The sequence below is a fragment of the Aeromonas sp. 130281 genome (assembly GCF_056642115.1).
The window spans coordinates 1-227620 of sequence record NZ_JBWVQS010000002.1 but is presented as its reverse complement, the minus strand read 5'-3'; the positions used below and the strand labels follow the sequence as shown (position 1 = coordinate 227620).

Genomic DNA, 227620 nt, shown 5'->3' with positions numbered 1-227620 from the left:
CCGTACGGCATCCAGCCCGCCCACCTGGGCCGCCAGGGTGCCCAGACTGCGTGGCTGCTGATCCAGGCGCAGATGCAGCAAGTGCTCGAAGACCTGCTGCGAGACGCGCTTGTCGACCGCGCAGGAGAGGCTGTCCAGGATCCTGGCCCGGGTGATCTTCAGCAACCAATCCAGCAGGATGATCAACATCATGCCGGTCACCAATGTGGTCAGGGTCGCATAGGCCAGGGTGGGCACGACACGGTCGTAGACCTGCATGGCGAAAATGGAGGTACCGACCGCCAGCAGGTTCACCAGCACTGTGGCCACCATGACTTTCCACAGCCAGCCACGCTCACGAAACAGTTCACGCCAGACCAGGCGAGTCGCCAGGTTGCCAGACAATAGGCTGTCGGCCTCTGCGCTTCTGCGGGTCGGCGCCCGCAGCCAGACCACCAGGGCATCCTGTAGCTCGGTGTCATCGGCGCCACGGCGCTCTCCGGCTGCGTTGATCAAGATCAGGCGGCCGGCGGCATCACGCTCGACCAGCAACCACTCGCTCCCCGTCCAGACCAAGGCCGGCAATCGGCGTTGGTCGAGGCGACGCCAGGGCAGTTGCACCGGGGTGAGGTTCTTCAATCCGGCCTGGATCAGTACCTGCCTCAGCCACTGTGCGGGCCCGAGGACGGCGACTGAATGTGCTGTTTGAGTGCATGCCTGTTGCAACGCATGGCTGTCACAAGGGATCTGTAGAGACACCAATAACTGTTTCACCAATGTCGGCGCCATACTCTGCGGCGCCTGCTCGGCGGTTTGCCTATCCATGGGGTTGGAACTCCTCACCGTTCAAGGTCACCAGGGGATCAAGCCCCCCCGTCAGCGCAGCCAATTGCAGGGAGTAGATCTCCCAGTCGCTCTTTGCCTGAACCAGCTGCAATTGTTGTTCACTGAATTCGCGCTGGATATTCAGCACATCTAGCCAGCTCTTGGTACCTGCCACATATTGGCGCTGATAAGACCCCAGCACCGCCCCCAGCTCGGCCAGTGACTCGCTCTGCACCCGGATAAGCCCGGTCTGCAACTCACGGCTGCGTTGCAGGCGACGCACGCTGCGCTCAAGCTCGCTGACGGCGTAGGCCAGGTCCTCCTCGGCCGCACTCTGCTGCGCCACCGCCGCGTCTGTCCGGCCACGGGTAGCAAAGCCCATCCCCTCCAGCGTGCCTTCCAGCACCAGGCTGACCCGGGTCTCATCCCGGTAGGACGGCTGGTCATAGTCCTGCTCCGCTTGCAGGTAGAGCGTGGGCATGGAGGCCGTCCTGACCTGATCCACGCTCGCCCTGGCCCGCTCTATCTCCTGCTTCTTGTAACGCACTTCGGCGCTGCCATTCAGGGCGGCCTGGTGCAATGCCTCGCCCTCGCTGATCTGCAATATATCGGATGCCACCGGCTGCCGGGCTGGCACAGGCGTCTGGGTCAGGGCCAGCAGATCGCTCCTGGCAATGGCCAGCTCCCCTTCGTAGCGCTCGACCCGCGCCCTGGCTTGCGCGAGGCGAGTGGCCGCCAGGCGAACATCTGCCGCCGAGGCAAGCTGTCCCTGCTCGCGCCGGCTGATCTGCTCGAACAGCGACTGGTGAGCCGCCAGACTGGCCTCGACCACCTGCAGGCGCTGGCGGCTGCCAAGGACATTGGAGTAGGCAACAGCGGTCTGCTCCAGCAACTGGCGCCTTACCCGCAGCAAGTCGACACGCTCGACATCGGTGTCGGCATCGGCAAACGCAATGCTGTTATCGATGCGCCCGAATGCCCACAGCGGTTGGCGTGCGCGCAGTGTCACCGGCGTGGAGAGATCCTCCCCTGTGGTGGCATCCCGAGTGGATTCTGAATACTGCTGTACCTGGGCAGTCAGGCTGGGATAGCGCTGGCTGCGCGCGGCATCGGCGGAGTATTCCCGCGCCTCGATCTGCGCCTGTTTGCCACTCACGGCAGGGTGCAGACCGAGGGCTGCCTGCAACGCCGCCTGCAAGCCATCGGCCTGCTGCGCACTCACGGGCTGGATCAGTGCGACCAGACTCAGGACCAGCAGGCCATGCCGCCTCAAGCGCGGCAAGGTTGTTACCATGAAAACTCTCCGTCAATTTCCTGTTCGTTGTGGGGCAAGGCAGAGGGAGCAAGATGCGCTGCCTTGCCCGTCAGCAGTGCCGCCTTTTCCGGCTCGCCGGACAGCACATACGCCCGCGCCAGATCATCGCGCCATTGGCTGTTCCAGGGACATAGCTCATGGGCCTTGCGCATCAGGGCAATGCCCTCGTCCAGGTGGCCCTTGCGCACATAGACAAGCCCCAGCATAAAGGTGGCGGCGGCATGATCCGGCAGATGGTGCAGCAACTGCTTGCAGTGATATTCGGCGTCATCCAGCTTCTCTTCGCGGTAGCGCGCCACGCTCGTTTCCAGCAAGCCGGGCACAGGCAGTGCCACCATGTCGGTGATCGGTTGCCACTGGATGCGAGCATTGGTGCCGCGCAAAAGTGGGGCAAGATGGGTCTCGTAACGCGCCCACCTGGCCATGGAGCTCTTGTACAGCGGCTGGCGAACCTGCCAGACGCTGGCGGTTTTCACCGGCCGCTGCAGCTCGCTGAAATTGAGGACCTGAGGCTCCCAGGCCACCCCGACGTAATCCAGCATGCGCCGCGCCTCGCGCTCAGGATCATCCAGCACATCCTCGTAGCGCACCTCCAGGATCTCGCCGGGGAAGAGCTGGTTCCAGTGGTGCATCAGCAGGTTATGGTCGGCGAGCTGCTCGCCAATCCAGGTCAGATCGTACGCAAAGCCCATGCCACCGTGCTTGGCCGCATAGTCAGTGAAGTAGTTGGAGATGGCGATATCACGGGGATCGCGCCGCACCGAGATGATCCGCGCACGGGGGAACAGCAGCTTGATGAGGCCGATGTTCTCGAAGTTGTGGGGCAGCTTGTCCACCACATGCAGCGCCCCGGGGGCGTACTCCTGCAGCTCCTTGAGAAGATTGCCAGTGATGCCCGCGATCACCTTGGCATCGAGATCGTCCACACAGTCGGGATAATGCCGACCCGAACCGACGTGACGCTCCCACCGCTCCAGCCCCGCAATCACGCCGGGGACCAGCCCCAGCTCGCCGGCGCCGTGGATCTGGCTGTGGCCGGCCAGCATCTGCTCGACCAGCGTGGTGCCGGAGCGCGGCATGCCCAGCACGAACACCGGCAGCGTCGAATCATTGCCAATACCACGGCGATGCTCATAGAGCGACCGACCGAAAGCATGACGAATGCGCGCGCAAGCTTGCCGGTGCGCCGCCGGGTCATAGCCGAGCAAGGCGCGGCTGGCCCCATTCGCCTCGTCGGCCAGTGCGAAGGCCCTGGCATGGTCCTTGCGCTTCTCCCAGGCGGCGGCCAATTGCAGCAGCAGACCGGGTTTCACCGCCCCCTCAGGGCCGGGGCGGCGGGCCAGCATCTCCAGGTGGTGCAAGGTGGCGTCATCCTCCGGGAAGCGCCGCGCATTGATAAGCGCACTATGACCGCGCACCGGGTCGAGCACCTTGACCCGTTCAAACAGCGCCACCGCCTCCTCAAGACGCCCCAATTGCAGGTACAACTGACCCAGCCCCTGCAAGGCTGGCACCAGTTGCGGATGATCTTGCAACACCTGGCAGTAGCGCACTTCGGCCTCGGCATACCGCTGCTCCTGTACATCGACTCCCGCCAGCGCCACCTGCGCTTCAAACACCCAATGAGCGTGATCCATCCCATCGATACAGCCTGACGGAGGTAGCGCCTGTGCCTCTTCGAGAGCCTGGGTGACCATCTCTCTGGCCAGTGCCGTATGCCCCTGGGTGGCGACAGCCACCAGCTTCAGGCGCAACGCCAGCACGGGCTGTTGCTGCTGGCGCGCCAGATGGATGGCCCGCCGCAGCAAGGCGATGGCCTGGGATGTGCGCCCTTGCAGCTCAGCCAGCTCGGCCCGATGCTGATGCAAGCCAGGATGCTCGGGATAATGTCTTCCCCCCCGGCACAGGGCATCCTCGGCCTGAGCGTGGCGACCTCGCTCGGTCAGCCGCTGGGCGTACCCCCTGAGCAGGCCGCAATAATCCTCTTCGTCCAGCAAGATCTGCTGCTCGTCCAGCCAGGCATCGGCGGCGGCATATTCCTCAGCCGCCAGCCACAGTTCCAGACGCAGACCGCGCAGTTGCTGGCCATGCCAGGCCGCCTGCGGCTCGGGCCAGTGCTCCCGATCTCCCTCCCAGAAGGCCTCGGCATGAGTCAGCAGTTGCTCGCCCTGCGCGATGGCCCCCTCCTGCAAATACAGGCGCAGCAGTTGTTGATAGATCAGGATATTGGGCGCAAGGAGGAGGCTTCGTTCATACAGTTGCCGCGCCACCGCCGTCTGCTGGCGCCGCAGCTGACAGGTCGCCAGCCGCGCCAGCAGCAGTGCGTGCTCCGGTGCTTCAAGCAGGGCAGCCTCGAGCAGCGCTTGCGCCATGTCGAGTTCTCCCAGCAGCAGTTGGACGGCAGCCAGGTCGACACGCCCATCGACATCAAGGGTCGCAAGATCCAGCCCAGCCAGCGCGTGACGGGCGGCATCCAGCTCGCCAAGCTGGGCGCACGCCAGCGCCAGCAGTATCTGTTCGGCTGGGGTTTGTGGGGCGCCGCAGGCTTCCTGCAACAGCACAAATTGTTGTTGCTGCACCAGGCGGCGCAGTAAGGACAGAGAGTTCATTGGAACAGCGGGATCCTGGGACTGGATCGCCCCTCCATGAGGGGCGATAAGGGGGGAGAAATAGAGCCGGGTCAGACCAGCCCTTGGGAGGTCAGGATGCTGTTGGGCATCTGGAGCATATGCACATCATTGAAGGCTTTTCCCGCATTGATGTTGGCCCAGGTGCCGTTCCACAAATCGCCGTTCCCATAGAGAGCTCCCGGAACCTGTCCGGTGCTCCATGCTATGCCACGATAGACGGTGCCTTTGGCATAAGCTGTCATGCCGAGGAATGACACCATCGTATACACCCCATAGAACTCCTGAGTGTTCTGACCATTACGGCCTGCGTCCACTCTTCCTACGACGCGCCATTGCGAGCCGCTCTTGCCCATGATCCCCTGCCCCGTTCCCACAAAGACCACCTTGTCGTCCGCCCCCAAATTGTTAGCCCCCGACCACATTCCCCAGGTTCCAGGTCCATTACCGGCCGTGCTCATCTCAGCCTTCTGACTCTCCACCCGGACATAAATGGTGTAGCTGGTATTGGCATCGAAAGTACGGCTGCTGTGGTCGGAACTGACCCCCTGTACCAGGTCAAACACCACTATGCTGGTGTCGGCCACAGGTCCAGAGGTGTCGATCACGATGGCTTCATTTGCCCCGAGTGAACCGGCCCCGCCAGGGGTCGGCAAGGTCAGGGTGGCGTTGTTGCCGGCAGCGTCGCGGATGGTGCCGCCATTGAGGCCGAGTGCCCCAGAGCTCAGGTAATCCAGATCGGCACTGGTGTCCCCCGCCTGAACCGTGTAGTTGAAGGTCAGGGTATTGGAGCCTGAGCCACTGACGTAATTGATGGTCCGATCCGTGGCACCGGTTTCCAGGGTCAGTTGCGGCGTGCCAGAGACGGTGACCGCCTCGCTGAAACTGACCTGGATGCTGATCACACTCCCCACACCGTAGGTACCCGCCGCCGTAGGGCTGCTAACCCCGTTCACGACAGGGGCCGTGGTATCGACCAGGAAGCTGGCGTTGTCGGCCACCAGGGCGTGGCTCAGGTTCACGTCGTTACCCGCGGCGTCGCGCAGGGTGCCCCCGTTGGCAGCAAGTGCGCCGGCGGCGATGCTGATGCCGTTGGCATCGGTCTGACCGGGCAAAATCGTGTATTGGAATACCAGCGATGCTGTGCCTGAGCCCGAGGCGTAATTTGCGTAAACCGTGCTGCCACCGATATTCAGCGCCAGACGCGGCGTACCGCCGGTGGTATTGACCAGGGTCGCTTCGTTCATGGTCACGGTGACGCTGACAACGTCACCGGCATTCAGGATGTTGTTCTGTAAACCGCTGGCACTGGTGATCGCCACAGCGCTGATACCTGGGGCCGTGGTATCCACCAGGTAACCGGCGTTATCGGTTACAGCACCATGAGTCAGGGTAGCCGCATTGCCCGCCGCGTCGCGCAGCGTTCCGCCGTTCGCCTGCAGCGCATTGGCACCCAGACTGATACCGTTGGCATCGCTCTGACCAGCCAGAATGGTGTATTGGAAGATCAATGAGGCAGTGCCACTGCCCGAGACGTAATCGGCGTAGACTGTGCTGCCCCCGACATTCAGCGCCACACGCGGGGTTCCCCCCGTGGTGTCGACCAGGGTCGCCTCATCCATGGTCACAGTGATGCTGACCACGTCACCCGCATTCAGGCGACTGTTCTGTGCACCGCTTGCCCCACTGATGGCGATGCTGTCGACAGCAGGTGCGACTTCATCGACCAGATCGTTGATCCCCAGGGTGACCGCCTGCTCGCTGGCGTTGCCGGCGGCATCCGTGGCTACCACGGTAAAGCTGTAGCTTGCCTTGGTTTCATGATCCGGGTTGCCCGTGAGAGTCACAGCCCCCGTACTGGCGTTGATGCTGAACAGCCCCGCATCCGCTCCCGCCTTCAGGCTGTAGCTGGTGTTGCCGGTCGACACATCGCCGCTGTCTGTGCTGGTGACGGTGTAGACCAGCTGACCGGCGCCGCTGTTTTCATTGATGGCGCTGGCGGTCGCCCCCGAGGTGATGGTCGGCGCCACTTCGTCCAGGTCATTGATATTGAGCGTGACCACCTGCTCGCTGGCATTGCCGGCCGCATCCGTGGCCACCACGGTAAAGTTGTAGCTGGGCTTGGTCTCGTGATCCGGGTTGCCCGTCAGGGTCACCGCCCCGGTGGCTGCGTCGATGCTGAACAACGCCGCATCCGCTCCTGCCTTCAGGCTGTAGCTGGTGTTGCCGGTCGACACATCGCCGCTGTCGGTGCTGGTGACGGTATAGACCAACTGCCCGGCGCCGCTGTTTTCATTGATGGCGCTGGCAGTCGTCCCAGAGGTGATGGTCGGGGCCAGGTCATCCAAGTCATTGATATTGAGCGTGACAGTCTGCTCGCTGGCGTTACCGGCCGCATCCGTGGCCACCACGGTAAAGCTGTAGCTGGGTTTGGTTTCATGATCCGGGTTGCCCGTGAGAGTCACAGCCCCGGTGGCCGCATCGATGCTGAACAGCGCTGCATCCGCTCCCGCCTTCAGGCTGTAGCTGGTGCTGCCGCTCGACACATCGCCGCTGTCTGTGCTGATTACTGTGTAGACCAGTTGCCCGGCGCCGCTGTTTTCATTGATGGCGCTGGCGCTGGTCCCCGAGGTGATGGCCGGGGCCACTTCGTCCAGGTCATTGATATTGAGCGTGATCGCCTGCTCGCTGGCGTTGCCAGCGGCATCCGTGGCCACCACGGTAAAGCTGTAGCTGGGCTTGGTTTCATGATTCGGGTTGCCCGTCAGGGTCACAGCCCCCGTACTGGCATCGATGCTGAACAGCCCCGCATCCGCTCCCGCCTTCAGGCTGTAGCTGGTGTTGCCGGTCGACACATCGCCACTGTCTGTGCTGGTGACGGTGTAGACCAGCTGACCGGCGCCGCTGTTTTCATTGATGGCGCTGGCGGTCGCCCCCGAGGTGATGGTCGGCGCTATCTCGTCCAGGTCATTGATATTGAGCGTGACCACCTGCTCGCTGGCATTGCCGGCCGCATCCGTGGCCACCACGGTAAAGTTGTAGCTGGACTTGGTCTCGTGATCCGGGTTGCCAATCAGGGTCACCGCCCCGGTGGCCGCATCGATACTGAACAGCGCCGCGTCCGCCCCTGCCTTCAGGCTGTAGCTGGTGCTGCCGCTCGACACATCGCCGCCGTCGGTGCTGGTGACTGTGTAGACTTGCTGCCCGGCGCCGCTGTTTTCATTAATGGCGCTGGCAGTCGTCCCAGAGGTGATGGTCGGGGCCAGGTCATCCAAGTCATTGATATTGAGCGTGACAGTCTGCTCGCTGGCGTTACCGGCCGCATCCGTGGTCACCACGGTAAAGCTGTAGCTGGGTTTGGTTTCATGATCCGGGTTGCCCATCAGGGTCACCGCCCCGGTGGCTGCGTCGATGCTGAACAACGCCGCATCCGCTCCCGCCTTCAGGCTGTAGCTGGTGCTGCCGCTCGACACATCACCGCTGTCTGTGCTGGTGACGGTATAGACCAGTTGCCCGGCGCCGCTGTTTTCATTGATGGTGCTGGCGCTGGCCCCGGAGGTGATGGTCGGAGCCACTTCGTCCAGGTCATTGACGTTCAGCGTGACCAACTGCTCGCTGGCGTTGCCGGCGGCATCCGTGGCCACCACGGTAAAGCTGTAGCTGGGTTTGGTTTCATGATCCGGGTTGCCCGTCAGGGTCACCGCCCCGGTAGCCGCGTCGATGCTGAACAGCGCCGCGTCCGCCCCCGCCTTCAGGCTGTAGCTGGTGTTGCCGGTCGACACATCGCCGCTGTCGGTGCTGGTGACGGTGTAGACCAGCTGCCCGGCGCCGCTGTTTTCATTGATGGCGCTGGCGGTGCCGCCTGAGGTAATGGTCGGGGCCAGGTCATCCAGGTCATTGACGTTCAGGGTGACAACTTGCTCGCTGACGTTGCCGGCGGCATCCGTGGCCACCACGGTGAAGCTGTAGCTAGGCTTGATTTCATGATCCGGGTTGCCAGTCAGGATCACCGTCCCGGTGCTGGCATCGATGCTGAACAGCGCCACATCCGCCCCCGCCTTCAGGCTGTAGCTGGTGCTGCCGCTCGACACATCGCCGCTGTCGGTGCTGGTGACGGTGTAGACCAGCTGCCCGGCGCCGCTGTTTTCATTGATGGCGCTGGCGGTGGCACCGGAGGTGATGGTCGGGGCCAGGTCATCCAGGTCGTTGATATTGAGCGTGACCGTCTGCTCGCTGGCATTGCCGGCCGCATCCGTGGTCACCACGGTAAAGCTGTAGCTGGGCTTGGTTTCATGATCCGGGTTGCCCGTGAGAGTCACCGCCCCGGTGCTGGCGTCGATGCTGAACAGCGCAGCATCTGCTCCCGCCTTCAGGCTGTAGCTGGTGCTGCCGCTCGACACATCACCACCGTCGGTGCTGGTGACGGTATAGACCAGCTGCCCGGCGCCGCTGTTTTCATTGATGGTGCTGGCGGTCGTCCCGGAGGTGATGGTTGGCGCTATCTCGTCCAGGTCATTGATATTGAGCGTGACCGTCTGCTCGCTGACGTTGCCGGCGGCATCCGTGGCCACCACGGTGAAGCTGTAGCTCGCCTTGGTTTCATGATCCGGGCTGCCCGTCAGGGTCACTGCTCCGGTAGCCGCGTCGATGCTAAACAGCGCCGCATCCGCTCCCGCCTTCAGGCTGTAGCTGGTGTTGCCGGTCGACACATCGCCGCCGTCTGTGCTGGTGACGGTGTAGACCAGCTGCCCGGCGCCGCTGTTTTCATTGATAGCGCTGGCGGTCGCCCATGAGGTGATAGTCGGCGCCACCTCGTCCAGGTCGGTGATGTTCAGGGTGACTGTCTGCTCGCTGGCGTTGCCGGCGGCATCCGTGGCCACCACGGTGAAGCTGTAGCTAGGCTTGATTTCATGATCCGGGTTGCCAGTCAGGATGACCGCCCCCGTGGCCGCATCAATGATGAAGGCGCCATGGTCACCCGCCGCTTTGAGGCTGTAGGTGACAATCCCTGCGTCACTCACCGCTGCGGTATAAACGCTCTGCAAAGCACCACTATTTTCCAAAATGGCATCGGCTGTCGCGCCTGAGCTGAATTTGGGTGCGTAGGTATCAACCACAACGGCAACGGCATCAGTCAAGTTCTGCCCCGTTTGCGCTGACGTATACTCACCGCCTTGCACGACAATGCCCTGTGCACTTTCGGTCAAGGTCGCCTTGCCGTTGCTGACCTGCAACCCAGCCAGAAGATCAGCGATGGTTTGCTGACTATTGCCACCGTTCTGGGTATCCGCTCCTGAGAGCGCCGCCAGTAGGGCTCCGTATATTTCGCCTGCACTCAAGCCGTTGTTGCTGTCAAAACTGCCGCCGTTGGTTGGCACTACAGTAGTGCCATGCAAACTCGGCAGGCCGAATAGATCGGCAACGGCATCGTTGATGCTGTCCACCGTAGATGCCGCGGGCACACCACCGGCTGTCGCATCTTGCACCTTGTGATAAGCCAGGGTACTGAGGACATTAAGATTGACGGTGACTGTGGAATTAGGCTCCGACACCACCTCCATCGCGAACAGGTCAGCATTAAGGTCTTTGCCAGCCTGAGTCGCTTCATCCAGATAATCGGCACTTGGGCCATTGTTAACGACCCGGGCGATGACCACCCCAAGGTAGTCGCCAACCGCAATGGAGAAAGTGCCATCTGGATTGACCTGAGCCGTCCCCAGCAGGGTGATGCCGTCAGCCTGGTAAACCTCGACACGCAGATCATTACCCGCGATAACCGGGCCGCCCACTATGGTCCCGGCAACCTTGTTGACGACGCTGGCCTCTGAGCCACCATCACCATCACCTCCCCCACCACTGCCTGCAGCCAGGGCAATTCCACCAAGACCAAGCGCCCCCAGCCCGACAGTAATGGGAGTGAAGAAATCGCTGTCAGAGCTCCCTTGCCAGACGATGTGATCACCATTGGCAGTGGTCTCGATCACCGGGCTGTCACTCGTCACCGAGGCGCCAACCAGCGTCGAACCATCCAGTTCAGCCTGGGGGATAAACGCAGTCTCTGGCTCATCATAAAATTCGGTGAGCTCAACCAGAACGCCATCGTCCTCCGACTCGACAATCAGCGAGCCGCCCTTGCGCTTGACGACCACCCCCTCAGGGGACTTGCCTGTCGAAATATCGATTAACGCGTACTTGGCGCCAGGTTGAGCCGGAACGACGACAACATCGCTGAGAGGTATTTGCCGCAGTGAGCCATCAGCAAGGCGCTCGACAAGTTGCAATGACTGTTTAACGCCTGTTTTTGAGGCCATGTAGATCTCCCTATCCACCTGTATTTTAATGATATTTCTCTTATGAATGACGGCCTGCGACAAAAGGCGACGGGGTCGATACTAGCAGACAAGTTGCGGTCGATGATAGATGGCGCTTACGGCCAGGAGCAGTCAAATTGTCGCCGTTGCCATCAAGCATGGGCACGCAACAAACGCCTTCCTGCAGCAGTAAAGAAACACAACAAACAGTGTGATTTGCACTGGATTAGAGAAAGGTTCTCTTATTTGGAGAGACGGAAAAGGGAACCTGAAGGGGGGTCGAGATAGAGGGCACGCCAGTTGATACCCACTGGCATACCTAATACTGCAGATACAAAAAAACCCATCTCATTCAATGAGATGGGCCGTATAGATGGCGGAGGAGGTGGGATTTGAACCCACGGATGGTCGCCCATCGCCGGTTTTCAAGACCGGTGCATTCAGCCGCTCTGCCACCCCTCCGCAGCAGTGCGACGCATATTACCCATGACGATCCCCCTTGTAAATCCCTGCTCTGCTCGTTTGCCGATTTATTGGGCTAAATGGCCAACAAAACCCGCAGAGTCGCCCCAACCCCTGCTTTTTCAACCGGATGGCTTGACTTGAAAACAGACTCACCCACTATAGTGGCCTCCACCATATTCCCAGCAAGATGGACTTATGAGAATCAAACATGCCCTGTTCACCGCCCTGACCGGCGCGACCCTGCTTGCGGCGCCGGTGCAGGCGAGCGAGCTGACCAAGAGCGACGTCGAGCAGATCGTGCGCGACTATCTGGTCAAGAATCCGGAGATCCTGGTCGAGATGTCCAATGCCCTGCGTGCCAAGCAGGAGAGCCAGCAGGCCGAGAGCGACAAGACGCTGATCGAGGCCCATGCCAAGCAGCTCTTCGCCAATCAGGATCCCGAGAGCGGCAACCCCAAGGGGAGCCTGACCGTGGTCGAGTTCTTCGACTACAACTGCGGCTACTGCAAGCGGGCCCATCCCCTCATCCAGCAACTGCTCGGTGAAGACAAAGACATCCGCTACATCTACAAGCAGTTCCCCATACTGAGCGAGACCTCCTACTACGCCGCCCGCGCGGCGCTGGCGGTCAAGCTGGGTCAGCCCGACAAGTACCAGGCCTTCCACGACAAGCTGTACGCCCACCAGGGCCCGCTCTCCGACGAGGCTCAGGTGAAAGACGTCGCCAAGGCCGCCGGGGTGGACTGGAGCAAGGTCGAGGCGAAGATCAAGGACGGCAGCATAGATCAGAACCTGGGTACCAACCGGGCCCTGGCCGAGGCCATGAGCATCTCCGGCACCCCGGCCTTCATCATCGGCGATCAGATCCTGCGCGGAGCCCCCCGCGATCTGGCCAGCCTCAGGGCCATCGTCAAGGACGTACGCGCCGGCAAGAGCATTCAGTAACCCGCTCTTCGCTCATAAAGAAACGCCCCGGCATGCCGGGGCGTTTTGCTATCCGGGGTGTTATCAGGCCTGATAGCCGTTCGGGTTGTTGCTTTGCCAGCGCCAGGTGTCGACCATCATCTGCGCCAGACCCCGCTCGGCCTGCCAGCCCAGCTCGTCCCGGGCCAGGGTCGGCTCGGCCCAGCACTCTGCGATGTCGCCGGGGCGACGGGGCTTGATCTGGTAGGGAATGGGGCGGCCGCTGGCGGTTTCGAACGCCTTGACCATCTCCAGCACCGAGTAACCCTGACCCGTGCCCAGGTTGTAGGTGAAGACCCCGGTGTCGCGCTCGATGCGGGCCAGCGCCTTGAGGTGGCCGATGGCGAGATCCACCACGTGGATGTAGTCGCGCACGCCGGTGCCGTCCGGCGTCGGGTAGTCGTTGCCGAATACCCCCAGCTCCTTGAGCTTGCCGACGCCGACCTGGCTGATGTAAGGCAGCAGGTTGTTGGGAATGCCGTTGGGATCTTCACCGATGAGGCCGCTCTCGTGGGCACCGACCGGGTTGAAGTAGCGCAGCAGCACTATGGCCCAGCGGGGATCGGATTTGGAGAGATCCCGCAGTATCTCTTCAACCATCAGCTTGGAGCGGCCATAGGGGTTGGTGGCGCTGGTGGGGAAATCTTCCCTCAGGGGCACAGAGGCGGGATCCCCATAGACGGTGGCCGAGGAGCTGAAAACCAGGCGGAACACGCCGGCCCTGGCCATCTCCTCGCACAGCACCAGGGTGCCGGTCACGTTGTTCTGGTAGTAGGTGAGCGGGATCTGGCTGGACTCCCCCACCGCCTTGAGGCCGGCGAAGTGGATCACCGACTCGATATTGTGGGCGGCGAACAGCCGTTGCAGGCAGGCCCTGTCCAGGATGTCCCCCTCGACGAAGGTGACCGGCTTGCCGGTGATCCGCTCGACCCGCTTGAGGGACTCGGGGGAGGAGTTGGAGAGGTTGTCCAGTACTACCACCTGCTGGCTGGCGCCCAGCAGCTCAACCAGTGTATGGGAGCCGATATAGCCGGCGCCGCCCGTGACCAGAATTGTCATTTTTTATCCCGTGCTTTGCTGAAACTGGAGCTGAGTCTACCCGCCCTGCCCGCGCGGGAAAAGCTCGGGATACTTATGACGCCCTCAGTAGTCGAGGCCGACATCCCCTCTGGCGGTGCAGGAGCAGGCGAGCGCCACCCCGCTCTCCAGATCCTGCGCGCTCAATGTCATCACGCTCTGGCGCTCTATCTCCCCTTCCGTGGTGCAGCGACAGGCCCCGCATACCCCGGCGCGGCAGGCGGCCATCATGGTCTCTCCCGCCCCCTCCAGCGCCGCCAGCAGGGTCTGGCCCGGCAGTATTTTCACCCTCTTGCCGCTCTTTTTCAGGGTCAGCCAGAAGTGGTCGCTGTCGGCGGCAACTGGCACCGCACTCGATGCCGCAGAAGGCAGGCCGAAGGACTCCTGATGCAGCTGCGCCGCCGGCAACCCCAGCTCTGCCAGCATGGCGCTCACCACCGCCATATAGGGGGCGGGTCCACACAGGTAGACATGGCGGCTCAAGAGATCCGGCGCCAGTTCCCTCAGCATCTCCGGCGTGAGCCGGCCAACCCAGGGATAAGCCGTCGGCGCCTCTTCCCGTACTTGCTCCAGCACTAAAGCATGGCGCACGCCGGAATGGGCCTCGGCCAGCGCGGCCAACTCATCTGCGAAGATCACATCCTCAGGGGTTCTGGCGCTGTGAATAAAGCGGATATCCGCGTCCGGTCTCTTGGCCAGCTCGCCGCGCAGCATGGCCCACATGGGGGTGATGCCGGAGCCTGCGCTCAGCAGCAACGGTCGCTCGCAGGGCAGCGCCGTCAGGTTGAAGTCGCCGAAGGGGCCGTCGGCCCGGATCTGGTCCCCTAGCTGCAAGGTTTGGTGCAGGTGATGAGAGACCAGCCCCACATCCTTGATGGTGACCTGCCAGCAAGGATCCTGCGGGCTGGAGGAGAGGGTGTAGGCGCGGCACAGGGGCTCGCCGCCTATCTCGGTGTGCAGGGTCACGCACTGACCGGCGAGCACGGGGGGCAGCGTGCCCTCGGCGGCGACAAACTGCCAGCTGGTCACGTCGTGGGTCTCCGCACGACGGCCGATGCAGCGCAGGGGGAGAGAGGTGGAGATCATCGCAAGGCTCCTCTTGTCTTGAAGCGATCGTCTTGAAAAAAAGGCGAGCCATCAGGCTCGCCAAAGGCTTACAACATGCTGAATGCATCAGGCCGCCAGGATCTCGGCCAAGTCAGCCTCGGCCGTGGTGGTCCCTTTCAGGCCAAACTGCTCCTCCAGCACCTTGAGCAGGGCCGGGGTGAGGAAGGCCGGAGCGGTCGGGCCGGTGCGGATGTCCTTCACCCCGAGTGCCAGCAGAGTGAGCAGGATGACGATGGCTTTTTGCTCGAACCAGGAGAGCACCAGGGTCAGGGGCAGATCGTTGACGCCGCACTCGAATGCCTCGGAGAGCGCCAGGGCGAGCTGGATGGCGGAGTAGGCGTCGTTGCACTGGCCCACGTCCAGCAGGCGCGGAATACCGCCGATGTCGCCAAAGTCGAGCTTGTTGAACTTGTACTTGCCGCAGCCCAGGGTGAGCAGCAGGCTGTCCTGCGGTATCCCCTTGGCGAACTCGGTGTAGTAGGCGCGCTCGGCACGGTCGCCGTCACAGCCCCCCACCAGGAAGAAGTGGCTGATCTCGCCGGCCTTGACCTTCTCGATCACCGCAGGGGCGGCCTGCATCAGTGCGTTGCGGGCGAAGCCTATGGTGATGAAGTGCTCCAGCTCAACGTGCTTGAAGCCTTCCAGCGCCTGCGCCTTGGCGATAACGGCAGAGAAATCTTCCCCTTCCAGATGGGTCACCCCGGGCCAGCCGACGATGGAGCGGGTGAAGATGCGATCGCTGTAGTTGCCGACGTTAGGGTCGATGATGCAGTTGGAGGTCATCACCACGGCGCCGGGGAAGTTCGCAAACTCCTTCTGCTGGTTCTGCCAGGCGGAGCCGTAGTTGCCCACCAGGTGCGGGTACTGCTTGAAGAAGGGGTAGGCCAGGGCCGGCAGCATCTCGCCGTGGGTGTAGACCTTGATGCCGGTGCCTTTGGTCTGCTCCAGGATGAGCTTGAGATCCACCATGTCGTGACCTGAGACCAGGATGCACTTGCCCGGCACCGGAGTGACGCGCACCTGGGTCGGCTCGGGGTGGCCAAACGCCGTGGTTTCGCCGAGATCCAGCATCTCCATGATGCGGAAGTTGAGCAGGCCTATCTCCATGGCGCACTTGAACAGGGGATCCAGATCGCTGGGATCCGTGCCGAGCCAACTCATGATGCGGTGGAATTCGGCGGCTACCCCGGCATCCTGCTGATCCAGCACCCGGGCGTGCTCCATATAGGCGGCGGCCCCCTTGAGGCCGTAGAGACAGAGCAGACGCAGCCCCATGATGTCTTCGTTGACCTCGCTCTTGCCGCGATTGACCGCAGTCTGGGGCGCATGGGCCAGCTGTTCCAGCAGCTCGCTGCCCGGCTCGAAGCGGGCGGCGGCGGGCAGATCGCTTACCTGCACCGCCAGCGGTGCCAGCTTGGCGGCCAGCTGCTGACGATAGGCCATCGCCTGATTCACATAGCCGACGATGCGCGCCGAGTCGAAGTTGACGTTGGTGAGGGTGGCGAAGAAGGCCTTGGGCACGAAGGCGTCGATCTCGTCATCGATCATGCCGTGCTCGCGGGCTGCCAGGGCCCAGGCGCTGAGACCCTGCAACGCATAGATCAGCACATCCTGCAGATCCGAGGTTTCCGCCGTCTTGCCGCACATGCCTTGTGCGTAAGCGCAGCCATTGCCTGCGGGGGTACGAATTGTCTGTTCACATTGCACACAAAACATCATGCCTCTCCTAATTGGACATTTCAGTTGTTTGTTTTGTGGCAATTCTATTCCCCTCTAGAAAAACTTAATAGGCATTCAATTTACCAATTAAGTTTTCATTGATGCAGATCAAAAACAAAAAAGCCGCCCAGAGAGGGCGGCAAGCGGGTGGATAACATCAAAGACAATTCGGGATTGCAGCAACAGGGGATGCGGAACGATCGGGCCGGTGCCACTCATGGCATCCGGCCCTGACTTCATCAGGCCAGATAGGCCCGCAGCATCCAGACCAGTTTCTCCTGCTGCTGCACATAGTCGGAGAGGATGGAGGCGGTGCCCTCGTCACCGGCCTCGGCGGCCTGCCCCAGGATGCGGCGCTGGGCCACCAGCAACTCGCGGAAGCTCTCCAGCAGGGATTCGACGCAGGCACGGCCGTCGTGCAGCCCCTTCTGCTCGGGGATGGCGGAGACCTTGATGTAGTCGCTGAAGCTGTGCAGGGGCACCCCATCCAGGGTGAGGATGCGCTCGGCCAGAGCATCTACTTTCAACAGCAGATCGTTGTAGATCTCTTCGAATTTCAGGTGCAGCTCGAAGAACTGGTTGCCGCGGATGTTCCAGTGGAAACCACGGACGTTCATGTAGAGGATCTGGTAGCTGGCCAGCAACTTGTTCAGCTCGGCGGCCAGGGCTTGTGATTGAACGGTATCAAGACCAATGGGGCTCTTCATCATTCACCTCCAGGTGGTAAACATTATCGGGAACGGAGTCAGCATATCCCCGCACAGACTCAAAAGACAATTGCTTGTACCTTGCCCATTGATAGCGACTGGCTATCGTCAGCAGGAAAAACACCCGCTCTCATCGCTCAAGCCGCTCGATATAGAGGATCACCTCCCCCAGATGAATGCCGAACTTGCTGATCTTCGCGCGATTGATCAGGCGATCTTCATCCAGCAGATACATCCAGTCATCGAAGCTCACCCGCACCACCTCCCCGTCCGGCAGGGCCAGATCGAGTTGATAGCGCCAGTTCAGGGCAAAACCAGTCGTCTTGCCCACCGCCTCCCCCACCACGTCCGAGGCGGTGCCGCGCCAGTGACCATCCACCCCCTTGCTCAGAAACCAGGTGCGGGTCTGCTGGCGGCCATCATCGAAATAGAACTGCTCGAACAGCTCCCCCTTGCCCGCTCGCCAGCGCCCCTGCATCTCGACCCGAAAGCGACTGGTCACTTCGCCGCTACGGTCCGTCACCAGGCCATGGGCCACCAGCTTGCCATTGAAGAAACGGGCGAGATCCCAATTCGGGCCCTTCCCTCTGTAGCCATCGAGGCTGGCGCCACAAGCTGCCAGCAGCAGAAGTGGCCACAGCAGCAGAAGGCGCCATGTGCGGTAGAGAGGCATGCGGAACTCCAGTATCAGGGTTGGCCGCGCAGGCGGCGGGTAAGGGCGGGATCGCGACTGTTGTCGGCGAGCCAGATGGCCAGAAAGGCGGCAGAAAACTGGGGATCGGCAAGGGAACCCAGGGGCTTGTCCTGCCACCAGAAGTGACCGGCTCCCGCACTGTCCACATAGAAGGTGAGTCTGTCCCCTGCCCCGACATCGGGCCAGAGGGCGGCGAGCCGGCCGAGCCAGCGCTCGCGATCCGTCTCGCTGCCAAGGCCAAGCCGCTGCCACTCGGCGGCGGTGGCGCTCAGCAGATCTTCCCGCTCTATGGCTCTGGCATAGGTGAGGGTCAGGGCCTGCGGATAGCGACCCGGCTCGTAGCGTCCACTCGCGCTGTAGAGGGTGGCGTCATAGAGCTTGAACCAGAGCCAGCTCATCTCCCCCTGCCCGACCGGGCGCAGTTGTTGCCAGGGGGCGGCAGAGGCCTGCACCGCACTGGCAAACAGCAGCGTCAGCGCCGCCAGCAAGGTGCTAGCTCCACCCCATGTGCCAATGGGCGGGATCTTCCAGTTCATGCCAGTCCATCTCCTGTTCCTGCAGGGTATTGATATCCTGCATCACCACGCTCGCCAGTTGACCTCGCGCATCCCGCTGGCAGGCCACCACCAGGTAGAAGTGGTCGGCCAGCTCGTACTGGCTCTCCTTGGTCCATTTGGAAAATAACAAGGCGTCGGTCGAAAAGGTGTTCATCTCGGCTCACCCTCCAGCGTCACCGTTACCCACAGCAGTACGGGTAACAACCCCATCCAGATCACCGCCAGCAGCGCCGTGCTGATCCAGATGCCCCAGGGTAAGTGTACGGCCCCCATGGCAGCCCCCGCCACATAGGAGCTCGCCCCCCCCACCATGCCAAACAGCGCCTGCTGCCAGCGCGGCAAGGGCCTAAGCCAGCGCAGACCGTGGGAGAGAGTCAGGGCAAAACCGCACCAGAGCAGCAACAGCCAGAGCGGGAAACCGGCCGGAAACTGGAACAGGCCGAGCCCCCAGAGCAGGATGTCGAGCAGACAGCCTGCCAGGGCGACGGGAATGAGCCGCCACTCTTGCCGGCGACGAGGAGAGAAGAGGAAATGAAGCGACAACATCAGCAGCAGCGGGCCAGGTTGCTGCCATTTCACCGCCAGCAACCAGTAGAGGTTGAATCCCAGCAGGTGGGCCCACTGCCACATGGTCAGTGACCGCTCACTGGCAAGTCACCGGACCAGCCGAGGGGGCCCGGCTTGGCCGCCTCCAGCTGCACCAGGCTGATGGCCCGCTCCCAGAAGCCCCCCTCGCAATAGGCAAAATAGAAGTGCCACAGCCGGATAAAGTCCTGGCTGTAGCCGAGCCTCGGCAGCTCGGGGGCCAGCGCCAGGAAGCGCTCGCACCAGTGGGCCAGGGTGCGGGCATAGTGGTGGCCGTGATCGTGCAGCCGCACCAGCTGCATGTCGGTCTCCCGGGCGAGCAGCCCCGCCATCTGGGAGACGCTCGGCAGGCAGCCGCCGGGGAAGATGTAGCGCTGGATGAAGTCAACCCCGCGCAGATACTGGGCGTGACGCTGATCGGCTATGGTGATGGCCTGGATCAGCAGGCGACCACCGGGCTTGAGCAGGCGCGACAGCTGACGGAAGTAGTCCGGCAGGAAGGCGTGCCCCACCGCCTCTATCATCTCGATGGAGACCAGCTTGTCGAAGCGCCCCTCCAGCTTGCGGTAATCCTCCAGCAGCAATGTGATGCGATCCCCCAGCCCCTCCCGGGCAATCCACTCTTTTGCGTAATCATGCTGGGCCTGGGAGATAGTCGTGGTGGTCACCTGGCAGCCGTAATGGCGAGCGGCATAGACAGCCAGGCCGCCCCAGCCGGTACCTATCTCCAGCAGGTGATCCTCCGGTCCCAGCTCGAGCCGCTCGCAGATGGTGCGCAGCTTGGCCTGCTGCCCCTGCTCCAGGGTAGCCTCGGCGCTCGGGTAGATGGCGCTCGAATACTGCATGTGGCTGTCGAGGAAGCCCTGATAGAGGGCGTTGCCGAGATCATAGTGGGCGGCGATGTTGGAGCGCGAACCGGTCAGGGTGTTGCGGCTGCGCCAATGGCGCACCTTGTTGAAGGGGAAGCTGAGCCAGCCGAGCCGCCGCTCCAGGGTGTCGAGCAGCGGCAGGTTGCGCGCCAGCAGCCGCACCAGGGCCACCGGATCCGGGCTGGTCCAGAGCCCCTCCACCCAGGTTTCACCGGCGGCTATGCTGCCCCCCAGCAGCAGGCGGCGATAGAAGGCGGGATCCTGCACCACCACCTCGGCGTGCAGGTCAGTGCCCGCCACCCCGAAGCTGTGGCGCTCGTTGCCGTCCCGCAGCAGCAGTTGCCCCTGTTCGAGGCGTCCCAGCAGAGTGAGCAGCAGTTGCCTGGCCCCCTTGTCGATGAAAGAGGCAGAGAGGGTTGATTGAGCAAGTTCCATTAGCGGCTCTCCGGATGGCTAAAGATGGGAGTTCGTTTGATAAAAAGACGCAGGGCCTGCCAGTAGATCCCGAGCAGCACCTTGAGGGTCATCCAGGGCCAGCGGACGAGCAGGGCCGCGAGCCCCTGGCGCGACAGCGGCTCGCGGCGCAGCGCCAGGGTGGCGTCGAACAGCTTGGCCTCGCCGGATCTGGGATGACTCTCGATATGGATCAGCGTCTCCTCTTCGGGCGGGCGGATGCGCCAGTGATAGCGCATGGCCAGCCCCATGAAGGGGGAGACGTGAAAGTCCTTGTCGTGGGGCGCCAGGGCCGCCAGATCCAGCAGATAGTAGTGGCGCTCGTTCCAGGGGGTGTTCGATACCTCCGCCAGCAGATAGCGCGCCTCCCCCTCCCGGTAGCAGAAGTAGAAGTTGACCGGGCTGAAGTAGAAACCCAGGCAGCGCACGTTGCCAAGCAGCAGCACCCGGCCGTCCGGATCGGCACTGCCGCCAAGGGCGGTCACCTTGTCCCACACCGCCTGCTTGAGGGGCCCTTCGCTGCCACCCAGATAGTCGCTGCGGCGAAAGGAGAGCAGCCCCGCCCGCTCCACGCCGAACCAGCGTCCCTGGCTGAGCTCCGGCAGCTCGTCCAGATCCAGCCCCAGCATGAAGAGGCCGTAAGAGAAGGCGTGGCTGCGCGGCGCAAAGCGACGGTGGCGCACCGAGCCCTGCCAGATGGCGCTGATGGTCTCCATGGTGTCGCCGGCGCCCTTCACAGGCTGGCTCCGAAGCGACTGGCCACGTCCAGGGCGCTGCGCACCCCGTCCTCGTGAAAGCCGTTGTACCAGTAGGCGCCGCAGAAATGGGTGTGCTGCCGGCTGCAGATCTCGGCCCGCCGCTGCTGGGCGGCGATGGAGGCCTGATTGAAGACCGGATGATGATAGACGAAGCGGCGCAGCACCTTGCTCTCGTCCACCCGGCCCTGGGGATTGAGGCTGACGCAGAAGGGTTGCGGCGAGCTTATCCCCTGCAAAATGTTCATGTTGTAGCTCACCAGGGGGCGCGCCTCGTCGTCGTCCCCGAGCTGATAGTTCCAGCTGGCCCAGGCCTTTGGCCGGAGCGGCAGGCAGCTCGCATCGGTGTGAAGCCAGACGTCGTTGGCCTGATAGGCCATGGCACCGAGAATGGCCTGCTCCCCTTCGCTCGCATCCGTCAGCAGGGCCAGCGCCTGATCGCTGTGACAGGCGAGGATCACCTCGTCAAAGTGCTCCTCCCCGTAGCCGCTTCGGACCAGCACCCCCTCGGCCGTGCGCCTTATCCCCTGCACCGGGCAGGCCAGCCGGATCCGCGGTAGCCAGCCTGCGGTGAGTGGGCCTATGTATTCCCGCGAGCCGCCCGGAATGACATACCACTGGGGACGGTTGGCCACATCCAGCAGGCCGTGGTTGGCAAAGAAACGCAGGAAGAAGCCCAGCGGAAAGGCGCGCATGTCCGCCAGGGTGGAGGACCAGATGGCCGCCCCCATGGGCAGTATGTAGTGGCGGGCGAAGTAGTCGCTGAACTCCCCCAGTTGCAGGAAGTCCCCCAGGGTAGGTTCACTGCCACCGCCGTGGCGCCCAAGCTCCGCCAGCCAGGCGCGAGCCTCCCGGTTGAAGCGCAGTATCTCGGCGACGAAGCGGTAGAAGCGCGGGCTCAGCAGGTTGCTGCGCTGGGCAAACAGGGTATCCAGATTGTGGCCGTTGTACTCCAGCCCCTGGGGGTTCTTGACCGAGAAGCTCATCTCGGTGGGCTGGCGCGCCACCCCGATCCGCTCCAGCAGTTTCAGGAAATTCGGGTAGGTGCGATCGTTGAAGACGATAAAGCCGGTGTCGATGGCATAGCTGCGACCGGCCAGGCTGACATCCACGGTGGCGGTATGTCCGCCGAGCAGGGGGGCCGCCTCGAACAAGGTGATGTCGTGCCGCTTGTGGAGCAGAAAACCGGCGCTGAGACCCGAGATCCCGGAACCTATGATGGCGATCTTTTTCTTCATGAAGGGGATCCTTTCGAGATGAGAGTGCGCCCCAGCCGCAGCCAGAGCCCCGTCGGCAGAGCCCCCAGCAGGCGCAGCAGCCAGATGAAGCGACGGGGGAAGTGGATCTGGTGGCGACCGGCAGCCAGCCCGCCCATGATGGCGCGGGATGCCTCCTCCACCGTCACCAGACAGGGCATGGGAAAATCATTCTTCGCGGTGAGCGGCGTTTGCACGAAGCCCGGGCGGATCAGGGTGACCCCTATCCCCTTGCTGGCGAGATCGAGGCGCAGGGTATGGGCCAGATAATCGAGGGCCGCCTTGGAGGCGCCATAGGCCTCGGCCCTTGGCAGGGGCAGCCAGCTCACCGAGGAGCTGACGATGGCGAGCCGCGACCCGGCCGCCAGCCGTGGCAGGAAGGCGGCCAGGGCGTGGCCGGTGGCGATGAGGTTGGTCTCGATCACCCGGGCAAACAGCGCGCTGTCAAATCCCTCGGCTATATCCATGTACTCGCAGTTGCCGGCGCCCAGGATCACCAGATCCAGCGTGGGCAGACCGGCGGCGGCCTCTGCCATGGCGACGCTGTCCCGTGCATCGAACTGCAGGGGAGTGATGCCGTGAAGCCCCAGCTCCTGCAGCCGCTCGCCGTCGCGGCCACAGCCCCACACCTGCCAGCCAGCGCGCCGATAATCGAGCGCCAGCTGGCGACCTATGCCGGAGGTGGCCCCGGTGATCAGCACGCGTCCGCTCATGTTCCCAGCCTCCCCTTGATGGCGCGCACCACGGGCCCGAGCAGGGGTAACTGCTCGTAGAGCATGGCGCCGAGATCGAAGTAGTCCCGGTGCAGGCAGATCTTGCCCCAGGCATCGAACTGCAGCCGGGTGGCGCCCTCGACCCGCACGGGCCGACCACCGGCGATCCTGGGGTGGGCGAAGATCATGACCCAGCTGAGCCAGGCTTCATTGCCCTGCTGCTGCTGGCTGGTGATCTCGAAGCGGCACTCCTTGAGCCGCCCGTAGAGGGAGGAAAAATAGCGGGTGAGCGCGGCCAGCCCCTCGATGCGGTGGGCCGGATCGATGAACACCACCTGCTCGGCATAGATCTCCGGCAGGCGGTGCAACTGGTGCTTGTCCAGCTGCAGGTAGAGGACGATGAAATGGGCCAGCGCGTCGTTCATGCTATTGCTTCTCCAGGTCACGGAACATCTCGATGGCCCTCACCCGTGCAACGGCATGATCCACCATGGGCGCCGGGTAGTCCTGCCGCCCCTTGAGCCGCAACCAGTCGTGGGGCTGGTGCACATGGGTGGCAGGCAGATCGGCAAGCTCAGATACCCAGGTACGGATAAACTCCCCTTGTGGATCAAATCGTTGCCCCTGAGTGGTCGGGTTGAACACCCGAAAGTAGGGGGCCGCATCGGCGCCTGTGCCCGCCGCCCACTGCCAGCCGCCATTGTTGGCCGCCAGATCCCCGTCGATGAGCCGGCTCATGAAGTAATCCTCCCCGAGCCGCCAGTGGATATGCAGATCCTTGGTCAGGAAACTCGCCACTATCATCCGCAGCCGGTTGTGCATCCAGCCGGTGGCGTTGAGACAGCGCATGGCGGCGTCGACTATGGGGTAGCCGGTGCGCCCCTCGCACCAGGCGGCAAACGCATCCGGGTCCCAGCTCCAGGGCAGGGCCGCCGTCTCCGGCTTGAAGGGCCGATTCATCGAGAGGGTCGGGATCAGTACCAGCAGGTGGCGATAGAACTCGCGCCAGATGAGTTCATTGAGCCAGACGAAACCGGGCTGCGCCTTGGACTGGGGCCGGCCGCCGAGCCGCTGCTGCAAGGCCGCCACGCACTGACGGGGGCTGACGATGCCCGCCGCCAGATAGGGGGAGAGGATGGAGGTACCCGCCAGCGCCGGAAAATCCCGGGTCTCGCCGTAGTCCAGCACCCCCTGCTCCAGGAAGGCGTGCAGCCGCCGCAGGGCCTCGGCCTCCCCCACCGGCCAGCGGGGATCCGGGGTCAGCTCCCCGAGTCCCTCATCGACAAAGGCCCGCTCGGCGAGCGGCTGCCAGGGCAGGGGCTCGCCCCGGGGCGCCGGGGCTCTGTGGATGACGAAGCCATCCTCATCCAGCGCCTTGAGCCAGGCGCGGCTGAAGGGGGTGAAGACCTTGAACATCTCCCTCCCGCCGGTCAGCACCCGCCCGGGGGGCAGCACGCAGCAGCCGTTGAGCCAGTGGCAACCCACCTCCTGCTCTGCCAGCGCGGCGGTGACGCCATGGTCCCGGCACTGCTCGTCAAGCTCGATGGCCTGATTGGCGTAGAGCTGGCTCACCCCGAGCTCGCGGCAGAGGTCAGCCAGCGCCGCAGGCACCTCGGCAAAGGTCTCGACCCGCAGCAGATGGAGCTGGATGCCGAGGGCCGCCAGCTCCCGGCCCAGCGCATCGACCTGGGCCAGGATGAAGCGCTGGCGGATGGGGGCCATCTTGTGCTGCCGCCACTGGGTGGGGGAGATGATGAAGAGTGCGGCGACCGGCTCATCGCTGGCGCAGCCATGACGCAGCGCCGGGTTGTCGGAAAGGCGCAAGTCATTGCGAAACCAGACCAGCCTCATGATCTCTTGCTCCCGCGCCCGCTCAAGCCGCGCGCGGCAGGCCTGTCCGCCATCACCTCGGCCAGGGTCGCCCGCCAGCCGTGAGCGGCCAGCCAGTCAGCGTCATAGAGTCGCCCCAGCTCGCCAAAGAGCCGGGTACCGGCAGGCCAGTCGGCGGCCAGCGCCGGCTTGCCAAGGCCAGCCCCCAGCAGCACCCGCCAGGGGGTGAGGGCTCGCCCCTCCAGCAGGGCGACGTGGCGCGGCTCAACCGCCCCCAGCAACTGCACCTCATAGCCCTGACCGATCAGCTCGTAGGCCGCCCAGACCAGATCGAGAGGGCCCACCTGACCCCAGCTCGCCAGGGTGACCGGCAGCCCCTTCTCCTGCTCGATGAGGTGGCGGGCGAAGCGGGTGTGGAGCCAGCCCAGCCACACCTGTTGCAGCAGCTCGCCATCCGGCCGCTCGCGCCACAGGCCCAGCAGCCGCTCCACCAGCGGTTGCAGCACCCGGCTGCGCACCAGCTCGAAGGGGTAGCTCGCCAGCAGGTCGTTAAGCTCGGCCTCCGCCTTGCGCTGGTTGAAGGCGAGCAGCGCCTGGCTGAACTGCTCCAGGGTCTGCTGCCAGTGATCGCTCACCGGCTGGGACTGGGGCTCGCTCAAGAGCCCCTTCACCTGGCCTATGCTCACCCCCCGCTCCAGCCAGCTCAGGATCTCGCCTATCTGGCGGATATCCTGCTCGCTGTAGAGGCGGTGCCCCTTGTCGGTGCGGGCGGGCTGCACCAGGCCGTAGCGGCGCTGCCAGGCGCGCAGGGTGACGGCATTGACGCCGGTGAGGCGGGAGACCTCGCGAATGGGGTAGATCCCCTCGTCCGGCTTGGCGGCATCATCTTGTGGTACATCAGACATGGTGACTTCCATTCAACAGGGTATGGGCGCCCCGAACCCAGAGGCTGCGTCGGGGCACAAGCGAATTCAGAGCCCGTCACGCAACTTGCGCGTATCGGGGGGCGGCTCTGGATAAGGCTGATCTCGCCATTCTCAAAGCCCGTAACGCAATTTCAGCGTATCGGGATGCGGGTTGAGATAGACCTGCTCGGCAAGATAGGCATTGGGGTATTCCCTCAGGTAGTGGCGGATCAGGGTGAGGGGCACCAGCAGCGGGAAGATGCCGGTGCGGTACTTGTCTATGGTGTCGCAGAGCTCCTGCTTCTGGGCCGGGGTCAGCACCCGCTTGAAATAGCCCTGCAGGTGCATCAGCACATTGGTGTGGCTGCGACGGTTGGCACGCAGGGTCAGGGCCGCCATCAGGCCCTTGATGTAGTTGTCGGCCACCTCCTGCAGGTTGGCCTTGCCGAGGTTGCCGAGCAACTTGCCAAGGGTGCGGTAGTGGGTGGTGGCGTGGGAGAGCACCAGGTACTTGTAGCGCGAATGAAAGCGGATGAGGGCGGCGGCGGTGATCCCGCTGGCGCAGAGCTGCTGCCAGTCGTGATAGGCGAAGACCCGCAGCACGAAGTTCTCCCGCAGTATGGGATCGCACAGGCGGCCGTCTTCCTCCACCGGCAGCAGGGGGTTGGCCTCCATCAAGGCCTTGGCAAAGAGGCCAATTCCCTCCTTGGCGCTCCCCTCGTTGTTGGCGCCATAGATCCGCACCCGCTCCATGCCGCAGCTGGGTGACTTGGCACAGAGGATGTAGCCGGAGATGAAGTCGAGCTGGCGCGCCTTCTGCTCGCTGAAGGCGATGAGCCGCTCGGTGACGTCGAAGCTGCCGTTGCTCGCCTCGGCCCGCACCTCCCCATGGCGCTTGACCAGGCGGATGGCGGCGCGGGGAGCGCCGAGGCCGATGGCCATCTCGGGGCAGACCGGGTGATAGTCGAAGTGGGCGCCAAGATCCCGTTCGCAGAAACTGGAGCGCTTGTGGCCCCCGTCGAACCGCACTTCCTGCCCCAGCAGACAGGCACTGATACCGACCTTGATCTTGTACATGATTGCGCCCCTTGTATAAGCATTGAACCAGTTATAGCAGTTATACAAAGAAATGAAAGTTGTATAACTATTACGGACCGATACGACACAAGGGGGAAAACAGGATCACCGGAAAATGAAAAAGCCCATGACCGGGGTCATGGGCAAAATGGAGGTCACGACAGACAGGGAAATCAGAAGCTGTATTTCACACCCAGGCTGGTGATGGATCCTTTCTGCAGATCCCAGTTGCGGTAGGTGTAATCGGCGGTGAGGGCCAGGTTCTGGCTCACCTTGTAGGCGGCACCCGCCTTGAAGTCATGCATGTCGTCGGTCATGTTGGCGTAGCGATAGCCGGTGGAGAGCTCGACGGCGCCGATGTCGTAGCGCAGGCCCACTTCACCGTAGAGGCTGCCGCTCTGCTTGCGGGTGATGTCGTCCCAGCCGCTGTCGTTGACGTTGGAGGCGAGCTCGCGCTCCATGCTGTAGCCCATCAGACCCGCTTCACCGTACAGGTTCAGGCTGGTGCTGAGGGGAGTGAACACCCCCATACCCAGATTGGAGATGGCCATGCTGTCATTGCCGCTGTTGCGGGAGGTGTATTCGGAGCCGAAACGGCCGTAGAAGTTGGAGCCGAAGCTCTTGGAGAGATCCAGACTCAGGCCACCGAAATCGCGGTTGTTGCTGTCCTTGCCACCGACGTAGTCGGACTTGGTGTGTGCCCAGGTGGCAGATCCCTTGGCGTAGCTGAACGCATCTTGCGCCAGGACGGAGGTGGAAGAGAGGCCGGCCAGAACCAGAACAGACAGTGCGAGTTTTTGCATTTTGTTGACTCCGATTGTTGAGTTAGGCGGAACCTAACTGGAATGGAGCCATTGTGACGGGCGAGGGGGGAGGTGCCGAGCGGCAAGCTGTTGCCAAACCATGTCAGATGTAAGCAGATATTGCTGGCGGTTACCGGTGCAACACTCCATGGGGGGACGGGCCTGCCCGTCCCCGCCGCTATCCTAGCGGAATTCCACCTCGTCGATCTGCACCCGCACCAGCGGCTTGCCGGTCAGATTGGCCGGACGGGCCAGCTCGATGGCCCGCGACGGACGCTGCTCGCCCTTGCGCAGATAGGATTCAGGCAGACGATTCTCCCCGACCCAGAAGCGCACCGGCTGGGTCGCCAGCTGCACCCCCTCGGCACTGAACAGGGTCAGGCTGCCGTTGACCCGCACCACGTTGCGGCTGCCGGTGTTGCTCACCATGAATTGCAGGCGCAGCGGATCCTCGCCCTCCACCTGGTTCAGGGTCACCGTGATGCCGTCCCGGGTCGCCTGGGCGAGCAGGTCGGGATTGGCCAGGGCCTGCTCGGTCAGCACGGGCGCCGCCACGCTCGTCGTCACCGTCTTGCCGGCCACCGTCTCGGCGGGCTTCACCAGCAGGTATTCCCAGGTGAAGTCGTCGTTGAGCTGCACCTGACGGCCATCGGCCAGGGTGACCTGGGTCAGGGGCGCGGCCTGGGCCAGCATGGGGGAGAGGCAGAGGGCAAGCAGCAGTCTGGACAAGGGTTTCATGGGCAGATGACTCGATAGGGATGCAGAAGGAGCAGTATAAAGAGTCGGGCTGCCCTTGCCTATGACCCGACTCACGTTACGGGCCTGGGCCGGGGTCAGATGACCAGCTGCTGGGGGTCTTCCCCCGATACCATGTCCAGGGTCACCAGATCGAACTGGGCGCTCTTGAGCGCCTTCTGGATGCTCGGCTGCATGTCGAACACCAGAGCCCGCATGCGCTGGGGCACCCTGATCCTGGCCAGGGTGGTGACCCTGTCCGCCAGGGTATGGAAGAAGACCTGGGCCCCGTCCAGCCCCATGTCGAACAGCATCTGCTCGGCCATGTCGACCATACGCAGGTGGCGCCGGTCCAGGGACTCGACGTCGGAGAAGCGCTGGCTCAGGCAAGCCTCTCCCCCCGCCCCCCACAGGGCCAGCTGGCGCTTGTGGAAGCCATAGCGAAAGTCCCGGTGGGTCATGCCCTGCTCGGCAAAGATCCAGAGGGTATTGGCCGGCACACTGTCGAAACGCCGCAGATACTCCCGCATCTCCTCCACCGAGGCCGACATCAGGATAGGGGGGCCGTCATCGTGTTCGAGCTGCTGGCAGAGGTAGCGCACCGGATCCGTCACCTCCGCGAGGTGGCCGAGGTGCACGCTGAAGATCATCTCGTCGGTCCTGATCACCTGGTGGGCGATGCCGTAGTGCTTGCAGTAGCGCTTGGCCCGGGCCACCGCCTTGCGGCTCAGGGTCGGGTTGTCCAGGGTGATGGCCCGAAAGCGGACCCCGCTGGCCCGACACAGATCCATGCTGTAGCAGGACTCCAGCCGGCCGGAGAAGGAGACAAGCAGTTCGCCGTAACCGGCCAGGGTATTGATGAGCCTCTGTTCCCTGGCCTGAAATAGCTGATCGTATCCCCGATTCAGCGCGACGACATTGGCATCCATAACAACGGCTCCGGATGATGAATAGGATGTTATTTTGCGATGACAAAGCTGAATAGACACTTAAAGAATGGGGACAAAGTTGTTCTTTATTCGCTCAAGAGGCAAATCAGCCCCCCTTTTCTCCGGGCCCGGCGAAGGGCCCCTCAGGCGGGCAACCATCCCTGCTCGACCAGCTGCCGGCGGCATGCGGGGGCGTCGGTGAACACCATGCCCTGCAGGCCGAGCGCCCGGGCCGCCGCCACGTTGGCCGGGCTGTCGTCGATAAAGAGACACTCCCCAGCCTTGAGGTCGAACGACACCAGCAGATAGCGGTAGATGTCGGGCTCGGGCTTGAGCATCCGCACCCGGGCCGACACCACCTTACCGCTGAAGAAGCGCCAGAACTCCTGATGCTGCTCCAGCCAGTCGATGCTGGCATGGCCCATGTTGGAGAGGGCGTAGAGCCGGTGACCGGCACTGTGCAGCGCCTCGATAAGCGCCACCATGGCGGGGTCCGGCAGCAGGGAGGCGGGCACCGCCTGCAGGATGGCGAGGTTCTGTGCCATAGGCAGGCCGGTGCGCGCCTCGGCCTGGTGCGCCATGGCGTGCAGGGAGAGGGTGCCCCTGTCCACCTCCAGCCAGTCCGGGTGGTTGAACAGCAGCTCCGCCAGGGCCTCGGCGCCCTCCGGTCCACGCACCGAGCGCACTATGCCGACCGGATCCCAGCTCACCACCACCCGTCCCAGATCGAAGATAATCGCCATCCTCTCGCCTCCCTCTCATTGACCAGCGACAACGGGACCGGTGTGACACTCATTCGGCCAGGGATCCCGACCACCTACCCTGCCCCGTTCAACGCACCGGGGCAAGTTTTACTTGCATCGGCGAGCCAAATCCCTTAATGGTTATGACGTTACATTCAGGACAACATCATGCACACACCATTCTTCTTTGCTTTCTCGTTTATCCGGCCCTCATGAGGGAAGGCCCTGTCGTCGCATCAACAGAAAGCAAAGACGAATCGAGCCTCCCCCAGCGGAGGCTTTTTTTTGCAGCAACCACCACAGAAGATTTGGATAGGGAACCACCATGGCAACGCTCGACGAGATCAGACAAGACATCACCCAGTTGGATCAGGAGCTGCTCGCCCTGCTGGCCAAACGCAAGACCCTCAGCATCGAGGTTGCCCGCGCCAAGCAGGCCAATCCCCGTCCCATCCGCGACACCCAGCGGGAGCAGGACCTGCTGGTTGCCCTGATCCAGAAGGGGCGTGCCCTCGGACTGGATGCCCAGTACATCACCCGCATCTACCACACCATCATCGAAGATTCCGTGCTCTCCCAGCAGGCCTACCTGCAGAGCCTGCTCAACCCCCAGCAGCAGGAGCCCATGACCAGCGTCGCCTACCTGGGCCCGCGCGGCTCTTACTCCAGCCTGGCCGCCCGCAAGTACCTGGCGCGCTATAAGGATCAGGTCATCGAGGTGAACTGCCAGAACTTCCGCGAGGTGCTGGACACGGTGGAGTCGGGCCGCGCCGCCTTCGGGGTGCTGCCCATCGAGAACACCAGCTCGGGCTCCATCAACGAGGTGTACGACGTGATGCAGCACACCACCCTCTCCATCGTGGGTGAGCTGACCTATCCCATAGAGCACTGCATCCTCACCGCCGTGCCCACCGAGCTGTCACGCATCAAGACCTTCTACGCCCACCCCCAGGTGTTCCAGCAGTGCTCCCACTACCTCAGCAAGCTGGAAGGGGCGCGTCACGAGATCTGCGACTCCTCCTCCAGCGCCATGATGAAGGTGAAGGAGCTGGGGAGCCCGGAGGCGGCGGCCATCGGCAGCGCCGCCGGCGGCGAGCTGTATGGACTCGACGTGCTGGCCGAGCAGCTCGCGAACCAGAAGGAGAACTACAGCCGCTTCATCGTGGTGGCGCGCAAGCCCATCGACGTGGCGCCCCAGATCCCGGCCAAGACCACCCTCATCATGTCCACCTCCCAGAAGCCGGGCTCCCTGGTGGAGGCCCTGCTGGTGCTGCGCAGCCACGAGATCAACATGACCAAGCTGGAATCCCGTCCGGTGCAGGGCAACCCCTGGGAGGAGATGTTCTATCTGGATGTCTCCGCCAACCTGCAGACCCCTGAGATGCAGGCCGCCCTGCTGGAGCTGACCAAGATCACCCGCTACGTCAAGGTGCTGGGCTGCTACCCGAGCGAAGACGTCAAGCCGACCGCAGTGCCGCCGGTGCTGATGGGCAGCTAAGCCCCCGAACGGCAAGAGGCGAGCATCAGGCTCGCCTCTCTCTTTATCTGTCTCCCCACCCCCGCTGGCGGCGCCGCAGCCTCCAGTCCCCCGATTTGGCGTTCGGAAAAACTGAACGACACATTCCCACCATTCACTCCAGGTATACGACCTGGGCCGCCAACCGGGCCCCAGACTCACGCCGGCGGGGCGCCAACCCCGCTCCTGCCCCCTGCCGACCCTACCCCCGGACAACAAAAAGGCGAGCCTGCGCTCGCCTTTGTCTGTGTTGTGATGAGCGCCGGGCTCATGCCGGCGTCCGCTCGGACCCGCCCTGGAGCCCTAGAACTGACCCGCCATCAGCTGGTTGAGGTGATAGAGGTTGCGGGTGTCGAGCTCCAGCTCGGTGGCATAGGTGTTGCCGCGGGGATAGGTCGCCACCACACGGGCACCGCGCACCATGCCGGCCACAGACACATCCAGCGAGTTGGAGGTCTGGGTCAGGTCCTTGTAGCTGCTCTGGCCACGCACCTGCTGGCCGTTGAGCTGCTCCGCCAGCTCCCGGTAGGCGTCCATCTTGGACGCGCGGATCGCCTGCAGCATCTTCTCCGACTGGGAGGGGCCGGGCTGGATGTCGATCACCGCGTAGCCCACCGCCTTGAGCACCGGGAAGTCATCCGGCTTCTCGGCCACGTCGTAGTTCACCACCCGGTTGCCACTGCACGCCGTCAGCAAGAGGGCCATCATCAGGCCAAGCACGATTCTCATGGCTGTCTACTCCTCAGAAATCAGGGGGTCAGGTTGACCAGATGGCCGGACGCGCTCTGGCCGCCCCGCATCAGGTAACCCCGGTTGACCGATGCCCGGCCAAACGAGTTGCTGGCGCCGGACAGATATTGTTGCGGGATCAGGCTCTGGGCCGTGGTCTCCACCATCTTGGTACGCAGATCGATGATCCTGGCATTGACCAGGATCCCCTGCGAATTGCGGCTGAAGGTGCCGGTCAGGATCCGGGAGATGGGCAGGCGGGCGGAGAGATCCTTGTAGTTGCGGCTCATCACGAAGTCGCCACCGGGGGTCACTTGAATGCTGCCCGTGGTCTTGAAGTCCACCACTACCTCACCGCGCCGGTTCAGCTCGTAGATGAAGCTCTCCTCGATCTGCAACCCCATCCAGTTGGTGTCCTTCAGGGTGTCGAGATCGACGAAGGAGGCGACGGCGATGGGCTCGCTCAGGGTGGTGAGGGACTTGCGCTCCATCAGCTGATCCGTCATGCGGGCCACCAGCCAGTTGAGCTCCATCCCCTTGGCCGCCTGCCGGGGATCCCCTTGATCCCGGTTGATGGGGTCGGCCGACCCGCAGCCGGCCAGCGCCAGCGCAATCGCCAGCGCCGTGATAATTCTGTTCATGGATACCTGTTCCTGTATCTACACCTGACTTGTTATCGGTCGCAGCGGCCAACACTTGAGACGGGAATGCGCCAAGGATCGCCCGATGATCCGCCAGAGGGCCTTGGGCGGCGCCAATAAAGAGGCTGGAGCCGGGAAATGCGGCGAGCTGTACACCCTTTCGCCGGAACAAGGCATGGATCTTGCTTTTATTTGCGCACCCGGTGCAAACCAGGCCAGTGTCCATGAAGCCGCTCATCCGCCCCCCGGGGCGCAAGAGGGGTTCGTCTATTCAAGGTGTACGTTATGAAAGTTGTGCTGCTGTCAACCCTGTTGCTGGCCAGTCTGTCGGCCCGCGCCGAGCTCATAGAGGCGCAAGGCAGTGCCGCCATCCTGGGGGGCGACGAGGTCTATGCCCGCGAGCAGGCGACCCGGGATGCGCTGCGTCAGGCCCTGCTGGCCAGCGGCGCCTCCGTCTCCAGCATCCAGCGCCTGGAGAACGGCAGCCTGCGCTCCGAGCAGATCCAGATCCGCTCCGGCGGCGACATCCGCCAGTACCGCCTCAAGCGCGAGGAGGTGCGCAACGGCCGCATGTACATCACGCTGGTGGCCGACATCCAGGCCGAGCGCCAGATCTGCCAGACCCAGCATTACGCCAAGGATTTGACGCTGGTACGCCTGCGCATGCGCTACCCGGACCAGGCGAGCACCGGCGCCCTCGACGACATGCCGGCGGATCTCTCCCGCCGCCTGTTCGAGACCCTGGCGGCGGCGCCCCAGGGGGTGGTCGCCCGCCAGTGGCTGGACGAGAACCTGCGCATCGACCCGCTCCACCTGCAGCAGGGGGATCGCAGCGCCCTCGAGGAGATCAAGGCCCTGAGCCTGCGCACCGACAGCCAGTATCTGGTGCTCGGCAGCATCGACGATCTCTCCCTCGAGCCCCAGGGCAACCAGCTGACCAGCTGGTATGAAGACCCGATCCGCAACTTCCGCATGCAGCTCTACCTGTTCGACGGCATCAACGGCAGCCTGCTCGGGCGCAAGGAGTATCAGGGCCGGGCCAACTGGACCTTCTCCAAGCGGGAGCAGGTGGGCAGCCACAGCGGCCAGTTCTGGCAGTCCAGCTACGGCCAGGAGGTGAGCTACCAGCTGAAGGAGGCGGCCCAGGACATCATCGCCGAGCTCGCCTGCGCCCCCGTCACCGCCCGCATCGTGGCCCAGCACGAGCGGGGCCCCCACATCAGCCTGGGCCGTCGCAACGGGGTCAAGCTCGGGGATCAGTTCCGCGTCCAGCACAGCGCCGACTTCATCGATCCCTATGGCAAGTCCAGGGTGATGCGCAACCCCGCCGACGGTCTGTTCGAGGTGGTGCAGGTGTTCGAGGATGGCGCCATCATCAGCAGTCAGAACAAATATTCACCGTTTAATGTCCAAATCGGTGATTTGGCCGTATTGGAATAGGAATCAAGGGTTTAAAAGCACAATGCTTCTTGTATAATGCCCGCCACAAGGTTCCCGTAGCTCAGCAGGATAGAGCGGTCCCCTCCTAAGGGACAGGCCACTGGTTCGACTCCAGTCGGGAACGCCATACAAAACAAGGGGTTGGCATCGCAAGATGCCAACCCCTTGTGCCTTTCTGGCCCAGGCGGCCAGCCCCGACCCTCCCAGGCAAAGTCCCCCGGCGCCAAGCGGCGCGCCAGATACGGATCCCCGCTCGCCTGCTCCCTTCCTGACCGAAACAACTGTCATCTACGCTTGAAGTGCGCCGTCCGGGATGACGGCCACTCCTCATCCGTTCGAGAAAAAAGAAGGACATCATGGCTAGCAAGAAAAAATCCAAAGCAGAACAGCCGGTACCGGTCACCGAGCCCAAGCCCCTTGGCAACAAGGCATACGAGAAGGAGCTGCGTCGCCTGCACGTGGAGCTGGTGAAGCTGCAGCAGTGGGTAGTGCACAAGGGGCTCAAGGTCTGCATCGTCTTCGAGGGGCGCGATGGCGCCGGCAAGGGGGGCACCATCAAGGCGATCACCGAGCGGGTCAGCCCCCGGATATTCAGGGTCATAGCGCTGCCGGCCCCCACGGAGCGGGAGAAGAGCCAGCTCTATTTCCAGCGCTATATTCCGCATCTGCCGGCGGCGGGCGAGATCGTCATCTTCGATCGCAGCTGGTACAACAGGGCCGGGGTGGAGCGCATCATGGGCTTTTGCAGTCAGGAGGCGAGCGACAAATTCCTGGCTGGCACCCCCATGGTGGAAAAAGCGCTGGTGGACTCTGGCATCATTTTGCTGAAGTACTGGCTGGAGGTGACCCCGGAAGAGCAGGAGCGACGGCTGCGGGATCGCATCGACGATGGGCGCAAGATCTGGAAGCTCTCCCCCATGGACATCAAGTCCTTCGATCGCTGGGATGACTACACCCGGGCGCGGGACGCCATGTTCATCGCCACCGACACCGCCTGGGCCCCCTGGTTCGTGGCTCGCTCAGAGGACAAGAAACGGGTGCGACTCAACATCATCTCCCACCTGCTGAACCACATTCCCTACGAGGAGCTGCCGGCCGAGCCGGTCAAGCTGCCAAAACGCAAGATTGGCAAGGTCAAGGCCTCGGAGCACCCGCTCCGGGTGATCCCGGAACTCTTCTGATCACCCTCAAGGGGCAGCCTCCGGCTCGCCCCTTGTCCCCTCACTCTCTGCTCTGCTGATACTGGCGGATGACTGTCCTGGCATTGGGGGCCTTTGGCTCGCCCCTTGCCCCTCAATCCCTGTTCTGCTGATACCGGCGGATGGCTGCCCTGGCATTGAACAGGGCATTGGGGAACCTCCGGATCATTCCTTGCTCTCTCACTCCCTGCTCTGCTGATACTGGCGGATGGCCGCCCTGGCATTGAACAGCATGCGGTCCTCCCCCAGCTGGTCGGCCAGCCCGCTGCGGCGCACATTCTCGAGCACCCCGGGATTGAGCCCGGCCAGCCAGAGGGTGACCCCCCTGGCGCGGGCCTGCTGCTCCCCCTCCATCAGCATCATCAGCGCCGAGTACTCCACGTCCTGCACCCGGCTCATGTCCAGCACCACCACCTCGGGCTGGTGAGTCTCGGTCAGCTCGCGGATCCGGGCCGCCACATGCTGCACATTGATGAAGAAGAGGCGCCCCTCCGGCCGCAGGATCAGCAGGCCAGGGATCGTCTCGTCATCGGGATGGCGCGCGGCCAGCGGCCTCAGCACATCCTCCCCGGGCTTGCGGCCAATCACATAGACGGGCGGCTGCGCCGTCTGGCTGGCCAGCCCCAGCAGGGAGGCCAGGATGGCGACCACTATCCCCTCCAGGGTGCCAAACAGCAGCACCCCCAGGCAGGCGATGGCGGCCCAGCGAAACTCCATCATGCGAATCTGCCCTATCTTGCGAAACTCCCCCGGCTGGATGAGCCCTACCGAATAGACGATGACCACCACCGCCAGGGTGGCGCTCGGCAACCAGGAGAGCAGCGGGGCTAGGAAGATCATGGTGGCCAGCGCCATGGCGGCGGTGACGGCGGAGGCCCACTGGCTCAGGCCCCCGACGGAGCGCACCACCGCAGTCTGGGAGGTGCCGCCCCCCGCCGGCATGCTGCCGCAGAAGGCGCCCCCCAGGTTGGCCAGCCCGGTGGCCACCAGCTCGCGGTTCGGGTTGATCTCGGGCTCTTCCTTGCCCACGAAGGCCCGCCCTGCGGCTATGGTCTCGGTGAAGCTCATCAGCGCTATGCCCGCCGCCCCCGGCAGCAGCTGCAACACCAGGGTCAGGTCCGGCATCGTCAGGGCGGGCAAGCCGGTGGGGATGGTCCCGACGATGGCCACCCCCGCCTCGTTCAGGCCAAAGCCCCACACCAGGGCGATGCCGATACCCACCCCCAGCAAGGGGGCGGGGGAATGGGGGAAGCGCCACTCCATGAACACCAGCACCACCAGGGTGGCCAGGGCGACTCCCAGGGTCAGCCAGGAGCTCTGGGGCAGGGCCAGCCCCAGGTGGTAGAGATCCAGGAAGAAGTTCTCCTTCTGCAGGTGCACCCCGAACAGCTTGGGCAGCTGATCGAGGATGATCACCAGCCCTATGCCGCTCTTGAACCCCACCAGCACCGGCAGGGAGATGAAGTTGGCCACGAAGCCGAGCCGCAGCACCGCCGCCAGCATCAGCATGGCCCCCACCAGCAGGGTCAGGGTGGCGGTCACTGTGAGCAGCCGACCGGGATCCCCGTCCGGCACCACCAGCCCGAGCTGGGTCGCGGTCAGAATAGCAAGGGTACTGGTGGAGCTGACGCTGAGCACCCGGGAGGAGCCCAGCAGGGCGTAGAGCAGCATGGGTACGAAGGCGGTGTAGAGACCGACGGCCACCGGCAGACCGGCCACGCTGGCATAGGCCATGGCCTTGGGCAGCACGACCGCCGCCGCTGTGACGCCGGCCAGCAGGTCGGACAGGGAGCGCCTTGGCGCCGACGCGGGTGATGACATCTTATCCTCCATGAACTCATGGCCCTATGGCCCCGATGCTGCACCGGCGCTCGAGTGACCGCGGCCAGCCTATGACCATGGCCGCTCGCCCAGGCGTGCGAGCCATGTCTCATCGCACCATCAAGTGTACGCCTCCCGCCTTGCGTCGGGCTGAATGCCTTGAGCGTCGTGGTGGGGAAAGCCCGCAGAGCGGGCCATCGCCCTCCCTCTGTTGGCAACCCCCTATACTTCAGCGACGTTGCGCCGCCGGCCAGCCCCCCTTCCAAGAGGAGATCCCCTTGCTGCGACTGCTTGCACTGCTGCTGATCTGCCTGGTGAGCCCGCTCCGGGCGCTGACACTGACCCCCCTGGTGGAGGGGCTCAACCATCCCTGGGGGCTGGTCCTGCTGCCGGGGGGCGGCTATCTGATTGGCGAGCGCCCGGGCCGCCTGCTGCGCATCGACGCCGGCGGCGAGCGCCATGTCATCTCGGGCCTGCCCCCCATCGCCAATCAGGGTCAGGGGGGCCTGCTCGATCTCGCCCTGGACGACGAGGGCTGGCTCTATCTCAGCTACAGCGAGCCGGGGGACGGCGGAGCCGGCACCGCCGTGGCCCGCGCCCGGCTGCAAAAGGACGCCCTCGTCGACTGGCAACTGCTGTTTCGCCAGCAGCCCAAGGTGGCCGGCGGCGCCCACTTCGGCTCCCGCCTGGTACTGACCGAGGATGGCTATCTCTTCATCACCCTAGGCGATCGTTACAGCGAGCGGGAGCGGGCCCAGACGCTGGACAACCACCTCGGCAAGACGGTGCGCCTGCACAGGGATGGCCGGGTGCCCGCCGACAATCCCTTCGTCAAGACGGCGGGGGCCCTGCCGGAGATCTGGAGCCTGGGCCATCGCAACATGCAGGGGGCGGCGCTGCGCCCAGGCAGCCAGCAGTTCTGGGCCCACGAGCACGGCCCCCAGGGCGGGGACGAGGTCAATCTCATCCTGCCGGGCCACAACTACGGCTGGCCCAGAGTGACCTTCGGCGAGGAGTACGGGGGCGGCAAGATTGGCCTGGGCCAGAGCGCGCCGGGCATGACGGCGCCGCGCTGGATCTGGGTGCCCTCCATCGCCCCCTCGGGCATGGGCTTCTACCAAGGCGATCTGTTCAAGGCGTGGCGGGGGGATCTGCTGGTCGGCGCCCTGCGCGGTCAGGCCCTGCTGCGTCTTCGCCTCGCGGGGGACAAGATTGTCTCGGAGGAGCGGCTGCTGACCGATCTCGGGGAGCGGATCCGTACCCTGCAGGAGGGAGCGGACGGCGCCCTCTATCTGCTGACGGACTCAGGCAAGGGGCGCCTGCTCAAACTGACCCCATGACATGGAGGCCGGCCCGGACCGGGCGCCGGCGAGGAGGAAGCATGAACAAGAATCGAACCCTGCTGGTGCTCTGTGCCAGCCTCTGGTTGCTGGGCTGCAACACCATCCACGGGGTGGGACGGGACATAGAGAAGGCGGGCGAGGTGATCCAGGGATCCGCCAACCTGACGAGCGAGCCTCAGGCCGGCAAAGAGTGACCGGCTGACACAGTCACTCGACGCCGGAGGCCAGGCTGGCGAGCGGCGCCATGGTCACCCTGACCCCATGCTGCGCCAGCGCCTCCCGGGCGCTCTGGGGCAGCTGCTCGTCGGTGATCACCTGATCGATCGCATCCCAGCCCACCACGTTGAAGGTGCCCACCTTGCCATATTTGGACGAGTCGCAGATGAGGATGCGGGTCGCCGCCGACTCCACTACGGCCCGCTTCACCGGCACCTTCTGCTCGCTCGGGGTGGAGATCCCCTGCCCGTCCCAGGAGGAGGAGGAGAGGAAGGCAACGTCCAGATGGAGGTTGCGCAGGAAGTGGGCTGTGGCCTCACCGGCGCAGGACTGGTTCTCGCGAATGACCTGGCCCCCGGTGTGATAGAGACGGCAGCGGCCGTGCTCGATGAGGTAGGCGCACACCATGAAGTCGTTGGTCACTATCATCAGATCTTCCCGCAGCGCCAGCTCCCGGGCCAGCTCCAGGGAGGTGGTGCCGGCATCCAGATAGACTGTGCTCCCCTCGCTCACCTGGGCGGCGGCGAGCCGGGCGATGGCCAGCTTGGCCCCCTGCATCAGGCTGCGCTTGGTGGCGTGGGAGGGCTCGCTCTTGATCCGCTGGGAGAGGCTGACCCCGCCCGAGACGGAGAGCACCCGCCCCTGCTCCTCCAGCTTCTGGATGTCGCGCCTGATGGTCATGTGGGAGACCTGCAACCAGTCGGTCAGCTCCACTATGCTGACCACGCCGCGCTCTGCCAGCAGTTGCAGGATACGTTGCTGTCGCTCTACGGGAATCATCTTGCCTCGCACCTCGGGGAAGGGAAGGTGCCATTCTACCCCAGCGACCTGGGAAAAAATGATAAATAACCTGACACGGGCTCACAAATCACATTTTCTCACACAAATGGCAGCATTTATTGACTCGAAAGAATCTCAACCCTCAGAAATAACAAAAATTAACACGCAATAAGTTATTTTTTGTGACGACCGCCTGATATTTCATCGCCGCAAGCCTCTACTATCGGCTCATCAGTCGTATTCGAGGAATCATGAGATGAGCACTCCCTATCATGTTGCGGTCATCGGCCTGGGCGCCATGGGCATGGGCGCCGCCCGCTCCTGCCTGCGGACCGGGCTCACCACCTATGGCATCGACCTCAGCGAGCAGGCCCGCAGCCAGTTGCAGCAGGCCGGTGCCGCCGCCGTCATGGCCGATGCCAGACCCCTGGCCGAGACGCTCGATGCCGTGCTGTTGCTGGTGGTCAACGCCACCCAGGTGCGCCGCATCCTGCTCGGCGAAGAGGGGCTGGCCCGCCACCTCAAACCGGGCACCGCCATCATGGTCTCTTCCACCATAGCGGCCGAAGAGGCGAGCGCCCTGGCCGCCGAGCTGGCGCAGATGGGGCTGCCGATGCTGGATGCCCCTGTCTCCGGTGGCGCCATCAAGGCCGATGCCGGCGAGATGACGGTGATGGCCGCAGGCTCAGAGGCCGCCTTCAACAAGCTGGCCCCTGTGCTGGATGCGGTGGCCGGCAAGCTCTACCGGGTCGGCAGCGAGCCGGGCCAGGGCAGCACCGTCAAGATCATCCACCAGCTGCTGGCCGGGGTGCACATCGCGGTGGCCGCCGAGGCCATGGCCCTGGCCAGCCGGGCCGGCGTATCGCTGGATCTCATGTATGACGTGGTGACCCATGCCGCCGGCAACTCCTGGATGTTTGAAAACCGCATGCCCAGGGTGCTGGCCGGTGACTACCAAGCCCGCTCCGCGGTGGACATCTTCGTCAAGGATCTCACCCTGGTGGCGGACACTGCCAAGGCGCTGCGCTTCCCGTTGCCGCTCGCGAGCACGGCGCTGAACATGTTCCTCGACGCCAGCAACGCAGGGCACGGCCAGGAAGACGACAGCGCCGTTATCAAGACGTTCTCCGGCATCACACTGCCGGGCCAGGAGGATCAGCCATGAAACTCGGTGTCATCGCAGACGACTTCACCGGCGCCACCGACATCGCCGGTTTCCTGGTGGAGAACGGCCTCTCCACCATCCAGTTTGCCGGCATCCCGACAGCGGCGGATCTGACCGGGGTCGATGCCGTGGTGATCAGCCTCAAGAGCCGCTCCTGCCCCGCCGATGAGGCGGTGCGCGACTCCCTGGCGGCCCTCGACTGGCTCAAGGCCCGCAGCTGCCCGCGCATCTACCAGAAATACTGCTCCACCTTCGACAGCACGGCGGCGGGCAATATAGGCCCGGTCACCGACGCCCTGCTGGCGGCGCTTGGCCAGGACTTCACCCTGATCTGCCCGGCCCTGCCGGTGAACGGTCGCACCGTCTATCAGGGCAACCTCTTCGTCGGCGCCCAGCCGCTGGCCGAGTCCGGCATGCGCCATCACCCCATCACCCCCATGATCGACAGCAACCTGCTGCGGCTGATGGAGGGGCAGGCCCAGGGCCGCGCCGGTCTGGTGCCGTTCGCCACCATAGCGCAGGGTGCCGCCGCCATTGCCGACGCCTTTGAGCAGCTAACACAAGCTGGCGTGCGCTACGCCGTGGTCGACACCCTGACCGAGCAGCACCTGCTGGACATCGCCACCGCCGCCCTCCACATGCCCCTGGTGACCGGCGGATCCGGTCTCGCCATCGGCCTGGCCCGCCAGCTTGGCAGCGGCGATCTGCAGGGTGCCCGCGAGGCGGGCTGGCCCAGAGGCACCCGCGCCGCTGTGCTGTCGGGCTCCTGCTCCGAGATGACCAACCGCCAGGTGGCCCGCTATCGCCAGCACGCCCCCGCCCTGGCGCTGGACGTGGTGCGCTGCCTCGAGGATGCCGACTACCCGGCCGAGCTGGCGCGCTGGGTGCTGGACCAGCCCCTGTCCCCGGCGCCGCTGGTCTACGCCACCACCAGCCCGGTTGAGCTGGCCCGCATTCAGGAGACCCACGGCCAGCAGGCGGCCAGCGATGCGGTGGAGCACTGCTTTGCCCGCCTCGCCCAACTGCTGCAAGGCGCCGGGGTAGACCGCTTCATCATCGCCGGTGGCGAGACCTCGAGCCGGGTCACCCAGGCCCTCGGCGTCAAGGCGTTCCACATTGGCCCGCAGATCGCCCCCGGTGTGCCCTGGGTGCGGGCCATCGACGCCCCCCTGTCGCTGGCCCTCAAGTCCGGCAACTTCGGGCGCGACGACTTCTTCGACAAGGCTCAGGAGTACTTCCATGACTGAACAGGCACTGCGCGACACCATGGTGATGCTGGGGGCCTCCCTCTTCCAGCGCGGTTATGCCACCGGGGGCGCCGGCAACCTCTCCGCCCTGCTGCCGGACGGCACCCTGATCGCCACCCCCACCGGCTCCTGCCTGGGACGTCTGAGCGCCGACAGGCTCTCTCACGTCAACCTGCAGGGGGAGCACCTGGGGGGTGATCGCCCCTCCAAGGAGGTGGCCTTCCACCTCGCCATCTACCACAACAATCCGGACTGCCGGGCCGTGGTGCACCTGCACTGCACCCACCTGACCGCCCTCTCCTGTCTGGAGGGGCTGGACCCGGCCAACGTCATCCGCCCCTTCACCCCCTACTACGTGATGCGGGTCGGCCAGTTGCCGCTCATCCCCTACTACAAACCGGGGGATGCCCGCATCGCCGAGGAGCTGGGGCGCCGCGCCCCCGAAGGCAACGCCTTCCTGCTTGCCAACCACGGCCCCGTGGTGACGGGCAAGGATCTGGTGGATGCGGTCAACAACATGGAAGAGCTGGAGGAGACGGCGCGCCTGGCACTGATGCTTCATGGCCAGTCCATCCGCTACCTGAGCGAACCCGAAATTGATGAATTGAGGAGGATGAAACCATGAGCAAGTTTGCAGCCAATCTCACCATGCTGTTTACCGAGGTGCCGTTCCTGGAGCGCTTCGCCGCCGCCCGGGACGCAGGCTTCGCCGCCGTGGAGTTCCTCTTCCCCTACCAGTGGCCGGCCGCCGAGCTGGGCCGCCGCTTGCGCGAGCAGGGGCTCTCCCAGGCCCTGTTCAACATGCCGCCGGGCAACTGGGGCGCGGGGGAGCGCGGCATGGCCGCCATCCCGGGGCGGGAAGCGGAGTTTCGCGCCCACCTGCCAAGCGTGCGTGACTACGCCCTGGCGCTCGGCTGCACCAAGGTGCACGCCATGAGCGGCATAGTCGACCCGGCTCATAGCCTCTCGGCCCACCGCCAGACCCTGATCGACAACATCCGCTTCGCCGCCGACTTCCTGGCCGAAGACGGCATCAAGGTACTGCTCGAGCCCCTCAACGATCGGGACGTGCCCGGCTACTTCCTGGCCCACCAGCTCGACGCCCTGGCCCTGGTGCAGGAGATAGACAGACCCAACGTGGGGGTGCAGCTCGACCTCTATCACGCCCAGATCATGGACGGGGATCTCACCCGTCTCATCGGCAAGCTGGGCCCGGCAATAGGCCATGTCCAGATCGCCTCGGTGCCGGATCGCCACGAGCCGGACGAGGGGGAGATCGCCTACCCCCACCTGTTCAAGGTGCTGGCGCAGGCGGGCTACCACGACTGGATAGGCTGCGAATACAACCCCAGAGCCGGCACCCGGGAGGGGCTGGGCTGGCTGACACAACAATAACGACCCTGAACATGAACGAGTCTGAGGATAACAAGATGCAGATCATCATCACCGGCGGCGGTGGCTTCCTGGGCCAGAAACTGGCCCGGGCCCTGCTGCAAGGCCCCCACCCCTTCACCGAGCTGCTGCTGGTAGACATCCAGCAGCCGCAATCCCCCCTGCCGGACCCCAGGGTTCGCTGCCTGCGGGCCGACCTCACCGAACCCGGTGTCGCCGACTCCCTCATCAGCGAGCGGACCGCCGTGGTCTATCACCTGGCGGCCATCGTCAGCAGCCATGCGGAGCAGGATTTCGATCTGGGCTGGAAGGTCAACCTGGACACCACCCGCACCCTGCTGGAGGCCTGCCGCCATGCCCGCCCCGGCATCCGCTTCGTCTTCACCAGTTCGCTGGCCGTCTATGGCGGCCCGCTGCCGGCGCTGGTGAATGACGGCACGGCGCTCACCCCCACCTCCTCCTATGGCGCCCAGAAGGCCATGGGGGAACTGCTGGTCAACGACTACAGCCGCAAGGGCTATGTGGATGGTCTGGTGCTGCGCCTGCCCACCATCTGCGTGCGGCCGGGCAAGCCGAACCGCGCCGCCTCGTCGTTCGTCAGCAGCATCATCCGCGAGCCGCTGCAAGGGGAGAGCGCCCTCTGCCCGGTGAGCCCGGAGCTGCGCCTCTGGCTCTCGAGCCCCGCCACCGTGGTCGCGAACTTCCTGCTGGCGGCCAGACTTCCCGCCACAGGTGACGCCCGCAGCATCAACCTGCCCGGCATCAGCGTGACCGTCGGCGAGATGCTGGAGGCCCTCGCACAGGCCGGTGGCCAGGCGGCCCGGGATCGGGTGCAGTTTGCCGCAGATCCGGCCATCGAGCGCATAGTCGCGAGCTGGCCGGGACGCATCGACAACCAGCGGGCCAGCGCCCTCGGCTTCGCGGCAGACAGGACGTTTGCCGACATCATCGACAGTTTCATCACCCATGACATGCAGGAGGCATCATGAGCGACATTCCAACCCCCATCATAGGTCTCATCATCGCGGTCTTCGTGCTGGTGTTCCTGGTCATCCGTACCCGGGTGCACGCCCTGATCGCCATGCTGGCGGCGGCCTGCATCGCCGGGATCACCGGCGGCATGAGCATCGACAAGACCCTCACCGTGATCACCCAGGGCTTTGGCTCCACCCTCGGCAGCATCGGCATCGTCATTGGCCTCGGGGTCATGATGGGTCGCCTGCTTGAGGTCTCCGGCGCCGCCGAGCAGATCGCCTACAGCTTCATCAAGTGGCTTGGCAAGCGCCGCGAGGAGTGGGCCCTGGCCATCACGGGCTACATCGTCAGCATCCCCATCTTCGTGGACTCCGCCTTCGTCATCCTCTATCCGGTGGCCAAGGCGCTGGCGAAAAGCGGCAAGCGCTCCATCCTGACCCTGGGGGTCGCCCTGGCGGGCGGCCTGGTGGTGACCCACCATACGGTGCCACCGACCCCGGGCCCGCTCGGTGTCGCCGGCCTGTTTGGCGTAGACATCGGCGCCATGCTGCTGACCGGCATGGCCCTGGCCATCCCCTGCGTGCTCGGCATCGTCTTCTATGCCCAGTGGCTTGACAAGAAGTACCCCGAGTTCGGCGCGAACGCAGCCCAGACCCCGGACGAGCTGCAAGCCACCTATGAGCAGTACCTCAAGGAGAAGGAGGGCAAGACCCTGCCGAGCCTGACCCTGTCGCTGCTGCCGATCCTGGTGCCCATAGTGCTCATCTTCGTCAAGGCCATCTTCACCACCCTGGCCACCCTGGAGGGGATGGACGGCCTGATGGCGAATCCCCTGGTGCAGGGCATCAACTTCATCGGCACCCCCATCATAGCGCTCGCCATCAGCGTGCTGCTGGCGGTCTATACGCTAGTGCCGCACATGGACAGACACGCCACCGCCGCCCGTCTCGAAGAGGGGCTGCAATCGGCCGGTATCATACTGCTGGTGACCGGTGCCGGTGGGGCGCTGGGGGCCGTGCTGCGCGACAGCGGCGCGGGTCAGCAGCTCGCCGAGCAGATAGCCCAGCTGCCCATCTCCCCCATACTGATCCCCTTCATAGTGGCGACCCTGGTGCGCCTCATCCAGGGGTCAGGTACCGTGGCCATGGTGACGGCGGCCTCCATCTCCGCCCCCATACTGGCGCAGATCCCCGGGGTCAACATGTTGCTGGCCGCCCAGGCCGCCACCATGGGGTCGCTCTTCTTCGGCTACTTCAACGACAGCCTGTTCTGGGTGGTCAACCGCATGATGGGGATCTCGGACGTGAAGCAGCAGATGATCGTCTGGTCCATCCCCACCACCATCGCCTGGGCCATCGGCGGCACCGGCGTCGCCCTGCTGAACCTGCTGTTCGGCTCCGGCGGCACCTGGTTCGACCCCGTGCTGCCGCTGCTGGTGCTGGCGCTCATCGTCTGGTACGTCAAGGGGCAGTCCCTGACCCCGGCGGCAGGCGCCGTCCCGAGCCGGGAGTCCTGACCCGCGCCGTCCAGGCAACGCTGTGTGACGAGGGCCAGTCTGCTAGACTGGCCCTCTTTTTTCTTCATCTTGCAAAGGAGTGTTGGATGTCTGCTTCTTCCTGGTGGGACAAGTCCACCGGTTTTGCGCTGCTCACCATCTTGCTGTGGGCCTCCCTCGCGGCGCTCACCTCCCGGATCACCAGCGTGTCTCCCCTGGTGCTGGTGGGGCTGGTGCTCTTCTTCTGCGGCGCGGGCACCCTGCCATTCTGGCGCCAGTGGCGCGCCAGCCCTCTCACCTGGCTGGTGACCATCACGGCTCTGCTGCTCTATCACCTGCTGCTGTTCATGAGCTTTCGCCACGCCCCGGTGCTGGAGGCGAATCTCATCAACTACCTCTGGCCGCTTTGCATCATCTTGTTCACGCCCCTGCTGCTGCCGGGCCACCCCCTGAGCCTGCACCATCTGCTGGCCGGGGCCCTGGGTCTGGCGGGCTCGGTGCTGGTGATGGTCGATGGCAAGCTGCAGCTGCAAGAGACCCATCTGCCGGGCTACCTGCTGGCCCTCGGCGCCGCCATCGTCTGGGGCGCCTATTCGGTGCTCTCCCGCCGCCTGCCCCCCGCCCCCGCCGTGGTCACGGCGGCCGCCTGCCTGCCCGCGGGGCTTTTGGCCCTGCTGCTGGCATGGATGCTGGAAGGCCCCTTGCCATTCGCCCAGATCCCCCAGGGGGACTGGCTGCTCATCGCCGGGCTGGCCCTCGGTCCCATGGGGGCGGCCTTCGTCACCTGGTATCTGGCGCTGCGAGACGGGGATCCCCGCCGCATCGGGGCGCTCGCCTACCTCACCCCCTTGCTGAGTACCCTGCTGCTGGTCTGGCTCAACGGTGAGCAGCTCACCCCGCGCCACCTGCTGGCGGGGACCCTCATCATGGGCGGTGCCCTGCTCGGCCTGCTGGTAAAGGCCCCCGGGAGCCGCAAAGCGGCACAACCGCTGTCATAAAAACGCCATCTCCCCTGCTTAAGCTCACGCCCATCGCGTGCTTCTAGCAGGACTCAGATGTGAAAATTGCCCATTATGCCTCCCTCTCCTCCCTCGTACTGCTGCTGGTGGCCGGCGTTCAGGCCACCGCCCTCTATCACGGCTGGCAGCAGTTCAATCGGGCCGAACAGGCCCAGCGCCAGCAGGAGCGCCTGCAACAACAACTGAGCGGTCCCCTGCAGGGGGCCCTTCGCGACTACCTCGGCAGCGGCGATCCCCTGCGCCTGGCCGAGGCCCAGGGGGTGCGCCAGCAGGCGCTCGCACTGCTGGCGCAGCTGGACGGGCAGCAAGCCGACCCGCTGCGCGCCCGGCTCGAGCAGATGGGGGCACGCATCGAGGGGGACTATCTGGCGGCGGGCAAGCTCTCCGGCAACAGCCAGTGGCTGCTGCAAAACGCCGAGAACGAGCTGAGCACCCAGGCCCGGGCGCTGCTGCGTTACGGCCAGCAGGGGGCAGACCGGGATCCGGCCAGCGCCGAGGCCTATCGCCAGGGGGCCGCCGACATACTGGCGACCCTGCCCGCCCTCGCCCACCAGCGCCAGAACTACATGGAGCAGGCGAGCGCCAAGCGCCTCGAAGGATTGCAGTTCGAACTCGCCGCCCTGCAAAAGCAGGCGGGTTCCCTGGCGGCCCTGCCGAGCCTGAACCTCTTCGAGGAGACCGCCGCCGACGAGTTCACCCTGGGAGAGCCGGTGCGCAAGGAGCTCGGGGAGCTGCCCAAAGCCGAGCTGGTCTCCCTGCTCAAGCGCTACCCCATGGAGCTCGAGAACAGCAGCAAGGCGCTGCAACAGCAGCAGCTGGCGCGCCAAATGGTGCAGCAGGACATCACCCAGCTGCAGCAGGCCGGTGAGCAGCTGGGTGAGCGGCTCGCCGCCGCTCGCCAGACCATGAACCGGGAGCTCGCCACTGTGCTCGGCGTGCTGGCGCTCTGCCTGGTGGTGGTCGCCCTGCTGTTCGCTCTGGTGCAGCGCCGCTGGCTGGTCAGGCCCCTGCTGCGACTGCGGGCAGCCTTCCTGCAGCTCGATGCCACGGGTCAGGCGCAGTTGCTGGTAACGGGGCGCGAGCGCAACGAGCTGGCCGACATAGTCGCGAGCTACAACCGCCTGATCCAGCGCCTGCAACAGGATCAGCAACAGAAGGCGGGCCAGCTCTCCAGCGTCTCCTCCAGCCTGCAGGAGATGGTGGAGCAGGTGCAGGAGATCCATCACAGCACCCGCACCACCGAGCAGGCGGTGGATGAGAGCGATACAATGATGCAGGAGCTCAATCAGCTCGCCAGCGAGGTGCACCAGGTCGCCGCCGAGATAGCGGAGCACGCCCAGCACAACGAGCACTCCATGAGCCAGAGCGAGCAACTGGTGGGGGGCATGCTGGCGGCCACCGCCCAGACCGGGCTCGCCATCGACGAGAGCAGCGGCGCCCTGGCCCAGCTGACTCGCTCGGTGGAGGATGTGACCGCCATCGTCGACGTCATCGGCCACATCTCCCAGCAGACCAACCTGCTGGCCCTCAACGCCGCCATCGAGGCGGCCCGCGCCGGCGAGCAGGGGCGCGGCTTCGCGGTGGTGGCCGACGAGGTGCGCCACCTCTCCGCCGACACCCAGCGCTCCCTCGGCCAGATCACCGAGATCCTGGCGAGCCTCACCCAGGCGGGTGATCAGCTCGCCACCGTGCTGACCCGCATCACGACGGAAGCCGCCGGGCAGCGCCAACAGGCCGAACAGTTGCGCCAGACCACCCAGACGGTGCGGGAGATGGCGCGCAGCACCGCCGTCATCGCCCTGCAGGGGGCCGACAACGCCAGAAGCCAGGAACACAGGCTGGCGAGCTTCGCCGCCCTCATCGGCCGCATCAGCCAGCACGCCCGCCATGGCAGCCGTCTCTCGGTGCAGGTGTCCGAGCACATCCACCACCAGGCCCAGCAGATCCCCCGGATCCTGAGCCAGGCCTGAGTCAGCCGCCCCTCGGCTGGCCCGGCGTCCCTGTGTGCGCCGGGCCTGCGCCCTCATCTGCCCTCATTCAAGTCCGCCCCTGCGGCCCTGCCGGATGCAGTGACCCCTGCCGGGGAGTCGGCTCGACGCCACCCGGTCAGGGGCGCCGACCCGGCAGGGCGGACATCTTTTTTTGTGACACAAAATTATATGTTGCCGTCAGGTTAACAAAGAAAGTTCTGCTTCCACGTCAAGATCCCCCCAGGTAAACGGAAAAAACCACCTGAAAGCGTTCTCATTGCCGACATGAGTGGGCTGGGAGTGCCCACACCAAGAATCATGATTATTTGCACTCGGTCATATTTTTGAAACTTCAAGGGAACTTCCGGTTGATATTTCGCACCGCGAACGTACTCTTGGTGGTGTCCGATCGCCAAGGGTCGGTACATAAAAAACAATGACTGTAAATATACAGATGACCCCTAGCCGATGCGCCAAGGCATTCGGTAACCAGGGGACGACACAGACAAGAATTTTTTGCCCTACGGGGTGTTGATTGCAATGCCAATGCCGAGCGGCGGGCCTCTGCCCGACTGCCGGAAAAAAAAGCTAAGTCCATAAAATCAGGAGCAATAACAAATGGAAAAAGTGATCTTCAAGCGCGCCTCTTTGAGTGCCGCCGTGGTTGCGGCGCTGCTCGCCCCCGGCATGGCATCCGCGGCTCAAGACATGATGAGCCCGGAATACGGCAAGTCCTATGAAGCCTTCATCGACGAAGGCAAGCTGACAGGCGGCCTGTTCTATTTCCAGCGCGAGCGTGATCGCGTCCAGGCCGGTCCGGGTCAGGATGGCAAATACCACTCCAACCTGAGCCATGCCACCACCCAGGCAGCCCTGAACTACAACTCCGGTTATGCCTGGGGCATGGTCGGGCTGGATGTCGGCGGCTTTGGCGCCTATGACCTGGCCGTTGACGAGAGCAACGGGGTCAACGAAGAGAACGAATTCTCCTTCTGGGGCGACCAGTGGGGTTCAGGTGGTGACGGTGTTCCCGAGAATGGCTTCAGCCTCTCCACCGCCGCCCTGAAACTCAAGTTCGGTGACGCTGTCACCGCCAAGGGTGGTTACACCCAGCTCTATGTACCCGGCATCCTCGGCGTCAACTGGTCCTATCAACCCGGTACCTACCGCGGTGGCCAGATCGAAGGCAACTTCGGCGGCCTCTACCTGACCTACGCCATCGCCGATGAGTACAAGGCGCCCTGGTTCAAGAACACCGCCGGCTTCTCCAAGAGCAGCCCCTATGCCAGCGATCCCTTCACCGATGCGAACAAGATCGACTACATCCACGGTCTGGCAGCCCGTTACACCTTTGAAGACGGCACTGCCATCACGGGTGGCTTTGGTCAGTCCGAAGGCTATATGGACAGCTACCACTTCAAGCTGGCTCACAAGTTTGACGTGCTGGGTGGCCTGAACACCAGCTACCAGTTCTACGGTTCCGACACCGAGAACGAAGACTATGACGGTCTGGCATGGCAACAAGCCCTGACCGCAAGCTGGGCAGCCGGTCCCTACTCCTTCCGCCTGGAAGGTCTGTACACCAAGGCCGAAGGGGATCTGGGCAACTACCTGCCCCGTCTGACCCGTGGCTACGGCAACTCCCAGGGTGCGAACGAGATCTGGTGGGATTCCCGCTCTGACTGGAACCATAACGAAGAGAAGGCCGTCTTCTTCGGTACCACTCGTACCCTGGATGATCTGGTCGGTGCTCCGGGTTGGGCCGCGGGTGTCTCCGGTGCCTACGGTTGGGATGCCAACAATGGCGACGGCACCCTGGAGCCGGGCAAAGAGTGGGCCGTCAACTTCGACGTCATGTACACGGTGCAGGATGGCAAGCTGAAGGGCACTCTGTTCAAGCTGCACTACACCGATTACAACAACGAGCAGGACGACAAGGGCAGCTGGTACTACCCGAACATGTTCAGCTCCGAGCATGACGTCAAGTTCCACATCATCATGCCGTTCACCATCATGTAATCAGGCATCTGCTCTGATCGAAAACCGGGCCACGTGGCCCGGTTTTGTTTTTGGTGGCGCTCGGGCTACCATGCCATCTTCGGCCCTGTGCAGGCCGCCAATCAGGATGATCTTCATGCCCCACCCCTTCGTGCTTATCACCGGCTGCTCCAGCGGCATCGGCCTCGCCGCCGCCAACGCGCTCGGCGCCCACGGCTTCACCGTGATCGCCTCCGCCCGCAAGGCCGAGGATGTCGCCCAGCTGCAACAGCAGGGTCTGCTGGCGGTGCAACTGGATCTGGCGGACACCGCAAGCATAGAGCGGGGGGCGGCAGAGGCGCTGACCCTGGCCGGGGGACGTCTGTACGGGCTGTTCAACAACGGCGCCTACGGCCAGCCCGGCGCGCTGGAAGACTTGCCGACGGAGGCGCTCAAGGCGCAGTTCAACACCAATCTGTTTGGCTGGCACCATCTCATTCGTCAGGTGCTGCCGGCCATGCTGGCCGTGGGCGAGGGTCGCATCGTGCAGAACAGCTCGGTGCTTGGCCTGGTGGCCATGAAGTATCGCGGCGCCTACAACGCCAGCAAGTTCGCGCTGGAAGGCTACACCGACACCCTGCGCCTGGAGCTCGAGGGCAGCGGCGTGCACATCAGCCTGATCGAGCCCGGCCCCATCGACACCCGGTTTCGCGCCAATGCCCGCGACGCCTTCGTGCGCCACATAGATCCGGCCCAGAGCCGCCATCAGGGCGCCTATCGCCAGACCCTGACCCGGCTGGAGAAAGAGGGCTCTACCAGCGGCTTCACCCTGCCGAGCGAGGCCTGCATACCGCCGCTGCTGCACGCGCTGCAGAGCAAGCGCCCCAGGCACCGCTACCCGGTCACCCTGCCCACCAGGCTGTTCAGCATACTGCGCCGCCTGTTGCCGAGCCGCTGGCTTGACCGGATCCTCGGCAAGTCGGCCTGATCCCCGGCGGGGGCTGATCCCCGCCCAAGCACCCGCATCTGTTCAGTAGTGCTGGCCATTGCTGTCGTACCTGGACTTGACCGTCTGAACAGCAGCTCTATCCGCCGTGACATGTGCTCAGTAGTGCTGGATCTGATCAGTAGTGCTGGCCATTGCTGTAGTAGGCGGTCTTGACGATGGGCAGCACCTGCACCACCACATAGGTCTGCTCCCCCAGCACCGCCTTGAGATGGCGGGTGATGAGGGCGGCGGCGGCATCCTGCATCTCCTGCGGGCGCTCGAACCAGACCAGCTCCACGAAGGGGAAACCGGCCTCGCGCTGGCCGTCTCGTACCCACTGACTCGGCACGCACTCCAGGGTGACAAACTCCGGCTTGCCACCGGTCAGGGCGCAGAGATCCGCCAGCAGGGGCGTGCTTATCTGCTGCAGGGTGTCGACAGAAACTGCCCGAAAACGAAGGTGGGGCATGGGAAACCTCTTGGCTGTGACAAATGAGGACTTATCATAGAGCACTGATCCCGCTCACATAAGGTGCCTCATGAGATTCCATCGCACGCTGCTCTCCTTACTGCTTTGGCTGCTGCTGCCGCTGAACGCCTTTGCCGATCCGGCCTTCTATCGCATCAGCAAGGGCAGCGAACAGCACTGGCTGCTGGGGTCCATCCACGCGGGCAAACCCTCCCTCTATCCCCTGCCGGATCCCGTCGAGCGTGCCTGGCAGCAGAGCCGCGCCCTGGTGATGGAGGTGGACATGACCCACATCAGCCAGGCGCAGTGGCAGGAGATGGGGGCCATCACCCGGCTGGTGGATGGCAAGACCCTCAAGGATCACCTGCCCATGGATCTCTACCGGCGCATCCTGATCGCCGCCGGCCAGAACGGCCTGACCGAGAGCATGCTGGCGCCGCTGCGCCCCTGGTTTGCGGCCATCACCCTGACCCAGGCGGCCCTGGAGCGCACCGGTTATCGCGGTGAATTCGGAGTGGATCAGCACTTCGCCAGGCGGGCAAACGACGGCGGCAAACCCATAGTCGGGCTGGAGACCCTGCTGGAGCAGCTCGGCTATCTCGCGAGCGTCGGTGACAACCAGACCCTGATGCTGGAGAGCACCCTGGATGAGTTGCCCGAGCTCAAGACCGGTTTCGATGGGGTGATGAAGGCATGGCAGGAGGGCGATCAGGCCACCCTGATCAACCTGCTCAAGGAGGAGATGGCGCCGCCCAAGCTGCAAGCCTGGCTGGAGCAGACCCTGCTGGCGGAGCGCAACCGCAACTGGGTCAAGAAGTGGCCCGACCTGCCCAACGAGAGCTTTATCGTGGTAGGGGCCCTGCACCTTTACGGCGAGCAGGGCCTGCTCGCGCTGCTGGAGCAGCAGGGCTGGCGCATCACGCCGCTCACCGAACCCGCAGCGGCAAACTGAGTCCGCCAGACCGGCCCCCTGCCGCCAGGCGGGGCGCCAGGTGCGAGGCCGCTCACAGAATGGGTTGCCGATTAAATAACCACAGAGGGACTTGATCGAGATCATCTCACCCCACCCAAAGAGGTATCTATCATGCCTGTCATCGCGCAATGACAGGAGTGGACGAGATGGAATTCTGGATGAACCTGATGTTCGGCAACAGCGTGGGGCTGATGTCCATGCTGGTGATTATCGGCACCTTCCTGCTGATCAGCGCCTATGCGGTCTATTTCATCTACAAGGTGATGCACGCCGAGCCGCCGAAAGAGGGTCAATAACCCGGCGCGGCACCGGGTGCGGGCCCCTGAGCCCGCCCCGCCCGCCATTCTAAGCACGGGTCAGGCCCGCTATAATGCCCCCTCATTCTCATGCGGGGAGCCTGCCGTGTCTCATAACGACGAACTCTCACTGTTCCTGCAGGAAGTGGCCGACGTGCGGCCGCTGCGCAGCGACCACATAGCCCCCAGTGCAGGCAACAGCCTGCCGACCGAGGCGCAACTCGCGCGCCGGGAAGCCGCCACCGCCGAACAGCTCAATCTGGATCAGCTCGGCATGGAGGCGGTCGAGATGCTGGATCCCCACGACATCGTCGGCTTCAAGCGCGACGGCGTGCAGGAGGGGGTCTACAAGAAGCTGCGGCTCGGCAAGTACGAGCTGCAAGGCTCCCTCGATCTGCACCACAAGACCATCAAGGAGGCGCGAACCGCCCTGGTGCAGTTCATCCAGGAGTGCGAGGTGCGGGACATCCGCTGCCTGCTGATCCTGCACGGCAAGGGGGAGCGCAGCACCCCGCGCGCCCTGCTCAAGAGCCATGTCAGCGCCTGGCTGCCGCAACTGCCTGCGGTGATGGCCATGCACAGCGCCGAGCGTCGCCACGGCGGCAGCGGCGCGCTCTATGTGCTGCTGCGAAAGAGCGAGCGCAAGAAGGCCGAGAACCGCGAACATCACCAGAAGCGCCTCGGCTGACCGCCTGAGGGTGGCCCCCGCCCGCGGCTCAGTGCTAGCATCGGGCAGCCCCGATCATGCCAGGTACGGGGTGCATACCATCAGGGACGATAACAAGGACAATCCCATGTCATACCAGAAACTCGAACAACATCAGCAACAACTGCACCGCCTCTCCCACCTGTCCGCCATCTGCGGCTGGGATCAGGCCGCCATGATGCCGGAGGGGGGCAACGAGGCCCGCGCCGAGGCGATGGCGGAGCTCGGCGTGCTGATCCACCACAAGCGCACCGCCCCCGAGCTCGGCGACTGGATTGCCAGGGCCGAGAGCGAGCCGCTGGACGCGACCCAGCGCGCGAACCTCGCGGAGATCAAGCGCCACTGGCAGGATGCGAGCCTGCTGCCAAGCGAGCTGGTGGAGGCGCTCTCCCTGGCCGGCAGCAAGTGCGAGCACGCCTGGCGCCGCCAGCGCAAGGAGAACGACTGGGCGGGCTTTGCACCTAACCTCGAGGAGGTGGTGCGCCTGTCGCGGGAGGTGGCGACCTTGCGCGCCGAGGCGCTCGGGGTGCGCCCCTATGACGCCATGCTGGCGCTGTACGAGCCCGGCATGACGAGCGCGCGGCTGGATCAGATCTTCGGCGATCTGACGAGCTGGCTGCCCGGCCTCATCCAGACCGTGAGCGAGCGGCAGAAGCGCGACGCCATCCTCACCCCGAACGGCCCGTTCCCCGTCGCGACGCAGCAGGCGCTCGGCCAGGAGGTGATGGGGCTGCTCGGCTTTGATTTTGCGCACGGTCGGCTCGACGTGAGCAGCCACCCGTTCTGCGGCGGCGTGCCGACGGACGTGCGCATCACCACGCGCTACAACGAGGACGAGTTCGTCTCCAGCCTGATGGGCATAGTCCACGAGACGGGCCACGCGCGCTACGAGCAGGGCTTGCCGCGCCATCTGCTCGGCCAGCCGGTGGCCGAGGCGCGCTCCATGGGCATTCACGAGAGCCAGAGCCTGTTCTGCGAGATGCAGCTCGGCCATCACCCCGCGTTCCTCGCACTGCTGGCGCCGCGCATCCGCGCGCACTTCGGCGAGCAGGCCGCGCTCGCACCGGCGAACCTCGAGAAGCTGTACAACAGGGTCCAGCCCGGCTTCATCCGCGTCGATGCGGACGAGGTGACGTACCCGGCGCACGTGATACTGCGCTACGAGCTGGAGCGCGATCTCATCGAGGGGCGCATCGAGGTCGCGGACATCCCCGAGCTGTGGGATGCGAAGATGCAGCAGTGGCTCGACTTGTCCACCAAGGGCAACTACCAGAATGGCTGCATGCAGGACATCCACTGGACGGACGGGTCGTTTGGCTACTTCCCGAGCTACACGCTTGGCGCCATGTACGCGGCGCAGCTGCGCTTCGCGCTGGAGCGTGAACTCGGCGACATGGGCACGCTCGTGGCGTCTGGCCGCCTGCCGGAGATCTTTGGCTGGCTCGGTCGCCACATCTGGTCCCAGGGCAGCCTGCACGGCACGGACGAGCTCATTCGTCGCGCGACCGGCGAGGCACTGAATCCGCAGTGGCTGCGCAAGCACCTCGAACAGCGCTATCTGAAATAACCGCCCCCGGGCGCGCCCCTCGTCGCGCCCGCTTTCCCCCTGCCCGACTATTTTTGCTATCCCTGTCCGTTTTTGGCTAGTCACCCCTCTCGCCCCCGCTTAGTCTCTGGGACATGCCCACAGAAATCCGAGTCATGCCATGAACACAGCGCCCCCCGTCCCATCGCCCCAGGACGAGATCATCCCCGGCCTCACGCGCGAGCAGTGCCATGCCGCGCGGCTCGCGCGAGACGCGCGTTTCGACGGCCGCTTCTTCACCGGCGTGCTGTCCACCGGTATCTATTGCCGCCCCATCTGCCCTGCGCGGGCGCCGCACGAGCACAACGTGCAGTATTTTCGCTTCGCAGCGGCGGCGGAGCAGCACGGGCTGCGCCCCTGTCTGCGCTGTCGCCCGGAGCTCGCACCGGCGCAGAGCGGGGATCTGCCGCCCCTGGTCGCCCAGGTGCTGGCGCGCATCGAGCGCGGCGAGCTCGCGGAGCACAGCCTGGGCGCGCTCGCGGCGCAGGCCGGGATCACTGAGCGCACGCTGCGGCGCCAGTTCGAACAACACCTCGGCGCGTCGCCGAAACAGGTGGAGCAGACGCGCCGCCTGTTGCTCGCAAAGCGGCTGCTGACGGAGACGCAACTGCCCATCACGGACGTCGCGTTCGCGTCTGGCTTTGCGAGCATTCGCCGCTTCAACGACGCCTGGCAACAGGCGTACGGGCTGACGCCGGGTGCCCTGCGCAAGCGGGAGGGCGGTGCGCCGGCGCAGACGCCGCAGGCGAGCCTGCAGTTGCAACTGATGTATCGCCCGCCGTTCGATGCCCAGGCCATGCTCGCGTTCTACCGGCTGCGCGCCATTCCCGGGCTGGAGCGGGTGGATGAGCACGGCTACGAGCGCCGCCACCGGGTCGGCGAGCAGGAGGGGCTGGTTCGCATCGAGCCCCTCGAGGGGGAGAGGCTCAGGCTGACGGTGCAGGATCTGCCGCCGAGTGCGCTGCCGGACATACTGTATCGCGTGCGCCGCATGTGGGATCTCGATGCGGACATGGTGCGCATCGGCGAGCAGCTCGGGCAGGATCCGCTGCTGGCGCGGATACAGGGGCGCTGGCCCGGGGTGCGACTGCCGGGGGGCTGGGACGAATACGAGGTGATGCTGCGCGCCATCGTCGGCCAGCAGGTGTCGGTCAAGGGCGCCATCACCATCATGGGGCGCCTGGTGGCACGCACCCTGGCGCAGTTCGGGGTGGCGCAGCTGCCCACCCCGGCCCAGCTGTGCGAGCTGGATCTGGACGGCATCGGCATGCCGGGCAGCCGCATCCGCACGCTGCAGGGATTGGCCTCGGCGCTCGCGGGCGGCGCGCTCACCCTGGGCAGCGCGAGTGATGCGCAACTGCTCGCGCTGCCGGGCATAGGGCCCTGGACAGTCGCCTACTGGCGGCTGCGCTGCGGGCTGGACACAAATGCCTTCCCCGCCTCGGATCTCGTGCTGCAAAAGGCGCTGGGGGGCGGCGCCAAGCTGCCGGTGAAGGAAGTGGAAGCGCGCAGCGCCCCCTGGCAGCCGTGGCGCGCCTATGCCGCGAGCTGGCTGTGGCACGCCATGAGCGAGCAGCCCGCGCTGCTGACAGATCCGACCTGGGCGCACCCGGACAACGAACCCAAGGAGACAACCCCATGATCCGCTACGACATTATGCCCACCCGCTGCGGCGATCTGCTGGTCGCCATCGATGAGCGCGGGCTGGTACACGTGGACTTCGTGGCAGGGCTGCGGCCGCTGCCCGACATGCGCGACTGGCGGCAGGACGGCGAGGCGCTCGCCCCCTTCCTCGCCGAGTTTAGGGACTACTTCGCGGGCCGGTTGCAGCGCTTCACGCTGCCGCTCGCGGCGCGGGGCACGGCGTTTCAGCAAGCGGTGTGGCAGACGCTGTGCGACATCCCCTACGGGGAGACCCGCAGCTACGGCGACATCGCCCGCGCCATCGGCAAGCCGAGTGCAAGCCGCGCCGTCGGGGCCGCAAACGGTCGCAACCCGCTGTCGATCATAGTGCCCTGCCATCGCGTCATCGGCCAAAGCGGCAGCCTGACCGGCTATGCGGGCGGCCTGCCCATCAAGCAGGCGCTGCTGCGCCTCGAGGGCATCACCACCTGAGCCCCTCGCCGCCGCAGCATCGGCAAGGCACCACTGACTGCCCAGACCCTATGCTTGGAGAGGCGAGACCCTGACGGCCTCGCCCCATTGAACGGGTCGTTCAACTCGCAAAGGAGAGTGCAGATGAAACTCATGCATGCCGTCGTCCTCTCGCTATCGGCTCTGCTGCTGGTCGGCGTCCCCGCCCGGGCCGAGTCGACCGTGGTGATGACCAAGGCCGATCTCAAGTGGAAGGACATGGGCAACGGCATCGCCGCCGCACCGGTATCCGGTGACATGGCCACGGGGCAGAGCCGGTTCTTCCTGAAATACCCGGCTGGGCTGGTGACGCCGAACCATCATCACGACACGGATCACTATGTGACCCTGGTGTCGGGCGCCATTACCCTGACGGTCGCAGGCAAGGAGTACTCCCTCGGTCCCGGCGATTACTTCGCCCTGACCGACAAGCAGCCCCATGTGGCCAAGGTGGAAGGCAGCGAGGATGCGGTCTTCTTTATCCAGGCCGATGGCCCCTGGAACGTGGTGATGGAGAAATAACCGGTGTGATCCCAGGCGGGGCCCCCGGCCCCGCCCAAGAGGAAGGAGGACCCTAGCGCCCCTTGCTCAGGGTCGCCTTGAGACTTGGATTGAAGACGCGCCTGAGGGAGGCGGGGTTGTTCGCCAGCTTGGCCGCCGGGCGGCGCGGACGCCTCACCAGCTCGCCGCCGCAGTTGGGGCAGACAAGGTGCAGATACTGATCGTTGCACTCGGCACAGAAGGTGCACTCGAAGGAGCAGATATAGGCCGTCGCCGTGTCGGCGGGCAGATCCCGGTCACAGCATTCACAGTTGGGTCTGAGTTCAAGCATGGGCAAGATCCTGAAGCACAAGGGGAAACGGGAGAGCGCGCGGCTCAGTCGATGATAAAGAGCCGGGCGCCCAGTTCGGTGTAAGAGCGATGAGGCTCGGCGTTGTCCGCCACCTGATAGCTCATGCCCGGCGTCAGGGTGAAGACCCGGCCATCCTGCAGCTCGGTATGCAGTTCCCCCTCGAGGCAGAGCAGCACGTGCCCCTTGCTGCACCAGTGATCCGCCAGATAGCCGGGGGAGTACTCCACCATCCGCACCCGCAGCGCCCCGAACTGCTGGGTGTGCCAGCGGGCGACGCCGCGCTCCCCCTGGTGTTCGGTCGGCGGGATGTCGGCCCAGCGGGTCGTGCAAAATGGCAGTGCATTGATGTTCATGACAGCTCCTTTGTCAGCAGGGGAAGGCTTCGGGAAAACGGCTCACCACGGGACGTCCGTGACAAGGCAGCCCCCATACTGCCATCAAATCCGCCCCCACCCTATGCCCACACGGGCAGCCATCACCCCTTGAGGCTGCCCATCACCTGCATCTCGCAGCGGTGGCAGTCAAAGCGCAGGCGGAAGCTGTCCTTGCCCATCTTGAGCTCCAGCGGCTCGGCCTTGAGACCGGGCACCTCCTTCGGGCAGAGCTGCTGGCTGTAGCGGATGCAGTGTTTGGTGATCATCAGTACCACCTCCCCCTGCTCCTTGTTCGCCTCATAGGCGGGGGCGATACGCCCCACCCCGTGTTCGCGAAAGAACTGCTCGGCCGCGCTGTTCAGCACGTTGCCGAGGTAGGAGAGGCGGTGCTGGGGATAGGTGACGTCGCTCAGGGGGATGCGCCGCTCGGGTCGCCGGTAGGCGGCCAGACGTGCTGCCTCCAGGGCGGCGATGCCGTCCCGGCGCAGGCCGTTGAGCAGGGATGCGGCAATAAACAGCGGCCTCGTGACCACCAACTCAATCCGGCGTGCCACAAACAGGGTGTTGCCGAGCTTGGCGAGCTGGTCCCGGGCCTGTTGCAGCGCCCGAGCCGGGTTGTCGGCCGGCTGCTTGTCGCAGGGGTGCGTGACGGCGGCGCCTATGCCCTGCTCGTCGACCAGTTCGAGTCGCAATCCCTCGTCGCACTCGACAAGCTCCATGTCCACCCGGATGCGGCGATCCGCGCTCGCCTTTTCGAGCTGCTTGCTGAATGCCTGATCGTGGTTGCGGAAGATCTCGGTGCCCACCTTCAGCCCCGGCATGCGCTCCGACAGGAGTAACTGCTTGCCCTCCACCTTGTTCAGGCGCATCCCCACCAGCTCGCCCCCCGGCTTGAAGAAGCCGAGGCCGTCGCCGTTGTTGAGGCTCACGGGCTTGCCGTCGATCTCGATGCCGTCGCGGGTCACCCTGCTGACGCGGCCCAGGGGTTCACCGACATATTTCGGGCTCCTGGTGGCGTCTATCCCCGGCTGGCGGCCATGGAGGAAGTAGTCGGTGCTGCCCCGGTTGAAGCTCTTCTTCGGATCCGGTGTGAAGCCGTAGCTGCAACGACCGGCCGAAGCAGCCACCAGATCGGGGCGGCGCTCCAGGATGGCGTCCAGCTTCTGGCGATACCAGGCGGTGACATTCTTGACGTAGTCCAGTCCCTTGAGGCGCCCCTCGATCTTGAAGGAGCGGATGCCAGCGGCAATGAGCGCCTCCAGGTTCGCGCTCTGATCCATGTCCTTGAGGGACAACAGGTGACTGTTCTCCACCAGCACCTCACCCCCTGGGGTTTGCAGGGAGCAGGGCAGCCGGCATAGCTGGGCGCACTCGCCACGGTTCGCGCTGCGCCCAGTGCGGGCGTGGCTGATGTTGCACTGGCCGCTGTAGGAGACGCACAGGGCCCCGTGAATAAAGAACTCCAGCTGCACCTGGGTCTGCTCGCTGATGGCACGGATCTGCTCGAGGGACAATTCTCGGGCCAGCACCACCTGGGAGAAGCCCACGTCCTGCAGAAACTTCACCTTCTCCGGCGTGCGGTTGTCGGTCTGGGTGCTGGCGTGCAGCGCTATGGGAGGGAGGTCGAGCGCCAGCAGCCCCATGTCCTGCACGATCAGCGCATCGGCCCCGGCTTCGTAGATCTGATGGGTCAGGCGCCGGGCCTGCTCCAGCTCGTGGTCGTGCAGCAAGGTGTTGAAGGCGACGAACACCTGGGCGCCGAAGCGGTGGGCGTGGCGCGCCAGCGCTTCGATGTCCTCGATGCTGTTGCCCGCCGCGCTGCGGGCACCGAAGGCGGGGCCGCCCATGTAGACGGCATCGGCGCCATGGTTGATGGCTTCGATGCCATAGGCGAGGTTCCTGGCCGGGGCCAGCAGCTCGAGGCGGTTAGTCTGGGTGTGATCCTGCATGGGTCTAGTCTGAAGGCGGACGAGAAATGCCCGTCACTCTAGCGAGACCGGGCGCCCTTCGCCTTGATCCCGCTTAAGATCACCGCAGAATGCAGGATTGACCCGGTACAAGGACAAGCACATCTGGCTGCCCCCTCTGCCCCCTTCTCCCGCCAGGGGAGAAGGGGGCAGAGAGGGTGCCGACTACGCTGGCACCCGACGCGGGTCTAGATCACCACCTTGAGCGCCAATCCCAGCAGCACCAGACCGCTCACCTTGTCGATCACGAAGGATTTGGCCTTGAGCCAGGCCAGCACAGGCCCGCGGGAGAGCACCAGGGCCACCAGCACGTACCAGAGCGCGTCTATGCCGCCGGCGGTCAGCATCATGATGCTCCCCTCGCGCCAACCAGTATCGGCGTGCACGAACTGGCTGAACAGGGCGATGAAGAAGATAGCGAGCTGGGGGTTCAAGAAGGCCACCATAAAGCCTTCGAACGCCCCCTGACGGCCACGGGCCCCGTGCACCGTCTCGTCGGCAGCGTCGCCACTGGCGGGCTTGGCCAGCAACGCCTTGATCCCGAGCCAGGCGAGGAAGGCGGCGCCGCCGTAGCGGATCAGATCAAACAGCAGCGGGGTCTGGGTGATCAGCAGCGAGAGACCCAGCGCCGTGATGAGGGCATAGATCCCCACCCCCAGGCCGTGGCCGAGCGCCGTGGCCACCCCGTGGCCCTGCCCTCCCTGCACCGTATTGCGGATGATCAGCGCCAGGCTGGGCCCCGGACTGATGGCCCCCATCACGCAAATGGCGGCGAGCGCCAGCCAACTCGTCATTTCCATACCCTCTCCTTCTCTCTAGTCGAATGTCTCTACCTGGGATCAGGGTAGGAGGCGGCCAGCTATGCCAGAAGTGAAAGTTATGAATAGAGTCCATAGCCAACGGCTATAGGCTGGCATAACAAACTGTCCTAGCGGAGGTGATCCGTCTTCAGATCCAGCTGCTTGCGGCTCTCCCCCAGGGTGCGCTGCAGGTGATCCCGCAGGAAGGGGTAGGCCAGCTCGCGAAACCAGCGGTGGGCCGGATCCAGGTGGTGGCGCTGGTGCCACAGCAGATGATACTGCTGGACCCGGGTGGCGAAGGGCAGATCGCAAAAACTCAGGGCATGCTCCCGGGAGAGCTGCCAGGCGATGTGGGCCGGGGTGGTCATCAGGCAGTCGGTGCGCAGCAGCACCTCCACCGCCGCCTGGAAGAAGGGGACCCGGGCGAACCAGCGGCGGGAGAGCCCCAGGGGCACCAGCACCTGCTCCACCGGGCTGTCCTTGTCGCCGCCGCCGCTCACCTGCAGATGAGGCCAGGCGAGGTAGTCATCCAGGCTGGGCGCCGTGCCCGAGAGCGGGTGGTGGCGCCCCATCAGCATCACCAGCCTGTCCTCCCCCTGGTGCAGGCCACGGATCTGATCCGGCACCAGCTCGGTGATGGTGGAGACCAGATCCAGCTCGGACTGCCACAGCTGCGGCAGCTGGCGCTTGTCCCACAGGCTGTACTCCAGCGCCGCCAGGGGGGCGGCCCTGGCCAGGGCCGCGCAGATGTCGGGCAGGATATGCTGGGCCACGTAGTCGGAGGAGGCGAGCCGGAACACCCGCTCGCAGCGCTCGGGGGCAAACTCGGGTGCCGCATAGAGCCGCTCCAGGGCACCGAGGGAATCGGCAAGCGCCGCCGCCAGGCTCTCGGCCCGCGGCGTCAGCAGCCAGCGCTGTCCCTCCCGCACCAGCAGCTCGTCACCAAACTCGCTGCGAAGCTGGCCAAGCTGCTTGCTGATGGAGGGCTGGCTCAGATGCAGCAGCTCCGCCGCCCGGCTGATGTTGCGGGTCTCCAGCAGCACCTTGAGGGTGGGCAAGAGGTTGAGATTCGCTTTGTGCACTGACAACACCTCGGGAAGGGAGAGCCTGGGTCGGCTCTCATCTTAAGACAAGGAGAAGCGGGAATTTAAGCAAAATCACCACCTTGTTCCCCCTGCGCCCCCTTGCGCTCCCCTCCCCGCGGGATGACACTGGAAAGCCTGTACGACATAATTGCGCACTTTTCCGCCCGCGGGCGATCCACAACAAGAAGCGATAACAAGATGAAATACGCCAATATCACCGGCTGGGGCAAATGCCTCCCCCCCGCAGTGCTGACCAACGATGATCTCAGCACCATCATGGATACCTCGGATGAGTGGATCTATCCGCGTACCGGCATCAAGGCCCGCCGGGTCTCCCACGTCAGCACCCAGGCACTCGCCACCCTGGCCGCCCGCCGCGCCCTGGCCTGCGCCGGTCTGGACGCCGGTGAACTCGATGGCATCATACTGGCCACCGCCACCCCGGGCACGCTGGTCCCGAACTGTGCCTCTGCCGTGCAGCAGGCCCTGGGCGCCCACAAGGCGGCGGTGTTCGACCTCAATGCCGCCTGTACCGGCTTCGTCTACGCGCTCTCGGTCGCCACCTCCCTGGTGCAGACCGGCATGATGCAGAAGGTGCTGGTGATAGGCGCCGAGCGTCTCATCCAGTTGCTGGACTGGGCCAAGCGCGACACAGCAGTGCTGTTTGGCGACGGCGCCGGCGCCGTGGTGATAGAGGCGAGCGAGCAGAAGAGCGGCCTGATTGCCAGCAAACTCGGCTGTGACAGCGAGGCGCGGGAGATACTGCACGTGCCGAACTTCGGGACGGATCGGGTGCGTTTCGCCGACATCGACGGTCTGTTCACCTTCAACTTCGAGGGACAGGAGATCTTCAAGCGCGCCGTGCGCGGCATGGGCGAGGCCACAGGTGCCGTGCTGGCCCAGGCCGGCATAGCCCCCGAGCAGGTCGACCTCATAGTCCCACACCAGGCCAACGTGCGCATCATAGAGACCCTGGCCAAGCGGATGAACGCCCCCATGGAGAAGGTGATGGTCAACATCGAGCAGTACGGCAACACCTCGGCCGCCACCGTGCCCATCGCCCTGTGCGAGGCGCTGGAGCAGGGCCGGGTCAAGCCAGGCAGCCACCTGCTGACCGCCGCCTTCGGGGCCGGCCTGACCTGGGGCGCCGCCCTCATCAAATGGGGTCCTCGCGTCACCCCGCTCGGCCAATGCGACGAGGAGCTACCCCCCTGCGAGCAGAGCGCCCTCGAGCTCATCGCCCACGCGGTTCAGGGCTGCCAGCAGGCGCGCACCTCAGACGCCTGAGCCTCGCCACAACCCCCCTCTCCCGCATAAAAAAGAGGAGCCCATCGTGGCTCCTCTGTCCATGCCCTCCCCGCCGGCCCCCTCGGACATCGGCATAAAAGTCATTGAAAAGCGTGAATTTTGAGCGAAACATATCAAAAAATAACCACTTGACACTTTTTTGTCGTCAGAATGCGGCCAAGGGGTTCACAACCTTGCCGGATCTGGTAGTATGCGGCCTCGCACTTGGGGAGGGGTTCCCGAGCGGCCAAAGGGATCAGACTGTAAATCTGACGGCTCTGCCTTCGAAGGTTCGAATCCTTCTCCCTCCACCATTCAAGTGCGTCAAGTAAGTAAAAAATCAGGAAAATACCCCGTGGAGGGGTTCCCGAGCGGCCAAAGGGATCAGACTGTAAATCTGACGGCTCTGCCTTCGAAGGTTCGAATCCTTCTCCCTCCACCATCTTCCTGCATTGCGTGAAAGGCCTGTAAAAAGTAGTACCCCTGTGGAGGGGTTCCCGAGCGGCCAAAGGGATCAGACTGTAAATCTGACGGCTCTGCCTTCGAAGGTTCGAATCCTTCTCCCTCCACCATCCTTCAGAAAACCCGGCCTGGCGCCGGGTTTTCGCATTTATGACCAGTGGTCATTTGGCACTGTCAGATCTGACAATTGCCCCGCCCCCGCTTTTTCGAAACAGTAGAAGCCTCGAGTCGCAAGGATCGCCCTCATATGTTTGAAATCTGGGATGAAAGGGGCCGTGAGCAAGGGCTGACGCTGCCCGAGCTGCAACAACGACTGCACAACTATCAGGGTGACGTCATGGTGCGCTATCTCAACCGCCTCGGCCTGCCGAGCACCCTGTTCCTGACCGTTGCGCAAGGCCAGGCCTACCAGCGCTTCAAGGCCGGCTCCCCCAAGCTCGACTGGGAGTGGCTGGCCCAGGCCATTCATGGCCCCTTGCTCCTCGATGCCGGAGGGCACCAGCCGCAACACGCAGTGAGCTGACACTTCACCCACACCTGACCCCCTTGGTGCCCATGGCGTCACTGCGTCCTACCTCCTGACGACTGGTCTTTCCCTGCCTGCTCTCCGTCGCGGCCCGCCAGTCCGGCCCCTGCCCACTCACGTGGCCGGTTGATTATCAGACAATTCCTACATCGGCCAGATGACTGCGCCCTGTATTATGCGCAGCCATATTCGTCTATCAGGTGAGTGCCATGTTTGCGTTCAAAGAAGAGGATCCGATGAGTGCCATGGCAACGATGACCATGGCGGATGTCGCCGTCCCCTTTTACCAGCCGATCATAGGTCGGGACCGTCAGGTCAAGGGGTATGAGGCGCTGGCCAGGCGCTGGGATCCAGTGGCCCAGTGTTACAAAGGCATCGATTTTGCCTCCCTCAGCCAGGACGAGTCCCTGCACCTGGATATCGTCATGCTCAGGGCCATCATGCGCGACCTGCCCGTGCTCGCGCAAAAAGGCCCCTATGCGCTCTCCATCAACCTCAATCCGGCGCTCTCCAGCCCCACCTATCGCAACCTGCTGTTGCTGGTGCTGCTCCAGGCCCGCAAGCTGGGGATCGACATCTGGTTCGAGGTGCTGGAATACGCCCGGCTGGAGAGCCGCTACAGGGAGCTGATTGAGGTGCTGCGCGCCCATGGCGCCCACATCGCCTGCGATGACTTCGGCTCTCTGGAGTGCAACTTTCAGCGCCTGATGGCCCTGCCCTACGAGGTAGTCAAGCTGGACCGCTCCCTGCTGCTGCAGGCGGCGCGCACCGCTCACGCCTTCAAGATGCTGGTGGGTCTGGTGGCCTACCTGCAGCGACTCGGCATGGCCGTGGTGTGCGAGGGGGTGGAGACCCAGACCCATGTCGAGATAGCGAACCGCCTCGGCTGCGACTATCAGCAGGGCTACGCCTACGCCATGCCCTCCCCCCTCTCCCGCTGGTCCTAGGCACCCGGGACCAGAGGGTCAACCGGGGTTCCTCTAGCCCTCGCGCTTATCCAGAACGGCGCAGGCCCGGGCCAGCATCCAGCTGTCAGGGCCAGGCTGCCGGCTCATCCCGCCGCCCTCCTCTTCTTCAGGCTGTGAATGGACTCACACTTTGGCTCATTCAGAGCCCGTTTCAGACCTGCATCTCTATAATGGGCCCGCCTGGGCCTCTTCGGTGCCCTGGCATAACCTGTTGATGCTACGGAATATTACAATGAAAAATAGCCACAAGACCCTGCTCGCCGCTGCCATTTCCTTCGGATTGATGGCAGGCTGTCACAGCAACAATGACTCCAAGGCCCCCGATCCCATGGTTCGCTTCGCTACCTTCAACCTCTCCTTCGATCGCACCGCCCCCGGCATGCTCTCCGGCGAACTGGCGCTGAGCCGCGCCGCCCAGGATGCCCTGCTGGCCCACCTCGCCGACGGCACCTTGAGCGGGGCAGAGAAGACCAGGGCCCTCGACGTGCAGCAGATCCGCAATATCGCCGAGATAGTGCAGCGCACCCGACCGGACGTCTTCCTGCTCAACGAGTTCGACAACGACGGCAAGGGGGAGAGCACAGCCGATCTCAAGGCTTTCAACGACAACTACCTTGCCCATGCCCAGCACGGCGAGGTGCAGGCCATCAGCTACCCTGTGATGCAGAATTTTGCCACCAACACAGGGCTGATGAGCGGCCAGGATCTCAACCTGGATGGCAAGCGCAACAGCGGGCCGGACGACGCCTGGGGCTTTGGCAACTACCACGGCCAGTACGCCTTCGCCCTGATGTCGAAGTACCCCATCGACACCAAGCAGATCCGCACCTTCCAGCACTTCAAGTGGAAGGACATGCCGGGCGAAGCGAACCCCGTCATCGACGGCTGCAACAACCCCAGGGCGCCGATCCCGGCCGGCCGCCAGTGCGGCGAGCCCTGGTATGACGATGCCGCCTGGCAGGCCTTCCCGCTCTCGTCCAAGAACCACGCGGACGTGCCGGTGCGGGTCAAGACCGCCAAGGGGGAAGAAGTGATCCACTTCCTCATCTCCCACCCGACGCCCCCCATCTTCGGCAATGCGGCGCGCCACAACGTCAAGCACAACAGGGCCGAGGTCGCCTTCTGGCAGGACTATGTGGAGAGCGCCAGCTACATGGTGGACGACGCGGGCAAGTCGGGCGGCCTGCCACAGGGTGCCCACTTCGTCATCGCTGGGGATCTCAACGCCGATCCGCAAGCAGGCGATGGGGATCTCAGTGCCATCCAGGACTTGCACAACCATGTGCTGGTCAACCAGGCGGTCACCAATGGCGCCCTGATCCCGGTGAGCCAGGGGGGCCCGGAGTGCCTCGCCAGCCAGCCGGATCTGTGCAAGCGCAACAACAACCGCACCACCCCGGAGCGCATCACCAGCAGCAGCGGCCTGCAGCTCGATCACCTGATCCCCTCCGCCAACCTCAATGCCATCGCCTCTGGGGTGTTCTGGCCAGCCAGCTTCGAGCCGGGCTACCACCTGGTGTATGACGCCAAGCTGGGCATCGCCAAGGGGGTCAGCTCGGATCACCGCCTGGTGTGGGTGGACTTCGAACTGGACCAGTGATGTTCAGGAGCACGCAATGGAAAGCGGGGCCATGATGGCCCCGCTTTTTTTTGCCTCTGGCCCTACACCAGCTTCTCCACCCGGGCCGGCAGGCCCTGGCGCGCCGAGGAGCCGATGACCCAGTCCACCAGGGGGTAGCGGCCGTGACGACTGGGATCCAGCACCGCCAGATCGTTGAGGTTCACCCCGGCGCCGCGCAGGGGGCTGGCTACCACCTCCTTACCGTCGACCCAATGTGCCCGCGCCCCCAGCTCCTTGTGACCGAAGCCGTGCTCGATGGCGATGGCATCTTCCTGTACCCCGGCCACGCACTCCGCCAGCCCGATCACGCTGCCATTGGGGGTGCTGACCCGCACCCTGTCCCCGCTCACTATGCCAAGGCGCGCCGCCGTCTGCGCATTGAGCCGCACCCCGTTGCTGGGGTGCACCTGACGCAGGCGATCCGAGCCGATGCTCATGGAGCTCATGGTGTGGGACTTGTAGCTGGTCAGCAGCAGGGGCCACTGGGCCGGCTTGAACGCCTCGTTGAGCGGCGTGCCATCCGCGAGCTGGGGGCGGAAGAAGCGCGGGGTGCCGCTCAAGTATTGGCCGCTCTGGCTGTGGCGCCGGCTACCCACCGCCGGGTTCCACAGCATCAACGGCTTGGGCCAGCGCTTGCTCGGCTGACCCGACTCATCGCGCCCCTTGGCCACCGGCTCGAAGCGCCCGCCTCGGGCGAAGAGGTAGGCGGCGCGGCCCGCCTCCTCCGCACTCAGGGTGGCGTTCAGCACCGGCATGATGCGTTCCACCCCGGACCAGGCGAGATCCTCAGACCCGATGGGAGGCACAGGCTCGCCGAGATAGGCGACGTTGGCCGCCCCGTAGAGGGAGAAGTCCGCCGCCTTGTTCAGGGCGTGCAGCTTGCCATCCACCCCTTTGAGGGCCCCCTCGCCAAAGCCCGGCAACCCCAGGCGCGTCGCCACGGCGATGAAGAAGGACTCCATGCAGACCGGATCCCCCGAGACTGTCTTGGCGACTCTTGGCTCCACCACGGGCCAGCGGCCGGTGGAGACCTTGGTCATGACCCCGTGCCAGGCGGTGGCCCAGCCCCAGGACTCGTAGGTCAGGGTGTCAGGCACTATGTAGTCCGACAGCGCCGAGGATTCGTTGATGAAGCTGTCGATGCTGACAAAGAGCGGCAGCACGGCAGGGTCCTTGAGCTGCTCGCCTATGGCATGGCTGAGCCCCGCCTGACCATAGAGGGGGTTGCCCATGTGGTTGATCCAGGCCTTGGCGCGATAGGGATAACCGCTCACCGCCGCGGTCAGGTGCTCGCCGAGCAATGGGCCGGAGAGTGGGAACCAGGGCTCGTGGGCCGGATAGGGATTCTGGCCCGCCTCGCGCTTGCGGCGATATTCCGAGGTCTTCTCGTAGGGGAACTTGGAGCGCGACAGGAAGACCCCGGCGGGTTTGACCATGCCGGGGAAGCTCGCGAGATCGTAGCGCGGCCCGCCCCCGAAGGGGTCGAATTTGCCGCCGCTCGCCACGGCGCCGCCCCGGGCGTTGAGGTTCCCTATCATGGCGTTGAGCATCATGATGGCCCAGGCCGAATAGAAGCCGTTGGCGCTCATGGTGCCGCCATGGGTGATCACCGCCGCCCGGGTGCCGTGGCTGGTGAACTCCCGCGCCAGCTCGACGATGTCGTTCACCGGCACGGCGCACTCGGCGCTGTATTGCTCGAGAGAGTGCTCCCGGCTCGCCTCGGCCAGCAGCTGGAAGCTGCTCTTGACCCTGAGCTCCCCGCCCGGAGTCGAAATGGTGCGCGCCACCCAGAGGTTGGCCCGCTCACACTGGCCTGCGGGTCTCGGCTCGTCGCTCCCCTCCTCGACCACCAGCACCGCATCCCCCTCGCCATAGGGTTCACCGCCATAAGGCAGCCCCAGATCGCTGGCGTGCAGCATCTGGCCGAAGCGGGGGTGGGACTCGTCGCAGACAACCAGATGACTGGCGTTGCAAAAACCGCGATAACCGGCCCGCTCGGCGGCGGCAGCATGGGGTGCTGCCAGGAAGGACTCGGCATAGCGCTCGTTGTCGATGATCCAGCGCAGCATGGCCATGGCCAGGGCCGAGTCCGTGGCGGGCCGGATGGGCAGCCAGCGGTTGGCGGGGGCGGACGGCAGGTTCACCGTGTTCGGCAGGCTGGGGGCCACCACCACGTAGGAGAACGGCTTGTCCTGCCGCGCCCGCCCCGCCGCCAGCTGGCGGGACTGGCGCTTGAAGGGGTTGCCGGACTGCTGGGGGGAGGTGCCCATGAACAGCAGGAAGTCGCTCTCGTCCCAGTCCGGCTTGAGGTGGGCGTTCTTCTCCAGATCGTCCAGCAGGGCGCCGGCCCCGACCCGGAACGACAGGCCGCAGTAGGCGCCGTGGTTCGCGAAATTGCGGGTGCCGAAGCTGTTGAAGGTGAAGCGCTTGATGAAGGCGTCGCGCCCCTCGTCCGAGGCGTTGCTCACCAGCAGTTGGTTGGCCCTGGGGCCATATTCCGGGTTCGCCGGGTCCAGCGGCTCGGCGAGGTTGCGGATGGCCCTCAGCCCCTCCACTTTCCCCTCCCCGAACAGGTCACCCCCCTCCACCACCTCCTCGATCAGCTGCTCGAAGGGGATGCTCTGCCAGCGGCCGCTGCCGCGGGGGCCGACCCGCTTGAGACAGCGGGTGACCCTGTGGGGGCTGTCGAGCTGCTCCAGCATGGCGTTGCCCCGGGCGCAGGCGGTGGAGCGCCCCTCCAGCCCCCCTTCCTGATGGCCGCTGGTAGCGAGCAGCGCCTGCTTGATCGGTGTCTTGAAGTCGATGTGGTGCAGGGCCGAGAGCGGGTGATAGGGGTTGCCCAGGATGCGCACTATCCTGTCGCTCTCGTTGTCGATGCGGGCCCGCACCCCGCACAGGGTCCAGCAGCCGAGGCACATGGTGTTGGCGAGGCGCTGATCCGGGTTGGGGTGAAGCTCCCCCTGCCCGTCGACCCTGTACTCCACGGCAAGCGAGTTGCCGTGAATGGGATCCCGGGTCGGCTTGCCGGAGCTGCCGGTGGCCACCCCGCTCGCCACCTGCTTGAGGGTGTCGCTGTAACCGGCGACAAACAATCCGGTGCCCCCGGCGATGGCGGCCCCTTTGAGAAACTTGCGTTTGCTGTGATCCATCAGAGTGCCTCGCGAGCGGAGTGGGGGTTGGCTGCCTGGGTGGCAGAGGAAGTGGTGACGGATGGCAGAGCCGGAGCGCGCACCAGCTCTGAGAGCGCCACCAGCAGGGCCAGCAGCAGGCCGAAGGTGCCGAGGATGCCGAGCACCCCGGCCGGTCCCCAGGCGATGTCGTAGAGATAGACCCCGGCCCCGTATTTCGGGACCAGCTGCCCCTGGATGAGCACCAGCCAGCGCAGGCCCCACACCAGGTGCAGTGCCAGCAGCCCCAGGCCCCAGGTTTGCAGGCGGGGGGAGAGTCTTGCTCCAGCCAGCAGCAGCAGGCCGAGCAGCCCCAGGGTCAGCAGCAGCCAGTGGGCCGCCAGCCGCCAGCTGGGATCCAGCCGATAGAGGGCACTCGCCTCAGCCGCCGAGGCGCCGCCAGACAGGGCCCAGCCCAGCAGGGAGAGGGCGAGCAGTGCCAGGGTCGGGCGGATCTGGCGCAGCAGCCCCGCCTCGGTATGCTGCTGCCAGCCAGCCAGCAGGCGATTGAGCAGCGGCAGGGCGCTCTGGGCCGCCAGCAGGGCGCTCAGCGCCAGCAGCCAGGGCAACCAGGGGGTATGCCAGAGCGGGCGTGCCTGCACCGCCATGGTCTCGAGCCCGGTGTAGAGGGCGATGCTGAGACCGCTCAAGGCAGCCACCACCGCAAGGGGCCTCAGCCACGCATCGCCGGACCAGCTTCCCAGGCAGAGCAACCGCGCCAGGGCGGCCACCCTGTCATGCTCCTCGCCGCGCCTGGCCAGGGCGGGCCTGAGCAGCAGCCAGCCGAGCAGCATGGAGAGCAGGCTGAACAGGGGCAGCAGGTAGGCGCCATACCACATGACGGAGCCAAAGCGCGTCTGGGCGTAGAAGTGCCAGGCCCGGGCCGGCTGGTGCAGATCCGCGGTCAGGGCGATGGGGGCCACCAGGCCGGCTGCCACCATCAGCACGGCGGTCAGGGTCTGCAGTCGCGGGTCCTGCGCCTTGCGCCACAGATCAAAGGCGCCGAGCCAGAGGGCACCGTAGGCGAGGCCGATGAGGAAGAAATATTGCACCGCCCAGGGCAGCCAGGTGATGGGTTGATCCGGGGCCAGCAGTTCATGAATGGTCATGGGCTATCTCCTTGCCGTCGTCGCCGAGCAGGGTGCGCTGCGGCGGATGGCCGTCGATCTTGCTGACGAAGGCCTCGTCCATCCCCAGATAGAAGACCCGTGGCTGGGTATGGGCCTCGGGCTTGAGCACCTTGATGGCGGGTTCGTATTCCCGCAGCAGCCGGCTTATCCGGCTTTTGGGATCGCTTAAGTCCCCTATGATGCGCGCCTCGCCGACGCAGCTCTCCACGCAGGCGGGCAAGAGTCCCGCCTCCAGCCGGTGGGCGCAGAAGGTGCACTTGTCGGCGGTGTTGGTCTCGTGGTTGATGAAGCGGGCGTCGTAGGGGCAGGCCTGCACGCAGTAGCCGCAGCCGACGCACCAGTCGTTGTTGACCACGACGATGCCGTCGTCGCGCTGGAAGGTGGCCCCCGTGGGGCAGACATCGAGGCAGGCGGGCTCGGCGCAGTGGTTGCACAGCCTCGGCAGCATGAAGAGGGAGGCGGGGGCCTCGAGGGCCGCCACGTCGCTCACCTCGTACTGGCTCACCGTGGTGCGAAACTGGCCGAGGGGGGGCTGGTTTTCCATGGTGCAGGCCACGGTGCAGGCCTGGCAGCCGACGCAGCGGCGCAAGTCGATCAGCATGCCGTAACGCTTGCGCCCGTCCCCGCGACTGATGGCCGCCCGCCCATTGCGGGGAACGGGGACGGACTGGGCCTGAGTCACGGGGATCAGGGCCGCCCCTGCGGTGAGGGCGGCGATCCCGGATAACAATCGGCGCTTGCTGGGCTCCATGGCGTCTTTCCTTCTGCTGAGCTGGCTTCCCCGAAAGGGGGTTGGGCCGATTGTCCGCAACGCAGGAGGTCGCCTCTATTGTGGTTTTCCACATACCGGGAGCCGGGTTGATCCAGCGCAATAAAACCGGCCCCATAACCGCCAAACTGTGACCAAAGCCCCATTCGCCGCCCCATCACGGCGCCAGGGCGGCCCAGCACATCGCCCCGGTGATAGACTGGCCTCCCCATCAGCCGCCCAAGGAGAGCGCCCTGTTCCGTCACGCCCCCTCATCGCCCGTCCGCAACTCCCTGCCGGCCCTGTTGCTCTGGCTCTGGCTCGCCCCCGCCCTGGCAGAGCCTGTGCCGCCCCAGGCAGAGTCGGCGCTGGCCCGGAGCGAGCCGGTCCGCATAGGGGTGCTGGCGACCCGCGGCCCGGCGCTGGCCAGGGCACAGTGGCAGCCGCTGATGGCGTGGCTGGACGAGCGCGTGCCAGCGCGGCGCTTCGCGCTGGTGCCCCTGGAGCTCGATGCGCTGGCCGAGGCCGTCGCGCAAAGCAGGCTCGACTTTGTCATCACCAACCCGGGCCAGTCGGTGAGCCTGGCGCGCCAATATCCACTGGCCTGGCTCGCCACCCTCAAGAGCCCGGCGGGGGGTGACAACCTCGCCATCGGCGCCGCCCTGGTGGTGCGCGCCCAGGCCCCCTACCTGCACTAGCAGGATCTCGAGGGACAGCCGGTCGCCGCCGTGTCGGAAAACGCCTTCGGCGGCTACCTCGCCTACCGCTTCGAGGCAGACATGCAGGGGATCAGGCTGGAGCGCTTCTTCTCTGCCGTGCGCTTCACCGGCTTCCCCCTGGACAGGCTCATCGAACAGCTGGCGGCAGGGGACGTCGCCGCCGCCATAGTGCCGGTCTGCCAGCTGGAGCGCATGGTGCGGGAGGGCAAGGTCGCCGCCTCGGATTTTCGGGTGCTGGACAACCAGGCACCGGCGGGCTTTGGCTGCCAGAGCTCGACCCGGCTCTACCCGAACTGGGCCTTCGCCCAGACGGAGCAGGCCTCCCCTGCGCTCGCCCTGGCGGTGACGCGAGCGCTGTTCGACCTGCCCGCACACAGCGAGGCGGCCATGGCCGCCGATTCGGCGGGCTGGACAGTGCCCACCAGCCAGCTCGCCATCGACCGCCTGCTCAAGGCGCTGGATCGCCACCCCCTGCAGGGCCCCTGGTGGCAATCGGCCTGGCACTGGCTGCGCCAGCATCAGCAGTGGGGCTGGGGCGCCCTGGCGCTGGTGCTGCTGCTCGGCGGCCACCACCTGCTGCTGCAACGGCTGTTCAACCGCAGCCAGCGCCGACTGCTCGCCACCCGCCAGCAACTCGAGCAGAAGGGGCGCCAGCTCGAGCAGGCCAGACGCCTCGCCGAACTCGGTGAACTCGGCGCCAACGTGGCCCACGAGATCAACCAGCCCCTCACCGCCATCGCCAACTACAGTCAGGGTGCCCTGCTGCGCCTGGCGAGACAGGGGCAGGATCCCTCCCAGGAACCCCTGCGCCAGGCCCTGGAGCAGATCGGCCTGCAAGTCCAGCGCATCACCCAGACCGTCAACCGGCTGAGATCCCGGCTGCAGAAGCGCCCCCGCCAAGCCGGGCCCACGGACCTGGTCGCCCTGGTGGAGGGGCTGCAACCCCTGCTCAATCAGATGTTGACCCCCCTCGGGGTCGTCTTCACCCTGCGCTGGCAGGGGCAGCCGCGCCTGCTCCCCCTGGATGGCACCGGGGTGGAGCAGTTGCTGATGAACCTCATCAAGAATGGCGCCGAGAGCGCGGCCCGAACGGACGGCCCAGCGGCGCAAAGGGCTGAGCCGGGCCGGGTCGAGCTGCTTGTCTCCTTCGAGGCGGAGCTATTGGTCCTGGAGATCCGCGACAACGGCCCCGGTCTGAGGATGCCAGAGGCCTGGCTGCAGCAGGCGTTTCACAGCGACAAGGACGACGGCATGGGGCTGGGGCTCGCCATCTGCCGGGACGTGGTCGAGTCTCATCGCGGCCAGCTCGCCTTGAGCAACCTGAGCCCCCATGGCTGCCTGGCCCGGGTGACCCTGCCCGCCCCTCGGCAGCGGCTTGGGGCCGCGTCCCCTCTCAATCCAAGGAGCTGATATGCAGTCCACTGACCGCCCTCCCCTCTACCTGGTCGATGACGACCAGGCCGTGCTCGACTCCCTGCGCTTCATGCTGGAGAGCTGCGACGAGCGGCCGCTGCACTGCTTTGACGATGGCGAGCGCTTCCTGGCCGAGGTCGATCTGCGCCTGCCCGCCTGCCTCATCCTGGATTGCCGCATGCCGGGGCTGTCGGGCCCCGAGGTGCAGCAGCGGCTGAAGGCGGCCCAGAGCCCCATCGCCATCCTGTTTCTCACCGGCCACGGGGAGGTGCCCCTGGCGGTGGAGTCCCTCAAGCAGGGGGCGGTGGATTTCTTGCAAAAGCCGGTGCAGCTGGCGCCTTTGCTCGCCGCCATGGCGCGGGCCGAACAGGCGACGCAGAGTGCCGCCACCCGTTTCGCCCAACTGGCCGCCTATCAGCGGCTCACCCCCCGCGAGCACCAGCTGTTGCAGCTCATCGCCCGGGGTCACAAGAACCAGCAGATAGCGCAGGATCTCTGCATCTCGGTGCGCACCGTCGAGGTGTGCCGCGCCAGCCTGATGAAGCGCCTCGAGGTGGGCTCCCTGGCCGAGCTGATGCTGCTCTATGCGGCGGTCAACGGGCAGGCATGACTGGCCCACGCCATGGGCAAACCCAACCCCGGGACACAAAACGCGGCGAGATCACACACTTGGTACCGTCTTGGGGGTAGAGTAGCCCCTTCCCTTTATCAGGACGGACCGAGGTCCTGCGCATTATTTCGAGGAGACAACATGGAACTGCTTCTGCTCAGCAACGGCAAAACCACAGAACACCCGGGCCTGCTCGGCTGGGCCCGCGACCGGGTGCAGACCCTGCTCGCCCGCAAACAGGTCAAGCGCATCCTGCTCATCCCCTATGCGGTGATCCGCAGCGACTGGGATGCCCGCGCCCAGGATCTCACCGAGAGCCTGGGGGTGGAGACCATCAGCATCCACCAGTTCGACGATCCCGTGGCGGCCATCAATCAGGCAGACGCCATCTTCATCAGCGGCGGCAACACCTGGCGCCTGAACCAGCTGCTGCACGAATACGGCCTGGTGGTGCCCATACAGCGCGCCGTGCGCGAACGGGGCGTGCCCTATGTGGGCTGGAGCGCAGGCTGCAACGTGGCGACTCCAAGCATACGCACCACCAACGACATGCCGGTGTGCAGCGCCGCCGTGCTGCCGGCGCTGGGCCTGTTCCCGCTGCAGATCAATCCCCACTATCTGGACGCCAGCATCAGCGGCCACATGGGGGAGACCCGGGACGAGCGGCTCGCCGAGTTCTGCGCCATCAACCCGAGCGAGTTCGTGGTGGCCCTGCGCGAAGCCAGCCTGCTGCAGATCAGCGGCGAGATCGGCGGCGAAACCGTCGAGTACTGGAGCGTGCGCGGCGAGGGCTTCAAGATCTTCAAGCACGGTGAAACGATCCAGGAGCATGAGGACGCCGCCCCCCTGGCCGCCCTCACCCCCTTCACCCCCAAGATCTGAGTCAGGGGCGCAGCAATGAAAAGAGGGATGGCCAAGGCCATCCCTCTTTCGTTTGCCCGCTCGCGCCGGGGTGATGCCCTGCAAGGGCCCTCACTCCAGGATCGCCAGCGCCTCCTTGCCGCCACCACGTTTGGGGGCCTTTAGCAGCAACACCAGCGGAATGGCGCACAGGCTGACCCACATCATCAGACGGAAGTCCTGCAGGTAGGCGAGCAGGCTGGCCTGGCGGGTCACCTCGCCGTTGAGCATGGCGAGCCCCTTGGGGGTGATCAGCGCCGCCGTCCCCATCCCCTGCTGCAGACCGGCATTGAAGGGATTGATGTAGGAGGCGAACACCTCGTGGTTCATCTGGGTGCGCTGGGCCAGGTAGGTGATGACCACAGAGATGCCGATGCTGCTGCCGATGTTGCGCACCAGGCTGAACAGCGCCGTGCCCTCGTTGCGGTAGCGCGGCGCCAGGGTCGCGAAGGTGATGGTGGAGAGCGGCACGAAGATGAAGCCGAGCCCCAGCCCCTGGACTATGCCGGTGCGCACTATGTCCCAACTGCCGATGTCGGTGTTGAACAGGGTCATCTCCCACATGGAGAAGCTGGTGAGCAGCAGCCCAAGCAGGATCAGGATGCGCACATCCACCCGGCCCGACAGCCTGCCCACCAGCATCATGGCGAACATGGTGCCGACCCCGCGCGGTGCCAGCAGGTAGCCGACGTCGATCACCGGGTAACCCATCAGCCCCTGCATGAAGGGGGGCAGCAGCGTCATGGTCGCCAGCAGTATGATGCCGACGATGAAGATGAACACCAGGCCCACGCTGAAGTTGCGATCCTTGAACAGGGCCGGCTCTATGTAGGGATGGGGGTGGGTGAAGATGTGCACCACGAACAGATAGAACGCCATCACCATCATGACGGTCTCGATCACTATCTCCCGGCTGGCGAACCAGTTCTGGGACTCCCCTCTGTCCAGCGCCATCTGCAATGCCCCTATGCCCAGGCTCAGCAGGGCGAAGCCCAGCAGATCGAAGCGGCGGCTGGCGTCTATCCTGGTCTCCTCGATGAAGGCGGCAAGCCCGAACCAGGCCAGCAGGCCGAACGGCAGATTGATGTAGAAGACCCAGCGCCAGTTGTAGTACTCGGTGAGCCAGCCCCCCAGCGAGGGCCCCAGGATGGGGCCCACCATGACCCCTATGCCCCACATCGCCATGGCGGAGCCGTGCTTCTCGGGCGGATAGGTATCGAGCAGCACCGCCTGGGAGAGGGGCACCAGGCTGGCGCCGAAGATCCCCTGCAGCAGGCGGAACAGCACTATCTGATCCAGGCTCTGGGCCGCGCCGCACAGCATGGAGGCGACGGTAAAGCCCGCCACCGACCACATGAACAATCTTTTGCGGCCAATTCTTGCCGAGATAAAACCGGTCAGCGGCATGAAGATGGCGGCCGCGACTATGTAGGAGGTGAGCACCCAGGAGATCTGATCCTGGGTCGCCCCCATGGCCCCCTGCATGTGGGGCAGGGCCACGTTGGCTATGGTGGTGTCCAGCGCCTGCATGATGGTGGCCAGCATCACCGACAGTGTGATGAAGGTGCGGCGGGAGACTTGGCCGGCCTCCTCTGTGGCTGCTGTCGTCATATCAACCTCGACCTGACAAGCCGGGCAGGGTGCGCTGGTGACCGGTATCGATTTCGGCGGTGGCGCTCAGGCCGGCACGCAGGGTCGGCAGTTCAGACCCCTCGTCCAGCTTGATCCGCACCGCGACGCGCTGGGCTATCTTGACCCAGTTGCCGGTGGCGTTCTGGGCCGGGATCACCGAGAACTCGGAGCCGGTGGCCGGGCTCAGGCTCTCCACCACCCCGTGCCAGCGGGCATCCGGGTAGGTGTCCACGCGGATGTCGACCCGCTGGCCCGGCTGCACATGGGTCAGCTCGGTCTCGGTGAAGTTCGCCTCCACCCAGGGGCTGTCCGTCTCCACCAGCATCATGGCGGTCATGCCCACCAGGCTGTACTGGCCGGGCTTGGGCAGCTGGCTGGCGATGCCGTTGGCGGGGGCATAGATGGTGGTGCGGGCCAGATCCAGCCTGGCCTTGGCCAGACCGGCGGCAGCTTCCCGATAGGCGGGCTGCTGCTCCACCGGCAGGTTCACGTCCCCGTTCAGGGAGGCTTCGATCTTCTTGAGCCCCTCCTCCAGCGCCACCTGCTGCTGGGCCGTCTGTATGGTGAGCTGGCGGGCGTCATCGTAGTTTGCGGTGGAGGTGAAGTGCCTGGCCACCAGATCCGCCTGGCGACGCTCCTCCTTCAGGGCATAGGCATGGCGAGTGCGGGCCACGTCGATCTCCGCCTGCTGACCGCGATAGCTGGTCTGCAGCGCCACCAGATCGGTGCGCACCTTGGCGAGTTCCGCCTCGGCCTTGGTCACGGCGACCCGGAAGGACTCGGGGTCCAGCTCGAACAGCGGCTGACCGGCCTTGACCTGCTGGTTTTCGGCGACGAACACCTTGGCCACCCGGCCCAGCACCTCGGTACTGATGGGCACCTTGTCCGCCTTCACATAGGCATTGTCGGTCTCCACATAGCGTCCGCCATGCAGATAGATTGCGCCCGCCCCGACCAGGGCCAGTGCCGGTACCACCACCAGCAACAGCAGGCGGGTACGGCGCCGGTTCATCCTGGGACGGGGGGAGGAGGGTGAGTCAGTGGTCATAGCATCGCTCCGCTGTGTGTTGCGTCAAAATGAGAAATCAGGGATGAGAGAGGTTGGCGCGCAGGATCTTGAGGGAGTGGCAGAGCGCGTCCGTCGCCTCCTCTCCCAGCTCGCCGATGGCGCGCTGATGCACCAGATCGGACGCCTGCTTGATCATCGCCAGATAGGGGGTCGCGGCCTCGGTCAGGTAGAGCTGATAGGCCCGGCGGTCGCTGGGATCGCTGCGCCGCTCCACCAGGCCGTTCTCGGCCAGCTGATCCAGCTGGCGGGCCAGGGTGATGGGCTGGATATCCAGGCCGTCGGCCAGCTCCACCTGACGGATCCCCTCGCTGCGCGCGATGTGCACCAGGGCGCGGGCCTGGGCCAGGGTCAGACAGCTCCCTTCCAGCTGCTGCTGGAACTGGCGGCGCATCAGACGCTGTACGTCACCGATCAGGAAGCCGAGGGAGTCGGGTTGTTTGTTCATAGCATGCAACCTATATAGTAAGCTTTGCTTATTATAAGTCATAGACAGACATATGCAAGCTGGCCCCGGCCGCCGTTTGGGTTCATGCTGGGGAGCACCACCTCAACGGCAGGAGAAATGTCATGGATATCAGGATGGAGCGGGACAGTCTGGGGGAGATAGCCGTCCCGGCGGCGCGGCTCTGGGGGGCCCAGACCCAGCGCTCCCTGCACCACTTCAACATCTCGGGAGAGCGCCAGCCCATGGAGATCATCCATGCCCTCGCCCGCATCAAGTCCGCCTGCGCCAGGGTGAACCACGCCCTGGGACTGCTGCCCGCGCGCAAGGCCCAGGCCATCATGGCCGCCGCCGACGAGGTGCTGTGCGGCCTGCACGACGCCGAGTTTCCCCTGATGGTGTGGCAGACCGGCTCAGGCACCCAGACCAACATGAACCTCAACGAGGTGCTGGCGAACCGGGCCAGCGAGCTGCTGGGCGGCGAACGGGGAGAGGCGCGGTTGGTGCACCCCAACGACGAGGTGAACAAGAGCCAGTCGAGCAACGACGTCTTCCCGAGCGCCATGAACCTGGCGGCGGTCACCTCCATCACCGGCCAGCTGCTGCCTGCCCTCATCACCCTCAAACAGACCCTGGCCGACAAGGCCGCCGCCTTCGACGACCTTGTCAAGATTGGCCGCACCCACCTGCAGGACGCCACTCCCCTCACCCTGGGTCAGGAGATCTCCGGCTGGGTCGCCCAGCTCGCGCAGGGGGAGCGCCACCTGAGTGCCGCCCTGCCCCATCTGTGTGAGCTGGCGCTCGGCGGCACCGCGGTCGGCACCGGTCTGAACTGCCCCCCCGGCTTTGCCGAGGCGGTGGCAAGCACCCTGGCCGAGCAGACCGGCTTGCCCCTGGTGAGCGCCCCCAACAAGTTCGAAGCCCTGGCGGCGAGCGATGCCCAGGTCCATGCCCATGGCGCCCTCAAGACGCTGGCGGCTTCTCTCATGAAGATCGCCAACGACGTGCGCTGGCTGGCGAGCGGCCCCCGCAGCGGGCTCGGGGAGCTCAGCATCCCGGAGAACGAACCTGGCTCCTCCATCATGCCGGGCAAGGTCAACCCGACCCAGAGCGAGGCGCTCACCATGCTCTGCGCCCAGGTGATGGGCAACGACGTGGCCATCAACATCGGCGGGGCCAGCGGCAACTTCGAGCTCAACGTGTTCAGACCCATGATCGCCTACAACTTCCTGCAGAGCGTGCGGCTCTTGGCGGACGGCATGAGCAGCTTCCACGACCACTGCGCCGTCGGCATCGCTGCGAACCGGGCGCGCATCGACGAGTTGCTGGCCCGCTCCCTGATGCTGGTGACGGCCCTCAACCCCCACATCGGCTATGACAAGGCCGCCGAGATCGCCAAACTCGCTCACCACCAGGGGCTGACACTGCGGGAGGCGGCCATCGCCTCCGGCCACCTCAGCGCAGAGCAGTTCGATGCCTGGGTGGTACCCGCCGATATGGTGGGCCGCAAGCAATAAGGCATCAATCCACAGAAATAAAAAGGGCGCCATGGCGCCCTTTTTCATTGCAAGGCAGCTATCAGGTCTTGCTCTGGCAGTTGAACATCCAGCGGGTGCCGAACCTGTCCACCAGAGAACCGAAATAGTCGCCCCAGAACATCTCCTGCAACGGCATCTCCACCTGGCCGCCCTCCCCCAGGGCCGCAAACAGACGGTCGGTCTCGGCCCGGCTGTCCGGCTCCAGGTTGAGGTAGCTGTTGTTGCCCTGCACCAGGGTGAACCCCATGCTGGCGGGGGCGTCCGTGCCCATCAGCACGTGTCCCCCGAGGATGGCGAGCTCCACATGCATCACCAGATCGCCATCCTCCTCCGATAGAGGCGGCTGGCCCGGGCAGCCGGGGGACTCCTTGAATCTGTGGATGGGGCCGTTGAACTCGCCGCCGAACACCTCGCGGTAGAAGAGGAAGGCCGCCTCCGTCTCCCGGGCAAAATTGAGATAGGTACTGACACGCGCCATGTTGATCTCCCTGGTCATTGATAGCGGATTTCGAGGCCAGCTATCAGCATAGAAGAGTCAGCGCCAGGGTCACCCCGGCAATCAGTACACCTCTGAGTCCACAGCGGCGGCCTTACCCGTTTCCTCATGAGTACCTGGCTGATATTTCATGAAAAAAGAGCAACCCGGATAGATCAAGGGTTGCACCCAACTTCCCATCCCAGAAACATGCATACAACCCATTAATATTTCGGTGAAAAGCTGTGTTTAGCCCTATTTTCATGCTCAATCTGCCGAGTCATTTGGCATAGAAGAATTCAACAATGTAGCCGGGACATTAAAAATTCTTGCTTGAAGGTTGCACCTGGTTGCGCCATTCTCGGCAAAATTTAACCGTCCGGTAATATTGTTACCTTCTAGACACAGGAAGTCCCATGGCCACTACCACCCTCGGCGTTAAACTCGATGAAGCGACCCGCGACCGTCTCAAGCAGGCCGCCCAGACCCTGGATCGCACCCCCCACTGGCTGATCAAGCAGGCGATCTTCACCTATCTGGAGCAGCTGGAGCGCGGCCTGACCCCGCCCGAGCAGTCCGGTCTGGCCGCAGCCGCCGGGGAAGAGGCCATCGAGACCCTGACCGAGCAGGGGATCCAGGTCTTCCTCGAGTTTGCCGAGAGCATCTTGCCGCAGTCCGTGCTGCGTGCCGCCATCACCTCCGCCTATCGCCGCCCCGAGACCGAGGCCGTGCCCATGCTGCTGGAACAGGCCCGCCTGCCCAAAGAGAAGGCCGAGGCCACCCAGAAGCTCGCCTTAAGCATCGCCGAGAAGCTGCGCAACCAGAAGAGCGCCAGCGGCCGTCAGGGCCTGGTGCAGGGGCTGCTGCAGGAGTTCTCCCTCTCCTCCCAGGAAGGGGTGGCCTTGATGTGTCTGGCGGAGGCGCTGCTGCGCATCCCCGACAAGGCGACCCGGGATGCCCTGATCCGCGACAAGATAAGCGGTGGCAACTGGAGCCAGCATCTGGGCCAGAGCGCCTCCCTGTTCGTCAACGCCGCCTCCTGGGGCCTGCTCATCACCGGCAAGCTGGTGGCCACCCACAACGAAGCCGGCCTCAACAGCTCCCTCAAGGGGCTGATCGGCAAGGGGGGTGAGCCGCTCATCCGCAAGGGTGTGGACATGGCGATGCGCCTGATGGGGGAGCAGTTCGTCACCGGCGAGACCATAGCCGAGGCGCTGGCGAACGCGGGCAACATGGAAAACAGGGGCTTTCGCTACTCCTACGACATGCTGGGGGAAGCGGCCCTCACCGAGGAGGACGCCAAGCGCTATCTCGCCTCCTACGAGCAGGCCATCCACGCCATCGGCAAGGCCTCCCATGGCCGCGGCATCTATGAGGGCCCGGGCATCTCCATCAAGCTCTCCGCCCTGCACCCGCGCTACAGCCGCGCCCAGTACGATCGCGTCATGGAAGAGCTCTACCCCACCCTGCTGGGGCTGACCCAGCTCGCTAGGCAGTACGACATCGGCATCAACATAGACGCCGAGGAGGCCGACCGGCTGGAGATCTCCCTCGACCTGCTGGAGAAGCTCTGCTTCGACCCGTCTCTCGCGGACTGGAACGGCATCGGCTTCGTCATCCAGGCCTATCAGAAGCGCTGCCCCTATGTGATCGACTACGTCATCGATCTCGCCAAGCGCAGTCGTCACCGCCTGATGATCCGGCTGGTGAAGGGCGCCTACTGGGACAGCGAGATCAAGCGCGCCCAGCAGGATGGCCTCGAAGGCTATCCGGTCTATACCCGCAAGCCCTACACGGATGTCTCCTATCTCGCCTGCGCCCGCAAGCTGCTGGCGGTGCCCGAATCCATCTATCCCCAGTTCGCCACCCACAACGCCCATTCCCTGTCGGCCATCTACCAGCTGGCGGGGCAGAACTACTACCCGGGCCAGTACGAGTTCCAGTGCCTGCACGGCATGGGTGAGCCGCTCTACGAACAGGTGGTCGGCAAGGTCGCCGACGGCAAGCTGGGTCGCCCCTGCCGTATCTATGCACCGGTCGGCAGCCACGAGACCCTGCTCGCCTACCTGGTGCGCCGCCTGCTGGAGAACGGGGCCAACACCTCCTTCGTCAACCGCATCGCGGACAACAGCATCTCCCTGCAGGATCTGGTGCAGGATCCGGTGCAGCAGATCGAGCAGATGGCCGCCCGTGAAGGCAGCCTGGGTCTGCCCCACCCGCGCATTCCCCTGCCCCGTGAGTTGTACGGCGAGGCTCGGCCGAACTCCGCCGGCCTGGACCTCGCGAACGAGCACCGTCTGGGATCGCTGTCCGCCGCCCTGCTCGCCAGCACCAACACCGCCTATCAGGCCCTGCCCATGTTGGGTACCGAGGTGCCGGCGCCGACCGAGTTCCAGCAGGTGGTCAACCCGGCGGATCACCGTGACGTCGTCGGTCAGGTGAGCGAAGCCACGGTAGAGCTGGTGGACCAGGCCCTCACCTGCGCCCTGGCCAGCGGCCAGATCTGGCAATCCACCCCGCCCGCCGAGCGTGCCGCCGTGCTGGAGCGCGCCGCCGATCTGATGGAATCCGAGCTGCAACCCCTGATGGGCCTGCTGGTGCGCGAGTCCGGCAAGACCTTCGCCAACGCCATCGCCGAAGTGCGCGAGGCGGTGGACTTCCTGCGCTACTACGCCGCCCAGGCGCGCAACCACTTCGCCAACGAGAGTCACAGACCGCTCGGCCCCGTGGTCTGCATCAGCCCCTGGAACTTCCCGCTGGCCATCTTCAGCGGCCAGGTGTGCGCCGCACTCGCGGCCGGCAATACGGTGCTCGCCAAGCCGGCCGAGCAGACTCCCCTCATCGCGGCGCAGGCGGTGCGCATCCTGCGTGAGGCCGGAGTCCCCGCCGGTGCGGTGCAACTGCTGCCGGGCCGCGGTGAAACCGTGGGTGCGGCGCTCATCGCAGACGAACGAGTGCGCGGCGTCATGTTCACCGGCTCCACCGAGGTGGCGGGCATCATCTCCCGCAACCTGGCCGGTCGCCTCGACGCCCAGGGCCGCACCATTCCGCTCATCGCCGAGACCGGCGGCCAGAACGCCATGATCGTCGACTCCTCCGCTCTCACCGAGCAGGTGGTGATGGACGTCATCTCCTCGGCGTTCGACAGCGCCGGTCAGCGCTGCTCCGCCCTGCGGGTGCTGTGCGTGCAGGACGACGTCGCCGAGCGGGTGATCCGCATGCTCAAGGGGGCCATGGCCGAGTACAAGGTCGGCAGCCCCGAGCACCTCTCCACCGACATAGGTCCTGTCATCGACGCCGAGGCCAAGGCCAACATAGAGCGCCACATCAAGGCCATGGGGGACAAGGGTCGCCGGGTGCACCAGATTGCCCGCACCCAAGAGGGCGCCTGCAACCGCAGCACCTTCGTGCTGCCGACGCTCATCGAGCTAGACAGCCTGGACGAGCTGGGCCCGGAGGTATTCGGCCCGGTGCTGCACCTGGTGCGCTACCCCCGTGCCAAGCTCGGCGAGCTGCTCGCGCAGATCAACGACAGCGGCTACGGCCTGACCCTGGGGGTCCATACCCGCATCGACGAGACCATAGCCCAGGTGGTCAACACCGCCAAGGTCGGCAACCTCTACGTCAACCGCAACATAGTGGGCGCCGTGGTCGGGGTGCAGCCGTTCGGCGGCGAAGGGCTCTCCGGCACGGGTCCCAAGGCGGGTGGTCCGCTCTACATGTACCGTCTGCTCGGGGCACGTCCGCAGGAGGCGGTGGCCAGCCAGCTTCGCCAGGAGCCGGGCGCAACCCCGCAAGCCGAGGCCGCCAAACCGGCGCTGCTGGCCTTGCGTGGCTGGGCGGGCAAGCAGGCCCCGGCACTGGTGGCCCTGTGCGATCGCTACGGCGAGCTGGCGCTGAGCGGCCTGACCCAGCTGCTGGTCGGTCCCACCGGCGAGCGCAACAGCTACAGCCTGCTGCCCCGTGAGCGGGTGCTCTGTCTGGCCGCAGACGATAAAGAAGCCAAAACGGATCTGCTGGCCCAGCTGGCGGCCTGTCTGGCCGTCGGGACAGAGGTGCTGTGGCAGGACAATGCCCAGAACCGCACCCTGCTGACCAGCCTGCCCAACGAGGTACAGGCGCGTATCCAGCTGGTGGCGGACTGGGCCAGCAGCGACATCAGTTTCGATGCCCTGCTGCACCACGGCGACTCGGATCAGCTGCGGGAAGTGGCCAAGCTGGCCGCCGCCCGTGCTGGCGCCATCGTCGGCGTGCACGGCCTGCACCGTGGCGAGACCGACATCCCCCTGGAGCGGCTGCTGATCGAGCACGCCCTCTCGGTCAACACAGCCGCCGCCGGTGGCAACGCCAGCCTGATGACCATAGGCTAAGTGCCACGCAGTAGCTGAAAACCCAGGCCCCGCTTATGCGGGGCTTGTTCTTTCTTCCACGGAACACGCGCATGAAAAAGGCCGCCCTTGTCGGGGCGGCCTTCTTGTTCTCCCTTCTCCCCTCGCGGGAGAAGGGTTGGGGATGAGGGGGTTAAACGTACTCCATAAACACTCTGGACGTCAGCTTGGTGATCAGTTCGTAAGGAATGGTGCCTATCTCCTCGGCGACTCGCTCCACCGGCAAGCCCTCGCCCCAGAGCACGGCCTCGTCACCGGCCTTGTCGGTGGCGTCAGGGCCGAGATCCACAGTGGTCATGTCCATGGAGACCCGGCCCACCAGGGGCACTATGCGGCCATTGACCAGCACAGAGGTGCCGTTGGGTGCCATGCGCGGATAGCCATCGCCATAGCCGATGGCGATGACGCCGAGCCGGGTATCCCGGGTCGACACCCAGTTCGCGCCATAGCCCACCGGCTCCCCCGCCTTGTGATCCCGCACCGCGATAAGTTGTGTTTTGAGAGTCATCACCGGCTTGAGGTCATAATCCGCCGCCACCGTGTTCGGGAAGGGGGAAACACCGTAGAGGATGACGCCGGGACGCACCCAGTCGCAGTGGGAGTCCGGCCAGGCCAGGATGCCCGCCGAGTTCGCCATGGCATGCTCGCCCTTGAGGGGGGCGGTCAACTTGCTGAACAAGTCGATCTGCTCGCGGGTGGTGGATTGCTCCAGCTCATCTGAGCGGCTGAAGTGGGTCATGACGTTGAACGGCTGCACCACGTTCTTGCACCTGCCGAGCCGCTCGATAAAGGCGGGCATCTCCTCGGCCCGCACCCCGAGCCGGTGCATGCCGGTGTCAAGCTTGAGCCAGGCCACCACGGGGGCCGGCAACTCGGCCTGCTCCAGGGCCTCGAGCTGCTCCCAGGTGTGCACCGCGGTCTGCAGGTTGTTGGCCGCCAGCACCGGCAGATCGGCGCTCGAGAAGAAGCCCTCCAGCAGCACTATGGGTTTGACCACGGCGCAGGAGCGCAGCATCAGCGCCTCCTCGATGCGGGCCACCGCATAGGCGTCCGCATCCACCAGGGTGCGGGCCACCGGCAGCAGGCCATGACCATAGGCGTTGGCCTTGACCACGGCGATGATCTTGCAGGAAGGCGCGTGGCGCTTGACCACGGCGAGGTTGTGGCGCAGGGCCGAGGTATCGATTTGGGCAATAGCCGCTTTCATCTGTTTTCCCTTACGAGGGCATGATGGCGCACCTGCGCCAGGCACCGAGTGGTGTCATCCCTTGATAGTCATCGTCTAAGGCCGGACCGGCAGAATTGTCGAACCGGGAAAACTGTTGCTGGTATCCGGGGCATATGCGCCGATATGAGCGCGCAGACCGCCTCCCTACTTAGTAATCGTCGTCAAACGCCGGACCGGCGTAGTTGTCGAACCGGGAGAACTGACCCTGGAAGGTGAGGCGCACCCGACCTATGGGGCCATTACGCTGCTTGCCGATGATGATCTCGGCGATCCCCTTGTCGGGACTGTCGTCGTGATACACCTCGTCGCGGTAGATGAACATGATCAAATCCGCGTCCTGCTCGATGGAGCCGGATTCCCGCAGATCCGAGTTGACCGGCCGCTTGTCGGCACGCTGCTCCAGGCTTCGGTTCAGCTGGGAGAGCGCCACCACAGGGCATTGCAGCTCTTTCGCCAGGGCCTTGAGGGAGCGGGAGATTTCACCGATCTCCAGGGTTCTGTTGTCAGAGAGCGCCGGTACCCGCATCAGCTGCAGGTAGTCGATCATGATCATCGAGAGGCCGCCGTGCTCGCGGGCGATGCGCCGGGCACGGGAGCGCACGTCGGTCGGGGTCAGGCCGGAGGCGTCATCTATGTACATCTTGCCCTTCTCGAGCAAGAGCCCCATGGTGGAGGAGAGACGCGCCCAGTCTTCGTCGTCGAGCTGGCCGGTCCGCACCTTGGTCTGGTCGATGCGTCCCACCGAGGCGAGCATACGCATGATGATCTGCTCGGAGGGCATCTCGAGGGAGAAGATCAGCACCGGCTTGTCGGCGGTGAGGGCCGCGTGCTCGCACAGGTTCATGGCAAAGGTGGTCTTGCCCATGGAGGGACGGGCCGCGACTATGATGAGGTCCGAGCGCTGCAGGCCGGCGGTCATCTTGTCGAGATCCCCATAACCGCTGGAGACCCCGGTCACCCCGTTGTGAGGGGTCTTGAACAGCTCCTCAATCTTGTCGACCGTCTGCTCCAGAATGAGCTTCAGGGGCTGAGGGCCCTCGTTGGCGCTGGAGCGCTGCTCGGCAATCTGGAACACCTTGCTCTCGGCAAGGTCCAGCAGATCGCCGGAGGTGCGCCCCTGGGGCTCGTAACCCGCTTCGACTATCTCGTTGGCGACCGAGATCATCTCCCGAACCACGGCTCGCTCACGCACGATTTCGGCGTAGGCATTGATGTTGGCGGCGCTCGGGGTGTTCTTGGCGATCTCCACCAGATAGGCGAAGCCACCGGACTCTTCCAGCTGCTCGGAGCGCTCCAGCTCCTCCTGCAGGGTGATGAGATCGATGGGGTTGCCCGCATTGGAGAGGCGGGTCATGGCCTGGAAGATCAGGCGGTGGGGACGGCTGTAGAAATCCTTGTCGATCACCCGCTCGGCCACCCGATCCCAGGCCTCGTTGTCCAGCATCAGGCCGCCCAGTACGGACTGCTCGGCCTCAAAAGAGTGGGGGGGAACTTTCAGCTGTTGTGTCTTGGCGTCTTTTTTCGCCGTCACTTGCTCTGCCATACACATAAAAACCGCAGCGGGAAGGGGACGGGAATTTTACAAAAGAAACCCCGCCATCGCGAGCGCTAATGCGCGCTATTCACCTCATCCGGTGGCCAGCCTGCCTTCGGGTGGCCGGCTCATCGACTCCTGGGGCCCTCCTTGCCCCTCACAGCACGAGGAAGGGCCAGACCAGGGTCTGATCCTTCGCCTTGGATTTGAGCTTGTTGCGCAGCCTGCGCACCGAACGACTCGGTCGTCTGTTTCTCATGGTGATCCTCCTTGGCGCCCCCGAGAGGGGCAATCTGTTCATGAATAATTCATGCCAGACATGTTAATCATACCCGCAAGCTGCAACACAAAAAGGGACCGGCAGCCTGCCATGCGCCTCGCTGAGCTTGCACAAGCAGAGCATGCCCCCACCTACATGAGAGTGAAAGAGTCAAAATGAAAAAGATGCTGACCCTGTTTGCCGTGATCCTGGCCATCGGCCTTGGGGCACCCATAGCCGAGGCCAAGAAATTTGGTGGCGGCAAATCCTTTGGCAAGAGCTACAAGACGGCACCGGCCCAACCGGCTCCGACTGCAGCTCCCGTGAATGGCAAGAACCCCACCCTGGCTGCGGCGCCCAAGAAGAGCGGCATGATGGGTGGTCTGCTGGGCGGCCTGCTGGCCGGTGGCCTGTTCGCCTACCTGCTGGGCAGCGGCGCCTTCGAAGGCCTGCAGGGCATGGACTTCCTGCTGATCGCCCTGCTGGCGCTCGGTGCCGTGTTCCTGATCCGCGCCCTGCGCAAGAACAAGGCGGCGGCGACCCCACCCCAGGCGGCCTATGCGGGCTATCAGCCACCGTCGGCGCCGCAGCAGTTCGAACAGAGCCACGGCGCCCCGCAGGCGACCGGCTTTGCCGACAGCGACGTCCCCTTCCGCCTGCCGCCAGGCTTTGACATGAACGGTTTCCTGTCCGGTGCCCGCGATCACTATCGCACCCTGCAAGAGGCCTGGAACAAGAACGATCTGGAGAAGGTACGGGAGTACGTGAGCCCGGAACTGTTCCAGCACCTCCAGGCCGAGCGCGCCGAACTGACCGGTGAGCAACACACCGAGGTGATGTATGTGGACACCCAGCTGGTGCGTGCCGACTACGGCAGCGACTGGGCCCAGGTCAGCGTGCGCTTCAGCGGTCGCTACATGGACCGTCAGGAGCAGGTCGAGGAGGACATCAAGGAGGTGTGGCACCTCGAGCGCAACCTGGCCAAGGACAATGCCCCCTGGCACATCGTCGGCATCGAGCAGCTCTAAGCACGCCCGTCCGGCAAGCATGATAAAGGCGACCTCAGGGTCGCCTTTTTATTGCCGTCGCCCTCATCACTGCGGCTCATGAAATATTTCCCCCTCCTTGCGAGGGGCCGGGAATAATCGCCATCAGCCCCTGTTGATGACCTCGAAAATAAAAAAGAGAGGCAGCCATGGCTGCCTCTCTTTTGTTATTGGCCCAGGGCCGCTGGATTATTTGCAGCCATCCGTCGAGGCGGAATTAACATAGCTGACCTCGCCGGCCGGCTGATAATCGGCCACCTGTATGGTCTTCTTCGCCGCGATATATTCCTTCAATACCCCGGCATCCACCAGACCGGCGTTGATGGTGTTGATCTTCGGATAGCCGTCGCCACCGGCCGCGCTGAAGCTCGGGATGGAGAAGCTGTAGCTGGCCGCCGGATCGAAGGCCTTGCCGCCCACGCTGGTGATGGTCACGCTCTTGGCCTGGCAGTCCACCGCCATGTTGATGCCACCAAACTGGGCATAGCCGCCGGTGTTGACCGTCTTGGTCGCCACCTGGCCCAGATAGGTCGCCAGCTCGCTGCCGCTCATGGTCGCCTTGTTGACCGTGTTGCCGAACGGATGCACCGTCAGCACGTCGCGATAGCTGATGTCGCCAGCCGCGATGGAGGCACGTACCCCGCCCGAGTTGACGATGCCAAAGTCGGTGCTCAGCTTCTCGGCGGTGGCCGTGGTGATGAGGCGACCCAGGTTGGTCTGCTTGTTGCGCACGTTGGCACGCTCGCCGTCCAGCACGCCGTCGGTGGAGCCTATCACTACGCCCAGCTCCTGCTGACCCTTCTCCTGGTAGGTGAGCAGGGTGTTGTAGAGCTCGGGATCCTTGGTGATCTCTTCCTGAATGAAGGCGCCGCCAGCGTCTTTGAGGTTGACCGGGATGAGGTCGTACTGGGTCAGGGTCAGCTTGCCATTCTGGTAGTCGAACTGGGCGCGGCCCACATACTTGCCCCACTCGTGGGCCTGCATGATCCAGGTGCCGTTCTGCTGATCCGGCAGGCAGTCGTCACCCGGCTTGAAGTCGGCGTACTTGTCCGGCGTGCCCGGCTCCATGCAGACCGGGTTCTGGGAGTGACCGCCAATGATGGCATCCAGGGTGCCGGCCGGCAGCGCGCGCGCCATCTCCACATCCCCGGGGGCATTGCTGCCGTGCTGGCCATTCTCGTAGTGACCCATGTGGGTAATGGCCAGGACCAGGTTCGCCTCTTTGCCGTCGCGGATCTGCTTGCCGAGACTGGCCGCTTCCGTGGTCGGATCGCGGAACTCCAGGGTCTGGACGTTGTTGGGGTCCACCAGCTGGGCGGTGTCTTCCGTGGTCAGGCCCAGCACGGCGACCTTGAGGCCGTTCTCCAGCTTGAACACCTTGTAGGGGTCGAAGTAGCGCTTGCCGCTGGCCTTGTCGTAGATGTTGGCGGAGATCATGGGGAACTTGGCCCACTCACGCTGTTTCTCGAGGATGCTCAGGGGGTTGTCGAACTCGTGGTTGCCCACCGCCATGGCATCGTAGCGGATGCTGTTCATGGCCATGAAGTCCGGCTCGGCATCCTGCAGATCCGACTCCGGCACCCCTGTGTTCACGTCGCCACCGGAGAGCACCAGCACCTCGCTGCCGGCCGCCTTGGCCTCCCCGCGCAGGCGCTCGACCAGGGTCTTCTGGGCGGCCATGCCATATTCGCCCTTGTCGTTGTGCCAGAAACGACCGTGGGTATCATTGGTGTGCAGAATGGTCAGCTTGCAGACGTTTTCGGTGCAGGGGGCGACGCTTTCATTGCTTGAGGTTTTACAGCCACTCAGCGCGGCCAGCACAGCCAGCGCGACAGTTCCTTTGACAAATTTATAATTCATTTCCATATCACCTTGTTATTTTGTTATTGGACGACCCTATCCAGGATCGGGCGGTAATATAACAAACAACATGTGACGCTTTTTCATCGGTGACTCACAAATTCCGCCAAATGTGATCACCCACGCAACCTGTCTCCTCATATTTTCATCACGAGCCAATCACCTACCGCCTCATTTCGCCCGCAGGGATGGCAGCCTGCCGGAAACAGTTATGGCATACTTCCCGCCAATCGATGCCAAGGAGAGCCGTGAATGGCAAAGTACGACAAGATTTCCCCCGAGACCCAGCAGGAGGCGATGAAAATCGCCCGCGCCAACCAGAAGCCGGGGCAGACCAAGGAGCAGACCCAGCTGATCGCCCAGGGGGTTCAGAAGGGCATAGACGAATACAAGAAACAGATGAAGGCGCGGGCCCGGGAGGCGAGCCGCCAGAAGAAGCAGCAAGCCAGGGCGAAACAGCCACAGCAGGGCGAGCAGGAGGAAGAGGTCCACGAGATAGAGCTTGTCGAGATCAGCCGCCAGCACCCGCTGCCATGGGTATTGCTGGTGCTGAGCTGGCTGGCCTTTGGCTGTGCCTGGCTCTGGCTGCGCTGACCCCTTGCCTGGCAAACCTTTGCCCTGGGATCGGCCTCACAGCCCGGGGCCGGGGCGCTGGTCATCCCTTGCCCCGCTGCTTACACTCTTACCCCCATTGTCTGGAGACCCCCATCATGAACCCGGCCCCCCTCTATCTGCTGGCCCCCCTTGTCCTCTTTATCGTGACCCTGGTGCTCTATCGCATCTCTCCCCTGCGAGCGGTCGCCGCCGGCAACGCCCGCTGGTTTATCCTGCCCGCCTTCACCCTCTTCATCCTGCTCATCGTCATCAATGGGGCGGCAGACCCTAGCCTGCGCAGCCCCGGCTTTCACTGGCTGATGCCGGGGCTCGGCTTCGCGCTCTGCCTGTTCCCGGCGCTGCCCAAGGCGCTGGTGCCGCGCCTGGCCATCAAGGAGGGGGCCTTCGCCGCCCTCGGCCTGATGTTGATGAGCCTGGCCATGGTCTACTGACCGGCTGGCCGTTGGCATTGACTCAAGAGGCTCTCCCTTTCTTGTACAAACTATGACCTTCAGGCATCTTGGTGGGCGGATAACCGGCAAGGAGGCCAGATGAACAATCCGCCCGATTTCATGGCGCAGTGGGATTACCAGGATCCCGCCGCCACTGCCCTGCGTTTTCGACGCCTGCTCGAAGAGGCGCAGGACGACCTGCAATACGAACTGGAGCTGCTGACCCAGCTGGCCCGCACCCACTCCCTGCAGCGCCAGTTTGCACAGGCGCACCAGTTGCTCGACGAGATAGAACCCCGCCTCACCGACACCACCCCGCGAGCACGGCTGCGCGCCTTGCTGGAGCGCGGCCGCACCTTCAACTCCGCCGGCGACAAGGCCAGCGCCAGGACACTGTTCGAACAGGGATGGCAACTCGGGCTCAAGCTGGGGGAGACAGGACTCGCCATAGATGCGGCCCACATGGTGGCCATCGCCGCCCCGCTGGAGGAGCAGAGCCGCTGGCATCAACTGGCCATGGACCTGGCCGAACGCAGTGCCGACGATAAGGTGCGCGGCTGGCTGCCCAGCCTCTACAACAATCAGGGTTGGACCCTGTTCGAGCTGGGACGCCTCGATGAAGCCAGAGCCTGCCAGCAGAAGTGCCTGGCCTGGCACCAGCAGCACAACAACCAGGGCAAGGCCTTTATCGCCCGCTGGAGCCTGGCACGGCTGAGCCGGGCCCAGGGATGGCACGAACAGGCGATGGCCGAGCTGAGCCAGCTGAAAGCCGACATGGCCGAGGCCAGCGCGCCGGAAGATGGCTATGTGTTCGAGGAGCTGGGGGAGAACGGCCTGATGCTGGACGATCCGGCCGCCCCCGAATACTTCGCCCGCGCCTGGTTCCTGCTCTCGCGGGATGGCTGGCTGCAGGCCAACGAGGCGGAGCGGCTGGCCAGGCTCAAGCGCCTCGCCAAGCTCTGACGGCGGATCACAAAAGGAGCGGGCGGCCCGCGCCGCCCGTCACTCAGGCCAGACCCCCTCTTCCCGACTCTGCCTCTTGCGACAGATAAGGGAAGCCCTGAGCCCAGCCGTGCTTGAGCCTTGAACCAGGTTCGCCTCTTCCCAGCCCTGCCTCTTGCGACAGATAAGGAAAGACCTGAGCCCAGCCGTGCTTGAGCCTTAAGCCTTAAGCCTTAAGCCTTAAGCCAGGCTCGCCTCTTCCCACCCCTGCTTCTTGCGATAAATGGTCGAGGGACTGATCTCCAGCAGCGCCGCCGCCTTGGGGATGTTGCCGTCACAGCTGGCGATGGCCTGCTCTATGGCCTCCTTCTCCACCAGCCAGAGCGGGCGTACCGGCAGCGGGGTCGGCACGGGCTCGGCCAGGATCTCGGGGGTTGCGGCAGGGGCAGGCATGGGGAGCGCACGGCCGCCGTTGAGCGGCGGTGGCAGTATATCCTTGCTCACCAGTTCGCGATCGTTGAGCACCACTATGTTGCGCACCACGTTCTGCAGCTCGCGCACGTTGCCGGGCCAGGGGTAATCGAGCAGCACCCGCACGGCGTCGGCATCGAAATCCCGGAAGCGCTTGTGCTCCTCCTTGGCATATCGCAGCAGGAGGTCGCGGGCCAGCAGCAGTATGTCTTCGCCGCGCTCGCGCAGGGGGGGCAGGGAGAGCGGGATCACGTGCAGCCGGTAGTAGAGATCCTCGCGAAAACGCCCCGCCTTCACCTCCACCAGGGGATCCCGGTTGGTGGCGCAGACGAAGCGCACATCCACCGTCTCCACCTTGCCGCTGCCGACCCGCTGCAGGGTGCCGGTCTGGATGAAGCGCAGCAGCTTGCTCTGCAGGTCGAGATCCATCTCGCAGATCTCGTCGAGGAAGAGGGTGCCGCCGTCCGCCAGGCTGGCCGCCCCCTTGCGATCCCCCTGGGCGCCGGTAAAGGCTCCCTTCACATGGCCGAAGATCTCGCTCTCCATCAGATCGTGGGGAATGGCGGCGCAGTTGAGTGCGATGAAGGGCTGATCCCGGCGCGGGCTGCACTGATGGATGGCTTCGGCACAGACCTCCTTGCCGGTGCCGCTCTCCCCCGTGATGAAGACGGTCGCCTTGCTCGGCGCCGCGCTCTCTATGATGCGATAGACAGCCTGCATCGCCATGGAGGCGCCGATGAAGCCCGCAAAGGAGCTGCGCTCGAAGTTCTCCCTATACTGGGCCACCAGCGAGCTGAGCTGTTGATGCTTGTAGGCGTTGCGGGCGGTGGCGCACAGCCGCTTGCCGTCGAACGGCTTGGTCAGGAAATCGAAGGCACCGCAGCGCATCGCCTCCACCGCCACGTCCACCGAGCCGTGGGCGGTGATCACCACCACCGAGCAGGGCAGTTGCTGCTCGGTGATCTGCTGCAGTATGGCCATGCCGGACATGTCGGGCAGTTCGAGGTCGAGCAGCACAACGGGAGGCGGGCTGGCCAGCAACTGCGCCAGTGCCTGCTGGCCGCAATCGGCCAGCAGCACCTCATAGCCATCCTGAACCAGGTACTGCTCATAGACGACGGCCAGACTGCGGGTATCTTCCACCAGCAGGACACGGGGTTTGCTTTCAGCCACGAGATCCATCCTTGCGATTGATTTTGTTGTCTATTCTGGGGGCTAGCCGCCACACACTCAAGACGGCCCCCCCAGCTTTCTCTCGCCCATACTGGCGCGACACAAGTAAAAACGGCTCCCAGGGGAGCCGTTTTCATCGCATTGACTGCCTATTTCTTCGCATCGGCGCCATCGGCAGCCGGCTTTTCGATGGCCAGCAGCTCGACGTCAAATACCAGCACGGCGTTGGCCGGGATGGAGCCTGCACCGTGCTCGCCATAGGCCAGCTTGGACGGCAGGAAGAACTTGAACTTGGAACCGACCGGCATCAGCTGCACGCCTTCGGTCCAGCCCGGGATCACCTGGTTGAGCGGGAAGGTGGCCGGCTCGCCGCGATCGACTGAGCTGTCGAACTTGGTGCCATCGGTCAGGGTGCCGGTGTAGTGTACCTTGACGATGTCGGTGGCCTTGGGCTTGGCGCCGTCACCCAGCTTCTCGACCTGATACTGCAGACCGGATTCGGTGCTCTTCACGCCCTCTTTCTTGGCGTTGGCGGCCAGGTACTCTTCACCCTTCTTCAGGTTTTCCACCGCATCCTTGTCAGCCTTGGCCTTGGTCAGCTCGTTGATCTTGGCGTCGTATTCCTGCAGGACCTTCTGGATCTCCTCGTCAGTCATGCTGGCTTCCTTGCCCAGACCGTCGGTCACCCCCTTGAGGATGACGCTGTTGTCCAGCTTGATGCCGAGTTCCTGCTGACGTTCCAGGGTATTGGCGATATAACGACCCATGGAGAGGCCGATCGCATAGCCGGATTGCTCTTCAAAGCTCTTGGCTGCTGCCTTGGGGGCCTCTGCCGGCTTGCTGGCTTCTGCCTTGACCTCTGCGGTATTGGCAGCAGGCTTCTCATCTTTTTGGCAAGCAGTCAGACCCACGGCAACGGCCGCAGCCAACAGGGACACCTTCAGAAAATTGTTCATCAGTTTCTCCAAAACTCTAAATACCGCTCTCGGTTCCTTCGTGAAATGAGAGGTTTATCGTGATAAGCGCCTTATACTAACGCCGTGATCGCAGGTAACGAAAGCATGAGACAGGAAAAATGATCAAAAGTGCCATTTATCTCATCGGTATCTGCCTGATGCTGACAGGGTGCGAACAGAGCTCACTTCCCGGCCAGCAGATCCGCCTCGCCAACCAGGGCTTGCTGAGTGCGGATCTCGCCAGTTCCGGCAAGCAGGCCATCGTCTCCAGCCTGGGCCAGGGCACAGTGGTCTGGGATCTGGAACAGGGCAAGGAGCGCTGGCGCTGGCGTCAGAGCGAGGACCAGGAAGAGTTCGTCACCCTCACCCGCTTCTCCCCGGGCGACAGCCACGCCATCACGGCCACCCAGCGCACCTTTGCCATCTGGCGCCTGCAAGATGGTCGCTCCCAAGGCTACTATTCACTTCCTGAATCCAGCCTGAGGGATGCGGCACTCTCGGCCGATGGCCGTCTGGTGCTGATCGGCCGCGAAGATGGCAAGGCGGAGCTGGTGGACACCCAGACCGGACGCAGGCTGCAGTTCCTCGGCCATACCGAGCAGGTCAACACCGTGGATCTCTCCGCCAATGGCCGCTACGCCCTCACCGGCGGCAACGACTACAGCGCCTATCTGTGGGATACCCGCAGCGGCCAGGTGGTGTGGCGTTTCAACCACGCTGGCCGGGTGGTGATGGCGAGACTGGATCCGGCGGGGCGCTTCGCCTTCACCGCCGACAGCCGTCAGGCCAGCATCTGGGATCTCAAGACTGGCAAGGAGGTGAGCCGGCTGCAGTTCGATCACCGCTTCGAGGTCTACACCAGCGCGCGGTTCGTCAAGGATGGCGACTGGCTCGTCACCGGCGCCCCCTCACGCCAGCTCTCCCTGTGGCGGGTGAGCGATGGCAGTCTGCTGCAAAGCTGGCGCGTCTCGCCTCATCCCAAGGTGAAACCACCGAGCGCTGTGGTCTATGGCGTGGCTTTGCGCGACAATGGCCACCTCGTCAGCGCCAGTTCCAGTGGCCTGGCCGAAATCTGGACTATCAAGTAAGGACCAAGAGGCCCATGAGTCAGCAAGTAAACGATCGTCTCGAGACCCTGGAAAGCCGTCTCGCCTATGCCGAATACACGGTGGAGCAGCTCAACGAGGAGGTGACCACCCAGGGCCGTGAACTCGACCGGCTCAAGCATCAGATCCAGCTGCTGGTGGACAAGCTGCAGAGCGTGCAGCCGAGCCAGATCGCCAGCATGGCCGAAGAGACGCCGCCCCCGCACTACTGAGTGCGCCGCCATAAAAAAACCCGCACGCAGCGGGTTTTTTCATCTTGCCAGTCGGCAGATCAGTGGTGATGGCCCTTGCCACCGCAACCACCGCCGCCACAGCAACCGCCGTGACCCTGCTCGTCGCCGTGGTCGTGACCGTGATCGTGGCCGTGACCGCCGCAGCAACCGCCGTGGTCATGGTCGTGATCGTGACCGTGGTCATGACCATGATCGTGACCGCAGCCACCGGCACCGTGCACGTGGCCGTGAGCCAGCTCTTCGGCGGTCGCGGCACGCACGTCCTTGATCTCGACCTTGAAGCCCAGGGTCACACCGGCCAGCGGATGGTTGCCATCCACCTTGATGAACTCTTCGGAGACTTCGATGACGGTCACCGGGCGGTGGCCATCGTCGGTCTCGGCCACAAAAGTATCCCCTTCAGACACTTCCATGCCATCGAACAGCTCGCCGGGCACTTCTTGCACCAGGTTCTCGTCATACTCGCCATAGGCCTGGCTCGGCGTCAGGGTGACGTCGAACGCCTCGCCCACGCTGCGGCCTTCCAGCTCGGCTTCGAGGCCGGAGACCAGATAACGGGTACCGTGCAGATACACCAGAGGCTCTTTACCGACAGTGGTGTCGATGACTTCACCGTGTTCGTCGGTGACCGTGTATTCCAGCGTAACCACGCTCAGGGGAGCTACTTTCATGTCAGGGATCCTGCGGATAGAAAAAAACGGGCCCAGAATACCTTAAAAAGGTGGCCAAGCATATGATCTGCCCCGCTCCGCCATGCTGAAAAAGTCAGCAGTCCAGAACGAGCCTTGCCCCACCCCGGGTATTATCAAGAGGCCCCTCACTGTAGGCGAAACACCTTTATCAGCGGTTCGGCCTCCCGGATGACCCGGTCCACCCCGGCCAGCCGGCGGTAGGTCATTCGGGACGAAAGACCCTATGACCTGTTCGGCCTCGCGGATGACTCGGTCCACCCCGGCCATCCGGCGGTAGGTCACTCGGGACGAAAGACCCCTATGACTGTTCGGCCTCCCGGATGACCCGGTCCACTCCGGCCAGCCAATGGTAGGTCACTCGGGACGAAAGACCCCTATGACCTGTTCGGCCTCCCGGGTCGCCTTGTCCACCTCGGCCTGGGTCTGCACCTGGGTATCCCCGCAGTCGACACAGGTCACCTTCTCGACTCCATGCTCCATATACAGCATCATGGTGTCCATCTTGCCGCACGCCGGGCAAACCGCACCGGCAATGAAGCGCTTTTTACGTCTGGTTTCCATTTTTGTTACCTCCAGGCAGCATCATATCAGGGTTTTTACATGCATCACGCCATCGAATATCAGCATTTTTCCACTCCTTGCCTGCAGGTCGGCCCCCGCAAACGCTCCCCCCTGGGTCAGTTGCTGCGCGTCACCCAGGGTGCGGCGCTGCTGAGACTCGGCTCCCATGAGCTGTTGCTGACGGCGGGCAGCCACTTCTGGCTGTGCGCCGATGCCCTCGCCGCCTTTACTCCCCTGGCGGGTTGTCAGCATGATCTGCTGACCTGCTCGGTGCGGGTGACGCAACCGGCCCAGGCTGGCTGGTTGCAACCTACCCCGCTGATGGACGCCCTGCTGGACAGCCTGGCCAGCTGGTCCAGGCCCCGTGACTGGCAAGAGGCCTATGGCCACCGTCTGCGGGTCATCGGGGACGAGTTGCAGGCCTGTGCCATCCTGGCGCAGGCGGATCAGCCGCTGCAAGCCGCCTGGCGCGCCCTGGCCAGCCAGTCGGAAGGCAGCGCCGCAGCCTGGCAGGCTTGCCTCGCCCAGCGGGGCATCGAGGATCCCGCCCTGACGGCCGATGCACTCGGTGCCCAGTGGCAGTTGCTGCAAGGAGTACGCCTGCTCAGAAGTGGCAGCAAGCCGGCCCAGGTCGTGGCAAAGCTCGGCTACCGGGATGAACAGGCTTTGGCGCAGGCGTGCCAGCACTGGCTCGGGCTGACGCTGGAGGCGGTGGCCTCCCCCCAGTGAACCGGACGAGAAAATAAATGAGGGTGACAGGGTCCAGTTTTGCGGCTCGCGGTCGCTAATAACCGTTAATAACAACGGCATCATCCTGGTCACCATCCTCTATGCTGAACACCAGATTGACCGTCACCGATTAGATCAACAGGACATCCGCCATGACGAGCAAGGCCAACCAATCCCAGGGCATGTTGCTGTTTCACCTCTCAGCCAGGCAATCCTTCGCCATCGGCACCCTCAAGGTGAAGGAGATAGTCCCCTACACCCAGCTCACCGCCCTGCCCCATTCGCACCCGACCGTGCTCGGGGCGGCCAGCATGCGGGGCACCACCATCCCCGTGATCGACATGGCGATGGCGGTGGGCTATCGCCCCATCAGCCGGGAGGAGATGCCCAGCTGCTTCATCATCATCACGGATTGCCGCCGCACCCTGGTGGGCTTCCTGGTGCGGGGCATCGACAAGATCACCGAGTGCAACTGGCGCGACATAGAGCCGCCACCACCCTCCCTCGGGCAGAACGTCTTCGTCACCGGGGTGACCAAGGTGGGGGATCAGCTGATCCAGCTGCTGGACGTGGAGCTGATCCTGTCCCGGGTCTATCCGGACGATCCCAGCCACCTCTACCCCGTGCTGACCGATGTGCAGCGCGAGCGGCTCAAGCCGATGCGGATCCTGCTGGTGGACGACTCCTCCGTCGCCCGCCGCCAGCTGATGGCGGCCCTCGATTACATCAACATTCCCTACGAGGTGTGCACCAACGGACGCGATGCCCTCAGCCTGATGCAGGCCAGGGTCGCCCAGGGCAGCCGAATCGACATCCTGGTGAGCGACATAGAGATGCCGGGGCTGGACGGTTACGAGCTGGCCTTCGAGGTGCAGAGCGATCCCAGGCTGGCAGAGGCCTACATCATTCTGCACACCTCCCTCTCCAGCGAGATCAGCGTGGAGCGGGCCCATCAGGTCGGCGCCCACGAGGCACTGACCAAGTTTGAAGCCAACGAGCTGATCCAGGCCATGCTGCGCGGCGCCGAACACCACGACCGCCTGCCCGCCTGATACCGCGGCGGGCCCTGGGCTCGCCGCCCGTTTCCTCTTCTGCTACCCCGAGTCGTTGCATGCTGACAGAAAGCCACTTCCACGCCCCCTGGTGGGCCCGCAATGCCCATCTGCAAACCATATTGCCGAAGTGGCTGCGCCGCGCGCCGGCCCGCTTCATCCCTGAACGGTTCGAACTCGCGGATGGGGACTTCGTCGATCTCGCCTGGAGCGGGGCCATCAGCCCGGATGAGCGGCCGCTGCTGGTGCTGTTTCACGGTCTGGAGGGCAGCATTCACTCCCACTATGCCAAGGGACTGTTTGCCCATCTGCAGCGGCAGGGAAACGACGCCGTGCTGATGCATTTTCGGGGGTGCAGCGGCGAGCCGAACCGGCTGCTGCGGGCCTATCACTCCGGCGCCATCGAGGATGCAGAGGCGCTGATCGCCGAGCTCGGTCGCCGTTTCCCCGGCAAGCCGCTGATCGCCATCGGCTACTCCCTGGGGGGCAACATGCTGGTCAATCTGCTGGCGCGGGCCTGTCCGAATGAACTCACCGCCGCCGTGGTGATCTCGGCGCCGCTGCAACTGGCGAGCTGCGCCGACAGGGTCAATCAGGGATTCTCACGGGTGTATCAGAGCTACCTGCTGCGCACCATGAGGGCCAATCTGCAGAGCAAGATCCGCCATCAGGCCGCGGCCCAGTCCCGCTGGCAACCGGAGCAGGTGAACCGCATCGCCACCCTGCGCGACTTCGACGAGCAGGTCACGGCCCCGCTCCATGGCTTCGACAGCGCCGATCACTACTATCAGACCTGCTCCGGCCTTGATCTCCTGGCGCGCATCACCATCCCGACCCTGATCATCCACGCCGCCGACGATCCCTTCATGACCGGGGCCGTGATCCCCAGACCGGAGCAGCTCTCCCCCATGGTGCGCTACGAGCTGAGCCGGCGCGGTGGCCACGTGGGCTTCCTGCACGGTACTCCCTGGCGACCCCGCTTCTGGCTGGAGGAGCGGATCAGCCAGTGGCTGCGGGAGCAGACTCAGGACGCCAGGCGGTAGCCGTTGCGTCCTGCCCCCTTGGCTTCATAGAGGGCGCCGTCCACCCGCTCGAGCAGCATGACCAGGCTCTCCCCCGGACGCCACTGGGCGATCCCCTGGCTCAGGGTGAGATGGGGAGCCACGTCGGAGCCCTCGTGGGGCAGCGCCCGGGCCGCCAGGGTGGCGCGAATGCGCTCCGCCACCTCCTGGCCACCGGCCAGCGTCGTCTCCTGCAGCAACACCACAAACTCCTCCCCGCCGTAACGGGCCACCAGATCGCCGGGTTCCCGCACGCTCTCCTCCAGACACTCGGCCACCAGGATCAGGCACTCATCCCCCGCCTGATGGCCGTAGTGGTCGTTGTATCGCTTGAAAAAATCCACATCCAGCAGGATCACGGTGAGCGGTGTCTCCAGCGTCGTTCCCTGGGCGATGGCTTGTTTGCAGACCTGATCGAAGTGGCGGCGGTTGGCGAGCCCGGTCAGGGGATCGCGATGGGCCATGGCGTCCATCTTGCGTGCCAGCATCAGGTTGTCATATTCGCGCGACACCGCCAGCTCGAACCAGCCGTTGAGCATCCGCCGCCCCGTCTCCAGGACGATCAGCAGACACATGGCCGCCAGCCAGTGAACGGTGCCGGACGGTAGTATCACCCAGCGTTCCTCGAACAGCAGGAAGAGCAGAGGCGGGGCGCTCAGGCAATAGAAGACGCGCCACTCGCTGTAGAAGGCGATCAGGGCCGTCAGCAGCAACAGGCTGACGATGTTGAATGCCAGGCTGAAGCCCCCTCTGAGTTCTATGGTGGCGATGGCATAGGCCGTCATCGCCCAGGCCAGTCCCCACAACATGGCGCAACCCCAGAGCCAGGGCTGCCATCTCGGCGTTCCCTGACGAGAGAACCAGCGCCAGCCCAGGGGCGGCAGCACGCTCGCCACCAGCACCAGGGCTAGCTGGCACTCATACCGCCAGGGCAGCCCCTCGATCGCCACCAGGCGGGCATCCTGATAGATATAGAAACGCGCAAGCAGAAAGAGGATCGCCAGCTGGTTGATGGCCCAGAACCAGCGCAGCCCGGCGCTCAGGGCACGGCGACGCGCATCGTAAAGGTGATGGTCAAACTCACTGCTTGGGCGACGCTGTTCAGCTGATGCCATAAGAACCCTCGCTCAGGTCCAGATAAACTCCTTGCGCTTGCCGGTCAGACACCGACAATATCCGCATCGCTTTGACTGAAGATGAAATCATGATTATCCCCTGGCAAGAACTGGATCCAGACACCCTCAACAACCTGCTCGAACATTTCGTCCTGCAAGAAGGCACCGAATACGGCGAACAGGATGTCAGCCTGGCCGACAAGGTTGAAGAGGTCAGACAACAATTACTACAAGGTAGTGCCATGCTCGTCTACAGCGAGTTGCACGAGAGCGTCAATGTCGTACCCAAGACACATTTGAGCAATGCGCCGAGGGATGACTCTCCGGCAGAGTGACACAAGAGAAGGAACACGAGCTGAACAATGCCCGGCCCGGGCCCTGCCGAGCACTGCGGTGCGGCGTTCAGTTCAGGGGGGAAGATGGGCGGCTCGCCCGATGAGACAGGCGCTTCGAACAGGCTTGTTTTGCCTCCCTCGCCGACTGTCGCGGCGCCGATGGAGGCCAGCAGCCGGGGGCATGGGGGGCTCATGATGCAGCCCGCGCAGCAAGGCTGCACTTGACCGCACTTTGAACCTGCCTTTATAACGGAACTCCCAAGGAAGAGAGAATTCTATGTCGGCCAAGCATCCCATCATTGCGGTTACCGGTTCCTCCGGTGCCGGCACCTCCACCTCCACCAACGCCTTCCGCTCCATGTTCCACCAGCTCGGATACAAGGCGGCCGTGGTCGAGGGGGACAGTTTTCACCGCTATACGCGGCCCGAGATGGACGTGGCGATCCGCAAGGCGCGCGAGCAGGGACGCCACATCAGCTACTTCGGCCCCGAGGCCAACGACTTCGGCCTGCTGGAATCCTTTTTCCAGGAGTACGGCCAGAGTGGCAGCGGCCAGTACAGGCGCTACCTGCACAGCTTCGACGAGGCGGTCCCCTTCAACCAGATGCCGGGCACCTTCACCCCCTGGCAGGCGTTGCCGGGGGAGACGGACCTGCTGTTCTACGAAGGGCTGCACGGCGGCGTGGTGACCGGCGAACACAACGTGGCCCGTCACGTGGACTTTCTCATCGGCGTGGTGCCCATCGTCAACCTGGAGTGGATCCAGAAGCTCATTCGCGACACCTCGGAGCGTGGCCACTCCCGCGAGGCGGTGACCGACTCCATCGTCCGCTCCATGGATGACTACATCAACTTCATCACACCGCAGTTCTCCCGCACCCACATCAACTTCCAGCGGGTGCCGACGGTGGACACCTCCAACCCCTTCAGCGCCAAGGTGATACCCAGCCTGGACGAGAGTATGCTGGTGATCCGGTTTCGGGGCATCAAGCAGGTGGACTTCCCCTACCTGCTGTCGATGATAGACGGGGCCTTCATGTCCAGAATGAACACCATAGTGGTGCCGGGGGGCAAGATGGGTTTCGCGATGGAGCTGATCCTGCGTCCCCTGATCCAGCAACTGTTAGAAACCGGCAAGATCACCTGAGCCAAGGAGCTTATGATGCGCGGTGCACTTCTCTCATTCACGCTGGCAGCCCTGCTGGGCGGTTGCAGCACTGGCCCCGCCGCCCCCACGGTCGAGACGGGCACCATGGTGGTTCGTCCGGCAGACAACTGGGCCTACGGGGCGACGCCACGCTATGCGCTGGCGGAGCAGTTCCAGTACGCGGGCAACAGCGCCGCCCCCTGGCTGGAGCCGGTGCAGCAGGCCGTCACCCAGGTGCTCGACGGCAAGGGCTGGCGCAGCGTGCCCCTCGATGAGGCCGACGTCTGGGTCGCCATCGGGGTGGCGGGCAGCCAGGACATGAGCGATGGGGAGATATTCTCCCGCATCGGCATGACCCCAGGGCTGAATGCCGCCGCCGATGCCCGCAAGGGCACCCTGGCCATACTGCTGATCGACAGGCGCACCCAGCAAAGCGTCTGGAGCAGCGCCATCCAGCTCGCCAGCGACGTGCCCATCGCCGAGGACGAGCGCAGCCAGCTGAGCCAGCAGCTCGCCGCTCAACTCCTCGGCTCCCTGCCCGCCCAATGAGCCCCATAACACAACGGCCTGCTTCAAGCAGGCCGTTGTGGATACACGCCGTTGCACGGCATGAGGATTACTTCAGTTCGCAGGTCAGCAGGGTCACGCCGTTCTTGACCAGGGTGGCCTGTTTTTCCTGATGGGAGAAGGTGGTCACCCCATCGGAATAGCTGGCGGTCTCTTTGGGTGACTCGATGCGACCCAGCTTGTGATAGACCCCGGCATAAGGGAACTGCACCATGTCGGCCTGGGCATCATAGGTGATGGCCAACAACTCTTCCCCGCACTGATACTGGCTGTACTGATACTGGGTCGGCTGCGGCATGCTGCAGGCAGCCAGCCCGAACAGGGGAAGCAACATCATTATCTTTTTCATCGCACTTTCCTTATGTCATGGCGTTATCGACGGGACAAACTACAACTATCAAGCTTCAACGATTTGATAACTATGGGTAATTTCTACCGCTTTTTCCAACATCAGGGAGACGGAACAATACTTCTCCATCGACAAGTCGACCGCGCGGGCAACCTGTTTCTCGGCCAGCCCCTTGCCGGTCACGACGAACTTGAGATGGATCTTCTCGAACACCCGGGGCACTGAGTCGGCACGCTCCCCTTCCAGCTCCACATGACAGGCGGTCACGGACTGGCGCGCCTTCTCCAGAATGGAGACCACGTCGATGGAGCTGCACCCACCGACGGCCAGCAGGATCATCTCCATCGGGCTGGCACCTTCGCCCGGGTTGGCGCCGTCCAGCGTCACCTGATGACCGGACTCGCTCTCGCCCACAAACTTCATGCCTTCCACCCAGCTGACCTTGGCTTTCATCTCACATTTCCTCTCAATGACGACGGTTCTGACGCCCATAGCATACCTCAAGCAGGGGTCGAGTGGCACATGCCCCGTCACGTTGCACCACCCCCGGTTTCATGACCGCCTCGCCCCGGCGCCGGGACTTGTTCCGAAACCGTGGCAGACCCTGAAGGAAATAGATCGAAATCAACATATCTTCCCCCCTTCTTGCCTAGAATGGCCCGGATGGCGCAGCAGATCGATGCACACAGATGGACACCAAAGTCCCAAAGCCTTGTCAGCACAGACAAAGGCTCTTATTCTACTGCGACCAAAGACTAAGGAATGGCAAGCTTGGCAACTTGCCTGGACGCACAGTCCATAAAAATGACACTACAGAGGAAGTCTCATGATCATTGGCAAACCGCAAAGCGATCCCACCCTGGAGTGGTTCTTGTCGCATTGCCACATTCATAAGTATCCCGCCAAGAGCACCCTTATTCACGCCGGTGAAAAAGCGGAAACCCTCTACTACATCGTCAAGGGTACAGTCGCCGTCCTGATCAAGGATGACGAGGGCAAGGAGATGATCCTCTCCTACCTGAATCAGGGGGATTTCCTGGGCGAGATGGGGATGTTCGAAGAGAACGAGAATCCGGAGCGTTCCGCCTGGGTACGTGCCAAAGGCGCCTGTGAAGTCGCCGAGATCTCCTACAAGAAGTTCCGCCAGCTGATCCAGGTCAACCCGGACATCTTGCTGCGCCTCTCCGGCCAGATGGCCAAGCGCCTGCAGCACACCAGCCAGAAGGTCGGCAACCTCGCCTTCCTGGACGTGACCGGCCGGATTGCCCAGACCCTGCTGAACTTGGCCAAGCAGCCGGACGCCATGACCCATCCGGATGGCATGCAGATCAAGATCACCCGCCAGGAGATAGGCCAGATCGTCGGCTGCTCCCGCGAAACCGTCGGCCGCATCCTCAAGATGCTGGAAGAGCAGGAGCTCATCTCGGCCCACGGCAAGACCATAGTGGTGTTTGGCACCCGCTGACCGGGTTCCCCGACGGCTCAGCACAGGGCCGTTGGATAAAAAAGGCTGCCACGGCAGCCTTTTCTGATCTCCTCCCCTATAATCCCGCACGCCCTTCCCCGGCCTCAACCAAGCGAGTGTGTATGCATCTTCAATGTCCCCTGTGCCGCAGCCCCCTGCATCTTCATGAAGCCTCCCGCGGGGTCTATTGCGACAACAAGCACCATTTCGATCCGGCCCCGGAAGGTTATCTGGATCTCATCCCGGGCAAGAAGGATCCCAAGGACAGCGACAGTCGGGCCCTGCTGCGTGCCAAGCGCCGTTTCCTGGAGCAGGGACACCAGCTGCCCCTGGTGGAGGCCATGGCGGCCCTGCTGGCGCCACTCGGCGAGCGCGAGCTGATCCACCTCGGCTGTGGTGAGGGGTACTACTGCCGCGCCCTGGCAGAGCGCCTGCCGGGCTGGCAATTTGGCGGCTTCGATCTGGCCAAGAACGCCATCTTCGCCGCCAACAAGGCACAACCCGACGGCCATTTCGTCATCGCCGATCCGGCCAAGGCACCGCTGCTGGCAGGCTCCGCCCAAGTGCTGCTGGTCAACGACCTCAAGATCAAGACAGAGCTGCTGGTCAGCCTGCTGACCCCGGGTGGCTACCTGCTCCACCTGCAACCCGGCCCGCGCCACCAGTGGCAGCTGAGGGTCAGCCTCAACCCGGTGAGCATGGAGCACCCCCTCAGCTGGCCAGCCCTGGCCGGACTAGTCCCCGTTGAGCGGCAACGCTGCCAGTTCTCCATGACCATGGATCAGGCTCTGCGCGCCCATGTGCTGGAAACCAGTCGCCTCGGCTGGCGTGCCGGCGGTGAACAGCGTCACGCCTTCACCCACCAGGGGCCGGACGAGCTGGAACAGGATCTGCTGTTGAGCCTGTGGCAAAAGCCCCTCTGATCCCCATGAAAAAAGGCCCATACGGGCCTTTTTTTTGCTTCTTCGCCAATGGCGATGTGCTCTCCCCCGGCAATGAAGGCGCGACCCCCTTACTCTAGCGGGCGCCCGTTGACGGTGAAGGAGAGATCCACTGCCGGCGCCGAGATGGCCCTCTGAGCCTGGGTCCCGGCGGCGCAGATCACGGCGGCGCCCCGTGGCTCGCTGGCCGTGGGCACATTGACATGGAACTTGTTCATCACGCCGGCATTGAGCCGGTGATTGGCCAGCCGGAAGTGCAGCAAGCCCTCCCGGGTCTCCACCTGCAGCTGGCAATCCCCCGCCCCGATCCGCTCGCCGTCATCCCCATAGCCGAAGCCGTAAGCACCGTGCAGGGCCGGATAGAGGTAGCTCGGCAACAGCCCGCGAGGATCGTAATAGCCCACCAGGGTCGTCACCGGCACCCCGAATACCTGCGGCTTGCGTGCCACCCGAGTATCCACCACAGGCCCTTCGTGCCAGCGGCTGCCGTCCGAGGTGTAGCTCTTCTTGAAACCACGGGAGACGGTGATCTGCTGGCCGTTGATGAAGAGGATGCTGTTGTAGCCGGCACCGTGCTCCACGGTCAGGATGCGCCCCGCATTCCCGGCTCCGGCAGGGGGCGCCTGGATGTTGCGCGTCCAGTTGCCGTCCCACATGGCTACCTTGACCAGATCATACTCCGCCAGCAGGGCCGCCAGCGTCGCCTCGCCCAGATCCTTGATGGGCGCATTTATCTGCTCCAGCTGCTCCACCCTGTGCTGGTAGGGCACCATGGTGGCGGTGGCGGCATCCCACTTGCTGAATCCAGTCGGGGAAGCGCCATCGAACACCGCCTTGCTCTCGAGGAAGCGCTGGATGATGGCGGCCGAGTTCGGGGTGTAGAGGGTGAAGCGGTTGAAGCCGGAGAAGGGCGAGCCGCCCGCCATGGCATCGAAACCGAACGGGTGGCCCTCGAAAGGCGCCTGGCACTGGCCGTCGAGACAGGCGCTCTGGCCGCTGCGGCTGGCGCCGAAGTTGGGAATGAAGCGATTGCGATCCCCGTCCCAGCCCCAGCTCGAATTGACCGCCTCGGCGCTGCGGTGCACCGAGCCCTGGAAGCCGCCAACATAGTGGCCGAGACCATAGTTGTGGCCCACCTCGTGGCTGAACTCGTTGCCAAGGGAGCTGTCGAGGGTGACTATGCCGCCCCCGCCCGACCCGCCGTGCACCTGGATGCCGTTGGCGTACTTGCCACGGCTGTTGTGGGCCGCCAGCTGGGCCACCACATAGGGATGGCTGCTCTCCCCCTCGCCGGCAGTGCTGTTGATGCCGTAGTTCGCATTGTCTATCCCGTGGGAGATCAGCTCCTTGCCGATGCGCTGGCGCATGGTGCCCTCGTGCCAGCCCCCCTGGCCGGGATCGAAGTCGGTGAGCAGGGTGCCGTTTGGCAGCATCACCTCCGGCAGCGACAGGGGAGCATACTGGCTGACGATCAGCCGGCTGGTCGGCACCGTCTGGAAGTACTCGCGATGGGCTTCGGGATCCCTGGCGAAGACAAACTGATCCCGGGGGGTGGTCAGCATGCCAAGGTCTATGGTGTGGATGAGCAGCTCGCTCGGGGCACCGATGGCGAGATCCGTGAGCTCGCCGCCGAGGCTTCCCTGATTGAACTGTAGGCTCAGACCTGGCCGGATCCACTCCGCCGGCAGCACGGCGCTCCAGGCGTCGGTCGCATAGCGGATGCCGTTGTTCTCGAGCTCCCCGTCACGGATCCACTGACCCCCGACGAACTTGAACTGCAGGGTCTGACCGCGGGAGAGCGTCACCTGGCGGCCGCTGTAGCGCACCGTCGAGTTGTAACCGGCATTGGAACTTGCACGCACCATCTTGCCTTCCAGGGCGATCCCCTCCGGCAGATAGATATCCCTGACCCATCGGCCATCGGCGGTCTTCACCTCCACCAGGGCGTGCTGTCCCAGGCGATCCCGCAGCAAGCTCGCCGTGGCATCATCCAGCCGGGCCAGCTCGGCACTGCTGCTGATGACATTGGTGGTTCCCGCCGCCGGGGTGAAGTCGACCCCCTCTTCCGGCGAACCATCGAGGTAATAGGCCGTCTTTGGCAGCTGCTCGGGCGGGTTGAGGCCGAGCGTCCCGAGGGTCTGCCCGGCGCCATCTCGCGCCGTCACCGTCATGGGCACGACGGCCTCGGCTTGCAGCGGCCTGACCAGCAGCAGGCTCTTGCGCAGGGCGGTCAGCCTGGGTTGGCTGTCCCCTTCGGCGACATGGGCCGGCAGGATCTGGCTCTGGGCGAATTGAACCTGCGCCGCCAGCGATCCTTGCAGATCGTTGGTCGGTGGTTGGGTATTGAAGGGCAAGGAGGTGGGAGCCTGAACGGCAGCCAACAGGGGGCCGCTCGCCAGAGCGGCCATGATGAGGCTGGCTAACTGTGTTTTTGTCATTGTTATGGTTCTCGTTGTGGTGGGCATGTCCACATGCCCTGTTGCAGGAATCATTACAAAATGGGCGTCGGGGGCCAGGTCCTACCACCCGACCTGAGCATCGGTTCTGGTTGCCGCACAGCGGCATCACCGCAGGCTGAAACAGGAATGGAAAAAGGAATGGGGCCCCAGGGCCCCCTTCCTGATGGTCATAGGTTGCAGTTGGCGGCCCCCTGATCCAGCCAGACATCGTGCTTGCCGGGCTCGTTGCCCTTGGTCCAGTAGCGGGCCTGCCACTTGCGTCCCTTGTGGTTGGCGAGCTCACCGGCGCTGTAGGCCACGGCGGCATGCCAGCCGAGCTGCACCTGGCTCACCAGCTTCCACTGATCCGCCGTCTGGCTCGGTTCGTTGCCCTGGGTCCAGTACCTGGCCTGCCAGACCAGCTGGTGGTGGCTCACTTTGGTATCGGTGTTGTAGACGGTGCTGGCGCTCCAGGCCGGCCAGTAGGCCGCGTCCGGATCGGTGGCACCGCATTCACCACCGCTTGCCGGGGTGACGGTGAGCCGGGTCTGGCCCTGGGCATCCTGGGCGCCATCGGTCACGGTGACAGTCAGATCGTAATCCGTGCTGGCCACCACGTTCGGGCCTGTCACCACCAGGATCTTGCTGCTCTGGCCGCTGGCGGTCAGGCCGGCCGGCACCGTCCACTGGTAGCTGAGCGCATCCCCATCGGGGTCGGTGGCGCTGGCGGTGAAGCTCACCTGCATGCCCGACTGCACCGAGGCGGGAGCCAGCGCGGTCAGCACGGGTGGCTGGTTGGGCGGTGGTGCCTGGTGGGTCACCGCCACCCGATCCGAACCATCGAGTCCCTGTTCGTCGGTGACGGTCAGCTCGAACGTCAGCTGGGTATCTTGGGCGACCGTGCCCAGACTCAGCCTGGCTCGTGCCTGCTCCGCATCCCTCAGGGAGACCTGCGGACCGCCGACCTGGCGCCATTGGTAGCGCAGGGCACCGTTCTCCGGATCCCGGGAGGCGGCACCATCGAGCACCAGCTCGGCCGGGCCCGTGGTACGCATATCGCCACCGGCGTTGGCCAGGGGGGGCTGGTTGGTAGCTGGCGGAGGCGACTCAGGCTCGCCACTCGCCTCGCTGACCCCCGCATCACCGGCCGCTATTCTGGCCTCAAGGGTCTGGTGCATGGTGCGCCACTGGGGGGCGAAGAAGACCCCCTCGGCTCGACCCGCCGTCATGATATTGCTCATCCGGTAAGGCTCGTCTCCCGTGTGCGTCAGCCCCAGGTTGTGGCCCAGCTCATGGGCCAGGGTCAGCGACTGGCCATGGACGGTGACATTGCCGGGGCAGGCGTATCGATAGCCAGCGCGCGGCGCACCATCTGTGGCTCCCATACCGACAGAGAGACCATTCCCCTGGTAGCTGCATGCCCTGCTCTCATCCTTGTAGCCGCGCAGCACATAGATGTTGGAGAAGACCTGTTCCGCGTTCGGGATCCAGCCCTCCCGCAGCGGCGCCGTCAGCTCCACAGTACTGGGTTCGTAGGCCTGGCCATCGCCATTCTTGTCCCATTCGTGCACCAAGATGCCGTTGTCCACCCAGCTGAGGCGGATGTTGTAGGGGGCAAAACGTCGGCTCATGTCCGCCATTATGATGGCACCGTCGTCCCACAGGTGGCTCTGACGCTCACCGGGGAAGGCGATGTAGCTGTAGGAGAGGCTGACCGTCTTGGGGGCGGTAACAAACAGTCGTACCTGATCCACCTGCCGATCATCGGCCAGGATTTCGAGGGTGGTCTCGCCCTCTGCCAGCCCCTGCAGCACCAGCCGATCCTGGGTCACTCCCGGTACCAGTTGCAGACTGGCCAGTTCGGGATTGGCGATGCGATAGCTGAGCGCCACCGGTTGCGGACCCGGCACCTTGGCGATCAGCAGCGCCTCCGACTCGCCCTGACTGCTAAGCAGCTTCTGTTTCAGGGCAGAGTTGAAACCGGGATCGAAGGCCAGCTGGTTGGCAGGGTCGGGCAGCACCTGGGCATAGGGGTTCACCTCGAGCGTCTGTTGCCCATCTGCCAGCAACCAGAGTTCCCCCTCCTCGTTGGTGCGAAAACCCTGTTCGTACTGGCCGGTCAGATAGGTCAGGATGAATTCGTAGTCCCGATCGGCCCGCACCTTGATGGGCGCTGGCAGGGTCAACTGCTTGCCTGATACGAGCAGGACGCTGCCTTCATAGGCTGGCTCGCCGCTCTCGATGTCGGTGAGGCGCAGGCTGAACTGACGGCTGTTGCCGCCCCAGGCCCCCTCCTGCACCTTGAAGGTCGTGATCTCCAGCTCGTCCCCACTCAGGGGATGCTCGGTTGAGGCGATACGGATCGTTCGGCTCAGGCTCTGGCCGGGGAGAAAACGCAAGAGACCTGTAGTGGTTGGGCTCTCCTGCCAGAGGCTACCCAGCTTACCGAGCTCACTCGGCACCGCCACGGCGGGATCATAGACGGTGACGGGCAATGAAAAGGTTGTGGTGCTTGCGCCAACCCCCTGATAGCCCCCCATCTCGGGCAGGCCGTTATCCCGCACCTCGTATTTTGCCAGATAGCTGCCGACCTGCTGGGTGTTCACACCGCTGAGCTGCTTGATGCGGCCGCTGAGATCCCCATCATTCTCGTCCCAGGCCGTTATCCGGGGGGCGAAGGTCGCCCCGAGCGGCAGTTGCAAGGCAAAGCCGTCGACCCAGGCCTCCTGGCTGTAGAGGCGTGGCTTGATCTGATCCTTGCGCCACTCCCCGGTGAGGGAGTTCTGCTGGGCCAGCGCCTGCGGCACCGCCCCTGCGGCCAGCAGGGCGAGCATGCCCCCCTGCATCGCCAGATTTATCTTGTTTTTTTTCATCTGCATTCAGTGATGTCCCTATTTTTGGCGCCTGCGTCGGTGGCAGGCACGTCGTTGTTATTGCGTTGACATGAGCACAGGGTTCAACCCTCTTCTCCCGCCGCCACTGACGGCGATCACCCTGAGCGGCAGGGCGTGAGCGGGCGGGTTGAGCCCGGTGATGGCGAAGTTGGTTTCACCCCAGCCGAGGCAGGGTATGCCAGGCGCGGCGACATGAAGGGGGAAGGCAAGCAGGGAGCCAACCAGACAGGTCGGCAGTAAGGAGGGGTGGACTTTGCATGGCGAATAATCCTTTTTCGTTATTAGTCAATACGATAAGGACGACGTAACCAGCAGATGGTGCAAGATCTCCCCTTGGCAGAGGATCGATACGACCTGTGGCGGCCCCGCTGTCCTAGATCATGGATCCTTAGACCGGAAGCTTTGCGTCCCGGCCTTTCAACCGGTTTGCCCTTATACACAAATTAATCAGTAGTGCGCCGCGATTATTCTCCATAGCCGCAGTCACTGCAAATGGCAGAGCGGGATCCTGACTGGGTGTTCTATCAGGAAATATCCCTGAAGGCAGGGTTAAGCTCGGCGTGAGAGCGGATGTCAACCATCCAACTCACTCCATTGAAAGCGTTTTCAAGATGAAAATATTTTTTTCAACTTCGGGTGAAATGATTAATTCCCGAGAAAGACTGGCGCCGATGGCCATGGCTGGCCGCTTATCCGCCCCTGGCCGAGGTCAGCCCACAAAGCGCCACAGGAAAAAGGAGTGGGGCCAAGGCCCCACTCCTTATGACCATCAGTTGCAGCTGGCTGCCCCCTGATCCACCCAGACGGCGGCCTTGCCGGGCTCATCGCCCTTGGTCCAGTACTGGGCCTTCCACTTGCGACCGTTGTGGTTGGTGAGATCACCGGCGTTGTAGGCCACAGCGGCATTCCAGCCGAGCTGTACCTGGCTCACCAGCTTCCACTGATCGGCACTCTGGCTTGGCTCGTTGCCCTGGGTCCAGTACTTGGCCTGCCACACCAGCTGGTTGTGGCTCACCTTGGTATCGGCGTTGTAGACGGTGCTGGCACTCCAGGCCGGCCAGTTGGCCGCATCCGGATCGGTTGCCTCACAGCCGCCACCTGTACTGGCTGGCTTGACGGTCAGGCGGGTGCCGGCACTGGCATCCAGCGCCCCGTCGGTCACCACCAGACTCAGGTCATAGACAGTGTCGCTGGTGACGCTCGGGCCCGTGACCACCAGGGTCGCGCTGTCCTGACCGGTGGCGGTGAGCCCCGCTGGCAGGCTCCACTGGTAGCTCAGGGCATCACCGTTCGGATCGGACGCCGTGGCCTTGATGGTCACCTGCTTGCCGGACTCGACGGTGGCGCTGGCCGGTACGCTGACCACGGGGGGCAGGTTCGGCTGCGGTGCCTTGTTGGTCACCACCACCTGATCCTTGGCCGAGAGCCCCTGATCGTCGGTCACGGTCAGCTCGAACACCAGATTGATGTCGGTAGTGGCGGCGTCCAGCACCACCCGGGCCTTGGCCTGGGTGGCATCCAGCAGGCTGGCCTGGGGCCCGGAGACCTGCTTCCAGCTGTAGGTCAGCGCGCCGCTTTCCGGATCGTGGGAGGCGCTGCCGTTGAGGGTCACCTCGGCCGGGCCTGTGACGCTCAGATCGCTGCCGGCATTGGCCACCGGCGGCTTGTTGACCGGCGGCAGACTACCCTCGCCGTGGCCCAGCCCCTCGTGCATGGCGTTGAGGATGTCGCCGTTGTCCGCGTCTATCTCCCAGGCGAACAGGCCGCCGAGCTGGTTCGCCAGCACGTACTGCCCCTTGGCCTTGACCGAGCGGTCGTTGTCGAAGCTGATGAGATCGCCGCTGCTGGCCTTGAACACATAGGGGGCCTCGGCCGACTCGTCATAGCCCTGCTCCCAGCCTGCGCCCATGCGGTTGTTGACGATGTCGCGATAATCCACCACGCCGTTTTCCCAGGTGCCGCTGACCGGCCCGGTCGCGGTGCCGGTGAAGGGATTGCCTGCCTGGTAGTTCTTCACGCCGGTCCAGCCACGGCCATACATGGCCGCCCCCACCACTATCTTGCCCGGTGTCACCCCCTGACCCAGCAGCGCCTTGACGCCCTTGTCGGTGGTGTACTTGGTGGCCGGATCCCAGCTGGAGGCAAAGAGGTTGGTCTGGTGGGCCAGATTCGTCAGGTCGAAGGCGCCGCTGAAGTCGTAGCTCATCAGGAAGATGTGGTCCATGTACTGCTGGGCAGCCTGATAATCGACCTTGGCAATCTTGTCACCGCCGGCGCTGATGGCCGAGGTGAGCTCATACTGGCGGCCGGTCTCGGCTTCCAGCTCGTCGAGCATGGCGCGCAGCTCCTGCATCAGCACCACATAGGTGGCACCATCGTTCGGACCGCCCAGGCTGGGGTTGGCCCCCTGGCCACCCGGGAACTCCCAGTCGATGTCCACCCCGTCGAAGAATTTCCAGGTCTGCAGGAACTCCTTGACCGAGGCGACGAAGGTATCTCGCTTGGTCTTGTCCCCCAGGAAGTAGAAGGGGTCGGAGAGGGTCCAGCCCCCGACCGACGGCAGGATCTTGAGGTCAGGGTGGGCCTGCTTGAGGGCCATCAGGTTGCCGAAGTTGCCCTTGTAGGGTTCATCCCAGGCACTGAGGTTACCCTGGGACATCTGGATCGCCGCCCAGGGATCGTGGATGGAGACCTTGAAGTCCTCACGACCGGCACAGGAGCGCTGCAGCGCCTCGAAGCTGCCGGAGATCTCTTTGAGGCTGTCGTTGATGCCGTTGCCGCCGCAGATGGGGGTGAAGCCGTAGAGGATATGAGTCAGGTTCTGGGCCGGGATCTTGTCCACGGTGAACTTGCGGCCGTAGACACCCCACTCCACGTAGTAGGCCCCCACCACCTTGCCGGACTTGTTGGCGTAGGGCTTGTTGTTCTCCTTGAGCGGCGCATTGAGCGGTGCCAGGTGGCTGCCGTCGGTATCGGCGACCATCAGCTCCTTCTTGTCGGAGAGGGTGCAGCCGTCGGCGTTGCACAGGGCCACCTGCATCTGGTAGCGGCCCCCCTTGGTCACCTTGAAGTTGGCGGTGCCCGCGGCGGAAGCGGGGCCTGACCACACCTCCTGGCCATCGAGCAGCACCTTGGCGGTCTGACCGACGTCACCGGACCAGAGGTTCCAGGTCACGCTGACCGGGGCGCCATCCTTGTGGACTGTCACCAGCTGGTTGTAGGCCGAGGCGGATTGATTGACTTCGACGATGGCGAACTTGGTGGGGCCCGAGCCTATGGTGGGTTTGCCCGGGGCAGCGGCGAAGGCGGAGGTAGCACAGAATCCCCCGACCAGGAGCGCCAGCAGGGAAAGTTTTGGACTTAACATATTTGAACTTCCTTATTTCGTTATTGGAATTAACAACGAAAAAGGCAACGCAACCTGCCAGGTAACGCAGACATCATCGCCACCATGGCTTGGCCCATGGACGATACAACCTGTGGTGACCCCGCTATCCTAGGTGCTTTGACCCTTAGACCGGAGGCTTTGCGTCCCGGACTTTCGTTCGGTTTGCCTTTTTGCACAACTTGATTTGCGACAAAAATAATCGCCGAATGACTATAGGAGGGAGTCGGAGGAGGCGCTACCTAGTAAAAATGACAGCGAATAGGACTCATTTTCCAGATTGTTCGCGAACATGCCGGCAAGCTGGCGCCAACATCGGTGATGCTGGCGCCTGATGACAGTTCCCGAACTTGCCAAACAATGCTTGATTGTGTGAAGGCTGTCACTGTATTGGCAGCAGCAGGCTGTTCATCAGCGCCCGCAGCTTGAGGGGTTTGACCGGCTTGCTGACGTAGCCAAAGCCGTGCTCACGGATCTGGGTCTGCAGCTCGCTCTTGCGATCCGCGCTGATGATGATGCCGCCGATGTCGTTACCATGGGCCAGCCGGATCATGTGCAGCGCCTGCAGCCCCGTCTTGCCGTCATCCAGGTGGTAGTCGGAGAGCACCAGCCGGGGCAGGAAACCGGCCCCTATGATCTCCTCTGCCTGCTCCAGGCTCTGGGCGCAGCGCACCTCGCAGCCCCAGCGTCCCAGCAGGGAGGCCATGGCGATGAGGATGTCCTCCTCGTTGTCGATGCAGAGCACCCGGATCCCTTCGAGCTGGCTGTCTCGCACCACGGGGGGCGCCAGCTGGCTCGGCGTCACGGGCCGGGTCGCTAGGTTGAGGGTGATGGCAAACACGGACCCCGCCCCGGGCCAGCTGCGCAGGGAGAGCTGATGTCCCAGCACCTGGGAGATGCCGCGGGCGATGGCGAGCCCGAGGCCAAGTCCCTGCTCCCTGGCGGTGCGGGAGTGATCGAGGCGGGAGAACTCGTCGAAGATCGCCTCCTGCTTGTCCAGCGGAATGCCGGGGCCATTGTCCCACACCTCGATGCGCACCTTGTCCCCCAGGCGGCGGCAGCCGAGCAGCACCCGGCCGCCCGGGTTGTAACGGAACGCATTGGTGAGGAAGTTCTGCAACACCCGGCGCAGCAGGCGCACGTCGCTGTAGACCGCGAGGCGGCTCTCCACCACGGAGAACTGGATCTCCCCCGCCTGGGCCAGCACTCCGAACTCCGCCTTGAGATTGCCCAGCACGTCGCTCAGGGCGAAATCGAGCTTCTTCGCCTTGAACTTACCCGCCTCGAGGCGCGAGATGTCCAGCAGATCCGTGATGAGATCCTCGGTTGCCCCCAGGGCGTCGTCGATGTGGCGGGCGATGCGGACCTGCTCCGCCGCCTGCTCCCCTCCCTGCGGCAGCATCTCCAGCAGGGAGGAGGTAAACAGCTTGGCCGCGTTCAGCGGCTGGGTCAGATCGTGGCTCACCGCAGCCAGGAAACGGCTCTTGGAGTGGTTCGCCCGCTCCACCTGCTGGTTCACCAGCAGCAGCTGGCGGTTGAGCTCGGAGAGTTCGTGGGTACGCTCGGCCACCCTCGCCTCCAGGTGCTCGTTCGCTTCCCGCAGCACCCGCTCCGCCGCCCGGAAGGGGGTGATGTCGGTGAAGGTCATCACGAAGCCCCCCGCCGGCATGGGATTGCCCTGCATCTCGATCACCCGGCCGTCCGGTCGCTCCCGCGCCGAGACATGGGGGCTGCCCCGCTTCATGAAGGCGACCCGGCGCGCCACCTGGGCCTCTATGTCCCCCGGGCCGCAGAGCCCCTGCCCGGCGTTGTAGCGGATGATCTCCTCGATGGAGCGCCCCACCTGGATGAGCCCGTGCGGATAGTGGAACAGCTCTATGTAGCGCCGGTTCCAGGCCACCAGCTTGAGCTCCCTGTCCACCACAGAGATCCCCTGCCCCATGTGCTCTATGGCCCCCTGCAGCAGGCCGCGGTTGAAGCGGAACACGTCCGAGGCCTCGTCCACTATGGTGGCTATCTCCTCGAGCTGCATGTTGCGCCCCTGCAGGGCAGAGGCCAGCACCAGCCGGGCGGAGGAGGTGCCAAATACCCCCGCCAGCAACCGCTCGGTGTGGGCAATCAGATCGGCCGACGCCTGCATCTGGGGCGCCAGGGTGCCGCCGCGCTCACCGGCGAAGCGGCCGAAGGCGCGCTTGACCCGGCTCGAGCCGACGAAGCGGGCCGCCAGCATCTCCAGCTCCTTGACCGAGACCCGCGCCTGGTAGAGCGCCGTGGTATCCCGGCTCGGCTTGCCGACGAAGTTGGCGGCCTGCAGCCGCTCGCTCACCGCCGCCCGCGACAGCAGGGATCCCGCCACGTAGCCGAGCAGGTTGAGCAACAGGCTCAGGAAGATGCACCAGGCCCCCAGGCTCAGCTCGCGGAAGGCGGGCCAGTCGGGGGGGGCCAGCAGCGCCTCCAGGGGCGAGCCCGCCAGCAGGCCGCTCTCGGCCAGCAGGGTCACGAACCAGAGGCTGACCCCGAGGGCGAGCCCGAGATAGACCCCCTTGCGGTTGCCGTGCCGCCAGTAGAGCCCGAGCAGCAGGGCAGGGGCGAACTGGGCCACGGCGCCGAACGACAGATAGCCGATGCGCGACAGGCTGGTGAGATCCCCGAGCCAGAGATAGAGCACCCAGGCCGCCAGCAGGATCAGCAGTATGGCGCCCCGGCGCACCTGCAGCAGCAGCCGCATCAGCCGCTCATCCCGCCCCTGCTGCCAGAAGCGGCGCAGCAGCACCGGCAGCACCAGATCGTTGCTGACCATGATGGCCAGGGCTATGGTGCAGACGATCACCATGCCGGTGGCCGCCGAGGTGCCGCCGAGAAACGCCAGCATCGCCATGCCGTCAAAGCCCAGCGACATGGGCAGGCTGATGACATAGGTGTCCGAGGCCATGTCTGCCCCCACCCACTGCTTACCCGCCAGCGCCAGCGGCCAGATGAAGAGCCCCATCAGGAACAGGTAGAGCGGGAACAGCCAGCGCGCCCAGTGCAGATCCTGGCCCTGGTTGTTCTCCACCACAGTCACGTGGAACTGGCGCGGCAGGCAGATGACGGCGCACATGGCCACCAGGGTATAGATGGCGAGCTCCAGCAGGCTGCCCGGTGACACCGCCACCACCGCATCGAGAAAGTCCCCGGCCACCAGGGTGCGGGCCTCGCTCGGTCTGGCGATGATGAGCCAGAGCGCGAAGCCCCCCACCGCCATGAAGGCGAGCAGCTTGACCACGGACTCGAAGGCGATGGCGACCACCATGCCGCGATGGTGCTCGGTGGCGTCCAGGTTGCGGGTGCCGAACAGTATGCTGAACAGGGCCAGCAACAGGGCGACGCCGAGGGCCAGCTCGGCCGTGTTGCCCGTGGGCCCCGCCGGCACCGAGTTGGCCATCAGCAGATCCAGCCCGGTGACGATGGCCTTGAGCTGCAGCACCAGGTAGGGAAGTATCCCCATGACGGCGATCAGGCTGATCACCATGGCCAGGCGCTGGGACTTGCCATAGCGGGCGGCGATGAAGTCGGCGATGGAGGTGATGTGCTCGCGCTTGGCCACCAGGATGAGGCGGGCCAGCAGGCGCCAGCCAAACAGGAACACCAGCATGGGGCCAAGATAGATGGGCACAGGCGACCAGGGGGATTCGCTCGCCTGACCGACGGTGCCGAAGAAGGTCCAGGAGGTGCAATAGACGGCGAGCGACAGGCTGTAGAGCAGGGGCTGGCCCTTGAGCCGACGGCGCTTGCTCTTGTCCGCCACATAGGCGATGAGGAACAGCAAGCCCAGATAGGCGAGCGACAACCCGATCAGCAGCCATCCTTGGTGCATCTACATTCTTCCCTTGTTCAGATGTGTTGAGCGCCGCGCCGGCTCAGCGTGCCGACGGGCAACCGTCATTGAGTGTGCCCGCTCAGGCGGCGGCGCCCTCATGCTCCCCGCGCAGCCGCAGGACGAAGACCGGCAGCACCACCAGCACCATGATGAAGAAGATGCTCCCACCGAGCGGCTCGAACAGCACACCGCAGATCGCCATCAGGGCCGCCACCGTCATGCCGAGGCCGAGCGCCGCATAGAGCGCCTGGGTGGGGATCTGCTGCTCGGCGGGCAGCTGGCGGGTCATGAAGCGCACGGCGCCGAGGTGGCTGATGCAGAAGGTGACCCCGTGCAGCAGCTGACCCAGCACCAGCACCGCCAGCTCGGTAGAGGCGCCGAGCAGCACCCAGCGCACCACGCAGCCGACGGCCCCCACCAGAAACAGGGTCTGGGCCCCGAAGCGGTGGAAGAAGCGCTTGTCCGCGGCAAACATGGCGATCTCCGCCACCACCCCCAGGGCCCACAGGTAGCCGATCAGGGTGCCGCTGTAGCCCGCTCCCTTCCAGTACATGGCGCTGAAGCCGTAGTAGGCGGCATGGCTGCCCTGCAGCAGGGCGGTGATGAGCAGGAAGCGGCGCACCGGCGCTGACTTGAGGGTGACGAGCAGCGAAGCCCGGGCCCGCTCCCCCTTGAGCTCCTGGGGTTCCGGCCGCAGCGGCAGCGCGCTCAGCGCCAGCATGGCCAGCAGTCCCGCCACCATGGTGTGCAGCACCCAGTCGCTGCCGAAGTTGCTCACCAGGGCCCCCACCAGGGTGGAGGCGGCGATAAAGGCGAAGGAGCCGCACAGCCTCACCTTGCCATAGTCGAGGTGCGTCTGCACCACCATGCGGGTGGCGAGCGCCTCCCCCATGGGCATCAGGGTCGGGTAGATGAAGTTCGCCACCAGGGTCAGCAACACCAACCACCAGAGGCTGTGGCTGAGGTAGAAGCCCAGAAACGCCAGCAGGCTCAGCAGGCAGAGCAGCCGGGTGACGGGCAGCAGCTGACCGGCCCCCTTGACCCGTCCCATCACCATCAGGTTGCCGGCAAAACGGATGGCCATGCCGACCCCCAGCAGCAAGCCTATCTGCTCGGCGCTCACCCCCATGCCCTCGAGCCACAGGGACCAGAACGGCAGATAGGCGCCGTAGACGAAGTAGAAGGCGCCAAAGAACAGGGCTAACCAGGAGAAGGCGGGCATAGGGGCTCGGCAGCGGGACAAGGGGCACAAATGATAACCGATTTTGGCGCGGGGATCCCCAGGGGCAAGGGGAGATAAAAACGATAAATATCAATAAAGTTGAACCTTTGTCACATCCCCCTGTCTATCTGGATAACACCGCTTCCTGATGAGTGTTGCAATCCTTACACCCGCCCCTGGCGGGTTTCTTTTTGGGGCCGGTTTGGGCCGCCAGACGCAGAGAAGGGGCCCAGGGGCCCCTTCATCATCGTCACTGGCAAGTATCAGAACACGTACTTGACCCTTGCGCTCAGGTTGCGACCCGGCTCGGTCTGGTTGCTGGTGTCCGAGCTGGCCGCAAGGCCCGTGATGCTCTCGTAGCTCACGTACTCCTTGTCAAACAGGTTGAAGACGCCGACGTTGAGCTGCAGATCCTGCATCGGCTTGAACTGGGCGTAGATATCCACCACGCCCCAGCCGGCGCTCTTGATGTTGTCGTTGCCTCTGGCGTCCTTGCCCACCTTGTCCATGTCGTCGGCGAAGCGCAGTGCGGTGTTGATGTTCCAGTTCGGCTGCTCCAGACGCACCCCAAGGCTGCCGTTGAACGGGCTCAGACTGTTGATGTAGTTGCCGTCGCCGTCCTTGCCCTCGATGTAGGCCAGGTTGCCCCAGACGTTCACCAGCTCGTTCAGCCAGTAGTCCGCCTTGACCTCGGCCCCCTTGGTGGTCGCCTTGTCCAGGTTCTGGTACTGGTAGATGGCTGTGCGCCCTTCGGTCCCCACGGCGGTCAGCTCGATAAAGTCGTCAAACTGGTTGTAGAAGGTCGCCACCTCGTAGCTGAAGCCGCCGCTGCTGCCGCGCACCCCGAGATCGATGCCGTCGCTGCTCTCGGGCTTGAGGTTAGGGTTCGGCTCGATGCGATAGCCGTAGGCCTGGTGGTTCAGGGTGGAGAAGGCGTTGTCATACATGGGCGCCTTGAAGCCGTGGCTGTACTGGGCGAACAGGTTGGCCGCCTCGTGTGCCTTGAACACCAGCCCCAGCTTGGGAGAGAACTCCCCTTCGGAGATCTTCTGCATGTTCTCGCCGGTGTAGGCGGGATCCTCGTCCGGGGTCATCTTGTAGTAGTCGTAACGGGCACCCGGGGTCAGCACCCAGCGCTCGCCAAACTTGATCTCGTCGAAGGCCCAGAGCGCGCTGCGCTCGCTGGTGGTGGACGGGAAGCTCAGCTCGCTGTAACCGACGAAGTCGCCCGGTACGGTCGGCGCCTTGAAACGGGTACGCTCGTTGTCGGTGTGCTCATACTCCACACCCCAGGCAAGGCGCTGGCTCTCCAGCGCCTTGCTGAACTTCACCTGGGCCCCCAGACTCTCCTGCTCGAAGCCGTTGTGATCCAGGGAGTTCTTGGTCACATAGGGGTTGCGCGGGTTGACCGGATACTTGGAGGAGGCGTACTGATCCAGGGTCTGCTTGGTGCGGGTGTAGTAAATCTTGCTGTCCACCCGATCCGCCCAGGGGGCGTTCAGGGCCAGGCCGTGATCCAGCACCAGGGAGAGGTTGTCGGTGTCTTTATCGGTGATCGGCTGATTGAAGACGGAGCCCGCCTTGGTCAGATCGATGGCATCCGGATCCTGCCCCTCGGTGAAGTAGTCGACCGTCAGCTTCAGGAACTGATCCTCGGAGAGGTTCCACTTGCTCTTGAGCAGCACCGCCTGGCTGACGATGTCGAACTCGTCCTTGTCGCTGTCGTAGTTCTGGGTCACCCCGCCGTCGCGCCAGGTGTAGCGCAACAGGTTCTCGAACTCGCCGCTGCGCAGCGCCCCCGTGATGCCGGCCATCTTCTGGTGGCTGCTGGAGGCATAGCCGGTGGTCGCGTCCAGGTAGCTGTCCTTCCCCTTGAGGAAGTCGCCGGCATCCTTGGTGGTGATGGCGATGACGCCCCCCAGGGCATCGGAGCCGTAGGCCGCGGACGCCGGCCCCTTGGCCACTTCCACCTGCTTGATCATGTCGGTGTCGAAGTAGGTCTGGCCCACACCGCCATTCTTGTAGGCGTCGTTCTGGCGCACCCCGTCCTGCACCACCTTGACCCGGTTCTCGCTCATGCCGCGAATGGTGAAGGTCTGGGCATCCCCCGCCCCGCCCTGCACGCTCACGCCCGGCTCATAACGGAACAGATCGGCGACATTGCTGACGACCTGCTCTTCGATCTGCTCCGAGGTGATGACGGCGATGGGGCCGGAGACGTCTTCCAGCTTCTGCTCCATGCGGGAGCCGCTGACGACCATGACTTCATCCGTTTTCTTGTCTGCGGCGAAAGCAGGGGATACCAGCCCGGCCGCCACGGCGAGGGCAATCAGAGAGGGGGTGTTGTTGTGCGCCACTGCAAAGTCCTTATTGAGAATCATTATCAACCGAACGGCATCTTACCCAGCTCGCGACAAAGATCAATAATAAAGTGAATCATTCTCATTTTCTTTTGCTTCTGAACGGTTTTACACTAGCGCCTCTTTTTTCCTGCTCGCCATGCTGCCATCGTATGGTGCTGTACCTTTGCCAATCTCTGCCTTTGTGAGTGAGATGCCATGACTCGACGACTCCCCCTGCTCGCCCTGCCCCTGCTGCTGGCCGCCTGTGCCACCCCGCCGCAGAGCCAGCCTCCCCAGACCCTCTATCACTACCAGCTTGGCGAGGGGACGGACGACAGGCCCCTCAGCCTCACCCAGGCGGTGGACAAGGTCAGGGATGCCGACATAGTGCTGGTGGGCGAGCTCCACAGCCACCCGGCCGTGCACCTGTTGCAGGCAAACCTGCTGGCACAGCTTGCCGGCATGTCGCGCGTCGATGGCCGGGCCCTGGTGCTCTCCATGGAGCAGTTCACCCGCGCCGATCAACCGGTGCTGGATGCCTACCTGGCCGGGCGCATCGGCGAATCCACGCTGATCCGCGAGGGCCATGCCTGGCCCAACTACCCGAGCGACTACCGCCCCCTGGTGGAATTTGCCAAGGCGCAGCAGCTGACGGTGATCGCCGCCAATGCCCCCAAGCCGCTGGTGAGCTGTGTCGGTCAGGAAGGCCCCGAGTGGCTCGACAAGCTGCCTGCCAGCCGCCGCAGCCAGCTCGCCCGCGACCTCACCCTGGGGGAAGATCCCTATCGTCAGAAGTTCATGGCCTCCATGCATCATGGGGATGCGGACGGCAATGCCCGCCGCTTCGCCGCCCAGACCAGCTGGGACGACACCATGGCCGAGAGCATGGTCGATTATCTCGAGCAGCATCCCGGCCGGCGCATCATGCACATCGCCGGCAACTTCCACGTGGAGGGGGGGCTGGGTATCGCGAGCCGCATCGCCAGCCGCAATCCGGCACTGAGAGTCGCCCTGGTGGTGCCTGAGACTGGCTCCCTGGATGGCAAGGCCGCCCCCGGACGGAGTGCCGACGTGCGGGTGCACATAGCCCCCCTGCCGGAACGCTGGCTAAATGCAGCGGAAATGAAGCAAGATATGGGCGCGCTGCATCAATCCCGCAGCCGTGACTGCAGCCAGTGGCTGCAACCCTAATCTTCCAGGATACGGCGGGTAAAATATGGACGTGTTACTGATCATCGATGTGCAGCAAGGGGTCATGAAAGCGACCCATCACCAACAGCCACAGGTACTGGCCAACATCAACCGGGCCGCGGCCCACGTCAGACAGCATCATGGCCGGGTCATCTACATCCAGCATGACGAGCTGCCAGGGGGCGAGCTGGAGCCCGGTACCCCGGGCTGGCAACTGCACCCGGCCCTGCAACCCGCCAAGGGGGATAGCCGGGTACGCAAGACGGCGTGCGACAGCTTCCTCGAGACCGAGCTGGCCTTCCTGTTGGCCGAGCAGTCCGTCGACCGGCTGATCCTCTGTGGCAGCAACACCGATTTTTGTGTCGATACCACGGTACGCAGCGCCGCGGCCCATGGCTTTGAGGTGCTGGTGTTGCAGGATGGCCACACCACAGCGGATCGTCCCCACCTGAGCGCCGAGCAGATCATCGAGCACCACAACTGGATGTGGCAGCGTCTGGACCTGCCCGAGGGCAGACGCATAACCCTGCTCACCACGGATCAGCTGCTCGAGGCGGCTCAACCCGCGCTGGCGTGCTAATCTGCCCGCCTTGAAGTGATCACCTGATTGGAGTCTTGCGTGCGTCTATTCTCTGCCGTTGCCCTTGTGCTGTTGTTACCGGCGATCACGGCCTGCTCCGGAATGCCGGGCACCACGCCCGACGGCCCGGCCCCCCTGTTTCATACCAACATCAACGAAGAGGGGAGCAAGCGCTTCACCTTCGAAGCCGCTCCCCTCGACGTCCTGCCGAGTCGGTTGCAGGAGGATGACAGCCGACTGAGCCGCAACAGTAAGAGCCTGCTGGAGCGACGCGAGGCCCTGCAGGACGAGCAACTGACCGAGACGCTGGCGGCGCGCAACTATTGCCGTACCGGCTACATAGTCCTCAGCCAGACCTCCTGGAAGATCCGGGGGGAGTGCAACGAGACCGCCACCCAGGCCGATCGCGACGCCTTCCCCAACAAGGCCTCCTGGCAGGAGTGATCCCGATTGGGGGACAGGTAACAAAACGGGCAGCCCAGGCTGCCCGTTTTTCATCTCATGACCTCGCGCCTCAGACAGGTGCGTCCGTCTCGCTGGTCAACTCGGCGCCGTTGTCGACGCGCTTGTGCCCTTCCACCAGATGGACGAAGTCCACCAGCTCGTCACCCGAGACCCGGAACGCCTGGCCGAAGCCCTTGACGAACAGACCCTGCTCGGGCTTGAGACGAAACAGCACGAAGTCCTTGAGGTTGGAGAGCCCTTTGACGATGTCGCCGAAACGCCCTTCCAGCGCCGCTATCGCCTTGCCCCAGCGCTCGTCATCCCGTGCCACCACCTCGGCCACCGCGTCAAAGGTGAGTCGCTTGCGGGCGAACAGTTCGCGGGCGCCGGTCTCGTCCTCGATCAGCATCAGGGAGACCTTGGGCACCTGTTGCAGGTTGCGGGCATGGCGGGCTATCTCGGAGATCAGCACATAGTAGCCATCTTCCTGCAGCACGAAGGGGGCGTAGCTGGCATTGGGGTTGCCTTCGCCATCCACGGTCGCGAGCTGCAGGGTACGGCAACCGTCACGAAATTCGCGGATCTCCGGTTGCAGACGGTTCTGCAGACGCTCCTGACGTTCACTCATGCTTTCACTTCCTCTTGATACTGGTGGCGCAGGGCCTTGAAACGCTCCACCTGGTCAGGCAGCAGCTGACGCTGCTCGTCACGGCCCAGGTAGATCTTGAAAATGCAGCGACCGCTGTGGCCGAAGAACTGGAAGGAGTGCCCCTCCTTGCCCATGAACAGCTTGCTGACCAGGGCAATGCCGACCACGTTGTCGAGCTTGAGGTGGCCATGCATCTCGCCGTCCCGACCCATCAGGTTGTAGTAGCCACGGGCCGTCTTGCCCTTGGGGAAGGGGGCCTTCACCTCGAAGATGGAGCCGTCGGACTCCACAATGGTGGTCACCTGACCCCAACTGGCCAGATCCGCCAGCAGGGCTTCGGCCTGATCGCTCGGCACCAGCGTCATCAGCTCGGCGGGCAGGTGGCGCACCACCTCCCACTCGCTGACGGCCAGCTCGGTGGCGATGCTGGAAGGATGGGCGCTGGGATCTTGTTCCAGCAGCGCATGAATGCGTTGTGCAATGCTCATCGGTTCTCCCTGGATGATCTGGCGATGGTACTCGGTCTCGCGGCGGATACTGTAATAAAGCGGCCCCCTTAACGCAATTGATAATCGCTTTCATTATCAGTGCATTTTTTTCATGAGCTTGATATTCTCGGCGGCAATCCCACTCTCATACACCCTTCGGAGGTTCGCATGGGCCGTCGTTTTGCCCTCGCACTCAGCCTGCTCGGCTGTTCAGCCCTTTCCCTGCCTGCTGTCGCGCAGGAACGTATCGTCAGCATAGGCCCGGCCACCACAGAGCTCATCATGGCCCTGGGGGGCGAGCAGAGCCTGATTGCCACCGACGTCAGCAGCCCTGAACCCAAGGGGCTGCCGAGAGTCGGCTACCACCGCGCCCTGGCTGCCGAAGGGATACTGAGTCTGGCCCCGACCCGACTGGTCGGCAGCGACGAGATGGGGCCGCCACCGGCTCTGGAACAGCTGCGCCGGGCTGGCGTCGAGGTGACAGTGCTGCCGACGGCACCCACCCTGGCCAACCTCAACGAGCGGATCGACGCCCTGGCCGGCTTGCTGGGCAATCAGGCCGCCGGCACCAGGCTGAAGGCCGAGATCGCCGTCCAAAGCGACAAGCTGGCGGCCCAGGCGAAACAGAACAAGCCCCTCAGGGTCGCCTTCCTGCTGCTGCACAAGGGCCAGCCCACCAGCATAGCCGGCGGCAATACCACCGCCAGCGCCCTGGTGACCCTGGCCGGCGGCGTCAACCCGGTCGCCCGCTTGCACGACTACAAGCCCGTCTCCACCGAATCCCTGATCGAACTGCAACCGGATCTGGTGCTGGTGAGCGGTCGTGACTGGCAGCAATACCAGAGCGTCGACAGCGTGCTGGCCCAGGTGCCGGCCCTGGCCGCCACGCCGGCAGGCAAGAACAGGGCCATCCACGCCATCGACGGTCACGCCCTGCAAGGGGGGCTCAGCCTGAGATCCTTGCAGCAGGCCAACCAGATAGCCCAGTGGATCAAGCAGGGTTCATGATGCGTCTGCCGCTGCCCTGGCTGCTCGCGCTCACCGGCTGCACGCTCGCCCTGCTGCTGGTCGGGTCGCTGGCCACCGGCCCCATGTCGCTCTCCTTCGGCGAGAGTCTGCAGGCCCTGTTCGCCGGCAAAGAGAGCGGGATAGAAGCACACAAGCTGCTGATAGTGCAGGAGATCCGCCTGCCACGCACCCTGCTGTGCATCGCCGTGGGGGGCATTCTCGGCCTCTGCGGCGCCGTGATGCAGGGGCTGTTTCGCAACCCCCTGGCCGACCCCGGCATCATAGGGGTCTCCGGCGGTGCGGCGCTCGGGGCCGCCCTGGCCATAGTGCTGCTGGCCCCCCTAGGCCAGCAGTTGCAGAGCCTGCTGGGCCTCGGTCTGCTGCCCCTGCTCGCCTTCCTCGGCGGGGCGCTCACCACCACCCTTGTCTATTTGCTGGGCACCCGTGAGGGGGGCACCTCGGTCACCGTCATGCTGCTGGCGGGCGTCGCCATCACGGCGCTGTCTGGGGCCGTGATCGGGCTCCTCACCTACCTCGCTGACGATCAGATGCTGCGCAACCTGAGCCTGTGGCAGATGGGCTCCCTGGCCGCCGGCAAGCCGGTGGATGTGGGGCTAGCGCTGCTGACCCTGGTCGCCCTGCTGTGGCTCTTCATGCGCGATGCCAACCCCCTCAACGCCCTGCTGCTGGGTGAAGGTGAGGCCCGTCATCTGGGGGTCAATGTGCAATGCCTCAAGCGGCGTCTCATCCTGCTCACTGCCGCCGGGGTCGGCGTGGCGGTGGCGGTGGCCGGCATGATCGGCTTCGTCGGCCTGGTGGTGCCCCACCTGGTACGGCTGCTGGCCGGGCCCAACCACGTCAGGCTGCTGCCGCTCAGCGCCCTGCTCGGCGCCGCCCTGCTGCTGGGGGCCGACATGCTGGCCCGCACCCTGCTGGCACCGGCCGAGATGCCGGTGGGCATCATCACCGCCCTGCTGGGTGCCCCCTTCTTCATCTGGCTCTTGGTCAAGAGTCGCCGGACGCTGTAACAGGAGAACGCCACCTTGCCCGGATCCCCCTCCCCCCTGCTCGCCTGCCGCGCTCTCAACCTCACCCGGGGCAATCGCCTCATCCTGGACAACCTGGATCTCGACCTGCATGGGGGCAGCCTGACCGCCCTGCTCGGCCCGAACGGAGCTGGCAAGAGCTCGCTGCTCAAGTGCCTGACCGGCGAGCTGGCCTATGACGGCAGCATCTCCCTGTTCGGTCGCAAGCGGCAAGAGTGGGCCGGCGATGCCCTGGCCCACAGAGTCGGGGTGCTGCCCCAGAGCTCGTCCCTGAGCTTCCCCTTCCTGTGCGAGGAGGTGGTGGCCATGGGGCGGCTGCCCCACAGCGAACCCGTCAGCCGCCGCGACCAGATAGTGCGGGCCGCCATGACCCATGCCGGGGTCGAGCACCTGGCTGGCCGCCTCTATCCCGGCCTCTCCGGCGGAGAGCGCCAGCGGGTGCAGTTCGCCCGGGTACTGGCCCAGATCTGGCAAGAGCCGTCACCGGAACGGCTGCCCGATCCCGAGCAGCCGCGACTGCTGCTGCTCGACGAGCCCACCTCGGCCCTCGATCTCAAGTACCAGCATCAGCTGCTCACCATGGCCCGTGCCCTGGCCGCCCGCAATACCGCCGTGCTGGTGGTGCTGCACGACCTCAACCTGGCGGCGCGCTACGCCGACCGGCTGGTGATGCTGGAGCAGGGCAGGCTGATGGCGGACGGCTCCCCGGCAGAGGTGCTCACCCCCGAACTGATCGCCCGCCTCTACGACTACCCCGCACAGGTGATCCACCACCCCGAGACGGGACAGCCCATGGTGGTGTGATATCAGTGGTGGTGCGATCACGGGCGCATCGTTTTTCGTATCCACGACTGCCCCGTCCAAGCCATCCATCACCCCAAGACGGGGCAACCCATGGTGGTGTGATAACGAGCGCATCGCCCTTCCTTTCTACGACTACCCCGCTCAGGTGATCCATCACCCCGACACGGGACAGCCCATGGTGGTGTGATATCGGTGGTGGTGCGATCACGGGCGCATCGTCCTTCGTATCCACGCCTACCCCGTCCAAGCCATCCATCACCCCAAGACGGGGCAGCCCATGGTGGTGTGAATCAAGTCAGGATCCCGAATAGCAAAAGAGCGCCATCAGGCGCTCTTTTGCTTGCAAAGTGGAGGGAGGCTCAGGCGATCTGGTAGCGGCCCGGCTTGTGGTTGAGTGTCAACACCAGGTTACAGATGATGGCCGCGACCACGGAGAGCGCCAGCAGCCAGGGGGAGACCACGAAGAAGGAGGCGATGACGATGGCGCAATCCAGCCCCATTTGCAGCTTTCCGGCGCGGATGCCGAACTTGTCCTGAATAAACAGCGCCAGGATATTGAAGCCCCCCAGGCTCGCCTTGTGGCGGAACATGATGAGCAGCCCCATGCCGATCAGGGTGCCACCGATCAGGGCCGCATAGACGGGCTCTATCTTGCCTATCTGCAGCACGGCGTTGAGGTGATCCGTCATGAAGGAGACGGTGGCCACGGCGGCGAAGGTGTTGAGGGTGAAGCGCGGCCCCATCCTGAGCCAGGCCAGGGCGTAGAACGGCAGGTTCATGGTGAAGAACAGCAGGCCGAAGCTCAGGCCGGTCACCTGCTGCAGCAGCAGTGCCAGCCCGGCGGTACCGCCGGTGAGCAGACCGACCTGATGAAACAGGAAGATGCCGAGGGATACGAAGCCTGCCGCGGTCAGCAGGGCGAGCACATCCTCATAGAGCGGATGGGCCGAGCGGGGGGTGTTGTCCATAACCTTATGTCCAGTAGCGAAGTGAAAAGAGTGTCTGAGACCCGATGACGGGCGCGAGCCCCGTGAGTCGGGGCTTCGTTATGGTCACAGTGTCCGTTTTGAGTGACCCGGATCACAAGTACGGGATCGCATGCGCCGAAATGGTGCGCGTCAGCGCCGCGTTACAACCCTTGCACCAAAATATGTCACGCCCTTCCCCTCTCAAGCTGAAGCCAGCCTGAAGCGCGTCTGAAAAACCCGAGCTATCTCGCTGCCAACAGGCGGGAATCGTTCTAAAATGACCCCCTTGCCACAGGCTGCGGAGCGACAGCAGATGAGAGTCAGCGTATTCGGGATAGGTTATGTGGGGCTGGTTCAGGCCGCCGTGCTTGCCGAGATGGGCCACAGGGTAACCTGTGTGGACGTGGACGCCGCCAAGGTCGAGCGCCTCAAAGAGGGCGTGATCCCCATCTTCGAGCCCGGTCTCGCCCCCCTGGTGCAGGCCAACCATCAGGCCGGTCGCCTGCACTTCACCACGGACGTGGCCGAGGGGGTGGCGTTCGCCGAGCTCATCTTCATCGCGGTCGGCACCCCGCCCGATGAGGACGGCTCGGCCGATCTGCAGCACGTGCTGGCGGTGGCCGACACCATAGGGCGGCTGATGCAGGGCGGCAAGGTGGTGGTCAACAAGAGCACGGTGCCGGTCGGCACCGCCAACCGGGTGCACCAACATATCGCCGCCATCCTGCGCGATCGCGGGATCGACTTGCCCCTCGAGGTGGTCTCCAACCCGGAGTTTCTCAAGGAGGGGGCTGCGGTGGCCGACTGCCTGCGGCCGGATCGCATCATCATAGGCACTGACTCGGCCCACGCCCTCTCCCTGCTCGAAGAGCTCTATGCCCCCTTCAACCGCAACCGGGATCGCATCATCCAGATGGATGCCCGCAGCGCCGAGCTGACCAAGTACGCCGCCAACGCCATGCTGGCCACCAAGATCTCCTTCATGAACGAGATGGCCACCCTGGCGGAGAAGCTCGGGGCCGACATCGAAGCCGTGCGCAAGGGCATAGGCGCCGACCCGCGCATCGGCCATCACTTCATCTATCCCGGCTGCGGCTACGGCGGCTCCTGTTTCCCGAAAGACGTCAAGGCGCTGATCCACACCGCCGGCCAGATTGGCTGCGATGCCCCTTTGCTCCATGCGGTGGAGCGGGTCAACGACGGCCAGAAGCACAAGCTCATGGCGCGCCTGCAGCAGCACTTCGGTGCAGATCTCGCGGGGCGGACCTTCGCCCTCTGGGGCCTGGCCTTCAAGCCCAACACCGACGACATGCGCGAAGCCCCGAGCCGGGTGCTGATGGAGGCCATCTGGGCCGCCGGCGGCAAGGTGCAGGCGTTCGATCCCGAGGCCATGAGCGAGGCCCAGCGCCTCTACGGCCTGCGGGACGATCTGACCCTGTGCGGCACCCAGGAGGCCGCCCTCAAGGGAGCCGACGCCCTGCTCATCTGCACCGAGTGGCAGCAGTTCCGCGCCCCGGACTTCGAGCTGCTGCGCCAAACCCTGAAGCAGGCCCTCATCATCGACGGCCGCAACCTCTATGATCCGGTCCGCCTGCGCCAGCGCGGCTTTACCTACTACGCCATAGGTCGGGGCGACAGCCTGACCGCCGGATTGCGCGAGGAGCAACGGCAATGAAGTATCTGGTCACCGGCGCCGCCGGCTTCATCGGCTTTCATGTGGCGCAGAGGCTCTGCCGCGACGGCCATCAGGTGGTTGGCCTGGACAACCTCAACGACTACTACGAGGTGAGCCTGAAGGAGGCGCGGCTGGCACTGCTGCTGCCACTGCCCGCTTTTCGCTTCGAGCGCGGTGATCTCGCCGATCGCGCCGCCATGGCGGCGCTCTTTGCCCGCGAGCGGTTCGATCGGGTGATCCACCTGGGAGCCCAGGCCGGGGTGCGCTATTCGCTGGACAACCCCTTTGCCTACGCCGACAGCAATCTCAGCGGCACCCTCACCGTCCTAGAGGGGTGCCGCCATCACGGGGTACAGCACCTGGTCTACGCCTCCTCCAGCTCGGTGTATGGCCTCAACGAGCAGATGCCGTTCAAGACCTCGGACGGGGTCGATCACCCCGTCTCCCTCTATGCCGCGAGCAAGAAGGCCAACGAGCTGATGGCCCACTCCTACTCCCACCTCTATGGGCTGCCCACCACGGGCCTGCGCTTCTTCACCGTCTACGGCCCCTGGGGGCGCCCCGACATGGCGCTGTTCAAGTTCGTGCGTGCCATCCTGAACGGCGAACCCATCGACATCTACAACCAGGGCCAGCTCAGCCGGGACTTCACCCACATAGACGACATAGTGGAGGGGATAGTGCGGGTAGCGGACAGGCCCCCGCAGGGCGACCCGGACTGGCAGGGGGCGGCCGACGCCAGCCCTGCCCCCTACCGCCTCTTCAACATCGGCCATGGCAGCCCGGTGCGACTGCTGGATTTCGTGGAGGCCATAGAGGCGGCGCTCGGCAAGCGGGCCATCCGCAACCTGCTGCCCATGCAGGCCGGGGACGTGCAGGCGACCTGGGCCGATACCGAATCCTTGTTCGATGCCACCGGCTATCGGCCCCGCGTGGGCCTCAGAGAAGGGGTGGCGAGTTTCGTCGACTGGTACAGGGCCTACTACGGGGTCTGACCCGAACGCCTGAAATGAAAAGGGGCTGCCAGTGGCAGCCCCTCTTGCTGGGGCCTCAGGGGCCAGGGGTATAGCGGAAGGGTTCGAGCCTTGGGGCCAGCCCCTGACATGCGGGCTTGAGGGCCTCAGCGCCTGCCAGCAGCCAGTCGGTGCGATGGCGGTTGCCGAGGTTTACCATCTTCTCGGGCTCGAAACAGAGCACCATCAGATCCGCACTGCCCAGCACATGGCGCCCGGGCCCGGCCGCCACCCAGGCCGCCGCCTCGCGAGCCTGCTCCCCATCCCCCAGCAGGTAGGGGTAATGTTGCACGGGCTGCCGGGCGAACAGCAGGTGCTGCTCCTTGAAACCGGCCAGCAGCAGCTCGTCCCCCGCGGGCACCTCCTGCTGTGCCCGCGCCATCACCCCCTGCGGCGTGCGCATGTCGTTGAGGCGCACACAGATCCAGCAGGAGTAGAGCAGCCAACCCACCGCCAGCGAACAGAGGATGGCGCTGAGCGGCGCCCGGCGCAGCAGCACATTGACCAGCAGCAGCGCCGCCCCCAGCACCAGCAGGGGCAGCCAGGGGGCCGGTCCCAGCTCCCCCAGCCGGTTCGCCAGCTTGTCGCTGACGGCCAGCGCCCCCGCGCCGCCCACGCAGATGATCCCCAGCAACCAGCCGAGCCCGCCCAGCAGGCGGCCGGGCCAGACCCGCGCCAGCAGTGAACCTATGTAGGGCGCGGTCAGCAGTGCCAGGGCCGGGGTGCCTGGCGTGACATAGACGCCGCGCTTGCCCGGCGACAGGGAGAAGAAGAGCACCACCAGCACCAGGTAGCCGAACAGCAGTATGATGCGCTTGTCCTGCCTCTGGATGGCCTTGCGCCACGCCACCACCAGCCAGGGCAGCAGCAGGGAGAGGGGCAGCCAGAACGGCGGGATTACCGAGCTGAGGTAGTACCAGAAGGGTTTGACGTGATGCCAGGCATTCGCATAGCGGGTCACCGTCTGGCGTAGCAGTATGTTGTCTCTGTAGGCCTGCAGTACAGGATCCCCGCTCTGGGCCACCGCCGTCAGCATGGGCACCAGCCACAGCCCGATGGCCAGCAGCATGAACAGCGGCCCCGCCAGCGCCTTCAACCAGTCGACAGGGGGGACGGCACGGATCCTGTCTCTGTGGGTCCAGATTGCCGGGATCAGGATCAACAGGGCCAGCAGCCCCACCCCCTTGGTGATGATGCCGAGCCCGGCGGCAAACCAGCCGAGCCAGTACCAGCGCCAGCCTCCCCCGCAGAGCAGGAAGCGCACGAAACCGTAGACCCCCAGCGTGATGAAGCAGGTCACCAGAGCGTCTATCTGGGCCGTCTTGGCCTGCAGGGTGAACTGGACGGTAAACAGCAGCAGCAGCCCGGCCATGAAGCCCGTTGCCGGGTTCCACAGGCGGCGACCCAGATCCCACACCAGCGCGATGGTCAGCAGGCCCGCCAGCAGGGAGGGCAGCAGAAACGCCACCTTGATGGAGCCGGTCAGCAGATAGCCAAGGGCGATGCCCCACATAAACAAGGGGGGCTTGTCCGGGTAGATCTCGCCGCCGCGCATGGGGAAGAGCCACTGCCCACTCTCCACCATCTCCTTGGCGACCAGGGCGAAGCGCGGCTCGTCGGCGGGCCAGGGATCCCGCAGCCCGAGGCCGGCACCCAGCACTATCAGGGCGATCAGCAGCAGCCAGCCGAGGGAGGCCTGATTGAGCAGGAAGCGGTCATTTACCATGGTGGACCTCATTGACATCGACGAGCTTGCCACGTCTCCAGCCTTGATGCGGGATGACCAGAGGGACACGACTGAACTGGACATGCTTATTTGCCATGGCGGATCTCGTTGTCATCGACGGCCTTGCTATGGCGGCTCTCGTTGTCCTCGACGAGTTTGTCCCGCTTCCAGCCCCTGTGCTGGATATCCAGGTAGAGGCTGTAGAGGGCGGTGAAGGTGGGGAAGAGATTCTGCAGCACGCCGACGGAGTCCTGCTTGGGGGAGAAAACGAAGTAGCTGAGGGTCATTAGGCTGCCGAGCACGCTCATGTACCAGAACAGGCGCGGGATGACGGGTTTGCCGGCCCGCTTGGAGGCCAGGAACTGCACCAGCCAGCGGCCGCCGAACATCAGCGCCCCCGTGTAGCCGATGAGCTTCCAGCCGGTGACATGCAGGCCGGTCCAGTCGAACCAGGTCAGCTCCATGGAGAGCAGGGCATCGATCATCGCCGCCCTCCCGAGTGCAACCCGCCGACATGCAGGGCAACCTCATCCCTATCCAGCCAGATCGATGGCAACGAAAGCAGGGGCTCCATCACTCCAGCATCTCCCTGACTTCGACCACCTTGGATCGGCGCTGCAGCCACCAGACGCCGACCACGTCCACCAGCCCGACCCAGAGCCGGTTCCAGACCCCGTACTTGGAGACACCCGCCTGCCGTGGCCTGTGGTTGACCGGCCAGGGGGACATGCGCCCGCCCTGGGCCTGGATCAGGGCCGGAATGTAGCGGTGCATATGGTTGAAACCGGGCAGGCGCAGATACCAGTCGCGCCGCACCACCTTGAGACCGCAGCCGGTATCCGGGATGCCGTCCCGCAGCAGCAGATCGCGAAAACCGTTGGCCAGCCTGGACGAGAGGCGCTTCACCCAGTCATCCCGGCGATTGACACGGTGACCGATGAGCCCCACTTGATTCTTGTCCGAGGCGAAGCGGCGCCTGGCCTCCTCCAGCATGGCGGGAATGTCGGCCGGATCGTTCTGGCCATCGCCGTCGAGCACCACCAGCCAGTCGCCGCGCCCATGGCGCACGCCGCTCAGCACCGCCATGCTCTGGCCGACGGCCCTGGCATGACGCACCACCCGCAGCGCGGGGAACTGCGCCTTCAGACCGCAGAGCAAGGCATAGCTGTCATCCTCGCTGCCATCGTCCACATAGATCAGTTCGTAGCTGTATTTCCCCGCCAGCGCGGCATCGATCTCGCCGATGAGGGGGGCCAGATTGTCCCGCTCATCCTTGGCGGGCACCACGACAGAGACATCGATCGAATCAACCATATGCGCTTCCCAATCATGACGAAGGATGCAATCGGTTCGACTGCGTCCCCCATTTCTATTTTATCGACAAGCTCGCTAACATCATGCAAATACAAGACGTTAGAGTGCAAGGCCGGCAGTTTATTGCCCCAGAAATAATAAATCTATCAATTTTAGTTGTGCCGCAAGCAGAGGGATTGATCGCGTACACTCCAGACTCCCCATCACACTCACCAGGAGCGCTTTTTTACTCTGCCAAAAGTTCCAGACCGTTTTCATCTCTGATGGCCTGACACATAACCAGATGTTCCATCCCCTGGCTGGCGCCCCCCCCATATCGGGCCTATATCTTCCGGATACTAATTCGAGGTATCCATCATGCAGAGACTCTGCACCTGGGGCTGGGGAGTCCTGCTGCTGCTTGCCACCTACTCCCATGCCGACACCTTTCGCCAGGCCCCCAAGGCCATGAGCGCCTTGCGCCAGGGCGCAGCCATGGAGCAGAGCAACCCGCGGCGAGCCATAGCCCACTACTGCACTGCGGCCAGCCTGGGCAACCCGGAAGCCTACTATCGCATCGGCCGCCTGCTGGCTCGCGGGCCCCAGGGGATCCGCAGCCCCCGCCACGCCAACGCCTACCTCGCCATGGCCATGCGCCTTGGCAATCAGCAAGCGGCTCGCTACTACAACGAGCGGGTGGGCAACGCTCCCCTTGGCACCTGCGGCATCGGCGGGGGTGGAGGAGGCGCTCCCTGGGTGCGCCCCAGCACCCCCTTCGATCAGGATAGCTATCTGGCCCGCCAATCCCTCACCAAACAGAAGCTGGCCGTCATGATCCGCCAGGCCGCCCACCGTCACAAGGTCGACCCCCAGCTGGCGCTCGCCATCGCCATCGCCGAGTCCAATCTCAACAGCACAGCCGTCTCCCCCAAGCAGGCGCAAGGGGTCATGCAGCTCATTCCCGAAACCCAGGTGCGCTTCGGCGTGACCCGCCCCTTCGACGCCCAGCAGAACATCCGCGGCGCCATGATCTACCTGAAGTGGCTGGAGAAGCAGTTTGGCCCCGACTGGGTCAGGATCAGCGCCGCCTACAACGCCGGTGAACAGGCCGTGATCCGTCATGGCGGCGTACCGCCCTACCAGGAGACCCAGGAGTATGTGCAGCGGGTGCTCTACTACTCGGGGCAGGACGCGGCCAAGAGCACCAGGCGGCCCCGCTGACCCCTGGCACAAGCTGACCCCATGACTTCTCAAGGTCGGCTGATGAATCCTATCGAGCCAGAATTAAGGAAGTCTTAAGCCAGTTCGGCCCGAAACCCTGACCGGGCATCTGCCAGATGCCCGCCTCTTTTCCCCCCTCTGCCGATGGGGCTCCCTGCACTCAATGCCCCGGTTGTCTACTTTGCCGCCCTCTTCCCATTGGTTTACAATCGACGGGTTTTTTGGAACCGGGTCGGCCTCTGCCGACCAGGCCCCACCACGACGTCAGTTTGTTAATGCAAAGACATTAAACTGCTGAAAAGGAAGAGAATTAGCCAATGGCTCAATTTATTTACACCATGAACAGGGTCGGCAAGGTCGTGCCGCCCAAGCGTCATATCCTCAAGAACATTTCCCTCTCCTTCTTCCCGGGCGCCAAGATAGGCGTGCTGGGTCTGAACGGCGCCGGTAAATCCACCCTGCTGCGCATCATGGCGGGGATAGACACCGAGATCGAAGGGGAGGCCCGTCCGCAGCCCGGCATCAAGATCGGCTACCTGCCCCAGGAGCCGAAGCTGGATCCGGAGCAGACGGTCCGCGAGGCGGTGGAAGAGGCGGTCGGCGAGGTGAAACGCGCCATGGCTCGCCTGGATGAGGTCTATGCGGCCTATGCCGACCCGGATGCGGATTTTGACAAGCTGGCCCGCGAACAGGGCGAGCTGGAAGCCATCATCGCCGCCCAGGGTGGTCACAACATGGAGAACCAGCTGGAGCGCGCGGCCGACGCCCTGCGCCTGCCGGCCTGGGACGCCCAGATCAAGCACCTCTCCGGGGGTGAGCGCCGCCGGGTAGCCCTGTGCCGTCTGCTGCTGGAAAAGCCGGACATGCTGCTGCTGGACGAACCGACCAACCACCTGGATGCGGAATCCGTGGCCTGGCTGGAGCGCTTCCTGCACGACTACGAGGGCACCGTCGTGGCCATCACCCACGACCGCTACTTCCTCGACAACGTGGCGGGCTGGATCCTGGAGCTGGACCGCGGCGAGGGTATCCCCTGGGAAGGCAACTACTCCTCCTGGCTGGAGCAAAAAGACGCCCGTCTGGCTCAGGAAGCCAGCTCGGAAGCGGCCCGTCGCAAGTCCATCGAGAAGGAACTGGAGTGGGTGCGTCAGAACCCGAAAGGCCGTCAGGCCAAGTCCAAGGCCCGTATGGCTCGCTTCGAGGAGCTCAACACCAACGACTACCAGAAGCGCAACGAGACCAACGAGCTGTTCATTCCGCCCGGACCCCGTCTCGGCGACAAGGTGGTGGAGGTGGCAAACCTCTGCAAGTCCTACGGTGACCGCCAGCTGATCGACGATCTCTCCTTCTCCATTCCGAAGGGGGCCATCGTCGGCATCATTGGTCCGAACGGCGCTGGTAAATCCACCCTGTTCCGCATGATGTCGGGTCAGGAGCAGCCGGACTCCGGCACCATCACCCTGGGCGATACCGTGGTGCTGGCCTCGGTGGATCAGTTCCGCGACAGCATGAACGACAAGAAGACGGTGTTCGAGGAAGTCGCCGACGGTCAGGATATCCTGCGCATCGGCAACTACGAGTTCCCGAGCCGGGCCTACATAGGTCGCTTCAACTTCAAGGGCGCCGATCAGCAGAAGCGGGTCGGCGAGCTGTCCGGTGGCGAGCGCGGCCGTCTGCACCTGGCCAAGCTGCTGCAAACCGGCGGCAACGTCCTGCTGCTGGATGAACCGACCAACGATCTGGACATCGAAACCCTGCGCGCCCTCGAGAACGCCCTGCTGGAGTTCCCGGGTTGTGCCATGGTCATCTCCCACGATCGCTGGTTCCTCGACCGTATCGCCACCCACATCCTGGACTACCAGGACGAGGGCAAGATTGCCTTCTTCGAGGGCAACTTCACCGAATACGAAGAGTGGAAGAAGAAGACCTACGGCGCCGACGCCGTCCAGCCGCACCGCGCCAAGTACAAGCGCATCGCCAAGTAAGCGACTACGCTGCCATGAACTGGAGCGAGGCGGCCCAGCCGCACTGCTCCAGATACATAAGCGCATCGCCCCATCAGGGGGATTGCAACGTCACAAGGGGAGCCCGGGCTCCCCTTTCTTTTGCCTTTTCGCTTACACTCTCCCCGCTTCCCCCTACCGGCACTCACCGATGACCCAGACCAGCGCCCCCCCGAAGAGAGTCACCATCCAGATCCGGATCGAACCCGGCTGCCTGGGCCCGGATGGCAAGCGCCACATCGACACCTTCTGCACCGCGGCCAGCCGGATCTTTGCCGCCATCGAACCCGAGCGGGTGAGCTGGGTGCTGCTCCCCCGTCATGACAAGCAGTTGCCCGAGCAGGCCTACTTCATCGACGGGCGCACCCTGAGCGAGGCACAGGCCAGCCTGCTGCTGCAGCGCATGGGGCTGACGCTCGCCACCTTGCAGGAGCACAGCGACGCAGTGCTGGCCCAGCTGGTGGAGCGCTACCTCAAGAGCCGCTGAGGGGCACCATGGCAACACAAGCCTCTATCGAACCTTGTTTTTGCACCTCGACGGGCAAACGTTTGAATTTTTACTCTATTCATTGATCCGCCTCGCAGATCCGGGGTTTGTAAACGTCGCCGCCTGTGTAAAAATGTGCGCGCTGTCACGGTATCAGGACGAGTCTGGTCGCTCAGTCGCCAGAAACAGGGCAACCCAGCCCCCATGGATGGGGTTGACTGTTCGCCTGCTGCTTATTTCACGTCACCCATTGGAATCCAACATGAATCAACCACACAACGCCACAGAGCAGGCAGCCAACCCGGCCGCCGGGCAAGGATTGCTCGAGCGCCTGTTTGCCCTGAAAGGCCATGGCACCACGGCCCGCACCGAGGTCATCGCCGGCATCACCACCTTCCTGACCATGGTCTACATAGTGTTCGTCAACCCGCAGATCCTCTCTGCGGCGGGCATGGACACCCAGGCGGTGTTCGTCACCACCTGCCTCATCGCCGGCATCGGCAGCATTCTCATGGGGTTGCTGGCGAACCTGCCCATCGCCCTGGCCCCCGCCATGGGGCTGAATGCCTTCTTCGCCTTCGTGGTGGTGGCCGGCATGGGCTACTCCTGGCAGGTCGGCATGGGCACCATCTTCTGGGGCGCCTTAGGATTGCTGATCCTCACCCTGCTGCGGGTACGCTACTGGCTGATTGCCAACATCCCCCTCACCCTGCGGGTCGGCATCACAGCCGGCATAGGCCTGCTGATCGCCCTGCTCGGCCTGCACAACGCCGGCATAGTGGTGGCCAGCCCCGCTACCATGGTGACGGTGGGCAACCTCACCTCCCTGCCCTGCCTGCTGGGGCTGCTCGGCTTCTTCCTGATCTGCATCTTCTCCGCCCGCGGTGTGCACTCCGCCGTGCTGATCGCCATCGTCGTCACCACCACCCTGGGCTGGCTGTTTGGCGACGTGACCTTCAAGGGCTTTGTCTCTGTGCCGCCGAGCATCACCCCCGTCTTCGGTCAGCTGGACCTGATGGGATCGCTGGACATCAGCCTCGCGGGGATCATCTTCTCCTTTATGCTGGTCAATCTGTTCGACTCTTCCGGCACCCTGATCGGCGTCACCAACCGCGCCAAGCTGGCGGATGACAAGGGCCACTTCCCGCGCATGAAGCAGGCGCTGGTGGTGGACAGCGTGAGCTCGGTCGGCGGCGCCTTTATGGGCACCTCTTCCGTGACGGCGTACATCGAGAGCAGCTCAGGGGTGGCCGTCGGCGGCCGTACCGGCCTGACCGCCATCGTGGTCGGCGTGCTGTTCCTGCTGGCGATCTTCTTCTCCCCGGTTGCCGCCATGGTGCCGGCCTATGCCGCCGCCGGCGCCCTCATCTACGTGGGGGTGCTGATGTGCTCCGAGCTGACCCGGGTGAAGTGGGAAGACCTGACCGAGGCGGTGCCGGCCTTCATGACAGCGGTGATGATGCCGTTCAGCTTCTCCATCACCGAGGGGATAGCCGTGGGCTTCATCTCCTACTGCGTGATGAAGGCGGGCACCGGCCGCTGGCGCGAGATCAACCCCTGCGTGCTGGTGGTGGCCCTGCTGTTCGTGCTCAAGTTCGTCTGGGTCGACAGCCACTAATCCCGGCTTTCGCATACAAAAATGCCCGTCATCGACGGGCATTTTTTATGGCTGGCAAAGGGCAGGGTTCAACGGATGCCGCGGGCCTCGCGGATCCACTCCCAGGCCTGCTGGATCTCCTGGGTCTTCTCCTTGGCCATCTCCATCATCTCGGGGGGCAGCCCCTTGGCGGCCAGCTTGTCCGGGTGATGCTTGCTCATCTCCTTGCGATAGGCGCGCTTGATATCCTGATCGCTGTCGCTCTCGCTCACCCCCAGCAGCTGGTAGGCATCCTTGAGGCGATCCGGGGAGGGGGCCTCCTGCCGGTATTGCTGCCCTTGTCCACTCTGCTGCTGGCGGTGGAAGAAGTTCATCTGCGCCTCCGCCATCGCCAGGATCCGCGCCAGCTCGATACGGCTGAAGCCGAGCTCGTCCGCTATGGTCTGCAGGATGGCACGCTCGTTGGCCTCCACCTTGCCATCGGCAAAGGCGGCCTGCAGCTGCACCTCCAGGAAGAAGCGCAGGATGTCGCGCTGCCCCAGGCTGGCGCGGCGGAACTCCGCCAGGGTTTCGCGCAGCGGAAAATCGCTCTCCTTGCCCTGACGGAACGACTCCTGGGCCCGCACCCGCTGCTCGCCGGAGAGTCGCATCCTGTCCATCAGGCTGGAGGCGACCCGGATCTCGTGCTCGGTGACCTGACCGCTCGCCTTGGCGATGTGGCCCATGACGGCGAAGGTGGCGTGGAAGAAGACCGCCTGCTGCTGCTGGCTGGGAGCTCGCTGGAACGCCCCCCGAATGCCCATGCCCCGATCGAAGCGGTGGCCGATCCAGAGGCCGAGCAGGGCGCCGAAGATGTTGCCGAGCAGAAAACCGAAGAAGGCGCCAAGCACCTTACCCCAAATACGCATGGTTCAAGACCTCGTGATGTTAATGAGTGCCGGCAAGCAGCTGGCCATCCAGCTCCCGCAGCCGATCGACTGTGCCTATGTCTCGCCACTCGCCGGCCAGCAGAGTGCCACCGACCCGGCCTTGTGCCATCCAGTCGCGCAGCAGGGGTGCCAGCTTGCGGGCACCGCAAGGCAGGGGGACAAAGGCCGCCGGGTGATAGAGGCCGACCCCGCTGAAGGTGAGGGCTGGCGCGTCCAGCACCCGGCCGTCTTGCAGGGAGAAATCCCCTTGAGGGTGCTGGGGCGGATTGGGTACCAGCCAGAGATGGGCCAGGTCCTCTCCCAGCGACTGGTTCACCAGAGCACCATAATCCCCGTCAATCCAGGTATCGCCGTTGATCACCAAGAAGGGCTCAGCCCCCAGCAGTGGCAATGCCTGCACTATGCCGCCCGCGGTCTCGAGGGCACTCTCCTCCGCCGACCACAGGATCTCGACCCCGAACTGGCGGCCATCGCCGAGGGCCTCCACCAGCTTGTGACCGAGCCAGGCGTGGTTGATGACCAGCCGGGTCACCCCGGCCGCCTTGAGCTTCTCGATGTGGTGGACGATGAGGGGCTTGCCCCCCACCGCCAGCAGCGGCTTGGGCAGCAGGTCGGTGAGCGGGCGCATCCGCTCGCCACGACCGGCGGCCAGGATCATCGCCTTCATGACGGCTCCCCGGCACGCCGTGCCTCTGCCGCCCGGGCCAGGCCCGGCAGCACGATCCGCTGCAACCAGTCGCCGAAGCGGGCCAGCACCGGATGCTCGGCCCCATGCTGGCGGCACACGTCCACCACATAGCCCAGGGTGCGGGGGATGTCCTTGAGGTAGCCGGACTTGCCATCCCTGTGATAGAGACGGGTGAAGAGACCGGCCGCCTTCAGATGACGCTGCATGCCGGTCAGGTCGGCGTGACGACGGAAGCTGGCATAATCGAGCCCGTCGAGCAGGCCTGCCCGGCTCAGGGTCTCAAAGCCATGGCTCATGCCCTGCTCGATCACCTCATCGGGCCAGCGCACGTAACAGTCTTTCAGCAGGGAGACCAGATCGTAGCTCAGCGGCCCGATGACCATGTCTTGGAAGTCGATGACGGCAAGCCGGCTGCCGTCCGGCGTATCGCCGCCGCACACCATCAGGTTGCGGCTGTGGAAGTCTCTGTGCATCACCCCCTGGGGCTGGGCCAGGTTGTTCTGCGTGAGGCAGGCGAACATCTCGTCCAGCAGTTGCTGTTCGGTCTCGCCGAGACTCAGATGCAGGTGATGACCCAGCAACCACTCGGGGAAGATGGCGTTCTCGCGGGCCATGAAGGCCTCGTCGAAGGGCTCGAGCTCGAGCGCCACCGAGCCGAGCCGAGGCAGCAGTCCTATGGCCTTGCCATACCAGGCCAGCACGTTGTCATCGTTCAGGCAGCCGATAAGCTGGGTATCGCCAAGGTCACTGACCGCCAGCAGCCCCTGCTCATAGTCGACCCCCTTCACCTCGGGGGCCAGTAGCCCAACGCCGTGCAGGGCGGCGGCATTGCGAACGAATTCATGATTTTTTTCGGTTTTCGGATTAGCATCCACCCACACCAGGCCACCACCACGGAAGTAGCGGCGGAAACTGGCGTCACCGGAAATAAGCGTCAACGAGAGGTTGGCATCACCGGTAATCCGGCGTGCCCATTGCAATAGCAGGGAAGCGCGATCGTGCATGAGTCGGGAACCAAATTGGAAAGCAGCACTTGGCTGTTAGCCCTGGCCGCAATAATGCTTTATCATTGCCGGCTAACATAAAGCAATGACATGCAATGTCAACTCGATGGATCCTGACATAAAATGCATGCCCTGAATCAACCGTTTTTACTACGGATTGCGCGAGCCCTTCACATGACAAAATGGACACTGGGGTCTTCTTATCCCATCGCCCTGACCATCAGCCTTGTTCCTGCCCTGAGTCCGTTCACGGTGCAGGCGGCGCCCCTCAATGCGCCACCGGCCACCGGGATCCTCAACAGCCTCTGCTATGACTATGTCCCCAAGGTCGAGAAACCCAGCGCGGATCAGGACGCCAATGCCCAGCCCGTCGAAGTGGATGCCGATCGCCTTGAGGCCAAGCAGGGCGGGACCGCAGTCTATGAAGGTGACGTCAAGGTGCGTCAGGGCGTGCGCAAATTTGACTCCGACTACGCCCAGCTCGATCAGAAGAGCCGGGATGTCATCGCCATCGGCAACATCTATTACAACGATGGCCAGATTACTGTCACCAGCGACAAGACCCTCAAATCCAACCTGGACACCAAGAACTCCGAGCTGGAAGAGGGCAAGTATCAGGTGCATGGTTCACCGGTGCGCGGCTTCGCCGAAAAAGTCACCATGACCAACAACAACCAGAACATCACCCTGGAGGGGGCCCAGTACACCACCTGCCCACCGGGTCAGGAGGCCTGGACCCTGAAGGCCGGCAGCATCGACATCGATCAGTCCGAGGTGTTCGGGGAAGCCTGGAACGCCAGCCTCTGGCTCTATGACTATCCGGTCTTCTATTTCCCCTATATCAACTTCCCCATCAAGGATGAGCGCAAGACGGGCCTGCTCTACCCTGGCTATACCCAAAGCTCCAAGAACGGCATGGACATCACCCAGCCGTTCTACTGGAACATAGCGCCGAACTACGATGCCACCATCACCTCCCGCTTCATGGACAGACGGGGCCTGATGGAGCAGGTCGAGTTCCGCTACATGCCGGACCCGGCCCACGTGGGCAGCCTCTATTTCGAAAACCTGGCGGATGACAAACAGTACGACGAGACGGACAGCCTCAACGATTACCTGTCCGACGGGCATCGCTACCTGCTGAACGCCCGCCACACCTCCATGTTCATGGACAACGCCCTGCGGGTGTCGGTGGACTACACCAAGGTGCGGGATCGGGACTACAACTACTTCAACGACTTCTCCCCCAAGGTGGGGACCCAGGTCGACAACCAGCTGCAGCAGTCCCTCACTGCCGGCTACTTCCAGCAGAGCTGGAACCTCAATGCCGAGGTGCGCACCTACCAGATCCTGCTGGCCAGCGCCCAGCAGCCCCACGAGCTGATGCCGCGCATCGATCACAACTACTACCACCAGGGCAGCTGGTACGATCTGGCCTGGAACACAGAGCTGACCAACTTCGGCTACAACAATGACCAGGCCGTCCAGCAGAACCAGGGGGAGGCCTATACCGGCACCCGGGTCTACACGGCGCCCACCCTGACCATACCGCTCATCGACGAAGCCGGCTACTTCCTCGACAGCCAGTACAAGCTGATGTACACCCGTTACGATCAGACGGTGCCGGATGACATGAGCAGCACCTTCACCAACCGATTCACTCCTCAGGGTGGGGGGGATGTCACTCTGGAAGAGGGCATCATCACCCGGGTGCTGCCTTCGTTTCGCCTCAAGGGCGGCATGACCTTCGAGCGCGATCAGCAGTGGTTCGGCGAAGGGGCCAGCCAGACCCTGGAGCCCGAGTTCCAGTACCTCTATGTGCCCTACAAGGATCAGGACAACATCGGGGTCTACGACTCCACCACCATGCGTCAGGACTACTACAGCCTGTTCAGCGACCGCCGTTTCGCCGGCCTGGATCGGATCAGCGACTCCAACCGGCTCTCGGTCGGCGTCACCACCCGTATCTATGATCCGGCCGGGGATGAACGAATTAGGCTGGCCGTTGCCCAAGCCTTCGACTTCGTGGCGCCCAGGGTCAAGCTCTACTCCAGCGACGAGCTGAGCACCAATACCCGCTCCCCGCTCTCGTTCGAGGGTGACGCCAAGATCAACGAGCAGTGGTATGCCCATGCCGGGGCACAATATGATCTGGAGCAGCGTCAGATAAGCTCCTCCAACAGCGCCCTGGAGTACCGCCACGAGAAGCTGATCAGCCAGTTGAGCCACCGCTTCGTGCGGGACGCCAACTACGACCTGGATCGCAAGGGCGAGGTGACGGATCTCAACCAGATCGGCCTGCTGTTGACCACACCGCTCAACGATCAGTGGCACCTCTATGGCGGCTACTATCAGGAGCTCGATCAGAACGTCAAAGTTGACCGTAAGGTGGGTCTGAAATATGACTCCTGCTGCTGGAGCATCAACTTCAACCTGGAGTGGGTCAATACGCCGGACAACGTGAACCTGGCCCCGACGTCCGAGCGCAGCCTCGGCATTCAATTTGAAATGAAAGGATTGGGTAGCGTGGGTACCGGCTCCAAGGGCACCTCCCTTGACACCGAAGCACTGCCTTACATTCGTCCGTTTAACCTGCGAGACCAATAACGGGTCTGGCAAACGCCTTGAGAGATGGATATGAAGAAGACGTTGATTTCCCTGCTGACCGCAGGCCTGTTTGGAGTCATGAGCCAGGGCGCCCTCGCCGCGCCCGAGCTGGTGGACAAGGTGCTTGCCGTGGTCAACAAGGACGTGGTGCTGGCCAGTCAGCAGGAAGCCCTGGTACAGAAGGTGAAGGCTTCTGCGCAGGAGAGCGGCCAATCCCTGCCCGATGACGTCACCCTTCGCAAGCAGGCGCTGGATCGTCTGATCCAGGAGAGCCTGCAACTGCAGCTGGCGGATCGCCAGGGGCTCAAGATCAGTGATACCCAGCTGGAGCAAGCCATCCAGAGCATAGCCGCCGACAACAAGATGAACCTGGAGCAGCTGCGTGCCCAGCTCGAACGGGAAGGGCTGACCTATGCCCAGTACCGGGAAGAGGTGCGCCGCGAGATCCTGATGAACGAGGTACGCCGCAGCCAGGTTCGCCGCCGCATCAACATCTCCGAGCAGGAGGTGAAGCAAGTGGTCGAGGCCCTGAGCAAACAGGGTCAGCAACAGACCGAATACCATGTCGGCCACATCCAGGTTGCCCTGCCTGACAACCCCAATGCCGAGCAGCTCAACGCCGCCAAGGCCAAGATAGAGCGCATCCTGGCTGCACTGAAGGAAGGGGCGGACTTCCGCAAGCTGGCCATCGCCGAGAGTAACGGCCCCAAGGCCCTGGAAGGGGGTGACTGGGGCTGGATGAGCCCGCAGGAGATGCCGACCCTGATGTCCGAGGCGGTACAGGGCGCCGGCAAGGGCGATATCGTCGGCCCGCTGCGCTCCGGCGCCGGTCTGCACATCATCAAGATCTTCGACACCAAGGGTCAGCAGCAAGTGATGCAGACCGAGGTGAAGGCCCGCCACATCCTGATCAAGCCCTCCATCATCCTCTCCGAGGAGAAGGCCAAGGGGACCCTGGACGGCATCTTGCACGACATCAAGAGCGGCAAGGCGAGCTTTGCCAGCATGGCGGAGAAGTACTCCGAGGATCCGGGCTCTGCGGTGCAGGGTGGCGAGCTGGGCTGGTCTGATCCCAACGTCTATGTGCCGGAGTTCCGCGACATGGTCAACCGCCTGCAACCGGGCCAGATCAGCGAGCCCTTCCGCACCAGCCACGGCTGGCACATAGTGCAGCTGGAAGATCGCCGCAGCCAGGATGCCACCGGCAAGGCCCAGGAACAGCGCGCCTATCAGCTCATCTTCAACCGCCGCTTCACCGAAGAGTCCCAGGCCTGGCTGGATGAGCTGCGCGACGAAGCCTACATCCAGATCGAACCCAATTAATGGGCGACGAGCAGATGAACAGCCATCGTCTTGCCATCACGCCGGGTGAGCCCGCCGGCATAGGTCCGGATCTGGTGCTGCAGATAGCCCAGCGGGACTGGCCGCACCAATTGGTGGTGATCGCCGATCCGGCGCTGCTGCGCGAGCGCGCCGCCCTGCTGGGGCTGCCCATCGAGCTGCAACCCTATGATGCCGCTGCCCCCGTGAGGGGTCAGCGGGCGGGCACCCTGACGGTCTGTCCCGTCCCTCTCGGCGCCCCCGTGGTGCCGGGCGAGCTCGACGAGGGCAATGGCGCCTATGTGCTGGCCACCCTGCAGCGCGCCTGCGACGGCAACCTGAGCGGCGAATTCGCCGCCGTGGTGACTGGTCCGGTGCACAAGGGGATCATCAACCAGGCGGGCGTCTCGTTCAGCGGCCACACCGAATTCTTCGCCCAGCAGTCAGACACCGCCGACGTGGTGATGCTGCTGGCTACCGAAGGGCTGCGGGTGGCGCTGGCGACCACCCACATTCCCCTCGCCTACGTGGCCATGGCCATCACGCAGGAGCGCCTTGCCAAGGTGATCCGCATCCTGGATGCGGATCTCAAGGGCAAGTTCGGCATAGCCCACCCCAGAATTTACGTCTGCGGCCTCAACCCCCATGCCGGGGAAGGGGGCCATCTCGGCCGTGAAGAGATCGACGTGATCGAACCCGCCCTGGCCAGTCTGCGCCAGGAGGGGATAGATCTGGTCGGCCCCTTGCCGGCCGACACCCTGTTCCAGGAGAAATACCTCAAGGATGCGGATGCGGTACTCGCCATGTACCACGACCAGGGGCTGCCTGTGCTCAAATACAAGGGCTTTGGCAACTCGGTCAACATCACCCTCGGACTTCCTTTCATCCGTACTTCGGTGGATCACGGCACAGCGCTGGATCTGGCAGGCAAGGGCCTGGCAGACTCGGGCAGCCTGGTCACCGCGATTAACCACGCCATCCAGATGGTAGAGAAAAAAAGATATGAGCAGTAAGGTGCAGAGCAACAAGGTGCACATGGGCCACACGGCCCGTAAGCGTTTCGGTCAGAACTTCTTGCACGACCGTTATGTGATCGACCAGATCGTCGCCGCCATCAATCCGCAGCCGGGTCAGAACCTGGTGGAAATCGGCCCGGGTCTGGCGGCACTGACCGAACCGGTCGCCTCCCAGATGGACAAGATGACGGTGGTCGAGCTTGACCGGGATCTGGCGGCTCGCCTGCGCGAGCACCCGACCCTCAAGGAGAAGCTGACGGTGATCGAGGCCGATGCCATGCGCTTCGACTTCGGCACCCTGATGGGAGAAGGCAAACCGCCCCTGCGCATCTTCGGCAACCTGCCCTACAACATCTCCACCCCGCTCATCTTCCACCTGTGCGAGTTCGCCGACCGGGTGGAGGACATGCACTTCATGCTGCAAAAGGAAGTGGTACTGCGTCTGGCCGCCGGTCCCGGCAGCAAGGCCTATGGCCGCCTGAGCGTGATGACCCAGTACTACTGCCAGGTGGTGCCAGTGCTGGAAGTGGGCCCCGGCGCCTTCAAACCGGCCCCCAAGGTCGACTCGGCCGTGGTGCGCCTCATCCCGCACAAGAACCCGACCATAGTCGCGAAAGACATCCGCTGCCTGAGCCGGGTCTGCACCGAGGGCTTCGGCCAGCGTCGCAAGACCATCCGCAACAGCTTCTCCAACTTCATCACCGACGCTCAGCTGACCGAGCTTGGCATAGATGGCAACCTGCGCCCGGAGAACCTCTCCCTCGAGCAGTTCGTCATGATAGCCAACTGGCTGGCCGATCAGCAGCAGGCCTGATCCCATGGCATCCCCCCGGATAGTGGTTCGCCCGCACCCCAGCTATGTGGCGGGCACCGAGGATCCCTACCATTTTCTCTATCTCATCGAGATAGAGAATCTGGGGCCGGGCAAGGTGCAGCTGCTGCATCGGCGCTGGCTCATCACGGATGCCAATGGCAAGATGCTGGAAGTGGAAGGTCCCGGGGTCGTGGGCGAGCAGCCCTTCATCGCCCCCGGCGAGACCTTCACCTATCAGAGTGGCGTTCCCCTCCCCACCCCCTTCGGCGTGATGGAAGGCAGTTACACCCTGCAAGACGAATCGGGGCAGCAGTTTGAGGCCCCCATAGCCCCCTTCACACTGGCCGTTCCCAACATTATCAACTGAGGTTTCATGGCGAATTGTTTCGTCGGTGATATCCAGGGCTGCTACGACGATCTGCGCCGTCTGCTGGATCTTGCCGAATTCGACCCCGACAACGACACCCTCTGGCTGTGCGGCGATCTGGTCGCCCGCGGGCCGGACTCTCTCAACACCCTGCGCTTCGTCAAGTCACTGGGAAACCGCGCCGTGACCGTGCTCGGCAACCACGACCTGCACCTGCTGGCGGTGGCTCATGGGGTCGCCCCCCTCAAGAAGAAAGACAAGCTGCAGGCCCTGATGGAAGCCCCGGATCGGGACGATCTGCTGGAGTGGCTGCGCCACCGTCCACTGCTGGCGGAGCACCCGGATCTCCCCATCATGATGATCCATGCCGGTCTATCTCCGGCCTGGGATGCCCACACGGCACGCAGCTGCGCCCGCGAGGTGGAGACGCTGCTGCGCGGCGATCAGTACAGCTGGCTGCTGCACAACATGTATGGCGATCAACCCGATAGCTGGGACGAAAATCTGCTGGGGATAGAGCGCTACCGCTACATCATCAACAGCTTCACCCGGATGCGCTTCTGCTACTTCGATGGCCGGCTCGACTTCAAGTGCAAGAAGGGGCCCACGGAGTCCACCCCCGGCCTGCGCCCCTGGTTCGAGCAGCGCGAGCACCATGTGGACGATCCCATACTGGTGTTCGGCCACTGGGCGGCCCTGATGGGAGCCACCGGCAAAGATGACATCAAGGGGCTGGACACCGGCTGCGTCTGGGGCAACAGCCTCACCCTCTGGCGCTACGAGGACGATGCCCTGATAGCGACCCCCTGCCCTGCCTATGCCAAGTGAGCATCAGTGAGGCAGTCATCAGGAAGAGCTGATATAAAACGGGCCCGGCATTGCCGGGCCCGTGCTTTATGGGGTGAGGTTGTGGCTTACAGCTTGCGCCCCAGCCGTTTCTCGACCTGGCGCCGCTCCCATTCGGGCCCGAACAGCTTGAATGGCTGGAACAGGTTGATGGCGTGGGACATCAGGCCCAGCCCCCAGCCCAGCATGGGCCACCAGGCCCAGATATAGTCCGGGTTGCTCAGGTAGTTGATGACAAACAGCCCCCCTATCACCAGCACATAGCTGATGAGGTGGCCGTAGAAGCCCTTGAGCCCCTCGACGAACTTCATCGCCTCCCGCTCATCCCTGGCCACATGCACTGTCCCCTGACTGTCGGTCTCGTTCCCTTTCATCTCGCTCTCCTGCAGTTGAGTCACATCGAGCTCAAAGACGGCGGCCAGGGCCTTGAGGGATTCCAGTCCGGGCTGCTGGCCCTGCTCGATCCGCTGTATGGTGCGGACACTCAAGCCAGTCAGGGTCGCCAACTGATCCTGGGACCAACCCCGCTGCAATCTCAACTTCCTGACGATCATCTTGGACTCCTTGTGGTGATTGACGGGGCCAGCATAGGGCCGGCACGGCGAGAGGTGACACGACAGAGGGCCGACATAAACCTGACTATCGTTTCAAATCAAAGACTTGAAATATGAACGGGAGGTTCACCCCGGTGCGGGCACACGAGCTGGTGTGCCCGCACAGGCCGTCACAGGCTCCGCATCAGCTCGGCGGCGATCTCGAAGGAGCGCAGTCTGGCCTGATGATCGACGATGGGACCGTTGAACATCAGCTCGTCGGCCCCGGTTTCGGCCAGCAAGGCCTTGAGGCCGTGACGCACCTGATCCGGATCCCCCACCAGGGAGCGGGCCAGGGTCTGCTCCATCGCCATCAACTCCCGGGGTGACCACGCCTCTCCCAGGCTCTGCACCGGCAGCGGCAGCTTGCCGGCATCCCCCCGGTAGAGGCGCAGGAACTGCTGCTGGAGCGTGGTGAACAGGAAGCGGGCCTCCCGGGTCGTGTCCGCGGCGATCATGTTGATGCAGACCACCGCATAAGGCTTGGGCCAGCGCGCGGAAGGGCGGAACTGGGTACGGTAGATCTCGAGTGCCTGCAACAACAGGCCAGGGGCAAAGTGGGAGGCAAAACCGAACGGCAGCCCCATGGCGGCCGCCAGCTGGGCACTGTAGAGGCTGGAGCCCAGCAGCCAGATCGGCACGTGCAGCCCCTGACCGGGCACCGCCTGCACGGCGCCCACCTCGTCACCGAAGTAACCCATCAGCTCGCGCACGTCCGCAGGAAAGTCATCCACCTCGCCGCTGCGCTGGCGGCGCAGCGCCTGCATGGTGCGCTGATCGGTACCGGGCGCACGGCCAAGACCGAGATCGATGCGATCCGGGTAGAGAGAGGCGAGGGTGCCAAACTGTTCGGCGATCACCAGGGGGGAGTGGTTCGGCAGCATGATGCCGCCGGCCCCCAGCCGCAGAGTGCTGGTGGCACCGGCCAGATGGCCGATGAGCACCGCGGTGGCGGCACTGGCGATCCCCGGCATGTTGTGGTGCTCCGCCAGCCAGTAGCGGTGGTAGCCCCAGCGCTCGGCATGCCGGGCCAGATCCTGCGAATGACGAAACGACTCGGCCGGCTGGCTTCCTTCGGGGACGGGGACCAGATCCAGGACGGAATAGGGGATGGCAGACATGGGACACTCCATTGATTCACAGGCGATTCACCAGTGGAGCAATGTAGCACGAGATATCTGAATGAATCACCTGACCAGGCTGCCGGGACCCGCGCCATGCAGCTCGCGGCAAGGGGAACGCCAGAAGATAACGGCCCCCGTTCTGGTCCCCGCCTCCTATGCTTTTTGTCATCTTGCGAGCACACTGTTAGCAGATCATCGCGGGGAACGCCCGCAGGACAAGGACAGGTCCATGACAAAAGCAAGCCTCGGCAGCAAGCCCTTTTACGTGCACATTGCCACCCTCTTCATACTGCTGTTCTCCGTGCTGGGGGGCGCCCTCATCATGCTGCAGTTTCAACAGGGCATGCAGCAGGGGCTGGAGCACGAACGGCAAAGCTTCCAGCAGTACAGGGAGCAGCTGGCGCTCGCCATCAAGCTGAACCAGCGCCCGGCCCGCATGTCGCTCAGCCTGTTGCGCAGTGGCCAGCTGGCCGCCATGACCAGCCTGGAGTCCCGCCTCGGCTACCTGCCCCAGCTGGCCGAGGTGCTGGCCAACAGCGCCAGCTATGGCGCCATCTATGCCGGTTACGAGAACGGCGACTTCTTCCTGGTGCGCAAGCTGACCGAGCGGGCCAGGGGGTTGCTGGACAGCCCCCCTCCCGGGAGCCACCTGCTGGTGCAGAGCCTGAGCCAGGGCCGGGGAGAGTTCCTCTATTTCAACCAGCGCCTGCGGCTGCTGGAGCGGCGGCCCATGCCGGACTACCAGTTCGATCCCCGCGACCGCGGCTGGTACAAGGAGGCCCGCTGGGGCACCGGCATCATAGTGACCCACCCCTATCTCTTCTTCACCACCAAGGAGCCGGGCATGACGCTGGCGGTGGAGAGCGACGATCGCCGGGCTGTGATAGGGCTGGATGCCGGCGTGGAGGGGCTCTCCTCCCTCATCGGCGAGCTGCCCCTGCCGAGCCACTGCCAGCTGGTGATGTTCGACGAATTCGGAACCCTGCTGGCCACGGATCCCGAGCGGCTGCCCAGCTTCGAACAGCTGAGCCGCCTGCCCATGCTGTCTGCGCTCAAGCACCCCATACTGGCCAGGTTGCAACAGGAGATGGCCTCCAGGCCCGCCCTGCTGCACGAGCCGGCCGAGCTGACGCTGGACGATGGCAATGGCCGTGACTGGCTGGTCAACCTCTCCTCCCTCGACGGGGACTCCCCCTTCTACCTGGCCCTGCTGGTCCCGGCGGACGCGCTCACCGCACCGGCCCGCCACGACGCCCTGCGCAACCTGGCCTGGGCATGTGCCGGTCTGCTGCTGCTGCTGCCCGTCATCTGGCTGGTGGCACGGCGCACCGCCGCCCCCTTGCTGGCGCTGACGCAAGAGGCCGAGCGGATCCAGCACTTCGACTTCGGCGAGAGCGAGCGGCCCGACTCGGCGATCCGCGAAATAGACGATCTCGCCCGGGCCATGTCCAGTATGCGGCTGACCCTGGGCAACTTCATGAGCATGGGTCTGGCGCTGACGGCCGAGCACCGCTTCGATTCCCTGCTCAGCCGCATACTGCACGAGACGGTGGCGGCGGCCCAGGCGGAGGGCGGATGCCTCTATCTGGCCCAGGACAGGCAGATGAAGGCGGTTCAGGCCATCTGGCAACGGCAGCCCCTGGATTGTGAGCGGGTGCAGTGGCAGGAGTCCCTGCTCGGCGGCCTCTACCATAGCGAGCGGCTCAGCCTGCCCCTCAACGCCGAGCAGTGGTCGCACTACCTCGCCGACTGGGGCCCCTTCCCCGGCCCCCGCCAGCTGCTGGCCGAGCCCCTCTACAATCACCGCCAGGAGTTGATCGGCTGCCTGTTGCTGATCCTGCCGGACTGCGCACCACGGGAGCTGGCGTCACGCATCAGCCTCATCGAGGCGCTGGCGGGCATGTCAGCCTCCGCCATCGAGAATCAGCGCCTGCTGGAGGAGCAAAAGCAGTTGCTGGAGGCCTTCATCGAGCTTATCGCCGGCGCCATCGACGCCAAGAGCCCCTACACCGGAGGCCACTGCCAGCGCGTGCCCGAACTGACCCGCATGCTGACGGAGGCGGCCTGCGCCCAGCAGCAGGGCCCCTTTGGCGACTTCACCCTCAGCGACGAGGAGTGGGAGGCCATCCATATCGCGAGCTGGCTGCACGACTGCGGCAAGGTCACCACACCTGAGTTCGTGGTGGACAAGGCCACCAAGCTGGAGACCATCTACGACAGGATCCACGAGATCCGCACCCGTTTCGAGGTGCTCAAGCGCGACGCCCATATAGAGGCGCTGGCGGCCCGGCTGCCCGACTCCGATCGGCAGGCAGCCCTCGAGGCCGTGACCCCGACCTGGCAGATGCTGGATCAGGAGTTCGCCTTCGTCGCCGAGTGCAACCTGGGGGGCGAGTGGATGGCACCGGAAAAACTGGCGCGGCTCGATGCCATCGCCAGCCGCACCTGGCTGCGCACCCTGGATGATCGCCTCGGCGTCAGCCCGGAGGAGCTCAGGCGCCATCCCGGGGAGGCGGTGCCGCTGCCATGCCGCGAGCCGCTGCTGGCCGACAAGCCGGTGCACCTCATTCCCCGCCCCGCCCACGACAACCTGGCCAGGCACAATCCCTGGGGCTTCAAGGTGCGGGTGCCCACCCATCTCTACAACCGGGGAGAGCGCTACAACCTCGCCATCGGCCGTGGCACCCTCACCGAGGAGGAGCGCTACAAGATCAACGATCACATCATCCAGACCATCCGCATGCTGGAGCGACTCCCCTTCCCCCGCCACCTGCGCAAGGTACCGGAGATCGCAGGGGGCCATCACGAGCGGATGGACGGCACCGGCTACCCGCGCCAGCTGCTGGGTGAGCAGATGAGCATTCCCGCCCGCATCATGGCCATCGCCGACATCTTCGAGGCCCTGACCGCGAGCGATCGTCCCTACAAGTCGGGCAAGACGGTCTCCCAGTCCCTGACCATCATGCAGAGGATGGTGCAGGAGCAGCACATAGACCCGGCCCTGTTCTCCCTCTTCCTCGACAGCGGCGTCTGGCGGGACTATGCCCTGCGCTTCCTCACCCCCGAGCAGCTGGACGAGGCGGCCTGCCAGGCCCTGCTGGCGGAGCCACGCTAGCCGCGATTAACGGGCGCCCATAAAAAAACGGTCAACCGAGGTTGACCGTTTTTTTCATCTCCAGGCTGCCCCTTAGAACAGCAGGTGCGCCACACCGGCGATCACCGGCAGTGTCACCAGGGTACGCAGCAGGAAGATGACGAACAGCTCCCACAGCTTGACCGGGATCTTGCTGCCCAGCAGCAGGGCGCCCACTTCCGACATATAGATGAGCTGGGTCACCGACATGGCGGCGATCACGAAGCGGGTGATGTCGCTCTCTATGGTCGAGGCCAGCACCGCCGGGATGAACATGTCGGCGAAGCCCACCATGATGGTCTTGGACGCCGCCTCGGCCTCCGGCAGTTGCAGCAACTCCAGCAAGGGGACGAAGGGGGCGCCCAGCCAGTTGAAGATGGGGGTGTGCTCCGCCAGCATCAGGGCACAGGTCCCGATCGCCATCACCACCGGCAGCACGCCAAACACCATGTCCAGGGCGTTCTTCACCCCTTCCCGCGCCACGGCGCCGAGATCAGTCATGCTGTCGGCCTTGGCCAGGGCACGCTGATAGCCATAGCTCAGCACGCTGTGCTGATGGGGGATCGCCTCCTGCTTGCGGCACAGTGGAGTGCCGTCGCTGTAGACATCCTTCTTCCAGGAGAGCGGGGGCAGGCGCGGCACCACTATGGCGGCAACCACGCCGGCCAGGCAGACGGTCAGGTAGAAGGGGACGAACATGTGCTCCAGCTTCACCTGGGAGATCACCACCAGACAGAAGGTGATGGAGACGGCGGAGAAGGTGGTGCCGATGACGGCGGCTTCACGCTGGGTGTAGAACTTGCCCTCGTACTGCTTGCTGGTAAGCAGGATGCCGACGCTGCCATCCCCGAGCCAGGAGGCGAAGCAATCCACGGCGGAGCGACCGGGCAGGCGGAACACAGGGCGCATGATGCGGGTCATCATGGTGCCGACGAACTCCAGCAGACCGAAGTCCAGCAGCAGCGGCAGCAGCAAGCCGGCGAAGATGAAGACGGAGAACAGCACCGGCAGCAGATCGTGCAGCACCAGGCCGCCGGTCGCCCCGGAACGCAGCACCTCGGGACCGGCCTCGAAGAAGGTCAGCAGCACGAAGAGGCCCCCCAGCACCCGCACGCAGGCCCAGAAGGGGGAGACGTTGAACAGGCTGTTGAGGAAGGGGCGTCTCACCAGGATCGCCGGCTTGAACAACCAGGCGATCAAGGTCATCAGCATGGTAGTGGTAATGATGGCGCTGACCATGGCCACCAGATAGTCGGCGAACACCGTCTGTACCAGCTTCGCCAGCACGGCGACAGGGATGGTGACATTGCCGTCATAGATGACGGGGGTCATGAACAGCAGGATCCCGATGAGCGACGGGATCAAAAACATCAGCACATTGCGGCGAGTATGGATCGCCGGTGCCTGCAGGGTCTTTTCCAACATGATAGACAGCCTTAAATGTGACTTTTCCTTCAGCCAGGCCGCCTGCATATTCATGCCCTCGCCCGGCAAACGGGCGCAAGAATAACCCAAAAAACTGCACAAACAAGCTTTTAATGGATTATTTCAAGCATAAATATTTTATCAGGCAAACCATCCATAAGAACAAACCAAAACAGTCATGCATATCAATTCAATTCAACAGGTTAGCATAATGTTTCATACAGGTTACGTTCAGGGGCGCAGTATAATCAGTTGCGGTTGGCAGGCAATAAGTGGCATGAGAAATATATCTATAAGGTGATCCCGTCGATCCTCCCATAAAAAAACCGGAGCCTGTCGGGGCTCCGGTCTTGTCACGAAAGAGAGTCTCAGTCGCGGACGTAGATCACTTCGACGCCGTCGTCATCTTCGTCATCCCAGTCGTCGTCATCGTCCAGCGCCTCATCGAAGGCCTTGGAGGCTGCCAGGGCTTCCGCCTCGGCCTGGGCCAGCTGGTTCTTGTGGTAGTCGTCCCACTTGAACTCGACCTTCTCGATGGCGGCCTTGGCATCGGCTTCCAGCTGACGGGGCATGGTGTCCAGCAGGTCCAGGATGTCGTAGCAGACCTTCTTGGTGCCTTCCTTGCTGATTGCAGTGATGGCATAGACAGGGCCTTCGTGGTTCAGGGCTGCCTTGACTCTGTCCATCACTTCCTGGGCTTCTTCTTCCAGGATCAGATCCATCTTGTTGAATACCAGCCAGCGCGGTTTGCCTGCCAGTTCGGGGCTGTACTTCTCCAGCTCCCGGACTATGGTCACGGCATTCTCGGCCGGATCTGAACCGTCAACCGGGCAGATATCCACCAGGTGGATCAGCACGCGGCAGCGCTCCAGGTGCTTGAGGAAGCGGATACCGAGGCCGGCGCCTTCGGCGGCCCCCTCGATCAGACCCGGGATATCGGCGATGACGAAGGAGCGGGAGTTCTCCCCACGCACCACACCCAGGTTCGGTACCAGGGTAGTGAAGGGGTAGTCGGCCACTTTCGGGCGGGCGGCAGAGACGGCGCGAATGAAGGTGGACTTGCCCGCGTTGGGCAGACCCAGCATGCCGACGTCAGCCAGCAGCAGCAGCTCCAGCTTCAGGGTGCGCACTTCACCCGGGGTGCCGTTGCTCTTCTGATAGGGGGCGCGGTTGACCGAGCTCTTGAAGCGGGTGTTGCCAAGGCCGTGGAAACCGCCCTTGGCGACCAGCAGCTTCTGGCCGTGGGTGGTCAGATCCCCCAGCAGTTCACCGGTATCCTCATCGCTGGCGCGGGTACCGACCGGGACGCGCAGGGTGCGATCCTTACCGCGACGACCGGTGCAGTTGGCGCTCTGGCCGTTCTCGCCACGCTCGGCGGCATGGAAACGCTCGAAACGGTAGTCGATCAGGGTGTTCAGGTTCTCGTCGGCGATCAGATAGACATCACCGCCGTCACCACCGTCACCGCCGTCCGGGCCACCGTTCGGGATGTACTTTTCACGGCGAAAGCTCACACAACCGTTACCACCGTCACCGGCATCGACTCGAATCTGGACTTCATCAACAAACTTCATAGGTAACCGTCACCTTAATTCGAAAAACCGATACGCAATTATAGTGGTACAGACCCCTGCGGGCGATACGCATCTTGCCAATCATGCCCGTCAGAGCCAAAGTCAGCTGCGTTCCGTTTTTTCGTCAACGACATCAGGAAAGACGTCAGAAAAACAAAAGCCCCGCCTGTTGGCGGGGCTTCGGATCCTTGCGGTCCGTAATTACTCAGCAACGATGCTGACGTACTTACGATTCAGCGGACCTTTAACTTCGAACAGGATCTTGCCAGTCGCTTTCGCGTACAGGGTGTGATCGGTGCCCAGGCCAACGTTGGTGCCAGCGTGGAACTTGGTGCCACGTTGACGAACGATGATGCTGCCTGCCAGAACTGTTTCGCCGCCGAAACGCTTAACGCCAAGGCGTTTAGCTTCAGAATCGCGACCGTTGCGGGATGAACCGCCAGCTTTTTTATGTGCCATTTATCGGACTCCTCTAATTAAGCGCTGATGCCAGTGATTTTGACTTCAGTGAACCACTGACGGTGGCCCGCTTGCTTACGATGGTGCTTACGACGACGGAACTTGACGATAGTCACTTTCTCGCCACGGCCGTGAGCCACAACTTCAGCTACAACCTTGCCACCTTCAACGAAAGGAGCACCTACTTTAAAAGTGTCGCCTGCAGCAACCATCAGAACTTCGTTGAAGTCGATGGTAGCGCCAGTCTCAACGTTCAGCTTTTCCAGACGAACGATTTGACCTTCGGCCACACGGTGTTGTTTTCCGCCGCTTTGGAATACCGCGTACATTTGATTAACTCCGTAAAGGCGTGTCTTTTGCTCAAGGCCAGACACGCGCAAAAACCTATAACAATGGGCGGGCATTCTACGCAGAACGATTTGCCTAGGCAAGGCCAATTTAGCAAAAAGTTTATTTTGTGCGCATATCTGCCGCCGTGAATAAACGCTTAACTGTAACCCATTGTGAAATCGTGTAGAATCCCCGCCATTGCTAAAAACGCAGTAATTGCTGCCGTCACGTTACGAGACTTATGGACCAACAGACTATCCGTGCGCTCTGTGCCGCCGACATGACGGCGGTCAATGAACTGATCCTGGCCCGGCTCCAGTCCGATGTCAGCCTGATCAACCAGCTGGGTTTCTACATTGTCAGTGCAGGCGGAAAACGGATGCGCCCCATGCTGACGGTCATGGCCGCCCGCGCACTGGGGTACCAAGGTCAGGACCATCTCAAGCTCGCCGCCATCATCGAATTCATTCATACCTCTACCCTGCTGCACGACGACGTGGTCGATGAATCCGACCTGCGCCGCGGCCGGGAGACCGCCAATGCACTGTTCGGCAACGCCGCCAGCGTCCTGGTCGGTGACTACCTCTACAGCCGCTCCTTCCAGATGATGAGCGAGCTCTCCAACTTGCGGGTGATGGAGATCCTGTCGGATGCCACCAACACCATCGCCGAGGGGGAAGTGCTGCAGTTGATGAACTGCAACGATCCGGACACCACGGAAGAGAGCTACATGACGGTCATCTACTGCAAGACCGCCAAGCTGTTTGAAGCCGCCACCCGCCTCGCCGCCGTGCTGACCCATCAGCCCGAGCCCGTCGAGCAGGCCATGACCGACTACGGCAAGTATTTGGGTACCGCCTTCCAGATCATCGACGACGTCATGGACTACTGCTCCCAGAGCGACGAGATGGGCAAGAACGTCGGCGACGACCTGGCCGAAGGCAAGCCCACCCTGCCGCTGCTGCGCGCCATGGCCGTGGGCACCCCGGAAGAGCGTCAGCTCATCCGCGACGCCATCGAGCACCGCAACGGCATGGAGCATCTCGAGCGCATCCTGGCCATCCTGGATCGCACCGGCGCCCTGGAGTACTCCCGCGAGCGAGCCCGGGAAGAGGCCGACAAGGCCATTGCCGCCCTCGCCATCCTGCCGGACTCCCAGCACAGGCAGGCGCTGGAGACCCTGGCCCAGATGGCGGTACAACGCAGCGCCTGAGCCTGCGTGTCAGCATCCAAGAAATAAGAGGCCATAGGCCTCTTTTTTATGGTCTGCACTTTTCTCTCAGACGTCAGCGCTCTCTTGACTGCTCAATGGGCCAGCGCCCAGAGGATGACGGCACCCGCCACCACCAGGCAACCGCCGATGCGACGCAGCTGCTCCGGCGGCTGATCGCTCATCAGTCTCAGCATCTGTTGCCAGACCCTCGGCGCCAGCAAGGGGCCCAGCCCCTCGAACAGCAGCAACAGCCCCACTCCCATCAAGATGGCTGTCAGCATGACTCCTCCTGCCCCCTGGGCCTTGTCTTATCAAGCAAAAGGGCCTGAATCATCAGGCCCTTTGGGTTATGGCGCTATGCCTGCTTACTGCTTGTCACCGTGGGGCGACTTGAGGTAGCGGAAGAACTCGCTGTCAGGCTTGAGGACCATGAGGTCGTTGCCGCCGGCGAAGCTCTTGCGATAGGCCTCCATGCTGCGCACGAAGCTGAAGAACTCGGGGTCCTTCTTGTAGCTGTCGGCATAGATCTTGGCGGCTTCGGCATCCCCTTCACCACGCAGCTGACGCGCATTACTCTCGGCGTCGGCGATCATGACGGTGACCTTGCGGTCGATGTCGGCACGCAGGATCTCGGCCTGCTCGCGGCCCTGGGAGCGGTGCTCACGGGCGACTGCAGTCCGCTCGGCACGCATCCGCTGATAGATGGAGCTGGAGACTTCCACCGGCAGGTTGATCTGCTTGATGCGCACATCCACCACCTTGATGCCGAGCTCGGAGGAGCGCGCCATCTTCATCAGGGCGTCTTCCATCACGGTACTGCGCTCGCCGGAGACGATGTCCTTGATGGTGCGGTTACCGATCTCGGAACGCAGACCGTTGTTGATCTTGCGCTTGAGCAGGTCTTCGGCCTGGATCTTGTTGCCACCACCGGTCGCCAGGTAGTACTTGGAGAAGTCCTCGATCTTCCACTTCACGTAGGAGTCGATGATGAGGTCTTTCTTCTCGGAGGTGACAAAGCGATCCGCCTGGCCTTCCAGGGTCTGGATGCGGGCATCCATCTTGCGTACCTGATCGATGAGCGGCACCTTGAAGTGCAGGCCCGGCTCATAGAGACGCGGCTCGCCGGAGTCAACCCGCTTCACCTTGCCAAACTGCACCACGATTCCCTTCTGCCCTTCATCGACGATGAAGACGGAAGAGAAGCAGACCATGGCGGCCACAGCGATGACACCAATAGCTAGCTTTTTCATCTATCAGTTTCTCCCTGTGCTGAAACGATCACCGCCACGGAGCGGGGTCGGAGTGGAGTTGGCCCCTTCGTTGGACGGCTGGGCCGGCTCCACCGCAGGTGTGCCCGCCGGACGCGCCGGTTGCACGGCATTCGCCTTGCCGGACAGCTTGTCGAGCGGCAGGTAGATCATGCTGTTGTTGCCAGCAGGCATGTCGACCAGCACCTTGTTGGCTTGCTGATAGAGCTCTTCCATGGTTTCCAGGTAGATACGCTCACGAGTCAACTCGGGGGCGGACTGGTACTGGGGCAGCAGCTCGTTGAAGCGCGCGACTTCACCCTTGGCCTTCAGCACGATCTGGGACTTGTAGCCTTCGGCTTCCTGTTCCAGACGCTTGACCTGACCACGGGCCTTGGGCTCGACTTCACGGGCATAGGCTTCCGCTTCACGGATGAAGCGCTGCTCATCTTCCTGGGCTGAGATGGCGTCATCGAAGGCATCCTTCACCTCTTCCGGCGGACGCGCCGGCAGGAAGTTGACGTCGACGATCTGCAGACCCATCTGGTAGGGCTCAATGATGCCATCGATCACCTGCCAGGTCTCCTGACGAACTTTTTCCCGACCCGTGGTCAGGACATCATCCATCTTGGTGTGACCCACCACGTAGCGCAGGGCGCTGTCGGTGGCCTGGCTCAGACTCTCGTCGGCATTGGTGACGCTGAACAGATACTGCTCGGGATCGACCACGCGGTACTGCACGTCCATCTCGACCCGGACCACGTTCTCGTCCTGGGTCAGCATGAAGCCGGAGGCAGGCAGGGAGCGCACCGATTCCACATCCACCGGGATCACCCGATCGATGAAGGTCGGCTTCCAGCGCAGGCCCGGATCCACGTTATGGGAGTACTCCCCAAAACGCAGCACCACGCCCCGCTCGGCTTCGCGAATGGTGTAGAAGCCGCTGACGACCCACACCACCACGGCCACCACCAGGGCGATGGAGAGGCCAAACTTGCCCACATCACCACCGGATTTGCCACCACCGAACAGGCCACCGAAACGACGGCTCACCTTGCGCAGCATTTCATCCAGATCAGGGGGTCCCTGATTCTTGCCGTTGTTCCCCCAAGGGTCACGGTCTTTGCCGTTGTTACCAGGCTCATTCCAAGCCATCAGCGTCTCCATTAATACATGCGGATGGATATCATCTCTATCGGGCCATCAACCGTTGACGAAGCCTGTCTTCATCGCCGGATCAATGCCTGATAAAGCGTTGTAAACTCTCACCTTCTTGTTTCATGAGGCGGTTCCAGTCAGCAAGCTGCAAGCGAACCTCCAGGACAAAATCCCCCTCCTCGCTGAAACCTTCCTGCTCGATGCCTTTCAGCCGATAGAGCGCACTGCGCAATCTCGCGGCCGAGGGCGGCAACTGCAGGGTGTGATGGACCATGGATCCGGCCAGCAGTTCGGTCAGGGCCTGGAACAGGTATTCACTGCCTTCACCCGTCTGGGCCGACAGCCAGACTCGCTGCGGGCGCCCTTCGTCATCCCGCTCCAGACCGGCCGGACGATCGGTCAGCTTGTCGATCTTGTTGCAGATCATCAGCTGGGGGCGCTCGTCCGCCTCGATCTCGGCCAGGACTGTCTGCACCGAATCGACATTCTCCTGCATCTGCTCATCGGCACAGTCCACGACGTGCAGCAGCAGGTCCGCTTCGCGGGTCTCCTGCAGCGTCGCCTTGAAGGCCGCGACCAGATCATGGGGCAAGTGCCGAATAAATCCAACTGTATCCGCCAGGATCACATCACCCACATCCTGGATCACCAATTTACGCAGGGTGGGATCCAGGGTTGCGAACAATTGGTCGGCAGCATACACGCTGGCATCTGTAAGTTGGTTGAACAAAGTGGACTTTCCGGCGTTGGTGTAGCCCACCAGCGACACGGTCGGCACCTCGTTGCGGTTGCGGGCGCGACGACCCTGCTCCCGCTGCTTCGCCACCTTGTCGAGCCGGCGCAGAATCGCCTTGATGCGCTCTCGCAGCAGGCGTCGGTCGGTTTCAAGCTGGGTTTCACCCGGGCCGCGCAGACCTATCCCGCCCTTCTGACGTTCGAGGTGGGTCCAGCCTCGCACCAGGCGAGTAGAAAGATGGCGCAATTGGGCCAGTTCGACCTGCAACTTGCCTTCGTGGGTACGGGCGCGCTGGGCGAAGATATCGAGGATGAGGCCTGTCCTGTCCACCACACGGCACTGGAACAGACGCTCCAGGTTGCGTTCCTGGGCAGGGGTCAGGGCATGGTTGAAGATGACCACGTCCGCGCCCAGCATCTGGACCTGGGACGCGATCTCTTCCGCCTTGCCGCTGCCGACAAAATACTTGGCACTGGGCGCGCTGCGACTGGTGGTGATCACCCCCAGCGCATTGACCCCGGCCGAGCTCACCAGCATCTTGAGCTCGTCCAGATCCTCCCGCTCACCCTCATCGCTGAAGTTGACATGTACCAGAACGGCCTGTTCACCAGCTTCGTAACGGTCAAACAAGCGCTTGCTCCTTGACAGGTATCATGATGATTCTGAGTTGGCGAGTAGGCTCGCCGCGGGATATCACGCCTCGGCTTCACCCTGCTCTTCACCGGCGGCGCCCGGGGCGTGCTGGTGATGGTTGACGGCACGGGCCGGCACCACGGTGGAAATGGCGTGCTTGTAGACCATCTGGCTCACGGTGTTCTTCAGCAAAATGACAAACTGGTCAAACGATTCGATCTGACCCTGCAGTTTGATGCCGTTCACCAAATAGATAGAAACAGGAATCCGCTCACGGCGCAGCGCATTCAAAAACGGGTCTTGGAGAGATTGCCCCTTAGCCATCTTTCTTTTCCTTATAGTTTGTTGTTTTTAAACACCGGATATCAATATAACAACCTGATTATACAGGGAGTGTCAAGCCGCACCAGCTCGGGCGACCACCCTGGCCACATTGCCAGACTCACCAGATTCCAACCAGGTCAGGTCGGGCCAGCCACGCAACCAGGTCATCTGACGCTTGGCCAGCTGACGGGTGGCCACGATGCCACGATAACGCATCTCATCATATCCCACTTCCCCTGCCAGGTAGTCCCACATTTGGCGGTAGCCAACGCAACGGATAGCTGGCAGATCCGGGTGAAGATCACCCCGCTCATAGAGCGCCCTGACCTCCTGTTCGAACTCCCCTTGCAGCATCTTGTCAAAACGCAGCTCGATGCGCTGATGCAGCACGGCGCGATCGCTCGGCGCGATGGCAAACTGGTGCACCCGGTAGGGCAAGCCTTCCCCCTGCACCTGGGTCAGTTCGGTCAGCGTCTTGCCGCTGATGCGATAGACCTCCAGCGCCCGGCTGAGCCGCTGCGGGTCGTTGGGGTGGATGCGGGCGCCGGCCACAGGATCGATGCGCACCAGCTCGTCGTGCAGGGCTTGCCAGCCGAGGCGGGCGGCCTCAGCCTCAATCTCGGCGCGAATGGCCGGATCGGCGGGGGGCAACGGAGAGAGCCCCTCCAGCAGCGCCTTGAAGTAGAGCATGGTGCCCCCCACCAGCAGCGGAATGCGGCCGCGGTCGGCGATCTCTTTCATCTCCCGCAGGGCATCGCGGCAGAAATCCGCCGCCGAATAGCTCATGGCCGGATCCAGGATGTCGATCAGGCGATGCGGGGCCTGGGCCAGCTCGGCGGCAGTGGGCTTGGCGGTGCCTATGTCCATGCCGCGATAGATGAGCGCGGAGTCCACGCTGATGATGTCACAGGGCAGGGCCTGGCACAGAGCGATGGCGAGATCCGTCTTGCCGGAGGCCGTCGGCCCCATCAGAAAAATTGCAGTCGGCAAGTCAGCCACTTTCATGTTCCTCTGGCACGGTCGCCTCGTCGGGAGGCGTACCATGCAAATAGCTATCAATGAATGGAAGCGGTCAGCCCCGGCGACTCAATCGCCTTGTGCAAACCCCTCCAGCACGGCAGCCAACGACAGAGGGCGCACCATGCGAATGTCTGCCAGTTGGTCACTGAAATCGGTCACAAGTTCCGTCAGCAGCCGGCTGGCCGTTGAAAAATCATATATTTTCTCGGCGCTTATCCCCTGCTCCACCAGCCACTGGCATAGTACTTCAGCCTGCTGGCCGGCATCACTGTCAGATCCGCTCTCGACCAATTGCAGCAATTCGGGTAAGAGACGCACCAGATCGGTCTGGCGCAGCAAGGCGGGCACCCTGGTCAGGATCATGGTGTCGCGCCCCCCGCTTTTCAACTCCAGCCCCATGCGTTTGAGCAAACGTTCCTGCTCCTGCGCCAGCGCAATCAGGTTCTTTGACAGCTTGAAGGAGACCGGCAGCAGCAGGGGCTGCGCCGCCAGCCCCTGCCCCCAGGTCTCCAGCAGCCAGTGGCGCAGCAGCACCCGCTCGGCCCGCACCAGGGAGAGCAGCGCCAGTTGTCCCTCCCGCTCGATCAGCAGATAGGCCTGCTCCACCAGGGTCAGGGCGCGAGTCCCCTGGGGCGACGGGCCGGCCGGGGTGACGGGGGCGGTCTGGGGCGCCTCTCCCGCTACCGGCAGGGTGGTGAGCAAGGCGCCCATGCCGCGCATCGCCTCCCGGCTGGGAGGCTCGGGGGGCTGATAGTTGCCCGCGCGGCCTGCCCCTTCGCGCACGGCACCGCCATCCCGCGTCTGGGCGGGGGCTCTATAGCTGTGCTCGGCACCGTACCACTCGGGGCGCGGCGCCTGGCCTGGATACTCTATCTGCGGGCTGGTCGGCAGCTCGACCAGGGTCTCGGCGAGCGGCTCGTCCTGCTCGCTGGCTCCCGCCCCTTCCCGGCGCAGGGCGGTAAAGAGCGCCTGGAAGATGAAGTCGTGAATGAGCCGCGCCTGATGGAAACGCACCTCGTGCTTGGCGGGATGGACATTCACATCCACCTGACGGGGATCCAGCTCTATGTAGAGCACATAGGCGGCGAAGCTGCCGGCGGGCAGCAGCTCGTCATAGGCCTGGCGAATGGCGTGGTTGATGAGCTTGTCGCGCATCATGCGGCCATTCACATAGGTGTATTGCAGATCGTTTTGCGGTCTGGCTCCCGCGGGCAGCGCCAGCCAGCCCCAGAGCCGCACGTCGCTGTGCTCGCTCTCCACCGCCAGCGCGTGGTGCATGAAGGGGGTGCCGCAGACGGCGGCGAGGCGGCGCTCCTGCTCAGGCACCGTATTGGCGGCCTTGTACTGGCGCACCACCTTGCCGTTGTGGCGCAGGATCAGGGTGATGTCGAAGCGGGAGAGCGCGATGCGGCGCACCAGCTCGTCGATGTGGGCAAACTCTGTCTTTTCGCTGCGCATGAACTTGCGCCGCGCCGGGGTGTTGAAGAAGAGGTCCACCACCTCTACCGTGGTGCCCACCGGGTGGGCGGCCGGCTTGACGGTGACGCTCATCTCGCGCCCTTCGGCCTGCGCCTGCCAGGCTTCGGACTGCTCAGCGGTGCGGGAGGTGAAGGTGAGACGGGAGACGGAGCTGATGGAGGCGAGCGCCTCGCCGCGAAAGCCGAGGCTGTTGATCCCTTCCAGGTCATCCAGGGTTGCCACCTTGGAGGTGGCGTGCCGCGACAGCGCCAGCACCAGTTCGTCCCTGGCGACGCCGCTGCCGTTGTCACGGATGCGGATCAGCTTGGCGCCCCCCTTGTCGATGTCGATCTCGACCCGGTCGGCCCCCGCATCCAGGCTGTTTTCCACCAGCTCCTTCACCACAGAAGAGGGCCGCTCCACCACCTCGCCGGCAGCAATCTGGTTGGCCAGAATGGGAGGCAATATACGGATCGGCATCACTTACTCCTGAATTTCAATCTTGCGGATGATGAGCCCCTTAACCACCCAGAAGGGCAGCGCCATCACCTCTTCGCCAACCGGAATCTGGTTGGCCAGAACGGGAGGCAATATACGGATCGGCATGGCTTACTCCTGATGATTTCGCTTGCGGGTCAAGACACGTTCAACACGGGGACGGGCCGCGCCACCGCACCTTCGCCAGCAACCATCCGGTTGGCCAGCGTGGCGAAGGCCTGGCTCGAGCGCCAATCCGGGCGCCCCTCGGCCCTGCCTCGCCAGCTCCCGCGCGTCAGTTTTGGGGGATATAGAGCACCTGCCCTATCTGGATATCCCGTGACTTGAGCTTGTTGATCTCCACCAGCCGCGCCTGGCTCACGCCGTGCTTCTCGGCGAGGCGGGAGAGGCTCTGGCCGCGGGTGACCACGTGGCGGATCATCCTGGACTTGTCGTTGCTCTGCACGCTTGCGACCGGCACGCTCGGCTCCTTGGCCGCCACCTTGTAGGGTTTTATCACCCCGGCACCTGAGGCGCTGCCGACGCTGCTGACCGGGGCGCCGCCATCGCTGCTGCGGCTCGGCACTGTCGCCGGCATGCGGTTGGTCACCTGCTGCCGGGGCGCGGGGGCAACCGTCGCCTTTTTCGCCGCTGGCTGACTGGCGCTGGCCACTTGCTGCCCCTTGCCCGTCATCATGGGCCCCTTGGTCGGGTGGCTGCGATAGTAGCTGCGGATCCCCTCGAAGATGGCGCGGGCCAGTTGATCCTGGTAGCTGGCGGTGGCCAGCAGCTTCTCTTCCGCGTGGTTGGAGATGAAGCCGGTTTCCACCAATACAGAGGGGATGTCCGGCGCCTTGAGCACCGCCAGACTGGCGTGCTCCGGCGCCTTCTTGTGCAGCCGGGCCACCCGTCCCATGGAGCGCAGTATCTGGCGACTCACCTCATAACCCTCGGCCCTGGACTTGTCCATGGAGAGATCGAGGAAGGTCTGCGCCAGATAGGGATTGGGGTCGGATTCGGCCAATACCTTGCCTACCCCGCCCAGCAGTTCCCCCTGCTTCTCCTGCTTCTCCAGCCAGCTGCCCATCTCGCGGTTGGCGCGATTGGTCGACAGCACCCAGACCGAAGCGCCGCGCGGGGTGGAGTTGTGGAAGCTGTCCGCATGCACGGACACCAGCAGATCCGCCTTGGCCTTGCGGGCGATTTCCGAGCGCTTGTTGAGGTCGACGAAGTAGTCACCACGACGGGTCATCACGGCGCGCATGCCCGGCTCGCGGTCGATCAGCGCCGCCAGCTTCTGGGACACCGACAGGGTCACCCGCTTCTCATAGGTGCGGCGCGGGCCTATGGAGCCGGGATCTTCCCCCCCATGGCCCGGATCGATGGCGATGACGATGGCCTTGCCCTGGCCGCCGACGGGCGCGGGCTGCGCCGTGGCGCCGCCTTTCTCTTCATAGGGGAGATCGATCACCAGGCGATGGCCGTAGGGGCCCGCCGGTGCCAGCGGGAACACCACCGGCTTGATGGAGGAGCTGAGATCCAGCACCAGACGCATGCTGCCCTTTTCAAGGGGCGTGCTCTCGCGGATCTTACGCACCAGCTCGCTCTTGTTCTCGATGCGAGCCAGGTTGGCGGCGTTGCTCGCCCCCTTGAGATCGATCACCAGGCGGCTCGGGCCGCTCAGGGTAAAGTAGTTGAAATTGGGGGCGCTGCTCATGTCGAGCACCACCCGGGTGTTATCCGGCGATGGCCAGACCCGCACACTCTTGAGCTGGTTCGCCCAGGAGGGTAAGGCCATCAGGGAGAGGGCAATAACAAGGATCAAGCGCACTGAGATGACAACCGTTCCAGAATGGCTTCGCCAATAGCAGTGCGGGCCGCAATCAGGGCCTCGCGCTGCTCGTTCACATACGTCAGGGTAATCTCGAGATCGGGGGACGGCAGCCAGCCCTCCCCTTTCTCCGGCCACTCCACCAGACAGAGGGTGTCGGCGCCGAAATAGTCCCGAATGCCCATGAATTCCAGCTCTTCTGGATCCGCCAGTCGATAGAGATCGAAGTGATAGACCTGCCAGTCGGCCAGTTCATAGGGCTCCACCAGGGTATAGGTCGGACTCTTGACCTTACCTTGATGGCCAAGCCCTTGCACCCAGCCGCGGGTCAGGGTGGTCTTGCCGGCCCCGAGGGCGCCGTGCAGAAATACGGTAGTGGCCTGCTGGCACGCCTGCGCCAGACGGCCACCCAGTGCCACAGTTGCTGCCTCATCCGGCAGTGTCATCATCAAGGTTTTTGCCATGTTCTTCTTGTTACTTGTTACGGTGTCGGATTGACCAGACGGCGGATCCAGGGCAGCAGATCCGATGCCAACATGCCCCGCTCACCCTCGGCGGCGGCCAGGTCGGCGGCCTCCGCGTGGATCACGGCCCCCAGTCGCGCGGCCATGCCGGCAGACCAGCCCTGGGCCAGGAGGGCGGCGATTATACCAGATAACAGATCCCCCATGCCGCCACTGGCCATGCCGGGATTGCCTTCGTCGCAGAGGCTGATGCACTGGCCATCGCAGATAAGCGAGCCCGCCCCCTTGAGCAGCACGACGCCGCCGTATCGCTGCTGCAGCCGCGATACGGCGGCGAAACGATCCGCCTCGACCTCGGCGACGGAGCACCCCAGCAGGCGGGCCGCCTCCCCGGGGTGGGGCGTGAGCACCCAATTATCCTGATGACGGGGTGCCTGCGCCAGCCAATTCAATCCATCGGCGTCCAATACCAGGGGCCCGCTGGCGCTGAGGTGGTGTTCGAACTGGGCCCTTCCCCACTCATCCTGACCGAGCCCGGGCCCCAGCACGCGCACCGTGGCCCACCCCTCGTCCGTCCCGGCCGGGCATCCCATCAGCTCAGGCTGCACCAGGCTGGCGGGGGGAGAGTCCGGGTGCTGGCACAGTCGCACCAGACCCGCCCCCGCCCGCAGGCAGGCCTGCCCCGCCAGCAGTATGGCCCCCTGCATCCCCAGGTTGCCCCCCACCAGCAGCACCCTGCCGTGCTTGCCCTTGTGAGCAGAGCGGGGACGAGGGGTGAGCAGACTCTTTAGGCGGGGATAATCCAGGCGCTCGGCGGCGGGCACCAGGCCGGCCTCGGGCACCACCCCGAGGGGATCCCAGTCGAGCTGGCCTACGCCGTCCACCCCGTCGGCGGTGAGCATGCCCTGCTTGATGCCGATGAAGCTGAGAGTGCGGGTGGCGTGCACCAGGGCCCCCATGGCGCGGCCGGTGTCGGCATTGAGCCCGGAGGGGAGGTCCACCGCCAGAACGGGGGCATTCAAGCCATTGATTGTTGCGACGATCTTTGTCATTGGCGAGGAGAGGGGGAGCTGGACACCGGTGCCGAGCAGTGCATCTATCACCAGATCCGGCGCAGGGAGCGACGCCCCCTCGAGCGCATCGGCCATCATCACCTCTCCCCCCGCCGCCAGCCACTCGTCGGCGGCCCGCCTGGCATCCCCTCTGAGCAGGCCTGGCGCTCGGGCGGCGATCACCAGAGGCTCGAGACCGAGTCGACGGGCGAGACGGGCCAGCACATAGCCATCCCCCCCGTTGTTGCCCGGACCGACGAAGATCCACCAGTGGTGACTCTGGGGCCAGTGATGGCGGGCATAGCTGCACAGGGTGGCACCGGCCCGCTCCATCAGGGCGTAGAGGGCTTGCCCCTCACGCTCGGCCCAGCGCTGCTCCATCTTGCGGATCTGTTCGGCCCGCCACAGGGGCTGTGCTAGACTGATGCCTTGTTTTTTGCCGATAGCGTCCTCGATACCCTCTACCATGACGGCTCCCCACCTTCATCATCCACTGGCCTGGCATATGGCGTGCCATGACGGCGCACGGCCCTCGTCACGCTCAATGCCACGGGCGCCATGCCGCTGCCAGCAGGCAGGTGAGGCACAATGACGGCCGCCGAACTCGCGCAACTGGCCCACGATATCAAGCTCTGGGCACGGGAGCTAGGATTTGACCAGGTCGGCATCACGGACACGGATCTCGCCCTCGAGGAGCCCAGGTTGCAGGCCTGGCTGGATGCGGGCCATCACGGCACCATGGATTACATGGCGCGCCACGGCATGATGCGGGCCCGGCCCCACGAGCTGCTGCCGGGCACCCTGCGGGTGCTGTCGGTGCGGATGAACTATCTCCCCTTCGAGGCGGGCTTTGCCGCCACTCTGCGCGATCCGACCCTGGGCTACATCAGCCGCTATGCCCTGGGGCGCGACTACCACAAGGTGCTGCGCAACCGACTCAAGCAGCTGGGGGAGCGCATCGAGCAGCGCTGCCAGGCGCTGTTGCCATCCACGCAGGAAACCCCGGGGGAGTGGCGCCCCTTCGTCGATTCGGCCCCCATACTGGAGCGCCCCCTGGCGGCCAAGGCGGGGCTGGGCTGGGTGGGCAAGCACTCGCTGCTGCTCAACGAGTCGGCCGGCTCCTTCTTCTTTCTCGGGGAGCTGCTGGTCAGCCTGCCGCTGCCCGTCGATGCCCCGGTGGAAAAAGAGCAGTGCGGCAAGTGCGTGGCCTGCATCAACATCTGTCCGACCGGCGCCATCATAGCCCCTTATGTGGTGGACGGGCGGCGCTGCATCTCCTATCTCACCATAGAGAACGACGGCCCCATCCCGGAAGAGTTCAGGCCGCTGATGGGCAACCGCATCTACGGCTGTGACGACTGCCAGCTCATCTGCCCCTGGAACCGGTATGCGGATGCGAGCCCAGAGCCCGACTTCAGCCCGCGCCCCAACCTGCACCGCCCCCCCCTGCTCGACCTGTGGCAGTGGTCAGAGGCGGCATTTTTGAAGCACACCGAAGGCAGCCCCATTCGCCGCATCGGCTATCAGCGCTGGCGCCGCAACCTGGCGGTGGCGCTGGGCAACGGCCCGGCCAGCAGCGATGCCATGGCGGCCCTGCAGCAGGCGCTTCCCGGCGCCGAGCCCATGGTGGCCGAACACATCGAGTGGGCGCTGGCGACCCTGGCCGCGCGCCAGGAGAAGGAGAACAAGAAGACCCGTTTGCTGATCCGCTGCATCGAAAAAGGCCTGCCGGATCACGCATAAGCGATCTGGCCCTTGCCGGATGACAGCACTTTTTTCATGCTCTGCCGACCATTGACCATAGGCACAATAAAAGGAAGATTCGGATGCAGATGTTGGGAGTAGATATTGGCGGCTCCGGGATCAAGGGCTGCCTGGTGGACACCGAGACTGGCGAACTGATTGGCGAGCGCCACCGCATCGCCACGCCGCAACCGGCCACCCCGGCCGCCGTGGCGCACACCCTCAAGGCGCTGGTCGAGCATTTCCAGTGGAAGGGCCCCGTGGGGTGCGGCTTCCCCGCCACCATCCACAACGGCATCGCCAAGAATGCCTCCAACATCGACAAGAGCTGGATCGAGACCGACGCCGCCCACCTGTTCGCCGACGTGACCGGCCTGCCCTGCCACGTGCTCAACGACGCCGACGCGGCCGGGCTGGCCGAGATGCGCTTCGGCACGGGCCGGGATCGCAAGGGGGTCATCATCCTCATCACTGTGGGCACCGGCATCGGCACCGCCGTGTTCGTCAACGGCCAGCTGCTGCCGAACACCGAGCTGGGCCACCTCATCCTGGAAGGCATGGTGGCGGAGCACTACTGCTCGGATGCGGTGCGCAAACGCGAGGATCTCTCCTGGAACCGCTGGGGCAAACGCTTCAACAAGTATCTGGCCCGCCTCGAGTTCCTCTTCTCTCCCGATCTCTTCATCCTGGGCGGCGGCAGCGCCGCCAAGCTCGACAAGTTCATCGACCGGATCGAGACCCGGGCCCCCCTGGTGGCGGCGGCCAACCTCAACCAGGCCGGTATCATAGGGGCCGCCCTCTACGGTGCGGCCCGGCAAGAGGGCTGACCCTCCCCGACAACGCCGCAAGAGGCCCGAGCCGGGCCTCTGCCCTGGCGCCCTAGAGATCGTCGAGCCGATGGGCTCCGTGCACCAGCCGGGTCAGCCGGGATTGCGCCATGGACGCCAGGGAGCTCAGCAGCGCGGCCGTGTCCGGCGTGGGGCACTCCCGGGCCAGGCGCCCCAGCTCGCCAACGAGTTTCTCCTCCTGCTGCGACACCAGGGCCACTATCTCCTCGGGCTGGGCACCGGCGGGCAGTGCCAGACGCTGGCAATCGGCCAGCAGATCCACACCGAATCCCTGATCCAGCCAGGTCTCCTTGACCCCGCTCCCCATCTGCTCCCGATAGTCGTGCAGGTGGGCCGCCGCCGCGTCCTCCCGCCCTTGCAGATAGGCCAGCAACATCCGGCTGCGCTCCCCATCCACCTGGGGGAGCAGGCGCCCGTAACTGCGCCCCTGCTGCTGATGCAGTTGTTCGAGGTAAAGCATCAGGTCCTTGATCTGTTGAAATCGCATCTCTGCCTCCTCCTGCCGTCCACCTCCTGCCAGTATAAAAAAACGCCGCGCCCTCCCCGGATAAAAGCGGTCATTTTTTGTTCTACATCAAAGGGATGGGAAAGAAAAAGAAGAAAACGAGGGGAAAGGGACAAAGAGATTCCTCCCTGTCATGCTGGCAACTGGCCGCCAGCGCCCAGGGAGAGGTCGTGACAAAACGGGGGAATCATCGAGTTAAGGAGGATTATCCAGGTTATATTCGGAAGGGTGATTTCAAATCAGAATCTAATATTGAAGCCGTCGGTTTACCCCTCTTTCCTTAGTCAGCGAACGGGAATCCTTATCCATTTTTTAGACGTCTAGACGTAGAAACATGCGTTGACACAGCCATCCGGACATCTTAGCATCATCCTCCATGATGGCAGAGCAACCCAGTGAAACCTCTGCCCAATTCACCCGCCTGTAGCGCCCTGTGCTTTAAGGCTGTTAGCACGGAAGAATCCATGATTAAGTTGATCGGTCTCAACAAAGTCTACGGTAAAGGCAGTGACGCCGTGCACGCCCTGCGTGACGTGAGCCTGCATGTGCCACAAGGCAAGATCTTCGGCGTGATCGGCGCCTCCGGTGCCGGCAAGAGCACCCTGATCCGCTGCGTCAATCTGCTGGAGCGCCCCACAGAGGGCCAGGTCATCGTCGACGGCCAGGATCTCGTGGCCCTGAGCGAGCGGGATCTGACCCAGGCTCGCCGCCAGATCGGCATGATCTTCCAGCACTTCAACCTGCTGGCCTCCCGCACCGTGTTCGCCAACATTGCCTTCCCGCTGGAGCTGGCGGGCTGGAGCAAGGCACAGATCCAGACACGGGTAGACGAACTGCTGGCCCTGGTCGGGCTGGAAGCCCGTGCCCACGCCTATCCGTCCGAGCTCTCCGGCGGCCAGAAGCAGCGCGTCGCCATCGCCCGCGCCCTGGCTCCGGCCCCCAAGGTACTGCTGTGCGACGAGGCCACCTCGGCCCTCGACCCCCAGACCACCCGATCCATCCTGAGCCTGCTCAAGGAGATCAACGTCAAGCTGGGGCTCACCATACTGCTCATCACCCACGAGATGGACGTGGTGAAGGGGATCTGTGACGAAGTGGCCATCATCAGCGACGGTCGCCTGATCGAGCAAGGAGAAGTGGCCTGGTTCTTCAGCAACGCCAAGACCCAGCTGGCCCGTGACTTCATCCACTCCACCATCCACCTGGAAGTGCCCCAGGAGTACCAGGACAGGATGAGCAGCGAGCGGGTGGCCAACAGCTATCCCCTGGTGAAGCTCGGCTTCACCGGTGCCACCGTCGATTCACCGCTTATCTCCGAGGTGAGCCGCCGTTTCAACATCGACATCAGCATACTGAGCGCAGACATCGAATACGCCGGTGGCGTCAAGTTCGGCTTCCTGCTGGCGGAGCTGTTCGGGGATGAGGCCCAGTGCGAGGCCACCCAGCAGTTCTTCATCGACAACCACATTCAGCTGGAGGTAATGGGCTATGTCCGAAGCAATGACTAATCTGCTGCGCCCAATCCTCGGCGACTCAGCCATCTTATCCCGCTGGAGGTAATGACTCATGTCCGAAGCCATGATTAATCTGCTCATCACAGCCCTCGGCGACACCCTGATCATGGTGTTTGCCTCCGCCCTGTTCGGCTGCCTGCTCGGCCTGCCGCTCGGCGTAGCACTGCACGTGACCAAGGCGGGCCAGATCCTGGCCAACCCGCTGCTGAACAAGATCCTCGGCATCGTCGTCAACGTCGGCCGCTCCGTGCCCTTCATCATACTGCTGGTGGCCATCATTCCGCTGACCCGGCTGATCGTCGGCACCAGCATAGGCACCATAGCCGCCATAGTGCCGCTGACCGTGGGCTGCATCCCCTTCATCGCCCGTCTGGTGGAAGGTGCCCTGATGGAAGTGCCGGACGGCCTGCTCGAAGCCGCCAAGGCCATGGGTGCCAAACCCTTGCAAATCATTGCCAAGGTGCTGCTGCCCGAGGCCCTGCCCGGGATCCTCAACAGCATCATCATCACCCTCGTCACGCTGGTTAACTACTCCGCCATGGCCGGTGCCATCGGGGGGGGCGGCCTGGGCGATGTGGGTATTCGCTACGGCTACCAGCGCTTCGACCCTACCGTCATGCTGGTCACCGTGGTCATTCTGGTGGTACTGGTTCAACTCATCCAGAGCGCGGGTGAGCGCCTGGTCAAACAATGTGATCATCGTTAATCGTCGATTTCTGACAGGAGGTTTTTATGAAATTGGGCATTAAATCAGCTGCGGCTGCGCTGCTGGCAACTCTGGTACTGGTCGGCTGCGGTCAGAAGGAAGAGAGCAAGACCCTGAAAGTCGGTGCCATCGCCGGCCCCGAGACCGAACTGGTCGAGACCGCGGCCAAGGTGGCCAAGGAGAAATACGGCCTGACCGTCGAGATCGTCACCTTCTCCGACTACGTCACCCCCAACGTGGCCCTGAACGACGGCAGCGTCGACGTCAACGCCTTCCAGCACAAGCCCTACCTGGATGCCCAGATCCGTGATCGCGGCTTCAAGCTGGTGCCGGTTGGCAACACCTTCGTCTACCCGATCGCCGGTTACTCCAAGAAGATCAAGGCCCTGTCCGAGCTGAAAGACGGTGCCCAGATCGCGGTGCCGAACGATCCGACCAACCTGGGTCGCTCCCTGATCCTGCTGGAGAAGCAGGGCCTGCTGAAGCTGAAGGAAGGCGCCGGTCTGGAAGCGACCGTGCTGGACATCGCCAGCAACCCGCGCAACTTCAAGATCGTCGAGCTGGAAGCCGCTCAGCTGCCCCGCTCCCTGGAAGATGTTGATCTCTCCATCATCAACAACACCTTCGCCGGTCAGATTGGTCTGACCCCGACCGAAAACGGCCTCTTCGTCGAAGACAAGGAGTCCCCCTACGTCAACCTGATCGTTGCCCGTGAAAACAACAAGGACGACGAGAAGGTCAAGGAGTTCGTCCAGGCCTTCCAGACCGACGAGGTCTACAAGAAGGGGACCGAGCTGTTCAAGGGCGGTCTGGTGAAAGGTTGGTAACCACTCACTCTGTAAAAAAGGCCACGTCAAGCGTGGCCTTTTTTTTTGCCCCCGTTATCATAGCCAGAAGCACGGCAACACGAAAAAACAGAACAACAATGAAGAAATGGTATCTGGCCTACTGCAAACCCAAGGAAGAGGCCCGCGCCCGCGCCCATCTGGCGGCTCAAGGCGTCGAATCCTATTACCCCATGGTGGAAGTGGAGAAGCTGCGGCGTGGCAAACGGGTCCCGCAGCGTGAACCCATGTTCCCCAACTACCTGTTCATCTACGTGGATCTGGAAGTGGTGACCCCGGTCACCCTGAAGTCCACCCGCGGCATCAGCCGCATCATTCACTTCGGCAAGGAGTGGAGCCCCGTCAGCAGCCAGCTGATCTACCGGCTGATGAGCCGGGACGACAGCGACGAGGCGCGCGCCAGCTATGCCCGCCTGCCGACGCAAGGGGACAAGGTATTGATCGAATCCGGCCCCCTGGCCGGGTTCGAGGCCATCTATCTGGAGCCGGATGGGGAGAAGCGGGCCATCCTGCTGGTCAGCCTGCTCAACCAGGAGACCAGCAGCAGCTTCGACAACCAGGCCTTCCGACGTCTGGACTGAGTCGACAGCGAGAAGCGCTCTATGCCTGCTGGTCAGCTTGCTCAATCAGGCAACCGGCAGCAGCGTCGACCACCAGGCCTTCCGACGGCTGGACTGACCCTCACCAGACGTTGCTGGCGAAAAGCGCCCCCATACCCCTGCTGGTCAGCCTGCTCAACCAGGCAACCAGCAGCAGCGTCGACCACCAGGCCTTCCGACGTCTGGACTGAGCCGGCAGCGAGAAGCGCCCCATACCCCTGCTGGTCAGCCTGCTCAACCAGGAGACCAGCAGCTTCGACATCCAGGCCTTCCGGCGTCTGGCGTGAAAACAAGCGGGGCAGGCCCATAGGCCTGCCCCGCTTTGCTGTCACCCCTGCCCTGCTCAGGCATCCAGCTCGAAGCGGCTGATGGCCGCGTTAAGCTGGCCCGTCTCCCGGGTCAGGCGGGCGGCGATCAACTCCCCCTGCTGGCTGTGTTCGCTGGACTGATGGCTGAGCCCGGCGATCTCCTCCACCGTGCCCGCCACCTCCTGGGCCACCCTGGACTGCTGCTCGGTCGCGGTGGCGATGGCGGCGAGCTGGCCGCAGAGATCCTGCACCAGCGCCGACATGGCAGCCAGGGTCTCGGTGGCCGAGGCCACGGCCCCCCTGCCCTGCTCCACCAGCAGGGTGCCGCTGCCCACGGTATCGGCGGTCTGCCGGGTCTGCTGCTGTATGCTGGCGATGGTCTGGTTGATCTCCGCCGTCGACTGGCTGGTGCGGCTGGCCAGCTGGCGCACCTCGTCCGCCACCACGGCGAATCCCCGCCCCTGCTCCCCGGCGCGCGCCGCCTCTATGGCGGCATTGAGCGCCAGCAGGTTGGTCTGCTCGGCAATGGTGGCGATCACCTCGGTGACGCGGCCCACCTGCTCGCTCTGGCTGCTGAGCAGCGTCATCGCCTGATTGGCCTGGGTGATCATGGCGGCAATCTGCGCCATGGTGCTCCCCATGCGGGCGAGGGCCTGCTCCCCCTGCCTGGCCTGCTGCTCGGTCTGCCGCGCGGCCCCGGCCGCATCGGCGATGTTGCCCGCCACCTCCCGGGTGCTGGCGGACATCTGCTCTATGGCGGCCGCGACCGTATCCAGCCGCTGATTCTGACTCGCCAGATCGTCCACTATGGCATTGGTGGTCTGGCCCACCTCGCGGCCGGCCCCCTCCACCTGCGCCACCGCCCCCTGGATCTCCCCCACCAGCTGGCGCAGCTGGCTCGACATCCGGTTGATGGAGCCGGTCAGCCCGCCCAGCTCGTCCTGGCGCAGCACCGGCAGGGGCGCACTCGGCAGGCGGCCATCGGCGACCTGCCCGGCACGGTTCACCAGGCTGGCGATGTCGCGGGTCAGGCGGCGGCTGAACAGCAGGGCCACCAGGGTGCCGAGCAGGATGACGCTGGTGGTCGCCAGCAGCAGGGTGCGGTGAATAGCCTGACTGGCACCGGCCAGCTTGCCCGCTATCTGGTCCACTTCTCCCCGGGTCTGGGTCACCTGATTCGCCAGCTGATCGGCGAGCCGGGTCAACGCAGGTTCTATGTCGGTGGCCATCAGGTGATTGGCCTGATCCCAGTCCGGCGCCTGCCGCCTGGCGATCACCTGCCCCACCAGCTCGGCAAAGGGCGCAGACATCTCCTCAAAGAGCGTCCACAACCCCTTCTGCGCCTCGGTGAAGTTGCCCTGCTGCTGTGTCAGCTCGGCCACCCGCTGCAGATGGAACTGGTAGTAGTCCTGGTACTTGTCGCGATACTCCTTGTCCCCCGAGATGAGGAAGTCCCGCAGGGCGGAGAGGGCATTGGCCAGCCCGTTGTAGGCATCCCCCACCTGCTTGAGCAGCAGGCGGCGATCGCCGGGCAGTGCCTCCTGAGGGGTCGCCACCTCTTCGTTGGCGATGGATTGCAGCTGATCGAGGGCCGCCTCCGCCAGGGGGCCTGCCTCCAGCAGCATCAGGGTGTGGGCCGGCAGGTTGTCTTCGGTATGGGCCAGGGCCCACACCTTCTCCTGCGCCCCCTTGAAGCTCTTGAGGGACCGGGTCAGGTCAGGCGTGAATCCCTGCTGCTCTATGGCGTGCCAGGCCTGCTCCCACTCCTGCTTGATGCGCGCACCTTGCGCCGGATCCTTGCCGAGGATGAGGTAGGCCCGTAGGGAGGAGACGGTGGCGATCAGGGCCTTCTGGCTCGCCTCGTCCCGTTGCAGGGCGGGTAGGGCCTGGGCCAGCAAGGCCTCCTGGGAGGCTTCAATCCGGCCTAGCTGATGGTAGACAAGGGCGGAGGAGAGAATGATGAGCAGGTTGATAAAACAGAAGCTCAACAACAGCTTGCTTGATATTTTCATGACCATCCTTGTGTCGCAGGGGCATCCTGCCCTTGATTAGCGCCCGATCAATGCGGGCAATCGTTCGCGCCAGGTGTCATGCCAGACGAGCAACTCCTCGCGTGGCATGGGGCGTGCGGAGAAGAATCCCTGGCACTGATCGCACCCCAGTCTGGCCAGCAGCAGCCAGGTGGCCTCGTCCTCGACCCCCTCTGCCACCGATTTTAACCCCAACTTGCGCGCCAGTTCGATACTGGATTCGATGATGGCGAGGCGGGAGGGATCTTCATAGCAGCGATCGACGAAGGATCTGTCCAGCTTCAGCTCGGTGAACGGCAGCAGGGCGAGCTGCTGCATGGAGGAGTAGCCGGTGCCGAAGTCGTCGATGGAGAGGCCGAAGCCGTGCATCCGCAAGCGGGTCAGCACCTCCAGGGACTTGCCGAGATCCTTGACGAAGGCGCTCTCTGTCACTTCCAGGGTGATGAGCTCGGGGTTGATGCTCCAGCGCTGGCAGTGATTGAGCAGGGTATTGCACAGATCCCCCTCGATCAGCGACGTGGTGGAGAGGTTCATCGACAGGTTCAGGGAGAGCCCCGTCTTCTCCCACAGGTGGCCGTCGCGCAGTGACTTGCCGATGATCACCTCGGTCAGCGGATCCATGAGCCCGTTGTGCTCCGCCAGCGGGATGAAGCGGGCCGGCGAGATGAGCCCATACTCGGGGTGCTGCCAGCGGGCGAGCGCCTCCATGCCGACCCACTGACCGTTTTCAAAGCTCACCTTGGGTTGATACCAGGGCAGCAGCTGGTCCTGCTCCAGGGCCCGGCACAGCTCATCCAGACTCAGGCTGTGGCCGTCCTCCTCCTGGCTGCGCGCCTGCTGGGGCTGCCAGGCGCCGATCAACTGGGCGATCTGCTGATGGCTGGCGGGTTTGTCGATGCGCCCCAGCACCTGCAGGCCGTAGGCACGACTCATGCGCAGCACGGCGTCCACCACATCATCCTCCAGTGCGCTGCACAGCACTATGCCGCCGCGAAAGCCGCCGAGGGAGAGGCGACGCAGCAGGGCCATGCCATCCATGCCCGGCATCCGCAGATCGCAGAACAGGATGTCGACCTGGTGGTGCTGGCACTGGGTCAGCGCCTCCTCCCCGTCCTGGGCTTCCAGCAGGTTGCCGTAGCCAAGCCCGCGGATCTGGTGCATCAGGGCCTTGCGCTGGAAGTTGTGATCCTCCACCACCATGATCGCCAACTCATGCCGTGCACTATTCATCGAGCCATAACTCCATTTCACCTCTGATAGAGTCCATCAATGCCTGTACCGTCTGGACCAGCTCGTCGAGCCTGTCCAGTTGCTTCAACCTGGCCGCCGCCTCCAGCTGGGCGGCCTCGGTCGCCAATGCCTGCTGCCCCACCATGCGGGCGGCCCCCTTGATGCGATGCGCCGTCTCCACCAGCGCCTGGGTATCCTGCCGGGCCAGGGCCTGCATCATGTCTTCGCCATCCTGACGGTTGGCCTCCAGATATTCGCTGGCCATGCTGCGCGCCATCCCCTCGTCACCAAACAGGGTCAACCAGCATATTCCCGGAGCCTGAACCTCTGCTTGCCGGGGGGCCACTGCCTCCTGTTGCGGGCTGGCCGCCGGTAGCCAGCGAGCCAGGGTCTGGCGCAGGGTTTCCAGGCTGTAGGGCTTGAACAGCATGTCGTTCATGCCGGCCTCCAGCATCTGCTGGCTGGCCTCCTCAGAGGTGTCGGCGGTGACGCCTATGATGGGCGCCTCATCACCGGCCGCCCGCAGGGTGCGCGCCAGGGTATAGCCATCCATCACCGGCATGTGGCAATCGGTGAGCAGCAGGGCGAACTCCTGCCCTTGCCAGGCGCGCAGCGCCTTCTCCCCATCATCCACCACCTCGGGCTCTATGCCGAGGATGGCGAGCTGGCGGGTCAGCAGCGCGCGGTTGACGGGATGATCGTCCGCCACCAGCACTCTGCCCCTGAGTCGCTCTCCCTCCATCTGCATCGGCTGGCTCGGCCGCTCGCTCGACAGCTGGCGGCAGGTCTCCAACAGCAGATCCGGGTAGATGGGGGACTGGCCTATCCGCCACCAGGCGTCACTGCCCATGCGGCCACGCAATGCCTCATGGGGGGAGAGTACTATGCCCTTGAGGGAAGATTGCTGCAAATGCTGCAACCAGCCACTGCCAAGGGCCTGCTCCAGGCGGCTCTCCTGCGCCAGCAGGCAGCCCTCAAGGGGATGACGCCACTGCTCGGCGCTCATGGGGTGGAGCGTGGCGCCGAGCTGTTCCATCACGGCTTGCAGCACCTCGTCCTCCCCGAACCACCACCAGTGCTGACCCGCCAGCGGCGGGGCATCCCAGCGGCACTCTGCCAGGGGGATGGCGAAGGTCACTGTGGTGCCGACCCCCGCCTCGCTCTCCAGCACCAGGCTTCCCCCCATCTTCAGGGTCAGCTGATGGCAGATGGCGAGCCCGAGCCCGGTGCCGCCAAAACGCCGGGTGATGTCGGACTCCACCTGCTTGAACGGGGTGAACAGATTGACCTGCTTATCCCTGGCTATGCCGATCCCCGTATCCCGCACCTTCAAGGTCAGCCGATGGGCCTGATAGCCCACCTGGATGGCAATCTCCCCCGCCTCGGTGAACTTCACCGCGTTGTTCAGCAGATTGGAGATCACCTGACCCACGCGCACCGCGTCCAGGCTGGCCTGATCCGGCACCTCCGGTCCCCACGCCAGCGTCACGTTGAGCCCCTTGCCATAGGCCAGGGTGGCATGACCCCGGATGACGTCGCAGATGACAGAGGTCAACCGGCAGGGATGGGGATTGAGTTGCAACTGCCCCGCCTCCATCTTGGAGAAGTCCAGGATGTCGTTCACCAGATAGAGCAGGTGATTGGTGGAGGTAGAGATGTTGCGCAGCATGTAGCGCTGATCGTCATCGAGGGAGCTCATCTGCAGCAGCTCCAGCATGCCGTGCATGCCGGAGATGGGGGTGCGCAACTCGTGGCTCATGGTGGCGAGGAACCGGCTGCGCACCTGGGTCGCCTCCTCCGCCACCCGCCTGGCCTCGCGCAGCTCCAGCTCCTGACGCTTGAGCTTGGTGATGTCCTGCACCACCCCGTTCAGGATGACCCCCTCCAGCCCCTCCTGTCGCACGAAGTGGCCCCGGATCTGCAGGTAGCCCGCTTGTCCCTGACGCCTGATCTCCACCTCGAGATCCAGCGGCTGCATGGTCAGGGCATGGCGCTCCACCGTGGTCACGAAGTCATGCAGGGCTTGCCCCGTCAGCCCCAGCAGGGTGTCGCCGGCCGCCTCGGACCCCATCATCTCCTCGAGCCCCTGGGAGGTGTAGAGGAAGTTGCCGTTGCCCGGCCCCAGCCAGTGATACTGATAGACCAGCCCCGGCATGCTGTCGGTGATCTGGGTCAGCCGGGTCTGCGCCTCCTGCGCCGCGGAACGCGCCTGCCTGAGTTCGGTGACATCCGTCAGTACGGTCAGGATCCCGAGCCGCTTGCCGTCGGGACCGACGAACAGCCGCTTGGTGTAGATCATCTGATGCTCGACACCGTCGGCGCGCCGGATCTCGCCGCGGCCGTGCAGCTCCTCGCCGCTCTCCCAGACCCTGGCATCCTCCTCGATCACCCTGGCCCGGATGGCTTCCGGCAGCCTGTCCTTGAGCAAGCGGTCATAGGAGCCGCCCAGGTTCTCGCCCTCCAGGAACATCTGCCGGTATGCCAGGTTGGTCATCGCGATTTCAAAACACTCATTGGTCAGCACCACCTGGTTGGGCAGGGCATCCAGCATCATCTGGACAAACACCAGCTGCTCTTCGAGCCGGCGCTCCGCCTCCCGCCGCTGACTGATCTGGCGGCGCAGGGTCCGGTTCCAGCCCACGAACAGCAGCAGGAAGAGCAGAAAGATCCCCCCGCCCAGGGAGGACCAGAGCAGCACTTTGCGCGGATCCAGCCCCGTCTGTATGGTCAGGGAGAGCCACTTCTTCTCGAGGGCGACCAGCTCCTCCGGGGGGATGGAGAGCAGCACCTTGGTCAGGATCTGCTGCAGCATGGGATCCTGCAGGTGGGCCGCCATGGCGACGGGAACCCGCAACTCGCTGCCGGAGAAGACCACCTGATAGCGATCGCTGAAGCCCCGCTGCAACGACTGCTCCAGGGTGGTCATGCTCATCAGCACATAGTCCACCTTCTGCTGATCCAGAAGCGGCAGCAGCTCGGGATCGCTTGCGACCGTCACGGCCTCGGCTCCCACCTCGCTCAGCAGGGATTTCTCCACCGAGCCTCCCACCATGCCCACCCTGTATCCCTTCAGCTGCCTGGGACTGGTCAGCTCCGCCATGCCCTGCCTGCCCACTATCACCCGGTTGAGAGAGACATAATTGGGCGTAAAGCGGGCAAACTGCTGGCGCTCCATGGTCGGGGTCATGGCCGGGATAAGATCCAGCTTGCGAGCCTGAAACAGCTCCAGGGTCTGGGCCCAGCTGCGGGTCTGCACCAGGGTGAACTGCAGGCCGGCGCGCTGGTTCAACATCGCCAGCAGATCGGCTACCAGCCCCTTGAGCCGGCCCTTGTCGTCTATCTCGCTCATCCCGGGCCAATTTGGGGCTATCCCGTACTTGAGCACAGGGTGCTGCTGCAGCCACGCCTGCTCCGGCGCGCTGAAGACGACCTCCTTGCTGCCCTTCACCAGCTCATAGTCAACTATGCCCCCCGCCTCCAGGATGCGGCGGCGCTCGCCGGGCGAGATGTCATCCAGCGCCCGCTCGAGCAGCCCCTGCAGGGGCTCGTTGCCCGGTGCCACCGCCATGGCGAGGGAGGTATCCCTCATCCAGTCCACCGTGGTCAGCGTCATGCCCGCCATGGCCTGCAGGCGGCTCAACATGGGCAGCTCGGCCAGATAGGCGTCCGCCTTCCCCTCCTTGAGCATGAAGATCGCCTCATCCCGGCTGTCCACCGTCACCAGGTTCGAGATACCAAGGCGCAGCAGCTCATCGCAGGCGCTGACACCGAAGACGCAGACCCAGCGCACCCCGTAGGCCTCCTCCAGGGAGAGGCTCTCTCGCCCCCCGGTCAGCAGCACGGCGCGGGGCAACGCCATCAGCTCCGAGGTAAACAGCATCCGCAGCGTGCGGATCGGGCTGGGGGCCACGCCGATCACCATGTCAATCTTGCCGTCCAGCAACGCCTGCTGGACCGCCGTATTGTTGGCATAGGTGCGATAACGCAACTCGAGGCCCAGGCTGCTCGCAATCTGCGAGGCAAAGGCATCCAGAGGGCCGGTGAAGTTACCCCGGCCATCGGTATAGGTATAGGGGGGCCAGGCCGTCGCCGGCATGCCGACCACCAGCTCATGGTGGGTGAAGAGCCATTGCTGCCCGGATGGCGCGAAGGCGCTCCTGTCCAGCAGCGTCTCGACCGCCGTCGCCCCCTGGCTACAGCAGGCCAGCCAGCACAACAGGATGAGGCGATAGCAGCGGCAAAGCATAGGTGACTCCCGTATGGATAGGAGGGGGATCATAATGTGTCTGGCTCAATGTGCGACAACAAAATTGAGAGAATGCTCATCAGGAAAGAAAAATGGCAGGCCCAGGCCTGCCATCCAGGAGTCGGGGGCCAAGGCCCCTCGCCTCAGGTTATTCGATTCCCGAGTCGGAAACCGGTTTGAAACTCCCGCTCACGGACATGAGCGACCTGCACATTGTGCCCTTCCAGCCCGATGTCCTTGAGCAGGGCGGGAGAGAGATGCAGATAGCTGACGCGACGCTCCAGCCGGGTGATCCGTTTTTGAACCAGGGTTTCGACGCGGCGCAGCAGGGCGAGTTCGATAGACATAATATTCTCCAGTTGAACGTGCGGTTCTCCCGGAGAGAGGCATCACCCTGCGGGACAACCGCGGGTGATGAAAAAGCAGGTGTTACCTGTTCCCTCCACGCGGTAAATAAAGAGCACGAGTCTTCGCGCTGCCATTGCAGCGATCGAACGCAACGTTGAACATGGAATGTTGCATGATCGTCTCCTTACCGTGTGAAAGTTGAACAAGTTGCCACAGTCTAAAAAAACACCGAATTTTACGCAATATCACCCCCACCCATATGGGTGGAATGCGGCCACAACCGGCCCCGGTCAAATCCCGGACAACAGCCTGAACTCCTCAAGCGCATAGGTATCCGTCATGCCGCTGACATAGTCGAGCAGCAGCCGCACCCTGTAGTACCACTCCTGCTCGGCGCCATTGTCAAAGCGCGGATCCCGGCTGGCCACCGCCAGCCGGTAGGCCTTGAGGTGGCGGGCCGACAACCGGTGGAACAGCCGCCGGGCGAAGAAGAGCTCGCTCCCGCCGTTGCCTGCCAGCAGTCGCTCGAACTGGGCGGCGGGCAGGGCCAGCAGGCAGGCGTAGGTGGAGAGCACCCCGCGCAGGGCGGCATAACCTTCCAGCTCCAGCGCCTCGACCTCGGGGCGCATGAAGACCTGCTCCCTCGCCACCCCCTTGAGCACATCCAGCACCCGGGCCGCCGGGGCCTGACCGTGCAGCAGCGCCCTGGGGTAGGCCCCGCTCAGTATGGCCTCGTGGTCGCTCACATAGGTGTGGGCCGCAAGCGCTACCAGATCCCGGGTCAGATGCTGGCGAAAATGGGGGAAGAAGCCCCGCCCGGAGGCGAGCGCCTCCTCGAGCAGGCTGGCCATGTAGTCCCCCTCATCGGCACCGCGCAGCGCCGCCAGCAACTCCCCCTGGGTGAGGATGCGCCTGTCTACCGCGTCCTCCAGATCGGCGATGCAGTAAGAGATGTCGTCCGCCGCCTCCATGATGTAGACCAGCGGATGCCGGCATCCCGGCGCCAGCCCCAGACTCTGGCCGAGGGCGCGATAGAGGGGTTGCTCGCTGAAGAAGATGCCGCGCTTGCTGGTCCAGCCATGGTGCTGGCCATAGCCCTGGGGACTGTGCAGCAGGGGCTGCTGCGGGTATTTGCACAGGGCCGCCAGCTGGCCCAGGGTGAGGTTCATCTCGTGCAGGCTGTGCACCAGCCGCAGGCTCTGGGCATTGCCGTCAAACACCAGCAGGTCCTGACGAAGCTCGGCCCACTGCGGGCTCGGCAGCTGATCATGGGCGCTGGCGAACAGCTCATCCAGCGACTGTGCCAGCCACTGGCTCATCACCTGCTCGCCGAAGTGGCCGAACGGCGGGTTGCCGACGTCGTGCAGCAGGCAGGCCATCTCCACCAGGTTGATGAAGGCCCCTTCGCAGACGGTGCCCGCCGACAGGGTCGCCAGAATGCGCCGGCTGATCTGGCGACCCGTCTCCTGCACCTCCAGGGAGTGGGTGAGACGGCTGCGCACCGAGGCCTTCACATCGAGCGGGAAGACCTGGGTCTTCTGCTGCAGGCGGCGCACCGGCGCCGCCTGCACGATGCGGGCGCGATCCTGCTCGGTCGCCTCCAGCAGCTCCTCGCTGCCCCAGGGGTGAATGCGCGCCGGGGTAATCAGACTGTCATACATGGTGCGGCTCCTTGCCTGCGACGTCCGTCAGGTTCACGACAACAACCAGCGCCGCAAGCGGGCGATGTCGCCGGGATATTCACGACGCAGCGTCTCAATCCAGTCCTCCACGTTCTCCCACCAGGCGGGGTGATCCGGGCTCTGGATAAGCTGGGCCGTCTGCTGCAGGCGGCGCAGGCCGATGGAACCCGCCGCCCCTTTTATCTTGTGCGCCTCCTCCACCACGCCGGCCTGATCCCTGGCAATCATGTTGGAGTCCAGCACCGCCATGTAGTCCGGCATCATCTTCTCGAACAGATCCACGCTGGAGATCAGCACCGGCTTGCCGACCGTGCTGGCGTAGTCGGTGAGGAAGGGCAAGTCCAGCAGCGCATCCTGGTTGCCCGCGTCCGCCTGATCAAAGGCCTCGTCGTCCGCCAGATCCGCAAACAGGTGGCCTATCACCTCCCGCACCGCCTTGGAGCCGAGCGGCTTGTTGATCACATCCTGCATGCCGTGATCCCGGTAGTACTGGCGATCGCCGGTGGCATTGGCGGTGAGCGCCACCATGGGGGGCAGGCTGTCGCCGTAACGGGCCAGCAGCTGGGCCGCCACGTCGAAGCCGGTCATGTCCGGCAGCTGGATGTCCAGCAGGATGAGGTCGAAGTCATCCGGGTTGGCCATGGCCAGCGCCTGGGTGCCGTCCCGCGCCACCTGCACCTGATGGCCGAGCTTGTTCAGCAGGGCGCAGGCGACGGTGACGTTCAGCTCTACGTCCTCCACCAGCAGGATGTCGAGGGAGGGCATCTCGGGCTCAGGCGAGGTCGCCTGCGGCTCGACGCAGTCCACCTCCAGTTCGGCGGTGAAGCAGGCGCCTTCCCCCGGGTCGCTGTCCACATAGAGCTGGCCACCCATGGCCTGCACCAGCTGGCGGGAGACCGCGAGACCGATGCCGGTGCCGGTGGCGTGCTTCTTGCCCTGCACCTGATAGTACATGGCGAAGATCTTCTCCTGCTGGGCGCGCGGAATGCCGACCCCGGTGTCTTCCACCTCGAAGTGCAGCGCCAGCTTGCCCGGTTCATCGGCGGCGTGGGCGAGGCAGCGCACCGTCACGCCCCCCTCGTCGGTGAATTTGACCGCATTGCCCACCAGGTTCCACAACACCTGGCGCAGCCGGGTGCCGTCCGCCATCACGAACTGCGGCATGTCGCCATCCCGGTCGAAGTGCAGGTAGAGCCCCTTCTGCTCCGCCTGGATGCGCGACAGCATCTCCAGCTCGTCGAGGAAGGCGGGCAGGTCCATGGGGGCAGGTGCTATCTCGAGGCGGCGGCGATCGAGCTTGTCGAGATCGATGATGTCATTGAAGATGTTGCCGAGCGTCACCGCGCTCAGGTGGATGGTCTTGAGCTGCTGCTGCCGCTTGGCATCGAGCGGCGTGTCCATCAGCATGCGGCTCAGGCCGACGATGCCGTTGAGCGGTGTGCGCAGCTCGTGGCTGATGGTGGAGATGAAGGTGGTCTTGTCCCGGCTCGCCTTCTCCAGCTTGTCCTGATACTGCTTGCGCTCTGTGATGTCGCGGCCAAAGCCGAGCAGGCCGAGCCGCTTGCCGAAGCGGTCGAAGAAGGGCACCTTGCGCAGCTCGAAGTAGGCCTTGCGGCCATCGGGGTACTCCAGCCACTGCTCGTAAGTGAGGGGCTCGTTGCTGGCGAAGACCTGCTTGTCGGTCTCCACCACCTTGTTGGCGATCTCCTGCTTGTAGACATCGAACGGGGTCAGCCCGATGAGCTCGGCCTCCACCTTGCCGGTGAGCTCCTCCATGGCGCGGTTGCAGCCGGAGAACTGCTCGTCCTCGTTGCGGTAGTAGACCAGATCCGGGGAGCAGTCGATGAAGGAGCGCAACAGGGCGGTGCGCTCCCCCAGGTGCAGCTGGGCCTTCTCCCGCTGGAACACCTCGTTCTCCAGATCCTCTATGGCTTGCTGGCGCAGGGTCTCGGCCCGGTTGGTCTCGGCTATCTGGGCATTGAGGCGGCTGATGTTCTCCTGCAGCTGGCTGTTGAGTTCGAGGTCGCGCTCGCGCATGTCCTGCAGCTTGCGCACCATGCGGGTCAGCCGCTGGCGGGAGTCCTCCAGCTGATCTACCACGATGGAGAGGAAATAGACGGCCCAGGGGGTCACCAGCAGGCCGAAGAAGACAGAGCGCACCAGGTCGACTATGTCCACGGTGCCGCGCAGAAACAGGGTCACCCCCATCTGGATGGAGACCGCCAGTACTATGATGGCGGTCGCCAGGAACATGCTGAAGCGCACCAGTCCCAGCTTGGTCATCAGGTCGACATAGTATTGCGCCCAGGATTTGATTTGCTTCATCTCGTTGTTTTCTCCCCGTTATTGCGCAAACAGAATACCAGTACGGCGCCCTGAACTCTTGCCCGTTGCACCTTAAATTATTGATTAACGTCACACTCCGACTGGGGTAGCATGCCCGCCTGAGTCAGTCAGCTCCGGTTCAGCAAAGGATCCCGAGCCGCACTGCCACCCTTGTCATCCCTTGTGTCAGGAGCACACCCCATGCGCAATCATGTCCTGTTGAGTCTTGGTCTGCTAGCCGCCAATGCCGCCCACGCCGATCTTGGCGAGATCCCCAGAGAGTCCGGCTGGTCCGGTTTCCTGCTCGGCGGGGTCAATGTGGTCAGCCACGAGTCCAACTTCTATGCCGGCGATGACAGCAACAGCCGCATCCATGATCTCGGCTCTCCCGACAGCGAGAGCGGCCTGACCCCCCTCATCAACGCCGACATCCGCTACACCTTTGCCGACACCCGCACCCAGGTGTTCCTCGGCAACCTGATCCAGGATGCGGTGCGCTTCGACTTCACCCAGCAGCTGGGCCTGCGCCAGGAGATGGGCAACAAGGGCATAGTCGCCACCTCCCTGGTGTTCAACGCCATGCCGGTGGAGCTGTGGAGCGATCCCTTCGCCACCGGGGTGGATCGCAGCGCCACCGACGTGAAGTCGAAAGGAGTGCGCTTTGCCTGGGACAAGATCTGGGGCAGCCAGTTCTACGGCAGCCTCACCACCCGGGAGGTGGATCTGGACGAGGAGCGCAGCGGTCAGCAGTATGACCAGGCCCACGGCACAAACTATGCCGCCATGCTGAATCGCAACGGCAAGGTGCACGACATGGAGCTCTCCTACCAGTTCCACTTCGGCGGCAACCAGTTGCTGGAGCCGGCGATCCTCTACAAGCAGGCCAGGCTCGACGGCAGCGCCGAGAGCTTCGACAACACAGGATTGCAGCTCACTTACGCCAAGCGGGGCCCGCAATGGTCCATCGTCAGCAACCTCTATGCCGGCAAGCGCAAGTATGACGAGGCAAATCCCCTGTTCGGCCGGCGTGCCGATGCAGACGAATTCGCCATCAACGGCACCTTCTTCTGGCACAACCTGTTCGGGGTCAAGGCCCTGGCCGCGACCTTCACGGCGGCCTACTCCGGGGCCGACTCCGATATCGACTTCTACGATACCCAGGCCACCCGCTTCAGCACCGGCCTGCTCTACAACTTCTAAGCCGAGCCCTGTCGAAAACAGCGAGGCCACCCCAGGGGTGGCCTCGTTTTTTTCGCTTCCTGACGGCCTTAGATGCCGAGAGAGTCCAGCAGATCGTCGTGCTCGTTGCTCGCCGGGGCGACCGCCTGGGCCGGCTTGGTCGCCGCCAGCTTTGCCTGGGCGATCAGCTCGTCCGGATCGACCTCCTCCTGCACTCCGCCATCGTGGATCCGGATAAACTCTGTCCTGTCCATGGCCAGCTCCAGATAGAAGATGTTGTTGCTGGCGGTGAAGAAGGTGACCCTGCGGGTCTCGGGGTTGTCGAGGTTGGTGTCGACGCTCAGCATCACCTGCTTGTTGAGGGCCAGCATCTTGGGCTGGTTCTGGGTGATGTGGGTCTGCAGCTCGCGCCCCACCTTGCCGGTGAAGCTGCCGACGATCTGGTTCATCAGCTCGCCCATGACGTTGCTCACCTCATCCGAGGTGTGGGAGATGGCGAGATCCTCCTTGGAGAGCCCCATGCTGAGCATGTAGCTCTGGTAGAGCTCCATGGCCGCGGCGGCGGAGAAGTTGATCACCACCAGCCCGGAGAAGCCCCCGTCGAACAGCACGAAGCAGCCGATGTCCGGCTTGAGGCAGGTCTTGCTGATCCGTTGCACCATGCCGGAGAAGCGCACCTGGGTCTGGGTCGCCGCACTCAATACGCTCGTCACCGAATTGCACAGGCTCAGCAGCACGTCCTCTGTGGTCAATACGGCATCATCCTCGGATCTTGTCACTATCATGGAACCTTCCTGCTGATCGAAAAAATAGGCTTGTCTGTCTCACCGCCCATGTCATCACGCGCGCGTCAGATACGCTAACAGATTGCGTGATCCCGGTGTTGAAACCGCGAGCCGCCTCTCACTTGACCGTATTGTCAGTCAGAAACGGCTGGAATCCGCCCAGGGTGGCCAACCGGGCTCGCCAGTTATCGGCCTGCTGTCGCAAATCTTGTGCCTGATAGGGGATAGCGGGGTGAGCTCCCCAGATGGGACCGGGCCAGGCGGCATCCGAGCTGAAGCGGGCGACATGGTGCAGGTGCAGCTGGGGCACCAGGTTGCCGAGCGCCGCCACGTTGATCTTGTCCGGATTGAGCGCGTGCTCCATCAGGGTGGCGACGGCGCAGGACTCCTGCATCAGCTGTTGCTGCTGCGCGGGGGCCAGGTGGTGGATTTCCCGCAGTCCGGCGACCCTGGGCACCAGGATGAGCCAGGGATACTGGCTGTCTTTGGCCAGCAGCACGCGGCAAAGGGGGAGATCCCCGAGTATCTGGGTATCCGCCTGCAGGCGGGGATGCAATTCAAACATGGGGCCTCGCTGGTCAACATGGGCACGTCAGGAGATGAGTGTGCCCACGTTACTGCAACGGGGGGCAAACTTAAAGCCGGGGCACGGCCCAACCGATGAAGCGCTTGCGAAGTTCGGGGTCCGCCCGCAGGAAGAGTTGCTGCAACTGCCCCTCCAGCTCGCTGGCGGGTACTGACGGGGCCAGGACCGCTGCCGTGGTCGCCAGCACCGCCTTGCCCGTGCCGCGGTTGTACTCCATCAGCCTGGCGTGCCAGTCCATGCCGATCTGCATGCCGTTGACCACCAGGGCCTCCTGCTGCACCTGCAGGGGCTTGTCCCCCGCCAGCAGACTCACGACCGGCGCCTTGGCGTAGCGCTCCATGCCTTTCTCGTCGGTGGGCACCAGGGCCTTCAGGCGTACCGACTGGCCGCTGGCCTCATAGCGGATCACCTGGGGCTCGGAGCGGATCTGGCGATCGTTGTCGCTGCTGTTGCGACTCGGGATCACCCCCTCATAGCGCACCAGCAACTGCTGAGCCCCGTCGACCAGCACCCCATGCCGCTCGTCCTGCACCTTGCCGTCGCTCACCGCAAGGATCTGGAAATCCCCGGGGACCTCGACCCTGACCTCGGCCTGCACCGAGCTGACACACAACAACATGACCCCAACCCAACCCTGATGACCCTTCATTCCCGTCTCTCTCTGCTCGCTATGATGGGCGCAGGCTAGCAGCCGAAGATGACAGAAAAATAACGCGCGCCAGCCTCTCAGAGCAGGTAGTGGGGCCGCTCGGCAAACCACTGGGCCAGCACCTGCTTGAACAGCCGGATCTTGCGCGGCACCCGGCGCTGCTGGGCATGGAGCACATGCAGCGGGTGCAGGCCAGTCTGCCACTCCGACAGCACGGCCACCAGTTCGCCTCTGGCCAGGCTCGTCTCCACCAGCATCAGCGGGCACTTGGCAAACCCCATGCCCGAGCGGGCCAGTTGCAGCAGGGTGCTGTAGTGGTTGGCCCTCACCTTGCCCTGCACCAGGATGTGGGCCTCCTCCCCTGCCTTGCGAAAATGCCACTGCTCCCAGGCCGGGTTGTGCCCCTGGAGCAGACAGGGGCGCCCTCCCAGCTCATAGGGGGTGGCGGGGAGCCCCTCCCGGGCCAGCAGGGTCGGGCTCGCCACCACCACGTCTTTCAACTGCCCAAGGGGCAGCGCCACCAGGTTGTCCGGCACCTGATCCATGGCGCGCAGGGCGATGTCATTTTCCCCCTGGCTCATGTCGATCATGGCGTTGGTGAAGTTGAGCTCCACCTCGACCCCGGGGCAGAGCTCGGCGAAGCGCGCCAGCAGCTCGCTCACCATGGCATCCCCCGTGCTGACCGGGCAGGTGAAGCGCAGGCGACCGCTGTCCTCCTCGGTCAGGGCCTGGATGTCCTGCTCCGCCTGACGGGCCAGGGCGGCTATCTGCCCCGCCTGCACATAGAGGGTCCTGCCCGCCTCGGTCAGGCTGAGGCGACGGGTGGTGCGCTGCAACAGTTGCGCATTGAGGGCGGATTCCAGGGCGCTGACGTGGCGGCTCAGCATCCCCTTGCTCACCCCCAATGCATCGGCGGCGGCGGAGAAACTGCCGCGCTGCACCACCTCGTAGAAACTGCTCAGATGGGCGATCTCCATCCATTAGCTCCAATGTGGAAACAATGGGTTTATCTTAAGCGCTTTTTCTCCCTTTTCATCCAGCTATCATCAACACATCCCAACCAGGAGCGATAGAGATGAAGATTGTGATTGTGGGTGCCTCCGGCACCATAGGTTCCGCCGTCAGCGAGTTGCTTGCCAGAGACCACCAGGTGATCCGGGTCGGCCACAGCCGGGGGGATGCCACCGTCGACATGACGGATGGCGCCTCCATCGCCGCCCTGTTCGCGGGCATAGGCCGGTTCGATGCCCTGGTGGTCGCCAGCGGCAGCGTGGCCTTCAGCGCCCTGACCGAGATGACCGACGAGCAGTGGCAGCTGGGGATCCAGAGCAAGCTGATGGGGCAGATCAACCTGACCCGGGCCGCCATTCCCCATCTGAATGACAAAGGCTCCATCACCCTCATCAGCGGCATACTGAGCGAGGAGCCCATCAACTGGGGGGTGAGCGCGACCACCATCAACGGCGCCATCGAACACTTCGTGCGAGCCGCAGCCTGCGAATTGCCACGTGGCCTGCGCATCAACGTGGTGAGCCCCACCGTGCTGGAAGAGTCCATGGACAAGTACGCCGACTTCTTCCCGGGCTTCGTGCCCGTGCCCGCCGCCCGGGTGGCCCAGGCCTACAGGAAGTCGGTGCTGGGGGTGCAGAGCGGCCAGATCTTCCGGGTCAATGGCTGAGGCCACCCTCCCTCACTGCCAGACGCCAATAAAAACGGGCCCCGTCATGGGGCCCGTCTGTTTGTCTGCTTGCTGCCTTCACCGCCGGCAAACGTTTGTGCGCCGGTGGCAAAAAAAGGCGGTCAGCCTCAGTCGATCAGACCGTATTGCTCGCGCAGCACCTCGATGATCTCCTGCTTGGGATTGGCACTGCGCACCAGCTTGTGACCGATGACCTTCTCGGCGATCCCCACGTAGGTATGGGAGATGTCCATCATCACCTCGGTGGGCAGCTTGTTGTCCCGGGCCAGGGCGAAGCGTTCCGGCATGCGGTTCTTGTTGAGTAGAATGTCCGGATCCGGGAAGTGGTTCAGCAGCCACTGGCGGAAGCCCTCTTTGGACTTCTCGACGATCTCGCCATTGCGCAGGGCGGCGCCGTCCCAGATGCGGGAGCTGTCGGGGGTGCCCACTTCGTCCATGTAGATGAGCTTCTCGCGACCGGCGGCATCCTGGACATAGCCAAACTCGAACTTGGTGTCGACGAAGATCTGATCGAGCGCGGCCAGGGCCTCGCTGATGACGTTGAAGCCCTCCTTGAGCAGCGTTTCATAGCGATCGATGTCCGCCGGGGAGCGGAAACCGAAGGCCTGATGGTGGCGCGCTATGTCGGCACGGGAGACGTTGACGTCGTCCGCTTCAGGCACGCCATCCAGCCCCTTGAGGATCCCTTTGGTAGACGGGGTGATGAGGATCTCGGGCAGCTTCTGATCCTTCTTCAGCCCTTCCGGCAACGTGATGCCGCAGAACTCCCGCTCGCCGTCCTTGTAGGCACGCCACATGGAGCCGGTGATGTACTGGCGGGCGATGGCTTCGATCATCACCGGGCGGGCCTTTTGCACTATCCAGACGAAGGGGTGCGGTATGTCCAGGATGTGGCTGTCCGCCAACCCCTTCTCCTTGAACAGCTTGAACCAGTGGCTGGAGATGGCATTGAGTGCAGCCCCCTTGCCCGGCACGCCGTTCAAGCCATCCACACCCTGCCAGATGCAGTCGAAGGCCGAGATACGGTCGCTGATCACCATGAGGGCGAGGGGCGTATCGGCCGGCACATCATAGCCTTTCTCTCTTATGAGCCGGGCACTGTCTGCGGGGGTCAACCAGTAGACGCTGCGCACTTTGCCGGAATGGACAGGTTTATCGGTACGGATCGGCAAATCGTCATTCACCGCCAATACTTGATCTGCAAGACTCATGGCTAATAACACTTCCTGTTGTGGGACTGACAAGACAGGCGCATCAGGCTCCTGTCTACGAGGGATTCATTCACGCGAAGCAGCGCCAGGCCTCTCTGCCGGGACAGGCTCCCAAGAGGGCTCTCTGCGCGAACTCCACATAACAAAACAGGGGCACCAGGCCCCTGTTTCTATTCTGCTTTCGCGGCCTGATCGGCCACGCCTTTGGCAAAGGCCTCGGACAGGCTGATATACATCTGGGAGATGACACCGGATGCGACCGGCTTCTTGTCCTTGTCGAACAGGGTGATGGAGGTCTTGCCCCCGGCCATCTCGCCCAGCTGGAAGCGGTACTGGTCTTCCTCCAGCTTGAACGGCTCGGCCCCCTTGGCCTGCCAGAACTCGGCATTGGGCTCGTCATACTCGACGTCGATCCAGCCCAGGGACTGCTGGGTATCCTTGATGGTGAAGCCGTAGGCCGGCAGCACCTGATTGAGACGGCGCCAGACCTGCTCGAAGGAACCATCGGCAATCCAGGCACTCAGCTCGTTGTTGTCCAGACCCAGCTCCAGGCCCATGCCATCGGTGGACTTGTGCTGTTCGCGGGCCTTGAGCTGCTTGTCGTAGTAGAGGGAGAACTGGTTCAGCGCCCGGGTCGCATAGCGCTGGGCATCGGCCGGGGTCAGCACTGTGCTGGTCTCGCCGTCTATGGTCTCTTCATGATCCAGCACCCGCACCGACATGTTGACGGCGTGACGCTGCACATCGTTGCGCAGGGTGAACTGGTAGCGTTGACGGATGCGGAAGTCGTCGTCCTCCTCCGCCCAGCCATCGAGGGCGGCGGAGTTGTCAAACCAGCCGGTCTGCAACACGCCAGCCTGCTGATCCAGCTTCTCCGTGGTGACCTTGTGCTGGGCCAGGAAGTTCATCAGGAAGGCCCAGGTATCGCGCTCCACGCTCTGGCTGGTGCTCAGGGCATAGAAGGCCAGGGTAGGTTCGCTGGCCTTGGCCACCACCTGACTGCCAGGGACCACTGTCAGCAGCTGGGCTGGCGGACGCACGTCCACCTTGGCGCCGATGGCACCTTCGCGGCTGCTCTCCGGCAGGGCCGGAATGTCGAAATTACTGTTAAAGGCGGGGGTACTCAACCCGGCGGGCACGAGGAAGGCGCGACCTTCGAGGCGGCTCTCTTCATACTCGAAGCCACGGTTGGCCATCTTGCGATCCTGGGGTGAGCTACAGGCTGCCAACACGGCAACAGTCGCGACACTCAGCACCAGGCGCACTGCATTTCCCTTTCCATTTGCTTTAAACACTCGCCATCAACTCCGCAGTCGTCAGTGCTCGCGCCATCGCCTGTTCCCCCTCGGGGGTGAGGTCGGTCAGTGGCAGGCGCAAGGTCGCCGTCGCCATCAATCCCAGTCGGGCACAGGCCCACTTCACCGGGATGGGACTCGGTTCGCAGAACAGAGTCTGATGCAACGGCATCAATCGATTGTTGATGTCATGAGCCTGCCCGGCATCACCGGCCAGCGCAGCACGACACATGTCGGCCATCTGGGGCGCCGCAATATTGGTGGTGACCGAAATGACGCCATCGCCCCCTTGCAGCATAAAATCACATCCGCTGGCATCATCGCCACTATAAAGCGCGAAATCCGGCCCGCACAACTCGCGCAGCAGCGGGGTGCGGCTCAAATCACCCGTCGCTTCTTTCAAACCGATAATGCCGGGAACCTTGGCCAGACGAGCCACGGTCTCCGGTTTGAGATCGCAGCAGGTGCGACCGGGCACATTATAGAGAATTTGAGGCAGACCACTAGCCTCGGCGATCGCACAATAGTGACGATAGAGACCTTCCTGAGTGGGTTTGTTGTAATAAGGGGTCACAGAGAGGCCCGCCACCACGCCGGTCTGGGCGAAACGCCGGGAGAGAGCGATGGCATGAGCTGTGTTGTTGGAGCCGCAGCCCGCGATAACCGGAATGCGGCCGGCGGCGAACTCGACGGTTTTTTCCACGACGGCGATATGTTCCTGCTCGCTCAGGGTGACCGACTCTCCCGTGGTGCCCACCGCGACTATGGCACTGGTGCCGGCACCGACATGATACTCAACCAGGGCCGCCAGACTGGTCCAATCGATCTCACCCGAGGCCAGCATGGGGGTAACGAGCGCAACAATACTACCGCGTAACATGGATATTTCTCCCGATTTTCAGGGGCGTAATGGTAAAGCTGCCCCTTTTGAAAAACAAGGGAGGCAAGGGACAAGCCGTGTTACCATCCGCCACAAAACGTATGGATGCACGAGGGCAGGAGAGAGCCCGGAGCAGGGCGTCATGCCCGTCAGGCGCTCGCTCTCACCGCATTCGCTATAAATGGACGAGAGACGATTTATGACTCACTACCTGGTCGTAACGGCCATCGGCACGGACAGGCCTGGCATCGTCAATGAGGTTACCCGTCACGTCAGTGGCTGCGGTTGCAACATTGTCGACAGCCGTCTTGGCATCTTCGGCAACGAATTCACTTTCATCATGCTGTTGTCCGGTGACTGGAACAGCTTGATGCAGCTTGAGATAAGCCTCCCCCTGCGCAGCCAGGAGTGGGATCTCATCACCATGATGAAGCGCACCGAGCGCCACCACTCCCTGCAATACGACATCAGCGCCAGCGCCGAGGTGCTGATCCGAGATCAGCCGGGCATCGTAAGCCAGTGCACCCAGTTCTTCAGCGATCACGGCTGGGATATCCAGGCCATGCAGACCGTCACCCTCGAGCAGCAACCCTTCAACCTGCTCAAGGCCAATTTCCAGCTCAATCAGGCCAAGCAGGGGGAGGCGGCGGACTCGAAGACGGCCTTCGCCGATTTCTGTCGTGAACTGGGTGCCGAGTCATTCGAGTTCATCGTCAATCACAAATACGCCTGACGGCGTTTATCCGAGGAGACCCCATGCAGCCACTACAAGTTGGTACTCAGGCCCCCGATTTTTCCCTCTCCGATCAGGATGGTCAGCAGGTCAGCCTGTCCTCCCTGCGGGGCAAGAAGGTGCTCATCTATTTCTATCCCAAGGCGATGACCCCGGGCTGCACCACCCAGGCCTGCGGCCTGCGCGACGTCAATGCCGAGCTGGCCGCACTCAACGTGGTGGTGCTCGGCATCAGCCCGGATCCGGTCAAGCGCCTGAAGAAGTTCGAGGAGCGCGACAGCCTGAACTTCCGGCTGCTGGCCGATGAGGATCATGCCGTGGCCGATGCCTTTGGCGTCTGGGGTCCGAAGAAGTTCATGGGCAAGGAGTATGACGGCATCCATCGGCTGAGCTTCCTCATCGATGAGGAGGGCAAGGTGGCCCATCGCTTCGACAAGTTCAAGACCAGCGATCACCATCAGGTGGTGCTCGACCTCGTCAAGGGCTGACCCCCGCAAGTTCAGACACGACAACAGGGCCTGCAGATGCAGGCCCTGGTCGTTTGCACCCGGCGCTGCCACGCAAGAGCCGGGGATGTCCTGCCAAAAACGGCGCCCCTATTGCGCCCTCCTCCCCGTTTTTCTCGCCAACCTCCCCTATCAGATCAAAAAATTCATCCTGGATATGGGTTAACGTGACCCCAGATTCATTTTCCAGCGAGACAGCCCATGAACATGAGCCATACCGAACGCCTGATCCTGAGCAATCAGTACGAGATCCTGGCCAAACTCAACCCGGAGAAGGCGGCGTTTTACCAGCGGGCCAGCACCATAGTCGAACGTGGCTACTGCCTGCAGATCCTCGAGCTGGAGAAGAGCTTCGGCCACCTGGATCTCGCCACCTGCCAGGAGGTGCTGGACACCCTGGAGCTGCACCATGCGCTGGCCATCTCCTGGGGCAACCTCGACGCCGGTACCCGGGCCGAGGTGAACGAGAGCCGTCTGGCCTTCAACGGCTACAGCCGCAGCCAGGAGCGGGAACTGGCGGATTATGTCTGCTTCCTGCTGGAGGTGGACAAGCGCTTCCCCGAGCTGCCCTGCCCCTGCGACGAGCTCTCCAGCGACATCGCCATGCGCGACAAGTACCAGCGCATGCTGGCGGCCTGGCGTCAGTGCCCCCGTCAGTACAAGCTCTCCATCCAGGAGATCAGCAAGGTGCTGGCCGCCTGAATGTAAAAAAGGCGCCTGATGGCGCCTTTTGCTCCCCTGCCGGGGTTATTCGTAGAGGAAGGATTTGTCCAGCTGCTTGAAGGCGGCGTTGAGGGTATCGGCCAGCTCCTCGTAACGGGGGCGGGCCACCAGCTGACGATGGCCCCCCTGCTCGTTCATCTTGCCGTTGATCTCCCGATACCAGTTGGCGAGGGAAGGCGGAAGGCGGGTATCGGCACGCTGGCCGAGCCAGTAATAGCCTTGCAGCGGCAGGCTGAGCAGGAACAACACTGAGGCCATGACGGAGGGCCAGTAGTGCAGCTCGCCGAACTGGAACTGCAGCATGACGCTGAGCACGGCGAGCGCCGGGATGACCCTGAGGGCGAACTCGGTGGCCTTGATCACCCGATTCTCCGGGAACATGGAATTAAGCTCGGGACGGCGCGGCCAAAGAGTCATATAATGACGGCCTTGCTGTAATTTAGTTCCAAAAATGTTCATGCTCATACTACCTCCGAGCTCTTTTTGAACGTATTAACGGCAAAACCTCGACAATATTTGAGAGGCAATAACAAAGGTTGAGGATGACTTTGTTATTTTTCAACAATCAGGTTATCCTTTGTACGCCCAATTTTTACGCCAGTGGTTTGCTGCTGGCCTGTCAGGGACGTCAGAATTTCGGGTCTTGTATCACTATACAAGGGGCAAGCAACAGATTGCCAACCCTCATAAGGATAAGTTGATAGTTTTTGGGCGCACCGCGTCCGGCGCATCCTCCAACCCAACCCAATCTGCGATAGGATTTATTCATGAGTAAGCTGGTTCTTGTTCTTAACTGTGGCAGCTCGTCCCTGAAGTTTGCTGTCATTGACGCAACCACCGGTGATGATCTGCTGTCCGGCCTGGCCGAGTGCTTCAACCTCGACGACGCCCGCATCAAGTGGAAGCTCAACGGCGAAAAGGGCAGCGCCGATCTGGGTGCCGGTGCCGCTCACCAGGAAGCGCTGGACTATATCGTCCACAAGATCCTGCCGCTCAACCCTGAACTGTCCAAGAACCTGATTGCCATCGGCCACCGCGTGGTACACGGCGGCGAGCAATTCACTTCTTCCGTGCGGATCTGCAAAGACGTGATCGCCGGTATCGAAGCCGCCATTCCTTACGCTCCGCTGCACAACCCGGCTCACCTGATCGGCATCCGTGCCGCCCTCAAGGTGTTCCCTGAGCTGGCCGAGAAGAACGTCGCCGTGTTCGACACCGCCTTCCACCAGACCATGCCGGAAGAAGCCTTCCTGTACGCCCTGCCGTACAAGCTCTACAAAGAGAACGGCATCCGTCGCTACGGCGCCCACGGCACCAGCCACTACTACATCAGCCTGGAAGCCGCCAAGCAGCTGAACAAACCGGTTGAAGAGCTCAACATCATCAACTGCCACCTGGGCAACGGCGGCTCCGTCTGCGCCATCAAGAACGGCAAGTCCGTCGACACCTCCATGGGTCTGACCCCGCTGGAAGGCCTGGTGATGGGTACCCGTTCCGGTGACATCGATCCGGCCATCATCTTCTTCCTGCACGACAAGCTGGGCATGAGCGTCGCCGAGATCAACACCATGCTGACCAAGGAATCCGGCCTGCAGGGTCTGACCGAAGTCACCTCCGACTGCCGTTTCGTTGAAGACAACTACGACAGCAAGGAAGAAGCCAAGCGCGCCATGGACGTGTACTGCTACCGTCTGGCCAAGTACATCGGTGCCTACGCCGCCGCCATGGACGGTCGTCTGGATGCCGTGGTCTTCACCGGCGGCATCGGCGAGAACTCCGCCCCGATCCGTGAGATCACCCTGAACAAGCTGGGCCTGCTGGGCTTTGACGTCGACCACGACGCCAACCTGAAGGCGCGCTTCGGCAAGGGTGGCGAGATCACCAAGGCTGGCTCCACCAAGGCCCTGGTTATCCCGACCAACGAAGAGTGGGTCATTGCCCACGACGCGCTGGAACTGGTCGGCGCATAAATTAGCTGTAGAGCAAGGCCGCCCCAGGGCGGCCTTTTCCTGATCCCAAAAATGAACAAGGGGTAATAAGTGGCACGCACTATTATGCTCATCCCGGTCGGCACTGGTGTCGGCGTAACTTCCGTGAGCCTTGGCGTCGTTCGCGCCATGGAACGTCACGGTGTCAATGTCAGCTTCTTCAAACCGGTTGCCCAGCCGCGTCCGGGTGAAACCGGTACCGAGCGCTCCACCGCCGTGATCCGCGCCGCCGCCAACATCAACCCGCCCGAGCCGTTCGCCCTCTCCTACGCCGAGAACATGATCACCTCCAGCAACACCGATATCCTGCTGGAAGAGATAGTTGCTCGCTTCGAAGAGCACGTGAAGACCAGCGGTGCCGAAGTGGTGGTGATCGAAGGCCTGGTGCCGACCGACAAGCAACCCTTTGCCAACAAGCTGAACTACGACGTCGCCAAGGCGCTGGATGCCGACATGGTGTTCGTGACCCATCCGGGCAACGACTCCAGCCAGAAGCTCAAAGAGCGCATCGAGCTGGCCTGCTCCAACTTCGGTGGCGTCAGCAACCCGCGCATCGTGGGCTGCGTCATCAACAAGGTGGGTGCACCGGTTGACGAGCACGGCGTGACCCGCCCCGATCTGACCGAGATGTTCGAGGCCCATCACCACACCTCCGACACCGCCCACAACCTGGAAGTGCTGCAGGTGTTCGGCAAGAGCCCGCTGCGCATCCTCGGCTGCATCCCCTGGAACACCCAGCTGATCGCCCCGCGCGCCAAGGATCTCGCCAAGCACCTGGCCGCCAAGATCCTGCACAAGGGTGAGCTGGACAGCCGTCGCCTGCAGACCGTGACCTTCTGTGCCCGCTCCATCCACAACATGATCGAGCACTTCCGTCCGGGCAGCCTGCTGGTGACCTCAGGCGACCGCTCCGACGTCATCGTCTCCGCCTGCCTCTCCGCCATGAACGGCGTCAAGCTGGGTGCCCTGCTGCTGACCGGCAACTACCACCCTGAGCCGCAAGTCATCGCCCTGTGCCAACAGGCCATGGCCACCGGCCTGCCGATCATGATCACCGGCACCAACACTTGGCAGACCGCCGTCAGCCTGCAGAACTTCAACGTCGACATCCCGGAAGATGACCGCGAGCGTATCGAGCTGGTGCAGGACTATGTGGCTGGCCACATCGACAAGCACTGGATCGAGTCTCTCTCTGCCAAGTCCACCCGCTCCCGTCGTCTGAGCCCGCCGGCCTTCCGCTATCAGCTGACCGAGCTGGCCCGTCAGGCCAACAAGCGCGTCGTGCTGCCGGAAGGGGAAGAGCCGCGGACCATCAAGGCTGCCGCCATCTGTGCCGAGCGTGGCATCGCCCGTCCGGTGCTGCTGGGCAACCCGGAAGAGATCCGTCGCGTCGCCGAACAGCAGGGTGTGGTACTGACCGATCGCGTCGAGATCATCGACCCGCTGGAAGTGCGCGAGCGCTATGTGCCGCGTCTGGTCGAGCTGCGCAAGAACAAGGGCATGACCGAAGTGGTCGCTCGCGAACAGCTGGAAGACAACGTGGTGCTGGGCACCATGATGCTGGAGCGTGGTGAAGTGGACGGTCTGGTTTCCGGCGCCGTGCACACCACAGCCAACACCATTCGTCCGCCGATGCAGATCATCAAGACTGCCCCGGGTTCGTCCCTCATCTCCTCCATCTTCTTCATGCTGCTGCCTGATCAGGTGCTGGTGTACGGTGACTGCGCCATCAACCCGGATCCGAGCGCCGAACAGCTGGCCGAGATCGCCATCCAGTCCGCCGACTCCGCTGCCGCCTTCGGCATCGAGCCGCGCGTCGCCATGATCTCCTACTCCACCGGTACCTCTGGCGCCGGCGCGGACGTCGAGAAGGTGCGCGAAGCGACCGAGCTGGCCAAGGCCAAGCGCCCCGACCTCATCATCGACGGCCCGCTGCAGTACGACGCGGCCATCATGGAGAACGTGGCCAAGTCCAAGGCACCGAACTCACCGGTCGCGGGTAAAGCTACCGTGTTCGTGTTCCCGGATCTGAACACCGGCAACACCACCTACAAGGCGGTACAGCGCTCCGCCGAGCTGGTCTCCATCGGTCCCATGCTGCAAGGCATGCGCAAGCCGGTCAACGACCTGTCCCGTGGCGCCCTGGTAGACGACATCGTCTACACCATCGCCCTGACCGGTATCCAGGCAGCCCAGGCCGAGTAATATCGCCCAGTGCTGACCCTGTGAAAAACCCGCCTTCCGGCGGGTTTTTTTATGGCGGCGAGATGTTGATCCACAAGATCAAATCAGGATCCTGAGCAGATCCCTCGATCTGACGCAGGGGCTCATCTGGCAAGGCGCTGGCGATAAGCAAACACTCACACCCGCGCAGGGGGATTGCACAATTGCGATCCAGTCAGGATCAAATCAGAATATCCCTTTAAGATCAGCAAACTAACGCCAGACACACCGCTAATCTACAGAGTTTTCCACAGCTTTTGTGGATAGTTTACCGATCATTTGAAAGAAAATGACAGGTGCAGGCCCTCCCTTCCCCCCTTCTCTTTCACCCCTCACGCCTCGATGGCCCCCTGATGCTTTAGCCAGAAGCCCTACCGGCCTCCCACAATTGCCCGCAAAGCAGCCAGGCACGAAAAAGGGCTCCGAAGAGCCCTTGAACAACCATTCCACGTCCGGCCATATCAGGGACGCAGGGATTTGTCCGCACGAGAGATACCGCAGACACCGGAGCGCACCACCTCGATGATCTCGTTGGTCTGGGCGGCAGTCTTGATGAAGGCGTCCAGCTTCTCGCTGGTGCCCACCAGCTGCACTGTGTACTGCTCGGGGGTGACGTCGACGATCTGGCCACGGAAGATGTCCGCCAGCCGTTTCAGCTCGTCGCGGGCACCACCGGCGGCCCGTGCCTTGACCAGGGCGATCTCCCGCTCGATGTGCTCCCCCTCGCTCAAATCGCACACCTTGAGCACGTCCACCAGCTTGTGCAGCTGCTTCTGGATCTGCTCCAGCACCCGCTCGTCGCCCATGGTGACTATGGTCATGCGCGACAGGGTGGGATCCTCGGTGGGGGCCACCGTCAGGGTCTCTATGTTGTAGCCGCGCTGGGAGAAGAGGCCCACCACACGGCTCAGGGCGCCGGATTCGTTCTCCAGCAGAACGGAAATTATATGTCTCATCAATGTCTCCCCGCCTTGCTCTGCCACATCCTATCCATGGTGCTGAGCTCATTCTTCACCAGTACGACCGAAATGATGATGTGTTGCATCAGGTCCTCTCCGTCTTGCTCAGCCACATCTCGTCCATGGCACCAAACTTGATCTGCATCGGATAGACGTGTTCGTCCGGGTCGACCGAGATATCCATGAACACCAGCCGATCCTTCATGGCGAACGCCTTCTCCATGGCGCTCTCCAGCTCGGCGGGATCGCTCACCGCGATGCCGACGTGGCCATAGGCTTCCGCCAGCTTGACGAAGTCCGGCAGGGATTCCATGTAGGAGTGGCTGTGACGGCCGCCGTAGAACATCTTCTGCCACTGCTTGACCATGCCGAGGGCACGGTTGTTGATGGAGATGATCTTGATGGGCACCCCGTACTGCATGCAGGTGGAGAGCTCCTGGATGTTCATCTGCACAGAGCCGTCGCCGGTGACGCAGCAGACCACGGCATCCGGGTTGGCAAACTGGGCCCCCATGGCGGCCGGAATGCCGAAGCCCATGGTGCCGAGACCACCGGAGTTGATCCACTGGCGCGGCTTGGCAAACGGGTAGTAGAGGGCGGCAAACATCTGGTGCTGACCCACATCGGAGGCGACGAAGGCCTCCCCCTTGGTCACCTTGTAGAGCGCCTCTATGACCTGCTGCGGCTTGATCAGGGTGGGGTGGGTCTCGTAGGCCAGGCAGTTGCGGGAGCGCCACTGATCGATCTGGCTCCACCAGTCCGCCAGTGCCTGTTTGTCGTTGTCGAAGCCGCACTCGCGGATCACTTCCAGCATCTGCTCCAGCACGGTTTCCACCGAGCCGACGATGGGCACATGGGCCTGCACCGTCTTGGAGATGGAGGTGGGGTCTATGTCGATGTGGACTATGGTGGCGTTGGGGCAGAACTTGCTCACGTTGTTGGTGACGCGGTCATCGAAGCGGGCACCCACGGCGAAGATGAGATCAGCGTTGTGCATGCTCTTGTTCGCTTCGAAGGTGCCGTGCATGCCGAGCATGCCGATGAATTGCGGATGGGTGCCGCTGAAGGCTCCCAGCCCCATCAGGGTGGTGGTCACCGGCAGGTTCAGCAGCTCCGCCAGCTTGGTCACCAGGTGATCCGCATTGGCGTTGATGGCGCCACCGCCCACGTACATGACCGGACGGCTCGCCTCGGTCAGCAGCTTGGCAGCCCGCTTGATCTGGCCCTTGTGTCCGGCCTTGGTCGGATTGTAGGAGCGCAGGGAAACGGACTCGGGATACTGGTAGGGGAATTTCTCTTTCGGGTTCTGCACGTCCTTGGGCAAGTCCACCACCACGGGCCCCGGGCGGCCACTGGCGGCAATGTAGTAGGCCTTCTTGATGGCGTCGGGAATGTCGCTGGCCTTCTTGCACAGGAAGCTGTGCTTCACCACAGGGCGGGAGATGCCGATCATGTCGGTCTCCTGGAACGCGTCCTCCCCTATCATGCTGGTCGGCACCTGACCGGACAGGATCACCAGGGGGATCGAGTCCATGTAGGCGGTGGCGATGCCGGTGATGCAGTTGGTGGCGCCGGGACCCGAGGTCACCAGCACAGTGCCCACCTTGCCGGTTGAGCGGGCGTAACCGTCCGCCATGTGCACCGCGGCCTGCTCGTGCCGCACCAGGACATGCTCCATCTTGCCGTTTTCGAAGAGAGCGTCATAGATGTCGAGCACTGAGCCACCAGGGTAGCCGAAAACGTGTTCCACTCCCTGATCTTCCAGCGCTCTAACCACCATCTGGGCGCCTGATAACATCTCCATGATAAAGCCCTCCAGGCTTTGCTCCGTTAAGCGAAAGCTACCGACAGTCCGCTGCTTCCCGGCAGCGCCGATCCGTCTCTTGTTGTTGTCTGCATCCAGACCAGGCGAGTTCGGAGCCGTCGATAGTAGAAAAATAGGTTTTTTCCATCATTCACCCGAAAAGCGGGTGAAAAACCAACTTAACCCGCTTGTGAACGCTTGTCCACGGCTTTGTCTGACCAGAACAGTCATAAATTTCAAACAGCTATTAACATTCAGTGACTTGGTCACCAGACCGGAAACAAAGCGGGGGGTATGGGGGAGAAACTAGCGGATCATGCTGCCAATCCGGGCCGGCATGGAAATAAATGGCCCGCCCCCAGGGGGCGGGCCGTCAAAACCATAGCGTCTCAGTGCTCGTCTTCCGGCTCCGCCAGCCAGATCTGCTGATCCGGATCCGTCTCTTCGCAGACCGAGATGCTGACCCCCATGTCGAGCAGCTCATGCAGGGTGAGATTGTCTGCCAGGGTCATGGTGTCGCCGTTTTCATTGGTAAAGCGCATGGTGTCCGTCCTCTCCTTGGTGGGATCAACTCAGTCTAGTCAAAGGTGCTGAGTTGCGATAACCAGGGACGGGCCAATGTCGGGTTGCCCGCCAGTTCGCTGAGGCGATCGCACACCTCCTCTGGGAAGAGGGTCCTGGCCCACAGGCGGTGGGAGAGAGACTCAATATCTTCCTCGGCACCGGCCAGCAGCCAGTCGGCCAGCGCCCCCGCCACGTCGGGGTAATGCACTCTGCCGGGTGCCGGCGCCTCCAGCCAGCTCCGCACCGCATTGGCATCCAGCGTCTCCATCAACTGGGCGAGCCCCATCAACTCCAGGGTCCTGCCGTTGGTCAGCTGCTCGAACTGGCCGCCGAGCGGCTTGACCAAGAGCTTCTTGCCCAGAGACAGCGCCTCCGAGGCCAGTTCAAACCCCGCATTGCTGATGACGCCCCGGCAACCGGCCAGCGCCAGCTTGAACCCCTCCCGGGCCGCAGGCTCGAAGCGGATGTTGCGCCATTGACTAGCCTTGCTAAGGCCGGGGTGAAAGCAGACGAAGCGCTGCTGGCCAAAGCGCGACAACAGCGCAGCTATCTGCTCTGTCTGCTCGAATGGCAGATAGACCAGGATCTGCTGGTTGTCCGGGGCCGGGGTCATGAGATCTATGATGGGGGGCAGCAGCGGCTGACCGAAGTGGAACCAGTGCAACCCCAGAGCGCGGCTCACCGGGGCGAAGTGGCGCATCAGCTGGCGGTTGAAGCCACTCTCTCCCCAGCGCGGAATGGGCCAGTCAAAGCTGGCCTGATGGCTGATGGTCAGACTCGGTTTTTGCCAACGCCGGGCGGCATGGGCACTGAGTGGCTCAAAATCGCTGATCACCAGATCGTAATCCCGGCAGTCCAGCGCCCGCATGTCCTGCCAGAAGCGCAGGGGGGAGAGTCCCTTGAGGGTACGCCAGCCCGAGATGCGGCCCTGATGGCTGACGAAACTGATGCCGGGGAAGGTGCGGTACTCCCCGAACTCCCCCATCTCGAAGTAACCGTCGGCGGCGCGACCGCTGAACAGGTAGTCGACCTCTATCCCCCTGCCCTTCAATGCGCGCGCCAGAGTCCTGCTGCGACTGATATGACCGTTGCCGGTCCCCTGTACCCCGAACAGTATCCTCATCCCTGGCTCCAGCCGAGCGCCCACAGGGCGCAGCCACCCCCGAGCAGGGCGCCGGCCACCAGATCGCTCAGATAGTGCACCCCGAGCAGCAGCCGCGACGCCCCGACCAATATGGCCCAGAGAAACAGCAGGGGCGCCCAGAGCTGAAAACTTGCCGCCAGCACGGTGGCCATCAGGAAGGCGGCGGCGGTATGGCCGGAGGGCAGGCTGTAGCGATCGGAGGGGGTGATGAAGACCGGCAAGCCCACGGGGCGCTGGCGTCTCAGGGCATTCTTGAGCAGCAGATAGAGCGGCAGCTCGGCGGCAAAGGCCAGCAGGGCCACTTGCACCACGTCCCGCTGCGCCTCCCCCTGCCACCAGAGCAGGGCGGCCAGCACGGCGTAGAGGGGACCGTCACCGGTGCGGGAGACGAGCCGGCTGATCCTGGCCTGCGGCCCGTTGTAGGGATGGAGCAGGCAGACGCGGCACACCCGCAGGTCCCATTGCTGGATCTTGTTCATCACGCCTCCTGCTCTTGAGTCTTGCCTGCAGACTAGGACGGCGGAGTGACACTTGGTTGAAGGAGAGATAACAGATTTGTGACATGCACCATGCAAAAAAGGGCCATGCGGCCCTTTTTTCAGTTTTTACCCGGGAAGACTCAGTTCAGGGAACCGCGCAGGCCGTTCTCCATCAACTGGCAGTTGTGGGCCGCCAACCGGCTCATGAAGCTCTCGTCCACCGTCAGGCCGAACACCTGTTCGTAGAGATCCTTCATCACGAAGGGCTGCCACATCATGCTGAGGAAGGAGATCTTCAGCATCTCGGGATCCAGGTTGTCGCCCAGCTGGCCATTGGAACGCATGGATTCGAGCAGGGCATCGAACTGGGGCAGTTGACGCTCCAGCAGACGATTCAATACAAAATCCCGCCCCGGGCTTTTCTCGGTTGATAATGCGCTGGAGATGGCGGAAGTCAGCTCGCTGTTCGGTGCCATCACCTGATAGTAGGTATTGAGCAGATCGGTCAGGCTGCGGTTGCTGCTCTCGTCATGCCAGGCCTGATCCAGCGGCTCGGCCACATCCCCCAGCACCGCCTTGTAGAGGCCCTCTTTGCTGCCGAAGTAGTAGTGGATCATCGCCAGATTGGAGCCGGCCAGCTCGGCGATCTCGCGGGTCGTCACCTTGCTGTAGGGGGTGTTGAGAAAACGTTCGCGTGCGGCGGCGAGCAACTTGTCACGAATGTCGGAACGTCCGACCGGACGGCCAGGTCTGCGTTTTTCCATGGAATACCTCAGATAATTCAGCAAGGGCTGATAAGTCGATCTGATTGTGCGGGTGATCGAGTACAGCAGGAACGACCAGATAATCAGGCATGAACCGAATATGGGACAAGGAAATTTGCACTCCTTTACAATCCGATTAAATAACACAGTGAATTGAACCTGTCCTTTCGAGTTGACACAGCATAAAAATCTCGATATTGGTAGTAGCGTTATCGACTGGAAGGATTGAGTCATCATGCATATTGCCGCTCCGCTACTACTGCTCTCCCTAATCGCGACTCCTCGCGCGGGATCCTTGTAGCCGGGCTAAGGCATAGCCGGAATTTACAAAAACCCGTGCACCCCGCACGGGTTTTTTTATGCCAATGCAGGATGCACGCACCGAACTTAGGAAGAGGGAAGTCACATGTCAGATCGAGTCATCATATTTGATACCACCTTGCGTGATGGCGAGCAGGCGCTGTCGGCCAGCTTGACGGTCAAGGAGAAGCTGCAGATTGCCCAGGCGCTGGAACGACTCGGTGTCGACATCATGGAAGTGGGTTTCCCTGTCTCCTCCCCCGGTGATTTTCAATCGGTGCAGACCATAGCCCGCCACATCAAGAACAGCCGGGTCTGCGCCCTCGCCCGCGCCCTGCCCAAGGACATCGATGCCGCCGGCGAAGCCTTGCGGGTCGCCGAAGCCTTCCGCATCCACACCTTTATCTCCACCTCCTCCATCCACGTCGAAAGCAAACTGAAAAAGAGCTTCGAAGACGTGCTGGAGATGGGGGTCGGCGCCATCAAGCACGCCCTGCGCTACACAGACGATGTGGAGTTCTCCTGCGAGGATGCGGGCCGCACGCCGATTGACAACCTCTGCCGCATGGTGGAGGCCGCCATCAAGGCGGGCGCCCGCACCATCAACATCCCGGATACCGTGGGCTACACGGTGCCGACCGAATTCTCCGGCATCATCCAGACCCTGTTCAACCGGGTACCGAACATCGACCAGGCCATCATCTCGGTGCACTGCCACGACGATCTGGGCCTCTCGGTGGCGAACTCCATCGGTGCCGTACAGATGGGGGCCCGCCAGATCGAGTGCACCATCAACGGCATCGGCGAGCGGGCGGGCAACTGCTCCCTGGAAGAGGTGGCGATGATCCTGAAAACTCGCGCCGACCTGCTCGGGGTGCACACCAACATCCGTCACAACGAGATCCACCGCACCAGCACGCTGGTCAGCCAGCTGTGCAACATGCCGGTGCAGCCGAACAAGGCCATCGTCGGGGCCAACGCCTTCTCCCACAGCTCCGGCATTCATCAGGACGGCGTGCTCAAGGCCAAGAACACCTACGAGATCATCACTCCCGAGAGCATCGGCCTCACCCAGAACAACCTCAACATGACCTCCCGCTCCGGCCGCCACGTCATCAAGCACCGCATGGAGAGCATGGGCTACGCCGAGAGCAGCTACGATCTCGACCACCTCTACGGCAAGTTCCTGGTCCTGGCCGACAAGAAGGGGCAGGTGTTCGATTACGATCTCGAGGCACTGGCCTTCTTCAGCCAGATCCACGAGGAGCCCGAGCACTTCAAGCTGGAGTACCTCGGGGTGCAGAGCGGCAGCTCTGTGCTGGCCACCGCCTCGGTCAAGCTCAAGGTGGGTCAGGATCTGATCTGCGAAGCGGCCACCGGCAACGGCCCTGTGGATGCTGTCTACCAGTGCATCAACCGTATCACCGGCTACGAGATCCGCATCGACAAGTACGAGCTCAAGGGCAAGGGGGAAGGCAAGAATGCCCTCGGCCAAGTCGACATAGTCGCCGAATACAAGGGTCGCAAATTCCATGGCATGGGGCTGGCCACCGACATCATCGAATCCTCGGCCCAGGCCCTGGTCCATGTCATCAACAGCATCTGGCGTGCCGATCAGGTCGCCGAGCAGATGGAACGCAATAACAACATCAAATCGGAAACCGTCTGAACAGGCATAGGCTCGCAATATCGGGCCGCTGGGCAGATGGAACTCAAGACAACATCAGGACGGAGACAATCTGAACAGGTATAGGATCGCAGTATCGGGTCACTGGGCAGATGGAACTCAAGACAACATCAGGACGGAGAGAGTATGAGCAGTTATCGGATCGCAGTATTGCCGGGGGACGGCATTGGCCCGGAAGTGATGGCCGAGGCCATCAAGGTACTGGAAAAGGTGCAGACCAAATTCGGCTTCTCCCTCGACTATGATCGCCACGACGTGGGTGGCATCGCCATCGACAACCACGGCACCCCGCTGCCCCGAAGCACCATAGCGGGCTGCGAAGCGGCCGATGCCGTGCTGTTCGGCTCGGTCGGTGGCCCCAAGTGGGAGCACCTGCCACCGAACGATCAGCCGGAGCGCGGCGCCCTGCTGCCCCTGCGCGCCCACTTCAAGCTGTTCTGCAACCTGCGCCCGGCCCGCATCTACACCGGCCTGGAACAGTTCTCCCCCCTGCGTGCCGACATCTCGGATCGCGGCTTCGACATCGCCTGCGTGCGGGAGCTGACCGGTGGCATCTACTTCGGCCAGCCCAAGGGGCGCGAAGGAGAAGGTGCGAACGAGAAAGCATTCGACACCGAGGTGTATCACCGCTTCGAGATCGAGCGCATCGCCAAGATAGCGTTCGAATCGGCCCGTGTGCGCCGCAGCAAAGTGACTTCCATCGACAAGGCCAACGTGCTCGCCTCCTCCATCCTGTGGCGCGAGGTGGTAACGCAAGTCGCCAAGGATTATCCCGACGTCGAACTGAACCATATGTACATCGACAACGCCACCATGCAGCTCATCAAGGATCCGTCCCAGTTCGACGTGCTGCTCTGCTCCAACCTGTTCGGCGACATCCTCTCCGACGAGTGCGCCATGATCACCGGCTCCATGGGGCTGCTCCCCTCCGCCAGCCTGAACGAATCCGGCTTCGGTCTGTTCGAGCCGGCCGGTGGCTCGGCCCCGGACATCGCCGGCAAGGGCATTGCGAACCCCATCGCCCAGATCCTCTCCGCCGCCCTGATGCTGCGCTACAGCCTGGGCCAGGAAGCCGCAGCCCAGGCCATAGAGCAGGCCGTGGCCCAGGCTCTGGCCGAGGGTTACTTCACCGCCGATCTGCATCAGGGTAACGCACAGCACCCGGTGCAGAGCACCGCCGAGATGGGCAGCCAGATAGCCGCACGGATCTGAGCCACGCAGCACATAACAAGGAATACAGAGCAATGTCCAAGACCCTCTATCAGAAAGTGTTCGACGCCCACGTGGTCCGGGAAGTGGAAGGGGAAACCCCCCTCATCTACATCGACCGCCATCTGGTGCACGAAGTGACCAGCCCCCAGGCGTTCGACGGCCTGCGCGCCATGAAGCGCCCGCTGCGCCGCCCGGATCTGACCTGGGCCACCATGGATCACAACGTCTCCACCACCACCAAGGACATCGCCGCCTCCGGCGAGATGGCCCGCATCCAGATGGAGACCCTGGCAGCCAACTGCAAGGAGTTCGGGGTCCGTCTCTACGATCTGAACCACAAATACCAGGGCATAGTCCACGTGATGGGCCCCGAGCTCGGCATCACATTGCCCGGCACTACCATAGTCTGCGGCGACTCCCACACCGCCACTCACGGCGCCTTCGGGTCGCTCGCGTTCGGCATCGGCACTTCCGAAGTGGAACACGTGATGGCGACCCAGACCCTGAAGCAGGGCCGGGCCAAGACCATGCGCATTTCGGTCAACGGCAAGCTGGCCGAAGGCATCAGCGCGAAAGACGTGGTGCTGGCCATCATAGGCAAGGTCGGCGCTGCCGGCGGTACCGGTTACGTGGTGGAGTTCGCAGGCGATGCCATCAGGGGTCTCTCCATGGAAGGGCGCATGACGGTGTGCAACATGGCCATCGAGCTCGGCGCCAAGGCGGGAATGATAGCCCCGGATCAGACCACCATCGACTACATCCGCGGCAAGGTATTCGCCCCCACCGGCGAGGCGCTGGAGCAGGCCATCGCCCATTGGCAAACCCTCAACAGCGACGAGGGCGCGACCTTCGATGCCGAAGTGGTGCTGGACGCCGCCGCCATCGCCCCTCAGGTGACCTGGGGCACCAACCCGGGCCAGGTGATCGCCGTCAATGAACCCATTCCGGCGCCGGAATCCTTCAGCGATCTGATGGAGCAGCAGTCCGCCCGCAAGGCGCTTGCCTACATGGACTTGCAACCGGGCCAGAAGCTCTGTGACGTCACCATCGACAAGGTGTTTATCGGCTCCTGCACCAACAGCCGCATCGAGGATCTGCGCGCCGCCGCCGCCATCGCCCGTGGCCGCAAGGTGGCCGCCGGGGTACAGGCCCTGGTGGTGCCAGGCTCCGAGCAGGTGAAGGCCCAGGCCGAGGCCGAGGGGCTGGACAAGATCTTCCTCGAGGCGGGTTTTGAGTGGCGTCTGCCCGGCTGCTCCATGTGTCTGGCCATGAACAACGACCGGCTGCAACCGGGAGAGCGCTGCGCCTCCACCAGCAACCGCAACTTCGAGGGGCGCCAGGGCCGTGCCGGCCGCACCCACCTGGTGAGCCCGGCCATGGCCGCCGCCGCCGCCGTCACCGGCCGCTTCGCCGATATTCGTGCGCTGTAACGACAGGGAAAACATGATGACAGGTTTCAAACAACGCGGACGGCCCTTCGCCGTCACCGACATCATCTTCGCCGATATTCGCGCGCTGTAATTACGAGGAGAACAAGATGACAGGCTTCAAGCAACACAAAGGGATCGTCGTTCCCCTCGACAGCGCCAACGTCGATACCGACGCCATCATTCCGAAGCAGTTTTTGCAGAAGGTGAACCGCATCGGTTTTGGCAAGCACCTGTTCCACGACTGGCGCTTCCTTGACGATGCCGGGGAGCAGCCCAACCCCGAGTTCGTGCTGAACCAGCCGCAATTCGCCGGTGCCAGCATACTGCTGGCCCGGGAGAACTTCGGCTGCGGCTCTAGCCGCGAGCACGCCCCCTGGGCGCTGGCGGACTACGGCTTCAAGACCATCATTGCCCCGAGCTTTGCCGACATCTTCTACGGCAACGCCATCAACAACGGCATGGTGCCGGTACGCCTGAAAGAAGAAGAGGTCGAGGCCCTGTTCCAACTGGTTGCCGCCCAGCCGGGTATCGAGATCGACGTGGATCTGGAGGCGAACCAGGTGCGCGCCGGCGCGCTCACGTTTGGCTTCGAGATCGACGAGTTCCGCCGCTACTGCCTGCTCAACGGGCTGGATGCCATCGGCCTGACCCTGCAGCACGAAGCCGCCATTAGCGCCTTTGAGGCGAAGCAGCCGAGCTGGATTTAAACCGATATATGAGGGCGGGTTCGATGAGATTTCCACATCGACGAGTTCCGCCCCCCATCTATCTGCTGCCTGCTCAACGGGCTGGATGCCATCGGCCTGACCCTGCAGCACGAGGCCGCCATCAGCGCCTTCGAAGCGAAGCAGCCGAGCTGGATTTAAGTACACTCAAAACCTGTATCTGCGCCTTCGAGACAACCCAAGGCAGCCGAGCTGGATTTGACGAGCCTGCGACAAGAAAGCGAGTAGAATCAACAGGGAGCCGAGGCTCCCTGTTTTATTGTCGGGTCGCTGTACAAGGCCCGCAACCTCTGCATGTCCGACAGGAGACACCTATGTCCGCAAGGGGCGCTCTTTCACTGCTCTGCCTGCTGCTCAGCCTCCCGGCCCTGGGCGGGCAGACCTATTTCAACAGCAACGGCGGCCAGCTCAACGTCGGCTGGCAGGACAGGGATGGCAAGGCCCAGCAACTCAGCTACCGGCTGGAGGCGGGCAAGCTGCCGCCGCTCATCGCCTATCGCCCGGCCAGGATGCAGGAGGAGGTGCTGCAGAGCTTGCTGCGGCAGGCGGAGCTTGAATTCCCTGAGGTGCAGTTCTCCCTCTCTCGCCCCAGCCTCGCCCTCAGCCTCAAGAGCCGCAACGCCGACAAGGCCAGGGAAGCCTCGCTATGGGTCAAGCCGGAGCAGGCCAGGCTGGAGGCCGAGTGGCTCAAGCAGCACTACTTCCAGCCCTTCACCCCGCCCGACGGCGCCCCCGCCATCAAGCAGGATCATGTGCGCATCGCCCTGGAGAGCCGTGCCGAACTGGCGCCTCTGGCCGAGCAGCTCAAGCAGGAGGGCGCCACGGAGACAGAGGCGCGCCAGAAGACGGTGGCCCATATGCTCGACTTCATCCAGGCCATCCCCTATCAGCTGCTCGACAGCCAGTCGGGGCGCTCGGGCAAGGGCTTTCTGAGCCCGCGCCAGGTGCTGGAGCAGAACCGGGGGGATTGCGACAGCAAGGTGACCCTGATGGCGGCTCTGCTGGCCCAGCGCTTTCCCGAGCTGAAGCAGGCCATGGTGTTCGTGCCGGGCCATGCCCTGCTGGGGGTGGCGCTGCCGGCCGGCCCGGGTCAGGCGACCCTGAGCTGGCAAGGGGAAACCTATCTGCTGCTGGAGCCGACCGGCCCAGCCCAGCTTCCCATGGGCCAGCTCGCCCCCACCAGCAAGACGCTGGTCGACAGCAAGCAGTTGAGCGTCCAACCCGTGCTGGCCAGCAACTGAGCCGCCCCCGGAGCGGCGATCCGGGCGGGAAGGCAAGGTTGGCCCGGGCCGAAAAGGCATCGACCAGCCGGTGGCTGGTCGATGGAACAGGGTGGCGTGCGAACTCAGGTCAGAGGCAGGAACTCCAGCGCCAGCAAGAGCCCGCCCTCCTCCTCCAGCACCCGCACTATGCGGGCCTGGGCCTCGAAGGGGGGCAGCAGGTTGCTGCTGGTGGCCAGGCTCACCCGGATGGGTTGGGCCAGATCAAACCCGTGTTCGTTCACCTCGACCCCCATGCCATTGGCGCTGAGATCCCGGCAGACTCCCTCAAGCACCTGCTGGTGCTGGAACAGGGTGACAGGGGCATTGATGACCATGCGCTGGAAGGCACGTCTTTCCTTGGTGCTGGTGATCACAGGGGGCATCCTCCTTGGTGGTGGCTCGCACGGCGCGGCCCGTGAAACATAGTGCTGGCCTCCCCCAAAGAAGGTCAATACAATGCGGTTCGTTGCTCAAACGGGGTGCGGTTTACCGCTGAGATTATACCCGTGAACCTGATCCAGATAATGCTGGCGGAGGAATTTGAGGCATGGCGCGCGTTTTTTGCGCCCTCATCCGCTGGCCCTCACCACAAGAGAGGTGCCATTGATGAGCAGACCGCTGCCCATGGCACCTCAGTACCCACAGGAGTGCCATTGATGAAGACCCTGCTGCTGCTCGCGACCGGCCTGCTCTCTGCCCAGGCATTTGCCGCCGACACCCTCACCGTCTACACCTACGGCTCCTTCGCCGCCGAATGGGGCCCGGGTCCCAAGATCAAGCAGGCCTTCGAGAAGGAGTGCGGCTGTACCCTCAATCTGGTGGCCCTGGAAGACGGTGTCGCCATCCTCAACCGGCTGCGGCTGGAAGGCCAGCACAGCAAGGCCGATCTGGTGCTGGGGCTGGACGATGCCCTGGTCAGCGAGGCCAAGCAGAGCGGTCTGTTCGCCCCCCATCACACCAGACTCGACGCCCTCAAGGTGCCGGGTGGCTGGCAGGATGACACCTTCGTCCCCTATGACTACGGCTACTTCGCCTTCGTCTATGACAAGGACAAACTCGAGCAGCCCCCCAAGAGCCTGAAAGAGCTGGTGGAACGCCAGGATCTCAAGGTGATCTATCAGGATCCCCGCACCTCCACCCCGGGCCAGGGGCTGATGCTCTGGATGAAATCTGTCTATGGCGATCAGGCCCCCGCCGCCTGGGAACAGCTGGCCAAAAAGACGGTCACCGTCACCAAGGGCTGGTCCGAGGCCTATGGCATGTTCCTCGATGGCGAGGCGGATATGGTGCTCTCCTATACCAGCTCCCCCGCCTATCACCTGATCGCCGAGAACAAGCCCCAGTACCGGGCGGCCGCCTTCGCGGAGGGGCATTACCGTCAGGTGGAAGTGGCCGCCAAGCTGAAAAGCGCTGCCCAGGACAAGCTGGCGGATCAGTTCCTGCAGTTCATGGTCAGCCCCGCCTTCCAGCAGGAGATCCCTGCCGGCAACTGGATGTACCCGGTGATCGACCAGCCGCTGCCCAAGGGCTTCGAGCAGATGATCACGGTCGCCAAGCCGCTGAGCTTCACCTCTGATGACGTGGCCGCCAATCGCAAGAACTGGATCCGCGAATGGCTGCAAGCCGTCACCCAGTGAACGCAGGCTCTCGTCCCCTCTGGTGGCTGCCGGGCAGTGCGGCCACCCTGCTGATCCTGCTGTTGTCCCTCGGGCCGCTCGCGGCCCTGCTGTGGCAGGCGGGCACCTTGTCTCCCCGCACCCTGCTGGCCGATCCCTATCTGCGCCATGTGCTGGGCTTCAGCCTGGGGCAGGCCCTGCTCTCCACCCTGCTGAGCTTAGGTGTAGCCATTCCGGTGGCAAGAGCCCTGGCGCGGCGCCGCTTCCCCGGCAGGGCCCTGCTGCTCAAGCTGTTCGGCCTCTCCCTGGTGCTGCCCGTCATCATCGCCATCTTCGGCATGGTCGCGGTGCACGGTCGCCAGGGCTGGTTGCCACAGCTGCTGCGCGGCCTGGGGCTGGATCCCGGCAACTACCTGTACGGCCTGTTCGGCATACTGCTGGCCCATGTGTTCTTCAACATGCCGTTGGCGGCGCGCCTCATACTGCAGAGCATAGAGAGCGTCCCCGAGACCTCCTGGCGCCTCGCCAGCCAGCTCGGCATGCGCTCATCCCACATCTTCCGGCTGCTGGAGTGGCCGCTCATCCGCAGCATACTGCCGGGGCTCGCCAGCCTCATCTTCATGCTCTGCTTCACCAGCTTCACCACAGTGCTGGCGCTGGGCGGCGGTCCCAAGTCCACCACCCTGGAAGTGGCCGTCTATCAGGCTCTTCGCTTTGACTTCGATCTCGCCACCGCGGGCGGACTGGCGCTGGTACAGCTGCTGCTGACCGTCGCCCTGCTCCTGCTGCAACACAGACTGCAGACCACCCCGGCCAGCCGTCTCACCAGCCGCCGCCCCTGCCTGAGGCCGGATCGCCATCAGCCGGGGACAGGCCTGGTGGATGCCGTGGCGCTCTGCACCGGGCTCGCCATCTTCCTGCCGCCCCTGCTGGCCATAGTCGTGGCCGGTTTCAACCCCGGCCTGCTGACGGCGCTGGCATCCCCCGCGCTGTGGCAGGCGGGCGGCCAGTCCCTGGCCATCGCCCTGGCGGCCGGGTCGCTGGCGACCCTGCTCGGCGCCGGTCTGCTGCTCACCAGCCGCCACCTGAGGGTGCGCGGGCGCAAGCGGCGGGCCGCCGCCCTGTGGGAGGCCAGCGGCTCCATGATCCTGATGATCCCGGCAGTAGTGCTGAGTACTGGGCTCTTCATCATGTTCATGCCCTTTGTCGACGTCTTTGCCCTGGGCCCCTGGCTGGTGGTGCTGGTCAACGCCCTGATGGCGCTGCCCTATGTGCTGCGTACCCTCAGCGCCCCCATGCAGCTGGTGGTGCGCCAGTACGATCGGCTGGCGGACAGCCTTGGGGTACGCGGTCTGCATCGCCTGCGACTGGTGGAGTGGCCCCTGCTGCGCCGCCCGCTGGCGCTCGCCATGGCGCTCTCCATGATATTGTCCCTCGGGGATCTCGGCGCCATCGCCATGTTCGGCAGCCAGGCCCTCACCACCTTGCCCTGGCTGCTCTACCAGCAGCTCGGCAGCTACCGGCTGACCGAGGCTGCCGCCACTGCTCTGCTGCTGCTCACGCTCTGTTTCTCCCTGTTCTGGCTGGTTGAGCGGGGTCTTGGAGGAAAAAATGGCGAGCATTGAGGTACAAACCCTGCGCTACCGTTTCTGCGGCTGTTCTGGCTGGTCGAACGGACTCTTTGAGAGGAAAAAATGCTGAACATCGATGAACTGGTCACCAGCTACCCGGACTGGCGCGTCAGCTTCAGCGCCACCCTGCCCAAGGGGGAAATCACCGCCCTGATAGGGCCGAGCGGTGCCGGCAAGTCCACCCTGCTCGGCATGATCGCCGGCTTCGTGCCGGTGGAGTCCGGCCGTCTCAGTTTCGATGGCGTCGATCTGCTGCCGCTCGGTCCCGCCGAGCGGCCGGTGACCACACTGTTTCAGGATCACAACCTCTTCCTGCATCTGTCGGTGTTCGACAACATCGCCATCGGCCTGCACCCTGGCCTGCGCCTGAGCGAGGCCCAGCGCGAGCAGGTGAGACAGGGGGCAGAGCGGGTCGGTCTTGGGGACATGCTGAGCCGCCTGCCGGAGCAGCTCTCAGGCGGCCAGCAACAGCGGGTGGGGCTGGCCCGCGCCCTGGTGCGGGGAAAACCCCTGCTGCTGCTGGATGAGCCCTTCTCGGCCCTGGATCCCGCCCTGCGCCGGGAGATGCTGGCCGAGGTGGCCCGCCTCGCCTGCGAGCAGGGCATCACTGTGCTCATGGTGTCCCACAACCCGGAAGATGCCCAACTGATCGCCGATCAGGTGCTGTTCGTGGACGAGGGCCGCATCGCCCTGCAGGGCAAACCCGACATACTGCAAGACAGCGAACACCCCGGGCTGCTGCGCTACCTTGGCCGCGCTCTATCTCCATAGTGGATGGCCAACAAGCTGCTGCATTACCTTGGCCGTACACAAGGGCAATGACGGCGACGGGATCAAAAAAGGGGAAGCCGTCCGGCTTCCCCTTTCTCATGCAGAGATTGCGTTGAATCAGAGATTTTCCTCGGCGAACGAAGCCAGCCGGCTGCGCACCACCCCGTTCAGGAAGATGTTGGCACTGCCGTCGAAGTCCTTGAAACGCTCGACTATGTAGGTCAGACCCGAGGTCACCGGGCTCAGGTAGTTGGAGTCTATCTGGGCCAGGTTGCCGGAGCAGACGATCTTGGTCCCCTCGCCGCAGCGGGTGATGATGGTCTTGATCTGGGAGGCGGTCAGGTTCTGGCACTCGTCCAGCAGCACGAAGGTGTTCTGGATGCTGCGCCCGCGCATGAAGTTGACCGATTTGAACTGGATGTTGGCCTTCTCCATGATGTAGCTGAGGGACCCGCTCATGTTCTCGTCCTGCTTGTGCAGCACCTCCAGGGTGTCGGTCACCGCCGCCAGCCAGGGCATCATCTTCTCCTCCTCGGTGCCGGGCAGGAAGCCGATGCTCTCGGCAATTTCCGGGGTGTTGCGGGTGACGATCACCTTCTCGTAGATCCCCTTCTCGATCACCAGCTCCAGGGCAGCCGCCATGGCGAGCAGGGTCTTGCCGCAGCCCGCCGGGCCGGTCAGGATCACCAGATCGATGTGCGGATCCAGCAGGGCGTCCAGCGCCATGCCCTGATAGATGTTCTTGGGATGCACCCCCCAGGCCTTGCGTGACATCAGCCGCTCGCGGCCCAGATCCTTGAGGCGGATCTTGTTGCCGTCGTGGCTCAGCACCCTGGCTGCAAAGAAGTTCTCCTCGTCCAGCAGGTACTGGTTGACGTGCACCCCCTCCAGCAGGTTCGAGTCGATCACGTGGACTGTGTCGCGGCCATGGGTCTCGCTGTCGCACTCGCCGACCCGCTCCCAGAAGCTGCCTGGCACCACCTGGAAGCCCTTGGCCAGCAGTCGGATGTCGTCGATCAGCTGGTCGCTGCGATAATCCTCCACATGGGCAAGGCCCGCCCCCTTGGCCTTGAGGCGCATGTTGATGTCCTTGGTCACCAGCACCACCTGGCGTTTCATCTCGTGCTTTTGCAGGTAGAGGGCCGCGTTGATGATGCGGTTGTCCGCCTCCTTGTCGGTGAACACCTCGGCATCCTGGGGCAGATGGTGATCGCTGAAGATGGAGATGCGACCGCTCGCCTCGCCGGCCAGCGCCACCCCTTGCACTATCTGCTCCGGGGTCGCATCGCGGAACACGTCTTCCAGGGCTCGGATGGCGATGCGGGCATCACGGCTGACGTCCTTCTGGCGATCCTTGATGTTGTCGAGCTCTTCGAGCACCGTCATGGGGATGAGCACGTCGTGCTCTTTGAAGGAGTAGATGGCGAGGGGTTCGTGAAGCAGAACGTTGGTATCCAGGATAAACAGCTTTCGGTCCGTGTTGTCCATAAGCATCCTCCTTGGCACTGAAGGTGCCACGTGTGTGAATCTCAGATGTCATTGAAACCACACGGCCGTGACAGTTTTATTACCCCTCACGCTACGCCCGAATTTACCGGTGTGCAACATTTCCCTTGTCCGTCCTAACTGACTGTATATAAAGCAATCAATAAAAAAGACCGGCCCACAGGCCGGTCTTTTAAGCTGATTTATGCCCCTGTTGGCCCCATTAGCCACACTTGGAATCGCCGCAGTTGAGGCAGGTCATGCAACCATCCTTCTGCACCAGCGCCTTGGTGTGGCACTTGTAGCAGAGCGCAGCACTGGCCGGGAAGCCGCTGCCTGACTGCTGGGCGTCAGCCTCCTGTTCGGCCTGCATCTGTGCCTGTTTCTCGGCCAGAAACGCCTGCTGATGCTCATCCAGCCCGGTGGCCTTGAGCATGCCGATCTCGGTGAGATGGGTCTCGATCACGTTGCCAATTTCGGCGATGAGCGACGGCACATACTTGCCCTTGTTCCAGTAGCCCCCCTTGGGATCGAACACGGACCTCAGCTCCTCCACCAGGAAGGTGACATCCCCGCCCTTGCGAAACACCGCCGAGATGATGCGGGTCAGCGCCACTATCCACTGATAGTGCTCCAGGCTCTTGGAGTTGATGAAGATCTCGAACGGACGGCGCGTCTCGTGGACCGTGCCCTCGTTGAGAATGATGTCGTTGATGGTGATGAACAGCGAGTGCTCGGAGACATGCTCCGGCGTCTTCAGCTTGTAGGTGGTGCCCATCAGCCGCTCCGGACGCAGCACAGTCTCGTGCATGTGCACCACATCATCCTGGGGAGCCGGTGCTTCTTGCGGCTCATCCCGGGTTTTCACCTTGTAGGCGACGATTTTCCTGTCGATCTTCTTGACCATAATCTGTTCTCAGAATTTGCCGTAATAGCCTTCTTTCAAGGCGTCGTAGAGGTTGGCGGCGGTGTGCAGCTCGCCATCGTATTCGATCTCTTCGTTCCCCTTCACCGTGATGACGGAGCCATCCTCCAGAGTGAACTCGTACTGAGTGTTCTCCAGATCCTTCTCCTTCACCAGCACCCCCTGGAAGGCCTCGGGGTTGAAGCGGAAGGTGGTGCAGCCCTTGAGGCCGGAGTCCGAGGCATACATGTAGATGTCCTTGAACTGCTCGAACGGGAAGTCGGTCGGTACGTTGGCGGTCTTGGAGATGGATGAATCTATCCAGCGTTGGGCCGCCGCCTGGATGTCCACGTGCTGGGCCGGGCTGATGTCGTCGGCGGTGATGAAGTAATCCGGCAGACGGCAGGCCTCATCCTCGGTGTAGGGCATGGCGCCGACGTTGACGAGCTCGCGATAGGCCAGCAGCTCGAAGGAGTAGACATCCACGCTCTCCTTGCTCTTCTTGCCCGCCTTGATGACGTTGCGGCTGTAGTGATGGGCGAAGCTCGGCTCTATGCCGTTGCTGGCGTTGTTGGCCAGCGACAGAGAGATAGTGCCGGTCGGCGCTATGCTGCTGTGGTGGGTGAAACGCCCGCCCACCTCGGCCAGCGCGGCCACCAGGGCGGGGTCCACCTCGGCCACCTGCTGCATGTAGCGGCTATAGCGCGCATGCAGCACCTTGCCCTTCACCTTGTCGCCGAGCTTGATGCCATCGGCCGCCATCTCGGGGCGCAGCCGCAGCATCTTGCCGGTCACCTCGAACTCCTGCTCCATGATGGGGGCCGGGCCCTTCTCCTTCGCCAGCGCCAGGGACTCCTGCCATCCGGTCATGGCCAGCTCCTGGGAGACCTGCTCGGTGAAGGCGACCGAAGCGGCAGAGCCGTATTTTATCTGCAGCATGGTGAGGGTCGACCCCAGGCCGAGGAAGCCCATGCCGTGGCGGCGCTTGGCTGTGATCTCCTCGCGCTGCTTAGGCAATGGCAACTGGTTGATCTCCACCACGTTGTCCAGCATGCGGGTGAAGATGGCCACTACCTTGCGAAACGCGGGCCAGTCGAAGGCGGCCCGCTCGGTGAAGGGCTCGCGCACAAACTTGGTCAGATTGACCGACCCCAGCAGGCAGGCGCCATAGGGGGGCAAGGGCTGTTCACCGCAGGGGTTGGTGGCGCGGATCTCCTCGCAGAACCAGTTGTTGTTCATCTGGTTCACCTTGTCGATCAGGATGAAACCGGGCTCCGCATAGTCATAGGTGGAGGTCATGATGACGTTCCACAGCTTGCGGGCAGGCAGGGTCTTGTAGACCTTGCAGGCCACCTGCCCCAGCGCGTTGATCACCACCCCTTCCTTGTTCGGCCAGTCCGCCCAGATCACCTGCTCGGGATCGTCCAGGGCAATGCAGTCCTGCTCCACCTCCTTGGCGGTGTAGGGGAAGATGAGCCGCCAAGGCGCATCCTCTTTCACCGCCTTGACGAACTCTTCGGTGATCAGCAGGGAGAGGTTGAACTGGCGCAAGCGACCATCTTCCCGCTTGGCCTGGATGAACTCGATCACGTCGGGATGGCGGATATCCATGGTGCCCATCTGGGCGCCGCGACGGCCACCGGCAGAGGAGACGGTGAAACACATCTTGTCGTAGATATCCATGAAGGAGAGCGGGCCCGAGGTATAGGCCCCGGCGCCGGAGACGAAGGCACCGCGCGGACGCAGGGTCGAGAAGTCATAGCCGATGCCGCAGCCCGCTTTCAGGGTCAGGCCGGCCTCGTGCACCTTGCCGAGAATGTCATCCATCGAATCCTCGATGGTGCCGGAGACGGTGCAGTTGATGGTCGAGGTGGCCGGCTTGTGCTCGAAGGCCCCCGCATTGGAGGTGATGCGACCCGCCGGGATGGCGCCATTGCGCAGGGCCCACAGGAAGGGCTCATACCAGGCATCGGGCTTGCTCTCCTGGGCCGCCAGCGCACGGGCAACCCGCTGATAGGTCTCGTCTATGGTGCCGTCGATGGGCGCCCCATCCTTGCTCTTGAGGCGATACTTGCTGTCCCAGATCTCGAGGGAGGTTTCCTGCATGGGGATGAGGGCAGAGTTGGGTCCACTCTCCAGAACAGGGTTGGATTTAGCCATTTTCAAGCCACCTTATGTGAATGCAACAACGTCATGACAGAGTCAAAAACACAACCAATAGGTTTAATATCAACCATATATCACTATATATAGTATCTCTCTCACGGGGCGCCGATTCTATCCTAAAAAAATGCCCCGGCCAGCAGATATTTAGGCCAGGGCATTTAACCGGTTCATTTCCCGATGAATTTAACGGGAGGGGAATCTCAGGGCTTCTTGACGTACACGCTCGGCGTCTCACCCGCCATATTCAGATAGAACTCGTAGACACCGTCGGCATCCGGCGAGAACTTCATGTCCTCATACTTGGAGCAGGGGTTGACCGGCACAGGCTCTCCACCCAGCACGGCAACGCCGTCACTCGGGCTCTTGTAGCCGAAGTTGGTGCCACAGCTCCAGCCGGAGTCGGCGAACTTGAACTTGTAGGGCGCCCACTCTTTCTTGAGCGTTCCCTTGGCCATGTAGAGCTTGTCGGCCACCTTGACCACCTTGCTCTCATCGGTCGCCATCCAGTCGTTCATCTCCCCCCGCAGGTAGATGGACTTGCCACCGAAGTCACTGTTGTCTGCCGCCTGCTCTGCACCGCCATTGGATGCGCAACCGCCTAATACCAGGGTTCCCGCCGCCAGCATCATCGTTACTGTTCTTTTGAACATGTGTCCATTCCTCAGATTATTGTGATTCCTTGGCCCATCGAACGTGGGCAGACGAATTAAAGCAGAGCAGGCATCACAAGAAAGGTAGAGTCATCACATTCTGTGCTTTTTATATCCAGCACGCCGCGCCAATGGATAAATATCGAACAGAAAAGGGGAGAGGTTTTGGGAGAGGAGGGAGCTCATCGTCAAACTGCAGGAGTGTTAACGCTCAATTATCAGTCAACGCACTGATTTTCAGGCAATAAAAAACCCCGCTCATCGAGCGGGGTTTCTTGTATTGGGTGCCTGGCAGTGTCCTACTCTCGCATGGCGAATGCCACACTACCATCGGCGCTACCGCGTTTCACTTCTGAGTTCGGCATGGGATCAGGTGGTTCCACGGCGCTA

197 protein-coding genes, 5 tRNA genes, 1 rRNA gene, 2 pseudogenes, 3 riboswitches and 1 other annotated feature (1 of these 209 cut by a window edge) are annotated in these 227620 nt (G+C 63.7%); of the genes and pseudogenes, 93 read left to right on the top strand and 112 right to left on the bottom strand.

Annotated features, from left to right (window positions below):
- The 3 genes from AC1IN8_RS08020 to AC1IN8_RS08010 form a co-directional block, all read right to left on the bottom strand.
- Nucleotides 1-618 carry the 5' portion of an ATP-binding cassette domain-containing protein gene (locus tag AC1IN8_RS08020; protein ID WP_479758580.1) on the bottom strand. It extends 1365 nt beyond the left edge of the window, so only the first 618 of its 1983 coding nucleotides appear in the window; it begins with the start codon at nt 616-618; its stop codon lies off the left edge, out of view.
- Between the two features lie 178 nt (nt 619-796).
- The gene (locus AC1IN8_RS08015) at nt 797-2098 is read right to left on the bottom strand and encodes a TolC family protein (protein ID WP_247627095.1); all 1302 of its coding nucleotides are present in this window, start codon (nt 2096-2098) and stop codon (nt 797-799) included.
- Nucleotides 2092-4491 (bottom strand): sulfotransferase, encoded by a 2400-nt coding sequence (locus AC1IN8_RS08010; protein WP_479758579.1) that lies wholly within the window; start codon nt 4489-4491, stop codon nt 2092-2094. The genes AC1IN8_RS08015 and AC1IN8_RS08010 overlap by 7 nt, the downstream gene beginning before the upstream one ends.
- On the opposite strand from AC1IN8_RS08010, the gene AC1IN8_RS08005 reads away from it, so the two are divergent.
- Nucleotides 4483-4713, top strand: coding sequence for a hypothetical protein (locus AC1IN8_RS08005; protein WP_479758578.1), 231 nt, complete (start codon nt 4483-4485; stop codon nt 4711-4713). The two genes, AC1IN8_RS08010 and AC1IN8_RS08005, sit on opposite strands and share 9 nt — an antisense overlap.
- 86 nt (nt 4714-4799) lie before the next feature.
- Here AC1IN8_RS08005 and AC1IN8_RS08000 read toward each other — a convergent pair whose 3' ends face one another.
- Together AC1IN8_RS08000 and AC1IN8_RS07995 are read right to left on the bottom strand one after the other, a co-directional pair.
- Nucleotides 4800-9791 (bottom strand): beta strand repeat-containing protein, encoded by a 4992-nt coding sequence (locus AC1IN8_RS08000; RefSeq protein WP_479758577.1) that lies wholly within the window; start codon nt 9789-9791, stop codon nt 4800-4802.
- A 1640-nt stretch (nt 9792-11431) separates the two neighbouring features.
- Nucleotides 11432-11519, bottom strand: a tRNA-Ser gene (locus AC1IN8_RS07995).
- Nucleotides 11520-11717: 198 nt separating this feature from the next.
- Between AC1IN8_RS07995 and AC1IN8_RS07990 the strand changes: the two genes are divergently transcribed.
- A complete protein-coding gene (locus tag AC1IN8_RS07990; RefSeq protein ID WP_479758575.1) occupies nt 11718-12467 on the top strand; it encodes a DsbA family protein in 750 nt (249 codons plus the stop codon).
- A 63-nt stretch (nt 12468-12530) separates the two neighbouring features.
- On the opposite strand, the gene galE is transcribed toward AC1IN8_RS07990, so the two are convergent.
- From galE to AC1IN8_RS07890, 20 genes are all read right to left on the bottom strand, one after another.
- Nucleotides 12531-13544, bottom strand: a complete 1014-nt coding sequence (gene galE / locus AC1IN8_RS07985) for a UDP-glucose 4-epimerase GalE (protein WP_479758574.1) — start codon at nt 13542-13544, stop codon at nt 12531-12533.
- A gap of 84 nt (nt 13545-13628) precedes the next feature.
- Complete coding sequence (locus AC1IN8_RS07980) at nt 13629-14648, bottom strand: FAD-binding oxidoreductase (RefSeq protein ID WP_479758573.1); 1020 nt, start codon at nt 14646-14648, stop codon at nt 13629-13631.
- An 87-nt stretch (nt 14649-14735) separates the two neighbouring features.
- Nucleotides 14736-16385, bottom strand: a complete 1650-nt coding sequence (hcp, locus tag AC1IN8_RS07975; protein WP_479758572.1) for a hydroxylamine reductase — start codon at nt 16383-16385, stop codon at nt 14736-14738.
- A gap of 242 nt (nt 16386-16627) precedes the next feature.
- Complete coding sequence (locus tag AC1IN8_RS07970; RefSeq protein WP_139434208.1) at nt 16628-17095, bottom strand: Dps family protein; 468 nt, start codon at nt 17093-17095, stop codon at nt 16628-16630.
- Between the two features lie 130 nt (nt 17096-17225).
- Nucleotides 17226-17768 carry a DUF3833 domain-containing protein gene (locus AC1IN8_RS07965; protein WP_479758571.1) on the bottom strand — a complete coding sequence of 181 codons (543 nt, stop codon included), beginning with the start codon at nt 17766-17768 and terminating at the stop codon, nt 17226-17228.
- Between the two features lie 14 nt (nt 17769-17782).
- The gene (locus AC1IN8_RS07960; protein ID WP_319917133.1) at nt 17783-18325 is read right to left on the bottom strand and encodes a chalcone isomerase family protein; all 543 of its coding nucleotides are present in this window, start codon (nt 18323-18325) and stop codon (nt 17783-17785) included.
- Complete coding sequence (locus AC1IN8_RS07955; protein WP_479758570.1) at nt 18282-18500, bottom strand: TIGR02450 family Trp-rich protein; 219 nt, start codon at nt 18498-18500, stop codon at nt 18282-18284. Before AC1IN8_RS07955 ends, AC1IN8_RS07960 begins: the two co-directional genes overlap by 44 nt.
- A complete protein-coding gene (locus AC1IN8_RS07950; RefSeq protein ID WP_479758569.1) occupies nt 18497-18976 on the bottom strand; it encodes a DUF2878 domain-containing protein in 480 nt (159 codons plus the stop codon). The genes AC1IN8_RS07955 and AC1IN8_RS07950 overlap by 4 nt, the downstream gene beginning before the upstream one ends.
- Nucleotides 18977-18978: 2 nt before the next feature.
- Complete coding sequence (locus AC1IN8_RS07945; protein WP_479758568.1) at nt 18979-20235, bottom strand: class I SAM-dependent methyltransferase; 1257 nt, start codon at nt 20233-20235, stop codon at nt 18979-18981.
- Nucleotides 20235-20969 carry a DUF1365 domain-containing protein gene (locus AC1IN8_RS07940; RefSeq protein ID WP_479758756.1) on the bottom strand — a complete coding sequence of 245 codons (735 nt, stop codon included), beginning with the start codon at nt 20967-20969 and terminating at the stop codon, nt 20235-20237. Before AC1IN8_RS07940 ends, AC1IN8_RS07945 begins: the two co-directional genes overlap by 1 nt.
- A gap of 17 nt (nt 20970-20986) precedes the next feature.
- Nucleotides 20987-22246: an NAD(P)/FAD-dependent oxidoreductase gene (locus AC1IN8_RS07935; RefSeq protein ID WP_479758567.1), complete on the bottom strand. Its 1260-nt coding sequence runs from the start codon at nt 22244-22246 to the stop codon at nt 20987-20989.
- Nucleotides 22243-22977 (bottom strand): SDR family NAD(P)-dependent oxidoreductase, encoded by a 735-nt coding sequence (locus tag AC1IN8_RS07930; protein WP_479758566.1) that lies wholly within the window; start codon nt 22975-22977, stop codon nt 22243-22245. Before AC1IN8_RS07930 ends, AC1IN8_RS07935 begins: the two co-directional genes overlap by 4 nt.
- Nucleotides 22974-23402, bottom strand: a complete 429-nt coding sequence (locus tag AC1IN8_RS07925) for a nuclear transport factor 2 family protein (RefSeq protein WP_247627109.1) — start codon at nt 23400-23402, stop codon at nt 22974-22976. The genes AC1IN8_RS07930 and AC1IN8_RS07925 overlap by 4 nt, the downstream gene beginning before the upstream one ends.
- A 1-nt stretch (nt 23403) precedes the next feature.
- Nucleotides 23404-24828 (bottom strand): deoxyribodipyrimidine photo-lyase, encoded by a 1425-nt coding sequence (phrB, locus tag AC1IN8_RS07920; RefSeq protein ID WP_479758564.1) that lies wholly within the window; start codon nt 24826-24828, stop codon nt 23404-23406.
- The gene (locus AC1IN8_RS07915) at nt 24825-25712 is read right to left on the bottom strand and encodes a MerR family transcriptional regulator (RefSeq protein ID WP_319917126.1); all 888 of its coding nucleotides are present in this window, start codon (nt 25710-25712) and stop codon (nt 24825-24827) included. Before AC1IN8_RS07915 ends, phrB begins: the two co-directional genes overlap by 4 nt.
- Nucleotides 25713-25844: 132 nt before the next feature.
- Nucleotides 25845-26789, bottom strand: coding sequence for a YbgA family protein (locus tag AC1IN8_RS07910; RefSeq protein WP_139434197.1), 945 nt, complete (start codon nt 26787-26789; stop codon nt 25845-25847).
- A 173-nt stretch (nt 26790-26962) separates the two neighbouring features.
- A complete protein-coding gene (locus AC1IN8_RS07905) occupies nt 26963-27592 on the bottom strand; it encodes an outer membrane beta-barrel protein (protein WP_479758563.1) in 630 nt (209 codons plus the stop codon).
- Between the two features lie 183 nt (nt 27593-27775).
- A complete protein-coding gene (locus AC1IN8_RS07900) occupies nt 27776-28330 on the bottom strand; it encodes a DUF3157 family protein (protein WP_139434195.1) in 555 nt (184 codons plus the stop codon).
- A gap of 95 nt (nt 28331-28425) precedes the next feature.
- Nucleotides 28426-29256 (bottom strand): adenine nucleotide alpha hydrolase family protein, encoded by an 831-nt coding sequence (locus AC1IN8_RS07895; RefSeq protein WP_202046984.1) that lies wholly within the window; start codon nt 29254-29256, stop codon nt 28426-28428.
- A 143-nt stretch (nt 29257-29399) separates the two neighbouring features.
- A complete protein-coding gene (locus AC1IN8_RS07890; protein ID WP_479758562.1) occupies nt 29400-29999 on the bottom strand; it encodes an HAD family hydrolase in 600 nt (199 codons plus the stop codon).
- A 164-nt stretch (nt 30000-30163) separates the two neighbouring features.
- Nucleotides 30164-30286: a sequence feature (Phe leader region), on the top strand.
- Between the two features lie 38 nt (nt 30287-30324).
- Between AC1IN8_RS07890 and pheA the strand changes: the two genes are divergently transcribed.
- Complete coding sequence (gene pheA, locus AC1IN8_RS07885) at nt 30325-31497, top strand: prephenate dehydratase (RefSeq protein ID WP_202046986.1); 1173 nt, start codon at nt 30325-30327, stop codon at nt 31495-31497.
- 321 nt (nt 31498-31818) lie between these two features.
- Here the strand turns inward: pheA and AC1IN8_RS07880 are convergent, their stop codons facing one another.
- Both AC1IN8_RS07880 and AC1IN8_RS07875 read right to left on the bottom strand, forming a co-directional pair.
- Entirely contained in the window at nt 31819-32244 is a 426-nt protein-coding gene (locus AC1IN8_RS07880; RefSeq protein ID WP_202046987.1) for an LPP20 family lipoprotein, read from the bottom strand.
- A gap of 20 nt (nt 32245-32264) precedes the next feature.
- Nucleotides 32265-32885, bottom strand: coding sequence for a FlgO family outer membrane protein (locus AC1IN8_RS07875; RefSeq protein ID WP_319917120.1), 621 nt, complete (start codon nt 32883-32885; stop codon nt 32265-32267).
- Nucleotides 32886-33170: 285 nt separating this feature from the next.
- Between AC1IN8_RS07875 and AC1IN8_RS07870 the strand changes: the two genes are divergently transcribed.
- The 3 genes from AC1IN8_RS07870 (at nt 33171) to ppk2 (ending at nt 35506) form a co-directional block, all read left to right on the top strand.
- Nucleotides 33171-34325 carry a flagellar assembly protein FlgT gene (locus tag AC1IN8_RS07870; protein ID WP_139434189.1) on the top strand — a complete coding sequence of 385 codons (1155 nt, stop codon included), beginning with the start codon at nt 33171-33173 and terminating at the stop codon, nt 34323-34325.
- Between the two features lie 50 nt (nt 34326-34375).
- Nucleotides 34376-34452, top strand: a tRNA-Arg gene (locus tag AC1IN8_RS07865).
- 229 nt (nt 34453-34681) lie between these two features.
- Nucleotides 34682-35506, top strand: coding sequence for a polyphosphate kinase 2 (ppk2, locus tag AC1IN8_RS07860; protein WP_247627116.1), 825 nt, complete (start codon nt 34682-34684; stop codon nt 35504-35506).
- A 198-nt stretch (nt 35507-35704) separates the two neighbouring features.
- On the opposite strand, the gene AC1IN8_RS07855 is transcribed toward ppk2, so the two are convergent.
- Complete coding sequence (locus AC1IN8_RS07855) at nt 35705-37345, bottom strand: SulP family inorganic anion transporter (RefSeq protein ID WP_479758561.1); 1641 nt, start codon at nt 37343-37345, stop codon at nt 35705-35707.
- A gap of 278 nt (nt 37346-37623) precedes the next feature.
- On the opposite strand from AC1IN8_RS07855, the gene AC1IN8_RS07850 reads away from it, so the two are divergent.
- Together AC1IN8_RS07850 and AC1IN8_RS07845 are read left to right on the top strand one after the other, a co-directional pair.
- Complete coding sequence (locus AC1IN8_RS07850) at nt 37624-38685, top strand: PQQ-dependent sugar dehydrogenase (RefSeq protein ID WP_479758560.1); 1062 nt, start codon at nt 37624-37626, stop codon at nt 38683-38685.
- 41 nt (nt 38686-38726) lie between these two features.
- A complete protein-coding gene (locus AC1IN8_RS07845) occupies nt 38727-38882 on the top strand; it encodes an entericidin A/B family lipoprotein (protein ID WP_139434185.1) in 156 nt (51 codons plus the stop codon).
- A 13-nt stretch (nt 38883-38895) separates the two neighbouring features.
- Here AC1IN8_RS07845 and AC1IN8_RS07840 read toward each other — a convergent pair whose 3' ends face one another.
- Nucleotides 38896-39684: a DeoR/GlpR family DNA-binding transcription regulator gene (locus tag AC1IN8_RS07840; RefSeq protein WP_202047020.1), complete on the bottom strand. Its 789-nt coding sequence runs from the start codon at nt 39682-39684 to the stop codon at nt 38896-38898.
- A 256-nt stretch (nt 39685-39940) separates the two neighbouring features.
- On the opposite strand from AC1IN8_RS07840, the gene ltnD reads away from it, so the two are divergent.
- The 10 genes from ltnD (at nt 39941) to AC1IN8_RS07790 (ending at nt 51912) form a co-directional block, all read left to right on the top strand.
- Entirely contained in the window at nt 39941-40849 is a 909-nt protein-coding gene (gene ltnD, locus AC1IN8_RS07835; RefSeq protein WP_479758559.1) for an L-threonate dehydrogenase, read from the top strand.
- Nucleotides 40846-42096 carry a 3-oxo-tetronate kinase gene (gene otnK, locus AC1IN8_RS07830; protein ID WP_479758558.1) on the top strand — a complete coding sequence of 417 codons (1251 nt, stop codon included), beginning with the start codon at nt 40846-40848 and terminating at the stop codon, nt 42094-42096. Before ltnD ends, otnK begins: the two co-directional genes overlap by 4 nt.
- Entirely contained in the window at nt 42089-42721 is a 633-nt protein-coding gene (otnC, locus tag AC1IN8_RS07825; RefSeq protein WP_043758491.1) for a 3-oxo-tetronate 4-phosphate decarboxylase, read from the top strand. The genes otnK and otnC overlap by 8 nt, the downstream gene beginning before the upstream one ends.
- Entirely contained in the window at nt 42718-43491 is a 774-nt protein-coding gene (gene otnI / locus AC1IN8_RS07820; RefSeq protein WP_479758557.1) for a 2-oxo-tetronate isomerase, read from the top strand. Before otnC ends, otnI begins: the two co-directional genes overlap by 4 nt.
- A 35-nt stretch (nt 43492-43526) precedes the next feature.
- Nucleotides 43527-44477 (top strand): D-erythronate dehydrogenase, encoded by a 951-nt coding sequence (gene denD, locus AC1IN8_RS07815; RefSeq protein ID WP_479758556.1) that lies wholly within the window; start codon nt 43527-43529, stop codon nt 44475-44477.
- A complete protein-coding gene (locus tag AC1IN8_RS07810) occupies nt 44474-45979 on the top strand; it encodes a GntP family permease (RefSeq protein WP_479758555.1) in 1506 nt (501 codons plus the stop codon). Before denD ends, AC1IN8_RS07810 begins: the two co-directional genes overlap by 4 nt.
- Before the next feature lie 86 nt (nt 45980-46065).
- Complete coding sequence (locus AC1IN8_RS07805) at nt 46066-46956, top strand: DMT family transporter (RefSeq protein WP_479758554.1); 891 nt, start codon at nt 46066-46068, stop codon at nt 46954-46956.
- A 59-nt stretch (nt 46957-47015) separates the two neighbouring features.
- Nucleotides 47016-48947, top strand: a complete 1932-nt coding sequence (locus AC1IN8_RS07800; RefSeq protein WP_479758553.1) for a methyl-accepting chemotaxis protein — start codon at nt 47016-47018, stop codon at nt 48945-48947.
- Nucleotides 48948-49565: 618 nt separating this feature from the next.
- Complete coding sequence (locus tag AC1IN8_RS07795; protein ID WP_139439698.1) at nt 49566-50966, top strand: OprD family outer membrane porin; 1401 nt, start codon at nt 49566-49568, stop codon at nt 50964-50966.
- 115 nt (nt 50967-51081) lie between these two features.
- On the top strand, nt 51082-51912 hold the full coding sequence (locus tag AC1IN8_RS07790) for an SDR family oxidoreductase (protein WP_479758552.1): 831 nt from the start codon (nt 51082-51084) through the stop codon (nt 51910-51912).
- A 136-nt stretch (nt 51913-52048) separates the two neighbouring features.
- Here AC1IN8_RS07790 and AC1IN8_RS07785 read toward each other — a convergent pair whose 3' ends face one another.
- The gene (locus tag AC1IN8_RS07785; protein WP_479758551.1) at nt 52049-52381 is read right to left on the bottom strand and encodes a DUF1904 family protein; all 333 of its coding nucleotides are present in this window, start codon (nt 52379-52381) and stop codon (nt 52049-52051) included.
- Between the two features lie 70 nt (nt 52382-52451).
- Between AC1IN8_RS07785 and AC1IN8_RS07780 the strand changes: the two genes are divergently transcribed.
- The 7 genes from AC1IN8_RS07780 (at nt 52452) to AC1IN8_RS07750 (ending at nt 58596) form a co-directional block, all read left to right on the top strand.
- Nucleotides 52452-53333 carry a TraB/GumN family protein gene (locus AC1IN8_RS07780; RefSeq protein WP_479758550.1) on the top strand — a complete coding sequence of 294 codons (882 nt, stop codon included), beginning with the start codon at nt 52452-52454 and terminating at the stop codon, nt 53331-53333.
- 167 nt (nt 53334-53500) lie between these two features.
- Complete coding sequence (locus AC1IN8_RS07775; RefSeq protein ID WP_081805766.1) at nt 53501-53650, top strand: DUF3149 domain-containing protein; 150 nt, start codon at nt 53501-53503, stop codon at nt 53648-53650.
- Nucleotides 53651-53756: 106 nt separating this feature from the next.
- Nucleotides 53757-54338 carry a DNA endonuclease SmrA gene (gene smrA, locus AC1IN8_RS07770; protein WP_479758549.1) on the top strand — a complete coding sequence of 194 codons (582 nt, stop codon included), beginning with the start codon at nt 53757-53759 and terminating at the stop codon, nt 54336-54338.
- 106 nt (nt 54339-54444) lie between these two features.
- Nucleotides 54445-55923, top strand: a complete 1479-nt coding sequence (locus tag AC1IN8_RS07765; protein ID WP_479758547.1) for a carboxypeptidase M32 — start codon at nt 54445-54447, stop codon at nt 55921-55923.
- 139 nt (nt 55924-56062) lie between these two features.
- Entirely contained in the window at nt 56063-57583 is a 1521-nt protein-coding gene (locus tag AC1IN8_RS07760; RefSeq protein ID WP_479758546.1) for an AlkA N-terminal domain-containing protein, read from the top strand.
- Nucleotides 57580-58056 carry a methylated-DNA--[protein]-cysteine S-methyltransferase gene (locus AC1IN8_RS07755; RefSeq protein WP_479758545.1) on the top strand — a complete coding sequence of 159 codons (477 nt, stop codon included), beginning with the start codon at nt 57580-57582 and terminating at the stop codon, nt 58054-58056. Before AC1IN8_RS07760 ends, AC1IN8_RS07755 begins: the two co-directional genes overlap by 4 nt.
- 123 nt (nt 58057-58179) lie before the next feature.
- Entirely contained in the window at nt 58180-58596 is a 417-nt protein-coding gene (locus AC1IN8_RS07750; RefSeq protein WP_139439706.1) for a cupin domain-containing protein, read from the top strand.
- A 52-nt stretch (nt 58597-58648) separates the two neighbouring features.
- Here AC1IN8_RS07750 and AC1IN8_RS07745 read toward each other — a convergent pair whose 3' ends face one another.
- The 5 genes from AC1IN8_RS07745 to AC1IN8_RS07725 all read right to left on the bottom strand — a co-directional run bounded on the left by AC1IN8_RS07745 (nt 58649) and on the right by AC1IN8_RS07725 (nt 63150).
- Complete coding sequence (locus AC1IN8_RS07745; RefSeq protein WP_479758544.1) at nt 58649-58906, bottom strand: DUF1272 domain-containing protein; 258 nt, start codon at nt 58904-58906, stop codon at nt 58649-58651.
- Between the two features lie 44 nt (nt 58907-58950).
- Complete coding sequence (locus AC1IN8_RS07740) at nt 58951-59280, bottom strand: DHCW motif cupin fold protein (protein WP_479758543.1); 330 nt, start codon at nt 59278-59280, stop codon at nt 58951-58953.
- A 122-nt stretch (nt 59281-59402) separates the two neighbouring features.
- Complete coding sequence (locus AC1IN8_RS07735; RefSeq protein WP_479758542.1) at nt 59403-61250, bottom strand: peptidase U32 family protein; 1848 nt, start codon at nt 61248-61250, stop codon at nt 59403-59405.
- A 206-nt stretch (nt 61251-61456) separates the two neighbouring features.
- A complete protein-coding gene (locus AC1IN8_RS07730; protein ID WP_205641156.1) occupies nt 61457-62068 on the bottom strand; it encodes a LysE family translocator in 612 nt (203 codons plus the stop codon).
- Between the two features lie 128 nt (nt 62069-62196).
- Nucleotides 62197-63150, bottom strand: a complete 954-nt coding sequence (locus AC1IN8_RS07725; RefSeq protein ID WP_202047039.1) for a LysR family transcriptional regulator — start codon at nt 63148-63150, stop codon at nt 62197-62199.
- A 201-nt stretch (nt 63151-63351) separates the two neighbouring features.
- On the opposite strand from AC1IN8_RS07725, the gene AC1IN8_RS07720 reads away from it, so the two are divergent.
- The 7 genes from AC1IN8_RS07720 to AC1IN8_RS07690 all read left to right on the top strand — a co-directional run bounded on the left by AC1IN8_RS07720 (nt 63352) and on the right by AC1IN8_RS07690 (nt 67996).
- The gene (locus AC1IN8_RS07720; protein WP_265436593.1) at nt 63352-64440 is read left to right on the top strand and encodes a ketoacyl-ACP synthase III; all 1089 of its coding nucleotides are present in this window, start codon (nt 63352-63354) and stop codon (nt 64438-64440) included.
- 229 nt (nt 64441-64669) lie between these two features.
- A tRNA-Tyr gene (locus AC1IN8_RS07715) sits at nt 64670-64754 on the top strand.
- Nucleotides 64755-64797: 43 nt separating this feature from the next.
- A tRNA-Tyr gene (locus AC1IN8_RS07710) sits at nt 64798-64882 on the top strand.
- Nucleotides 64883-64927: 45 nt separating this feature from the next.
- Nucleotides 64928-65012, top strand: a tRNA-Tyr gene (locus AC1IN8_RS07705).
- Between the two features lie 137 nt (nt 65013-65149).
- Nucleotides 65150-65425 (top strand): hypothetical protein, encoded by a 276-nt coding sequence (locus tag AC1IN8_RS07700; protein WP_479758541.1) that lies wholly within the window; start codon nt 65150-65152, stop codon nt 65423-65425.
- Nucleotides 65426-65637: 212 nt separating this feature from the next.
- On the top strand, nt 65638-66375 hold the full coding sequence (locus AC1IN8_RS07695; protein WP_429163151.1) for an EAL domain-containing protein: 738 nt from the start codon (nt 65638-65640) through the stop codon (nt 66373-66375).
- 253 nt (nt 66376-66628) lie between these two features.
- Nucleotides 66629-67996: an endonuclease/exonuclease/phosphatase family protein gene (locus AC1IN8_RS07690; protein ID WP_479758540.1), complete on the top strand. Its 1368-nt coding sequence runs from the start codon at nt 66629-66631 to the stop codon at nt 67994-67996.
- 62 nt (nt 67997-68058) lie between these two features.
- Here the strand turns inward: AC1IN8_RS07690 and AC1IN8_RS07685 are convergent, their stop codons facing one another.
- From AC1IN8_RS07685 to dsrO, 3 genes are read right to left on the bottom strand one after another with little or no spacing between them, the layout of a single operon-like run.
- On the bottom strand, nt 68059-71166 hold the full coding sequence (locus AC1IN8_RS07685) for a molybdopterin dinucleotide binding domain-containing protein (RefSeq protein ID WP_479758539.1): 3108 nt from the start codon (nt 71164-71166) through the stop codon (nt 68059-68061).
- Entirely contained in the window at nt 71166-72293 is a 1128-nt protein-coding gene (nrfD, locus tag AC1IN8_RS07680; protein ID WP_479758538.1) for an NrfD/PsrC family molybdoenzyme membrane anchor subunit, read from the bottom strand. The genes AC1IN8_RS07685 and nrfD overlap by 1 nt, the downstream gene beginning before the upstream one ends.
- Nucleotides 72280-73065: a sulfate reduction electron transfer complex DsrMKJOP subunit DsrO gene (dsrO, locus tag AC1IN8_RS07675; RefSeq protein WP_479758537.1), complete on the bottom strand. Its 786-nt coding sequence runs from the start codon at nt 73063-73065 to the stop codon at nt 72280-72282. The genes nrfD and dsrO overlap by 14 nt, the downstream gene beginning before the upstream one ends.
- A gap of 290 nt (nt 73066-73355) precedes the next feature.
- On the opposite strand from dsrO, the pseudogene AC1IN8_RS07670 reads away from it, so the two are divergent.
- From AC1IN8_RS07670 to pepE, 3 genes and pseudogenes are all read left to right on the top strand, one after another.
- A pseudogene (locus AC1IN8_RS07670) lies at nt 73356-75191 on the top strand (sensor histidine kinase).
- Nucleotide 75192: 1 nt separating this feature from the next.
- A complete protein-coding gene (locus AC1IN8_RS07665; RefSeq protein WP_479758536.1) occupies nt 75193-75804 on the top strand; it encodes a response regulator transcription factor in 612 nt (203 codons plus the stop codon).
- Nucleotides 75805-75945: 141 nt separating this feature from the next.
- Nucleotides 75946-76686, top strand: a complete 741-nt coding sequence (gene pepE, locus AC1IN8_RS07660; protein ID WP_479758535.1) for a dipeptidase PepE — start codon at nt 75946-75948, stop codon at nt 76684-76686.
- A 90-nt stretch (nt 76687-76776) separates the two neighbouring features.
- On the opposite strand, the gene AC1IN8_RS07655 is transcribed toward pepE, so the two are convergent.
- The 3 genes from AC1IN8_RS07655 to AC1IN8_RS07645 are packed head-to-tail and all read right to left on the bottom strand — an operon-like array spanning nt 76777 to nt 79850.
- Complete coding sequence (locus AC1IN8_RS07655; RefSeq protein WP_479758534.1) at nt 76777-78315, bottom strand: DHA2 family efflux MFS transporter permease subunit; 1539 nt, start codon at nt 78313-78315, stop codon at nt 76777-76779.
- A gap of 1 nt (nt 78316) precedes the next feature.
- A complete protein-coding gene (locus tag AC1IN8_RS07650) occupies nt 78317-79384 on the bottom strand; it encodes an HlyD family secretion protein (RefSeq protein ID WP_479758533.1) in 1068 nt (355 codons plus the stop codon).
- 37 nt (nt 79385-79421) lie between these two features.
- Entirely contained in the window at nt 79422-79850 is a 429-nt protein-coding gene (locus AC1IN8_RS07645) for a MarR family winged helix-turn-helix transcriptional regulator (RefSeq protein ID WP_139434935.1), read from the bottom strand.
- Between the two features lie 122 nt (nt 79851-79972).
- Here AC1IN8_RS07645 and fumC point away from each other — a divergent pair, with 122 nt between their 5' ends.
- Nucleotides 79973-81364 carry a class II fumarate hydratase gene (fumC, locus tag AC1IN8_RS07640; protein WP_479758532.1) on the top strand — a complete coding sequence of 464 codons (1392 nt, stop codon included), beginning with the start codon at nt 79973-79975 and terminating at the stop codon, nt 81362-81364.
- A gap of 61 nt (nt 81365-81425) precedes the next feature.
- Here the strand turns inward: fumC and AC1IN8_RS07635 are convergent, their stop codons facing one another.
- Entirely contained in the window at nt 81426-81863 is a 438-nt protein-coding gene (locus AC1IN8_RS07635) for a VOC family protein (RefSeq protein WP_479758531.1), read from the bottom strand.
- Nucleotides 81864-82276: 413 nt separating this feature from the next.
- Between AC1IN8_RS07635 and putA the strand changes: the two genes are divergently transcribed.
- Complete coding sequence (putA, locus tag AC1IN8_RS07630; RefSeq protein WP_479758529.1) at nt 82277-86230, top strand: trifunctional transcriptional regulator/proline dehydrogenase/L-glutamate gamma-semialdehyde dehydrogenase; 3954 nt, start codon at nt 82277-82279, stop codon at nt 86228-86230.
- 151 nt (nt 86231-86381) lie between these two features.
- Here the strand turns inward: putA and alr are convergent, their stop codons facing one another.
- A complete protein-coding gene (gene alr / locus AC1IN8_RS07625) occupies nt 86382-87455 on the bottom strand; it encodes an alanine racemase (RefSeq protein ID WP_479758527.1) in 1074 nt (357 codons plus the stop codon).
- A gap of 169 nt (nt 87456-87624) precedes the next feature.
- Nucleotides 87625-89019 carry a replicative DNA helicase gene (dnaB, locus tag AC1IN8_RS07620; RefSeq protein WP_005330482.1) on the bottom strand — a complete coding sequence of 465 codons (1395 nt, stop codon included), beginning with the start codon at nt 89017-89019 and terminating at the stop codon, nt 87625-87627.
- A gap of 426 nt (nt 89020-89445) precedes the next feature.
- On the opposite strand from dnaB, the gene AC1IN8_RS07615 reads away from it, so the two are divergent.
- Entirely contained in the window at nt 89446-90297 is an 852-nt protein-coding gene (locus AC1IN8_RS07615; protein WP_139434945.1) for a Tim44 domain-containing protein, read from the top strand.
- Nucleotides 90298-90504: 207 nt separating this feature from the next.
- Here AC1IN8_RS07615 and ushA read toward each other — a convergent pair whose 3' ends face one another.
- Nucleotides 90505-92175, bottom strand: coding sequence for a bifunctional UDP-sugar hydrolase/5'-nucleotidase UshA (ushA, locus tag AC1IN8_RS07610; RefSeq protein WP_247627158.1), 1671 nt, complete (start codon nt 92173-92175; stop codon nt 90505-90507).
- A 252-nt stretch (nt 92176-92427) separates the two neighbouring features.
- Between ushA and AC1IN8_RS07605 the strand changes: the two genes are divergently transcribed.
- The 3 genes from AC1IN8_RS07605 (at nt 92428) to AC1IN8_RS07595 (ending at nt 94184) form a co-directional block, all read left to right on the top strand.
- Nucleotides 92428-92769: a DUF2956 domain-containing protein gene (locus AC1IN8_RS07605; protein WP_479758526.1), complete on the top strand. Its 342-nt coding sequence runs from the start codon at nt 92428-92430 to the stop codon at nt 92767-92769.
- A gap of 116 nt (nt 92770-92885) precedes the next feature.
- Nucleotides 92886-93221 carry a hypothetical protein gene (locus AC1IN8_RS07600; RefSeq protein ID WP_043132774.1) on the top strand — a complete coding sequence of 112 codons (336 nt, stop codon included), beginning with the start codon at nt 92886-92888 and terminating at the stop codon, nt 93219-93221.
- 99 nt (nt 93222-93320) lie between these two features.
- Nucleotides 93321-94184, top strand: coding sequence for a tetratricopeptide repeat protein (locus tag AC1IN8_RS07595; RefSeq protein WP_479758525.1), 864 nt, complete (start codon nt 93321-93323; stop codon nt 94182-94184).
- A gap of 219 nt (nt 94185-94403) precedes the next feature.
- Here the strand turns inward: AC1IN8_RS07595 and AC1IN8_RS07590 are convergent, their stop codons facing one another.
- Together AC1IN8_RS07590 and fkpA are read right to left on the bottom strand one after the other, a co-directional pair.
- On the bottom strand, nt 94404-95807 hold the full coding sequence (locus AC1IN8_RS07590; RefSeq protein ID WP_139434952.1) for a sigma-54-dependent transcriptional regulator: 1404 nt from the start codon (nt 95805-95807) through the stop codon (nt 94404-94406).
- A gap of 149 nt (nt 95808-95956) precedes the next feature.
- Nucleotides 95957-96763: an FKBP-type peptidyl-prolyl cis-trans isomerase gene (gene fkpA, locus AC1IN8_RS07585; RefSeq protein ID WP_139434954.1), complete on the bottom strand. Its 807-nt coding sequence runs from the start codon at nt 96761-96763 to the stop codon at nt 95957-95959.
- Nucleotides 96764-96882: 119 nt separating this feature from the next.
- Between fkpA and AC1IN8_RS07580 the strand changes: the two genes are divergently transcribed.
- A complete protein-coding gene (locus AC1IN8_RS07580) occupies nt 96883-97851 on the top strand; it encodes a WD40 repeat domain-containing protein (protein ID WP_139434957.1) in 969 nt (322 codons plus the stop codon).
- 14 nt (nt 97852-97865) lie between these two features.
- Nucleotides 97866-98081, top strand: a complete 216-nt coding sequence (locus AC1IN8_RS07575; protein WP_005330500.1) for a SlyX family protein — start codon at nt 97866-97868, stop codon at nt 98079-98081.
- A gap of 59 nt (nt 98082-98140) precedes the next feature.
- Here AC1IN8_RS07575 and AC1IN8_RS07570 read toward each other — a convergent pair whose 3' ends face one another.
- Both AC1IN8_RS07570 and AC1IN8_RS07565 read right to left on the bottom strand, forming a co-directional pair.
- Entirely contained in the window at nt 98141-98773 is a 633-nt protein-coding gene (locus AC1IN8_RS07570; RefSeq protein WP_005330502.1) for an FKBP-type peptidyl-prolyl cis-trans isomerase, read from the bottom strand.
- Nucleotides 98774-99148: 375 nt separating this feature from the next.
- A complete protein-coding gene (locus AC1IN8_RS07565; protein WP_033130616.1) occupies nt 99149-99355 on the bottom strand; it encodes a YheV family putative zinc ribbon protein in 207 nt (68 codons plus the stop codon).
- Between the two features lie 39 nt (nt 99356-99394).
- Between AC1IN8_RS07565 and AC1IN8_RS07560 the strand changes: the two genes are divergently transcribed.
- From AC1IN8_RS07560 to AC1IN8_RS07550, 3 genes are all read left to right on the top strand, one after another.
- Entirely contained in the window at nt 99395-100084 is a 690-nt protein-coding gene (locus AC1IN8_RS07560) for a hypothetical protein (protein ID WP_479758523.1), read from the top strand.
- 152 nt (nt 100085-100236) lie between these two features.
- Nucleotides 100237-101136, top strand: coding sequence for a chemotaxis protein CheV (locus tag AC1IN8_RS07555; protein ID WP_005330506.1), 900 nt, complete (start codon nt 100237-100239; stop codon nt 101134-101136).
- Nucleotides 101137-101195: 59 nt separating this feature from the next.
- Nucleotides 101196-102179: a hydrolase gene (locus AC1IN8_RS07550; protein ID WP_319917083.1), complete on the top strand. Its 984-nt coding sequence runs from the start codon at nt 101196-101198 to the stop codon at nt 102177-102179.
- Here AC1IN8_RS07550 and AC1IN8_RS07545 read toward each other — a convergent pair.
- Nucleotides 102161-103312 (bottom strand): GGDEF domain-containing protein, encoded by a 1152-nt coding sequence (locus AC1IN8_RS07545; protein WP_139434963.1) that lies wholly within the window; start codon nt 103310-103312, stop codon nt 102161-102163. The genes AC1IN8_RS07550 and AC1IN8_RS07545 overlap by 19 nt on opposite strands.
- A gap of 89 nt (nt 103313-103401) precedes the next feature.
- Between AC1IN8_RS07545 and AC1IN8_RS07540 the strand changes: the two genes are divergently transcribed.
- The 3 genes from AC1IN8_RS07540 to AC1IN8_RS07530 all read left to right on the top strand — a co-directional run bounded on the left by AC1IN8_RS07540 (nt 103402) and on the right by AC1IN8_RS07530 (nt 105343).
- Nucleotides 103402-103647 carry a YheU family protein gene (locus AC1IN8_RS07540; RefSeq protein WP_479758522.1) on the top strand — a complete coding sequence of 82 codons (246 nt, stop codon included), beginning with the start codon at nt 103402-103404 and terminating at the stop codon, nt 103645-103647.
- A 277-nt stretch (nt 103648-103924) separates the two neighbouring features.
- Entirely contained in the window at nt 103925-104794 is an 870-nt protein-coding gene (locus AC1IN8_RS07535) for a phosphoribulokinase (RefSeq protein WP_005330514.1), read from the top strand.
- Between the two features lie 15 nt (nt 104795-104809).
- Complete coding sequence (locus AC1IN8_RS07530) at nt 104810-105343, top strand: DUF4136 domain-containing protein (protein WP_479758521.1); 534 nt, start codon at nt 104810-104812, stop codon at nt 105341-105343.
- A 67-nt stretch (nt 105344-105410) separates the two neighbouring features.
- Here the strand turns inward: AC1IN8_RS07530 and AC1IN8_RS07525 are convergent, their stop codons facing one another.
- Complete coding sequence (locus tag AC1IN8_RS07525) at nt 105411-105710, bottom strand: hypothetical protein (RefSeq protein WP_025328080.1); 300 nt, start codon at nt 105708-105710, stop codon at nt 105411-105413.
- Between the two features lie 48 nt (nt 105711-105758).
- A complete protein-coding gene (locus AC1IN8_RS07520; RefSeq protein WP_171272501.1) occupies nt 105759-106163 on the bottom strand; it encodes an OsmC family protein in 405 nt (134 codons plus the stop codon).
- Between the two features lie 373 nt (nt 106164-106536).
- On the opposite strand from AC1IN8_RS07520, the gene crp reads away from it, so the two are divergent.
- Nucleotides 106537-107175: a cAMP-activated global transcriptional regulator CRP gene (gene crp / locus AC1IN8_RS07515; protein WP_025328082.1), complete on the top strand. Its 639-nt coding sequence runs from the start codon at nt 106537-106539 to the stop codon at nt 107173-107175.
- 122 nt (nt 107176-107297) lie between these two features.
- Nucleotides 107298-108098, top strand: coding sequence for a putative RNA methyltransferase (locus tag AC1IN8_RS07510; protein ID WP_202047069.1), 801 nt, complete (start codon nt 107298-107300; stop codon nt 108096-108098).
- 89 nt (nt 108099-108187) lie between these two features.
- Here AC1IN8_RS07510 and AC1IN8_RS07505 read toward each other — a convergent pair whose 3' ends face one another.
- The 6 genes from AC1IN8_RS07505 to AC1IN8_RS07480 all read right to left on the bottom strand — a co-directional run bounded on the left by AC1IN8_RS07505 (nt 108188) and on the right by AC1IN8_RS07480 (nt 124271).
- Nucleotides 108188-110554: a M66 family metalloprotease gene (locus AC1IN8_RS07505; protein WP_479758520.1), complete on the bottom strand. Its 2367-nt coding sequence runs from the start codon at nt 110552-110554 to the stop codon at nt 108188-108190.
- Between the two features lie 188 nt (nt 110555-110742).
- A complete protein-coding gene (locus AC1IN8_RS07500) occupies nt 110743-113433 on the bottom strand; it encodes a PKD domain-containing protein (protein WP_479758519.1) in 2691 nt (896 codons plus the stop codon).
- 370 nt (nt 113434-113803) lie between these two features.
- Nucleotides 113804-113889: riboswitch (cyclic di-GMP riboswitch) on the bottom strand.
- 328 nt (nt 113890-114217) lie between these two features.
- The gene (locus AC1IN8_RS07495) at nt 114218-116815 is read right to left on the bottom strand and encodes a glycosyl hydrolase family 18 protein (RefSeq protein ID WP_479758518.1); all 2598 of its coding nucleotides are present in this window, start codon (nt 116813-116815) and stop codon (nt 114218-114220) included.
- Between the two features lie 111 nt (nt 116816-116926).
- Nucleotides 116927-117013, bottom strand: a riboswitch (cyclic di-GMP riboswitch).
- A gap of 202 nt (nt 117014-117215) precedes the next feature.
- Nucleotides 117216-120689, bottom strand: a complete 3474-nt coding sequence (locus AC1IN8_RS07490) for a hybrid sensor histidine kinase/response regulator (protein ID WP_479758517.1) — start codon at nt 120687-120689, stop codon at nt 117216-117218.
- A gap of 82 nt (nt 120690-120771) precedes the next feature.
- Nucleotides 120772-121914: a 3-phenylpropionate MFS transporter gene (locus AC1IN8_RS07485; protein ID WP_479758516.1), complete on the bottom strand. Its 1143-nt coding sequence runs from the start codon at nt 121912-121914 to the stop codon at nt 120772-120774.
- Nucleotides 121915-122177: 263 nt separating this feature from the next.
- Nucleotides 122178-124271: a TonB-dependent hemoglobin/transferrin/lactoferrin family receptor gene (locus AC1IN8_RS07480; protein WP_479758515.1), complete on the bottom strand. Its 2094-nt coding sequence runs from the start codon at nt 124269-124271 to the stop codon at nt 122178-122180.
- A 201-nt stretch (nt 124272-124472) separates the two neighbouring features.
- Here AC1IN8_RS07480 and AC1IN8_RS07475 point away from each other — a divergent pair, with 201 nt between their 5' ends.
- The 3 genes from AC1IN8_RS07475 to AC1IN8_RS07465 are packed head-to-tail and all read left to right on the top strand — an operon-like array spanning nt 124473 to nt 126471.
- On the top strand, nt 124473-125447 hold the full coding sequence (locus tag AC1IN8_RS07475; RefSeq protein WP_479758514.1) for a ChaN family lipoprotein: 975 nt from the start codon (nt 124473-124475) through the stop codon (nt 125445-125447).
- A 25-nt stretch (nt 125448-125472) separates the two neighbouring features.
- Nucleotides 125473-126027: a cysteine hydrolase family protein gene (locus AC1IN8_RS07470; RefSeq protein ID WP_139434982.1), complete on the top strand. Its 555-nt coding sequence runs from the start codon at nt 125473-125475 to the stop codon at nt 126025-126027.
- Nucleotides 126028-126066: 39 nt separating this feature from the next.
- Nucleotides 126067-126471, top strand: a complete 405-nt coding sequence (locus AC1IN8_RS07465; protein WP_025328092.1) for a hypothetical protein — start codon at nt 126067-126069, stop codon at nt 126469-126471.
- A 70-nt stretch (nt 126472-126541) separates the two neighbouring features.
- Here the strand turns inward: AC1IN8_RS07465 and hutZ are convergent, their stop codons facing one another.
- Together hutZ and hutX are read right to left on the bottom strand one after the other, a co-directional pair.
- Entirely contained in the window at nt 126542-127099 is a 558-nt protein-coding gene (hutZ, locus tag AC1IN8_RS07460) for a heme utilization protein HutZ (RefSeq protein WP_005329149.1), read from the bottom strand.
- The gene (gene hutX / locus AC1IN8_RS07455) at nt 127096-127608 is read right to left on the bottom strand and encodes a heme utilization cystosolic carrier protein HutX (RefSeq protein ID WP_005329147.1); all 513 of its coding nucleotides are present in this window, start codon (nt 127606-127608) and stop codon (nt 127096-127098) included. The genes hutZ and hutX overlap by 4 nt, the downstream gene beginning before the upstream one ends.
- Before the next feature lie 168 nt (nt 127609-127776).
- Here hutX and AC1IN8_RS07450 point away from each other — a divergent pair, with 168 nt between their 5' ends.
- The 3 genes from AC1IN8_RS07450 to AC1IN8_RS07440 are packed head-to-tail and all read left to right on the top strand — an operon-like array spanning nt 127777 to nt 130466.
- Nucleotides 127777-128616 (top strand): heme/hemin ABC transporter substrate-binding protein, encoded by an 840-nt coding sequence (locus AC1IN8_RS07450; RefSeq protein WP_247627175.1) that lies wholly within the window; start codon nt 127777-127779, stop codon nt 128614-128616.
- Nucleotides 128613-129644 (top strand): FecCD family ABC transporter permease, encoded by a 1032-nt coding sequence (locus tag AC1IN8_RS07445; RefSeq protein ID WP_247627176.1) that lies wholly within the window; start codon nt 128613-128615, stop codon nt 129642-129644. Before AC1IN8_RS07450 ends, AC1IN8_RS07445 begins: the two co-directional genes overlap by 4 nt.
- A 15-nt stretch (nt 129645-129659) precedes the next feature.
- The gene (locus tag AC1IN8_RS07440; RefSeq protein WP_479758513.1) at nt 129660-130466 is read left to right on the top strand and encodes a heme ABC transporter ATP-binding protein; all 807 of its coding nucleotides are present in this window, start codon (nt 129660-129662) and stop codon (nt 130464-130466) included.
- A gap of 359 nt (nt 130467-130825) precedes the next feature.
- On the opposite strand, the gene AC1IN8_RS07435 is transcribed toward AC1IN8_RS07440, so the two are convergent.
- The gene (locus AC1IN8_RS07435) at nt 130826-131434 is read right to left on the bottom strand and encodes a YitT family protein (RefSeq protein WP_202047080.1); all 609 of its coding nucleotides are present in this window, start codon (nt 131432-131434) and stop codon (nt 130826-130828) included.
- Nucleotides 131435-131747: 313 nt separating this feature from the next.
- Here AC1IN8_RS07435 and AC1IN8_RS07430 point away from each other — a divergent pair, with 313 nt between their 5' ends.
- A complete protein-coding gene (locus AC1IN8_RS07430) occupies nt 131748-133109 on the top strand; it encodes a UDP-glucose dehydrogenase family protein (protein WP_479758512.1) in 1362 nt (453 codons plus the stop codon).
- Nucleotides 133106-134104 carry an NAD-dependent epimerase gene (locus AC1IN8_RS07425; protein ID WP_479758510.1) on the top strand — a complete coding sequence of 333 codons (999 nt, stop codon included), beginning with the start codon at nt 133106-133108 and terminating at the stop codon, nt 134102-134104. The genes AC1IN8_RS07430 and AC1IN8_RS07425 overlap by 4 nt, the downstream gene beginning before the upstream one ends.
- Nucleotides 134105-134159: 55 nt before the next feature.
- Here AC1IN8_RS07425 and AC1IN8_RS07420 read toward each other — a convergent pair whose 3' ends face one another.
- The 3 genes from AC1IN8_RS07420 to AC1IN8_RS07410 form a co-directional block, all read right to left on the bottom strand.
- On the bottom strand, nt 134160-135848 hold the full coding sequence (locus AC1IN8_RS07420) for an ArnT family glycosyltransferase (protein WP_479758509.1): 1689 nt from the start codon (nt 135846-135848) through the stop codon (nt 134160-134162).
- An 86-nt stretch (nt 135849-135934) separates the two neighbouring features.
- Nucleotides 135935-136333, bottom strand: coding sequence for a lipid-A-disaccharide synthase N-terminal domain-containing protein (locus AC1IN8_RS07415; RefSeq protein WP_479758508.1), 399 nt, complete (start codon nt 136331-136333; stop codon nt 135935-135937).
- Nucleotides 136334-136421: 88 nt separating this feature from the next.
- Nucleotides 136422-137162 (bottom strand): glycosyltransferase, encoded by a 741-nt coding sequence (locus tag AC1IN8_RS07410; RefSeq protein ID WP_479758507.1) that lies wholly within the window; start codon nt 137160-137162, stop codon nt 136422-136424.
- 357 nt (nt 137163-137519) lie between these two features.
- Between AC1IN8_RS07410 and AC1IN8_RS07405 the strand changes: the two genes are divergently transcribed.
- The 4 genes from AC1IN8_RS07405 to AC1IN8_RS07390 all read left to right on the top strand — a co-directional run bounded on the left by AC1IN8_RS07405 (nt 137520) and on the right by AC1IN8_RS07390 (nt 142470).
- A complete protein-coding gene (locus tag AC1IN8_RS07405; protein ID WP_479758506.1) occupies nt 137520-138362 on the top strand; it encodes a lytic transglycosylase domain-containing protein in 843 nt (280 codons plus the stop codon).
- Between the two features lie 317 nt (nt 138363-138679).
- On the top strand, nt 138680-140347 hold the full coding sequence (gene ettA, locus AC1IN8_RS07400; protein WP_005329110.1) for an energy-dependent translational throttle protein EttA: 1668 nt from the start codon (nt 138680-138682) through the stop codon (nt 140345-140347).
- Nucleotides 140348-140516: 169 nt separating this feature from the next.
- Nucleotides 140517-140852 carry a hypothetical protein gene (locus AC1IN8_RS07395; RefSeq protein ID WP_429109349.1) on the top strand — a complete coding sequence of 112 codons (336 nt, stop codon included), beginning with the start codon at nt 140517-140519 and terminating at the stop codon, nt 140850-140852.
- 262 nt (nt 140853-141114) lie between these two features.
- Nucleotides 141115-142470 (top strand): NCS2 family permease, encoded by a 1356-nt coding sequence (locus AC1IN8_RS07390; RefSeq protein WP_171272518.1) that lies wholly within the window; start codon nt 141115-141117, stop codon nt 142468-142470.
- Between the two features lie 68 nt (nt 142471-142538).
- Here AC1IN8_RS07390 and djlA read toward each other — a convergent pair whose 3' ends face one another.
- The 3 genes from djlA to AC1IN8_RS07375 are packed head-to-tail and all read right to left on the bottom strand — an operon-like array spanning nt 142539 to nt 145070.
- Nucleotides 142539-143357, bottom strand: a complete 819-nt coding sequence (djlA, locus tag AC1IN8_RS07385; RefSeq protein WP_479758505.1) for a co-chaperone DjlA — start codon at nt 143355-143357, stop codon at nt 142539-142541.
- Between the two features lie 19 nt (nt 143358-143376).
- Nucleotides 143377-144045 carry an N-acetylmuramate alpha-1-phosphate uridylyltransferase MurU gene (gene murU / locus AC1IN8_RS07380; RefSeq protein ID WP_413834608.1) on the bottom strand — a complete coding sequence of 223 codons (669 nt, stop codon included), beginning with the start codon at nt 144043-144045 and terminating at the stop codon, nt 143377-143379.
- The gene (locus AC1IN8_RS07375; protein ID WP_413834610.1) at nt 144042-145070 is read right to left on the bottom strand and encodes an aminoglycoside phosphotransferase family protein; all 1029 of its coding nucleotides are present in this window, start codon (nt 145068-145070) and stop codon (nt 144042-144044) included. Before AC1IN8_RS07375 ends, murU begins: the two co-directional genes overlap by 4 nt.
- Nucleotides 145071-145244: 174 nt before the next feature.
- Here AC1IN8_RS07375 and lptD point away from each other — a divergent pair, with 174 nt between their 5' ends.
- The 6 genes from lptD to AC1IN8_RS07345 are packed head-to-tail and all read left to right on the top strand — an operon-like array spanning nt 145245 to nt 152022.
- Nucleotides 145245-147677, top strand: a complete 2433-nt coding sequence (gene lptD, locus AC1IN8_RS07370) for an LPS assembly protein LptD (protein ID WP_247627189.1) — start codon at nt 145245-145247, stop codon at nt 147675-147677.
- A 30-nt stretch (nt 147678-147707) separates the two neighbouring features.
- Entirely contained in the window at nt 147708-149000 is a 1293-nt protein-coding gene (surA, locus tag AC1IN8_RS07365) for a peptidylprolyl isomerase SurA (protein WP_139435016.1), read from the top strand.
- Nucleotides 149001-149014: 14 nt separating this feature from the next.
- Nucleotides 149015-150010, top strand: coding sequence for a 4-hydroxythreonine-4-phosphate dehydrogenase PdxA (gene pdxA / locus AC1IN8_RS07360; protein WP_479758502.1), 996 nt, complete (start codon nt 149015-149017; stop codon nt 150008-150010).
- Nucleotides 150000-150827, top strand: coding sequence for a 16S rRNA (adenine(1518)-N(6)/adenine(1519)-N(6))-dimethyltransferase RsmA (gene rsmA, locus AC1IN8_RS07355; RefSeq protein WP_162519146.1), 828 nt, complete (start codon nt 150000-150002; stop codon nt 150825-150827). Before pdxA ends, rsmA begins: the two co-directional genes overlap by 11 nt.
- Before the next feature lie 4 nt (nt 150828-150831).
- Complete coding sequence (gene apaG, locus AC1IN8_RS07350; protein ID WP_202047092.1) at nt 150832-151194, top strand: Co2+/Mg2+ efflux protein ApaG; 363 nt, start codon at nt 150832-150834, stop codon at nt 151192-151194.
- Between the two features lie 6 nt (nt 151195-151200).
- A complete protein-coding gene (locus AC1IN8_RS07345; RefSeq protein WP_479758500.1) occupies nt 151201-152022 on the top strand; it encodes a symmetrical bis(5'-nucleosyl)-tetraphosphatase in 822 nt (273 codons plus the stop codon).
- Nucleotides 152023-152108: 86 nt separating this feature from the next.
- On the opposite strand, the gene AC1IN8_RS07340 is transcribed toward AC1IN8_RS07345, so the two are convergent.
- Nucleotides 152109-152594, bottom strand: coding sequence for a 2TM domain-containing protein (locus AC1IN8_RS07340; protein WP_139435023.1), 486 nt, complete (start codon nt 152592-152594; stop codon nt 152109-152111).
- Nucleotides 152595-152764: 170 nt separating this feature from the next.
- Complete coding sequence (locus tag AC1IN8_RS07335; RefSeq protein WP_265435992.1) at nt 152765-153754, bottom strand: luciferase-like monooxygenase; 990 nt, start codon at nt 153752-153754, stop codon at nt 152765-152767.
- A gap of 232 nt (nt 153755-153986) precedes the next feature.
- Between AC1IN8_RS07335 and AC1IN8_RS07330 the strand changes: the two genes are divergently transcribed.
- Nucleotides 153987-156872, top strand: a complete 2886-nt coding sequence (locus AC1IN8_RS07330) for an HD domain-containing phosphohydrolase (RefSeq protein WP_479758499.1) — start codon at nt 153987-153989, stop codon at nt 156870-156872.
- A gap of 72 nt (nt 156873-156944) precedes the next feature.
- Here AC1IN8_RS07330 and AC1IN8_RS07325 read toward each other — a convergent pair whose 3' ends face one another.
- From AC1IN8_RS07325 to rplU, 4 genes are all read right to left on the bottom strand, one after another.
- The gene (locus AC1IN8_RS07325) at nt 156945-158315 is read right to left on the bottom strand and encodes a YjiH family protein (protein ID WP_139435027.1); all 1371 of its coding nucleotides are present in this window, start codon (nt 158313-158315) and stop codon (nt 156945-156947) included.
- Nucleotides 158316-158683: 368 nt separating this feature from the next.
- Nucleotides 158684-159889: an Obg family GTPase CgtA gene (gene cgtA, locus AC1IN8_RS07320; protein ID WP_025328121.1), complete on the bottom strand. Its 1206-nt coding sequence runs from the start codon at nt 159887-159889 to the stop codon at nt 158684-158686.
- 201 nt (nt 159890-160090) lie between these two features.
- On the bottom strand, nt 160091-160348 hold the full coding sequence (gene rpmA / locus AC1IN8_RS07315; protein WP_005311678.1) for a 50S ribosomal protein L27: 258 nt from the start codon (nt 160346-160348) through the stop codon (nt 160091-160093).
- 17 nt (nt 160349-160365) lie between these two features.
- Nucleotides 160366-160677, bottom strand: coding sequence for a 50S ribosomal protein L21 (gene rplU, locus AC1IN8_RS07310; RefSeq protein ID WP_005304210.1), 312 nt, complete (start codon nt 160675-160677; stop codon nt 160366-160368).
- Nucleotides 160678-160919: 242 nt separating this feature from the next.
- On the opposite strand from rplU, the gene ispB reads away from it, so the two are divergent.
- The gene (ispB, locus tag AC1IN8_RS07305; protein ID WP_202047097.1) at nt 160920-161891 is read left to right on the top strand and encodes an octaprenyl diphosphate synthase; all 972 of its coding nucleotides are present in this window, start codon (nt 160920-160922) and stop codon (nt 161889-161891) included.
- A gap of 92 nt (nt 161892-161983) precedes the next feature.
- On the opposite strand, the gene AC1IN8_RS07300 is transcribed toward ispB, so the two are convergent.
- The 11 genes from AC1IN8_RS07300 to AC1IN8_RS07250 all read right to left on the bottom strand — a co-directional run bounded on the left by AC1IN8_RS07300 (nt 161984) and on the right by AC1IN8_RS07250 (nt 172759).
- A complete protein-coding gene (locus tag AC1IN8_RS07300; protein ID WP_289977682.1) occupies nt 161984-162172 on the bottom strand; it encodes a DUF2065 domain-containing protein in 189 nt (62 codons plus the stop codon).
- 84 nt (nt 162173-162256) lie between these two features.
- Nucleotides 162257-163141 carry a protease modulator HflC gene (gene hflC / locus AC1IN8_RS07295; protein WP_043130464.1) on the bottom strand — a complete coding sequence of 295 codons (885 nt, stop codon included), beginning with the start codon at nt 163139-163141 and terminating at the stop codon, nt 162257-162259.
- 3 nt (nt 163142-163144) lie between these two features.
- A complete protein-coding gene (gene hflK / locus AC1IN8_RS07290) occupies nt 163145-164293 on the bottom strand; it encodes an FtsH protease activity modulator HflK (RefSeq protein WP_025328125.1) in 1149 nt (382 codons plus the stop codon).
- A gap of 82 nt (nt 164294-164375) precedes the next feature.
- The gene (gene hflX, locus AC1IN8_RS07285; protein WP_479758497.1) at nt 164376-165662 is read right to left on the bottom strand and encodes a ribosome rescue GTPase HflX; all 1287 of its coding nucleotides are present in this window, start codon (nt 165660-165662) and stop codon (nt 164376-164378) included.
- 63 nt (nt 165663-165725) lie between these two features.
- Entirely contained in the window at nt 165726-165989 is a 264-nt protein-coding gene (hfq, locus tag AC1IN8_RS07280; protein ID WP_011704864.1) for an RNA chaperone Hfq, read from the bottom strand.
- Between the two features lie 72 nt (nt 165990-166061).
- The gene (gene miaA / locus AC1IN8_RS07275; protein WP_404837083.1) at nt 166062-166994 is read right to left on the bottom strand and encodes a tRNA (adenosine(37)-N6)-dimethylallyltransferase MiaA; all 933 of its coding nucleotides are present in this window, start codon (nt 166992-166994) and stop codon (nt 166062-166064) included.
- 81 nt (nt 166995-167075) lie between these two features.
- Nucleotides 167076-168947, bottom strand: coding sequence for a DNA mismatch repair endonuclease MutL (gene mutL, locus AC1IN8_RS07270; protein WP_479758496.1), 1872 nt, complete (start codon nt 168945-168947; stop codon nt 167076-167078).
- Nucleotides 168948-168950: 3 nt separating this feature from the next.
- On the bottom strand, nt 168951-169073 hold the full coding sequence (locus AC1IN8_RS07265) for a hypothetical protein (protein ID WP_479758495.1): 123 nt from the start codon (nt 169071-169073) through the stop codon (nt 168951-168953).
- Nucleotides 169074-169239: 166 nt separating this feature from the next.
- Nucleotides 169240-170775 carry an N-acetylmuramoyl-L-alanine amidase gene (locus AC1IN8_RS07260; protein ID WP_139435038.1) on the bottom strand — a complete coding sequence of 512 codons (1536 nt, stop codon included), beginning with the start codon at nt 170773-170775 and terminating at the stop codon, nt 169240-169242.
- On the bottom strand, nt 170766-171239 hold the full coding sequence (gene tsaE / locus AC1IN8_RS07255) for a tRNA (adenosine(37)-N6)-threonylcarbamoyltransferase complex ATPase subunit type 1 TsaE (RefSeq protein ID WP_041206351.1): 474 nt from the start codon (nt 171237-171239) through the stop codon (nt 170766-170768). The genes AC1IN8_RS07260 and tsaE overlap by 10 nt, the downstream gene beginning before the upstream one ends.
- Nucleotides 171240-171256: 17 nt before the next feature.
- The gene (locus AC1IN8_RS07250) at nt 171257-172759 is read right to left on the bottom strand and encodes an NAD(P)H-hydrate dehydratase (RefSeq protein WP_479758494.1); all 1503 of its coding nucleotides are present in this window, start codon (nt 172757-172759) and stop codon (nt 171257-171259) included.
- 120 nt (nt 172760-172879) lie between these two features.
- Between AC1IN8_RS07250 and queG the strand changes: the two genes are divergently transcribed.
- A complete protein-coding gene (gene queG / locus AC1IN8_RS07245) occupies nt 172880-174034 on the top strand; it encodes a tRNA epoxyqueuosine(34) reductase QueG (protein ID WP_106885920.1) in 1155 nt (384 codons plus the stop codon).
- Between the two features lie 83 nt (nt 174035-174117).
- On the top strand, nt 174118-174861 hold the full coding sequence (gene ppgK / locus AC1IN8_RS07240) for a polyphosphate--glucose phosphotransferase (RefSeq protein ID WP_139435042.1): 744 nt from the start codon (nt 174118-174120) through the stop codon (nt 174859-174861).
- A gap of 52 nt (nt 174862-174913) precedes the next feature.
- Here ppgK and AC1IN8_RS07235 read toward each other — a convergent pair whose 3' ends face one another.
- Nucleotides 174914-175369: a hypothetical protein gene (locus AC1IN8_RS07235; protein WP_479758493.1), complete on the bottom strand. Its 456-nt coding sequence runs from the start codon at nt 175367-175369 to the stop codon at nt 174914-174916.
- Nucleotides 175370-175851: 482 nt separating this feature from the next.
- Between AC1IN8_RS07235 and metN the strand changes: the two genes are divergently transcribed.
- The 4 genes from metN to rfaH all read left to right on the top strand — a co-directional run bounded on the left by metN (nt 175852) and on the right by rfaH (nt 179033).
- Nucleotides 175852-176895, top strand: coding sequence for a methionine ABC transporter ATP-binding protein MetN (gene metN, locus AC1IN8_RS07230; RefSeq protein ID WP_139435046.1), 1044 nt, complete (start codon nt 175852-175854; stop codon nt 176893-176895).
- A gap of 58 nt (nt 176896-176953) precedes the next feature.
- Nucleotides 176954-177607: a methionine ABC transporter permease gene (locus AC1IN8_RS07225; RefSeq protein ID WP_005327310.1), complete on the top strand. Its 654-nt coding sequence runs from the start codon at nt 176954-176956 to the stop codon at nt 177605-177607.
- A gap of 26 nt (nt 177608-177633) precedes the next feature.
- Entirely contained in the window at nt 177634-178434 is an 801-nt protein-coding gene (metQ, locus tag AC1IN8_RS07220) for a methionine ABC transporter substrate-binding lipoprotein MetQ (protein WP_005327312.1), read from the top strand.
- 98 nt (nt 178435-178532) lie between these two features.
- Complete coding sequence (rfaH, locus tag AC1IN8_RS07215) at nt 178533-179033, top strand: transcription/translation regulatory transformer protein RfaH (protein ID WP_139435048.1); 501 nt, start codon at nt 178533-178535, stop codon at nt 179031-179033.
- A gap of 100 nt (nt 179034-179133) precedes the next feature.
- Here rfaH and AC1IN8_RS07210 read toward each other — a convergent pair whose 3' ends face one another.
- From AC1IN8_RS07210 to arcB, 7 genes are all read right to left on the bottom strand, one after another.
- Nucleotides 179134-179313, bottom strand: a complete 180-nt coding sequence (locus AC1IN8_RS07210; RefSeq protein WP_479758491.1) for a hypothetical protein — start codon at nt 179311-179313, stop codon at nt 179134-179136.
- A gap of 81 nt (nt 179314-179394) precedes the next feature.
- On the bottom strand, nt 179395-181371 hold the full coding sequence (locus AC1IN8_RS07205; RefSeq protein ID WP_479758490.1) for a methyl-accepting chemotaxis protein: 1977 nt from the start codon (nt 181369-181371) through the stop codon (nt 179395-179397).
- Between the two features lie 36 nt (nt 181372-181407).
- Entirely contained in the window at nt 181408-182619 is a 1212-nt protein-coding gene (locus AC1IN8_RS07200) for an EAL domain-containing response regulator (RefSeq protein ID WP_139435051.1), read from the bottom strand.
- Nucleotides 182612-186865 (bottom strand): transporter substrate-binding domain-containing protein, encoded by a 4254-nt coding sequence (locus AC1IN8_RS07195; RefSeq protein WP_479758489.1) that lies wholly within the window; start codon nt 186863-186865, stop codon nt 182612-182614. The genes AC1IN8_RS07200 and AC1IN8_RS07195 overlap by 8 nt, the downstream gene beginning before the upstream one ends.
- 143 nt (nt 186866-187008) lie before the next feature.
- Nucleotides 187009-187212, bottom strand: a complete 204-nt coding sequence (locus AC1IN8_RS07190) for a hypothetical protein (protein ID WP_139435055.1) — start codon at nt 187210-187212, stop codon at nt 187009-187011.
- Nucleotides 187213-187503: 291 nt separating this feature from the next.
- Entirely contained in the window at nt 187504-188874 is a 1371-nt protein-coding gene (gene dgt, locus AC1IN8_RS07185) for a dGTPase (protein ID WP_479758488.1), read from the bottom strand.
- Between the two features lie 33 nt (nt 188875-188907).
- On the bottom strand, nt 188908-191220 hold the full coding sequence (arcB, locus tag AC1IN8_RS07180) for an aerobic respiration two-component sensor histidine kinase ArcB (RefSeq protein WP_139435059.1): 2313 nt from the start codon (nt 191218-191220) through the stop codon (nt 188908-188910).
- A 201-nt stretch (nt 191221-191421) separates the two neighbouring features.
- On the opposite strand from arcB, the gene AC1IN8_RS07175 reads away from it, so the two are divergent.
- The gene (locus AC1IN8_RS07175; RefSeq protein ID WP_479758486.1) at nt 191422-192420 is read left to right on the top strand and encodes a DUF2860 family protein; all 999 of its coding nucleotides are present in this window, start codon (nt 191422-191424) and stop codon (nt 192418-192420) included.
- Between the two features lie 68 nt (nt 192421-192488).
- Here AC1IN8_RS07175 and AC1IN8_RS07170 read toward each other — a convergent pair whose 3' ends face one another.
- From AC1IN8_RS07170 to AC1IN8_RS07155, 4 genes are all read right to left on the bottom strand, one after another.
- Nucleotides 192489-193184 (bottom strand): DUF3334 family protein, encoded by a 696-nt coding sequence (locus AC1IN8_RS07170; RefSeq protein WP_202047112.1) that lies wholly within the window; start codon nt 193182-193184, stop codon nt 192489-192491.
- 118 nt (nt 193185-193302) lie between these two features.
- A complete protein-coding gene (locus AC1IN8_RS07165) occupies nt 193303-193749 on the bottom strand; it encodes an HIT domain-containing protein (protein ID WP_139435065.1) in 447 nt (148 codons plus the stop codon).
- Between the two features lie 70 nt (nt 193750-193819).
- Nucleotides 193820-194419, bottom strand: a complete 600-nt coding sequence (locus AC1IN8_RS07160) for a DUF2057 domain-containing protein (RefSeq protein WP_479758485.1) — start codon at nt 194417-194419, stop codon at nt 193820-193822.
- A gap of 77 nt (nt 194420-194496) precedes the next feature.
- Complete coding sequence (locus AC1IN8_RS07155; RefSeq protein WP_479758484.1) at nt 194497-195396, bottom strand: LysR family transcriptional regulator; 900 nt, start codon at nt 195394-195396, stop codon at nt 194497-194499.
- A 98-nt stretch (nt 195397-195494) separates the two neighbouring features.
- Between AC1IN8_RS07155 and AC1IN8_RS07150 the strand changes: the two genes are divergently transcribed.
- Nucleotides 195495-196097, top strand: coding sequence for a short chain dehydrogenase (locus AC1IN8_RS07150; RefSeq protein ID WP_479758482.1), 603 nt, complete (start codon nt 195495-195497; stop codon nt 196095-196097).
- Between the two features lie 128 nt (nt 196098-196225).
- Here AC1IN8_RS07150 and AC1IN8_RS07145 read toward each other — a convergent pair whose 3' ends face one another.
- The 3 genes from AC1IN8_RS07145 to dapA form a co-directional block, all read right to left on the bottom strand.
- Nucleotides 196226-197329: a phosphoribosylaminoimidazolesuccinocarboxamide synthase gene (locus AC1IN8_RS07145; protein ID WP_454010236.1), complete on the bottom strand. Its 1104-nt coding sequence runs from the start codon at nt 197327-197329 to the stop codon at nt 196226-196228.
- A 170-nt stretch (nt 197330-197499) separates the two neighbouring features.
- Complete coding sequence (gene bamC, locus AC1IN8_RS07140) at nt 197500-198624, bottom strand: outer membrane protein assembly factor BamC (protein WP_139435072.1); 1125 nt, start codon at nt 198622-198624, stop codon at nt 197500-197502.
- A complete protein-coding gene (dapA, locus tag AC1IN8_RS07135) occupies nt 198617-199504 on the bottom strand; it encodes a 4-hydroxy-tetrahydrodipicolinate synthase (RefSeq protein ID WP_139435074.1) in 888 nt (295 codons plus the stop codon). The genes bamC and dapA overlap by 8 nt, the downstream gene beginning before the upstream one ends.
- 199 nt (nt 199505-199703) lie before the next feature.
- Between dapA and AC1IN8_RS07130 the strand changes: the two genes are divergently transcribed.
- From AC1IN8_RS07130 to AC1IN8_RS07120, 3 genes are all read left to right on the top strand, one after another.
- Nucleotides 199704-200237 carry a glycine cleavage system transcriptional repressor gene (locus tag AC1IN8_RS07130; RefSeq protein ID WP_025328154.1) on the top strand — a complete coding sequence of 178 codons (534 nt, stop codon included), beginning with the start codon at nt 199704-199706 and terminating at the stop codon, nt 200235-200237.
- 23 nt (nt 200238-200260) lie between these two features.
- Nucleotides 200261-200725 (top strand): thioredoxin-dependent thiol peroxidase, encoded by a 465-nt coding sequence (bcp, locus tag AC1IN8_RS07125; RefSeq protein WP_479758481.1) that lies wholly within the window; start codon nt 200261-200263, stop codon nt 200723-200725.
- A gap of 219 nt (nt 200726-200944) precedes the next feature.
- Nucleotides 200945-201445: a YfbU family protein gene (locus AC1IN8_RS07120; RefSeq protein ID WP_005323826.1), complete on the top strand. Its 501-nt coding sequence runs from the start codon at nt 200945-200947 to the stop codon at nt 201443-201445.
- A gap of 45 nt (nt 201446-201490) precedes the next feature.
- Here AC1IN8_RS07120 and yfbV read toward each other — a convergent pair whose 3' ends face one another.
- Nucleotides 201491-201931 (bottom strand): terminus macrodomain insulation protein YfbV, encoded by a 441-nt coding sequence (gene yfbV, locus AC1IN8_RS07115; protein ID WP_025328157.1) that lies wholly within the window; start codon nt 201929-201931, stop codon nt 201491-201493.
- Nucleotides 201932-202233: 302 nt separating this feature from the next.
- Between yfbV and AC1IN8_RS07110 the strand changes: the two genes are divergently transcribed.
- Together AC1IN8_RS07110 and pta are read left to right on the top strand one after the other, a co-directional pair.
- Entirely contained in the window at nt 202234-203436 is a 1203-nt protein-coding gene (locus tag AC1IN8_RS07110) for an acetate kinase (RefSeq protein ID WP_025328158.1), read from the top strand.
- A 69-nt stretch (nt 203437-203505) separates the two neighbouring features.
- The gene (gene pta / locus AC1IN8_RS07105; RefSeq protein ID WP_025328159.1) at nt 203506-205659 is read left to right on the top strand and encodes a phosphate acetyltransferase; all 2154 of its coding nucleotides are present in this window, start codon (nt 203506-203508) and stop codon (nt 205657-205659) included.
- A gap of 479 nt (nt 205660-206138) precedes the next feature.
- Here the strand turns inward: pta and ilvN are convergent, their stop codons facing one another.
- From ilvN to AC1IN8_RS07075, 6 genes are all read right to left on the bottom strand, one after another.
- Nucleotides 206139-206633 carry an acetolactate synthase small subunit gene (ilvN, locus tag AC1IN8_RS07100; protein WP_025328160.1) on the bottom strand — a complete coding sequence of 165 codons (495 nt, stop codon included), beginning with the start codon at nt 206631-206633 and terminating at the stop codon, nt 206139-206141.
- 88 nt (nt 206634-206721) lie between these two features.
- The gene (locus AC1IN8_RS07095) at nt 206722-208440 is read right to left on the bottom strand and encodes an acetolactate synthase 3 large subunit (protein ID WP_202047121.1); all 1719 of its coding nucleotides are present in this window, start codon (nt 208438-208440) and stop codon (nt 206722-206724) included.
- 389 nt (nt 208441-208829) lie between these two features.
- Nucleotides 208830-208982 (bottom strand): hypothetical protein, encoded by a 153-nt coding sequence (locus tag AC1IN8_RS07090; RefSeq protein ID WP_005323837.1) that lies wholly within the window; start codon nt 208980-208982, stop codon nt 208830-208832.
- 35 nt (nt 208983-209017) lie between these two features.
- Entirely contained in the window at nt 209018-210127 is a 1110-nt protein-coding gene (locus AC1IN8_RS07085) for an MJ1255/VC2487 family glycosyltransferase (RefSeq protein ID WP_479758480.1), read from the bottom strand.
- Complete coding sequence (locus AC1IN8_RS07080; protein ID WP_479758478.1) at nt 210124-210627, bottom strand: phosphatase PAP2 family protein; 504 nt, start codon at nt 210625-210627, stop codon at nt 210124-210126. Before AC1IN8_RS07080 ends, AC1IN8_RS07085 begins: the two co-directional genes overlap by 4 nt.
- Before the next feature lie 140 nt (nt 210628-210767).
- Complete coding sequence (locus tag AC1IN8_RS07075) at nt 210768-211391, bottom strand: TetR/AcrR family transcriptional regulator (protein ID WP_005323843.1); 624 nt, start codon at nt 211389-211391, stop codon at nt 210768-210770.
- 406 nt (nt 211392-211797) lie between these two features.
- Here AC1IN8_RS07075 and leuA point away from each other — a divergent pair, with 406 nt between their 5' ends.
- The 6 genes and pseudogenes from leuA (at nt 211798) to AC1IN8_RS07045 (ending at nt 217986) form a co-directional block, all read left to right on the top strand.
- The gene (gene leuA / locus AC1IN8_RS07070; RefSeq protein ID WP_005323845.1) at nt 211798-213360 is read left to right on the top strand and encodes a 2-isopropylmalate synthase; all 1563 of its coding nucleotides are present in this window, start codon (nt 211798-211800) and stop codon (nt 213358-213360) included.
- Between the two features lie 144 nt (nt 213361-213504).
- Nucleotides 213505-214590 carry a 3-isopropylmalate dehydrogenase gene (gene leuB / locus AC1IN8_RS07065; protein ID WP_479758477.1) on the top strand — a complete coding sequence of 362 codons (1086 nt, stop codon included), beginning with the start codon at nt 213505-213507 and terminating at the stop codon, nt 214588-214590.
- Nucleotides 214591-214622: 32 nt separating this feature from the next.
- Nucleotides 214623-216020: a 3-isopropylmalate dehydratase large subunit gene (gene leuC, locus AC1IN8_RS07060; protein WP_479758475.1), complete on the top strand. Its 1398-nt coding sequence runs from the start codon at nt 214623-214625 to the stop codon at nt 216018-216020.
- A gap of 107 nt (nt 216021-216127) precedes the next feature.
- Entirely contained in the window at nt 216128-216727 is a 600-nt protein-coding gene (leuD, locus tag AC1IN8_RS07055; RefSeq protein WP_202047127.1) for a 3-isopropylmalate dehydratase small subunit, read from the top strand.
- Between the two features lie 27 nt (nt 216728-216754).
- A pseudogene (leuD, locus tag AC1IN8_RS07050) lies at nt 216755-216886 on the top strand (3-isopropylmalate dehydratase small subunit); the annotation flags it as partial.
- Between the two features lie 173 nt (nt 216887-217059).
- Entirely contained in the window at nt 217060-217986 is a 927-nt protein-coding gene (locus tag AC1IN8_RS07045) for a transglutaminase-like domain-containing protein (RefSeq protein ID WP_479758474.1), read from the top strand.
- Between the two features lie 104 nt (nt 217987-218090).
- On the opposite strand, the gene AC1IN8_RS07040 is transcribed toward AC1IN8_RS07045, so the two are convergent.
- Nucleotides 218091-218381: a PilZ domain-containing protein gene (locus AC1IN8_RS07040; protein WP_005323856.1), complete on the bottom strand. Its 291-nt coding sequence runs from the start codon at nt 218379-218381 to the stop codon at nt 218091-218093.
- A gap of 91 nt (nt 218382-218472) precedes the next feature.
- Nucleotides 218473-218563, top strand: a riboswitch (TPP riboswitch).
- A 100-nt stretch (nt 218564-218663) separates the two neighbouring features.
- Here AC1IN8_RS07040 and thiB point away from each other — a divergent pair.
- From thiB to thiQ, 3 genes are all read left to right on the top strand, one after another.
- Nucleotides 218664-219644, top strand: a complete 981-nt coding sequence (gene thiB / locus AC1IN8_RS07035; RefSeq protein ID WP_479758473.1) for a thiamine ABC transporter substrate binding subunit — start codon at nt 218664-218666, stop codon at nt 219642-219644.
- Nucleotides 219620-221248: a thiamine/thiamine pyrophosphate ABC transporter permease gene (gene thiP, locus AC1IN8_RS07030; protein WP_479758472.1), complete on the top strand. Its 1629-nt coding sequence runs from the start codon at nt 219620-219622 to the stop codon at nt 221246-221248. Before thiB ends, thiP begins: the two co-directional genes overlap by 25 nt.
- A gap of 69 nt (nt 221249-221317) precedes the next feature.
- Nucleotides 221318-222025 carry a thiamine ABC transporter ATP-binding protein gene (thiQ, locus tag AC1IN8_RS07025; protein ID WP_479758471.1) on the top strand — a complete coding sequence of 236 codons (708 nt, stop codon included), beginning with the start codon at nt 221318-221320 and terminating at the stop codon, nt 222023-222025.
- 117 nt (nt 222026-222142) lie between these two features.
- Here the strand turns inward: thiQ and AC1IN8_RS07020 are convergent, their stop codons facing one another.
- From AC1IN8_RS07020 to rrf, 5 genes are all read right to left on the bottom strand, one after another.
- A complete protein-coding gene (locus AC1IN8_RS07020; RefSeq protein ID WP_139435097.1) occupies nt 222143-223513 on the bottom strand; it encodes a PhoH family protein in 1371 nt (456 codons plus the stop codon).
- Nucleotides 223514-223733: 220 nt separating this feature from the next.
- On the bottom strand, nt 223734-224417 hold the full coding sequence (locus tag AC1IN8_RS07015) for a TSCPD domain-containing protein (protein ID WP_139435098.1): 684 nt from the start codon (nt 224415-224417) through the stop codon (nt 223734-223736).
- A gap of 9 nt (nt 224418-224426) precedes the next feature.
- On the bottom strand, nt 224427-226574 hold the full coding sequence (locus tag AC1IN8_RS07010) for an adenosylcobalamin-dependent ribonucleoside-diphosphate reductase (protein ID WP_479758470.1): 2148 nt from the start codon (nt 226572-226574) through the stop codon (nt 224427-224429).
- 206 nt (nt 226575-226780) lie between these two features.
- Nucleotides 226781-227230, bottom strand: coding sequence for an early set domain-containing protein (locus tag AC1IN8_RS07005; protein ID WP_025328176.1), 450 nt, complete (start codon nt 227228-227230; stop codon nt 226781-226783).
- A 286-nt stretch (nt 227231-227516) separates the two neighbouring features.
- Nucleotides 227517-227620 (bottom strand): 5S ribosomal RNA (gene rrf / locus AC1IN8_RS07000); the annotation flags it as partial.

Excerpts from the sequence above, each read along its gene's own strand:
- AC1IN8_RS08015 (WP_247627095.1), bottom strand. The coding sequence starts at position 2,098 with ATGGTAACAACCTTGCCGCGCTTGAGGCGGCATGGCCTGCTGGTCCTG.
- AC1IN8_RS08010 (WP_479758579.1), bottom strand. The coding sequence starts at position 4,491 with ATGGCGCAAGCGCTGCTCGAGGCTGCCCTGCTTGAAGCACCGGAGCAC.
- AC1IN8_RS07990 (WP_479758575.1), top strand. The coding sequence starts at position 11,718 with ATGAGAATCAAACATGCCCTGTTCACCGCCCTGACCGGCGCGACCCTG.
- galE (WP_479758574.1), bottom strand. The coding sequence starts at position 13,544 with ATGACAATTCTGGTCACGGGCGGCGCCGGCTATATCGGCTCCCATACA.
- AC1IN8_RS07980 (WP_479758573.1), bottom strand. The coding sequence starts at position 14,648 with ATGATCTCCACCTCTCTCCCCCTGCGCTGCATCGGCCGTCGTGCGGAG.
- hcp (WP_479758572.1), bottom strand. The coding sequence starts at position 16,385 with ATGTTTTGTGTGCAATGTGAACAGACAATTCGTACCCCCGCAGGCAAT.
- AC1IN8_RS07970 (WP_139434208.1), bottom strand. The coding sequence starts at position 17,095 with ATGAAGAGCCCCATTGGTCTTGATACCGTTCAATCACAAGCCCTGGCC.
- AC1IN8_RS07965 (WP_479758571.1), bottom strand. The coding sequence starts at position 17,768 with ATGCCTCTCTACCGCACATGGCGCCTTCTGCTGCTGTGGCCACTTCTG.
- AC1IN8_RS07960 (WP_319917133.1), bottom strand. The coding sequence starts at position 18,325 with ATGAACTGGAAGATCCCGCCCATTGGCACATGGGGTGGAGCTAGCACC.
- AC1IN8_RS07955 (WP_479758570.1), bottom strand. The coding sequence starts at position 18,500 with ATGAACACCTTTTCGACCGACGCCTTGTTATTTTCCAAATGGACCAAG.
- AC1IN8_RS07950 (WP_479758569.1), bottom strand. The coding sequence starts at position 18,976 with ATGTGGCAGTGGGCCCACCTGCTGGGATTCAACCTCTACTGGTTGCTG.
- AC1IN8_RS07945 (WP_479758568.1), bottom strand. The coding sequence starts at position 20,235 with ATGGAACTTGCTCAATCAACCCTCTCTGCCTCTTTCATCGACAAGGGG.
- AC1IN8_RS07940 (WP_479758756.1), bottom strand. The coding sequence starts at position 20,969 with ATGGAGACCATCAGCGCCATCTGGCAGGGCTCGGTGCGCCACCGTCGC.
- AC1IN8_RS07935 (WP_479758567.1), bottom strand. The coding sequence starts at position 22,246 with ATGAAGAAAAAGATCGCCATCATAGGTTCCGGGATCTCGGGTCTCAGC.
- AC1IN8_RS07930 (WP_479758566.1), bottom strand. The coding sequence starts at position 22,977 with ATGAGCGGACGCGTGCTGATCACCGGGGCCACCTCCGGCATAGGTCGC.
- AC1IN8_RS07925 (WP_247627109.1), bottom strand. The coding sequence starts at position 23,402 with ATGAACGACGCGCTGGCCCATTTCATCGTCCTCTACCTGCAGCTGGAC.
- phrB (WP_479758564.1), bottom strand. The coding sequence starts at position 24,828 with ATGAGGCTGGTCTGGTTTCGCAATGACTTGCGCCTTTCCGACAACCCG.
- AC1IN8_RS07915 (WP_319917126.1), bottom strand. The coding sequence starts at position 25,712 with ATGTCTGATGTACCACAAGATGATGCCGCCAAGCCGGACGAGGGGATC.
- AC1IN8_RS07910 (WP_139434197.1), bottom strand. The coding sequence starts at position 26,789 with ATGTACAAGATCAAGGTCGGTATCAGTGCCTGTCTGCTGGGGCAGGAA.
- AC1IN8_RS07905 (WP_479758563.1), bottom strand. The coding sequence starts at position 27,592 with ATGCAAAAACTCGCACTGTCTGTTCTGGTTCTGGCCGGCCTCTCTTCC.
- AC1IN8_RS07900 (WP_139434195.1), bottom strand. The coding sequence starts at position 28,330 with ATGAAACCCTTGTCCAGACTGCTGCTTGCCCTCTGCCTCTCCCCCATG.
- AC1IN8_RS07895 (WP_202046984.1), bottom strand. The coding sequence starts at position 29,256 with ATGGATGCCAATGTCGTCGCGCTGAATCGGGGATACGATCAGCTATTT.
- AC1IN8_RS07890 (WP_479758562.1), bottom strand. The coding sequence starts at position 29,999 with ATGGCGATTATCTTCGATCTGGGACGGGTGGTGGTGAGCTGGGATCCG.
- pheA (WP_202046986.1), top strand. The coding sequence starts at position 30,325 with ATGGCAACGCTCGACGAGATCAGACAAGACATCACCCAGTTGGATCAG.
- AC1IN8_RS07880 (WP_202046987.1), bottom strand. The coding sequence starts at position 32,244 with ATGAGAATCGTGCTTGGCCTGATGATGGCCCTCTTGCTGACGGCGTGC.
- AC1IN8_RS07875 (WP_319917120.1), bottom strand. The coding sequence starts at position 32,885 with ATGAACAGAATTATCACGGCGCTGGCGATTGCGCTGGCGCTGGCCGGC.
- AC1IN8_RS07870 (WP_139434189.1), top strand. The coding sequence starts at position 33,171 with ATGAAAGTTGTGCTGCTGTCAACCCTGTTGCTGGCCAGTCTGTCGGCC.
- ppk2 (WP_247627116.1), top strand. The coding sequence starts at position 34,682 with ATGGCTAGCAAGAAAAAATCCAAAGCAGAACAGCCGGTACCGGTCACC.
- AC1IN8_RS07855 (WP_479758561.1), bottom strand. The coding sequence starts at position 37,345 with ATGTCATCACCCGCGTCGGCGCCAAGGCGCTCCCTGTCCGACCTGCTG.
- AC1IN8_RS07845 (WP_139434185.1), top strand. The coding sequence starts at position 38,727 with ATGAACAAGAATCGAACCCTGCTGGTGCTCTGTGCCAGCCTCTGGTTG.
- AC1IN8_RS07840 (WP_202047020.1), bottom strand. The coding sequence starts at position 39,684 with ATGATTCCCGTAGAGCGACAGCAACGTATCCTGCAACTGCTGGCAGAG.
- ltnD (WP_479758559.1), top strand. The coding sequence starts at position 39,941 with ATGAGCACTCCCTATCATGTTGCGGTCATCGGCCTGGGCGCCATGGGC.
- otnK (WP_479758558.1), top strand. The coding sequence starts at position 40,846 with ATGAAACTCGGTGTCATCGCAGACGACTTCACCGGCGCCACCGACATC.
- otnC (WP_043758491.1), top strand. The coding sequence starts at position 42,089 with ATGACTGAACAGGCACTGCGCGACACCATGGTGATGCTGGGGGCCTCC.
- otnI (WP_479758557.1), top strand. The coding sequence starts at position 42,718 with ATGAGCAAGTTTGCAGCCAATCTCACCATGCTGTTTACCGAGGTGCCG.
- denD (WP_479758556.1), top strand. The coding sequence starts at position 43,527 with ATGCAGATCATCATCACCGGCGGCGGTGGCTTCCTGGGCCAGAAACTG.
- AC1IN8_RS07810 (WP_479758555.1), top strand. The coding sequence starts at position 44,474 with ATGAGCGACATTCCAACCCCCATCATAGGTCTCATCATCGCGGTCTTC.
- AC1IN8_RS07805 (WP_479758554.1), top strand. The coding sequence starts at position 46,066 with ATGTCTGCTTCTTCCTGGTGGGACAAGTCCACCGGTTTTGCGCTGCTC.
- AC1IN8_RS07795 (WP_139439698.1), top strand. The coding sequence starts at position 49,566 with ATGGAAAAAGTGATCTTCAAGCGCGCCTCTTTGAGTGCCGCCGTGGTT.
- AC1IN8_RS07790 (WP_479758552.1), top strand. The coding sequence starts at position 51,082 with ATGCCCCACCCCTTCGTGCTTATCACCGGCTGCTCCAGCGGCATCGGC.
- AC1IN8_RS07785 (WP_479758551.1), bottom strand. The coding sequence starts at position 52,381 with ATGCCCCACCTTCGTTTTCGGGCAGTTTCTGTCGACACCCTGCAGCAG.
- AC1IN8_RS07780 (WP_479758550.1), top strand. The coding sequence starts at position 52,452 with ATGAGATTCCATCGCACGCTGCTCTCCTTACTGCTTTGGCTGCTGCTG.
- AC1IN8_RS07775 (WP_081805766.1), top strand. The coding sequence starts at position 53,501 with ATGGAATTCTGGATGAACCTGATGTTCGGCAACAGCGTGGGGCTGATG.
- AC1IN8_RS07765 (WP_479758547.1), top strand. The coding sequence starts at position 54,445 with ATGTCATACCAGAAACTCGAACAACATCAGCAACAACTGCACCGCCTC.
- AC1IN8_RS07760 (WP_479758546.1), top strand. The coding sequence starts at position 56,063 with ATGAACACAGCGCCCCCCGTCCCATCGCCCCAGGACGAGATCATCCCC.
- AC1IN8_RS07755 (WP_479758545.1), top strand. The coding sequence starts at position 57,580 with ATGATCCGCTACGACATTATGCCCACCCGCTGCGGCGATCTGCTGGTC.
- AC1IN8_RS07750 (WP_139439706.1), top strand. The coding sequence starts at position 58,180 with ATGAAACTCATGCATGCCGTCGTCCTCTCGCTATCGGCTCTGCTGCTG.
- AC1IN8_RS07745 (WP_479758544.1), bottom strand. The coding sequence starts at position 58,906 with ATGCTTGAACTCAGACCCAACTGTGAATGCTGTGACCGGGATCTGCCC.
- AC1IN8_RS07740 (WP_479758543.1), bottom strand. The coding sequence starts at position 59,280 with ATGAACATCAATGCACTGCCATTTTGCACGACCCGCTGGGCCGACATC.
- AC1IN8_RS07735 (WP_479758542.1), bottom strand. The coding sequence starts at position 61,250 with ATGCAGGATCACACCCAGACTAACCGCCTCGAGCTGCTGGCCCCGGCC.
- AC1IN8_RS07730 (WP_205641156.1), bottom strand. The coding sequence starts at position 62,068 with ATGGAAATGACGAGTTGGCTGGCGCTCGCCGCCATTTGCGTGATGGGG.
- AC1IN8_RS07720 (WP_265436593.1), top strand. The coding sequence starts at position 63,352 with ATGAAATACGCCAATATCACCGGCTGGGGCAAATGCCTCCCCCCCGCA.
- AC1IN8_RS07700 (WP_479758541.1), top strand. The coding sequence starts at position 65,150 with ATGTTTGAAATCTGGGATGAAAGGGGCCGTGAGCAAGGGCTGACGCTG.
- AC1IN8_RS07695 (WP_429163151.1), top strand. The coding sequence starts at position 65,638 with ATGTTTGCGTTCAAAGAAGAGGATCCGATGAGTGCCATGGCAACGATG.
- AC1IN8_RS07690 (WP_479758540.1), top strand. The coding sequence starts at position 66,629 with ATGAAAAATAGCCACAAGACCCTGCTCGCCGCTGCCATTTCCTTCGGA.
- AC1IN8_RS07685 (WP_479758539.1), bottom strand. The coding sequence starts at position 71,166 with ATGGATCACAGCAAACGCAAGTTTCTCAAAGGGGCCGCCATCGCCGGG.
- nrfD (WP_479758538.1), bottom strand. The coding sequence starts at position 72,293 with ATGACCATTCATGAACTGCTGGCCCCGGATCAACCCATCACCTGGCTG.
- dsrO (WP_479758537.1), bottom strand. The coding sequence starts at position 73,065 with ATGGAGCCCAGCAAGCGCCGATTGTTATCCGGGATCGCCGCCCTCACC.
- AC1IN8_RS07665 (WP_479758536.1), top strand. The coding sequence starts at position 75,193 with ATGCAGTCCACTGACCGCCCTCCCCTCTACCTGGTCGATGACGACCAG.
- pepE (WP_479758535.1), top strand. The coding sequence starts at position 75,946 with ATGGAACTGCTTCTGCTCAGCAACGGCAAAACCACAGAACACCCGGGC.
- AC1IN8_RS07655 (WP_479758534.1), bottom strand. The coding sequence starts at position 78,315 with ATGACGACAGCAGCCACAGAGGAGGCCGGCCAAGTCTCCCGCCGCACC.
- AC1IN8_RS07650 (WP_479758533.1), bottom strand. The coding sequence starts at position 79,384 with ATGACCACTGACTCACCCTCCTCCCCCCGTCCCAGGATGAACCGGCGC.
- AC1IN8_RS07645 (WP_139434935.1), bottom strand. The coding sequence starts at position 79,850 with ATGAACAAACAACCCGACTCCCTCGGCTTCCTGATCGGTGACGTACAG.
- fumC (WP_479758532.1), top strand. The coding sequence starts at position 79,973 with ATGGATATCAGGATGGAGCGGGACAGTCTGGGGGAGATAGCCGTCCCG.
- AC1IN8_RS07635 (WP_479758531.1), bottom strand. The coding sequence starts at position 81,863 with ATGGCGCGTGTCAGTACCTATCTCAATTTTGCCCGGGAGACGGAGGCG.
- putA (WP_479758529.1), top strand. The coding sequence starts at position 82,277 with ATGGCCACTACCACCCTCGGCGTTAAACTCGATGAAGCGACCCGCGAC.
- alr (WP_479758527.1), bottom strand. The coding sequence starts at position 87,455 with ATGAAAGCGGCTATTGCCCAAATCGATACCTCGGCCCTGCGCCACAAC.
- dnaB (WP_005330482.1), bottom strand. The coding sequence starts at position 89,019 with ATGGCAGAGCAAGTGACGGCGAAAAAAGACGCCAAGACACAACAGCTG.
- AC1IN8_RS07615 (WP_139434945.1), top strand. The coding sequence starts at position 89,446 with ATGAAAAAGATGCTGACCCTGTTTGCCGTGATCCTGGCCATCGGCCTT.
- ushA (WP_247627158.1), bottom strand. The coding sequence starts at position 92,175 with ATGAATTATAAATTTGTCAAAGGAACTGTCGCGCTGGCTGTGCTGGCC.
- AC1IN8_RS07605 (WP_479758526.1), top strand. The coding sequence starts at position 92,428 with ATGGCAAAGTACGACAAGATTTCCCCCGAGACCCAGCAGGAGGCGATG.
- AC1IN8_RS07600 (WP_043132774.1), top strand. The coding sequence starts at position 92,886 with ATGAACCCGGCCCCCCTCTATCTGCTGGCCCCCCTTGTCCTCTTTATC.
- AC1IN8_RS07595 (WP_479758525.1), top strand. The coding sequence starts at position 93,321 with ATGAACAATCCGCCCGATTTCATGGCGCAGTGGGATTACCAGGATCCC.
- fkpA (WP_139434954.1), bottom strand. The coding sequence starts at position 96,763 with ATGAACAATTTTCTGAAGGTGTCCCTGTTGGCTGCGGCCGTTGCCGTG.
- AC1IN8_RS07580 (WP_139434957.1), top strand. The coding sequence starts at position 96,883 with ATGATCAAAAGTGCCATTTATCTCATCGGTATCTGCCTGATGCTGACA.
- AC1IN8_RS07575 (WP_005330500.1), top strand. The coding sequence starts at position 97,866 with ATGAGTCAGCAAGTAAACGATCGTCTCGAGACCCTGGAAAGCCGTCTC.
- AC1IN8_RS07570 (WP_005330502.1), bottom strand. The coding sequence starts at position 98,773 with ATGAAAGTAGCTCCCCTGAGCGTGGTTACGCTGGAATACACGGTCACC.
- AC1IN8_RS07565 (WP_033130616.1), bottom strand. The coding sequence starts at position 99,355 with ATGGAAACCAGACGTAAAAAGCGCTTCATTGCCGGTGCGGTTTGCCCG.
- AC1IN8_RS07560 (WP_479758523.1), top strand. The coding sequence starts at position 99,395 with ATGCATCACGCCATCGAATATCAGCATTTTTCCACTCCTTGCCTGCAG.
- AC1IN8_RS07555 (WP_005330506.1), top strand. The coding sequence starts at position 100,237 with ATGACGAGCAAGGCCAACCAATCCCAGGGCATGTTGCTGTTTCACCTC.
- AC1IN8_RS07550 (WP_319917083.1), top strand. The coding sequence starts at position 101,196 with ATGCTGACAGAAAGCCACTTCCACGCCCCCTGGTGGGCCCGCAATGCC.
- AC1IN8_RS07545 (WP_139434963.1), bottom strand. The coding sequence starts at position 103,312 with ATGGCATCAGCTGAACAGCGTCGCCCAAGCAGTGAGTTTGACCATCAC.
- AC1IN8_RS07540 (WP_479758522.1), top strand. The coding sequence starts at position 103,402 with ATGATTATCCCCTGGCAAGAACTGGATCCAGACACCCTCAACAACCTG.
- AC1IN8_RS07535 (WP_005330514.1), top strand. The coding sequence starts at position 103,925 with ATGTCGGCCAAGCATCCCATCATTGCGGTTACCGGTTCCTCCGGTGCC.
- AC1IN8_RS07530 (WP_479758521.1), top strand. The coding sequence starts at position 104,810 with ATGCGCGGTGCACTTCTCTCATTCACGCTGGCAGCCCTGCTGGGCGGT.
- AC1IN8_RS07525 (WP_025328080.1), bottom strand. The coding sequence starts at position 105,710 with ATGAAAAAGATAATGATGTTGCTTCCCCTGTTCGGGCTGGCTGCCTGC.
- AC1IN8_RS07520 (WP_171272501.1), bottom strand. The coding sequence starts at position 106,163 with ATGAAAGCCAAGGTCAGCTGGGTGGAAGGCATGAAGTTTGTGGGCGAG.
- crp (WP_025328082.1), top strand. The coding sequence starts at position 106,537 with ATGATCATTGGCAAACCGCAAAGCGATCCCACCCTGGAGTGGTTCTTG.
- AC1IN8_RS07510 (WP_202047069.1), top strand. The coding sequence starts at position 107,298 with ATGCATCTTCAATGTCCCCTGTGCCGCAGCCCCCTGCATCTTCATGAA.
- AC1IN8_RS07505 (WP_479758520.1), bottom strand. The coding sequence starts at position 110,554 with ATGACAAAAACACAGTTAGCCAGCCTCATCATGGCCGCTCTGGCGAGC.
- AC1IN8_RS07500 (WP_479758519.1), bottom strand. The coding sequence starts at position 113,433 with ATGCAGATGAAAAAAAACAAGATAAATCTGGCGATGCAGGGGGGCATG.
- AC1IN8_RS07495 (WP_479758518.1), bottom strand. The coding sequence starts at position 116,815 with ATGTTAAGTCCAAAACTTTCCCTGCTGGCGCTCCTGGTCGGGGGATTC.
- AC1IN8_RS07490 (WP_479758517.1), bottom strand. The coding sequence starts at position 120,689 with ATGCACCAAGGATGGCTGCTGATCGGGTTGTCGCTCGCCTATCTGGGC.
- AC1IN8_RS07485 (WP_479758516.1), bottom strand. The coding sequence starts at position 121,914 with ATGCCCGCCTTCTCCTGGTTAGCCCTGTTCTTTGGCGCCTTCTACTTC.
- AC1IN8_RS07475 (WP_479758514.1), top strand. The coding sequence starts at position 124,473 with ATGACTCGACGACTCCCCCTGCTCGCCCTGCCCCTGCTGCTGGCCGCC.
- AC1IN8_RS07470 (WP_139434982.1), top strand. The coding sequence starts at position 125,473 with ATGGACGTGTTACTGATCATCGATGTGCAGCAAGGGGTCATGAAAGCG.
- hutZ (WP_005329149.1), bottom strand. The coding sequence starts at position 127,099 with ATGAGTGAACGTCAGGAGCGTCTGCAGAACCGTCTGCAACCGGAGATC.
- hutX (WP_005329147.1), bottom strand. The coding sequence starts at position 127,608 with ATGAGCATTGCACAACGCATTCATGCGCTGCTGGAACAAGATCCCAGC.
- AC1IN8_RS07450 (WP_247627175.1), top strand. The coding sequence starts at position 127,777 with ATGGGCCGTCGTTTTGCCCTCGCACTCAGCCTGCTCGGCTGTTCAGCC.
- AC1IN8_RS07445 (WP_247627176.1), top strand. The coding sequence starts at position 128,613 with ATGATGCGTCTGCCGCTGCCCTGGCTGCTCGCGCTCACCGGCTGCACG.
- AC1IN8_RS07435 (WP_202047080.1), bottom strand. The coding sequence starts at position 131,434 with ATGGACAACACCCCCCGCTCGGCCCATCCGCTCTATGAGGATGTGCTC.
- AC1IN8_RS07430 (WP_479758512.1), top strand. The coding sequence starts at position 131,748 with ATGAGAGTCAGCGTATTCGGGATAGGTTATGTGGGGCTGGTTCAGGCC.
- AC1IN8_RS07425 (WP_479758510.1), top strand. The coding sequence starts at position 133,106 with ATGAAGTATCTGGTCACCGGCGCCGCCGGCTTCATCGGCTTTCATGTG.
- AC1IN8_RS07420 (WP_479758509.1), bottom strand. The coding sequence starts at position 135,848 with ATGGTAAATGACCGCTTCCTGCTCAATCAGGCCTCCCTCGGCTGGCTG.
- AC1IN8_RS07415 (WP_479758508.1), bottom strand. The coding sequence starts at position 136,333 with ATGATCGATGCCCTGCTCTCCATGGAGCTGACCTGGTTCGACTGGACC.
- AC1IN8_RS07410 (WP_479758507.1), bottom strand. The coding sequence starts at position 137,162 with ATGGTTGATTCGATCGATGTCTCTGTCGTGGTGCCCGCCAAGGATGAG.
- AC1IN8_RS07405 (WP_479758506.1), top strand. The coding sequence starts at position 137,520 with ATGCAGAGACTCTGCACCTGGGGCTGGGGAGTCCTGCTGCTGCTTGCC.
- ettA (WP_005329110.1), top strand. The coding sequence starts at position 138,680 with ATGGCTCAATTTATTTACACCATGAACAGGGTCGGCAAGGTCGTGCCG.
- AC1IN8_RS07395 (WP_429109349.1), top strand. The coding sequence starts at position 140,517 with ATGACCCAGACCAGCGCCCCCCCGAAGAGAGTCACCATCCAGATCCGG.
- AC1IN8_RS07390 (WP_171272518.1), top strand. The coding sequence starts at position 141,115 with ATGAATCAACCACACAACGCCACAGAGCAGGCAGCCAACCCGGCCGCC.
- djlA (WP_479758505.1), bottom strand. The coding sequence starts at position 143,357 with ATGCGTATTTGGGGTAAGGTGCTTGGCGCCTTCTTCGGTTTTCTGCTC.
- murU (WP_413834608.1), bottom strand. The coding sequence starts at position 144,045 with ATGAAGGCGATGATCCTGGCCGCCGGTCGTGGCGAGCGGATGCGCCCG.
- AC1IN8_RS07375 (WP_413834610.1), bottom strand. The coding sequence starts at position 145,070 with ATGCACGATCGCGCTTCCCTGCTATTGCAATGGGCACGCCGGATTACC.
- lptD (WP_247627189.1), top strand. The coding sequence starts at position 145,245 with ATGACAAAATGGACACTGGGGTCTTCTTATCCCATCGCCCTGACCATC.
- surA (WP_139435016.1), top strand. The coding sequence starts at position 147,708 with ATGAAGAAGACGTTGATTTCCCTGCTGACCGCAGGCCTGTTTGGAGTC.
- pdxA (WP_479758502.1), top strand. The coding sequence starts at position 149,015 with ATGAACAGCCATCGTCTTGCCATCACGCCGGGTGAGCCCGCCGGCATA.
- rsmA (WP_162519146.1), top strand. The coding sequence starts at position 150,000 with ATGAGCAGTAAGGTGCAGAGCAACAAGGTGCACATGGGCCACACGGCC.
- apaG (WP_202047092.1), top strand. The coding sequence starts at position 150,832 with ATGGCATCCCCCCGGATAGTGGTTCGCCCGCACCCCAGCTATGTGGCG.
- AC1IN8_RS07345 (WP_479758500.1), top strand. The coding sequence starts at position 151,201 with ATGGCGAATTGTTTCGTCGGTGATATCCAGGGCTGCTACGACGATCTG.
- AC1IN8_RS07340 (WP_139435023.1), bottom strand. The coding sequence starts at position 152,594 with ATGATCGTCAGGAAGTTGAGATTGCAGCGGGGTTGGTCCCAGGATCAG.
- AC1IN8_RS07335 (WP_265435992.1), bottom strand. The coding sequence starts at position 153,754 with ATGTCTGCCATCCCCTATTCCGTCCTGGATCTGGTCCCCGTCCCCGAA.
- AC1IN8_RS07330 (WP_479758499.1), top strand. The coding sequence starts at position 153,987 with ATGACAAAAGCAAGCCTCGGCAGCAAGCCCTTTTACGTGCACATTGCC.
- AC1IN8_RS07325 (WP_139435027.1), bottom strand. The coding sequence starts at position 158,315 with ATGTTGGAAAAGACCCTGCAGGCACCGGCGATCCATACTCGCCGCAAT.
- cgtA (WP_025328121.1), bottom strand. The coding sequence starts at position 159,889 with ATGAAGTTTGTTGATGAAGTCCAGATTCGAGTCGATGCCGGTGACGGT.
- rpmA (WP_005311678.1), bottom strand. The coding sequence starts at position 160,348 with ATGGCACATAAAAAAGCTGGCGGTTCATCCCGCAACGGTCGCGATTCT.
- rplU (WP_005304210.1), bottom strand. The coding sequence starts at position 160,677 with ATGTACGCGGTATTCCAAAGCGGCGGAAAACAACACCGTGTGGCCGAA.
- ispB (WP_202047097.1), top strand. The coding sequence starts at position 160,920 with ATGGACCAACAGACTATCCGTGCGCTCTGTGCCGCCGACATGACGGCG.
- AC1IN8_RS07300 (WP_289977682.1), bottom strand. The coding sequence starts at position 162,172 with ATGCTGACAGCCATCTTGATGGGAGTGGGGCTGTTGCTGCTGTTCGAG.
- hflC (WP_043130464.1), bottom strand. The coding sequence starts at position 163,141 with ATGAAAAAGCTAGCTATTGGTGTCATCGCTGTGGCCGCCATGGTCTGC.
- hflK (WP_025328125.1), bottom strand. The coding sequence starts at position 164,293 with ATGGCTTGGAATGAGCCTGGTAACAACGGCAAAGACCGTGACCCTTGG.
- hfq (WP_011704864.1), bottom strand. The coding sequence starts at position 165,989 with ATGGCTAAGGGGCAATCTCTCCAAGACCCGTTTTTGAATGCGCTGCGC.
- miaA (WP_404837083.1), bottom strand. The coding sequence starts at position 166,994 with ATGAAAGTGGCTGACTTGCCGACTGCAATTTTTCTGATGGGGCCGACG.
- mutL (WP_479758496.1), bottom strand. The coding sequence starts at position 168,947 with ATGCCGATCCGTATATTGCCTCCCATTCTGGCCAACCAGATTGCTGCC.
- AC1IN8_RS07265 (WP_479758495.1), bottom strand. The coding sequence starts at position 169,073 with ATGCCGATCCGTATATTGCCTCCCGTTCTGGCCAACCAGATTCCGGTT.
- tsaE (WP_041206351.1), bottom strand. The coding sequence starts at position 171,239 with ATGGCAAAAACCTTGATGATGACACTGCCGGATGAGGCAGCAACTGTG.
- AC1IN8_RS07250 (WP_479758494.1), bottom strand. The coding sequence starts at position 172,759 with ATGGTAGAGGGTATCGAGGACGCTATCGGCAAAAAACAAGGCATCAGT.
- queG (WP_106885920.1), top strand. The coding sequence starts at position 172,880 with ATGACGGCCGCCGAACTCGCGCAACTGGCCCACGATATCAAGCTCTGG.
- ppgK (WP_139435042.1), top strand. The coding sequence starts at position 174,118 with ATGCAGATGTTGGGAGTAGATATTGGCGGCTCCGGGATCAAGGGCTGC.
- AC1IN8_RS07235 (WP_479758493.1), bottom strand. The coding sequence starts at position 175,369 with ATGCGATTTCAACAGATCAAGGACCTGATGCTTTACCTCGAACAACTG.
- metN (WP_139435046.1), top strand. The coding sequence starts at position 175,852 with ATGATTAAGTTGATCGGTCTCAACAAAGTCTACGGTAAAGGCAGTGAC.
- AC1IN8_RS07225 (WP_005327310.1), top strand. The coding sequence starts at position 176,954 with ATGTCCGAAGCCATGATTAATCTGCTCATCACAGCCCTCGGCGACACC.
- metQ (WP_005327312.1), top strand. The coding sequence starts at position 177,634 with ATGAAATTGGGCATTAAATCAGCTGCGGCTGCGCTGCTGGCAACTCTG.
- rfaH (WP_139435048.1), top strand. The coding sequence starts at position 178,533 with ATGAAGAAATGGTATCTGGCCTACTGCAAACCCAAGGAAGAGGCCCGC.
- AC1IN8_RS07210 (WP_479758491.1), bottom strand. The coding sequence starts at position 179,313 with ATGTCGAAGCTGCTGGTCTCCTGGTTGAGCAGGCTGACCAGCAGGGGT.
- AC1IN8_RS07205 (WP_479758490.1), bottom strand. The coding sequence starts at position 181,371 with ATGAAAATATCAAGCAAGCTGTTGTTGAGCTTCTGTTTTATCAACCTG.
- AC1IN8_RS07200 (WP_139435051.1), bottom strand. The coding sequence starts at position 182,619 with ATGAATAGTGCACGGCATGAGTTGGCGATCATGGTGGTGGAGGATCAC.
- AC1IN8_RS07195 (WP_479758489.1), bottom strand. The coding sequence starts at position 186,865 with ATGCTTTGCCGCTGCTATCGCCTCATCCTGTTGTGCTGGCTGGCCTGC.
- AC1IN8_RS07190 (WP_139435055.1), bottom strand. The coding sequence starts at position 187,212 with ATGTCTATCGAACTCGCCCTGCTGCGCCGCGTCGAAACCCTGGTTCAA.
- dgt (WP_479758488.1), bottom strand. The coding sequence starts at position 188,874 with ATGTATGACAGTCTGATTACCCCGGCGCGCATTCACCCCTGGGGCAGC.
- arcB (WP_139435059.1), bottom strand. The coding sequence starts at position 191,220 with ATGAAGCAAATCAAATCCTGGGCGCAATACTATGTCGACCTGATGACC.
- AC1IN8_RS07175 (WP_479758486.1), top strand. The coding sequence starts at position 191,422 with ATGCGCAATCATGTCCTGTTGAGTCTTGGTCTGCTAGCCGCCAATGCC.
- AC1IN8_RS07170 (WP_202047112.1), bottom strand. The coding sequence starts at position 193,184 with ATGATAGTGACAAGATCCGAGGATGATGCCGTATTGACCACAGAGGAC.
- AC1IN8_RS07165 (WP_139435065.1), bottom strand. The coding sequence starts at position 193,749 with ATGTTTGAATTGCATCCCCGCCTGCAGGCGGATACCCAGATACTCGGG.
- AC1IN8_RS07160 (WP_479758485.1), bottom strand. The coding sequence starts at position 194,419 with ATGAAGGGTCATCAGGGTTGGGTTGGGGTCATGTTGTTGTGTGTCAGC.
- AC1IN8_RS07155 (WP_479758484.1), bottom strand. The coding sequence starts at position 195,396 with ATGGAGATCGCCCATCTGAGCAGTTTCTACGAGGTGGTGCAGCGCGGC.
- AC1IN8_RS07150 (WP_479758482.1), top strand. The coding sequence starts at position 195,495 with ATGAAGATTGTGATTGTGGGTGCCTCCGGCACCATAGGTTCCGCCGTC.
- AC1IN8_RS07145 (WP_454010236.1), bottom strand. The coding sequence starts at position 197,329 with ATGAGTCTTGCAGATCAAGTATTGGCGGTGAATGACGATTTGCCGATC.
- dapA (WP_139435074.1), bottom strand. The coding sequence starts at position 199,504 with ATGTTACGCGGTAGTATTGTTGCGCTCGTTACCCCCATGCTGGCCTCG.
- AC1IN8_RS07130 (WP_025328154.1), top strand. The coding sequence starts at position 199,704 with ATGACTCACTACCTGGTCGTAACGGCCATCGGCACGGACAGGCCTGGC.
- bcp (WP_479758481.1), top strand. The coding sequence starts at position 200,261 with ATGCAGCCACTACAAGTTGGTACTCAGGCCCCCGATTTTTCCCTCTCC.
- AC1IN8_RS07120 (WP_005323826.1), top strand. The coding sequence starts at position 200,945 with ATGAACATGAGCCATACCGAACGCCTGATCCTGAGCAATCAGTACGAG.
- yfbV (WP_025328157.1), bottom strand. The coding sequence starts at position 201,931 with ATGAGCATGAACATTTTTGGAACTAAATTACAGCAAGGCCGTCATTAT.
- AC1IN8_RS07110 (WP_025328158.1), top strand. The coding sequence starts at position 202,234 with ATGAGTAAGCTGGTTCTTGTTCTTAACTGTGGCAGCTCGTCCCTGAAG.
- ilvN (WP_025328160.1), bottom strand. The coding sequence starts at position 206,633 with ATGAGACATATAATTTCCGTTCTGCTGGAGAACGAATCCGGCGCCCTG.
- AC1IN8_RS07095 (WP_202047121.1), bottom strand. The coding sequence starts at position 208,440 with ATGGAGATGTTATCAGGCGCCCAGATGGTGGTTAGAGCGCTGGAAGAT.
- AC1IN8_RS07090 (WP_005323837.1), bottom strand. The coding sequence starts at position 208,982 with ATGCGCTTTACCAATGAAAACGGCGACACCATGACCCTGGCAGACAAT.
- AC1IN8_RS07085 (WP_479758480.1), bottom strand. The coding sequence starts at position 210,127 with ATGAGGATACTGTTCGGGGTACAGGGGACCGGCAACGGTCATATCAGT.
- AC1IN8_RS07080 (WP_479758478.1), bottom strand. The coding sequence starts at position 210,627 with ATGAACAAGATCCAGCAATGGGACCTGCGGGTGTGCCGCGTCTGCCTG.
- AC1IN8_RS07075 (WP_005323843.1), bottom strand. The coding sequence starts at position 211,391 with ATGGAAAAACGCAGACCTGGCCGTCCGGTCGGACGTTCCGACATTCGT.
- leuA (WP_005323845.1), top strand. The coding sequence starts at position 211,798 with ATGTCAGATCGAGTCATCATATTTGATACCACCTTGCGTGATGGCGAG.
- leuB (WP_479758477.1), top strand. The coding sequence starts at position 213,505 with ATGAGCAGTTATCGGATCGCAGTATTGCCGGGGGACGGCATTGGCCCG.
- leuC (WP_479758475.1), top strand. The coding sequence starts at position 214,623 with ATGTCCAAGACCCTCTATCAGAAAGTGTTCGACGCCCACGTGGTCCGG.
- leuD (WP_202047127.1), top strand. The coding sequence starts at position 216,128 with ATGACAGGCTTCAAGCAACACAAAGGGATCGTCGTTCCCCTCGACAGC.
- AC1IN8_RS07045 (WP_479758474.1), top strand. The coding sequence starts at position 217,060 with ATGTCCGCAAGGGGCGCTCTTTCACTGCTCTGCCTGCTGCTCAGCCTC.
- thiB (WP_479758473.1), top strand. The coding sequence starts at position 218,664 with ATGAAGACCCTGCTGCTGCTCGCGACCGGCCTGCTCTCTGCCCAGGCA.
- thiP (WP_479758472.1), top strand. The coding sequence starts at position 219,620 with ATGGCTGCAAGCCGTCACCCAGTGAACGCAGGCTCTCGTCCCCTCTGG.
- thiQ (WP_479758471.1), top strand. The coding sequence starts at position 221,318 with ATGCTGAACATCGATGAACTGGTCACCAGCTACCCGGACTGGCGCGTC.
- AC1IN8_RS07020 (WP_139435097.1), bottom strand. The coding sequence starts at position 223,513 with ATGGACAACACGGACCGAAAGCTGTTTATCCTGGATACCAACGTTCTG.
- AC1IN8_RS07015 (WP_139435098.1), bottom strand. The coding sequence starts at position 224,417 with ATGGTCAAGAAGATCGACAGGAAAATCGTCGCCTACAAGGTGAAAACC.
- AC1IN8_RS07010 (WP_479758470.1), bottom strand. The coding sequence starts at position 226,574 with ATGGCTAAATCCAACCCTGTTCTGGAGAGTGGACCCAACTCTGCCCTC.
- AC1IN8_RS07005 (WP_025328176.1), bottom strand. The coding sequence starts at position 227,230 with ATGTTCAAAAGAACAGTAACGATGATGCTGGCGGCGGGAACCCTGGTA.